185 protein-coding genes, 3 tRNA genes, 1 other RNA gene, 5 pseudogenes and 1 riboswitch (2 of these 195 running past the window's edge) are annotated in these 230,686 nt (G+C 66.8%); of the genes and pseudogenes, 117 read left to right on the top strand and 77 right to left on the bottom strand.

Annotation, left to right across the window (positions count from 1 at the left end; all coding sequences use genetic code 11):
- A protein-coding gene (locus G6N68_RS16485) for a diacylglycerol kinase (protein ID WP_163714307.1) crosses the window boundary here: on the bottom strand, positions 1-698 show its 5' portion. The gene continues 250 nt to the left of window position 1, outside the view; 698 of the gene's 948 nt are visible here — the first part of the coding sequence; it begins with the start codon at positions 696-698; the stop codon falls past the left edge of the window.
- Entirely contained in the window at positions 695-2,275 is a 1,581-nt protein-coding gene (locus G6N68_RS16480) for an FAD-binding oxidoreductase (protein ID WP_205351488.1), read from the bottom strand. The genes G6N68_RS16485 and G6N68_RS16480 overlap by 4 nt, the downstream gene beginning before the upstream one ends.
- Positions 2,276-2,325: 50 nt before the next feature.
- Here G6N68_RS16480 and G6N68_RS16475 point away from each other — a divergent pair, with 50 nt between their 5' ends.
- Both G6N68_RS16475 and G6N68_RS16470 read left to right on the top strand, forming a co-directional pair.
- Positions 2,326-2,898, top strand: coding sequence for a TetR/AcrR family transcriptional regulator (locus G6N68_RS16475; protein ID WP_163714300.1), 573 nt, complete (start codon positions 2,326-2,328; stop codon positions 2,896-2,898).
- Positions 2,898-4,439: a glycerol-3-phosphate dehydrogenase/oxidase gene (locus tag G6N68_RS16470; RefSeq protein ID WP_163714297.1), complete on the top strand. Its 1,542-nt coding sequence runs from the start codon at positions 2,898-2,900 to the stop codon at positions 4,437-4,439. The genes G6N68_RS16475 and G6N68_RS16470 overlap by 1 nt, the downstream gene beginning before the upstream one ends.
- 52 nt (positions 4,440-4,491) lie before the next feature.
- On the opposite strand, the gene G6N68_RS16465 is transcribed toward G6N68_RS16470, so the two are convergent.
- Positions 4,492-4,674, bottom strand: coding sequence for a hypothetical protein (locus G6N68_RS16465; protein WP_163714294.1), 183 nt, complete (start codon positions 4,672-4,674; stop codon positions 4,492-4,494).
- A 435-nt stretch (positions 4,675-5,109) separates the two neighbouring features.
- On the opposite strand from G6N68_RS16465, the gene G6N68_RS16460 reads away from it, so the two are divergent.
- The 3 genes from G6N68_RS16460 (at position 5,110) to G6N68_RS16450 (ending at position 8,821) form a co-directional block, all read left to right on the top strand.
- Positions 5,110-6,300, top strand: a complete 1,191-nt coding sequence (locus G6N68_RS16460) for a PPE family protein (RefSeq protein ID WP_163714291.1) — start codon at positions 5,110-5,112, stop codon at positions 6,298-6,300.
- Between the two features lie 115 nt (positions 6,301-6,415).
- Entirely contained in the window at positions 6,416-7,348 is a 933-nt protein-coding gene (locus G6N68_RS16455) for an aromatic alcohol reductase (protein WP_163714287.1), read from the top strand.
- Positions 7,349-7,492: 144 nt separating this feature from the next.
- Complete coding sequence (locus G6N68_RS16450; protein WP_163718707.1) at positions 7,493-8,821, top strand: MFS transporter; 1,329 nt, start codon at positions 7,493-7,495, stop codon at positions 8,819-8,821.
- Between the two features lie 107 nt (positions 8,822-8,928).
- On the opposite strand, the gene G6N68_RS16445 is transcribed toward G6N68_RS16450, so the two are convergent.
- The 8 genes from G6N68_RS16445 to aceE form a co-directional block, all read right to left on the bottom strand.
- On the bottom strand, positions 8,929-9,816 hold the full coding sequence (locus tag G6N68_RS16445; protein ID WP_205351352.1) for a type IV toxin-antitoxin system AbiEi family antitoxin: 888 nt from the start codon (positions 9,814-9,816) through the stop codon (positions 8,929-8,931).
- Between the two features lie 155 nt (positions 9,817-9,971).
- Positions 9,972-11,393, bottom strand: a complete 1,422-nt coding sequence (locus G6N68_RS16440) for an acyl-CoA carboxylase subunit beta (RefSeq protein ID WP_163714285.1) — start codon at positions 11,391-11,393, stop codon at positions 9,972-9,974.
- 79 nt (positions 11,394-11,472) lie between these two features.
- Entirely contained in the window at positions 11,473-12,726 is a 1,254-nt protein-coding gene (gene kasB, locus G6N68_RS16435) for a 3-oxoacyl-ACP synthase KasB (protein ID WP_163714282.1), read from the bottom strand.
- Between the two features lie 26 nt (positions 12,727-12,752).
- On the bottom strand, positions 12,753-14,003 hold the full coding sequence (gene kasA / locus G6N68_RS16430) for a 3-oxoacyl-ACP synthase KasA (protein WP_163714279.1): 1,251 nt from the start codon (positions 14,001-14,003) through the stop codon (positions 12,753-12,755).
- Complete coding sequence (gene acpM / locus G6N68_RS16425) at positions 14,000-14,347, bottom strand: meromycolate extension acyl carrier protein AcpM (RefSeq protein WP_069421213.1); 348 nt, start codon at positions 14,345-14,347, stop codon at positions 14,000-14,002. Before acpM ends, kasA begins: the two co-directional genes overlap by 4 nt.
- Positions 14,348-14,418: 71 nt before the next feature.
- Positions 14,419-15,327: an ACP S-malonyltransferase gene (locus G6N68_RS16420; protein ID WP_163714276.1), complete on the bottom strand. Its 909-nt coding sequence runs from the start codon at positions 15,325-15,327 to the stop codon at positions 14,419-14,421.
- Between the two features lie 140 nt (positions 15,328-15,467).
- The gene (locus tag G6N68_RS16415) at positions 15,468-16,796 is read right to left on the bottom strand and encodes a PucR family transcriptional regulator (RefSeq protein ID WP_163714271.1); all 1,329 of its coding nucleotides are present in this window, start codon (positions 16,794-16,796) and stop codon (positions 15,468-15,470) included.
- Positions 16,797-17,013: 217 nt separating this feature from the next.
- Positions 17,014-19,806 (bottom strand): pyruvate dehydrogenase (acetyl-transferring), homodimeric type, encoded by a 2,793-nt coding sequence (gene aceE, locus G6N68_RS16410; protein WP_163714268.1) that lies wholly within the window; start codon positions 19,804-19,806, stop codon positions 17,014-17,016.
- 162 nt (positions 19,807-19,968) lie between these two features.
- Between aceE and G6N68_RS16405 the strand changes: the two genes are divergently transcribed.
- From G6N68_RS16405 to G6N68_RS16380, 6 genes are all read left to right on the top strand, one after another.
- Complete coding sequence (locus G6N68_RS16405; protein WP_163714265.1) at positions 19,969-20,571, top strand: Rv2240c family protein; 603 nt, start codon at positions 19,969-19,971, stop codon at positions 20,569-20,571.
- A 75-nt stretch (positions 20,572-20,646) separates the two neighbouring features.
- The gene (locus tag G6N68_RS16400; protein ID WP_069421208.1) at positions 20,647-21,069 is read left to right on the top strand and encodes a DUF3052 domain-containing protein; all 423 of its coding nucleotides are present in this window, start codon (positions 20,647-20,649) and stop codon (positions 21,067-21,069) included.
- Positions 21,069-21,530: a peroxiredoxin gene (locus G6N68_RS16395; protein WP_163714262.1), complete on the top strand. Its 462-nt coding sequence runs from the start codon at positions 21,069-21,071 to the stop codon at positions 21,528-21,530. The genes G6N68_RS16400 and G6N68_RS16395 overlap by 1 nt, the downstream gene beginning before the upstream one ends.
- A gap of 51 nt (positions 21,531-21,581) precedes the next feature.
- Positions 21,582-21,656 (top strand) — tRNA-Val (locus G6N68_RS16390).
- A gap of 166 nt (positions 21,657-21,822) precedes the next feature.
- Positions 21,823-22,911 carry a phosphotransferase family protein gene (locus tag G6N68_RS16385; protein WP_163714259.1) on the top strand — a complete coding sequence of 363 codons (1,089 nt, stop codon included), beginning with the start codon at positions 21,823-21,825 and terminating at the stop codon, positions 22,909-22,911.
- Between the two features lie 25 nt (positions 22,912-22,936).
- Complete coding sequence (locus G6N68_RS16380; RefSeq protein WP_163714256.1) at positions 22,937-24,145, top strand: acyl-CoA dehydrogenase family protein; 1,209 nt, start codon at positions 22,937-22,939, stop codon at positions 24,143-24,145.
- Between the two features lie 25 nt (positions 24,146-24,170).
- Here G6N68_RS16380 and G6N68_RS16375 read toward each other — a convergent pair whose 3' ends face one another.
- Together G6N68_RS16375 and G6N68_RS16370 are read right to left on the bottom strand one after the other, a co-directional pair.
- Positions 24,171-25,223 carry a PGAP1-like alpha/beta domain-containing protein gene (locus tag G6N68_RS16375; protein ID WP_205351351.1) on the bottom strand — a complete coding sequence of 351 codons (1,053 nt, stop codon included), beginning with the start codon at positions 25,221-25,223 and terminating at the stop codon, positions 24,171-24,173.
- A 52-nt stretch (positions 25,224-25,275) separates the two neighbouring features.
- Positions 25,276-25,608 carry a hypothetical protein gene (locus G6N68_RS16370; protein WP_163714253.1) on the bottom strand — a complete coding sequence of 111 codons (333 nt, stop codon included), beginning with the start codon at positions 25,606-25,608 and terminating at the stop codon, positions 25,276-25,278.
- A gap of 61 nt (positions 25,609-25,669) precedes the next feature.
- On the opposite strand from G6N68_RS16370, the gene G6N68_RS16365 reads away from it, so the two are divergent.
- Entirely contained in the window at positions 25,670-26,323 is a 654-nt protein-coding gene (locus G6N68_RS16365) for a nitroreductase family protein (protein WP_240355503.1), read from the top strand.
- On the opposite strand, the gene G6N68_RS16360 is transcribed toward G6N68_RS16365, so the two are convergent.
- Positions 26,324-27,250 carry a short-chain dehydrogenase/reductase gene (locus G6N68_RS16360; RefSeq protein WP_163714249.1) on the bottom strand — a complete coding sequence of 309 codons (927 nt, stop codon included), beginning with the start codon at positions 27,248-27,250 and terminating at the stop codon, positions 26,324-26,326.
- Between the two features lie 29 nt (positions 27,251-27,279).
- Positions 27,280-30,520 (bottom strand): annotated as a pseudogene (locus tag G6N68_RS30175) (LuxR C-terminal-related transcriptional regulator).
- A gap of 118 nt (positions 30,521-30,638) precedes the next feature.
- On the opposite strand from G6N68_RS30175, the gene G6N68_RS16345 reads away from it, so the two are divergent.
- Both G6N68_RS16345 and G6N68_RS16340 read left to right on the top strand, forming a co-directional pair.
- Positions 30,639-32,150, top strand: a complete 1,512-nt coding sequence (locus tag G6N68_RS16345; RefSeq protein ID WP_163714246.1) for a GMC family oxidoreductase — start codon at positions 30,639-30,641, stop codon at positions 32,148-32,150.
- Between the two features lie 100 nt (positions 32,151-32,250).
- Positions 32,251-33,375 carry an epoxide hydrolase family protein gene (locus G6N68_RS16340; RefSeq protein ID WP_163714243.1) on the top strand — a complete coding sequence of 375 codons (1,125 nt, stop codon included), beginning with the start codon at positions 32,251-32,253 and terminating at the stop codon, positions 33,373-33,375.
- A 4-nt stretch (positions 33,376-33,379) separates the two neighbouring features.
- Here G6N68_RS16340 and G6N68_RS16335 read toward each other — a convergent pair whose 3' ends face one another.
- Complete coding sequence (locus G6N68_RS16335) at positions 33,380-33,775, bottom strand: VOC family protein (RefSeq protein WP_163714240.1); 396 nt, start codon at positions 33,773-33,775, stop codon at positions 33,380-33,382.
- 80 nt (positions 33,776-33,855) lie between these two features.
- Here G6N68_RS16335 and G6N68_RS16330 point away from each other — a divergent pair, with 80 nt between their 5' ends.
- Complete coding sequence (locus tag G6N68_RS16330; protein WP_163714236.1) at positions 33,856-34,785, top strand: cation diffusion facilitator family transporter; 930 nt, start codon at positions 33,856-33,858, stop codon at positions 34,783-34,785.
- 209 nt (positions 34,786-34,994) lie between these two features.
- On the opposite strand, the gene G6N68_RS16325 is transcribed toward G6N68_RS16330, so the two are convergent.
- Positions 34,995-35,810: an oxygenase MpaB family protein gene (locus tag G6N68_RS16325; protein WP_163714233.1), complete on the bottom strand. Its 816-nt coding sequence runs from the start codon at positions 35,808-35,810 to the stop codon at positions 34,995-34,997.
- A 109-nt stretch (positions 35,811-35,919) separates the two neighbouring features.
- On the opposite strand from G6N68_RS16325, the gene G6N68_RS16320 reads away from it, so the two are divergent.
- The gene (locus tag G6N68_RS16320; protein ID WP_163714230.1) at positions 35,920-36,075 is read left to right on the top strand and encodes a hypothetical protein; all 156 of its coding nucleotides are present in this window, start codon (positions 35,920-35,922) and stop codon (positions 36,073-36,075) included.
- Positions 36,076-36,109: 34 nt separating this feature from the next.
- Positions 36,110-37,045 carry a cobalamin biosynthesis protein gene (locus G6N68_RS16315; RefSeq protein ID WP_163714227.1) on the top strand — a complete coding sequence of 312 codons (936 nt, stop codon included), beginning with the start codon at positions 36,110-36,112 and terminating at the stop codon, positions 37,043-37,045.
- On the opposite strand, the gene G6N68_RS16310 is transcribed toward G6N68_RS16315, so the two are convergent.
- The 3 genes from G6N68_RS16310 to G6N68_RS16300 are packed head-to-tail and all read right to left on the bottom strand — an operon-like array spanning position 37,027 to position 39,009.
- Positions 37,027-37,860, bottom strand: a complete 834-nt coding sequence (locus G6N68_RS16310) for an SURF1 family cytochrome oxidase biogenesis protein (protein WP_163714225.1) — start codon at positions 37,858-37,860, stop codon at positions 37,027-37,029. The two genes, G6N68_RS16315 and G6N68_RS16310, sit on opposite strands and share 19 nt — an antisense overlap.
- 11 nt (positions 37,861-37,871) lie before the next feature.
- Entirely contained in the window at positions 37,872-38,369 is a 498-nt protein-coding gene (locus tag G6N68_RS16305; protein ID WP_163714221.1) for a low molecular weight protein-tyrosine-phosphatase, read from the bottom strand.
- The gene (locus G6N68_RS16300; protein ID WP_163718698.1) at positions 38,362-39,009 is read right to left on the bottom strand and encodes an HAD-IA family hydrolase; all 648 of its coding nucleotides are present in this window, start codon (positions 39,007-39,009) and stop codon (positions 38,362-38,364) included. Before G6N68_RS16300 ends, G6N68_RS16305 begins: the two co-directional genes overlap by 8 nt.
- A gap of 200 nt (positions 39,010-39,209) precedes the next feature.
- Between G6N68_RS16300 and cobC the strand changes: the two genes are divergently transcribed.
- The 5 genes from cobC to G6N68_RS16275 all read left to right on the top strand — a co-directional run bounded on the left by cobC (position 39,210) and on the right by G6N68_RS16275 (position 46,667).
- Complete coding sequence (gene cobC / locus G6N68_RS16295; protein ID WP_163714218.1) at positions 39,210-40,241, top strand: Rv2231c family histidinol phosphate aminotransferase CobC; 1,032 nt, start codon at positions 39,210-39,212, stop codon at positions 40,239-40,241.
- Positions 40,238-41,389, top strand: a complete 1,152-nt coding sequence (locus G6N68_RS16290; RefSeq protein ID WP_163714217.1) for a Nif3-like dinuclear metal center hexameric protein — start codon at positions 40,238-40,240, stop codon at positions 41,387-41,389. Before cobC ends, G6N68_RS16290 begins: the two co-directional genes overlap by 4 nt.
- A complete protein-coding gene (locus G6N68_RS16285) occupies positions 41,386-42,123 on the top strand; it encodes a zinc ribbon domain-containing protein (RefSeq protein ID WP_163714214.1) in 738 nt (245 codons plus the stop codon). The genes G6N68_RS16290 and G6N68_RS16285 overlap by 4 nt, the downstream gene beginning before the upstream one ends.
- Positions 42,120-43,334: a bifunctional RNase H/acid phosphatase gene (locus G6N68_RS16280; RefSeq protein ID WP_163714212.1), complete on the top strand. Its 1,215-nt coding sequence runs from the start codon at positions 42,120-42,122 to the stop codon at positions 43,332-43,334. The genes G6N68_RS16285 and G6N68_RS16280 overlap by 4 nt, the downstream gene beginning before the upstream one ends.
- A gap of 138 nt (positions 43,335-43,472) precedes the next feature.
- Positions 43,473-46,667 carry an adenylate/guanylate cyclase domain-containing protein gene (locus G6N68_RS16275; RefSeq protein WP_240355502.1) on the top strand — a complete coding sequence of 1,065 codons (3,195 nt, stop codon included), beginning with the start codon at positions 43,473-43,475 and terminating at the stop codon, positions 46,665-46,667.
- Between the two features lie 29 nt (positions 46,668-46,696).
- Here G6N68_RS16275 and G6N68_RS16270 read toward each other — a convergent pair whose 3' ends face one another.
- The gene (locus G6N68_RS16270; protein ID WP_163714209.1) at positions 46,697-48,319 is read right to left on the bottom strand and encodes an LCP family protein; all 1,623 of its coding nucleotides are present in this window, start codon (positions 48,317-48,319) and stop codon (positions 46,697-46,699) included.
- A 260-nt stretch (positions 48,320-48,579) separates the two neighbouring features.
- Between G6N68_RS16270 and G6N68_RS16265 the strand changes: the two genes are divergently transcribed.
- Positions 48,580-50,592, top strand: coding sequence for a PE family protein (locus G6N68_RS16265; RefSeq protein ID WP_163714206.1), 2,013 nt, complete (start codon positions 48,580-48,582; stop codon positions 50,590-50,592).
- A 26-nt stretch (positions 50,593-50,618) separates the two neighbouring features.
- Here G6N68_RS16265 and G6N68_RS16260 read toward each other — a convergent pair whose 3' ends face one another.
- Positions 50,619-51,329: a 2OG-Fe(II) oxygenase gene (locus G6N68_RS16260; RefSeq protein ID WP_205351350.1), complete on the bottom strand. Its 711-nt coding sequence runs from the start codon at positions 51,327-51,329 to the stop codon at positions 50,619-50,621.
- Positions 51,330-51,397: 68 nt separating this feature from the next.
- Here G6N68_RS16260 and rnpB point away from each other — a divergent pair.
- Positions 51,398-51,797: RNase P RNA component class A (rnpB, locus tag G6N68_RS16255), an RNA gene on the top strand.
- 89 nt (positions 51,798-51,886) lie between these two features.
- Here the strand turns inward: rnpB and G6N68_RS16250 are convergent.
- The 3 genes from G6N68_RS16250 to panB form a co-directional block, all read right to left on the bottom strand.
- Positions 51,887-52,282, bottom strand: a complete 396-nt coding sequence (locus G6N68_RS16250) for a DUF2834 domain-containing protein (RefSeq protein ID WP_163714202.1) — start codon at positions 52,280-52,282, stop codon at positions 51,887-51,889.
- 156 nt (positions 52,283-52,438) lie between these two features.
- Positions 52,439-53,986, bottom strand: a complete 1,548-nt coding sequence (locus G6N68_RS16245) for a CYTH and CHAD domain-containing protein (RefSeq protein ID WP_163714199.1) — start codon at positions 53,984-53,986, stop codon at positions 52,439-52,441.
- A 145-nt stretch (positions 53,987-54,131) separates the two neighbouring features.
- On the bottom strand, positions 54,132-54,977 hold the full coding sequence (gene panB, locus G6N68_RS16240; protein WP_163714196.1) for a 3-methyl-2-oxobutanoate hydroxymethyltransferase: 846 nt from the start codon (positions 54,975-54,977) through the stop codon (positions 54,132-54,134).
- Positions 54,978-55,108: 131 nt separating this feature from the next.
- Between panB and G6N68_RS16235 the strand changes: the two genes are divergently transcribed.
- From G6N68_RS16235 to G6N68_RS16190, 10 genes and pseudogenes are all read left to right on the top strand, one after another.
- A complete protein-coding gene (locus tag G6N68_RS16235) occupies positions 55,109-56,503 on the top strand; it encodes a WS/DGAT/MGAT family O-acyltransferase (RefSeq protein WP_163714193.1) in 1,395 nt (464 codons plus the stop codon).
- 45 nt (positions 56,504-56,548) lie between these two features.
- Positions 56,549-58,108 carry an alpha/beta hydrolase gene (locus G6N68_RS16230; RefSeq protein ID WP_163714190.1) on the top strand — a complete coding sequence of 520 codons (1,560 nt, stop codon included), beginning with the start codon at positions 56,549-56,551 and terminating at the stop codon, positions 58,106-58,108.
- Between the two features lie 114 nt (positions 58,109-58,222).
- Positions 58,223-59,767 (top strand): alpha/beta hydrolase, encoded by a 1,545-nt coding sequence (locus tag G6N68_RS16225; RefSeq protein WP_163714187.1) that lies wholly within the window; start codon positions 58,223-58,225, stop codon positions 59,765-59,767.
- A 191-nt stretch (positions 59,768-59,958) separates the two neighbouring features.
- Positions 59,959-60,246 carry a hypothetical protein gene (locus G6N68_RS16220; RefSeq protein ID WP_163714183.1) on the top strand — a complete coding sequence of 96 codons (288 nt, stop codon included), beginning with the start codon at positions 59,959-59,961 and terminating at the stop codon, positions 60,244-60,246.
- 183 nt (positions 60,247-60,429) lie between these two features.
- Positions 60,430-61,770 carry a type I glutamate--ammonia ligase gene (gene glnA, locus G6N68_RS16215; protein ID WP_163714180.1) on the top strand — a complete coding sequence of 447 codons (1,341 nt, stop codon included), beginning with the start codon at positions 60,430-60,432 and terminating at the stop codon, positions 61,768-61,770.
- 88 nt (positions 61,771-61,858) lie between these two features.
- Positions 61,859-64,837: a bifunctional [glutamine synthetase] adenylyltransferase/[glutamine synthetase]-adenylyl-L-tyrosine phosphorylase gene (locus tag G6N68_RS16210; protein WP_163714177.1), complete on the top strand. Its 2,979-nt coding sequence runs from the start codon at positions 61,859-61,861 to the stop codon at positions 64,835-64,837.
- 41 nt (positions 64,838-64,878) lie between these two features.
- On the top strand, positions 64,879-65,493 hold the full coding sequence (locus tag G6N68_RS16205; protein WP_371871700.1) for a PaaI family thioesterase: 615 nt from the start codon (positions 64,879-64,881) through the stop codon (positions 65,491-65,493).
- Complete coding sequence (locus G6N68_RS16200; RefSeq protein WP_163714173.1) at positions 65,490-66,350, top strand: TIGR03619 family F420-dependent LLM class oxidoreductase; 861 nt, start codon at positions 65,490-65,492, stop codon at positions 66,348-66,350. The genes G6N68_RS16205 and G6N68_RS16200 overlap by 4 nt, the downstream gene beginning before the upstream one ends.
- Positions 66,351-66,518: 168 nt before the next feature.
- Positions 66,519-67,022 (top strand): hypothetical protein, encoded by a 504-nt coding sequence (locus G6N68_RS16195; RefSeq protein ID WP_240355501.1) that lies wholly within the window; start codon positions 66,519-66,521, stop codon positions 67,020-67,022.
- 196 nt (positions 67,023-67,218) lie between these two features.
- Positions 67,219-68,586, top strand: a pseudogene (locus G6N68_RS16190) (PE family protein); the annotation flags it as partial.
- A gap of 71 nt (positions 68,587-68,657) precedes the next feature.
- Here the strand turns inward: G6N68_RS16190 and glnA (G6N68_RS16185) are convergent.
- The gene (gene glnA / locus G6N68_RS16185; protein WP_163714169.1) at positions 68,658-70,094 is read right to left on the bottom strand and encodes a type I glutamate--ammonia ligase; all 1,437 of its coding nucleotides are present in this window, start codon (positions 70,092-70,094) and stop codon (positions 68,658-68,660) included.
- A 229-nt stretch (positions 70,095-70,323) separates the two neighbouring features.
- Here glnA (G6N68_RS16185) and G6N68_RS16180 point away from each other — a divergent pair, with 229 nt between their 5' ends.
- Positions 70,324-70,746, top strand: coding sequence for an RDD family protein (locus G6N68_RS16180; protein ID WP_163714168.1), 423 nt, complete (start codon positions 70,324-70,326; stop codon positions 70,744-70,746).
- Between the two features lie 340 nt (positions 70,747-71,086).
- Here G6N68_RS16180 and G6N68_RS16175 read toward each other — a convergent pair whose 3' ends face one another.
- The 6 genes from G6N68_RS16175 to sucB are packed head-to-tail and all read right to left on the bottom strand — an operon-like array spanning position 71,087 to position 77,910.
- A complete protein-coding gene (locus G6N68_RS16175; RefSeq protein ID WP_163714166.1) occupies positions 71,087-71,839 on the bottom strand; it encodes a DUF4191 domain-containing protein in 753 nt (250 codons plus the stop codon).
- A 26-nt stretch (positions 71,840-71,865) separates the two neighbouring features.
- Entirely contained in the window at positions 71,866-72,789 is a 924-nt protein-coding gene (gene lipA, locus G6N68_RS16170; protein ID WP_163714164.1) for a lipoyl synthase, read from the bottom strand.
- The gene (gene lipB, locus G6N68_RS16165) at positions 72,786-73,493 is read right to left on the bottom strand and encodes a lipoyl(octanoyl) transferase LipB (RefSeq protein ID WP_163714162.1); all 708 of its coding nucleotides are present in this window, start codon (positions 73,491-73,493) and stop codon (positions 72,786-72,788) included. The genes lipA and lipB overlap by 4 nt, the downstream gene beginning before the upstream one ends.
- 19 nt (positions 73,494-73,512) lie before the next feature.
- Entirely contained in the window at positions 73,513-75,156 is a 1,644-nt protein-coding gene (locus G6N68_RS16160; protein ID WP_163714159.1) for an alkaline phosphatase D family protein, read from the bottom strand.
- A gap of 2 nt (positions 75,157-75,158) precedes the next feature.
- Positions 75,159-76,070, bottom strand: coding sequence for a TIGR01777 family oxidoreductase (locus G6N68_RS16155; RefSeq protein ID WP_163714156.1), 912 nt, complete (start codon positions 76,068-76,070; stop codon positions 75,159-75,161).
- Between the two features lie 16 nt (positions 76,071-76,086).
- Complete coding sequence (gene sucB, locus G6N68_RS16150) at positions 76,087-77,910, bottom strand: 2-oxoglutarate dehydrogenase, E2 component, dihydrolipoamide succinyltransferase (protein WP_163714153.1); 1,824 nt, start codon at positions 77,908-77,910, stop codon at positions 76,087-76,089.
- Positions 77,911-78,171: 261 nt separating this feature from the next.
- Here sucB and G6N68_RS16145 point away from each other — a divergent pair, with 261 nt between their 5' ends.
- Positions 78,172-79,956 (top strand): SDR family oxidoreductase, encoded by a 1,785-nt coding sequence (locus G6N68_RS16145; RefSeq protein WP_163714150.1) that lies wholly within the window; start codon positions 78,172-78,174, stop codon positions 79,954-79,956.
- A 292-nt stretch (positions 79,957-80,248) separates the two neighbouring features.
- Here G6N68_RS16145 and G6N68_RS16140 read toward each other — a convergent pair whose 3' ends face one another.
- Positions 80,249-80,593 carry an aminopeptidase gene (locus G6N68_RS16140; protein WP_163714147.1) on the bottom strand — a complete coding sequence of 115 codons (345 nt, stop codon included), beginning with the start codon at positions 80,591-80,593 and terminating at the stop codon, positions 80,249-80,251.
- 181 nt (positions 80,594-80,774) lie between these two features.
- Here G6N68_RS16140 and G6N68_RS16135 point away from each other — a divergent pair, with 181 nt between their 5' ends.
- On the top strand, positions 80,775-81,242 hold the full coding sequence (locus G6N68_RS16135) for an SRPBCC family protein (protein ID WP_163714145.1): 468 nt from the start codon (positions 80,775-80,777) through the stop codon (positions 81,240-81,242).
- A 10-nt stretch (positions 81,243-81,252) separates the two neighbouring features.
- Here the strand turns inward: G6N68_RS16135 and G6N68_RS16130 are convergent, their stop codons facing one another.
- Both G6N68_RS16130 and G6N68_RS16125 read right to left on the bottom strand, forming a co-directional pair.
- Entirely contained in the window at positions 81,253-82,821 is a 1,569-nt protein-coding gene (locus G6N68_RS16130; protein WP_371871594.1) for a leucyl aminopeptidase, read from the bottom strand.
- 30 nt (positions 82,822-82,851) lie between these two features.
- Positions 82,852-83,967 (bottom strand): adenylate/guanylate cyclase domain-containing protein, encoded by a 1,116-nt coding sequence (locus tag G6N68_RS16125; protein ID WP_163714139.1) that lies wholly within the window; start codon positions 83,965-83,967, stop codon positions 82,852-82,854.
- A 44-nt stretch (positions 83,968-84,011) separates the two neighbouring features.
- Here G6N68_RS16125 and gcvT point away from each other — a divergent pair, with 44 nt between their 5' ends.
- Both gcvT and G6N68_RS16115 read left to right on the top strand, forming a co-directional pair.
- Positions 84,012-85,115 carry a glycine cleavage system aminomethyltransferase GcvT gene (gene gcvT / locus G6N68_RS16120; protein ID WP_163714137.1) on the top strand — a complete coding sequence of 368 codons (1,104 nt, stop codon included), beginning with the start codon at positions 84,012-84,014 and terminating at the stop codon, positions 85,113-85,115.
- A gap of 52 nt (positions 85,116-85,167) precedes the next feature.
- Positions 85,168-86,274, top strand: coding sequence for a branched-chain amino acid aminotransferase (locus tag G6N68_RS16115; protein ID WP_163714132.1), 1,107 nt, complete (start codon positions 85,168-85,170; stop codon positions 86,272-86,274).
- An 8-nt stretch (positions 86,275-86,282) separates the two neighbouring features.
- Here G6N68_RS16115 and G6N68_RS16110 read toward each other — a convergent pair whose 3' ends face one another.
- The 4 genes from G6N68_RS16110 to G6N68_RS16095 are packed head-to-tail and all read right to left on the bottom strand — an operon-like array spanning position 86,283 to position 89,354.
- A complete protein-coding gene (locus G6N68_RS16110) occupies positions 86,283-87,014 on the bottom strand; it encodes an adenosylcobinamide-GDP ribazoletransferase (protein ID WP_163714129.1) in 732 nt (243 codons plus the stop codon).
- Positions 87,011-88,081 (bottom strand): nicotinate-nucleotide--dimethylbenzimidazole phosphoribosyltransferase, encoded by a 1,071-nt coding sequence (gene cobT, locus G6N68_RS16105; RefSeq protein WP_163714126.1) that lies wholly within the window; start codon positions 88,079-88,081, stop codon positions 87,011-87,013. The genes G6N68_RS16110 and cobT overlap by 4 nt, the downstream gene beginning before the upstream one ends.
- A complete protein-coding gene (locus G6N68_RS16100; RefSeq protein ID WP_163714122.1) occupies positions 88,078-88,632 on the bottom strand; it encodes a bifunctional adenosylcobinamide kinase/adenosylcobinamide-phosphate guanylyltransferase in 555 nt (184 codons plus the stop codon). Before G6N68_RS16100 ends, cobT begins: the two co-directional genes overlap by 4 nt.
- A gap of 29 nt (positions 88,633-88,661) precedes the next feature.
- The gene (locus tag G6N68_RS16095) at positions 88,662-89,354 is read right to left on the bottom strand and encodes a DUF3043 domain-containing protein (protein WP_371871592.1); all 693 of its coding nucleotides are present in this window, start codon (positions 89,352-89,354) and stop codon (positions 88,662-88,664) included.
- Positions 89,355-89,516: 162 nt separating this feature from the next.
- Here G6N68_RS16095 and G6N68_RS16090 point away from each other — a divergent pair, with 162 nt between their 5' ends.
- Positions 89,517-90,593 (top strand): glycerate kinase family protein, encoded by a 1,077-nt coding sequence (locus tag G6N68_RS16090; protein WP_163718692.1) that lies wholly within the window; start codon positions 89,517-89,519, stop codon positions 90,591-90,593.
- 79 nt (positions 90,594-90,672) lie between these two features.
- The gene (locus G6N68_RS16085) at positions 90,673-91,035 is read left to right on the top strand and encodes an iron-sulfur cluster assembly accessory protein (RefSeq protein ID WP_163714117.1); all 363 of its coding nucleotides are present in this window, start codon (positions 90,673-90,675) and stop codon (positions 91,033-91,035) included.
- A 50-nt stretch (positions 91,036-91,085) separates the two neighbouring features.
- Here G6N68_RS16085 and G6N68_RS16080 read toward each other — a convergent pair whose 3' ends face one another.
- Entirely contained in the window at positions 91,086-91,814 is a 729-nt protein-coding gene (locus tag G6N68_RS16080; RefSeq protein ID WP_163714114.1) for an Rv0361 family membrane protein, read from the bottom strand.
- A gap of 220 nt (positions 91,815-92,034) precedes the next feature.
- On the opposite strand from G6N68_RS16080, the gene G6N68_RS16075 reads away from it, so the two are divergent.
- On the top strand, positions 92,035-93,009 hold the full coding sequence (locus G6N68_RS16075; RefSeq protein WP_163714111.1) for a carbohydrate kinase family protein: 975 nt from the start codon (positions 92,035-92,037) through the stop codon (positions 93,007-93,009).
- Between the two features lie 42 nt (positions 93,010-93,051).
- Here the strand turns inward: G6N68_RS16075 and G6N68_RS16070 are convergent, their stop codons facing one another.
- Positions 93,052-95,532 (bottom strand): heavy metal translocating P-type ATPase, encoded by a 2,481-nt coding sequence (locus tag G6N68_RS16070; RefSeq protein WP_163714108.1) that lies wholly within the window; start codon positions 95,530-95,532, stop codon positions 93,052-93,054.
- Positions 95,533-95,639: 107 nt separating this feature from the next.
- Positions 95,640-97,616, bottom strand: coding sequence for an asparagine synthase (glutamine-hydrolyzing) (gene asnB / locus G6N68_RS16065; protein ID WP_163714104.1), 1,977 nt, complete (start codon positions 97,614-97,616; stop codon positions 95,640-95,642).
- Between the two features lie 264 nt (positions 97,617-97,880).
- On the opposite strand from asnB, the gene ctaC reads away from it, so the two are divergent.
- The 4 genes and pseudogenes from ctaC (at position 97,881) to G6N68_RS16045 (ending at position 101,165) form a co-directional block, all read left to right on the top strand.
- Complete coding sequence (gene ctaC, locus G6N68_RS16060) at positions 97,881-98,951, top strand: aa3-type cytochrome oxidase subunit II (RefSeq protein ID WP_240355500.1); 1,071 nt, start codon at positions 97,881-97,883, stop codon at positions 98,949-98,951.
- A gap of 8 nt (positions 98,952-98,959) precedes the next feature.
- On the top strand, positions 98,960-99,379 hold the full coding sequence (locus G6N68_RS16055; RefSeq protein WP_163714099.1) for a cytochrome c oxidase subunit 4: 420 nt from the start codon (positions 98,960-98,962) through the stop codon (positions 99,377-99,379).
- 181 nt (positions 99,380-99,560) lie between these two features.
- Positions 99,561-100,518, top strand: a pseudogene (locus G6N68_RS16050) (MmpS family transport accessory protein).
- A complete protein-coding gene (locus G6N68_RS16045; RefSeq protein WP_163714097.1) occupies positions 100,518-101,165 on the top strand; it encodes a DUF2561 family protein in 648 nt (215 codons plus the stop codon). The pseudogene G6N68_RS16050 and the gene G6N68_RS16045 overlap by 1 nt, the downstream one beginning before the upstream one ends.
- Positions 101,166-101,439: 274 nt before the next feature.
- Here the strand turns inward: G6N68_RS16045 and qcrB are convergent, their stop codons facing one another.
- The 4 genes from qcrB to ctaE are packed head-to-tail and all read right to left on the bottom strand — an operon-like array spanning position 101,440 to position 105,801.
- Positions 101,440-103,095, bottom strand: a complete 1,656-nt coding sequence (qcrB, locus tag G6N68_RS16040) for a cytochrome bc1 complex cytochrome b subunit (protein WP_163714095.1) — start codon at positions 103,093-103,095, stop codon at positions 101,440-101,442.
- Positions 103,092-104,324 (bottom strand): cytochrome bc1 complex Rieske iron-sulfur subunit, encoded by a 1,233-nt coding sequence (gene qcrA / locus G6N68_RS16035; protein WP_163714093.1) that lies wholly within the window; start codon positions 104,322-104,324, stop codon positions 103,092-103,094. The genes qcrB and qcrA overlap by 4 nt, the downstream gene beginning before the upstream one ends.
- Complete coding sequence (qcrC, locus tag G6N68_RS16030) at positions 104,321-105,160, bottom strand: cytochrome bc1 complex diheme cytochrome c subunit (protein ID WP_371871591.1); 840 nt, start codon at positions 105,158-105,160, stop codon at positions 104,321-104,323. Before qcrC ends, qcrA begins: the two co-directional genes overlap by 4 nt.
- Before the next feature lie 29 nt (positions 105,161-105,189).
- Positions 105,190-105,801 carry an aa3-type cytochrome oxidase subunit III gene (ctaE, locus tag G6N68_RS16025; protein WP_163714089.1) on the bottom strand — a complete coding sequence of 204 codons (612 nt, stop codon included), beginning with the start codon at positions 105,799-105,801 and terminating at the stop codon, positions 105,190-105,192.
- A gap of 159 nt (positions 105,802-105,960) precedes the next feature.
- Between ctaE and trpD the strand changes: the two genes are divergently transcribed.
- A complete protein-coding gene (gene trpD, locus G6N68_RS30855) occupies positions 105,961-107,040 on the top strand; it encodes an anthranilate phosphoribosyltransferase (RefSeq protein ID WP_240355499.1) in 1,080 nt (359 codons plus the stop codon).
- On the opposite strand, the pseudogene G6N68_RS16015 reads toward trpD, so the two are convergent.
- Positions 106,978-108,810: pseudogene (locus tag G6N68_RS16015) on the bottom strand (DEDD exonuclease domain-containing protein); the annotation flags it as partial. The gene trpD and the pseudogene G6N68_RS16015 sit on opposite strands and share 63 nt — an antisense overlap.
- 182 nt (positions 108,811-108,992) lie before the next feature.
- Between G6N68_RS16015 and G6N68_RS16010 the strand changes: the two are divergent.
- From G6N68_RS16010 to pimB, 4 genes are all read left to right on the top strand, one after another.
- The gene (locus G6N68_RS16010; protein ID WP_163714087.1) at positions 108,993-109,241 is read left to right on the top strand and encodes a hypothetical protein; all 249 of its coding nucleotides are present in this window, start codon (positions 108,993-108,995) and stop codon (positions 109,239-109,241) included.
- Between the two features lie 186 nt (positions 109,242-109,427).
- The gene (gene ripC / locus G6N68_RS16005) at positions 109,428-110,588 is read left to right on the top strand and encodes a peptidoglycan hydrolase RipC (protein WP_163714085.1); all 1,161 of its coding nucleotides are present in this window, start codon (positions 109,428-109,430) and stop codon (positions 110,586-110,588) included.
- 100 nt (positions 110,589-110,688) lie between these two features.
- On the top strand, positions 110,689-111,459 hold the full coding sequence (locus G6N68_RS16000; RefSeq protein WP_163718688.1) for a hypothetical protein: 771 nt from the start codon (positions 110,689-110,691) through the stop codon (positions 111,457-111,459).
- 75 nt (positions 111,460-111,534) lie between these two features.
- Positions 111,535-112,677, top strand: a complete 1,143-nt coding sequence (pimB, locus tag G6N68_RS15995; RefSeq protein ID WP_163714083.1) for a GDP-mannose-dependent alpha-(1-6)-phosphatidylinositol monomannoside mannosyltransferase — start codon at positions 111,535-111,537, stop codon at positions 112,675-112,677.
- A gap of 211 nt (positions 112,678-112,888) precedes the next feature.
- Here pimB and G6N68_RS15990 read toward each other — a convergent pair whose 3' ends face one another.
- Positions 112,889-114,691 (bottom strand): AMP-dependent synthetase/ligase, encoded by a 1,803-nt coding sequence (locus G6N68_RS15990; protein WP_163714081.1) that lies wholly within the window; start codon positions 114,689-114,691, stop codon positions 112,889-112,891.
- A gap of 161 nt (positions 114,692-114,852) precedes the next feature.
- Here G6N68_RS15990 and G6N68_RS15985 point away from each other — a divergent pair, with 161 nt between their 5' ends.
- The 5 genes from G6N68_RS15985 to G6N68_RS15965 all read left to right on the top strand — a co-directional run bounded on the left by G6N68_RS15985 (position 114,853) and on the right by G6N68_RS15965 (position 118,264).
- Positions 114,853-115,242 carry a polyketide cyclase / dehydrase and lipid transport gene (locus G6N68_RS15985; protein ID WP_163714079.1) on the top strand — a complete coding sequence of 130 codons (390 nt, stop codon included), beginning with the start codon at positions 114,853-114,855 and terminating at the stop codon, positions 115,240-115,242.
- Between the two features lie 127 nt (positions 115,243-115,369).
- Positions 115,370-115,804, top strand: a complete 435-nt coding sequence (locus G6N68_RS15980; protein WP_163714077.1) for an SRPBCC family protein — start codon at positions 115,370-115,372, stop codon at positions 115,802-115,804.
- On the top strand, positions 115,801-117,063 hold the full coding sequence (locus G6N68_RS15975; RefSeq protein ID WP_205351487.1) for an ArsA family ATPase: 1,263 nt from the start codon (positions 115,801-115,803) through the stop codon (positions 117,061-117,063). The genes G6N68_RS15980 and G6N68_RS15975 overlap by 4 nt, the downstream gene beginning before the upstream one ends.
- Positions 117,051-117,461, top strand: a complete 411-nt coding sequence (locus G6N68_RS15970) for a hypothetical protein (protein ID WP_163714075.1) — start codon at positions 117,051-117,053, stop codon at positions 117,459-117,461. Before G6N68_RS15975 ends, G6N68_RS15970 begins: the two co-directional genes overlap by 13 nt.
- An 86-nt stretch (positions 117,462-117,547) precedes the next feature.
- On the top strand, positions 117,548-118,264 hold the full coding sequence (locus G6N68_RS15965; protein WP_163714073.1) for a lysophospholipid acyltransferase family protein: 717 nt from the start codon (positions 117,548-117,550) through the stop codon (positions 118,262-118,264).
- Between the two features lie 11 nt (positions 118,265-118,275).
- On the opposite strand, the gene G6N68_RS15960 is transcribed toward G6N68_RS15965, so the two are convergent.
- Complete coding sequence (locus tag G6N68_RS15960) at positions 118,276-119,556, bottom strand: glycosyltransferase 87 family protein (RefSeq protein ID WP_163714071.1); 1,281 nt, start codon at positions 119,554-119,556, stop codon at positions 118,276-118,278.
- Between the two features lie 92 nt (positions 119,557-119,648).
- Between G6N68_RS15960 and G6N68_RS15955 the strand changes: the two genes are divergently transcribed.
- The 4 genes from G6N68_RS15955 (at position 119,649) to G6N68_RS15940 (ending at position 122,766) form a co-directional block, all read left to right on the top strand.
- Positions 119,649-120,491 (top strand): hypothetical protein, encoded by an 843-nt coding sequence (locus tag G6N68_RS15955; RefSeq protein WP_163714069.1) that lies wholly within the window; start codon positions 119,649-119,651, stop codon positions 120,489-120,491.
- 189 nt (positions 120,492-120,680) lie between these two features.
- Complete coding sequence (locus tag G6N68_RS15950) at positions 120,681-120,821, top strand: hypothetical protein (RefSeq protein ID WP_163714066.1); 141 nt, start codon at positions 120,681-120,683, stop codon at positions 120,819-120,821.
- Positions 120,822-120,830: 9 nt separating this feature from the next.
- Positions 120,831-121,334, top strand: a complete 504-nt coding sequence (locus tag G6N68_RS15945; RefSeq protein WP_163714063.1) for a polyadenylate-specific 3'-exoribonuclease AS — start codon at positions 120,831-120,833, stop codon at positions 121,332-121,334.
- Positions 121,335-121,368: 34 nt separating this feature from the next.
- Positions 121,369-122,766, top strand: a complete 1,398-nt coding sequence (locus G6N68_RS15940; protein WP_163714060.1) for a class II 3-deoxy-7-phosphoheptulonate synthase — start codon at positions 121,369-121,371, stop codon at positions 122,764-122,766.
- Positions 122,767-122,779: 13 nt separating this feature from the next.
- Here G6N68_RS15940 and G6N68_RS15935 read toward each other — a convergent pair whose 3' ends face one another.
- A complete protein-coding gene (locus tag G6N68_RS15935; RefSeq protein WP_163714056.1) occupies positions 122,780-124,027 on the bottom strand; it encodes a protein kinase domain-containing protein in 1,248 nt (415 codons plus the stop codon).
- Between the two features lie 89 nt (positions 124,028-124,116).
- Between G6N68_RS15935 and G6N68_RS15930 the strand changes: the two genes are divergently transcribed.
- A complete protein-coding gene (locus tag G6N68_RS15930; protein WP_205351349.1) occupies positions 124,117-124,521 on the top strand; it encodes an Rv2175c family DNA-binding protein in 405 nt (134 codons plus the stop codon).
- A 1-nt stretch (position 124,522) separates the two neighbouring features.
- Here G6N68_RS15930 and G6N68_RS15925 read toward each other — a convergent pair whose 3' ends face one another.
- Both G6N68_RS15925 and idsA2 read right to left on the bottom strand, forming a co-directional pair.
- The gene (locus tag G6N68_RS15925) at positions 124,523-126,058 is read right to left on the bottom strand and encodes an alpha-(1->6)-mannopyranosyltransferase A (RefSeq protein WP_163714051.1); all 1,536 of its coding nucleotides are present in this window, start codon (positions 126,056-126,058) and stop codon (positions 124,523-124,525) included.
- Positions 126,055-127,125: a bifunctional (2E,6E)-farnesyl/geranyl diphosphate synthase gene (gene idsA2, locus G6N68_RS15920; protein WP_163718684.1), complete on the bottom strand. Its 1,071-nt coding sequence runs from the start codon at positions 127,123-127,125 to the stop codon at positions 126,055-126,057. The genes G6N68_RS15925 and idsA2 overlap by 4 nt, the downstream gene beginning before the upstream one ends.
- Positions 127,126-127,410: 285 nt before the next feature.
- Here idsA2 and G6N68_RS15915 point away from each other — a divergent pair, with 285 nt between their 5' ends.
- The gene (locus G6N68_RS15915; protein WP_163714048.1) at positions 127,411-128,304 is read left to right on the top strand and encodes a mycobacterial-type methylenetetrahydrofolate reductase; all 894 of its coding nucleotides are present in this window, start codon (positions 127,411-127,413) and stop codon (positions 128,302-128,304) included.
- On the opposite strand, the gene lppM is transcribed toward G6N68_RS15915, so the two are convergent.
- On the bottom strand, positions 128,301-128,948 hold the full coding sequence (gene lppM / locus G6N68_RS15910) for a lipoprotein LppM (protein WP_163718682.1): 648 nt from the start codon (positions 128,946-128,948) through the stop codon (positions 128,301-128,303). The two genes, G6N68_RS15915 and lppM, sit on opposite strands and share 4 nt — an antisense overlap.
- Positions 128,949-129,131: 183 nt before the next feature.
- On the bottom strand, positions 129,132-129,773 hold the full coding sequence (locus G6N68_RS15905) for a GNAT family N-acetyltransferase (protein ID WP_163714046.1): 642 nt from the start codon (positions 129,771-129,773) through the stop codon (positions 129,132-129,134).
- 308 nt (positions 129,774-130,081) lie between these two features.
- Between G6N68_RS15905 and G6N68_RS15900 the strand changes: the two genes are divergently transcribed.
- From G6N68_RS15900 to G6N68_RS15835, 14 genes are all read left to right on the top strand, one after another.
- Positions 130,082-130,483, top strand: a complete 402-nt coding sequence (locus G6N68_RS15900) for an SCO2097 family morphological protein (RefSeq protein WP_163714044.1) — start codon at positions 130,082-130,084, stop codon at positions 130,481-130,483.
- A gap of 379 nt (positions 130,484-130,862) precedes the next feature.
- A complete protein-coding gene (mraZ, locus tag G6N68_RS15895) occupies positions 130,863-131,294 on the top strand; it encodes a division/cell wall cluster transcriptional repressor MraZ (protein ID WP_163714042.1) in 432 nt (143 codons plus the stop codon).
- 1 nt (position 131,295) lies between these two features.
- Positions 131,296-132,453 (top strand): 16S rRNA (cytosine(1402)-N(4))-methyltransferase RsmH, encoded by a 1,158-nt coding sequence (gene rsmH, locus G6N68_RS15890; protein WP_163714041.1) that lies wholly within the window; start codon positions 131,296-131,298, stop codon positions 132,451-132,453.
- Entirely contained in the window at positions 132,450-133,706 is a 1,257-nt protein-coding gene (ftsL, locus tag G6N68_RS15885) for a cell division protein FtsL (protein WP_163714039.1), read from the top strand. The genes rsmH and ftsL overlap by 4 nt, the downstream gene beginning before the upstream one ends.
- Positions 133,703-135,793, top strand: coding sequence for a peptidoglycan D,D-transpeptidase FtsI family protein (locus tag G6N68_RS15880; RefSeq protein WP_163714035.1), 2,091 nt, complete (start codon positions 133,703-133,705; stop codon positions 135,791-135,793). The genes ftsL and G6N68_RS15880 overlap by 4 nt, the downstream gene beginning before the upstream one ends.
- 155 nt (positions 135,794-135,948) lie before the next feature.
- The gene (locus G6N68_RS15875; protein WP_163714031.1) at positions 135,949-137,496 is read left to right on the top strand and encodes a UDP-N-acetylmuramoyl-L-alanyl-D-glutamate--2,6-diaminopimelate ligase; all 1,548 of its coding nucleotides are present in this window, start codon (positions 135,949-135,951) and stop codon (positions 137,494-137,496) included.
- Entirely contained in the window at positions 137,493-139,085 is a 1,593-nt protein-coding gene (locus tag G6N68_RS15870; RefSeq protein WP_163714028.1) for a UDP-N-acetylmuramoyl-tripeptide--D-alanyl-D-alanine ligase, read from the top strand. The genes G6N68_RS15875 and G6N68_RS15870 overlap by 4 nt, the downstream gene beginning before the upstream one ends.
- Complete coding sequence (mraY, locus tag G6N68_RS15865) at positions 139,082-140,167, top strand: phospho-N-acetylmuramoyl-pentapeptide-transferase (RefSeq protein WP_163714025.1); 1,086 nt, start codon at positions 139,082-139,084, stop codon at positions 140,165-140,167. Before G6N68_RS15870 ends, mraY begins: the two co-directional genes overlap by 4 nt.
- A gap of 1 nt (position 140,168) precedes the next feature.
- A complete protein-coding gene (murD, locus tag G6N68_RS15860; protein WP_163714022.1) occupies positions 140,169-141,620 on the top strand; it encodes a UDP-N-acetylmuramoyl-L-alanine--D-glutamate ligase in 1,452 nt (483 codons plus the stop codon).
- A 6-nt stretch (positions 141,621-141,626) separates the two neighbouring features.
- Positions 141,627-143,294, top strand: a complete 1,668-nt coding sequence (ftsW, locus tag G6N68_RS15855; RefSeq protein WP_163714021.1) for a putative lipid II flippase FtsW — start codon at positions 141,627-141,629, stop codon at positions 143,292-143,294.
- Positions 143,291-144,523, top strand: a complete 1,233-nt coding sequence (murG, locus tag G6N68_RS15850; RefSeq protein ID WP_163714018.1) for an undecaprenyldiphospho-muramoylpentapeptide beta-N-acetylglucosaminyltransferase — start codon at positions 143,291-143,293, stop codon at positions 144,521-144,523. Before ftsW ends, murG begins: the two co-directional genes overlap by 4 nt.
- On the top strand, positions 144,520-146,013 hold the full coding sequence (gene murC, locus G6N68_RS15845; RefSeq protein ID WP_163714015.1) for a UDP-N-acetylmuramate--L-alanine ligase: 1,494 nt from the start codon (positions 144,520-144,522) through the stop codon (positions 146,011-146,013). Before murG ends, murC begins: the two co-directional genes overlap by 4 nt.
- Before the next feature lie 29 nt (positions 146,014-146,042).
- Positions 146,043-146,978 (top strand): cell division protein FtsQ/DivIB, encoded by a 936-nt coding sequence (locus G6N68_RS15840; RefSeq protein ID WP_163718680.1) that lies wholly within the window; start codon positions 146,043-146,045, stop codon positions 146,976-146,978.
- Between the two features lie 68 nt (positions 146,979-147,046).
- Positions 147,047-147,577, top strand: coding sequence for a Fur family transcriptional regulator (locus tag G6N68_RS15835; RefSeq protein ID WP_163714012.1), 531 nt, complete (start codon positions 147,047-147,049; stop codon positions 147,575-147,577).
- A 197-nt stretch (positions 147,578-147,774) separates the two neighbouring features.
- Here G6N68_RS15835 and G6N68_RS15830 read toward each other — a convergent pair whose 3' ends face one another.
- Both G6N68_RS15830 and G6N68_RS15825 read right to left on the bottom strand, forming a co-directional pair.
- Positions 147,775-149,202 carry a PE-PPE domain-containing protein gene (locus tag G6N68_RS15830; protein ID WP_163714008.1) on the bottom strand — a complete coding sequence of 476 codons (1,428 nt, stop codon included), beginning with the start codon at positions 149,200-149,202 and terminating at the stop codon, positions 147,775-147,777.
- Positions 149,203-149,215: 13 nt separating this feature from the next.
- On the bottom strand, positions 149,216-150,832 hold the full coding sequence (locus G6N68_RS15825) for a PPE family protein (protein WP_163714005.1): 1,617 nt from the start codon (positions 150,830-150,832) through the stop codon (positions 149,216-149,218).
- 128 nt (positions 150,833-150,960) lie between these two features.
- Positions 150,961-151,140: riboswitch (cobalamin riboswitch) on the bottom strand.
- A 337-nt stretch (positions 151,141-151,477) separates the two neighbouring features.
- Here G6N68_RS15825 and G6N68_RS15820 point away from each other — a divergent pair.
- Together G6N68_RS15820 and G6N68_RS15815 are read left to right on the top strand one after the other, a co-directional pair.
- A complete protein-coding gene (locus G6N68_RS15820; RefSeq protein WP_240355498.1) occupies positions 151,478-153,250 on the top strand; it encodes an ABC transporter ATP-binding protein in 1,773 nt (590 codons plus the stop codon).
- Positions 153,247-154,995, top strand: a complete 1,749-nt coding sequence (locus G6N68_RS15815; protein WP_205351348.1) for an ABC transporter ATP-binding protein — start codon at positions 153,247-153,249, stop codon at positions 154,993-154,995. Before G6N68_RS15820 ends, G6N68_RS15815 begins: the two co-directional genes overlap by 4 nt.
- On the opposite strand, the gene G6N68_RS15810 is transcribed toward G6N68_RS15815, so the two are convergent.
- The 3 genes from G6N68_RS15810 to gjpA (G6N68_RS15800) form a co-directional block, all read right to left on the bottom strand.
- Positions 154,992-155,807 carry a class I SAM-dependent methyltransferase gene (locus tag G6N68_RS15810; RefSeq protein ID WP_163714001.1) on the bottom strand — a complete coding sequence of 272 codons (816 nt, stop codon included), beginning with the start codon at positions 155,805-155,807 and terminating at the stop codon, positions 154,992-154,994. The two genes, G6N68_RS15815 and G6N68_RS15810, sit on opposite strands and share 4 nt — an antisense overlap.
- Before the next feature lie 30 nt (positions 155,808-155,837).
- The gene (gjpA, locus tag G6N68_RS15805) at positions 155,838-157,013 is read right to left on the bottom strand and encodes an outer membrane porin GjpA (RefSeq protein ID WP_163713999.1); all 1,176 of its coding nucleotides are present in this window, start codon (positions 157,011-157,013) and stop codon (positions 155,838-155,840) included.
- A gap of 132 nt (positions 157,014-157,145) precedes the next feature.
- Complete coding sequence (gene gjpA / locus G6N68_RS15800; protein WP_163713997.1) at positions 157,146-158,312, bottom strand: outer membrane porin GjpA; 1,167 nt, start codon at positions 158,310-158,312, stop codon at positions 157,146-157,148.
- A 197-nt stretch (positions 158,313-158,509) separates the two neighbouring features.
- On the opposite strand from gjpA (G6N68_RS15800), the gene G6N68_RS15795 reads away from it, so the two are divergent.
- Genes G6N68_RS15795 through G6N68_RS15780 form a run of 4 tightly spaced genes read left to right on the top strand, consistent with a single transcriptional unit; the run spans position 158,510 to position 175,318 of the window.
- The gene (locus G6N68_RS15795; RefSeq protein ID WP_240355497.1) at positions 158,510-167,656 is read left to right on the top strand and encodes a non-ribosomal peptide synthetase; all 9,147 of its coding nucleotides are present in this window, start codon (positions 158,510-158,512) and stop codon (positions 167,654-167,656) included.
- Positions 167,653-173,145: a non-ribosomal peptide synthetase gene (locus tag G6N68_RS15790; protein ID WP_163713990.1), complete on the top strand. Its 5,493-nt coding sequence runs from the start codon at positions 167,653-167,655 to the stop codon at positions 173,143-173,145. Before G6N68_RS15795 ends, G6N68_RS15790 begins: the two co-directional genes overlap by 4 nt.
- Positions 173,142-174,215 carry a saccharopine dehydrogenase NADP-binding domain-containing protein gene (locus tag G6N68_RS15785; RefSeq protein WP_163713988.1) on the top strand — a complete coding sequence of 358 codons (1,074 nt, stop codon included), beginning with the start codon at positions 173,142-173,144 and terminating at the stop codon, positions 174,213-174,215. The genes G6N68_RS15790 and G6N68_RS15785 overlap by 4 nt, the downstream gene beginning before the upstream one ends.
- Positions 174,212-175,318 (top strand): Gfo/Idh/MocA family oxidoreductase, encoded by a 1,107-nt coding sequence (locus G6N68_RS15780; RefSeq protein WP_240355496.1) that lies wholly within the window; start codon positions 174,212-174,214, stop codon positions 175,316-175,318. The genes G6N68_RS15785 and G6N68_RS15780 overlap by 4 nt, the downstream gene beginning before the upstream one ends.
- Here G6N68_RS15780 and G6N68_RS15775 read toward each other — a convergent pair.
- The gene (locus G6N68_RS15775) at positions 175,253-177,592 is read right to left on the bottom strand and encodes an ABC transporter permease (protein ID WP_163713985.1); all 2,340 of its coding nucleotides are present in this window, start codon (positions 177,590-177,592) and stop codon (positions 175,253-175,255) included. The genes G6N68_RS15780 and G6N68_RS15775 overlap by 66 nt on opposite strands.
- Positions 177,589-178,290, bottom strand: a complete 702-nt coding sequence (locus tag G6N68_RS15770; RefSeq protein WP_163713983.1) for an ABC transporter ATP-binding protein — start codon at positions 178,288-178,290, stop codon at positions 177,589-177,591. Before G6N68_RS15770 ends, G6N68_RS15775 begins: the two co-directional genes overlap by 4 nt.
- A 120-nt stretch (positions 178,291-178,410) precedes the next feature.
- Here G6N68_RS15770 and G6N68_RS15765 point away from each other — a divergent pair, with 120 nt between their 5' ends.
- The gene (locus tag G6N68_RS15765; protein ID WP_163713980.1) at positions 178,411-178,824 is read left to right on the top strand and encodes a BlaI/MecI/CopY family transcriptional regulator; all 414 of its coding nucleotides are present in this window, start codon (positions 178,411-178,413) and stop codon (positions 178,822-178,824) included.
- A gap of 31 nt (positions 178,825-178,855) precedes the next feature.
- Positions 178,856-179,164, top strand: coding sequence for a protein UsfY (gene usfY / locus G6N68_RS15760; RefSeq protein WP_163713976.1), 309 nt, complete (start codon positions 178,856-178,858; stop codon positions 179,162-179,164).
- Here the strand turns inward: usfY and hypB are convergent.
- Both hypB and G6N68_RS15750 read right to left on the bottom strand, forming a co-directional pair.
- A complete protein-coding gene (hypB, locus tag G6N68_RS15755) occupies positions 179,161-180,006 on the bottom strand; it encodes a hydrogenase nickel incorporation protein HypB (protein ID WP_163713973.1) in 846 nt (281 codons plus the stop codon). The two genes, usfY and hypB, sit on opposite strands and share 4 nt — an antisense overlap.
- Before the next feature lie 24 nt (positions 180,007-180,030).
- Positions 180,031-180,372, bottom strand: a complete 342-nt coding sequence (locus tag G6N68_RS15750; RefSeq protein WP_163713970.1) for a hydrogenase maturation nickel metallochaperone HypA — start codon at positions 180,370-180,372, stop codon at positions 180,031-180,033.
- Between the two features lie 156 nt (positions 180,373-180,528).
- Between G6N68_RS15750 and hypF the strand changes: the two genes are divergently transcribed.
- From hypF to G6N68_RS15725, 5 genes are all read left to right on the top strand, one after another.
- The gene (gene hypF / locus G6N68_RS15745; RefSeq protein WP_308494631.1) at positions 180,529-182,889 is read left to right on the top strand and encodes a carbamoyltransferase HypF; all 2,361 of its coding nucleotides are present in this window, start codon (positions 180,529-180,531) and stop codon (positions 182,887-182,889) included.
- Positions 182,862-183,137, top strand: a complete 276-nt coding sequence (locus G6N68_RS15740; protein ID WP_163713966.1) for a HypC/HybG/HupF family hydrogenase formation chaperone — start codon at positions 182,862-182,864, stop codon at positions 183,135-183,137. Before hypF ends, G6N68_RS15740 begins: the two co-directional genes overlap by 28 nt.
- Entirely contained in the window at positions 183,134-184,237 is a 1,104-nt protein-coding gene (gene hypD / locus G6N68_RS15735; RefSeq protein WP_163713962.1) for a hydrogenase formation protein HypD, read from the top strand. Before G6N68_RS15740 ends, hypD begins: the two co-directional genes overlap by 4 nt.
- A complete protein-coding gene (gene hypE, locus G6N68_RS15730) occupies positions 184,230-185,297 on the top strand; it encodes a hydrogenase expression/formation protein HypE (RefSeq protein ID WP_163713959.1) in 1,068 nt (355 codons plus the stop codon). The genes hypD and hypE overlap by 8 nt, the downstream gene beginning before the upstream one ends.
- Before the next feature lie 123 nt (positions 185,298-185,420).
- The gene (locus tag G6N68_RS15725; protein WP_163713956.1) at positions 185,421-186,797 is read left to right on the top strand and encodes an HNH endonuclease signature motif containing protein; all 1,377 of its coding nucleotides are present in this window, start codon (positions 185,421-185,423) and stop codon (positions 186,795-186,797) included.
- Positions 186,798-186,815: 18 nt separating this feature from the next.
- On the opposite strand, the gene tkt is transcribed toward G6N68_RS15725, so the two are convergent.
- On the bottom strand, positions 186,816-188,843 hold the full coding sequence (gene tkt / locus G6N68_RS15720) for a transketolase (protein ID WP_163713955.1): 2,028 nt from the start codon (positions 188,841-188,843) through the stop codon (positions 186,816-186,818).
- Positions 188,840-189,550: a ribulose-phosphate 3-epimerase gene (gene rpe / locus G6N68_RS15715; protein ID WP_240355495.1), complete on the bottom strand. Its 711-nt coding sequence runs from the start codon at positions 189,548-189,550 to the stop codon at positions 188,840-188,842. The genes tkt and rpe overlap by 4 nt, the downstream gene beginning before the upstream one ends.
- Positions 189,551-189,707: 157 nt before the next feature.
- On the opposite strand from rpe, the gene G6N68_RS15710 reads away from it, so the two are divergent.
- Together G6N68_RS15710 and G6N68_RS15705 are read left to right on the top strand one after the other, a co-directional pair.
- Entirely contained in the window at positions 189,708-190,379 is a 672-nt protein-coding gene (locus G6N68_RS15710; RefSeq protein WP_163713946.1) for a response regulator, read from the top strand.
- On the top strand, positions 190,376-191,575 hold the full coding sequence (locus G6N68_RS15705; protein WP_163713943.1) for a GAF domain-containing sensor histidine kinase: 1,200 nt from the start codon (positions 190,376-190,378) through the stop codon (positions 191,573-191,575). Before G6N68_RS15710 ends, G6N68_RS15705 begins: the two co-directional genes overlap by 4 nt.
- On the opposite strand, the gene G6N68_RS15700 is transcribed toward G6N68_RS15705, so the two are convergent.
- Positions 191,563-192,561 carry a class I fructose-bisphosphate aldolase gene (locus tag G6N68_RS15700; protein WP_163713940.1) on the bottom strand — a complete coding sequence of 333 codons (999 nt, stop codon included), beginning with the start codon at positions 192,559-192,561 and terminating at the stop codon, positions 191,563-191,565. The genes G6N68_RS15705 and G6N68_RS15700 overlap by 13 nt on opposite strands.
- 149 nt (positions 192,562-192,710) lie before the next feature.
- Between G6N68_RS15700 and G6N68_RS15695 the strand changes: the two genes are divergently transcribed.
- Genes G6N68_RS15695 through G6N68_RS15680 form a run of 4 tightly spaced genes read left to right on the top strand, consistent with a single transcriptional unit; the run spans position 192,711 to position 196,446 of the window.
- Positions 192,711-194,141: a form I ribulose bisphosphate carboxylase large subunit gene (locus G6N68_RS15695; protein ID WP_163713937.1), complete on the top strand. Its 1,431-nt coding sequence runs from the start codon at positions 192,711-192,713 to the stop codon at positions 194,139-194,141.
- Between the two features lie 21 nt (positions 194,142-194,162).
- The gene (locus G6N68_RS15690) at positions 194,163-194,588 is read left to right on the top strand and encodes a ribulose bisphosphate carboxylase small subunit (RefSeq protein WP_163713935.1); all 426 of its coding nucleotides are present in this window, start codon (positions 194,163-194,165) and stop codon (positions 194,586-194,588) included.
- Positions 194,585-195,547 (top strand): CbbX protein, encoded by a 963-nt coding sequence (gene cbbX, locus G6N68_RS15685; RefSeq protein ID WP_163713933.1) that lies wholly within the window; start codon positions 194,585-194,587, stop codon positions 195,545-195,547. The genes G6N68_RS15690 and cbbX overlap by 4 nt, the downstream gene beginning before the upstream one ends.
- A complete protein-coding gene (locus tag G6N68_RS15680) occupies positions 195,544-196,446 on the top strand; it encodes a LysR family transcriptional regulator (protein WP_163713928.1) in 903 nt (300 codons plus the stop codon). The genes cbbX and G6N68_RS15680 overlap by 4 nt, the downstream gene beginning before the upstream one ends.
- 72 nt (positions 196,447-196,518) lie before the next feature.
- On the opposite strand, the gene G6N68_RS15675 is transcribed toward G6N68_RS15680, so the two are convergent.
- Positions 196,519-197,580, bottom strand: coding sequence for an AraC family transcriptional regulator (locus tag G6N68_RS15675; RefSeq protein WP_163713925.1), 1,062 nt, complete (start codon positions 197,578-197,580; stop codon positions 196,519-196,521).
- A gap of 255 nt (positions 197,581-197,835) precedes the next feature.
- Here G6N68_RS15675 and G6N68_RS15670 point away from each other — a divergent pair, with 255 nt between their 5' ends.
- The 11 genes from G6N68_RS15670 to G6N68_RS15620 all read left to right on the top strand — a co-directional run bounded on the left by G6N68_RS15670 (position 197,836) and on the right by G6N68_RS15620 (position 209,885).
- Complete coding sequence (locus G6N68_RS15670) at positions 197,836-198,360, top strand: DUF1641 domain-containing protein (RefSeq protein WP_163713921.1); 525 nt, start codon at positions 197,836-197,838, stop codon at positions 198,358-198,360.
- Positions 198,361-198,435: 75 nt separating this feature from the next.
- Complete coding sequence (locus G6N68_RS15665) at positions 198,436-199,407, top strand: NADH-quinone oxidoreductase subunit B family protein (protein WP_163713918.1); 972 nt, start codon at positions 198,436-198,438, stop codon at positions 199,405-199,407.
- 58 nt (positions 199,408-199,465) lie between these two features.
- A complete protein-coding gene (locus G6N68_RS15660; protein ID WP_163713914.1) occupies positions 199,466-201,073 on the top strand; it encodes a nickel-dependent hydrogenase large subunit in 1,608 nt (535 codons plus the stop codon).
- Between the two features lie 98 nt (positions 201,074-201,171).
- Entirely contained in the window at positions 201,172-201,945 is a 774-nt protein-coding gene (locus G6N68_RS15655) for a hydrogenase maturation protease (protein WP_163718671.1), read from the top strand.
- Between the two features lie 5 nt (positions 201,946-201,950).
- On the top strand, positions 201,951-202,229 hold the full coding sequence (locus G6N68_RS15650; protein ID WP_240355493.1) for a hypothetical protein: 279 nt from the start codon (positions 201,951-201,953) through the stop codon (positions 202,227-202,229).
- 6 nt (positions 202,230-202,235) lie between these two features.
- Positions 202,236-203,486 (top strand): hypothetical protein, encoded by a 1,251-nt coding sequence (locus tag G6N68_RS15645; RefSeq protein WP_163713911.1) that lies wholly within the window; start codon positions 202,236-202,238, stop codon positions 203,484-203,486.
- A 21-nt stretch (positions 203,487-203,507) separates the two neighbouring features.
- Positions 203,508-204,398, top strand: coding sequence for a NifU family protein (locus tag G6N68_RS15640; RefSeq protein ID WP_163713908.1), 891 nt, complete (start codon positions 203,508-203,510; stop codon positions 204,396-204,398).
- Positions 204,395-205,597: an NHL repeat-containing protein gene (locus G6N68_RS15635; protein ID WP_163713905.1), complete on the top strand. Its 1,203-nt coding sequence runs from the start codon at positions 204,395-204,397 to the stop codon at positions 205,595-205,597. Before G6N68_RS15640 ends, G6N68_RS15635 begins: the two co-directional genes overlap by 4 nt.
- Positions 205,594-206,439 carry a hypothetical protein gene (locus tag G6N68_RS15630; RefSeq protein WP_163713904.1) on the top strand — a complete coding sequence of 282 codons (846 nt, stop codon included), beginning with the start codon at positions 205,594-205,596 and terminating at the stop codon, positions 206,437-206,439. The genes G6N68_RS15635 and G6N68_RS15630 overlap by 4 nt, the downstream gene beginning before the upstream one ends.
- A 63-nt stretch (positions 206,440-206,502) precedes the next feature.
- On the top strand, positions 206,503-208,392 hold the full coding sequence (nuoL, locus tag G6N68_RS15625) for an NADH-quinone oxidoreductase subunit L (RefSeq protein WP_163713903.1): 1,890 nt from the start codon (positions 206,503-206,505) through the stop codon (positions 208,390-208,392).
- Positions 208,392-209,885 carry an NADH-quinone oxidoreductase subunit M gene (locus G6N68_RS15620; RefSeq protein ID WP_163713901.1) on the top strand — a complete coding sequence of 498 codons (1,494 nt, stop codon included), beginning with the start codon at positions 208,392-208,394 and terminating at the stop codon, positions 209,883-209,885. The genes nuoL and G6N68_RS15620 overlap by 1 nt, the downstream gene beginning before the upstream one ends.
- Here the strand turns inward: G6N68_RS15620 and G6N68_RS15615 are convergent.
- Positions 209,882-210,781 (bottom strand): phosphoribulokinase, encoded by a 900-nt coding sequence (locus G6N68_RS15615; protein WP_163713897.1) that lies wholly within the window; start codon positions 210,779-210,781, stop codon positions 209,882-209,884. The two genes, G6N68_RS15620 and G6N68_RS15615, sit on opposite strands and share 4 nt — an antisense overlap.
- Positions 210,782-210,817: 36 nt before the next feature.
- Complete coding sequence (locus G6N68_RS15610) at positions 210,818-211,903, bottom strand: class 1 fructose-bisphosphatase (protein ID WP_163713895.1); 1,086 nt, start codon at positions 211,901-211,903, stop codon at positions 210,818-210,820.
- Between the two features lie 418 nt (positions 211,904-212,321).
- Between G6N68_RS15610 and ftsZ the strand changes: the two genes are divergently transcribed.
- The 7 genes from ftsZ (at position 212,322) to G6N68_RS15575 (ending at position 217,865) form a co-directional block, all read left to right on the top strand.
- Positions 212,322-213,476 carry a cell division protein FtsZ gene (ftsZ, locus tag G6N68_RS15605; protein ID WP_163713892.1) on the top strand — a complete coding sequence of 385 codons (1,155 nt, stop codon included), beginning with the start codon at positions 212,322-212,324 and terminating at the stop codon, positions 213,474-213,476.
- Positions 213,477-213,566: 90 nt separating this feature from the next.
- Positions 213,567-214,274, top strand: coding sequence for a peptidoglycan editing factor PgeF (gene pgeF / locus G6N68_RS15600; protein WP_205351347.1), 708 nt, complete (start codon positions 213,567-213,569; stop codon positions 214,272-214,274).
- 23 nt (positions 214,275-214,297) lie between these two features.
- Positions 214,298-215,068: a YggS family pyridoxal phosphate-dependent enzyme gene (locus tag G6N68_RS15595; protein ID WP_163718667.1), complete on the top strand. Its 771-nt coding sequence runs from the start codon at positions 214,298-214,300 to the stop codon at positions 215,066-215,068.
- 65 nt (positions 215,069-215,133) lie between these two features.
- A complete protein-coding gene (locus G6N68_RS15590; RefSeq protein WP_163713886.1) occupies positions 215,134-215,808 on the top strand; it encodes a cell division protein SepF in 675 nt (224 codons plus the stop codon).
- Positions 215,809-216,009: 201 nt separating this feature from the next.
- Positions 216,010-216,300: a YggT family protein gene (locus G6N68_RS15585; protein WP_163713884.1), complete on the top strand. Its 291-nt coding sequence runs from the start codon at positions 216,010-216,012 to the stop codon at positions 216,298-216,300.
- 251 nt (positions 216,301-216,551) lie between these two features.
- A complete protein-coding gene (gene wag31 / locus G6N68_RS15580) occupies positions 216,552-217,331 on the top strand; it encodes a DivIVA-like cell division protein Wag31 (RefSeq protein WP_163713881.1) in 780 nt (259 codons plus the stop codon).
- 96 nt (positions 217,332-217,427) lie between these two features.
- Positions 217,428-217,865: an SUR7/PalI family protein gene (locus tag G6N68_RS15575; protein WP_163713878.1), complete on the top strand. Its 438-nt coding sequence runs from the start codon at positions 217,428-217,430 to the stop codon at positions 217,863-217,865.
- A gap of 9 nt (positions 217,866-217,874) precedes the next feature.
- On the opposite strand, the pseudogene G6N68_RS15570 reads toward G6N68_RS15575, so the two are convergent.
- Together G6N68_RS15570 and G6N68_RS15565 are read right to left on the bottom strand one after the other, a co-directional pair.
- Positions 217,875-218,621, bottom strand: a pseudogene (locus tag G6N68_RS15570) (phosphoribosyltransferase); the annotation flags it as partial.
- A 54-nt stretch (positions 218,622-218,675) separates the two neighbouring features.
- Positions 218,676-218,761, bottom strand: a tRNA-Leu gene (locus G6N68_RS15565).
- A gap of 127 nt (positions 218,762-218,888) precedes the next feature.
- On the opposite strand from G6N68_RS15565, the gene G6N68_RS15560 reads away from it, so the two are divergent.
- From G6N68_RS15560 to G6N68_RS15550, 3 genes are all read left to right on the top strand, one after another.
- Entirely contained in the window at positions 218,889-220,265 is a 1,377-nt protein-coding gene (locus tag G6N68_RS15560) for a M20/M25/M40 family metallo-hydrolase (protein WP_163713872.1), read from the top strand.
- 34 nt (positions 220,266-220,299) lie between these two features.
- Positions 220,300-220,824, top strand: a complete 525-nt coding sequence (locus G6N68_RS15555; RefSeq protein ID WP_163713868.1) for a YbhB/YbcL family Raf kinase inhibitor-like protein — start codon at positions 220,300-220,302, stop codon at positions 220,822-220,824.
- 64 nt (positions 220,825-220,888) lie between these two features.
- Positions 220,889-221,470, top strand: coding sequence for an alpha/beta hydrolase (locus tag G6N68_RS15550; protein WP_163713866.1), 582 nt, complete (start codon positions 220,889-220,891; stop codon positions 221,468-221,470).
- Here G6N68_RS15550 and nrfD read toward each other — a convergent pair.
- The 6 genes from nrfD to G6N68_RS15515 all read right to left on the bottom strand — a co-directional run bounded on the left by nrfD (position 221,454) and on the right by G6N68_RS15515 (position 229,978).
- Entirely contained in the window at positions 221,454-222,521 is a 1,068-nt protein-coding gene (gene nrfD / locus G6N68_RS15545) for an NrfD/PsrC family molybdoenzyme membrane anchor subunit (RefSeq protein WP_163713860.1), read from the bottom strand. The two genes, G6N68_RS15550 and nrfD, sit on opposite strands and share 17 nt — an antisense overlap.
- Complete coding sequence (locus G6N68_RS15540) at positions 222,518-223,534, bottom strand: 4Fe-4S dicluster domain-containing protein (RefSeq protein ID WP_163713857.1); 1,017 nt, start codon at positions 223,532-223,534, stop codon at positions 222,518-222,520. The genes nrfD and G6N68_RS15540 overlap by 4 nt, the downstream gene beginning before the upstream one ends.
- Positions 223,531-226,848, bottom strand: a complete 3,318-nt coding sequence (gene fdh / locus G6N68_RS15535) for a formate dehydrogenase (RefSeq protein WP_240355492.1) — start codon at positions 226,846-226,848, stop codon at positions 223,531-223,533. Before fdh ends, G6N68_RS15540 begins: the two co-directional genes overlap by 4 nt.
- A gap of 48 nt (positions 226,849-226,896) precedes the next feature.
- Positions 226,897-228,591, bottom strand: coding sequence for a selenocysteine-specific translation elongation factor (locus G6N68_RS15525; protein WP_163713852.1), 1,695 nt, complete (start codon positions 228,589-228,591; stop codon positions 226,897-226,899).
- Positions 228,579-229,871, bottom strand: a complete 1,293-nt coding sequence (gene selA, locus G6N68_RS15520) for an L-seryl-tRNA(Sec) selenium transferase (protein ID WP_163713849.1) — start codon at positions 229,869-229,871, stop codon at positions 228,579-228,581. Before selA ends, G6N68_RS15525 begins: the two co-directional genes overlap by 13 nt.
- A gap of 12 nt (positions 229,872-229,883) precedes the next feature.
- Positions 229,884-229,978, bottom strand: a tRNA-Sec gene (locus tag G6N68_RS15515).
- Positions 229,979-230,028: 50 nt separating this feature from the next.
- Here G6N68_RS15515 and selD point away from each other — a divergent pair.
- Positions 230,029-230,686: the 5' portion of a selenide, water dikinase SelD gene (gene selD, locus G6N68_RS15510; protein WP_163713846.1), read on the top strand. It continues 335 nt past the right edge of the window; the window shows 658 of its 993 coding nt (coding positions 1-658); the start codon lies at positions 230,029-230,031; its stop codon lies beyond the right edge, outside the window.

The raw sequence follows: 230,686 nt of genomic DNA, 5'->3' as shown, positions 1-230,686 counted from the left end.
GGATCGGCGGTCGGGCAGATCAGTAGTCCGCCGCCGTAGCTGCGGGTGTTGCCGAACGCCGTCAGCGTCAGGTCGGCCTCGATCTCCTGATCACCGTCGAGCACCAACCGGAACGGCAAAGCGCGGTACTGAGACAGCTCGGCGAACATGGCGACGTAGTAACGCAACCGTCCGTGGGGCCACGTCATGCGATTCGCACGATCGGTGACCAGGGAATCGAAACCGGTTGCCGCCACGGTGCCGAACCACTTGGTGACCCCGTGGGTGTCCCGGATCTGGCCCAGATCAATGGTTTCCGCGTAACCGTCCACGACGATGTCAGCGGCGGCGTCGGGATCACTTGTGGGGATGCCGAATGCGCGCGCGTGATCGTTGCCGGTGCCCGCGGGGATGATGCCCAAGGGAACATCGGTCCCCGCAAGCACCTGCAGCGCATTGGTGATGACGCCGTCGCCGCCGGTGACGACGACGGCGTCGGTGCCCTTCTCCACCGCCGCGGCTAGTAGGTAACGGGCATCCTCGGCGTTTTCACCGACGATCTCGATGACTTCCACGCCGCGCTGCTGCAACCGGGCAATGGCATGCTGCGACGCCTGCACCGCCGCGCCGTGCCCCGACAGCGGATTGGTGAGCGCGGTGACCTTGGCGATCTCACGCCGGTTCAGTTGTCCGGGGTTCGCCGGGCTATCCGAGGTCACGGAATCAGTTTGCCGGGGTTGAGAATTCCGGCCGGGTCCAGGGTCGCCTTGACCGCCTTCAGCACTTGCACGCCCAGATCGCCCACCTCGTCGGACATCCAGGCGCGGTGGTCGGCGCCGACCGCGTGGTGGTGAGTGATCGTTCCACCGGTGGCCATGATGGCATCGCAGGCCGCCCGTTTGGCCGCCCACCACTGCTCGAGCGGATTGCCGCGCTGCCCGGCGACGACGGTGAAGTAGAGCGAGGCGCCGGTCGGGTAGACGTGCGAGATGTGGCACATCACCAGGGCCGGGGTGCCCGAGGCGGCGAGTGAGGTGGTCAGTGCCTCGGTGACAGCCGCTTTCAGCGCACCGAGGTTGGACCAGTGGGTGGCGGTCTCCAGCGTTTCGCACAGCGCGCCCGCGGCCAGCAGCGAGTCGCGCAGATACGGCGCGCTGAACCTGCCGTGCTCCCAGGTGCGGGCCGGGTCTTCGCCCAACGACTTGCCGCCGTTGGCTTCGATCAGCGCGCGTGTCTCGGCATGCCGGCTCTCGGCGTGTTCCTTGGTGCCCTCGAACAACGTCAGGCCCAAACATCCACCGGTGAACTGGTTTTCGCCGATCGCCTCGTGCGTGGCCAGGTTGACTCCGCTTTCGACCTCGTCGGAAAGCCGGACGACGGTGGGTCCGGTGCCGGTCTGGGTGATGGCGCGCAGGGCCGCGGCGCCGGTGGCGAAGTCGGGGAATGACCATGCCTCGTATCGGGTGGTCTCCGGTTTCCGGTGCACGCGCAGCCGCACTTTGGTGATGACGCCCAACACGCCTTCCGAGCCGATGGCCAGCTGGCGCAGGTCGGGCCCGGCGGCCGACGCCGCCACGCGCCCGACATCCCACACGCCCACCGGGGTGACCAGGCGTAACCCGAGGATCATGTCGTTGAAGCGGCCATAGCCGGCCGAGTCCTGGCCGGACGAGCGGGTCGCGGCGAAGCCGCCGATGGTGGCGTACTCGAAGCTCTGGGGGAAGTGCCCGAGGGAGAAACCGTGCTCACCGAGCAGGCGTTCGGCGTCGGGACCGGTGACGCCCGCCCCCAACTCGGCGATGCCGGATTCCTCGTCGAGCGAGTGCAACTCGTTGAAGCGCCGCAAATCGAGTGAGATCACCGCACTGAAGTCGGCGCGCACCGGGTCGAGCCCGCCGGTGACGTTGGTGCCGCCGCCGAACGGGACGATCGCGATGCCGTGCTCGGAGCAGTACCGCAGGATTTCGCTGATGGTGTCGTCATCGCCCGGCAGCAGTACCGCATCGGGTGCGTCCTGGACGCCGGTGTCCTTGCGGCGCAGCAGATCTGGGGTCGACTTCCCGCCCGCGTGCAGCAGCCGGTCGCGGTCGGCCGTCCGGAAGTATTCGGCGCCGACGATCTTGGCCAGCGCGTCCTGGTGTTCCTGGGTCAACGAGGACGGACGCACTTTGACCTGGTCGGGTTCGAGTTCCGACTTTTCGGAGTCGTCCAGTCCCACCGCCTGCTTCAGCAAAGCCCGGATGCCGTCGGAAAGGGGCTTGGCCGCGGCGGGATCTCCCCACGCGTTCCATTTCATTGGGGGAAGGAGTTGCTCCGATGTCTGCGTCATGCGTTACAGTATTACACATGCTGTCAATCGGTAACGATCCCAATTTGGACATCGGGGATCGCATACTGGCGGCCGCGGCGAGCTGCGTGATGAATTACGGCGCCGATCGGGTGACGCTGGCCGAGATCGCCCGGCGCGCCGGCGTGAGCCGCCCGACCGTCTACCGGCGTTGGCCGGATACGAACTCGATCATGTCGACGCTGCTGACCAACCACGTCACCGACGCCATGCGAGAGGTGCCGTTCGACGGCAACGACCGCGAGTCCTTGGTGAAGCAGGTGGTCGCGGTGGCTGACCGGTTACGCCGCGACGAACTGATCATGTCGGTGATGCATTCCGAACTGGCCCGCGTCTACATCACCGAGCGCTTGGGCGCCAGCCAGCTGTTCCTGATCGAGGGACTGGCGGCCCGTCTGGAAATGGCGCAACGCGACGGCAGCGTGCGCCCCGGCGACCCCCGTCAACTCGCGACGATGATCCTGCTGATCGCGCAGTCCACCATCCAATCCGCCGACATCGTCAAGCCGGTCCTCGACGACGAAGCGCTTGCCGCCCAACTCACCTACGCACTGAACGGATACCTGGCCTGATGGAGAACTCGAGCGCCCTCAATGCCGCACGCCGCACCGCGGACCTCGCCGCACTCGCCGACGGCGAGCCGCTGGATGTCGTCGTCATCGGGGGTGGCATCACCGGGGTGGGCATCGCCCTGGATGCGGCTTCGCGCGGACTGCGAACGGCCTTGGTGGAAAAACACGATCTGGCCTTCGGTACCAGCCGGTGGAGTTCGAAGTTGGTGCACGGCGGGCTGCGCTATCTGGCCAGCGGCAATATCGGGATTGCCCGACGCAGTGCCATCGAACGCGGAATCCTGATGCGCTACAACGCCCCTCATCTGGTGCATGCCATGCCGCAGCTGGTGCCGTTGCTGCCGTCGATGAACCACCTGAAGCGTGCGCTGGTGCGCGGTGGGTTCTTGGCCGGCGACGGCTTGCGGGTGCTCGCGGGAACGCCGTCCTCGATACTGCCGCGCTCACGCTGGATTTCGGCGCGCCGCGTCGTGGAGCTGGCACCGACCGTTCAGCAAGAGGGGCTGTCCGGCGGTTTCCTCAACTATGACGGGCAATTGATCGACGACGCCCGACTGGTTACGGCGGTGGCGCGCACCGCCGCCCAGCACGGCGCGCGGATTCTGACTTATGTGGCCGCGTCCGAGGCCACCGGAACATCGGTGCGGCTGACCGACCAGCGCACCGGACAGTCGTTCGATGTGTCGGCGCGCGCCGTGATCAACGCGGCCGGGGTATGGGCCGGTGACATCGACAACTCGTTGAAGTTACGGCCAAGCCGCGGAACGCATCTCGTCTTCGATGCGGCCGCGTTTGGCAATCCGACTGCGGCACTGACCATTCCGATTCCCGGTGAACTGAACCGGTTCGTGTTCGCCATGCCCGAGCAGTTGGGCCGAATCTATCTGGGGCTGACCGACGAGGACGCGCCGGGCCCGATTCCGGATGTGCCAGAGCCCTCTCCGGAGGAGATCTCGTTCCTACTGGACACGGTGAACACCGCTTTGGGGACGGCGGTCACGCCCTCGGATGTGATCGGCTCGTACGCCGGGTTGCGACCGCTGATCGACACCGGCGGGGGCCGTACCGCGGATGTCTCGCGCGACCACGCCGTCTTCGAGTCGCCGTCGGGCGTGATCAGCGTCGTCGGAGGCAAGCTGACCGAATACCGTTACATGGCAGAGGATGTGCTCGACCGGGCCATCGTCCTGCGGCAGCTGCAGGCCGGTGAATGTCGTACTCGTCGGCTGCCGTTGATCGGCGCCCAGGCCAATCCGGGACAGGCCGCCGGGCCCGTCGGGCGACTGCCGGATTCTTTGGTGGCGCGATTTGGGGCCGAGGCGGCACACGTCGTCAAGGCCGCCACATGTGAGCGGCCCAAGGATCCGGTTGCAGAGGGTATTGACGTGACGCGGGCCGAGTTCGAGTACGCGGTGACTCATGAGGGCGCGTTGAGTGTCGATGACATTCTTGATCGCCGGACGCGCATCGGCCTGGTTCCGCGTGACCGTGAGCGGGTGGTAGCTGTGGCCGAGGAATTCGTCAGCTCGTCTGTGGCATGAGGGTTGCGCGCTGAACGTGAACGGCGCCACATCGTTTCGGTGATCCCCACTGCTACAGTTGAAGTACTTTGAGTTTTCGCAGTGCAGCTGTTAATTCGCGATGGTCACCCCGCCAGACGGCTATCGCGATAATCGCCGCACTGTTCCTTTGCGCCGCTGCCGTAGGGTTCTGGGCGTTGCCGCTCGGCATCGCAACCGAGACATCGCCAATCACGGCGGCGACGTCGCTGAACACGCTGGACACCCCTGCGGTGCAGGCCAACGGCTTTACCGCCGCGGCGGGCCGGCACCGCATCGGGTCGTCGTCGACGGATGACACCGCCACCAAGAGCACTGGTTTTAGGCGCGATCGGGGCCGGATCTTGTCGGTGAACGAATCTCGTTGGTCCTGGTCGCAGCCGTCGGCCGGGTGGGTGGGGGAAACTCAGCGTCAACCCGACGTCCGCTCCCGTGCGCCAGCGAATTTACCTGGCAGACAAGATCTTTTGACCCTATTCTGTGTGGCACGCTGCTGATCATTCGCGGCAGTTTGCATCTCACGCGGCCCGTGCGGCCGTGAACCCTTCCTTGTAGTCGTTTGGTAGTCGCTTTGGCGCGGCTCTGCGCTTCTTCTTGTTCGCGGCTGCCGTGCGTCTTAGGACGCCAATCTTGACCAGATAAGAGAAATGCAATGGATTTTGGGGCGTTGCCACCAGAGGTCAATTCCAGTCGGATGTATACCGGTGCCGGGGTCGGGTCAATGTTGACCGCCGCAGCGGCCTGGGATGCCCTTGCCGCGGACTTACACGTCACCGCCGGTGGTTATCAGTCGGCAATCGAGGAACTGACTCAGTCTTGGATGGGCCCTTCGCTAATGGCGATGGTCGGTGCGGTCACGCCGTATCTGGCGTGGCTGCGGACCACCGCCTCGCAGTGTCAGCAGGCGGCCAGCCAGGCCGCCGCCGCTGCGGCTGCGTATGAGGCCGCGTTCGCGATGACGGTGCCGCCACCGATGGTCGTGGCGAACCGCGTCCAGTTGGCGGCGTTGATCGCCACCAACATATTGGGGCAGAACACACCGGCCATCATGGCTACCGAGGCGGAGTACGCCGAAATGTGGGCTCAAGATGCGACAGCGATGTACGACTACGCGGCCAGTTCGGCGGCAGCCGCATCCTTGACCGCCTTCACGCCGCCACCGCACACGACCAATCCAGGCGGGCTAGGCGCGCAAAGCGGTACCGTCTCACGTGCGATGTCCTCTGTGCCCCAGGCTCTTCAGACGCTGGGCACCCCAGGGGCGTCTGCCGCGTCGGGTCCAGCCACGGCTCTTTCCGGCCTCAGCGGCTTGCCTGCCGGCAACGGTGTGTTCAAGAGCTTGGGCAAGGGCGCCGGCGCACTCGAGGGGGCCGTGACCGGCCTGACCGGGCTGAGCGGTAGCCAACTGAGTTTGGTCGAGGACAGCGCGGGACTCGGCATGGACGCGGTCGGTCTCGTCGCTTTGGACGGTGGGGGTGTTGGTCTGGACGTGGTCGGTGTAGGCCTCGACGTCACCGGTTTCGGGGAATTGAGCGAATCGGCGGGATTAGAAGCCCTAGGCGGCCTCGGATCGATAGGTGGGGTGTCCGCGGGTCTGGGCCAGGCGAGCTCACTCGGGACGTTGTCGGTGCCGCCCAGTTGGGCCGGCGCGCTGGCGGTGCCGGCATCTGAAGCCGGGGCAGTAGGGCCGGGAGTCGTCCCCGGCGCTCCGGCCGCGATGCCAGTTAGTACTGCGGTCTCGAAAATACCGCTGGGCGGTATGGTCGGGCGCTCGTCGGAAGGCCCAATTCAGCGAATTGGGATGCGCAGCACTATCATTCCGCACTTGCCAGGGGCAGGGTAGTAGCCCTCGAGGCTAGGATATGCACTCGTGGCAGCGGACTTGCAGTTACCGATGCCACGGTGCTCATCCGCGTCACCATCATGCTGGCCCCGGTCTCGAAACAAGGAGAGCCGCAATGACCACCGCGACCCCCACCCGATTCCTGGTGATCGGCGCCGGCGAACTCGGCCAAGCCATGATCACGGCCCTCACCGGCCACATTGGCGCTCAGCACCTCGACGACACGGTGACGGTTCTGCTGCGACCACCCACCGATGGGCGGCCGCAGCGACTCGAGGGGCTCACCTCCGCGCCAGTGGCCGTCGTCCACGCCGACATCGCGTCAGCGTCACCTTCGGAACTGGCCGAGATCTTTGACGACTACGACACCGTGATCAGTTGCCTGGGCTTCGCGGCGGGAGCCGGCACCCAGCGCAAGCTGACCTCCGCCGTGCTGGCTTCCGGTGTGAAGCGTTACCTGCCATGGCAATTCGGCGCCGACTACGACCTCATCGGACGCGGCAGCCCGCAAGACCTCTTCGACGAACAGCTCGACGTCCGTGAGCTGCTGCGCGCCCAACACCAAACCCACTGGATCATCGTCTCCGCCGGCATGTTCACCAGCTTCGCGTTCGAACCCGATTTCGGTGTCGTTGACACCGCCACCCGCACCGTGCGGGCACTTGGCAGCTGGGACACCGAACTCACCCTCACCACCGCCGAAGACATCGCGAAGTTGACCACCGCCGTGCTCTACACACCACCGCCCATCGTCGACGACGTCGTCTACATTGCCGGCGACACCATCACCTACCGCGAGCTCGCCGACATCGTGGACCGCACCCTGCACACGCAGGTCTCCCGGGTCGAACTCTCCGTCGAGCAACTCCACGACGAACTCGCCGCCGACCCCACCGACACCATGAAGAAATACCGGGCCGTCTTCGGCGAAGGTGTAGGAGTCGCCTGGCCCAAGGAGCAGTCCTTCAACGCCAGACACAACATCCCCACCACCACCGCCGAGCAGTGGGCCCGACAACACCTCACCTCACCAGACCGCTCCGCCTGACCACACGATATGTGCATCGGATCGGGCCGCGCGGTGACCGTGGTGGGAGTTGGCTAGGCCGACGGCTATCGTCGCGGTGTGACGAATTCGCGCTCTCAGCAGAAGTGGGCGCGCGACGAGATCACGGTGACCGATCGAAGTGCAATGTCGCGAGCGATCACGGGTACCGCGATCGGAAACGTCATGGAGTGGTTTGACTTCGGGGTCTACGGCTACATCGCCACCACGATTGCGCAGGTGTTTTATCCCGGCAACAGCGTCAGCGCGGTCCACCTCATCGCCACCTTCGGCACCCTGGCGGCGGCCTTCGTGGTGCGTCCGCTGGGCGGCATGATCTTTGGCCCGCTGGGTGACCGCATCGGTCGCAAGCGGGTGCTGGTGATGACGATCCTGATGATGACGTTCGGTACGACCATGAGCGGCCTACTTCCCGGCTACAGCGCGATCGGCATCTGGGCGCCGATCCTGCTCGTCGTCGCCCGCGTCTTCCAGGGCCTGTCGACCGGGGGCGAATTCGTCGGTGCGATGACCTACCTGGTTGAGCAGGCACCGGACCGCAAGCGCGGCATGCTGGTCGGGTTTCTGCCGTTGGGCAACCTGATCGGTTTTGTGGCCGCCGGATTCCTGGTGACCGGGCTCGAGGCGTGGCTACCGAACGATGCCTGGCTGGCCTGGGGCTGGCGAGTTCCGTTGCTGCTGGCGGCGCCGCTGGGTTTGATCGCGCTGTACATGCGGCTGCGGCTGGGCGAGTCGCCGGCGTTCACGCAGGCGCATCAGGATGCCGAGGCCGAGGAAGGCGGCCGGGAACGATTCCGGCACACAGTCGTCGAGCAGTGGCGGCCGATGCTGATCTGCGCCGCTTTGGTGCTCACGTCTCAGGTCGCCGATTTCATGGTCACCGGCTACCTGCCGACCTACTTGAAAACTATTGTGCACGTGGCCGAAACGCCCGCACTGGTGATGATCGTGGCCACCTTGGCCGTGTTGATGGCGACGATTGTGTTCGTTGCGAAGCTGTCGGACCGGATCGGCGTCAAACCGATCATGCGCACCGGCTGCGGTCTGCTGATCGTGGCGTCGATCCCGGCGTTTTTGCTGATGCGCTTCGGCGGTGGCTATCCGGTGATCTTCATCGGCGTGTTGCTGATCGGACTGATGGAGTTGTGTTTCGACAGCACGACGCCCTCGGCGTTGCCGGCGCTGTTCCCCACCAGGGTTCGCTACGGCGCGTTGGCCATTTCGTACAACTTGTCGATATCCACCGTCGGGGGTGTCACCCCGTTGATCGCCCAAGCGTTGATCTCGGCGACCGGCAACGAGATGGTGCCGGCCTACATGCTGATGTTCGCCGGGGTGGTAGGCGTGGTCACGCTGTTGTTCACCCCGGAGGTCGCCGGCAAGCCGCTACCCGGGTCGGGTCCTGCGGTCGAGACCGAGGAGGAGGCCCGAGCACTGGCCTTTGACAGCGGCTAGCTTCGGCGAGCAGACGCAAACTTGTACGTTTCGGGCTCCAGACGTACAAGTTTGCGTCTGCTCGCGGGGGATGACGGGAAAGGGCGGGGGATGCGGGAGGGCGGGAGTTAACTGGCTTGGCGTGCGCGGTTTAGGTGGCTGAGTATTCTCTCCGCGAGCCTTGCGGGTTGGCGCCTAACATCCTTGGCCACAATCGGGATGATCGTCCACCCCACCTCTTGAATGCCGCCCCAGCGTTTCTTGTCTCGGACCATGTCGGTTGGCCCGGAATGCCATTCAAAGCTTTCGTACTCAGCGGCTACGCGGGCTTCGGGCCACGCGAAGTCGACGCGCCACACCTCCCCGTTTACGCCGTAGATCGGGTATTGGAGTTCGGGACGCGGCAGGCCGTAGTCGATCATCACGAGGCGGGCTTCGCTCTCCATGGGTGACTCCGCCCGCCCGTCGGCCAAGGGTAAGAGTTCCCGGACTGCAACAATCCCGCGCCGGCCCCGCTGCTCGTCGACGGCCACCTCAATCTCGTTGCGAGTGCACTGCATTGAATGCAGTGCAGCGTCCAGTGTTGCGAGGGCGCGCGGACGACTCAGTTGTCTTGCGACCTCCACTGCTGTCCAGGCCGGTGCGGTCGCGAGACGTCCCGATACCCTCTGCAGCCGGGCGCCCACGCGTTGGTGAACCATCAACCCAACTGTGGGTCGCATCCGCACGCCAGGGTCGAGAACGTGAACCGCGGTGGTGTTCTCCGTGTCAAACCCGTACAACGCGGCGGCGGTGCCCAGGCATGCGACGGCAGGCTGCCCGATCAGAATGTCGAGTGCGGCCAAGCGTCTCGAAAGATCCGGTTGCTGAGCCGCGTAGATGCCGCGCCATACGCGAACTAGCCCACCTTTTTTCACTTGGACGTCGAGCTGCACGCGGGTCATGACCGACAGGAGTTGCGGGGTCGTGGCGAAGCCACCGGATTCCGCTAAGAGCCTTATCGCGTCGGGATGCACCGCCAGAGCATCGACAATGTGCGCCGGAGTGGCGAGTCACCCCTGGGGACAAGTGGTGAGCAGACGCAAACTTGTATGTTTCGGGCCCGAAACATACAAGTTTGCGTCTGCTCGCGGGGGAGGGGTGACCCCCTCGCGGGAAAAATATCCCCTTTTTACAGCGGAATGTTCTTGTGGCGGCCGCGGCGGGCGGGGGCTTGCGCGAGCGCCTCGGTCAGCTTGCTGCGCGTGTGGGCGGGGTCGATCTTCTCGTCGACCACACCGATCTCGATGGCGCTGTCCACACCACCGGCGATCCGCTCGTGCTCGGCGGCCAGCTGGTCGTGCAGCGCCTCGCGCTCGTGCTCCGGCGCGGCGGCCAGCTTCTTCTTGTGCAGGATGCCGACGGCCGCCTTGGCGCCCATCACCGCGACCTCGGCGTCCGGCCACGCGAACACCTTGGTCGCGTTGAGCGACCGGGAGTTCATCGCAATGTAGGCCCCGCCGTAGGTCTTTCGGGTGACCAGGGTGACCCGCGGAACGGTGCATTCGCCGAACGCATGCAGCAGTTTGGCGCCGCGGCGCACCACGCCACCCCACTCCTGGTCAACACCCGGCAGATACCCGGGAACGTCGACAACAACCACCAACGGGATGCCGAAGGCGTCGCACAGGCGCACGAAACGTGCTGCCTTCTCAGCGCTTTCGGAGTTCAAGCAGCCGCCCAGTCGCAGCGGGTTGTTGGCCAGCACGCCGACGGTGCGACCCGACAACCGGCCCAGGCCGACCACCATCGACGGCGCCCAGTTGGCCTGGAACTCGTCGAACGGCGTGTCCGAGTCGAGGATCGCGGACACGATCGGATGCACGTCGTAGGCGCGCCGAGGTGACTCGGGAAGCAGCGCGTGGATGTCGGTGTCACCGGCTTCGGCCTTGGTGCGGTCGAAATGTCCTTGCTGGCAGAACAATCCGACCAGCCGGCGACCACGCTCGTAGGCGTCGAGTTCGTCGTCGGCGACGATGTGGCACACCCCGGACTTCTTGTGGTGGGTTTCCGGACCACCGAGAGACGCCATGTCGACGTCCTCGCCGGTGACACTGCGGACCACGTCGGGGCCGGTGACGAAGACCCGGCTTTCCGGCGCCATCACGACGACATCGGTCAGCGCGGGCCCGTAGGCGGCGCCGCCGGCCGCGAAGCCGACGACCACCGAGATCTGCGGAATGTAGCCCGAGGCGCGAATCATGGCCTCGAACACCGTGCCGACCGCATGCAGCGCCCGCACACCCTCGGCCAGTCGGGCACCGCCGGAGTGCCAGATGCCCACGATGGGGCACTGCTCTTCGATGGCGGTGTCGTAAGCGTTGACGATGTGCTGGCAGCCCTCGGTGCCCATGGCACCGCCCATCACGGTTCCGTCGGTGCAGAACGCGATGGTGCGTACACCGTTCACGGTGCCGGCCGCGGCCAGGACACCGGAACGGTCACGCTCGTGGAGCAACTCGACGCTGCCGTCGTCGAGGAAATTGCTGAGACGCAGCAGTGGATCGCGGGGGTCGAGCGACTCGTTAACCGCCTCGGGGGCCATGATTGTCATCGCAGGTCTCCTGTAGTTCCGTGTTGCTCTGGGTTGATCCGACGATCCTCGACGATCCTTGGGTTTCTCTTGCGTTTTCCTAGTAGCGCCCAAACGCGATGGCGACGTTGTGTCCGCCGAACCCGAACGAGTTGTTGATCGCGTAGTTGTAGGTGCCAGGCCGCGGCTTTCCGGCCACCACGTCCAGATCGATCTCTGGGTCGAGGTTGACCAAGTTCAGCGTTGGCGGAACCACCTGATCCCGCAGCGCCAGCACCGTCAGGATGGACTCCACCGCTCCGACCGCACCCACCGAGTGGCCGAGCGCTGACTTAGGTGCATACACCGCAGGCTTGTGGCCCTTCAAGGCGTTGTTGATGGCTCGGCCTTCGGCCACGTCACCAACCTGAGTGCCGGTGGCGTGGGCGTTGACGTGGTCGATGTCTTGCGGAGTGAGCCCAGCGAGCTGAATCGCACGCGTCATTGCATGCCCCGCACGCTCACCATTGGGGTCGGGCGCCACCATGTGGAAACCGTCCGACGTGATGCTGGCGCCCATGATGCGCGCCAGGATGTTGGCGCCGCGTGCCTTGGCGTGCTCCTCGGTCTCGATCACCAACAACGCGGCAGCTTCGCCGAACACGAAGCCGTCACGGTCCCGGTCGAACGGGCGACAGGCACCCGGCGGGTCGTCGTTGTTGGTGGACATGACGATGCGCATGTTGGCGAAGCCGGCGATCGGCACCGCTTCAATGCGGGTTTCCACGCCACCGCAGATCGCTATGTCGGCCTCGCCGAGCACGATCTGCTGCCACGCGCGGGCGATACCCTCCGACCCGGACGCACACGCCGACACCGGCGTCATCACCCCGGCCTTGGCGTGGCGCTCCAACCCGACGGCAGCGGCGGCGCCGTTGGGCATGTACTTCTGCACGGCCAGCGGCGAAACCGCCCGGAAGCCACGCATCCGCATTTCGTCGTACCCGAAGACAAGCTCTTCTGCCGAGCCCAGCCCGGTGCCGATCGACACCGCCAAGCGGTTGGTGTCGACCTCCGGCGACCCGGTGTTCTCCCACACCCGTCGGCCCATGACGGTCGACATTCTCTGCAGGTAGGACATGCGGCGAAGTTCAACCCGCGTGAGTTGGCTGTCGAACTCTTCCAACAGGTGCCCGCCGATGCGCACGGGCAGGTTGAACTCCTCAACGAAGGGATCGTCGAGTGTGCGGATGCCACTTTGGCCATCCAGCAACAACTTCCAGGTGTTTTCGACGTCGGTAGCCAACGCGGTCGTCATGGCAACGCCAGTGACGACCACGTTGGGCAACGCTTTCCCGGTAACCAGTTCGGTCATGGGTTTACCGAAGTTTCCTCTCGTACTTAGTAACGCCCAAACGCGAGCGAAACATTGTGACCGCCGAACCCGAACGAGTTGTTGATCGCGTATCGGTAGTCGCCGTGGCGGGGTTCGCCGGCGACGACATCGAGGTCGATCTCGGGGTCAGGAGTCTCATAGTTCAACGTGGGCGGTATGACGCCGTCCCGAAGGCTCAATACCGTGAGTACTGACTCAAGTGCGCCGACGGCGCCGATGGAGTGACCCAGCGACGACTTCGGTGCGTACACAGCGGCATGCTGGCAACCGGCGGCCCGGATCGCGTTCGCCTCCGCGGCGTCCCCGATCGGCGTTGCGGTTCCGTGGGCGTTGATCAGGTCGACGTCCTTGGGCGACAAACCGGCCAACTCCAGCGAGCGCGTCATTGCGCGGCCGGCGCGAACGCCGTCCGCCGCGGGCGCCACCATGTGGAAAGCGTCCGAGGTTATGCCAGCACCCATCAGGCGTGCCAGTGGCTTGGCGCCGCGGGCCTTGGCGTGCTCCTCGGTCTCGATGAGCATGAGCGCCCCGGCCTCGCCGAACACGAATCCGTCACGGTCCTTGTCGAAGGGTCGCGACGCACGCTCGGGTTCGTCGTTGCGCGTCGACATGGCCCGCATCATCGAGAACGCCGCGATGGGCAACGCTTCGATGGGGCCCTCGACACCGCCACACACGGCGACGTCAGCGTCGCCCATGACGATCTGACGCCACGCGTGAGCGATGGCCTCCGAGCCCGACGAGCAGGCCGACACCGGAGTGATGACACCGGCACGGGCCCCGAGCTGCAAGCCAACCACCGCCGCAGCACCGTTAGGCATGATCATCTGAACGGCGAGCGGGGACACCTTGCGGGGCCCGCCCTCATTCATAAGGTCGTAGCTCTCAACGATCCGTTCGGCACCACCCAGGCCGGTACCGACCACGACGCTGAACCGATCGGGGTCAACCTCCGGAGTGCCAGCGGATTCCCAAAGGTTCTGGCTCAGGAACTTGGCCATGCGCTGGACGTACGACATGCGGCGCATGTCGAGCCTGCCCATGTGGATGTCGACCGACTCCTTGAGGTGGCCACCAATCCTGACGGGAAGGTCCCACTTAGTGACGAAGTCGTCTTCAAGGACGCGAATGCCGCTTTCGCCAGCTAGTAGAGCCTTCCACGTGCTTTCGACGTCAGGCGCGAGCGATGTCGTCGCTGTGACGGCGGTTACCACAACGTTGGGGTAACCGCCATTAGCAGTGGAAGGCTTGGTCACTTGCTTTCTGCTTCCAGCCTCGCCTTGACGTTGGCGACAGCCTCGGGGTTCTCGGTCTCGAGCTTGGCCCGCAGCGCCTCGGCGGCCTCGGGGTTCTCTTCCTCGAGCTTCTGGATGTAGGCGACGACGTCACCGACGGTGCGCAGACCGGCGAGGTCCTCGTCCGGGATCTTCACGCCGTACTTGTCCTCGGTCTGCACAGCGATCTCAACCATCGACAACGAGTCGATGTCCAGGTCGTCGACGAACGACTTCTCCGGGGTGACCTCGGAGGGCTCGATACCGGTGACCTCTTCGATGATTTCGGCAATACCGGCGATGATTTCTTCCTGAGATACGGCCACGACTTGCTTCCCTTCGTAATGTGTTGTGTGTAAATCGAAATGACGTACTTGTTGGTTAGGTCGAGCGGCAGTTAGAGGTTCGCCAACTCGTCCAGATCTGCGGGCGACTTGACGGCGCGCGTCGGAACCCCCCGAAGTTCTCGTTTGGCGATACCGGTGAGCGTGCCCGCTGGGGGGAACTCCACGATCGCCTCGACACCCTGCTCACGCAAGGTGGCGGTGCACAGGTCCCAGCGCACCGGCTGGGTGAGTTGCGCGACCAGCGTCTCCATTGCCGCGGCCGCCGAAGTCACCGGCTTGCCGTCGCGGTTGGACAGCAGCATCGCAGTGGGCTCGGAGACCGTGATCCGCTGCGCTGCGGCGGAGTACCCGTCCAGAGCCGAAGCCATGAACTCGGTGTGGAAAGCGCCGGCAACACCCAGCGTACGCACCCGGGCCTTGGCCGGCGGGTCTTCGGCCAGCTTCTCCAGCGCGGTCAACCGACCGGCGGCGACGATCTGGCCGGCGGCGTTGCGGTTGGCGGGGACCAGGTCGAGCTGCTCGAGGCGGGTCAGCACCTCGGTCTCGTCGCCGCCGAGCACCGCGGACATCCCGGTCGGCTCACTGGCGCAGGCCTTGGCCATCTCCGCGCCGCGGGTGGCGGCCAGCGCGACGGCGTCGTCGGCGGGCATCACACCGGCGATCGCATAGGCAGCGATCTCGCCGACCGAGTGACCAGCGACGACGAAGTCCCGTCCGCTGAGCAGCCCACGGTTTGTCATTTCCCGATGAGCCAGCAGCGTGGCGGCAACGATCAGGGGCTGGGCGATCGCGGTGTCGGTGATTTCCTCGATCGACGCGGTGGTGCCCAGTCGCGCCAAGTCAAGACCGCTGGCGTTCGACCATGCAGCAATCTGGTCCGCCGCGCCGGGCAGTTCCAGCCACGGCGACAGCATTCCTTCGCTCTGGGAGCCCTGTCCGGGCGCAAGCAACGCAATCACGTGTCTAAGAGAACACTGTGAAGAGGGTTTTGCGGGGTGTATCAGATTATGAACCTCGTCTTAGGTTTTTGTAGATACCCTACAAAATAGCCTCGTAAGCTACATGTTTGAGATCCGGCCGCGATGTGAGGCATAAATCACTATCGCCCAGACGGGCTCACCGTACCCCCTCTGACCGGCGGCGGAGCGGCTGAGACCTGATTGTTATTGACGTTAGCGTTTTGCGTTGGGTAGTTGAGCTGACCGACGGTCGACGCCACACGCAGGACATACGCGTCGCGCGGTTGGGTGGGATCGCGGCCGGTGAAGTCGGTGATCCGTTTGAGTCGGTAGCGGACGGTGTTTGGATGAACGAACAACTTCCTGGCACAAGCCTCAATAGCTCCGCCACAATCCAGATAAACGTCGAGGGTTTCGATGAGCGTTGGTCCGGCGTCGGCCAGCGGCCGCATGACGTCGGTGTGGAGTGCGACGATCGCCGATGCGTCGCCCATCAGGGCGCGTTCCGGCAGTAGTTCACGGGCCAGTACGGGACGCGGTGCGCCGCGCCAGCCAGCAACGGCGTTCATCCCCGAGATCGCTTCGCTGGCGCTGTGATACGCGGCCGTCAGCATGGGCGCGGTCGGCCCGATCACCACCGGGCCGTCGGCAAAGGCGTCCAGCAGTTCCTTGGTGAATTTGTCGGTCAGCGACACCGGGCCGGACACGATGGCCACCAGCCACGTGCCGTGGACGTCGGTCAGCGCCTGTCGGCCGTGGCGTAGGGCGATATCGCGCACCGTCTGGCTGGCCCGTCCGCTGCCGCTCTGCGGGTCTGACCCGTCGCGCCCGGGTGCCGGGATGCCGACGACGACCGTCGCCGGAGCGGTCGTGTCCCAGTTCAATGCGGCTGCGCGGGAAAGCAGTTCGGGTCCGGTGTCACCGCGGACCACCGCGTCGACGACGCTCGCTTCCATCCGGCTGTCCCAGGTACCTCGCGCTTCGGCGGCGTCGGCGTAGGCGGTGGCGGCGGTGAACGCCAGGTCGCGGCTGTACTTCAGGATGCCGACGGTCAGCGCGGTCAACTGCTCTTCGGAGCGGGCCAGCAGCGGCACCACTTCTTCGAAGAATTCCATCGTGACCCGCACCATCTCCACGGTGTTGCGCAGGGCGATGCGTCGGGTCAGGTCCTGGGGTACCAATTCGAATGCCTGCGCGGTGTAGCTGACGTTGCTGTGCGGGTCGTTCATCCACTCGACGAAGTTGACGACGGCCGTCTGCACGACCAGGGCGACGCTGGCGCGTTGCGAGGCCTCCAATTCGGCGAAGAACGGCAACCGTTCCTGCATGGCCGAGACCGCTTCGGTGGCCAGTCGACCGGAGTAGTTCTTCAATCTGCGCAGCAGCGACTCGGGTACCGCGTCCACCAGTTCGAGGGGGGATTTGAGAGACCCAGGCCGCGCGGGTTGGCCGAAGTTATTGTCGCTCACTCCTAAAACCTACGCCTTTTTTATGGCAGTTTCCGCTAACTCGGTGGGGGGATGCGGAGTGGTTGCTCGGGCGGCCGGGCGCATGGCGGTTGGGCGCGCGTGCCGGTTCGCCGAGCGTCACGTTGGCGTGGCGTTGAGCGGTGAGCGTTGCGCTGGCGTGACGCTCGGCGGCGGGCGGGGGCGGCGACGGGCGGCGGGTGCGGCCGCGAAACGCTGGTTATGTCGCGGTGCCGGCGTCTTCGGACTGCCCCGAGGTGGCCTGCACGTCGTCGATCTTGTACCGCTGAGCGGCCTCGACGGCCGCCGACTGGTCGATTTCGCCGTCGCGAGCCAGCGCCGCGAGCACCGCGACCACCTGCGATTCGGCGTCAGTGTTGAAGTAGCGACGAGCCGCGGGACGGGTGTCGGAGAAGCCGAACCCGTCGGTGCCCAGCGTGACGTAAGTGCCGGGTACCCAGGGCCGGATCTGCTCGGGGACCGCCCGCATCCAGTCCGACACGGCGACGACCGGGCCGGTGGTGTCGGCGAGCACCTTGGTCACATACGCCTCACCGGCCGGTCGGTCGGGGTGGCGCAGCCGTTCGCGCTCCACCGCCACCCCGTCGCGGTTGAGTTCGCTCCAACTGGTCACCGACCACACGTCGGCGGCCACATCCCAGTCCTCGGCCAGCATGTCGGCGGCCTTGAGCGCCGACGGCATCGACACCCCCGATGCCAGCAGCTGTGCGGTCTTGGAACGCTTCTCCGGCGCCGCCCGGTAGCGGTACATGCCCCGCAGCACGCCTTCGGGGTCGAAGTTCTCCGGTTCCGGCGGCTGCGGGTAGGGCTCGTTGTAGATGGTCAGGTAGAAGTACACGTTCTCCGGGTCCTCGCCGAACATCCTGGCCAGCCCGCTTTCGATGATGTAGGCGATCTCGTAGGCGTACGCGGGGTCGTAGGACACCACCGCCGGGTTGGTGGCCGCCAGCAGCAGCGAGTGGCCGTCGGCGTGCTGCAGGCCCTCACCCGTCAACGTGGTGCGGCCCGCGGTGGCGCCCAGCACGAAGCCGCGCGCCATCTGGTCGGCCGCGGCCCAGAAGCCGTCGCCGGTGCGTTGGAAGCCGAACATCGAGTAGAAGATGTAGATCGGGATCATCGGCTCGTTGTGCGTCGCATACGACGTGCCGGCGGCGATGAAGGAGCCCACCGAGCCGGCTTCGTTGATGCCCTCGTGCAGGATCTGACCGATTTCGCTTTCCTTGTAGGCCAGCATCAGCTCGGCGTCCACAGCGGTGTACAGCTGCCCGTTGCGGTTGTAAATCTTGAGCGAGGGGAACCAGGAGTCCATGCCGAAGGTGCGCGCCTCGTCCGGAATGATCGGGACGATTCGCTTGCCGATTTCCTTGTCGCGCAACAGTTCTTTGAAGGTGCGCACCAACGCCATGGTGGTGGCCACCGCTTGGTTGCCCGACCCCTTCTTCAGCGCCTTGTAGGCGTCGCGGCCCGGTAGTGTCAGCGCCTTGGTCTTCGTTCGGCGTTCCGGGACGAAGCCGCCCAGCGCGCGCCGCCGGTCGAGCATGTATCGGATTTCGGGGGCCTCGGGACCGGGGTGGTAGTACGGCGGCAGGTAGGGGTCTTCCTCCAACTGCTCGTCGCTGATCGGAATCCGCATCGCGTCCCGGAAATGCTTAAGGTCTTCCAGCGCAAGCTTTTTCATTTGGTGAGTGGCGTTGCGGCCCTGGAAGTGCGCGCCCAGGGAGTAGCCCTTGATGGTCTTGGCCAGGATCACCGTCGGCTGTCCCTTGTGGGCGAGGGCGGCGTGGTAAGCCGCATAGACCTTGCGATAGTCGTGCCCGCCGCGCTTGAGATTCCAGATCTCGGAGTCGGTCATGTCCTTGACCAGTGCCTTGGTCCGCGGGTCGCGTCCGAAGAAATGGTCGCGCACGTAGGCGCCGTCGTTGGCCTTGTAGGTCTGGTAGTCGCCGTCGGGAGTGGTGTTCATCAGGTTCACCAGCGCGCCGTCGCGATCGGCGTGCAGCAGCGCGTCCCATTCGCGGCCCCACACCACCTTGATGACGTTCCAGCCCGCGCCGCGGAAGAACGACTCCAGCTCCTGGATGATCTTGCCGTTGCCGCGCACCGGGCCGTCGAGGCGCTGCAGGTTGCAGTTGATGACGAAGGTCAGGTTGTCCAGACCCTCCAACGCGCCGATGTGGGCCAGGCCGCGGCTTTCCGGCTCGTCCATCTCGCCGTCACCGAGGAAGCACCACACGTGCTGATCGGAGGTGTCCTTGATGCCCCGGTCGTGCAGATAGTGGTTGAACCGGGCCTGATAGATGGCGTTGAGCGGGCCCAGACCCATCGAGACGGTGGGGAACTCCCAGAAGTCGGGCATGAGCCTGGGGTGCGGGTAGGAGGGCAACCCGCCACCGGAGTGGCTGTGCTCCTGACGGAAGCCGTCCAGCCGTTCCGCGGTCAGGCGCCCCTCGAGGAACGCGCGGGCGTAGATGCCCGGTGATGCATGGCCCTGGATGAACACCTGGTCGCCGCCACCGGGATGCGACTTACCCCGGAAGAAGTGGTTGAAGCCGACCTCGTAGAGCGCCGCCGACGACGCGTAGGTCGAGATGTGGCCGCCGACGCCCACACCTGGGCGTTGTGCGCGGTGCACCATGATCGCGGCGTTCCACCGGATCCAGGTCCGGTAGCGACGTTCCACATCCTCGTCACCGGGGAACCATGGCTCCAGTTCGGTCGGGATGGTGTTGACGTAGTCCGTCGACGTCAGAGCGGGAATGGAGACCCGCTGCTCGCCGGCTCGCTCGAGGAGTCGCAGCATGAGGTAGCGGGCCCGTGCGGGCCCGGAACGGGCCAACAAGTCGTCGAACGACTCCAGCCACTCCGACGTCTCCTCGGGGTCGATGTCGGGCAGATAGGAGGCAACTCCTTCACGAATGACACGGACCCGGTCGGGTTCGCTTGTGCTGCTTGAACTCTTGGCCAGATCTTGGCGAGCGAACTCGGTGGTCAACTTCCGCTCCTCAGTCGGCGGGGGATGCTGTTTAGGGGCAACTCGAGTGATCCACCCCCTATCGTGCCGCACTCGTGTCCGATGCGGATAGCCACGGCTCTCGGTTGCTTCTGATGTGCGTGGGGATTGAGTTGCTGACGGGAACCGGTAACGTTTCTAGCCGTGCTCATCGGATGGCGTGCCGTCCCTCGCACGCACGGGGGGTTTTCTCCCTTCCGTGACCGTCGGCGAGGTGCCCTGGCGCTCGGCTCTGTAGCGGCTGTGTTGCTGGGGATCGTGGGGTGTACCAAGGTCACCGAAGGTTCGGCCACGCCGGATACCGCAGTGGCGCCCGCCTATCGCTCGTCGGTGTCGGCGTCGGTGTCGGCGTCGATTGCGACGTCCAGCGTCCGGGAGTCGCAACGGCAGGTGTCTCTGACAACCAAGGCGATCCACAATTCCTGTGACACGCTCGCCACCACCAGCAACGAGGCCATCGACAAGGTCAACGCCTTCGTCGAGGCGTTCAACGCAAACCGGAACACCGGCCCCACTGAGGGGCCGGCCATCGAAGCGTCGAACAACAGCGCCACGGCCGTGACGAACAGCATTACCGAAGCGATAAGCCCCGAATTGCGCGATGCGCTCAACGCGTACAGTGACGCTTCGCGGGCCGTCGCGAACGCCATCGCGACCCACCAGCCGACGGGGGAGTTCAACCGGCGGGTCAATCAACTCAACGACGCCAGGTCAAAGGCGATCAAAATCTGCAAGACGTACTACTAAGACGGAGATTCCGGCAGGGTGCTGGTTGTGCGACGATAATTGCCATCGCATCCGTTGGGTAAGGGAGGTTCCACGGTGGTCGCGGCGGATCACGCCCCGAGCTACGCTCGCAAGCTGGGCATCCAACGAGACCAAGTTGTCCAGGAGTGGGGCTGGGACGAAGACACTGACGACGATATCCGCGCAGCGGTCGAGGAGGCCTGTGGTGCCGACTTGCTCGACGAGGACACCGACGAGGTTGTCGATGTCGTCCTGCTGTGGTGGCGCGACGGTGACGGAGACTTGGTGGACACCCTGATGGACGCGATCAGCCCGCTCGCCGATGACGGCGTGATCTGGGTGCTGACGCCGAAGACGGGTCGGCCGGGGCATGTGCTGCCCGCCGAGATCGCCGAGGCCGCACCCACCGCGGGTCTGGTGCCGACGTCGTCGGTCAACTTGGGCAACTGGAGCGCAAGCCGGCTGGTGCAGCCGAAGACCCGGGCCGGGCGGCGCTGATGCTGGAACTCGGAGTCCCCGCCCCCGACTTCACGTTGCGCGACCAGAATCAACAGCGCGTCACGCTGAGTTCGTACAAGGACAAGAAGAACGTGCTGCTGGTGTTCTTTCCGCTGGCGTTCACGGGGATCTGTCAGGGCGAGTTGGACCAGGTGCGCGACCACCTGCCGGAGTTCGAAAACGACGACAGCGCCGTGCTGGCGATTTCGGTGGGCCCGCCGCCGACGCACAAGGTCTGGTCCACCCAGAACGGGTTTCTGTTCCCGGTATTGTCCGACTTCTGGCCGCACGGTGCGGTGAGCCAGGCCTACGGCGTCTTCAACGACGTGGCCGGCGTTTCCAACCGAGGTACCTTTGTGGTCGACCGGTCGGGGATCATCCGGTTTGCGGAGATGAAGCAGCCCGGTGAGTCCCGCGATCAACGGGCCTGGACCGACGCTCTGGCAGCGTTGAAGTCCTGACCGTTTTGGGTGCTTGGCCCTTCGGCGTGTAGCCTGCTGCGCCGGGGCATAGGGCGCGTAGCTCAGTGGTAGAGCTCTGGTTTTACACACCAGCGGTCGGCGGTTCGATACCGTCCGCGCCCACCATTTCTTCCGCGCGCGGCGGTCGCTCGACGAGGGTGACCTCGACGCCTCCATCTGGACCGTGGGTACCGTGATGGGCTGATCCACGACATCCCGACGTATGAGGGCGATCTGGCGACGGAAGCCTCGGGGGATACACACGACATCGACGTCGGCCGGAGGAGCCTTGATGACAAAGCGCCACGATCGTGGTGACTCTGACGCCGCCGTGGCGGAACACAGCTTCCGCGCCGACGTCGTACCGCAGAACTGGGAGGCGCTGGGCGCCTGGCTGCGCGGTCGCGGGATGACGCTCGATGCGACGGAACCCCGCCAGTTCGCGAACGGCCTGGCCAACCTGAACTACCTGATCTGGGTCGATGGCCAACCCGTGGTACTGCGCCGCCCACCGAGCGGACCGCTGGCCGAGGGCGCCAGTGACATGGCGCGCGAATTCCGGGTGCTGAGTCGCCTGCACGCGCATTACCGCCGCGCCCCGCGGGCGGTCGCCTTCTGCGAGGACACCTCGGTACTCGGCGGCCCATTCCAGCTGATCGAATATCGGCCGGGAACGGTCGTATCCGACACGATTCCCGGGGAACTCGCCCATGTCCCCGCCGCCCGGCTTGCCGACGAATTCGTGACCGCACTCGCGGACCTGCACTCGATCGACCTCGACGCGCATCCGGAGCTCCGCGAGCTCGGGCGCCCGGACGGCTTCATCGCACGGCAGATCGGCGGTTGGAAGCGGCGGGCCGACAATGCGTTCGACGGATCGCCGCCGACGACGGTCGAGCACATCGTGTCCTGGCTGGAGACCGCCGCACCCGAGCCGTGCGTGAAACCAACTGTGCTGCACAATGATTTCAAGTTCGACAATGTGATCTTCGACGAAACGGGCGCGGCCGCCGCCGTGATCGATTGGGACATGTCGACGCTGGGCGATCCGCTCTTCGATCTCGGCGTCACCCTGTCATACTGGGCGCAGCCCGACGACGCCGAAGTCATTCGCGAACTTGGATTGGCGCCATCACTGCAGCCAGGCTTCCCGGACCGAAAGGCGCTCGCGGCCAAGTACTTCGCCGCGGCTGGACGCGAAGCCGTGCCGGTGGGGTTTTACCTGGCGTTGGGCCGATTGCGGCTCGCGATCGCTTGGCAGCAGATGTTCGTGCTGCATCAGCGCGGGGCGCTCGTCGGCCCGAAGTACGCCGAGTTCAACCGCATCGCGAATTCGGTCTTGGCTGTGACGGCAGATTCTCTTTCAACAGAACACATTTGATCACTTACACGAACAGGACGGCTCCGTGATCGACTTCTCCGTACCCCAGGAACTGACGGCACTCGGCGAACGAGTCCGCAAGTTCGTCATCGACGAAATCATTCCCTACGAGCGCGATCCGCGACTCACCCAGCACGGTCCCAACGACGAGTTGCGGCAGGAGCTCGTCGAGTTGGCCCGCAACCACGGGCTGCTCACCCCGCAGGCGTCCCCGCGATTCGGCGGCAAGGGCATCTCGCACATCGAGCAGTCGGTGATCTACGAGGCGGCCGGATGGTCCACCCTCGGCCCCGTCGCGATGAACTGCGCTGCGCCGGACGAGGGCAACATGTTCCTGCTCGACAAGCTGACGACCGACGAGCAGGCCGAAGTCTTCCTCAAGCCCGTTCTCGACGGGCGCTTCCGCTCGGTGTTCGCAATGACCGAACCCGGCGGCGCGGGTTCAGACCCATCGCAACTGCTCACCGAAGCGCGACGCGACGGCGACTCCTACGTCATCAACGGCCGAAAGTGGCTCATCACCGGAGCCAACGGTGCGGGCACCTGGATCATCATGGCCAACGTCGTCGACGACGGAAACCCCAGCGGGCCAACGTTGTTCCTCGCCAAGGGCGACGATGACGGCATCGTCATCGAACGGGTGATGAACTCGATGGACCGCAACTATGTCGAAGGGCACGGCGTGGTCGTCTTCGACAACCTGCGGGTGCCCGCGGCAAACGTGCTCGGCGAAGTCGGCGAGGCGATGCGATACGCGCAGATGCGTTTGGCCCCGGCACGTCTCACGCACGCCATGCGCTGGCTGGGCGCCGCCTCACGAGCTCAGCACATCGCCCTGGAGCATGCGAAGACCCGAACCGCGTTCGGCTCGCCGATCATCGACCATCAGGGTGTTGGATTCATGCTGGCGGACAACGAGATTGCGCTCACTCAGTGCCGCTTGGCGATATGGCACACGGCCTGGGTTCTGGACCAGGGGCACAAGGGGCGGCACGAGAGTTCGATCAGCAAGGCGTTCGTGTCCGAGGAGCTGTTCAAGGTTGTCGACCGTTGCATTCAGGTCATGGGGGGCATCGGAGTCACCGACGAAACGCCGATCGAGATGATCTTCCGGGACATCCGCGGGTTCCGGCTCTATGACGGGCCGACGGAGGTCCACAAGTACGCGATCATCCGGCGGATGAACCACGTCGGCTCGACGGCGGCGCGGGTGCCGGGATCAGACACCGTCTGAGCCGCGATTCCGACTAGCGCACTGGCTAGCGACGCGATGGTTCGGGGCAGTCCTGCCGGTTGGCGGTGTCGAGCGCCGAAGGTGCGTCCTTGATCGCGTTGTGCAGCACGTCGAACACCCGTGGATCCCACGTGAGCCCGGTCTTCCAGTCCAGCCCGGCCAGGTTGGACACGTAGATGCTGTGGGTGTCGTCGAAGGTGTAGCAACGCCGGTGCGGCAGCACCGAGTCGGGGATGTCGGTGGCCAGCGCGCTGCTAAGCGCGACGATGCCGTCATTGGGCCACACCGCCGGATTCACCTGACCGGATTTCGTGAACCTGTTGCCACCGATCAGCACCACCGGAATCTTGTCGAGTTGGCCGGCCTGAAACTGGTTCCAGCCGTTGTCACCCATCAGGTAGGCCTGGGTGACCTCGCGCCCGGAGCCCGATACCAGGCGCTGTACCTCGGTCTTGAATTGCTTCATGGCGTCTTCGCAGAGCCGCTCGCCGAGGCAATCACTAAGCGGCACTTTGTCGTTGGCGTAGTCGGCCACATAGGCGCCCTGCCAAGGTGTGCCGATGGTGGTCAGCGAGCGGATCTTGAGTGTCGACTTGATGCCCGTAAGGACCCGGATGGCGGCGCGCGAATACAAGCCACCCATGGAATGGCCGATCAGGTCCACCTCGGTCACGCCCTTTTCGGTCTGCAGCCAGGTCAGGAACCGGGCCAGACGCTCACCCGCGGTGTCGATGCTGCCCTGCGAGTTGACCGTCATGGTTTCGGGCAAGATGACCGGACACATCGAGAAGGGACCGAAACCGGTCTGATCGGTAACTTGGCCGCGGCCCGCCATGGCGGGGGAGGTGTAGACGGTGTAGCCCTGCTTGAGCAGGTACTCGCGGATCGCGGTGTCGGTGTTGCCCGCGGCCAGCCCCGCGGCGCAGGCCTGGTCGGGGGTGGTGAAGGGGCTCGTTGCGTCCCCACCGGAAACGATCACCACCGCTTGGCCGGCCGCAGGCTTGTCAGAGGAATTGTTTCCGCCACCGCAGCCGGCCAACACCAGCACTACCGCGATAACCGCCAGCAATCGCAACATGTGCCGTAAGACTAGTTTGATGACGGTGAAAGCGGCCTAACCGGGCGACGACTCACTGCGCCTTGGTCCACGGCGTGCAGCCGTGGGTGATGAAGTTCGCGACCAACGGCGGCTGAATTACTGCGACGAGCGTCTTGGTGGGGCTCCCGCTGTCGCCCGTCAGGAACTTCCAATCGCTGGTCCAGGTGCTGAACGAGCAAGCGCGCCCAAAGTCGTTCCGGTCGACGCTGGCGGTGTAGACGCCGTAGGGAAGTTGGCTGGGCACCGCATACGTGCCGGCTCCATACGTCGCGTCCGCGTGCGCCGATGGACAGGCAAGACAGACCAGAATCAGCACCGACAGCCCACCGCCGGACTTCTTCAGGGACGCTCGGGTCGGTCGCATCAGCTCACGATAGGTTCCCCGAGCATTGCCAGCGAGGTCACGAGTTGTTGGAATCGTGGTCATGACGAACCCAGAACCCCTGAACATGCCGCTCGAAGAAGCGATGCGCACCCAGCGCGCGATTCGCCGGCTCAAGAGCGACCCGGTCGACGATTCGCTGGTACTGCATCTCCTCGAACTGGCGATGAAGGCGCCGACGGGCTCGAATGCGCAGAATTGGGAGTTCATCGTCGTCAAGGACCGCGCGGTGGTGGGCAAGCTGGCACGTTTGAATCGCGCCGCGATAAATGTCTTCGGCCCGTTCTATAAACGTGCCCTGGAAAAGCGCATGGACGAGAAGATGCTGCGCATCGAGAAGGCCGTGCGATGGCAGGCGGACCACTTCGAGGAGATCCCGGTCATCGTCGTTGCCTGCCTCAAAGGCGTCATCCCGCCTCGCCCCAATATCGCTGTCACCAGCGCTTACGGGTCCATCTATCCCGCGGTGCAAAACCTGTTGCTGGCGGCGCGTGCAGCGGGGCTGGGCGCAGCCCTGATCACGCTGCCGCTATGGAACACGATCGCGGCCAAGCGTGCGTTGGGCCTGCCGTGGAATGTCACGCCGGTCGCGGTGGTCCCGCTGGGCTGGCCGAAGGGCAAGTACGGTCCCACGACGCGTCGGCCGGTTGGCGAGTTCGTTTCGCTGGACCGGTACGGCAACCGCGCGTTCCAGTAGTCAGGTCGAGCCGTCGCTGTCGGTTTCGGCGCCGGTGATCGCGGCCGCGACGTCGGCGTTGTGCAGCAGGATGCTGTCCATCAGCCGCGTCGTGATGCCGCGCGTGGCGAGCATTGGTCCCACCCAGGCCGGCGCGGTGACCCGAGCGGCGCGACGCTGGACGCCGTCGAGAACCGCCTCGGCGGCGTCGGCGACCGTTATCGGCCGAGTGAGAAAGCTCGGGACCGCCTGGCGCACCTGAGCCGCGTGCTGTTGGGAAAAGACGTCGGCCGCGAGGTCGGTGTCGATGAAGCCAAGGTAGGCGATGCCGACGGTCACCCCGTGCGGCGCAAGCTCAACCCGCAGCGCCCGGGCCAACTGTTCGACGCCGGCTTTACTCACCGCGTAGGAGGCGGCCAGCACCCCGTTGAAGAACGCGTAGATGGAACCCACGAACAAGATGTGCCCTTGCCGCTCGATCAGAGCCGGCAGGGTCGCTCGGGCGGTCCGCCACTGACCGAGCAAATCAACCTCAACGGTCCGCTCGAAATCATCGGGTGAGATCCCCGCAACGGTTTGGTCGGGCGGCGCAATCCCAGCGTTGGCCACCACCACGTCGATCCCGCCGAAGGTGGCCACCGTCTCTTCCGCCGCCCGCTGCAACTTGTCGACGTCGGTGACGTCGGCTTCGAAAGCGGCGGCGCGGTCCCCGAGAGCCCCGGCAAGCTCCTGCAACGGTTCCAGACGGCGGCCCACCAAAGCCACATAGGCGCCGTGCGCGTGCGCCTGGCGGGCGATTTCTGCGCCCAGACCGCGGGCTGCGCCGGTGACGAAAACAACTCGCCCCTCTAACGGCAGGCTGTACTGGCTACCCAGGACGCGGCTAACGACCGGCAGTGACCGCGCAATCCGCGAGGTCGTACGGGTGAGCGCTCGAATGGATTGCATGCATGCTGTGTTACCGCTCCGGCGCAGTCCTAACAAGCCTCATGGCGCGACGCTTCCTGCGCGAGCTGCACCCGCGAGGTCAGCCCGAGTTTGGTGTAGATGTGCGTGAGATGGGCCTGGACGGTGCGGGGCGAGACGAACAGGCGCGCGGCAATGTCCTTGTTCGCCAGACCCTCGCTGATCAGCCGGACCACGTCCAAGCTCGGCGCGGGTGAGCGATGCCCAACCGCTGCTGGCCCGGGCGCGTTCGCCGCGGCCGCGCTGCGCGTAAGCGATTGCCTCCTCGATCGACAGCGCCGCGCCCTCGGCCCACGCCGTGTCGAAGTCGTTGTCGCCCAAGGTGTCACGCAATGCGGTCACCCGGGCTTCATCGTCGGCATCGAGTACCTTGAAGCGCACCACGCCCATCTGGCGGCGCGCCGCGTCTGCCGCACCGAAAAGCCGCGCAGCCAACTGATCGTTGCCATATTCGGCCGCGACGGTGGCGAGACAGTCGAGGGCAAGGGGAACGAGTAGGTAGCCCTTGAGGCGAGCCGTCAAGTCCAGCGCTTCGTGGGCGTCGCGTTCGGCGGCGCCAATCTCGCCCTGAGCGAGCTCTACGCGCGACCGGGTCGTCAAGGACGCGGCCAGGCTCCAACCCTTGGTCACCGATACCACTTCATCGGCCCAACAACGCGCCGCGGTGAGATTACCGCCAGCCAATGGAGCCAATGCCGCAAAGGTGTACATGGGCGCAAGTTGCGGATCCAACCCAGTGAGCTTGCGCGCCGTTTCATGGGCCTCCCACGCGGCCGCTCCGTCACCTGCGGCCAGATGCACGTAAGCCGAACCCGCGTAGACGATCCCGGTGAAAGTGTCGAAAAGATCCGTGACGCGCTGGAAAGCTGTGGCGGAGGCGGCTTGAGCGGCGTCGATGTTGCCCTGGTAGGCGAGCGCGATCGCCTGAATAGCCATGGCCTGCATCGAGAAAAAGGCATCGCGCGTCGCTATACATTCCTCCTCGACCTCACGAAGCACGGTGAGCGCAGTTGTTATCTCGCCGCGCAAGATCTTGGCCCAGCCCAAGATGTAACGGCACTGGCGGGACACGAACTTGTCGCCAACCTCGTCAGCGAGTCGAAGAACCTCCTCGGCGGCAGCCTGGCCCGCGACGGGTTCGCCGAACAGCAGGGCAAATATCGCCTCCAAAGCAAGTGTCTGTCCCAGCCACCATGAGTCGTCGATGTTCCGCGCAGTGTCTGCCGCCTCGGTGAAGTACGCGACGGACAAATCCCGGTCGTCGGCGGCGCGACACGCACACGCGGTAAGGGCCCGCGCCACAAGCGCGGGATCTCCGAGTTCACGCGCGGCCGCCAGGATCTGCGCGGAGTTGTCGAGATCGACGGTCACACCCCGGAAAGACTCCAACACGACTTTGTGCACCGAGGCCCGCACCCGCGCCGCCGACGGCACGTCATCCACGTCGGCGAGCGCGGCGTTGAGCCAATTAAGCCCTTCCTGCATCAGGCCACGCGAAAGCCAAAGCGGGAGCAATGACGACGCCAATCCCAGCGCTAGTTCGTTATCCGAGTTTTCCCGGCTCCACGCGAAAGCCGCTCGCAGATTGTCGATTTCGATTCCCGCTCGTTCGATACGACGTTGATGTTCTGTGTCCGCCGGTGTGTCGAGCAGAGCGGCCATCGCGGTGTAGTGGTCGCGATGGCGATTGCGGACGTCGTTGCCTTCGCGGGACTCGTGCAACTTCTCTTGTGCGTATTGACGGACCGTTTCCAACAACCGGTAACGCGTTCCGTGCGCAGTGTCTTCGGCAACCACTAGCGACTTGTCGACCAGCAGCATGAGCTGATCGAGCGCTTGGTACCGCTCTACCCCCTCGCCCGCGACGGCCTGGGCGGCGTCCAGGTCGAAGCCCCCGTAGAAGACCGCGAGGCGGCGGAACAGCAACTGTTCGGGCTCGCTCAACAGTTCGTGTGACCAGTCCACCGAAGCGCGCAGCGTCTGTTGCCGGCGCACGGCCGTACGCGCTCCGCCGGTCAGTAGGCGGAAGGTGTCGTGCAGGCTGCGCAGAATCTCGGCTGGGGACAGGGCGCGAACGCGCGCGGCGGCGAGTTCGATGGCCAGCGGCAGGCCGTCGAGTCGGCGGCAGATTTCGGTCACGGTGTCGGCGTTTTCGGCGGTGATGCGGAATCCGGGCTTGGTGCGACGAGCGCGGTCCGCGAAGAGTTCGATCGCCTCGTCGGCCAGCGACAATGACGGCACCCGCCAACTCAATTCGCCGGCTATCCCGATCGGCTCACGGCTTGTGGTCAGCAGAGTCAAACGCGGGCAGGCGCGCAGCAACTCGGTGATCACCTCGGCACTGGCGTCGAGTAGGTGCTCGCAGTTGTCGAACACCACCAGCGCATCGCGATCGCGAAGAAAGCGCACCAGCACGTCTGTCGTGGGTGGGCCAGCTTGGTCGGGTAACCCCAAAGCGCGCGCCGCCGTGAGCGGTACAACGCCGGGGTCGGTAATCGGTGCCAGGTCGACGTACCAGACACCGTCGACGAATTCCGTGGCCACCTGGGCGGCGACCTGCACGGCCAGTCGCGTCTTGCCCGCACCCCCGGCCCCGGTCAGGGTGACGAGCCGGTTGTCGGCCAGCGCGTCGCGGATGCCTTTCATCTCCGTCTGGCGCCCGATGAAGCTGGTCAACTGCATCGGAACTCGTTCGGCCGCAACGATATTAGCGGTGCGCAGCGGGGGAAAGTCGTTGTGCAAATCCGGATGGCACAGCTGAGTCACCCGTTCGGGCCGGGGCAGATCGCGCAGCGGCTGCACGCCCAGGTCCAGCAGGGTTGCACCGGCCGGAAGTTGTTCGACGACAAGGGGTTCGGTGGCTCCGGAGAGCACCGTCTGGCCGCCGTGCGCCAGATCGCGCAGGCGCGCCGCGCGGTTGATCGTCGGACCGATGTAGTTGCCTTCATCGCGGAGCTGAATGTCGCCGGTGTGCAGACCGATTCGCAACTTGATCGGCGCCAGGGCGGCGAGCTGCAAGTCGAGCGCGCAGGCCACCGCGTCGGCGGCGCGCGTGAAAGCGACGACGAAGCTGTCGCCCTCGCCCTGTTCCACCGGACGGACACCGTGGTGGGCGGCGACGGCGTCGGACAACACGGCATCTAGCCGCGCGACAGCGGCTTTCATGGCTTCGGGCTGGGTCGACCACAACCGCGTCGAGCCCTCGACGTCGGCCAGCAGCAACGTGACGGTTCCGGTCGGAAGCTCGCTCATGGTTACGTCGCTCCAGCTCGTTTTGCTCATGCTAGCCAGCATGCGGCGCTTTGCCGATGCCAAGCATCAGCGAAAATGCCAATAGTTGCCGCTGGGGATGCGTAGAGATCGGGGCTTGATGACTTCGTACGACTTCGTGGTGGTCGGTGCCGGCTCTGCCGGGTGTGCGGTCGCAGGACGCCTGGCCAGCGAGTCCTCGGCCCGCGTGGCGCTGATCGAAGCCGGTGGTTCGGATCGGCGGCTGACGGTGCGCGCGCCGCTGGCGTTCCCGCGCCAGCTCGGGACCTCGCTGGACTGGGCCTACCAAACCGAGGCCGAACCGGGCTGCGACCACCGTCAGATCCCGCAGCCGCGCGGGCGCGTACTGGGCGGGACCAGCGCGATGAACGCGATGGTATGGGTGCGGGGGAGCGCCCTCGACTACGACGGCTGGCAGTTGCCGGGCTGGGCATGGGACGACGTGGCGCCGGTCTTCAAGCGAATCGAGCAGGGGCCCATGCGCATCACCCGCGTGACCGAACCCGACGAGGTGTCCCGGCGCTTCGTCGCCGCGGCACGTGCGGCCGGGGTCGCCGCGACCGACGACGTCAGCGGCCCCGATCTGGACGGCGCGGCCATCAGCCCCGTCACCATCCACAACGGTCAGCGCTGGACAACCGCGCGTGGCTACCTGCGGAACCAGAAGAATCTGACCGTCGTCACCAAAGCCATGGTCAACCGGATCATCGTTCGCAACGGTCGCGCCGTCGGCGTCGAATACCGTCGCGGGGGTCGTCTGCAACAGGCTCTTGCCGACCGGGAAGTCGTCGTGAGCGCCGGCGCGTTCGGCACGCCGCAACTTCTCCAGCTGTCCGGCATCGGCCCGGCGGATCATCTTCGTGGACTGGGGATCACCCCGATTGTCGACAGTCCCAACGTGGGCCAGGGGTTGGCCGACCATCCCAATGCGTTCGGCATCTGGCGGCTGGCGCCCGGCTTCGTCGGACTCGCGGACGCCGCCAACCCAAAGTGGCTGCTGCAGTGGCTGTTACAGCGCCGCGGCAAGCTCACCAGTAACGGCATCGAAGCTGTAGCCCATGTCCGGTCGGCGCCCGACCTACCGGCCTGCGACTTCCAACTGGCCTTCTCTCCCGGCGACGCCCTTGCCGAGTCCCAATCGGGAAAGTTTGAGCCCGCGTTGACCGTCATCCACTCGTACTGGACACCGAAGAGCCGCGGCAGCGTCCTGATCCGTTCGTCGGATCCCGCGGTCCCGCCGGCGATCCGGCTGAACATGTTCTCCGAACGTCAGGACATCGACGCGATGATCCGGGCTGTGCAACGGTCGCGGGAGATCATCGGCACCGAACCGCTCGCGTCCGCCGTCGATCGTGAGGTACTGCCTGGGCCCGGAGCCGACGTCGAGGCGTCCATCAGAAGCACCGCGATCACGACCGCCCACCCGGCGTGCAGCGTCGCGATGGGCAGCCAACCCGACAGTCCGCTCGATGAGCAACTGCGGGTGCGCGGCGTGGAGAACTTGCGCGTCGCGGATACGTCGGCGCTGCCACAGATTCCCCGTGCCAACACCAATGCCCCCGCGATCATGATCGGCGAACGTTGCGCCGATTTCCTGCTGGTGCGGCCGTAGGCGCCGGGCCGGAATCGCCCATTCGTGGACGGGTTTTAGGTGGTTATGGCAAGGTCGTGGGCGTGCTGATTCGCGAATCGACGCAGAAGTAGGCCCGCGGGTGGAACCGTTTCGCATCGACGTACCCGACGACGTTCTCGATGACCTGAAAGCTCGGCTTGGGCGCACCCGCTGGCCGGAAGCCGAATGTGTGGACGACTGGAGCCAGGGCATCCCGCTCGCGTACACCCGTGATCTGGCCGCGTATTGGGCCGGCGACTACGACTGGCGGTCGCGCGAGGCCGCGCTGAACCGCTTCGACCAGTTCGTCACCGAGATCGACGGGTTGGACATCCACCTGATCCATCAGCGCTCTCCGCACGAGGATGCCTTCCCGCTGGTGATCACGCATGGCTGGCCCGGTTCGATCGTGGAGTTCCACAAGGTGATCGAGCCGCTCACCAACCCCACCGCTTACGGCGGTCGCGCCGAAGACGCCTTCCATGTCGTCTGCCCGTCGCTGCCCGGCTACGGATTCTCCGGCAAGCCCACCCGGACGGGCTGGGGCATCGAGAAGATCGCGGAGGCCTGGGAGACGCTGATGCTGCGGCTAGGCTACGACCGCTACGGCGCCCAGGGCGGCGACTGGGGAGCCGCGGTGACGACCCAGCTCGGCCGTAACGAGGGGCACTGCGCGGCAATCCATTTGAACATGCCGATGGGCCGGCCGACGGCCGAGACGTTCAAGAACCCGACCGAGGAAGAAAAGGCGGCGTTGGCGGCGCTGGACCACCACCGCAAGTGGGGCACCGGTTATTCCAAGCAACAGTCGACCCGACCACAGACGGTCGGTTATGGGCTGACGGATTCGCCTGTGGGGCAACTGGCGTGGATCGTCGAGAAGTTCTGGGCCTGGACCGACTGCGACGGGCATCCCGAGAACGCGGTCAGCCGTGACGAACTGCTCGACAACGTGATGCTGTACTGGGTCACCGCCACCGCGGCCTCCTCGGCACGACTCTACTGGGAGAGCTTCCGCGTCTGGGGGGAGTCGTTCCGCGTCGAATTGCCCACGGGCGTAGCGGCTTTCCCGAAGGAGCTGCTGCGCGCCCCGCGATCGTGGTGTGAGCCCGTCTACAACATCACCCACTGGACGACCATGCCGCGCGGTGGGCACTTCGCCGCGCTCGAACAGCCGGAACTGTTCGTCGAGGACGTCCGCGCGTTCTTCGCCACCGTGCGCTGAGCTTTCAGCCCGGCAGGGCGAAGAACTCCAACGCGATGCCGTCGGGGTCGCGGAAGCTCAACCCCGAGCCATAGGGCGCGTCCACGATCCCGCCATGCTCGATGCCCAGGTCATCGAGCCGGGCCTCCCACTGCTCCAGTTCGGCGCGGTTGGCGCAGCCGAAGCCGACGTGATCCAGGCCAACCCGGAACTCGCTGAATTTCTCGTCCGGCGCCTGGCGGTCATGTTGGTGGATGCCGAAGACGGTTCGGCTACCCAGTAGCCACACGAGATGCCGGAAGCCGGCGGCGGTGCGTTCGTCGACTACTGGGTCGGCACCGAGAAGCTCGCGGTACCAGGGACCACTGATCTCAAGGTCACGCACCGTGACCGCCACATGGTTGAGAGCGGGAAAGGTCATGAGTACAGCAACCGCGTTCGGCGACACTCAATTCCGCGAGGCATCGCGACAGCTGGGCCCCGCCGTGCCACGCTTACGGCATGCACATCAAGAGCGGTGTACGCGATCCGGCGATTAGCTTCCCGCTGCCGAATGCGATCGATGATCGCGACGAGCGACGACGGGCCAACCGCGCGGTGGTCATTGGCGCGCTCGGGTTGGCACTGACGGGCGTGCTCGAGCTCGCGGTCGCCCTGGTCTCGGGTTCCGCGGCGCTGCTCGGCGACGCGCTGCACAACCTGGCCGACGTCACCACCAGCGTCGTCGTGTTCGTCGGCTTTTGGGGATCGCGCGGTTTGGCGAGTCCGCGCTACCCGTACGGCCGGGAACGCACCGAAGACCTCGCCGGAATCGGTGTGGCGCTGGTGATCTGGGTTAGTGCCGTGTTCGCGGGCTGGGAGAGCGTGGAGAAGTTGGTGCGCCACAGCCCCACTGACCACGTGGGTTGGGGTATCGCGGCGGCGGCCCTGGGCATCGTCGGCAACCAACTGGTCGCGCGCTACAAGCTGGTGGTCGGACGCCGCATCCAGTCATCCACGCTGATTGCCGACGCCAAGCACTCTTGGCTCGATGCCCTCTCGTCGGCCGGTGCCTTGGTCGGACTGTGTGCGGTGGCCGCCGGTTGGGAGTGGGCCGACGGCGTGGCCGGCATCGTGGTGACGGGATTCATCTGCCACGTCGGGTGGGAGGTGACCTCTGACATCGGACATCGGTTGCTGGACGGGGTTGATCCCGAGGTTGTTGAGACCGCGGAAGCGGTGGCCGCCGAGACGGAGGGTGTCGTGCACGCACATGCGCGGGCCCGGTGGACCGGGCGCACACTCCGAGTAGAGGTGGAGGGTTGGGTCGCTTCCGACACCACGGTCGCTGACGCCGAACGGATTGGCCGGCTGGTTGCCGACCAGCTGTGCGAGCGGCTGCCCGAAATGCGGAGTTTCACCTGGGCGGCGCGTGCCGTGCCGCCCGCTTGAGTGTGGACGCCGACGTCGAGTGTGTGGCGTATTTGCCCGGCGGTGCCTTGTTGGGGCCACCGGCGACACGCTCGGCGGTGGGGTTGTGAGTTGTGAAGGTCGGAGACGTCGCCGAGCGTGGGGCTAAAGCACCGGCGGTGCCATTTTCGGGGCCACAGGCCATACAGTCGCCGGCCAGGCGACTCGGCGGCCAGGCGAAAAGGCGCGGGCTAGACGATCCTGCGCCCCCGCTTGGCGCGGAACCGCATGTCCCACAGGTAAAGCTGGTAGCCGAAGACCCAAACTTGGTTGGGCAGTAACCGGTCGGCCACCCGCAACGCGGACAGCAGCCATTCGAACCGGCGTTGCTGGGCCTCGGTCCAGTCCAGCTTCATCAGCGCTCGGAACTCGGGCGCCAAAAATCCCGTCGTCGCAAACAAATTGAAGCGGCCCGCCAGGACGCGCAGTGGTAGCGGCAGGAACGCCACCGAGGCCACGCCGTACAGGTGCTCGCGCACCGGCGGATCGATGTGCAATTCGTCCAGCGTGCGCTTCCAGTACTCGTCGAATGCGACCCGGTCCGGCGGCCACAGCCGCTCGGGCACCTGCAGCGTGGTCCCCAACCGCTTGGCGTCGCGGTAGACGGCATCCGCGGTGGCGTCGTCGAGCGGTCCGTGCAGGAACTCGTGTTGGTCGATGTAGTAGCGGTACAGGCACGCGGCTACCCAGAGCTGCAGCTTGGGGTCGAACGCGTTATAGGAAACCGGGCTCTTCGTCGTCGACCGGACCTGCCGGTGTGCCACATCGACGGCGGCACGCATGAGCTTGCGGTCGGCCTCGGTCCCGATGGTCGCCACCGCCAGGTAGGTACCGGTCGTACGAGCCCGTTTGAACGGGTGTTTGTAGACATTGCCGCTGTCCACCGGGCTTTCCAGGACGCCGTAGCCGACGCCCGGTAGCGACAACTGCATGATGACGTTCGCGGCCGGTAACAACGCCGCCGCCGGGTTCAAAAGGTCGGCAACCCTGGTCGCGGGTCGCTTCATTGCGGATCCTGCTCCATGGGGTCGAGTACATCACGTAAACGGGACCGCTGCGAAGAGATCACACCGGTCCGAGTGATTAGAACGGCTAGAAACCGGTTACCTTCGATGCATGCTTATTGATTCGTCGCCTGGCGACGCTCGTCCGCTGGTGGACGACCTCCCATCGGAGGCGCTGTCGTTCGACCGCGCCCAGATCGGGTGGTGGTGCCTCGTGACGGCTCAGGCGATCGTAGTCATCGTGCTCTTCATTCTGTTCGTCACCTGATCTGACCGATCCGCGGATGTGAGACGCTGCCCGAGTGTTGGCGTCGCAAGCCCGGTTCGTCGGCGTTCTGGCCGGTTATCTGGCCGATTTGGCGCTCGGTGATCCGAAACGAGGTCATCCGGTCGCGTTGTTCGGCCAGGCGGCCGCAAGATTCGAACAAATCAGCTATCGCGACAGTCGCGTCGCCGGCGCTCTGTATGTCGGTTTGCTGGTCGGCGCGGTCACCGGGCTGGGGGCGGCCGCGCAACTAGGCGCGGGCTCGCGCTGGTCGGTGCCGGTCACGGGTGCGGCGACCTGGGTGTGCCTGGGTGGGACCACACTGGCGCGCACCGGCCTGCAGATGTCTGACCTGCTGGAGCGCGGGGATCTCGAGGCCGCCCGGCGGCTGCTGCCGTCACTGTGCGGTCGGAATCCGGAAACGCTGGACGCGGCGGGCCTGACCCGTGCGGCACTGGAATCGATAGCGGAAAACACTTCCGACGCACAGGTTGCTCCGCTGCTGTGGGCGGCCGTCGGCGGCGTTCCGACCGTGCTGGGTTACCGCGCCGTCAACACGCTGGACGCGATGATCGGCCATCGTTCCCCCCGCTATCTGCGCTTCGGATGGGCCGCGGCGCGCTTGGATGACCTGGCCAACTACGTCGGCGCGCGGGCTACGGCGGCGTTGGTGGTGCTGTGCGCGCCCGTCGTCGGTGGATCGCCGTCGGGTGCGGTGCGGGCCTGGGCACGGGATGCCTCGCGGCATCCCAGCCCCAACGCGGGTGTGGTCGAGGCGGCGTTCGCCGGTGCGCTCGGTGTGCGACTTGGCGGCCCCACCCAATACCGCCATGAACTGCAGATTCGCCCTACCCTGGGCGATGGCCGCCCACCGGCGGTGGCCGACCTGCGTCGCGCCGTGCGGTTGTCGCGGGTGGTACAGGCCGCGGCCGCTCTGCTGGTGGGGCTGTCGGGCTATCGCCGTCGGCCGTAACGATCGGCGAGTTTGTCCTCAACCGTCACCGGCGCTGTCGGCTCTGCTGAATCTTCCCTTGCCGCCGCTTGCTGCTTTTCGCGTCGTCGCGCACGAATCTCGGCGTAGGTGAAATACGCCAGACCGATCGGCGCCAAGATGCCGAACGAGATCCACTGGATGCCGTAGGACAAGAACGGTCCGGGATCCAGGTGCGGTAGGCCGATCACGCCCAGTCCACCCGGCTGGTCTTCGACCAGTTGCAAGTAGGACCCGGCAAGGGGCACTCCCGTCAGCTTCGACACTTGCTCGGTGCTGATCGAATACACCTGCTGGAAACCGTCCCTGGTGAACGGCTCCCTGTCCGGCAGCGTCGGCTCGGAGTCGCGCAGGCGCGCGGTGATGGTGACGGTCTGCTCTGGCGGCCGGGGGAACTGCGGCACGTGCGAGCCCGCCTCCGGCCGCACGTAGCCACGGTTGACCAGGACGGTCGGCCCGCCGTCCACAACGAACGGTGCCAGCACTTCGAACGCCTGCTCACCCTCCACGACACGCAGTCGGGCGAGCACCTGGACGTCGGCCAGGTAGTGTCCGGTCGCCGTCACCCGCCGCCACTGCGCGTCGGGCGAGGACGAATCCTGCTGCGGCAGCAGCTCTTTCAACGGCACAGGTGGAGTGGAAATGGATTGCTGAATCTGGCTGTTTGCCCGAGATGTCTTGGTGTTCTTCCCCAGCTGCCACGGCGCGAGCACCATGAAACACAGGTAGGTGAACGCGACGATCACCAGGATCAGCGCCAGCCACCCGGGTCGGAGCAAGAAAGACAAGCGTCGCAAGAAGCGAAGCATTAGGTGTAGCCGTTCCGCGCCAGTTGCTCGTCGACCCAGTCGTGCAGGCCGGGCAAGGCGGCTTCGATGACCTCAAAGACCGCCTCGAAGTCCTCCGGGGCGCCGTAGTACGGGTCATCGACGTCGAGCGCGTGCGCCCCGGACCGCGGATCGAACGACCGCAGCATCCGAACCCGGTCGTCGTCCACGCCGAGCTGTCGCAGCATCCGCAGGTGGTTTCGCCCTAAAGCGATCACCAAGTCGGCCGCCAGGTGGTCGTCGTTGACCTGCGCCGCGCAATGCTCGGTGGGGTAGCCGTGCGCGCGCAAGACGCGGTTCGCCCGTTCGTCCGCGCAACTGCCGACGTGCCAATTGCCGGTGCCTGCGCTGGTCACCCGCACCTTGTCCGCCAGGCCGCGCTGTTTCAGCTGGTGGGCGAACATCTTCTCGGCCATCGGCGAACGGCAGATGTTCCCGGTGCAGACGAACGTGACATGCAACTCGGCCCGCTCAGACACCTAGCGCCCTCCGCAGTTCTTGGATCGTCGCTGCATGCGTCACGCCGACGGCAGGTGCGGCATCGCCCGTGTCAGGGTCGGCGAAGTCAGCCCGCCCGTAGCCCCAACCGACCACCACGGTGTCGATGCCGTGTGCGGCCGCCCCATGGACGTCGTGGCTCCGGTCGCCGACCATCAGCACCCGCTCGGGAATGGGTTGTAGCTGCTCGAGGGCGTGCGCCAGCACCTCGGTCTTGCTGCGGCGCGTGCCGTCCGGGCAGGCGCCGGCGATGACCTCGAAATGGTGGTCCAGGCCGAAGTGGGCGAGGATGCGCCGGGCGGTCGGCTCCAACTTGGACGTGGCGACCGCCAAGCGGACACCGGCGTCCCGCAGATCGGCCAGCAGCGGCTCGATCCCGTCGAACAGGCTGTTCATGGCCCAACCGCGGCTGCCGTACTCGGCGCGGAAGGCTGCGAACGCCTCGTCGGCGCGGCCGTCGAGGTCCAGCGATCGGAATGTCTCGTCCATGGGCGGGCCGACGATCTGGGCCACCAGATCGCCGTCGGGTACGTCGGCGCCCACGTGGTCGAGGGCATGCAAGAAGCTGGCGACGATCCCCTCGGCGGAATCGGTGAGAGTGCCGTCGAGGTCGAAGATCACCAGCTGTGGTTTGCCTGCGTCGCCCGGGATGGTCTCGGCGGCGGCTTCGGCCGGGATAGAGCCTGTCACGCTTCCATTGTCGGTGATGACGGAGCCCGACAAACCGGCAGGCACTGGCGCTGCGCGTACCGAGGCGGACGGCACGGGTTGGCGGCGCTCCGAATACCCGTCGCATCCGGCGGCGCGATAGTGTTCGACGGATGGCGAGTCTCGACTTGAGCCCGCTTTCGGCGGCCCGCTATCACGGCGACCAGGCCGTCGCCCCTGGCATGCTCGATTTCGCTGTCAATGTGCGTCATCGGCAGCCGCCGTCATGGCTCGTAGCGCGGCTCGCCGAGCGTCTGCACGACCTGGCCAGCTACCCGAGCCTTGCGGACGTTCAGCTCGCGCAGGACGTGGTCGCCGCCCGTCATCAACGATCGCGCGACGAAGTGTTGCCGCTGGCGGGTGCCGCGGAGGGTTTCGCGCTGTTGAGCAATTTGCGGCCGGTGCGGGCCGCCGTCATCGCGCCCTCGTTCACCGAGCCGGCCGTGGCTTTGGCAGCTGCGGGAATTCCGGTGCACCACGTCGTCTTGGCGCCGCCGTTCCGGCTGGAGTCCGCGCAGGTGCCCGACGACGCGGACCTCGTCGTCGTCGGCAATCCGACCAACCCGACCTCGGTGCTGCACACGCGCGCCGAGGTGCTGGCGTTGCGCCGGCCCGGCCGCATTCTGGTGGTCGACGAGGCGTTTGCCGACTCGATACCTGGCGAACCCGAGTCCCTCGCCGACGGATCGCTGCCCGACGTGCTGGTGCTGCGCAGTCTGACCAAGACGTGGGCGCTGGCCGGGTTGCGGGTGGGCTACGCCTTGGGTGCCCCCGACATACTCGCCCAGTTGACTGCGCAGCGCGCGCACTGGCCGGTGGGCACGCTGCAGCTGACCGCCATCGCGGCGTGTTGCGCACCGCAGGCCGTTGCCGAGGCGACAACCGATGCCGCGCGGTTGACGGCGCTGCGCGCGGAGATGGTGGCGGGCCTGGAATCGGTGGGCGCCACGGTGGTCGACGGTCGGGCGCCATTCGTCCTGTTCCGCGTGCGGGATGCCGATTTGATTCGAAAACGGCTACAGTACAAGGACATTGCGGTACGACGCTGCGACACGTTCATCGGTCTGGGCGAAGGGTATCTGCGCGCGGCGGTGCGCGAGGAGTGGCCGCTGCTGACGGAGACGATCGCGGAGGTGTTGTCGTGACCGTGCGGTTGCGCGACGTCATCGACGTACTGGACGAGGCCTACCCGCCGCGGCTGGCCGAATCGTGGGATTCGGTGGGTCTGGTCTGCGGTGATCCAGACGATGTTCTGTCTTCGGTGACGATCGCGGTGGACGCGACGGCCGAGGTCGTCGACGAAGTACCCGATGGCGGCCTGTTGCTGGCCCATCATCCCTTGCTGCTGCGCGGCGTCGATACGGTCGCGGCCAGTACGCCAAAGGGTGCGCTGGTGCACCGCCTGATCCGGAGCGGGCGTTCGCTCTTCACCGCGCACACCAATGCAGACTCGGCATCGCCCGGGGTGTCTGACGCCCTGGCGAACGCGTTGGGTTTGACCGTTGAGGCGGTGCTCGAGCCGGCGCCGCCGGCGGCCAACGTGGACAAGTGGGTCATCTACGTGCCGACAGAGAATGCAGAAGCGGTGCGGGAGGCGGTCTTCGAGGCCGGTGCCGGACATATTGGCGACTACTCGCACTGCAGCTGGAGCGTCTCGGGCACCGGGCAGTTCCTGCCGCATGAGGGGGCGTCGCCGGCCATCGGCAGCGTTGGCGCCGTCGAGCACGTCCCCGAGGACCGGGTCGAGGTGGTTGCACCCGCACGCGCGCGTGGTGCGGTGTTGGCGGCGATGCGTGCCGCTCACCCGTATGAAGAGCCGGCCTTCGACATTTTCGCGCTGGTCGCGCCGCCGAGCGACGCCGGGTTGGGCCGCATCGCGACACTGCCACAGCCGGAGCCGCTACACGCCTTCGTCTCTCGTGTCGAAGCCGCACTGCCGCAGACCTCCTGGGGGGTGCGCGCGGCCGGGGATCCGGACCTGCCGGTCTCTCGGGTAGCGGTGTGCGGGGGAGCGGGGGATTCCCTGCTGCGCACTGTGGCCGCGGCGGACGTGCAGGCCTACGTCACGGCGGACCTGCGGCATCATCCTGCCGACGAGCATCGGCGGGCATCGCAAGTAGCGTTGATCGACGTCGCGCATTGGGCGAGCGAATTTCCGTGGTGTGAGCAGGCGGCAGGCGTGCTTGCGGCCCGGTTCGGCTCGGCGCTGACGGTGCGGGTGTCGACCATCCGCACCGACCCATGGAACGTGAGGACCGGACTGGAAAAGATGGCGGGGAGCGATCAGTTATGAAAGCCGAAGTGGCACAGCAGCGTTCGCTACTGGAGTTGGCGAAGTTGGATGCTGAGCTGTCCCGGATCGCCCATCGCACAAAGCATTTGCCGCAGCGCGAGGCCTGCGACAAGGTGCAGGCCGAGCACGCCGCGGCCAGCGACCGACTAGCTGCGGTGCGCATCGCGGTGGAGGATCTGGACGCCGAGGTGCGACGTTTCGAGTCGGAGATCGACGCCGTGCGCCAGCGCGAAGACCGCGATCGGGCGCTGCTCGCGTCCGGAGCCACGGATGCCAAGCAGCAGGGCGATCTGCAGCACGAATTGGAGACGCTGCAGCGGCGCCAGGCCAGCCTGGAAGATTCGCTGCTGGAGGTGATGGAACGCCGCGAGGAACTACAGGCGCAGGAGAGTGTCGAGGCGAGGGCGATCGAGGCTTTGCAGGGCGACCTGGCCGATGCGCAACAGGCGCTCGACGCCGCACTGCTCGAGATCGAGCAGGCCCGAAGTGAGTTTTCCGCGCGACGTGATGCGCTGGCCGCGTCATTGAATCCCGAACTGGCCGCCGCGTATGAACGTCAGCGTGCCCGGGGCGGGCCCGGCGCCGGCCAGCTGCTTGGGCATCGATGCGGGGCGTGCCGCATCGAGATCGGTAAAGGTGAGTTGGCCCGCATCTCGGCGGCCGCCGAGGACGAGGTGGTGCGCTGCCCCGAATGCAGCGCGATCTTGTTGCGGGTCAAGGGCTTCGACCAATGAAGGTAGTCATCGAAGCCGACGGCGGCTCGAGGGGCAACCCCGGGCCGGCGGGCTACGGGGCGGTGGTCTTGACTGCGGACAGGTCGACCGTCCTGGCGGAGAGCAAGGGCGCCATCGGCCGGGCGACCAACAACGTCGCCGAATACCGGGGGCTGATAGCCGGTTTGGACGACGCGGTGAAAATGGGCGCCACCGAAGCCACGGTTTTGATGGACTCCAAGCTGGTGGTGGAGCAGATGTCGGGGCGCTGGAAGGTCAAGCACCCCGACCTGGTGGAACTGCACGCCCAGGCGCAAGCGCTGGCATCCCAGTTCCGCCGTATCACCTACTCGTGGGTGCCGCGGGAACGCAATGCCCATGCCGATCGGCTGGCGAATGAGGCGATGGACGCCGCGGACCGTGCCAACCGCAGGGGCGACAACAGCGCCTCATCGGTGGTGCCGGTGGGGCCGATCGGGTCCGCCGGCGCGTCCGATCCGGTCGGCTCGATCGGAACAACCGGAACGGTCGGGACGGCTGGTTCGGTCGGTTCGGTCGGCGAATCGGTCAAGGCGCCGCCGTCGGAAGGTACGTCGAGCCCCGGCTGGACCGGCGCGCGCGGCACGCCCACTCGGCTGCTGTTGTTACGCCACGGGCAGACGGAGTTGTCGGCGCAGCGTCGTTATTCCGGGCGTGGCGACCCGGCATTGAACGAAGTCGGTTGGCGCCAAGCGGGTTTGGCGGCCAGATATCTGGCGCAGCGCGGGGGCATAGCGACGGTCATCTCGTCACCGCTGCAGCGCGCCTGCGACACCGCGACGACGGCGGCTAGAGCGCTGGGCGTGGACTTGACCGTTGACGAGGATTTCATCGAAACGGATTTCGGTGCTTGGGAAGGTCTGACGTTCGCCGAGGCGGCCGCGCGCGATCCCGAACTGCATCGGCGATGGCTGCAAGACACCAGCGCGACGCCGCCGGGCGGCGAAAGTTTCGACTCGGTACACCAGCGCGTGCGCCGAGCGCGCGATCGGGTTATCACGAGGTACCCGGGCGAGACGGTGCTGGTGGTTTCCCACGTCACGCCGATCAAGATGCTGCTGCGCATGGCCTTGGACGCCGGCCCGGGCATCCTGTACCGGCTGCACCTTGACCTGGCGTCGTTGAGCATCGCCGAGTTCTACCCCGATGGCGCGTCGTCGGTGCGGCTGGTGAACCAGACGGGATACCTGTAGCGGGCATCTGTCGGGCTTCTGCCGGACCACCAAAGGGCCGCGAGCGCGCCCAAAATGCCGCTCTGCACGGCGTGTCTGCGTACAAACACGGGCGCTCGTCGTGGCGCTACCGATGGTCGGACGTGACACCATACTGGTGTGGACGACGACGGCGACGGTCGCGGTGGACCGACCGCGGCGGTGCTGTCCTGTGGCTCGTGCGGCCACCAATTGGGCGTGACAGCCAAATTCTGCAGTGAGTGCGGCACACCGGCCGCAGCCGCGGCTCGCTCCGCCGAGTACAAGCAGGTAACGGTGTTGTTCGCCGACGTTGTCCATTCGATGGAGATTGCCGCGGCGCTGGGCGCCGAGCGGCTGCGAGAAATCATGGCCGACCTGATCGACCGCGCGGTGACGGTCGTGCAACGCTACGGCGGCACGGTGGACAAGTTCACCGGGGACGGCATCATGGCGGTATTCGGTGCGCCAATAGCGTTAGAAGACCATGCGATTCGTGCCTGTCTGGCGTCATTGGACCTGCAGGAAGCAACGCAGCGTCTGGCCGTCGATGTCCGAGCGCTTGACGGCGTGGACCTGAGATTGAGGATCGGACTCAATTCGGGACAGGTCATCACCGGCGAGATCGGTTCAGCGGCGTTGGGCTACACCGCCATCGGTGAACAAGTCGGCATGGCCCAGCGGATGGAATCCGTGGCACCACCCAATGGGGTCATGCTGAGCGATTCGACAGCCAACTTGGTGGGTGACGCCGTCGTGCTGAGCGAGCCGGAACTGGTTCAGGTCAAAGGCGGGAGCAAGCTGATCGCCAGGCGTCTGTTGGCCGTCGCTGTGCACCAGCCGCATCGCCGCAGCGAATCGAAACTAGTCGGCCGCACCTGGGAGCTGACGACCCTGGGCGGGATCCTTGACGAGGCGATCGCCGGGTCGGGCTGCATTGTCAACATCGTGGGCCCCCCGGGCATCGGCAAGAGCCGATTGGTCGGTGAGACCGCCACGCTGGCGAGCGGTCGCGGTGTGCCGGTGTTCGCCACCTACTGTGAGTCGCACGCCAGCGACATCCCGTTCCACGCGGTGGCCCGGATGCTGCGCGCGGCAATGGGAATCGACGGACTAAGTGCCGACATCGCGCGGACCCGTATCCGCGACCGGTTTCCCGGGGCCGACCCGGAGGACCTGCTGCTGCTCGACGACCTGATGGGAATTCGTGACGCAGCGAGTCCGCTGCCCGACATCGCCGCCGACGCACGGCGCCGGCGTTTGACCGCCCTGGTCAATGCCGGAGCACTGGACCGCAGTGAGGCGGCGGTGTACGTGATCGAGGATGCGCACTGGATCGATGAAATCAGCGAGTCGATGTTGTCCGATTTCCTGGCTGTCGTGCCGCAGATCCCGTCGTTGGTCCTGATCACTTACCGTCCGGAATACCAAGGCGCGTTTAACCGAATCCCCGGTACCCAGACAATTGCGCTGCGGCCGTTGAGCGATGCCCACACCCTGGCACTGACGGGTGAGCTCCTCGGTGCTGATTCGGTGAGCGGTGAACTGCCTGCTCAAATCGCCGCTCGCGCTGCCGGAAACCCGTTCTTCGTCGAGGAGATCGTGCGCGATCTAGCCGAACGCGGTGTGCTGCAAGGCGAGCCGGGTTCCTACCAACGATCTGGTGACATCGCGGACGTCGACGTGCCGGCAACCCTGCAAGCCACCATTGGCGCACGCATCGACCGTCTTGGGGGGAGGGCCAAACGAACGCTGAATGCTGCGGCAGTCATCGGGGGCCGATTCGATGCCGATCTGCTGGCCGCGCTGATCCCGGATGTCGACGTGGCGCCCCTGATCGAGGCGGAACTCGTCGCTCAGATCAGGTTCGCTTCGAACGCCGAGTATGCCTTCCGTCACCCGCTTATCCGCACGGTTGCCTACGAGTCACAGCTCAAATCCGTTCGTGCGCAATTGCATCAACGGGTCGCAGCAGCGATCGAAGCGGGCGGGTCTGCTGACGAGAACGCGGCCCTGATCGCAGAACACGTCGAGGCGGCGGGTGATTTGCAGGCCGCCTTCGACTGGCACATGCGCGCTGGAACCTGGTTCACCTTCCGCGACGTGCGTGCCGCGCAGACGAGTTGGCGACGGGCCCGTCAGGTCGCTGATCGGCTGTCCGACGACGACGGTGATCGTTCGACCATGCGAATCGCTCCTCGAACACTTCTGTGTGCCACAGCATTTCGGGCGGGCGGCAGCGGCGCCGACACCGGCTTTGAGGAGCTGCGTGAGTTGTGTGCCGCAGTGGCCGATCGGCGATCGCTTGCGATCGGGATGGTCGGATTGGTGACATGGCAGACGATGAAGGCCCATCGCCGGGAGGCATCGAAGCTCGCTGATGAACTCATCGAACTGCTGGAGGCAATCGGCGATCCAACATTGACTGTCGGACTGGCCTTCGCGGCAATGGTCGCCAAGCACGAGACCGGCGAAATGGCCGACGTGCTTCGATACGCCCAGCGCTTGATCGACCTGGCAGAGGGAGATTTCGCCAAAGGGGCGTTGATCTTCGAGTCGCCGTTAACCTCCGCGATCGCCATGCGTGGTTTCGCCCGATGGAGTCTGGGCATTGCGGGCTGGAGAGAGGACTTCGACCGGGCGATTGCGACGGGCCGGCGGCTTAGGGCCGACCCGGGGACAATCTGCGGCATCCTGTGGTTCACGTACGTCCCGGCGATCCCGTACGGGGTTTTGCTGCCGGATGCGACGGTCCTGCGCGAGACATCCGAAATACTGTCCTTCGCAGAGCAGTCGGGCGACGACCTTGCTCTTGACCTGGCCTGCGGAATTCATGGACTCGTTTTGGCGTACCAAGATGGCCCGGCACGCGAACAGGGCTTCGAGCTACTCGCCAAGATGCGAGACCGGGCCGCCAGCGACAGGTTCGCGAAGAACAACGTGCCGCTGGTGGACATACACAGAGCACGGGAAAAGGCGCGGTCGGGCGACATCGCGGACGCGGTCGAATTGGCCCGCGCGGTCTTCGACGACATAGTCAACTGCGGCGGATGCATCTGGACCGCGCTCGCCACCAGCGTCCTGGTGGAGACACTGCTGCAACGCGCTGGTGACGGCGACCTCGGCGAGGCCGAGCATGCGATGGCTCGGTTGGCCGCAGTGCCAACAGATCCTGGGTTCGTCGTGCACGAGATCTCGCTGCTGCGCCTTCGCGCGCTGCTGGCTCGTGCCCGGGGAGACGGGGCCGCCTACCGTGACTGGCGGGACCGCTATCGCGCGATGGCGACCTCACTGGGGTTCGAGGGACATATGAAATGGGCCGCCGCGATGCCTTGACTGTGCACGCCGTCGGCAACGCGCCTTTGTCATTTCACACAGGGAATCGCATCGCCAGTCATCTGGGTAAGGTCCTCCGGCGTCGGTTCCTTTGTGCCGGTACCGGCCGCCGGCACGGTGGAGACGGGCGTCGTCGCGGTTGTAGTCGTCGGTTCCGATGTGCGAATGAGGTTGTAAAACTTGTAATAATCGGCTCCGACGGTCAACTGCACGGTGTCGGGTGCGATGCTGTCGGATTCGGTGGCACTGAGGCCGAGGTCGTCGGCCAAGTCCTCAGCGGCGGCTTTCGCTCCGCGTCCGTAAACGATTGTGCTTGTCTGACTGAGGGAATCGGCTGTGCTGGTCGTCCCAGCAGTGAGACGCCCTGTCGCCAAGGATTTTTGGAGACTCGCCGCCATTCCTTCCTGGCCCGAGGCGTTGACGACGTCGAGCGCGAAGGTGCTCGCTACCAGCGGCGTACCGTATGTTGGTTGCGTTGCCGCGCCCGTAGTGATGCTCGGGGATGGCGTGGGCGAATCGGTGCCTACTAGGCCTTGGACGATGGAACGGATGGTCGGGACGTCGACGTAATTGACGTAGGCACCATTGGAGAGTTCACCAAATCCGGTGACCGGCAACGTATATAACCTGATCGGTCGATTGAGCATGGTAGGTGCATTACGCACGAAGTCCTCGAAATCAAACCCGGCGTCAACCGCGACGTTTTGCTTGGCGACGTTCAGCAGCTCCCGCAACCGCGTCGGAGTCGAGAAGGCGTCACCATGGCGCAGCGCATTCACCAGCGAGACGATGAAGGCCTGCTGACGTCGTGTTCGATCGAGGTCTGTGAACACCGTGTCGTTGCCGTCGCGGCGCTGGCGCACGAACGACACCGCCTGCGCGGCGCTGATCTGCTGGATGCCTTTGTTGAACTGGGCCCCCGAGTAGTAGCGATCGGAGGTGTCCTCGTTCAGGCACACCGTGATGGGTTCGACTACCCGAGCGATCTGGAAGAACCCGGCCAAGGTGACCTCAATGAAGTGGTCAATGGGAATTTGCAGCAGCCGCCGGACCGTGCTGATCTGGGCTTTGCGGCCTGCCTCCCGCGCCCGCTGTTCCTTCGCTGCGGAGTCTTCGTTCTCGGGCGCGGCTGAGTCATAGCCGTTGAGCACACGCTGGTAGGCGAGGCTGTAGGCCTCTTTCACCTTGCCTTTGCACACCGAGTCGGGGCACCCCGCGAGGTCGACGTAGTCGTCGCGGGGGATGGAGATCGCCGTGGCCGGCCCCGTCCCGGCGGGCAGGTGCAACACGATGAGGGCGTCGGCGGCGCCTTCGCCGGCATCCTCTTCGCCGGCATGCAGTGCTTGGTAGAGGTCTTTCGGCAGGGGGCGGCCCTGCTGGTCGCGACGGCTGTCGAGGCCGATGATCAGGATGTTTTGCTCGCTGCCGGTCGATGGCGGTTCATCGGCCAACGCCTCGGACCGGGTGATGCCCGTTGATGCGCTGCGATACGTGGTCCACGCAATGCCGGCCGCGACAACCACCGCGGTCGATATCAGCGCGCCGAGAACCTTGAATCCAGCCTTGATCACATTGCGGAGCCGCCGAGGCTTGCGCTCGGTTGTCGGTGAGTGCGCGTCGTCATCACCGGAGGGGTCCGCATCGGCTGCCATGATCGTCTGAGAATAGCCAGGTCACAGTGCTTCAAACCAGCGTTCGTCGAGGTAGAGGGGCGGGCTGGGGCAGCGAGGGCGGCCAGATAATCGCGCGCCGGCTGCATTCTCCGTCGGTACTGCTGCTGTTGCGAATAGCGGTTTCGCACAGCAGTTTCGCCACAATCGAGCACCACAAGTGTGCATTGTGCACATCGTCAGATCGGCTGTCTCGCACTACATTCCAGCACCGAAGGACAGGAGCCAACCAGAGGTAAGTCGTGTCATACGTCATCGCTGCACCCGACGTCGTTCTACAGGCGGCATCAGAGTTGGCGGGTCTAGGTTCAGCGCTCAGCGAGGCCAACGCGGCTGCCGCGGGTCCGACCTCGGCCCTGCTCGCGGCGGGTGCCGATGAGGTGTCGTTAGCGATAGCAGCACTTTTTGCGGGGCACGGTCAGGCATATCAGGCGCTCAGCGGTCAGGTGCTGGCGTTTCATCAGCAGTTTGTTCAGACGCTAAGCAGTGCGAGCAGTGCCTACGCGTCTGCCGAGGCGGCCAACGCCTTGGCGGCGGCCTCGCCGCTGGAAACCCTGGAACAGCAAGTTCTGGGCGCTGTCAACGCACCGACCATGATGCTGATGGGGCGTCCACTCATCGGTAACGGCGCCGATGCCACCACGCCGGGCGGCAGTGGTGGTGATGGTGGATTGCTGTGGGGCAACGGTGGTAGCGGCGCCGCCGGGGCGTCGGTTGGCCAAGCCGGCGGAAGAGGAGGAAACGCAGGTCTATTCGGTCACGGCGGCAATGGTGGGGCCGGGGCGCCCGGCATTTCCACCACGGACGCCGTCGGCGGTAACGGCGGCGCTGGTGGGGCGGGCGGCAACGGCGGCTGGCTGTGGGGCAACGGCGGAGCCGGTGGCCAAGGCGGGATCGGCGGGTTGGGTGCACTCAACGCGGGTAACGGAGGAGCTGGCGGCGCCGGCGGGAACGCTGGGCTATTCGGCAACGGAGGCATCGGCGGTGCTGGCGGAGCTGGTAGGGCTGGACACAGCGGCAACCCCACATTCATCGGGACAAACCCCGCCGGGGCTGACGGCGCAGATGTTTCCAGCCAATTCACGATCACCGGCGGCAATGGCGAGCCCGGCGTCCCCGGAAACGCCTTGGTCAGCGGAGGCAAGGGCGGAGACGGCGGGTCCGCTACCGGGCTGCATCCGGGCATCTTCAACGATGTCACCGGCGGAAAGGGTGGGGCCGGCGGAGACGGCGCGAACGGCGGAAATGGTGGGAACGGCGGAGCAGGTATCCAGGAGTCGCTCGGGAACGGTACTTTCGCGTCCGGCAGCGCCACCGGAGGCAACGGAGGCGACGGGGGCAATGCCCTCGGCTTCGGAGGCAACGGTGGCAACGGTGGCAACGGCGGCGCCGCCACGAAGACCGCTTCAGGTCCGAACCCACAAGCGGGTGCCGCGGGTAACGGCGGCAACGGCTTTGTGGGCGCGGATGGTGGTGCCGGTGGTGCCGGTGGTGTCGGCGGTGCCGGTGGTCACGGCGGGCTGTTGGTCGGCAATGGCGGAGCCGGAGGCGCAGGCGGCGTCGGTGGCAACGCTGGTGCGGGCGCACTCGGTGGTGCCGGCGGCAACGGCGGAGCGGGCGGAGACACCAACGGAGGCTTCTTCGCTCAGTCCGTCAAAGGCGGCAGCGGCGGCGACGGCGCCAATGGCGGCAACGCCGGTGCCGCAGGGGTGGGCGGTGCCGGGGGCGCTGGCGGTGCCGCGGGGATTCTCTTCGGTGATGGCGGCGCGGGCGGTGCCGGCGGTGCGGGCGGCGCCGGTGCGGCCGGTGGCGGCGGTGGTTTGGGAGGTGCCGGTGGCGGCGGCGGGAATGCCACCACCTATCAACTGTTGGCCAATTCCGATCTTCAGGGCGGTGACGGCGGAAACGGCGGTCACGGGGGTGACGGCGGCAACGCTAGCGATGGGGCCGCCGGGGGCCGTGGCGGCGACGGCGGCAGTTCAGGCCTCATCGGCAAGGTGGGCATTGGCGGCCTAGGTGGCGCGGGTGGCGCGGGCGCCGCGGGCGGTGCCCTCGGCAAGGGCGGAAGCGGTGGCGGCGGTGGCACAGCGACCGCCAGCTTTAACAATCCGAATAACTCCCCAGAGCCCTCGCCGTCGGACTACGGCGCGGCCGGCGTCGCCGGGGACGACGGCACCGCGGGTGCTGGCAGCGTCGCCGGTGCAGCCGGTGGGAACGGCAATTCGGGCGCGCTGCGCGGGTTTCTGCCGATCTGAGTCCTGCTGGCTGGTAAAAACGTCCTTCATTCCGCGTCGTGGAAGATCAGGCCCATGGCATAGCGTTCACCGGACCGGATGGTCGAAAGCCCGTGCCGCACTGGCGAAGCCGACCATCCCCGAGTTGTGCGTACCGGACGGTCGCGGGTGGTGAAGACGAAGCCGTGGCCGTGCGGCAACTGTATTGCGGTGCCGCGGGATTGGGCCCGGAACCGCTGTTCGACGAGCAGGAATTCACCCCCGGTGTAGTCGGTGCCGGGGTCGCTGAGGTTGATGACCACCTGTAGCGGAAACACCAAGTCGCCGTACAGATCCTGATGCAACGCATTCCAGTCGTTGGTGCCGTATTTCAGGATCAGCGCGGTGGACCTGGTCTGGCCGGCGGCATGGCAGGTCGCCAGCCAATCGTCCAAGCTGTCCGGCCAGGGTGTGGGCCGACCCAGTTTGCTCCACCAGTCGCGGGCGATGGGTAGCAGCCGCGGATAGAGCGCTTGTTTGAGCCGTTCGATGGGCTCGGGATAGGGGGCGTGGAAGTAGCGGTACTGGCCGGCTCCATAACGCTTCGGCGCCATGTTGACGGTCGAGCGGAACAGGGTGTCGTCGTCGTAGAGCTTGCGGAGCCGCTTCGCCTCGGCGGGCGTGACCAGCTGCGGCAGCAACGCCCCGCCGAATTCGCTGACCTCCGCGGTAATGGCGTCCCAGTCCCCGGCGCTGACGCGGGCCTCCCACCGGGTCATCGACGTCCTTCCGACTGCTCTGGCGTGATGTGTCCACGATAAAGATCGGGTACCGTGATCGTCGCGGACGAGTTGGCCGGGCGGCCGCGGCTCGCGCGTCGAGTCGAGGAAAGTCCGGACTTCGCAGAGCAGGGTGATTGCTAACGGCAATCCGAGGTGACTCGCGGGAAAGTGCCACAGAAAACAGACCGCCACCCTCGCGGTGGTAAGGGTGAAAAGGTGCGGTAAGAGCGCACCAGCATCTCGGGTGACCGGGATGGCTTGGTAAACCCCACCCGAAGCAAGGCCAAGAAGGTCGCACCAAAAGTGCGGCCGCGCAGGCGTTTGAGGGTTGCTCGCCCGAGCCTGCGGGTAGGCCGCTTGAGGCACCCGGCGACGGTGTGTCCAGATGGATGGTCGCCGCCGTGCCGCCGTTGGCTAGGCCGTGGCGGTGCGGAACAGAATCCGGCTTACAGGCCAACTCGTCCGCCCCTTGGGGCGGTTCGCTGCGTCGATGTGTCCCTCCGTCGCCGAGTGTGAATCGCACGACGCGACACGCCGTGTTTCCGTCGTGGAATTCACGCTGGGTGGACCGGGGGACGATCCGTCGCACGGCTCATGCGAAGTTCGCGAGCGATCAGGAAGAGCGGAAAGATCACGCTTATCCCGATGAAGTAGGCGGCAACGATGTACGCCCACACGAAGCGCACGCCGTGCTTCCGTGCTTCGACCACCATGAGAATCGCGGCCGCGAGGCCGAGGAACAGGGCGTCGGCAGTGATGAACTTGGTAGCCGAATTGGCCTGGGTGTCGCGCCAGAACGTCACGAAGAAGTCGGCAGGCGATTGCAGGTACGGGCCAACGTGACTCCAGGTTGCGACGAAGGCGGCGACTGCGACGGCGCCGTAGACGGCGCAGAGGATTTTGCGAGAGGTGGGGAGCGATGACGCTTGGTCGTGGTCGGCTGTGGTCATGAGTTTTCAGGCTAGAACGAGTTGCGCTGCGCGACGAGTGTGAATCGCCCGACGTGACACGCCTAGTTCCCGTCGGGTGTTTCACGCTCGGCGGTCGAGGGCGAAGGCGGTTATGCGGGAACGACTCTCATGCGCGCCGAGGGCGCGGCCCGCCCCTCAGTGACGGGCTTTGCGCACCGCCTTGTCCAGTGCCCGCAGGGCGCCGTCAAGCTGAGCCCGGCACCGCTCGGCCAGGTCGGATTCCCGTTGGTACAGCAGGCCGTAGGTGAAGGTGTCCTCGCCCGCGGCATAGGCGGCGTCGGTCTGCTGAAGCAGATGCTCCTGGCTCACCACGCTGTCCTGATGGTCACCGAGCAATGTCTGGATCTCCTTGGCTTGCTGAGCCACGCCGTCGACGCCGACGGCCACCGCGGTGTAACGTAATTGCTTGGCGCGCTTGCGAATTCGGTGTAACGCCTCGTTGGGTGGGTGTTCGCCGGCTCCGTCGCCACCGGCGGCCGCCGCCGCGGCTTTCGCGGCCTTGCGCACCCGTCGATACGCACCCTCAATGTTGATCGGCTCGGCATCCTGACCGAAGGTAGCGATCGGGCGCTCGGTCACCAGCTCTTCGAGAGCGGCGAGCAGACGGAAGTACCTCTTCGATCGCATCGCCAGCAACGACCGCCGCAACCCCGCCTGATAACGGCGCTTGGCGCCCTCGACCAGACGTTCGCGAACCGGTCCACGCACCAGCGACGGGTCCAACTGATCCAATTGTCGCTGGTAGCGCTCGGCCAGCACCTCGGCGTCGCGAGCCACACCGAGCACCGCGGCGAGTTCACGGAGTTCGTCGAGCACCCACGCCCCGTCGGCCAAGCCGAACGAATCCTGTGATTCGCGGAGCAGACTGCGGATCTTCCGGGTGGTCACTCGCATCTGGTGCACGGAGTCTTCGACGTCGTCGCGCACGGCGCGGTCCCACACCAGCAACTCCTCGACGTGCTGGGCGACCGCGCGATGCACCGGGTCCGAGGGAGGCGTTCGTTGGGGGATCGGCGCGGACGACTCCAATACCCGGGCCAGCTTCGAGCCGTGTCCGGCGGGAGCCGCACCGGCATCGAGTAGTCGGTTGCTCAGCCGATTGAGCAGGTCGTGGGCGGCCGCACCGTTGGTCGACGCCGCCTGTTCCGAGAGCTCGAGTTCCCACTCATGCCACTGCTGTTCGGAGGACTCGCCTTCGACCTCGCTTGGGCTGCCGCCCGACCAGGCGGTGACGTGGTCGTTGCAGAACTCCGCCAACGCAGCGCCATCGGCGCCGTACAGCGTTTGGGTTTCGCGCTGGGTCGAGATCCGGGCAACCGGGCGGACTGGGCGGTCGCGAACGATCGCCAACACCACGTCCAGCAATTCGGGCGGCACGGCGTTCTCGTCTGCGCCGTCGGTGATCGGCGCGTGGATCTCGGTGCGCGAGTCGGGTCCCGACGGCAGTTTCAGATGCCACCCGGCGTCGGCACCGCCGGTACGTCGCCGCAGCGTGATCCGGTGGCGCGCCAAGTCCTGACCTGGTGTGTCGAAGTACACCGCGTCCAGCGTTTGGGTGGGTGATTTTTCGACCCGGGCCACAGCCGCGATGCCCTCGAATGACGGCGTCACCGTCGATTCGCCGACATCGAATTTGCGCTCGACTTCCTGATGTCGGCCCGTCTTGGACGCCTTACCGGGCATGTCCCCTCCGTGAGAGCGCTGCGTTTGCGCTCAAGGGTTCCTCCAGGAGCTTGCTTGAGCCCTCATAGAGTGCCATACCGGCGTTACGCCGTCGCCGTGACGTCAGGTCGCCGACCCGTCGGAAACAGAGGGCCGGAGCCGACCGTCAGAAGCAGTGCTCTTCGGCGGGGAAGGTCCCGCCGGCTACCTCTTCCGCGTACTGGATGGCCGCCCGGCGCAACTCGCCCCCGATGTCGGCGTAGCGCTTGACGAAGCGCGCCGCTTTGCCGCTGCTCAGGCCCGCCATGTCCTGCCACACCAGCACCTGGCCGTCGCAGTTCGGGCCGGCCCCAATGCCAACGGTCGGGATGGTGAGTTTGCCGGTGATCTGGGTGGCCAACTCGGCCGGCACCATCTCCATCACGACGGCGAACGCTCCGGCTTCGGCGACGGCGATGGCGTCGGCGATCGTCTGTTCGGCGGCGTCGCCACGGCCCTGCACCCGGAACCCGCCCAGGGTGTTCACGCTCTGCGGGGTGAAGCCCACGTGCGCCATCACGGGAATGCCGGCGGCGGTCAAACAGGCGATCTGCTCGGCCACTCGCTCGCCGCCCTCGAGCTTGACCGCGTGCGCGCCACCTTCCTTCATGAACCGGGTCGCGGCGGACAGTGCCGCGGCCGGGCCGGCCTCGTAGCTGCCAAAGGGCAGGTCGGCGACCACGAGCGCATGCGGTGCGCCGCGCACCACACCCCGCACCAGCGGAATGAGCTCGTCGATGGAAATCGGCACGGTGGTGTCGTAGCCGTAGACGACGTTGGCAGCCGAGTCGCCGACCAGCAGGACCGGAATGGCGGCGTCGTCGAAAACTTTCGCGGTCGAATAGTCGTAGGCCGTCAGCATGGCCCACTTGTGGCCTTCGGCCTTCCATTTCTGCAGGTGATGGGTGCGTACCTTGGTGCGCGGGGCGGGAGCTGCAGCCGCGCTGGACCCATAGAGGCGTTGCTCAGACATCGTTGTCCCTAGTGGTGGTCGGTTCGATCCTCGTGGCCTGATCAGGTCCCCGGGTTCGTCGGACCCTCCAAGTCTGCCATCTCACCCGCGTGAATGCACCGTGGGGTGCGCCACGCCTACCATCGTCTGTCATGCAGCGGCTCAGTGGACTCGACGCGAGTTTCCTCTATCTGGAAACCTCATCTCAGCCGATGCATGTTTGCTCGGCAATCGAACTCGACACGTCGACCATGCCGGGCGGCTACACCTTCGCCAAACTGCGCGAGGCGATGGCCGAGCGCATCAAGGCGATGCCGGAATTCCGCGAGAAGCTGGCCGACAATGCGTTGAACCTCGACCACCCGGTGTGGGTGGACGATGAGAACTTCCACATCGACCGGCACCTGCACCGCATCGGGCTACCCGCACCCGGTGGGCGCGCCGAGGTGGCGGAACTGTGCGGGCACATCGCGTCCTTGCCGCTGGATCGCCGGCGGCCGCTGTGGGAAATGTGGGTCATCGAGGGCGTCGCCGGCACTGACTGTCACCACGAAGGCCGGGTGGGGGTGTTCACCAAGGTGCACCATGCCTGTGTCGACGGGGTCACCGGCGCCAACCTGCTGTCGCAGCTGTGCACCACCGAGGCGGACGCGCCCTCGCCGGAGGCGCTCGACGGTGTCGGTGGCGGCAGCGGCTGGCAGATCGCCGCGGGCGGCTTGTTCCGGTTCGCCTCCCGCCCGCTACACCTGGCCAACGTAGTGCCCGACACCCTGGCGGGCGTGGTCTCGACCGCGCTGCGGGCGCTGGAGGGCCAGACCATGGCGCGGCCGTTCAAGGCGCCACGAACCGTGTTCAATGCCAGCATCAGCGGTCGGCGCAACATCGCCTACGCCCAGCTGAACCTCGACGACGTCAAGACGGTGAAGGACCGCTTCGGCGTGAAGGTCAACGACGTCGTGATGGCGTTGGTGTCCGGTGTCCTTCGGCAGTACTTGGCCGAGCGGAATGCGTTGCCCGACTCGTCCTTGGTGGCTTCGGTGCCGGTGTCTGTGCACGGCAAGTCCGATCGGCCGGGGCGCAACCAGGTCTCGGCGATGTTTTCCGACCTGCACTCCAACATCGCCGACCCGGCGGAGCGTCTCTGTGCCATTGCGCAAGCGAATTCCATTGCAAAACAACATAGTTCGGCCATCGGTGCCACATTGCTGCAGGATTGGACGCAATTCGCCGCGCCGGCCGTGTTCGGTGTCGCGATGCGCGTCTACGCCAAGACCCGGTTTACCGAGAGCTTTCCGGTGCACAACCTGGTGGTCTCCAACGTGCCGGGACCGCAGGTTCCCCTGTACCTGCTCGGCTGTGAAGTCAAGGCGATGTATCCGCTGGGGCCGATCTTCCATGGCTCGGGTCTCAACATCACCGTGATGTCGCTCAACGGCAAGCTCAACATCGGCCTCATCTCCTGCCCGGAATTGCTTCCAGACCTGTGGGAGATGGCCGACGAGTTTGCTGTCGGGATGGAAGAACTGCTCGCCACACCCGCCCAATAGGCCGCTCACCAGGCATCAAGAGATTTTCTGGCAGCATAGGGTGCCATGTGTCTGTCTCGCCGCGACCGAATCGCGCGCACGCTGCTGATTTGGACCGCGCTGGCCGCTGCCGTGACGGTCCTCGCTGGCTGCGTCCGAGTGGTTGCCGGGCATGGAAGCCGGGCCGAACCACTGTTGGGTGAGCCAATCGAGTGGACCCTGTGTCGCTCCGCCAGGCCGAATGTCAAGATTCCCGGTAATGCCCTGTGCGGGCGGTTGGCCGTTCCCGTCGACTACAACCATCCCGACGGCGACGTGGCCACGCTGGCGCTGATCCGTTTCCCCGCGACCGGAGACAAGATCGGGTCATTGGTCATCAACCCCGGTGGCCCCGGTGAATCCGGTATAGAGGCCGCGTTGGGCCTTTTCCAGTCGCTGCCCAAGCAGATCCATGAACGCTTCGATCTGGTCGGGTTCGACCCGCGCGGGGTGGCGGCCTCCCGCCCCGCGATCTGGTGCAACTCCGACGCCGACAATGACCGGCAGCGAACCGAGCCGCAGGTGGACTACAGCCCTGAGGGCGTGGCCCGGATGGAGAACGAGACCAAGGAGTTCATCCAGCGCTGCGTCGACAAGATGGGCAAGAACTTCCTGGCCAACGTGGGGACGGTCAACGTCGCCAAGGACCTGGACGCCATCCGCGCCGCGCTGGGCGACGAGAAACTCACCTACCTGGGCTACTCATATGGCACCCGGATCGGCTCCGCCTACGCCGAGGCCTTTCCCCAGCGGGTGCGCGCGATGATCCTCGACGGCGCCGTCGATCCCAACGCCGACCCCATCGAGGCAGACCTTCGCCAGGCCAAGGGATTTCAGGACGCATTCGACGACTACGCCGCGGACTGCGCCGGCAAGGATCTCAAGTGCCCGCTCGGCACCGACCCCGCCAAGGCCGTCGAGGTCTACCACAGTCTCATCGACCCGCTGGTGGACCCCGACGACCTGTGGAAGAGCAGACCCGCGAAGACCAACGATCCGCGGGGGCTGAGCTACAGCGACGCGATCGTGGGCACCATCATGGCGCTCTACTCCCCGAATTTGTGGCACTACCTGACGGAGGGCCTCGCGGAGCTGGCCGACGGCCGTGGCGACACGATGCTTGCGCTGGCCGACATGTACATGCGTCGTGATTCGAAGGGCCACTACAACAACTCCACCGACGCGCGGGTGGCGATCAATTGTGTTGACCAGCCGCCGGTTACCGATCGTGCCCGGGTCATCGAGGAAGACCGCCGGTCCCGCGAACTGGCGCCGTTCCTGAGCTACGGCAGCTTCACCGGCCATGCGCCGCTGGGTACCTGCGCGTTCTGGCCGGTGCCGCCCACCAGCACGCCGCACGCCGTGTCGGCGCCGGGGCTGCCGCCGACCGTCGTGGTGTCCACCACCCACGACCCGGCGACGCCGTACCAGGCCGGGGTTGACTTGGCGAACCAGCTACGCGGCTCGTTGTTGACCTACAACGGAACTCAACACACGGTGGTGTTCCAGGGCGAACCCTGCGTCGACGACTACGCCGTCGCCTATTTCATCGACGGCAAGACACCTCCGCCCGGCGCGAAGTGCTAGCGGCCCGAAGCCGGCCCCGAAGTTTGGCGACACGCGCATGCGAGAGCGGGATGAAACCAAGGCGTGATCGTTTCGCGCTGTCACGGGTATTCGTGGCTGACAAGATCAACGGCCATGCCTCGCGTCAAACACTCGAGTTCGGCGCTGTTCTCATTGGTGCTGGTACTCGGTGGCCCTGGCCTGCCGCTGGCCGGTGCCACTCCAGAACCCGATCCGGGCCACACTCAGAGCCCCTCGGCGCCGGTCGCGGCGCCTGTGCAGAACTGGGGCCCGTGCCGAGAATTCGTTGAAGACACCACCGATATCCCGACCGCACAGTGCATGACGGTCACGGTGCCGGTCGACTACGACAAACCCGGTGGGGCACAAGCCAAGTTGGCCGTCATCCGGGTGCCCGCGACGGGCCAGCGGATCGGATCGCTGCTCATCAACCCGGGTGGGCCCGGCGCATCTGCGGTCGACATGGTCGCCGGCATGGCACCCGTATTGAAGAACAGCGACCTGACCCGCCACTTCGATCTGGTGGGCTTCGACCCCAGAGGCGTAGGGCATTCGACCCCGGCCCTGCGGTGCCGCACCGACGCCGAGTTCGACGCCTTCCGGCGCGACCCGATGGTGGATTACAGCCCGGCGGGCGTGGCGCATATCGAGCAGGTCTATCGCGAGTTGGCCCAGCACTGCCTCGATCGGATGGGCCAGCAGTTCCTGGCCAACGCCGGGACCGCTTCGGCCGCCCGCGACATGGACATGGTCCGTCAGGCGCTGGGCGACCCGCAGCTCAACTACCTCGGATACAGCTACGGCACCGAGCTGGGCACCGCCTACCTCGAGCGGTTCGGCACCCACGTGCGCGCGATGGTGCTCGACGGCGCGATCGACCCGACGATCAGCCCGATCGAGGAGACCATCAACCAGATGGCGGGATTCCAGACCGCGTTCAATGACTACGCGCTGGATTGCGCCAAGAACCCCGGATGCCCGCTGGGCACCGACCCGACCCAGTTCGTCAACCGCTACCACGCCCTGGTGGACCCGCTGGTGCAAAAGCCGGGTAAGACGTCAGATCCGCGCGGCCTCAGTTACGCCGACGCGACCACCGGCACGATCAACGCGCTCTACACCCCGCAACACTGGAAGTACCTGACCAGCGGACTGCTCGGCTTGGCGCGACAGACCGACGCCGGCGACCTGCTGTTGCTCGCCGACGATTATCAAAACCGTGACCGCAACGGGCACTACGGCAACGACCAGGATGCGTTCAACGCGATCCGGTGTGTGGACGCGCCGACTCCGACGGACCCCGCGGCGTGGGTCGAGGCCGATCGACGGATCCGCCAGGTCGCGCCGTTCCTGAACTACGGGCAGTTCACCGGCTACGCCCCACGCGACCTGTGTGCGATGTGGCCAGTGCCGGCGACGTCGATCCCGCATGCCGCGGCGCCCGCGCCGCCGGGCCGGGCGGTCGTCATCTCCACCACGCATGACCCGGCCACTCCCTATCAGGCCGGAGTCGACCTGGCCCGCCAGTTGGGCGCTCCGCTCATTACCGTCGACGGGACCCAGCACACGGCGGCGTTGTCCGGCAACCAATGTGTGGACACCACGGTGCTGCGGTACTTCATCGAGCTCACGCTGCCGCCGGCGAACTTGCGCTGCTAGAACACCGCATTCGGCTGGGCCGCACGAAAATAAGCCGGCATCGCTACTTTCCGGACTGCTTCAGCTTCGCGCGGCGACCGGCCTGATTATGGGGGTGTGTTAGAAATTAGCCATGGTTGCGACTCGGGCGCATCAGTAGGCTTTGGCGCCACGCATGGCCTCGAGGCGGCGGGTTAACCCCATGGATCATCGTGGCGCTGTTGATTGGCATCGCGACGATCGGCTTGGGGGTCAAAGACCTGATCACGCCGATCGACATCGCCGAGGTGACCTGCGAAGAGCGCGTCTTGCCGCCGGGCGACTACTGCCTGGACGGTGGCAGCCAGTTCTCCTACGAGGAGATGCGGGCCAAGGAGACACACGGTCCGGAGAAGTCGCGAGAGGGAATCGCGTTGGTAGCCTTCGGCTCGGCAGCGCTCGTCGGTATTGGCGCCTGGGGAGTCTACCGACTGACCCGAAATCGACGTGGGCGAAAGTGATCGGAATGCCATCGCGAAAATACGTAGATGACTCAATTAAAATTTCGGTGCCACAATATTTAGGCATTGTCGGACCCCCGCCGCGGGTAAGAGCAGCTGTCGGTGTCAATTTTTGCGACGCGCAACGCGCCTGGTCTGGCATCGGTAACATGGAATTAACACAGCATGCCTAGTGTGCGAGGCATGGACCGACAGAAGGAATTTGTGCTACGCACGTTGGAAGAGCGCGACATCCGTTTTGTCCGCCTCTGGTTCACCGACGTGCTTGGTTTTCTCAAGTCGGTCGCTATTGCGCCAGCCGAGCTGGAGGGCGCGTTCGAGGAAGGCATCGGCTTCGACGGGTCGTCCATCGAGGGTTTCGCACGAGTCTCGGAATCCGACTGCGTCGCCCATCCCGATCCGTCGACGTTCCAGGTACTGCCCTGGACCACCGCCGCCGGTCACCACCACTCCGCCCGGATTTTCTGCGACATCACCATGCCCGACGGCTCGCCGTCCTGGGCAGACCCGCGACACGTGCTGCGGCGGCAGCTGACCAAGGCCAACGAGCTCGGCTTCTCTTGCTACGTGCACCCCGAGATCGAGTTCTTCCTGCTCAAGCCGGGGCCTGAGGACGGTTCGGAACCGGTCCCCGTCGACAACGCCGGCTACTTCGACCAAGCGGTCCACGAATCCGCGTCGAAGTTCCGCCGGAGGGCCATCGAAGCCCTTGAGTTCATGGGGATTTCGGTGGAATTCAGCCACCACGAGGGTGCGCCCGGTCAGCAGGAGATCGACCTGCGCTTCGCGGACGCGCTGTCGATGGCCGACAACGTGATGACCTTCCGTTACGTCATCAAGGAAGTGGCGTTGGAGAACGGCGCGCGGGCGTCGTTCATGCCCAAGCCGTTCGGACAGCATCCCGGGTCGGCGATGCACACCCACATGAGCCTCTTCGAAGGCGAGGTCAACGCGTTCCACAGCGACGACGACCCACTGCAGCTGTCTGATGTCGGCAAATCGTTCATCGCCGGAATCCTCGAGCACGCGTCGGAGATCAGTGCCGTCACCAACCAGTGGGTCAACTCGTACAAGCGGCTCGTGCATGGTGGTGAGGCGCCCACCGCCGCCTCCTGGGGTGCGGCCAACCGATCCGCGTTGGTCCGAGTGCCCATGTACACGCCGCACAAGACCTCCTCGCGGCGGATCGAGGTGCGCAGCCCCGACTCGGCCTGCAACCCGTACCTGGCGTTCGCGGTGTTGCTGGCCGCCGGGCTGCGTGGCGTGGAGAAGGGCTACGTGTTGGCTCCGGAGGCCGAGGACAACGTGTGGGATCTGACGCCCGAGGAACGACGCGCGATGGGCTACCGCGAGCTGCCGTCCAGCCTGGACGCCGCGTTGCGGGCGATGGAGTCCTCGGAGCTGGTGGCGGAAGCGTTGGGGGAGCACGTGTTTGATTTCTTCCTGCGCAACAAGCGCCGGGAGTGGGCGAACTACCGCAGTCACGTCACTCCGTTTGAGCTGAAGACCTACCTGTCGCTTTGACGGCGGCCTAGCCGCTCGATCCGACCGGGCCGTCAGGCAGGCGGGCGGCTCGGCAGCAGCCGCACGGTCGTGCGCTACCGTCAAGGTCGTGACCAAGCCCGCGACGCAGCGACCAAAGTTGCCCAGTGTCGGCCGCCTTGGCCTAATCGACCCGCAGGCAGAAGAGCGGCTTACCCAGCTGGGATGGGATAAGGACGACCAGGCTCACATCGATCTGTTGTGGGCGCTGTCGCGCGCCCCGGACGCCGACGCCGCGCTGCGGGCGTTGGTGCGGTTGTCCGAGACGCCGGATTCCGACTGGGATGAGCTGAACGCCGCGCTGCTGCGCGAGCGCCCGCTGCGGGGACGGTTGTTTGCAGTCCTGGGCGCGTCGTTGGCGCTGGGGGAACACCTGGTCGCCCACCCGCAATCGTGGAAGCTGCTGCGCGGCAAGGTGGGACTGCCCTCGGCGGAGCAACTGCGGGCATCGTTCATCGAGTGTGTCGAGGAAGCGCTGGACTCGCCGAACACGATTGCGCAACGGCTGCAGACGGTGTACCGCGACGAACTGCTGGTGTTGGCGGCGCTCGATTTGGCGGCGACGGTCGAGGACGAACCGGTCGTGCCGTTCACGGTGGTCGGCGCGCACCTGGCCGACATGGCGGACGCGGCCTTGGCGGCCTCCCTTCGCGCCGCCGAGGCAACGATCTGCGGGGACCGTCCACCGCCGCGGCTCGCGGTGATCGCGATGGGCAAATGCGGTGCGCGCGAACTCAATTACGTCAGCGACGTCGACGTCATCTTCGTCGGCGAGAACGCCGACCCGCTCACCATCCGCCTTGCCGGTGAGATGATGCGGATCGCCTCGACCGCGTGTTTCCAGGTCGACGCGGGGCTGCGGCCCGAGGGCCGCAGCGGTGAACTGGTTCGCACCCTCGACTCGCACAAGGCCTACTACCAGCGTTGGGCCAAGACGTGGGAGTTCCAGGCGCTGCTCAAAGCCCGCCCGGCGGTCGGCGATATGGAACTCGGCCAGGCCTACATGGAAGCGCTCATGCCGATGGTGTGGACCGCCTGCGAGCGCGAAGATTTCGTCGCCGAGGTGCAGGCGATGCGACGCCGAGTCGAGCAGCTGGTTCCGGCCGAAGTCCGGGGCCGCGAACTCAAACTCGGCAGCGGAGGATTGCGGGACGTCGAGTTCGCGGTGCAACTGCTGCAGTTGGTACACGGTCGTAGTGACGATTCACTGCACGTGGCTTCCACCGTCGATGCTTTGGCGGCGCTGGGCGAGGGCGGATACATCGGTCGCGAAGACGCGGCCAACCTCACCGCGTCCTACGAGTTTCTCCGGCTGCTCGAGCACCGATTGCAGCTGCAACGGCTCAAGCGCACGCACCTGCTACCCGAGGCCGACGACGAGGAAGCGGTGCGCTGGCTGGCGCGGGCCGCCCACATCAGGCCCGACGGGCGGCACGACGCGGCCGGGGTGCTGCGCGAGGAGCTGAAACACCAGAACGTGCGGGTATCCCGGCTGCACGCCAAGCTGTTCTACCAGCCGTTGCTGGAATCCATCGGTCCGGCGGGCCTGGAAATCGCGGGCCGCGGAATGACGTCGGAGGCCGCCGAGCGTCAGCTGGCCGCATTGGGCTACCTCAACCCGAAGTCGGCGTTGAAGCACATGTCCGCGTTGGTCAATCAGAGCGGACGGCGCGGGCGGGTGCAGTCGGTGCTGCTGCCCAGGTTGTTGGACTGGATGTCGGATGCCCCCGACCCCGACAGCGGGCTGCTGGCCTACCGTCGGCTCAGCGAGGCGGCGGCAAACCAGACCTGGTATCTGGCGACGCTGCGCGACAAGGCCGCCGTGGCCAAGCGACTCATGCACGTGCTGGGTACTTCTGCGTATGTGGCAGATCTGTTGATGCGAGCGCCGGGGGTCATCCAGCAATACAGCGACGGTCCATCGGGCCCCAAACTGCTGGAAACCGAACCCGCCGCGGTCGCTCGCTCGCTCGTCGCGTCGGCGAGCCGCTATGACGATCCGGAGCGGGCCATCGCCGGCGCCCGCACGCTGCGGCGTCGGGAACTGGCCCGGATCGCTTCGGCGGACCTGCTCGGCCTGCTTGAAGTCACGGAGGTCTGCTCGGCGCTGACGTCGGTATGGGTGGCGGTGCTACAGGCCGCCTTGGACGCGATGATCCGCGCCCACCAACCCGAGGACGGCCCGGCGCCGGCCAAGATCGCGGTCATCGGCATGGGCAGGCTGGGTGGCGCCGAACTGGGTTACGGGTCCGATGCCGACGTCATGTTCGTCTGCGAGCCGGTCAGCGGGGCCGAGGACTCGCAGGCGGTGAAATGGGCGACCATGATCGCCGAGAACACCCGAAAACTGTTGGGCGCCCCCAGCGTCGACCCGCCGCTGGAAGTCGACGCGAATCTGCGGCCAGAGGGTCGCAATGGTCCACTGGTGCGCACCCTGGCCTCTTACGAGGCCTACTACCAGCAGTGGGCTCAACCGTGGGAAATTCAGGCGCTGCTACGGGCGCACGCGGTCGCCGGCGACGCGGAACTGGGCCAACGGTTCCTGCTGATGATCGACAAGACGCGGTATCCACCCGATGGGGTGTCCTCCGAAGCGGTTCGAGAGATCCGCCGCATCAAGGCGCGCGTCGACTCCGAGCGGTTGCCCCGCGGCGCCGACCCCAATACGCACACCAAGTTGGGACGCGGGGGCCTGGCCGACATCGAGTGGACCGTCCAGCTGCTGCAGTTGCGGCATGCCCACGAGATCGAGGCGCTGCACAACACCTCGACGCTGCAGTCGTTGGACGCGATCGCCGAGGCCAAACTGGTTCCCCCGGACGAAGTAGACCTGCTCCGGCACGCGTGGCTGACGGCCACGCGGGCACGCAACGCGCTGGTGCTGGTGCGCGGCAAACCGGCCGACCAGCTGCCGGGACCGGGACGCCAGCTCAACGCCGTCGCGGTCGCAGCGGGCTGGAAGAACGGTGACGGGGGAGAGTTCCTGGACAACTATCTGCGAGTCACCCGACGGGCAAAGGCGGTTGTACGCAAGGTGTTTGAGACTTGAGTCAGGACGCCGACAAGCTGGAGTCCCCGCTGGGGGCAGTAATGTTCGAGGAGTTGAGCGCGGCGGAGGCCGAACGGGTGACCGCCCTATACGCGCCGCTGGCCGATGCCGTCCGTGAGCTCGTCGAGGCGACCATCCGGACCGAGGCCGACGATGACGTCGTCGCCCAGGCACGGAGCGCGATCGAGGAGGTCACGCGGTCGTTGCGGCAACGGACCCGTTCCGCCGGCGTGAGCTACCGCGTCGGCGATCGTCCGCTGCCGTTGGGCAATGCAGCGATCGGGGTATGCAATCCGATCGCGCCGCCCATCGTCGTGCATCACGAGGGCGGCGGACGCTGCTGGGCGGAGTTCGTCCTGGGTTGCGCATACGAGGGCCCGCCCACCCTGGTGCATGGCGGCGTGAGCGCGCTGGTGCTCGACCACATGCTCGGCGAGGCGGCCAGCGAGGGGCTTTCCAAGCCGCGCTTCACCGGCACGATCACGGTGAAGTATTTGCGCGGCACTCCGCTCGGGCCGCTGCGTTGCGACGCATGGATAGAACGCAGAGAGGGCGTCAAAGTGTTTGCCCGAGGCAACATCTCGGACGCACAAGGGATCACCGTCGAGGCCGAAGGTGTCTTCATCGAGCCGTCGTGGGCGAGGAACGGGCAGTGAAGTTCTACGTCAGCAGCGCCTTCCTGGATACTCGCGAGATCATCGAGATTGCCAAGGCCGCAGACGAACTCGGCTACGACGGACTGGGGATCCCGGACCACGTCGTGAACCTGGAGACCCTGGAGACGCCGTACCCGTACACCAAAGACGGTCAACGACGCTGGCAGCCTTTCACCGACTGGCCCGATCCCTGGGTTCTCGTCGGCGCGCTGGCGCAGGTCACCACCAGGCTGAAGTTCGTCACCACCGTCTACATCCCGGCCATGCGAAACCCTTATTCGGCCGCCAAAGCCATTGGTACCGCTGCCGTTTTGGCGTCTGGGCGGGTGGAGCTCGGCATCGGCGTCGGCTGGTGCCGCGAGGAGTTCGATCTGATGGGTGAACCGTTCGCAGCTCGCGGCAAACGCACCGACGAGATGATCGAACTGATGCGGGCGCTGTGGGAACCGGGCTGGACGGAATTCGACGGCGAGTTCTACCACGCACCGCGCTTGGAGATGCAGCCCACGCCGCCGCCAATCCCGGTGTACGGTGGCGGACTCAGTGACATCGCGCTGCGTCGCGCGGCTCGGTACGACGGCTGGATCGGAGATTTGATCAAGACCGACCGGGCCATCGAGAGGGTGGGCCGGCTGCGCGAGTTGCGCGCCGAAAACGGGCTGTCGATGGACGATTTCGCGATCCTCACACCGCTGACCGACTCCTTCACCCCAGCCGACTATCAGCGGGCCGAGGACGCCGGTATCACCGGGATCATCACCATGCCGTGGATGTTCTACGCCGGTCCTGACGCGAGCCTGTCCGACAAGATCAATGGCATGGAGCGGTTTCGCAAGGACCTCGGTCTCGACGGGTAGCGGCAAGCTGGTGGGTGGCGCGGGCACCGCCACCGATGTTGATGCTGCGTCTAGGGCGCAAAAGTGTGAGAGCACCCCGCCCCCAATGCAGAATCAACGCAGAGGTGCCGCGGTGGCCAGTAGCCAGCCGGCTCGGCTACTGTCCTCACAGATCCCCAGGGAGAAAACGTGAAGCACACAGCCTCTTGTTTGGCGGCCACGGCGGTGGCGATCAGTATGGCGGTTGCGGGCTGCGGCGGTTCACCCAAGTCGGGCACCGCGACAACTTCGCCGGCTGGTTCGACGACGGAGACCACCACCACGACGTCTCAAACCGGCAGGCCCAGCAGCTCGGCCGCCGATCTGCGAAAGCTCATTCCTACGCCGCTGGGCACCCAACGGACCGACGGCCCGGACGACATCCAGGACAACGGAATCCATCTGCACTTCCTGGTCAATGGATCGCCCGGCGATGTCATGAGCGCGTATCAGACTGCGCTGCAAGGCATGAGCTGGGCGGTGAATGTCGAGAGTTCGGGCGGTGGCGGCGGAGGCGGCGGCGCGACCTACACCGGGACCAACGGGAACAATTACGGTGTGTTCGACGGGGGTGGATACCGCGGCACGACCGACCTCGACGTCTGCGTCTGGCCGTCGAAGCCGTCGAACACCAAGTGCGGACGACGCGGCTAGCGCTTTTTGCGTCCATCGCGGGTGCGCTCTAGGGCAAGGCTCACGTCCTGAGCTGATCTTGACGATCCGCACTTGAGTAGTCGATTACTCACGCCGCCCTCGTCTTTTGCCCCCAGGCTCAGTGATACGGGACCTACTTACTCCCATCCGGTGATGTGCGGTCTCGTCCGAGCCGACGAGCAAGGAGTGAACCGACATGTCGTTTATGATCGCCGCCCCGGAGCTGATAACCGCGGCGGCTTCCCATTTGGGCAGCATCGAATCGGCGCTAAGTGCGGCGAACGCGGCAGCTATCGTCCCTACGACGGCAGTGCTCGCTGCGGGCGCCGATGAGGTGTCGGCGGCCATCGCGGCGGTGCTTTCCGCGTGCGGCCAGGAATATCAGGCGGCCAGCGCGCGGGCGGCGGCTTTTCAGGCCGAGTTTCTGCAAGCGTTGACCGCCGGTGCGGGCTCATACGCCAGCGCGGAGTCCGCCGCCGCCGCGCCTCTGCAAGATGTGCTGAATTTGATCAATCAGCCCTTCCTGGCGGTGACCGGGCGCCCGCTAATTGGCAACGGCGCTCCCGGGCAGGCGGGAACTGGGCAAGACGGAGCCCCGGGCGGGTGGTTGTACGGCAACGGCGGTGCCGGTGGGTCTGGCGGTAACACCAACCGAAATGGCGGCAGCGGAGGGTCTGCCGGTCTAATCGGCAACGGCGGGGCGGGCGGAGACGCCGCGTCCTCCGGCGGCGTCGGCGGGATCGGCGGCCGCGGCGGCAACGCCATGTTGTTCGGCAACGGTGGGCCTGGCGGGTGGGGAGGATTTACCATTGCCGCCGCGCAAACCGGTGGCGCCGGGGGAGTGGGCGGAAACGCCGGCCTGCTTTGGGGCGCCCCGGGGACCGGTGGGGCCGGCGGGCCGTCGCTCTTCGGTCCCGGCGGGGCCGGCGGAGCCGGCGGGGTTGGCGGGCTATTCGCGAGCGGCGGTTACGGCGGGGTGGGCGGTACGGCTTTCAATAATGGCGGCCTCGGAGGGGCCGGCGGAGCAGGCGGAGTCGGGGGCCTGTTCGGCGCTGGCGGTGCAGGTGGCACCGGCGGGGCGGGGCACATTGGCGGGGTCGGCGGGGCTGGCGGCAGTGCCGGCATGCTGGCCGTTGGTGCGACCGGTGGCGCCGGAGGTAGCGGCGGATTCAGCAATGTCGCAATCGACGGGGTCGGTGGAGCAGGCGGTGCCGGCGGAAATGGGAACCTATTTTTCGGTGATGGTGGCAGCGGCGGCGCCGGCGGGTTCGGCACCACAGGAGGGGTCGGGGGAACTGGGGGGAATGCCGGATTCTTCTTCGGCTCCGGCGGTACCGGCGGCACCGGCGGCGCCAGCGGGATCACGGGTGGCGCTGGAGGAGCCGGTGGCCAGTCCGGACTGATTGGCAATGGCGGTGATGGCGGCGCTGGAGGCACCGCCCCCAACACTGGCGCCGGCGGAGCTGGCGGCAATGCCGTGCTGATCGGCAACGGTGGCGCCGGCGGAAGCGGTCAACCATCGGGTAACGGGGGCACCGGCGGACTGCTGCTCGGACTGGACGGGTAAGCGGTAATCGTCGACCTAACGACAAAGCCCGCTCGGCGGGAGCCAAGCGGGCTTTGATCGCAACGTCTTTACACGTCGTAGTACAGCGCGAACTCGTACGGGTGCGGACGAACGTTGATCGGGTCGATCTCGTTCTCCCGCTTGAAGGAGATCCACGTCTCGATCAGGTCGGTGGTGAACACGCCACCTTCCGTGAGGTATTCGTGGTCGGCCTCCAGCCGGTCGATCACGGCCGCCAACTGGGTGGGGGCCTGCGGGATGTTCGCAGCCTCCTCCGGCGGCAGCTCGTAGAGGTCCTTGTCGACCGGCGCCTGCGGCTCGATCTTGTTCTTGATGCCGTCCAGGCCGGCCATCAGCATGGCCGCGAACGCCAGGTACGGGTTGCCCGACGAGTCGGGGCAACGGAACTCAAGCCGCTTGGCCTTCGGGTTGCTGCCGGTGATCGGAATACGAACACAGGCACTGCGGTTCCGCTGGCTGTAGACCAGGTTGATCGGCGCCTCGTAGCCGGGGACAAGCCGCTTGTAGGAGTTGACCGTCGGGTTGGTGAACGCCAGCAGCGACGGCGCGTGATGCAGCAGGCCGCCAATGTAGTGGCGAGCGGTGTCCGACAGGCCGGCGTAACCTGTCTCGTCGTACATGAGCGGGCTGCCGTCCTTCCACAGCGACTGGTGGGTGTGCATACCCGAACCGTTGTCACCGTAGAGCGGCTTCGGCATGAACGTCACGGTCTTGCCGTGCTGCCATGCGGTGTTCTTCACGATGTACTTGTACAGCTGCATGTCGTCGGCGGCGTGTAGCAGCGTGTTGAACTTGTAGTTGATCTCGGCCTGACCGCCGGAACCCACCTCGTGGTGGCCCTTCTCCAAGCTGAAGCCGGCGTTGATCAGGTTCCTGAGCATCTCGTCGCGCAGGTCCACGTAGTGGTCGACGGGGGCCACTGGGAAGTAACCGCCCTTGGGGCGGACCTTGTAGCCGCGGTTCGGGCTGCCGTCCTCCTCGTTGGCCGAACCGGTGTTCCACCAACCGGAGATCGCGTCCACCTCGTAGAACGAGCCGTTGGTGCGCGAGTCGAAGCTGACCGAGTCGAAGATGTAGAACTCGGCCTCGGCGCCGAAGTAGGCGGTGTCCGCGATTCCCGTGCTGACCAGGTAGTTCTCGGCCTTGCGGGCGACGTTTCGGGGGTCGCGCGAGTAGGCCTCGAGGGTGAACGGGTCGTGCACGAAGAAGTTGAGGTTCAGCGTCTTGGCGGCGCGGAACGGGTCGATCACTGCGGTTGCCGGGTCCGGAAGCAGGAGCATGTCGGACTCGTGGATCGACTGGAACCCGCGAATCGACGAGCCGTCGAAGGCCAAGCCGTCTTCAAACACGCTCTCGTCGAAGAAGGAAAGCGGGATTGTGAAGTGCTGCATGGTGCCAGGCAGGTCACAGAACCGGACGTCGATAAATTCGACGTTCTCGTCCTTGGCGAGTTTGAAGACGTCGTCGGGCGTCTTATCGGTCACAGATGTGCTCCTTTACTTGATAATTCGCGGCCGACGCTAGGGAGCCGTTGTTGCGCGTCAGTCAACCCTGTGTTGCGCGGACGTTACGTGACCCCAGCACCCATCGGATAAGTCGCGCTGGCGCCGAACCCTATTGTGAAGCCATGGCCGACGAGATCGTAACTGGTGGCCGGGGATGCCGCGCAGGTAAGCCCTCCCCCTGGAAGTTCAAAATGCCGGTGCTGGTCGCATGACGTCGGGATCACCGGACAGTTACCCGGGCAAATCGCTGGGATTACCGCAGGCTGGGCCCGGTTCCCTGGCCGGGATGGGACGCCGGCTGGGCGCCCTCTTGATCGACTGGCTGATTGCGTATGGCTTGGCGGCATTGGCCTACCGCTTTGGTGTGGTGCCGATGGCGGCGCTGTCCACGGCGGTCCTGGCGGTTTGGCTGGTGCTTGGCGTGGTGGCGGTGCGCCTCTTCGGCTTCACTCCGGGGCAGATGGTGCTGGGCCTGCAGGTGGGATCCGTGGACCACCGGGTACCGGTGGGGATCGGCCGACTGTTGGCGAGGGGCCTGCTGATCGCACTGGTAGTGCCGCCACTGTTCACCGACGCCGACGGGCGCGGTCTGCAGGACCGGCTGACGGGCACGGCGGTGGTGCGGCGCTGAACCACCGCCGCTGCCGCCGTTGCCGATGAGCGGGCGTTCGAATTGGCCGCGATGTCAGGCGTTTCCGTGAAATGAATGCCGGAAGGCATTATTTCCTCGGCGGATGTTTGAAAAATTGAAAATAGCCACTGCTCAGAGAATCGATTTTTGTAAAGGTGCTTACAGCGCGTTCGACGTGGCAGGAAGGCCACTCGGGATGCAGCGGTAGCTTCGCGCAATAACCAATTGCTGCGCGCCCGTTGATTTTGGTGATAGGCGGCCTGGCGCGCCGTTTCGTGACCCGGGCAGTAGGCGCCGGTGGCCCAGACCCGGCCAGAAAATGGCCTTGCAGATAAGCGAACTATTTTCGGCGCACGGTGCGCTGCACGCCACGCATCTTGGCGTTGTTGGGCACTGGCCCCTTGGGTAACACGCCCGCCCCGGTCCGGGAGCTGAGCGCGGCCAGTCGCGACTCAAGCGTGTCCATCTGCTTGACCGTGATGTTGGCCGGAAGGCGGGTGAGGTGGCGTTCCAACTTGGCCAGCGGGATCTCACCCTCGCCGTTGCCGACGATGATGTCGTAGATCGGCACCTCTCCGACCAGGCGGGCGGTGCGTTTTTTCTCCTGGGCCAATAGCGGCTTGACCCGATTAGGCGAACCCTCGGCCACCAAGATGACGCCGGGCCGTCCGAGCACCCGATGGACTGCGTCGAAGTGGCCGGTGGCGGCCACGCCGGGGGTGACCCGCCACTTGCCGCGCAGGTTTTCCAGCACCCACGCCGCCGCGCCCGTCTGGCCTTCGGCCTTGCGGTAGATCGATTTCTGGGCTCGGCGACCGAAGATGATGAAAGCCACCAGGACACCCAGCAGTATCCCGAGCGGGATCATCGTGAACAGGGCGAACCCGCCCTGCCACACCGCTACCGCCACCGATATGCCCACGATCAGCACGAAGGCGCCGATCATGTACGGCAGCAGGCGCTTGTCTTCCTTGCGTTGCATGTTGAACGCCTGCCAGAGCTGAGCGCGGCGCTGCCGAGAGGCTGCCTTGCGGGCGGCGGCCGCCTCCGCTTTGGCTGCCTTGCTGACGGCGGCATTTCGGGTCTTTGCCATAGTCACCAAGGATACGTACGCCTTGGTTAGCGGGGTGCGGAGACCGCCTGCTGATAGAGGCGGCCGGCCCGGTATGACGACCTCACCAGCGGGCCGGCCAGCACCCCGGCGAAGCCGAGCCCCTCGGCGTACTTCGAGTGCTCGACGAACTCGTCGGGATGGACCCAGCGCTCGACCGGGTGGTGCCGTGCCGACGGACGCAGGTACTGGGTGATGGTGACGATGTCACACCCGGCGTCACGCAGGTCTGCCAACGCGGTGCGCACCTCGTCGGGGGTCTCGCCGAGGCCGAGGATGAGGTTGCTCTTGGTGACCAGCCCGTCGTCGCGGGCGGCGGTGAGGACGTCCAGGCTGCGCTGATAGGTAAATGCCGGCCGGATCCGTTTGAAGATGCGGGGCACGGTTTCGACGTTGTGCGCCAGTACTTCTGGACGTGACGCGAACACCTCGGCCAGGCGCCCGGGCTCGCCGTTGAAGTCGGGGACCAGCAGTTCGACACCGGTCTGCGGATTGAGCTCCTTGATGGCACGCACGGTTTCCGCGTAGAGCCAGGCACCGCCGTCGGGCAGGTCGTCGCGTGCGACGCCGGTGACGGTGGCGTAGCGCAGGCCCATCGCTTGCACACTCTCGGCGACCCGTCGCGGTTCGTCACGGTCGAGCTCGGCTGGCTTTCCGGTGTCAATCTGGCAGAAGTCGCAGCGCCGGGTGCACTGATCGCCGCCGATCAGGAACGTGGCTTCGCGGTCTTCCCAGCATTCGAAGATGTTGGGGCAGCCCGCCTCCTCACAGACGGTGTGCAGGCCCTCGCGCCGCACCAGGTTCTTCAGCTGGGTGTACTCCGGTCCCATCCGGACCCGCGTCTTTATCCAGGGGGGCTTGCGCTCGATGGGAGTCTGGGCGTTGCGCACCTCCAGCCGCAGCAATTTGCGGCCTTCCGGAGCGACAGTCACATCGCTGATGTTACGCGTGCCGTGTCGTGGCGACCGACCGGCAGGATGCCATCCAGGGCGTCGCACACCGCGTCGGCGACCGCCGGGCGCACGTCGTCGACGGTGACTCGACGTCCGAGTTCCACGGTCAGCGACGTGACTCCGGCGTCGGTGATGCCGCACGGCACGATGGTGGTGAACGCGCTCAGGTCGCAATCGCAATTGAGGGCAAATCCGTGCAGCGTCGTCGAGCGCGCCACGCGGACACCGATGGCGGCGATCTTGCGTTCCGGACGGCCAGCCCCCGCCGGCAGCCACACCCCGGATCGGCCGTCGACCCGCACCGTCTCCAGGCCCAGATCGGCGCACACCTTGATGAGCGCTTCCTCAAGGCGGCGAACGTAATTCACCACGTCCAGAGGTACGGCAAGGCCGATGATGGGATAGCCCACCAGCTGTCCCGGCCCGTGCCAGGTGATTTTGCCGCCCCGATCGGTATCGACGACCGGGGTGCCGTCAAAGGGACGCTCGTGCGGCTCGGTGCGCCGTCCGGCCGTGTAGACCGCAGGGTGTTCCAGGAGCAACAGCGTGTCTCGGCCATCCGAGCCGCCGGCGGCCCTCGCATCGGCGATGTCTCGCTGCAGCTGCCAAGCGGTGCGGTAGTCGATCGTCGGCAGTTGGCGGACGTCGATGGCGGCCGTGCTCGAGCGGATGGACCCCGTCACGGGGACGAGGTTACTCGCGCTAAAGCAGCTTTTGCTCAATCACCGTCAACAGTTGGGGCTTGCGCCAGCCGCCCGCGGCCCGCTCGATGCGGACCCCGATCTCGCCGCCGGCGATCTCGAGCGTCCCCACTTGATTTCGGAAATGGGGACGGGTAACGGGCCGCCACTGCAGCCGCGGCTTCCCGACCTTGGTGGTGGCGGCCAGCGCCCGCCCGACGACCGCGGCGACCGGCGTGTGCCCGAGACGCAGAACGATCCGCTCGCTCAAGTTGACCTCTTTGCGCAGGCCGGAACAGACCACTTCCCAGATCCGCGTCCGTGTTTGCGGAGCGTCGTCCGGCAGGTCCACCTTCGACACCCAGCAGTGATGGACGTCGCCGCCGAACATGATCAACGATGACGGCGGTTGGCCTCGTCTGCCGGTCGCAATGTCGATCACCAAATTCTCGATCGCGCGATAGCTACGTTGGAAGCACGCCCAGTGATCGAGGTTGGCCAGGATCCGCACCCGCTCACCGAGTGCGCAGAACCGATGGCCCCACGCGCCGTCGGTAACGGCCTCGGACCAAGCCTCGATGTTGTGCATGCCATTGGGGAGCAGGAAGGGCAGCGAGCTGGCCAGTAGGAGATGTTCGTAATCACCGTCGATTTTCGAGGTGATCCATTCCCATTCCGCGTCGGTCATGATCCGCCGTTCACCGGACTCCAGCACCCGGCCGGTTCGCGCATCTAACATGATCAACCGGGCCGGACCGAGATCTCGATAAAAGCTGAAATATGAAGGGCTTTGCTTACATTCGGCACGGTGGGCCAAATCCCGGACGGCGTCAGTGCCCTGCCTGGTCCGGCAGATCTGCTGGTAAACCTCGTCCTCTGCCAACTCATTCGGCGACAGGTTGCCGATGTGCTGGTACACCCAGTAGGACATCAGGCCGCCGATGATCCTGGTTTCGTACCACTCGGTTTGGCGCATCTCGTCCAGCCACGCCTGGGATGTGTTCCATTTGTCGTTGATCTCGTGGTCGTCGAAAATCATCGACGTCGGAATCGTCGAGAGCATCCAGCGCACGATCGGCTCATTCCAGGCGTCCCAATAGCCGACGCAATACTCTTCGAAGTCTTCGAGGGCCTCCCGCGGTCCCTCCTCGTGCACCACGCGGTCACCAACGATGTCCCGCACGGTCTCGGAGACCTGGTCGGCGTAGAGCTGGTCGCCCATCATCATCATCGCGTCCGGCCAGAGCGCAGACGGTTGGCGCAACATTCGCATCCCGTAGGCGTGCAGGACGTCGATGCCCTTGCCCTTCCGATGCCACCAGCGTTGGAAGGTGTGCGGCGGATAGTGAGGCGCGGAGGCCCGGCACGATCCGAACAACAGGCGCAGGTTTCCCTTCCGGGGCATCAACCGGATCCGCGGTGGCGGGAATTCGTATTCCGGTGGTGGCCAGGCCAATTCCCCGTTGAGGTGGACCTGATACGGGTGCTCGGTGCCGCGGTCGAGATCGCGCAGGCAGACCAGCGCGTAATGGTGAGCTTCGACCTCAAAGGTGTCGGCGGAGAAACCGAGAATTTCGACTTGGCAAGGCTCGTCGGTTTCGACCCAGATGATTGCGTCTGTCTCGCCAACGTGTCGTAGGAGCGGGCCCACGCGTACCTGGGGCACGACTAATCCTGATCGCGACGGGCGGTTGCATAGGCGAGCGCCTCGCCAATGGTGTTGTGGTGGAACTGGAAACCAGCCTCTTCCAGTACCGACGGGATGGCCCGCTGGCCGGTCAGCAGTCCCTCGTCGGCGAACTCGCCGAGTGCCGCCCGCACCGCGAAACTCGGTAGCACCATCGGGGTCGGGCGATTTACCGCGCGGCCGAAAGCGGTGGTGAATTCGGCGTTGGTGACGGGCGCGGGCCCGGTCAGGTTCACCGGGCCGGACAAGGTGGGATGCGAGATCAAGAACAGCAGCGCCCGCACCTCGTCTTCCAGGCTGATCCACGACATGTACTGGCGACCGCTGCCGAGTCGGGCGCCCAGACCCACCGAGAACACCGGCCGCATCCGGCGCAGGGCGCCGCCCCCGGGGGCCAGCACGATCCCGGTTCGTGCCAACACAACCCGGGTGCCTTCGTACTGCGCCGGCAGGGTGGCGGCTTCCCAGTCCACGCAGAGTTGGGCGAGGAAACCCCTTCCCGCCGAGGCGTTTTCGTCGACCACGCGGTCCCTGGTGTTGCCGTAGAAGCCGACCGCGCTCGCGTTGATCAAGGTGCTGACGCCAGCGTCGGCGACGGCCGCGGAGAGCACCTCGGTGGGTGCGATTCGGCTGTCTCGCAGGCTCTGCTTGAACGCGCCCGACCACCGGCGTTGCCCGACGTTGACTCCGCACAGATTCACCACGACGTCGACATCGAGAAGCGCTTCGGGATCGAACTCGCCGCTCTCCGGATTCCAGTGCAGCTCTTCGGAATTCGCCGGTGTGCGGCGCACGATGCGCAGCACCGTGTGGTCCGCCGCGCGGAGAGCCGCGGTCAGTGCCGAGCCGATCAGCCCAGACGAACCCGCTATCGCGACGACGGCTTTGTCCACGCTGCGGAATCCTTACTTAAAGCCCAAGATCCGCCTCGAACGCGCCCTCTTCGAGCCGATGCTTGATGGTGGTGAGGAAACGTCCGGCGTCGGCGCCGTCGATGAGGCGATGGTCGTAGGTCAGTGGGAAGTAGGAAATCGACCGGACCCCGATGGACTCGTTGCCGAATTCGTCGACAACGACCCGCGGCCGTTTGACGATGGCGCCGGTGCCCAACATGGCCGCCTGCGGCGGAACCAGGATCGGGGTGTCGAACAACGCGCCCTGGCTGCCGATGTTGGTGATGGTGAAAGTGCCACCGGACAACTCGTCGGGCTTGAGCTTGTTCGAGCGTGCCCGGGCGGCGATGTCGGCGATGGCCCGCGCCAAGCCGGCGAGCGAAAGGTCGCCTGCGTTGTGGATGACGGGGGAGAGCAGGCCCTGTTCGGTATCGACGGCGAACCCGAGGTGCTCGGCGTCGTAGTAGGTGATCTCCTTGGTGTCCTCGTTGTAGCTGGCGTTGATGTTGGGATGAACCTTGAGCGCGTCGATCACCGCCCGAGCGATGAACGGCAGGAACGTCAGGTTGACGCCCTCACGCTCGGCGAACGCGGCCTTGGCCTTGGCGCGCAGCGCCACGATCTTGGTCATGTCGATCTCGTGGGTCTGGGTGAGCTGCGCGGTGGCCTGCAGGGATGCGCGGGTCTTGCTGGCCGTGATCTGGCGGATCCGGCTGGCTTTTTGCGTAGTACCCCGCAGGTGGGCGAGCGCGGACGACGGAGCAGGTGCCGCCTTCGCCGCGGGTGCTTGCGCGGCGGGTGCCTGGGCGGCGGGCGCCGGTTCCTTCTTCGCCTCTTTCTTCTTTTCCGCGGCGGCCAGCACATCCTGCTTGCGGATGCGCCCGCCGACGCCGGTGCCCTTGACCTCGGACAAGTCGATGTTGTTCTCGGCGGCCAGTTTTCGCACCAACGGCGTCACGTAAGGGCTGCCGTCGCCGTCCGTGTCTGCCGATGGCGCCGCTGGCTCGGGCTCGGGCTTCTTCTCGGGCTCCGGCTCGGGCTTTTTCTCGGGTTCCGGTTTCTTTTCCGGTTCGGGCTTTGCCTCGGCCTCGGGCTTCTTTTCCGGCTCGGGCTTCTTTTCCGGTTCGGGCTTCGGCTCCGGCTTGGCTTCCTCTTGCTTGGCTTCCGGCTTGGGCTCGGTCTTGCCAGCGTCGGAACCGCTACCGATGCGCGCCAACTCGCCGCCGACCTCGACGACGTCATCTTCTTCGGCGGTGATGCTGACCAGGACACCGGCAACGGGCGATGGAATCTCGGTGTCGACCTTGTCGGTGGACACCTCCACCAGCGGCTCGTCGACCTGCACTGAGTCGCCGACCTTCTTCAGCCAGCGGGTCACCGTGCCCTCGGTCACCGATTCACCCAGCTCGGGCATCAGCACCGGCTTGGTGTCGCCGCCGCCGGAATCTCCGTCCGACTTCGCCTTGGCGGGCTCTGGCTCTGGCTCCGGCTCAGGCTCGGGTTCCGGTTCGGGCTCCTGCTGGGCCTCGGGCTCCGGCTCGGGTTCGGATTTGGCCTCCGCTTCGCCACCGCCGTCACCCGCGCCGCCACTGTCGGCCTCGTCGGCGTCCCCGATGATGGCAAGGTCGCCGCCCACCTCCACGGTGTCGTCTTCTTGGGCGATGATCTTGGTCAGCACGCCCGCGGCGGGCGAAGGGATCTCGGTGTCAACCTTGTCGGTCGACACCTCGACGAGCGGTTCGTCGATCTCGACCGTGTCGCCTTCCTGCTTGAGCCAGCGAGTGACGGTTCCCTCGGTGACGCTCTCACCGAGTGCCGGCATCTGGACTGAGAAGGCCATCTTTGTTGACTCCTCGATTGGTCGTCGGTCGGCTAAGCCGACCTCTGCTTACCACACAGTCGTGCACCGGGTAAGGAACCCATGTAATTGTCAGAACCTATCCTGTCACTGCGCCGCAAGGAGCACCTCAGGGGGCTGGTATCCGGCGCGGTGAATCCGATCACCGGCTTGGGTAACCGGCGATGTCGTCCCCCCTTGCTACGGTTGGCCACTAATCGACAAGCAGGTCGCAGGTGGGCTCTTGCGCCCGAGGAGGGTCCGATGCCGGGAACGAAACAGGCACCCCAACAATTCGTCGACAGCGAGGACGGTGTCCGTATCGCCGTCTACGAAGAAGGCAACGCCGACGGTCCGACCGTGGTGTTGGTGCACGGCTGGCCGGACTCGCACGTGCTGTGGGACCGCGTTGTCCCGCTGCTGGCCGAGCGTTTCCGGATCATTCGTTACGACAACCGCGGGGTTGGCCTCTCGTCGGCGCCGAAGCCGGTCTCGGCGTACACCATGGCGCGTTACGCCGACGACTTCGCCGCCGTCATCGGCGAACTGAGCCCAGGACGGCCGGTGCACGTGCTGGCCCACGATTGGGGTTCGGTAGGGGTGTGGGAGTACCTCGGCCGGCCCGGTGCCGCCGACCGGGTCGCATCGTTCACCTCCGTATCCGGCCCGGCGCACGACCAACTGGTTAATTTTGTGTTCGGTGGCCTACGGCGCCCGTGGCGGCCCCGGCTCTTCGCCCGTGCGCTCAGCCAGGCCCTGCGGCTGACCTACATGGCGCTGTTCTCGATACCGGTGCTGGCACCGCTGGTCCTGCGACTGGTGTTGTCGCGCCCGGCGGTCCGGCGGGCGTTAGTCGACAACATTCCCGCCGACCAGGTGTGCCATTCCGAGAACCTGGCCAGTGACGCCGCAAATTCGGTGAAGGTGTATCCGGCCAACTATTGGCGCTCGTACTCGGGCAAGTTCCGTCGTCAAGGTGTGCGCATCGTCGACGTACCAGTGCAAGTCGTGGTCAACACCAACGACAAGTTCGTACGGCCATGGGGTTACGACGCGACCGCGCGGTGGGTGCCGCGACTGTGGCGACGCGACATCCGGGCCGGCCACTGGTCGCCGATGTCGCACCCGCAGGTTTTGGCGGCCGCGGTGCACGACCTCGCCGACCTGGCTGAGGGCAAGCCGCCCAGCCGCGCGCTGCTGCGCGCCCAGGTGGGACGCCCGCGTGGCTACTTTGGCGACACACTGGTGTCGGTCACCGGCGCCGGCAGCGGTATCGGGCGGGAGACGGCCATCGCGTTCGCGAAAGAGGGCGCGGAGCTTGTGATCAGCGATATCGACGAGGCCACCGTCAAGGAAACGGCCGCAATGATCGCCGCGCGCGGTGGTGTGGCGCATCCCTATGTGCTCGACGTGTCCGACGCCGCGGCGGTCGAGGCTTTCGCCGAGGAGGTCAGCGCCGAGCACGGCGTTCCCGACATCGTGGTCAACAACGCCGGCATCGGGCAGGCGGGCAGCTTCCTGGACACTCCGGCCGATCAGTTCGAGCGGGTGATAGACGTCAACTTCGGCGGGGTGGTCAACGGCTCCCGCTCGTTCGCGCGGCGCCTGGTCGAGCGCGGCACCGGCGGGCACATCGTCAATGTGGCCTCGATGGCCGCCTATGCTCCGCTGCAGTCGCTGAACGCCTACTGCACATCGAAGGCCGCGACCTTCATGTTCTCCGACTGTCTGCGTGCTGAGCTCGACGCCGCCGGTGTCGGCCTGACCACCATCTGCCCCGGGGTCATCGACACCAACATCGTCAGCACCACCCGATTCGCCGTGCCCACCGGCAAGGGCGAAGAACAGGTCGACGACCGTCGCGGCCAGCTGAACAAGATGTTCGCGCTGCGCCGTTACGGGCCGGACAAGGTTGCCGCCGCGATCGTCTCTGCCGTCAAGAAGAACAAGCCGATCCGGCCGGTCGCTCCGGAAGCCTATGCGCTGTACGGGGTTTCACGGGTGCTGCCACAAGCGTTGCGCAGCACCGCGCGCATGCGGGTGATCTGACGCTGTTGCACCGCTGAGCTCGGCGAGCCGGGGCCGGGGTGCAGGTGGCTCGCCCCACCCTTAGCCGCGCCGAGTGTGTGGCGTGTGTACCCGACCTCGCGTTCGGGGGGCGATTTCCCCTCACGTTGGGGCCGCCGCCGGGTGCAGGAGTTTGGCCCCTCCCTTAGCCGCGCCGAGTGTGTGCCCCATGTACCCGACCTCGCGGTCGGCGGGCGTTACCCCTCACGTTCGGCGAGCCGGGACGAGTCGGCGAGCCGGGCGCAGCTGCGCCCGGCTCGCCAAGCTCGTGCCGCTAGACGCCGGCCTTTGCGCCCTCGGTTCGCCGTACCAGGACAGCACCGGCGACGCCGACCAGGCCGATCACCACAAGCGGAATGGTCCACGTACGCCTGCTCGACAGCGCGGACTCGCATTCGGCCACGAAGTCGGTGTTCGGAAGTATCTCGTTGAGAATGGGAATGTTGGCCCCGTTCTTGTCGTTTGCGGCACGGGCGCTCGAGAGATCTGCAGCTATCCCATTACCGCAACTCACCGATCCGCCGTTGCTGTTCGGCACCGACACCGGCACCAGTAACCCAATGACGCCGGCCAGCAAAAGCACGGCGCTTACCGCGATGATCAACCGTCGAACAGTCACGATCAGGCCTTTCCCGAAAGGTATATGTCGCCTGTTTAATTGCCACCCGGTGCGGCGGCTAAACCACGCCATGTTTGCCAGCGACGATCGTCACAGTCGGTGTCTTTGCGCTACTTCGCGTCTATTTTCCGCGAGGCTGGGTACCCCTCGCGGATCACGCCGTCGCGATAGGGAGGCTTCGATGACTTTGACGGAACAACTGGGCACGGTTCGAGAGGTGGAGGCGTCCCGCCAAGCCGTCTGGGATGTGATGGCCGATGGCTGGACGTACGCGCAATGGGTGGTCGGGAATAGCCGGACTCGCGCCGTCGACCCGACCTGGCCCGAGCCGGGGTCCGAGATTCGACACTCCGTCGGCGTCTGGCCCCTGGTGATCAATGACAAGACCGAGGTTTTGAGCTGCACGCCGGGTGAAGAACTCGTGCTGCGGGCACGCGTCGGACTCTTCGGGTCCGCCCGAATCACATTGCTGCTCAGCGATACCCCGCAGGGCGGGTGCCGTATCGAGATGATCGAGGTGCCGATCGGCGGACCCAGCAAGTTGGTGCCGGACCAGTTGGCTTTGCTTGCCGTCTACCCTCGAAACCGCGAGTGCCTCTGGCGCCTGGGCGCCCTCGCCGACCGCCACAAGCCGAGCGAAGTCGACTAGTTCGACCGGCTCAACCGTTGGCGGCGATGTCCTCGAGCACCGCGAACATGGTGCGGGTCGGCACGCCGGTGCCCCCCTTCGGGGAGTAGCCCCACGGGCCGCCGGTGTTGTAAGCGGGACCGGCGACATCGATGTGCGCCCAGCTGACGCCCTCGGCGACGAATTCCCGCAGGAAAACCCCGGCCACCAGCATGCCCGCGAAGCGTTGGCCGCTGATGTTGGACAGGTCGGCCACGGTCGACTTCAGGTCGTCCTTGAGCTCGTCCGGCAGCGGCATCGGCCAGCCGTTTTCGCCCACCCGCTGGGAGATCGCGGCGACCCGGTCGCGGAACTCGTCGCTGCCCATCACTCCGGGGATCCGCGCGCCCAGTGCCACCGTCTGTGCGCCGGTGAGTGTCGATGTCTCGATGAGGTAGTCCGGCTTGTCTTCGCACGCCCGCACGATGGCGTCGGCCAGAATCAGCCGGCCTTCCGCATCGGTGTTCTGCACCTCGACCGTGATTCCGCCGTACTGGGTCAGCACGTCGCCGGGCCGCTGCGCGGTTGCCGACGGCATGTTCTCGGCCATGGGGACCGTCGCGATCACGTCGATCGGCAACCCGAGTTGCGCGGCCAGCGTCACGGTGGCGATGACCGCGGCCGCGCCGCCCATGTCAGAGGTCATGTGATGCATCGACGCCGCGGGCTTGATCGAGATGCCGCCGGTGTCGAAGGTGACGCCCTTGCCGACCAGCGCCACCTTCTTGGCCTGCTTCGGGTTCTTCGCCAGCCGGGAACCGCGATGGGTCAACCGGACCAGTCGGGGCGGGCGCGAGGACCCCTGACCCACACCGATCACCCCGCCGTAGCCGGCCTTCTTGAGTGCCTTCTCGTCGAGCACCTCGACCTCGAGGCCCACCGATGCGCCCAAAGCCTGTGCGCGCTTGGCGAATTCGGCGGGAAACAGGTGACTCGGGGGAGTGTTGACGAAGTCGCGCGCGGTCGCGACGGCCGCGGCGACGGCGGCGCCGTGGGCGCTCTGGTTCTTGGCTTCCTTGACGCTCGAAGCGTCCGAGCCCGACGCCAGCAGGGTGATCTTGCGCAGACCGGGGTCTTTCGGCGCGGTCTTGGCGCTGCGGAAGGCGCTGAACCGGTAGCCGCCCAGGATCAGACCCTCGACCGCGGCGGCGACGACGCCCTCGCCCGGCAGCGCCGACAACGTCGTGATGACGGCTTGTGCGCTGTTCAGCGACCGCGCCGCCACGCCGGCTGCGCGACGAACGGTGTCGGACGACCATTCCGGGCGCGATTTCCCCAGGCCGATGGTCAGCACGCTGGCCACGGGCAGCGACGACACCACCAGTCGGTGGACCTGCTCGCTGCCGCCGGTGGCCTCCAACGCGCGCAGCCCCGCCTGGATCTCGTCGATGGCCTCAGCGGGCAGCAGGGATTCGGCCGCGGCGACCACCGCCCCCGGACGATCGTCATCGCCGGTCGAGACGACGGGCACGAGCAGCACCGCAGCACCCGCGCCGCGTTTGGGCAACGAGGTGGCAACGGTCACGGTGGGCGGCTGGTAGCCAAGTTCGGTTGTGGTCACGGCCATTCACCCTAATCACGTGGGCGCCGTTTAGCTCGGCAGCGTCGTCTCCGGCGGCGGACCCAACAGCCTGAAAGCCGTCACCGGGGCGTCAAACCCCTTGAGCGTCAGTGGGCTCTGGACGACGGCGGGCCAGTCCGGCAATTGGGCCTGCAGCGCAGCATCGATGAGGACCTGCTCGGGTTCGGCGACCGCCACCAGGCGTGCCGCCAGGTTGACCGGATTGCCGAAGTAGTCGCCGTTGATGGCCAGCGCGGTGCCGTAGGCAAGCCCGGCCCGGACCTGCAGCCCCTCCTCGCGGGCCCTGGGGTGGTTGACCAGATCGACCCCGGCCTTCGCCAGCCGGTCCGCCGACGAACTCACCCACATCACCGCGTCGCCGATGAACTTGACCACCCGGCCGCCGTCGGCGTGCACCACGTCGGAGACGGTGGCGCCGAACTCGTTGAGCAGCATCTGCAGCTCCGTCGGCGAAAGGGACTGGGTCAACAAGGTGAAGCCGGACAGATCGGCGAACCCGATGCCACAGACCACGCTTGCCGACGTGTCCCGGATGACGCCCTCGAAGTGGGTTCGCGCACTGGCCAGATGGTGGCGATGGACGACATCGATCAACGCCCCGAGGCGGGGAACGAACTCGGCGACCGCGCGGTAGGCCTGCGCGGTGGCGAGCTCGTCGTTGGTGTGGGTCATCTGGATATCGGGCATGCCGGCGCGGATCATCGTCGACTCGGCCTCCGCGAGCCGCGACATGGCAGCGCCGAGCACCCGAAGTAGGCCGTTCGCGCCGTCCTCGCCGACCACCGTCGTCAGCGCGACCCAAGTCGCCAAACCGTCGATGTCGGCCTGGCTCAGGGCGGGAACGTCGGAACCGGCGACGGTGAGGCCGAGCAGCGCCCACGCGTGCGCCACCTCGTCGGTGGACAGGCCCAGCTTCTCGGCCGCGTCGGCCAGCGTGTAGATCGGGCGGCCCGACCATTGCAGGACGTCTCCCGCAAGCCCGAAGAGCCGGCCGCGCTGCTCGGCTTCCGCCATCTCCTCGATGGTGAACCCGAGGTCGTCCAGATACTTGATCAGGTCGGCGCGTTCGCGCGGATTGGCGATTCCCGCCGCTTCCAGCGCCTCGAAATCCAACGAACCCGCCACCTGCCCAAGTCTGCCAGCAACGCTCCGCACTAGGGTGAGACGCCGTGACCGATGCACCGGATTTGTTGCAAGGACCTTTGGCAGACCGTCACCGCGAATTGGGGGCAAGTTTCGCCGAATTCGGCGGCTGGTCGATGCCGGTGTCGTATGCCGGGACCGTCAGCGAACACAACGCCACCCGCAATGCCGTCGGCTTGTTCGACGTCAGCCACCTGGGCAAAGCGCTGGTCAGCGGACCCGGAGCGGCGGAGTTCGTCAACTCCGCGCTGACCAACGACCTGCGCCGCATCGGGCCCGGAAAAGCTCAATACACGTTGTGCTGCAACGAATCCGGTGGCACCATCGACGACCTCATCGCCTACTACGTCAGCGATGACGAGATCTTTCTGGTACCCAACGCCGCCAACACCGGCGCCGTGGTCGCGGCGCTGCAGGAGGCCGCGCCGGAGGGTCTGACGATCACCGATCTGCACCGGTCCTATGCGGTGCTTGCGGTGCAGGGGCCGCGGTCGACCGAGGTGCTGGCCGCACTGGGGCTGCCGACCGAGATGGACTACATGGGCTACGCCGATGCCTCGTATTCGGGTGTGCCAGTGCGGGTTTGCCGCACCGGGTACACCGGCGAACATGGGTACGAGCTGTTGCCGCCGTGGGATTCGGCGGGGGTGGTGTTCGACGCGCTGGTGACGGCGGTGACCGAGGCGGGCGGCGAGCCCGCGGGGCTCGGTGCGCGCGACACGCTTCGCACCGAGATGGGTTATCCGCTGCACGGGCACGAACTTTCGCTGGAAATCTCGCCGCTGCAAGCGCGTTGCGGCTGGGCGATCGGCTGGAAGAAGGAAGCGTTCTTCGGCCGGGACGCGCTGCTGGCCGAGAAGGAGCGCGGGCCCAAGCGGCTGTTGCGCGGTTTGAAGATGGTCGGTCGAGGCGTGTTGCGCGCGGGGCTGACGGTGCTCGACGACGGGACGCCGGTCGGGGTCACCACCTCGGGCACGTTCTCACCGACGCTGCAACGTGGCATCGCGCTGGCATTGATCGATACGGCCGCCGAAATCCAGGATGGCCAGCAAATTACCGTCGACGTACGCGGTCGCGCGGTCGACTGCGAAGTGGTGCGCCCACCGTTCGTCGAACCGAAGACGCGGTAGGTGCGGCTCGCGTGGCAAAAAACCGTTGGCGCACCGATATAGAATCAGCGCCATGACCAGCGGGTCCCTTGAGTTCACAGTTACACGCGCAGAAAACCCGGCCACCAAGGCCGAGCGTGTAGCGATCCTTGAGGACCCTGGCTTCGGCAAATACCACACCGACCACATGGTGTCGATCGACTATGTGGAAGGTCGCGGTTGGCACAACGCCCGGGTGATCGGCTACGGGCCGATCGAACTCGACCCGTCGGCAATCGTGCTGCACTACGCCCAAGAGGTCTTCGAGGGGCTGAAGGCGTATCGCTGGACCGACGGCTCGATCGTCTCGTTCCGCGCCGACGCCAATGCCAGGCGGCTGCGCTCGTCGGCGCGCCGGTTGGCGATGCCCGAACTGCCCGACGAGGTGTTCATCGAATCGCTGCGCCAATTGGTCGCGGTCGACAAGGAATGGGTGCCCAAGGCCGGGGGAGAAGAGTCGCTGTATCTGCGCCCCTTCATCATCGCCACCGAGCCGGGCCTGGGGGTGCGGCCGGCCAAGGAGTACCGCTACCTGCTCATCGGTTCGCCCGCGGGCGCGTACTTCAAGGGCGGCATCAACCCCGTCACCGTGTGGATCTCCACCGAATACGTCCGGGCCAGCCCGGGCGGCACCGGCGCGGCCAAGTTCGGTGGCAACTACGCCGCCTCGCTGCTTGCGCAGGCCCAAGCCGCCGAACACGGGTGCGACCAGGTGGTGTGGCTGGACGGCGTCGAGCGCCGCTACGTCGAAGAAATGGGCGGGATGAACCTGTTCTTCGTGCTCGGCAGCGGCGGGTCAGCCCGCCTGGTGACCCCGGAGCTGTCCGGCTCCCTGCTGCCCGGCATCACGCGGGACTCGCTGCTGCAGTTGGCCACCGACGCGGGATTCTCCGTCGAGGAACGCAAGATCGACATCGCCGAGTGGCAGAAGAAGGCCGCGTCCGGCGAGATCACCGAGGTGTTCGCCTGCGGCACCGCCGCCGTCATCACCCCGGTGGCGAATGTGAAGTACGGCGACGCCGAGTTCACCATCGCCGACGGCCAGCCCGGCGAAGTGACGATGGCGCTGCGCGACACGTTGACCGGGATCCAGCGGGGAACCTTCGCCGACACCCACGGCTGGATGTCCCGGCTGGGTTAGCTTCGGCGTTAGAAAGCGGCCAGCGTTACCGCGGCTACCGTCGTCGTCAGTTCGATCGCCGCACCCAACACGTCGCCGGTGATGCCGCCGAAGCGCCGTACGCAGTGGGCGACCAACACCGCGCCGCCTGCGACGGCCGCCAGCACCGCCACCGGACCCGGCCAATACCCGGGCGCCGCCCACGCCGAAGCCGCCAGCAGCACCGCCAGCCAGGCCGCCACCACCGCCAACGGCTGCGTCCCGGCAACCTGTACGCCCAGCGCGCTGCCGTCGGCGGCGGGCACCGAGCGGCGGCAGGCCAGCACCGCGGTGGCCCGTCCTACCACGACGGCCACCACGATCCCGACCGTGCTCAAAGCCGAAAAGGCCAGCCCCTGCAGAGTGATGACCAGCACGACGGCCGCCACCCCGAACGGCCCGGTCGATCCGTCGCGCATCACCGCCAGCGCGCGCTCCGGCGGCCCGTAGCAACCCAGCCCGTCGGCGGTGTCGGCGACGCCGTCGATGTGCAGCCCGCGGGTCGCGACAAGCAGCACCGCCACGGCGAGAAACCCGGGCAACACACTGGACGCACCGAACGCCACCGCCCCGCCCCACGTGACGGCCGCCGCCAGGCCGCCCAGCGCCGCCCCGACGACCGGCAGCGCCGCCATGGCGCCGGGTCCCAACGGCCCCGCCCAGCGGCCCGGCACGGGCAGTACCGTGCCGAAGCCGAAAGCGGCTATCAGCGGACGGATCACGGGGAGCTTGGGGAGCTCGGGGGAGGCCCCGAATCGGACACCCCGGCTTCCTCGAACGTCGCCATCTGCGACAGCGCCGCCACCGCCGCACGCAGGACCGAGAGCGCCACCACGGCGCCGGTGCCCTCACCGAGCCGCATGCGCAGATCCAGAATCGGGTCCAGTTCCAAAGCCGTCAGCGCCAGCCCGTGACTCGGCTCGGTCGACCGGTGACCGGCCTGCCACCACTGCCGAGCGCCGGGGGCAAGACGCTCGGCGACCAGCGCCGCCGCTGTCACCGCCATGCCGTCCAGCAGCAGCGGGGTGCGCCGCACCGCGGCCTGCGCACAGAAGCCGGCCATCGCCGCCAGGTCCGCGCCGCCGCAGCAGCGCAGCAACGCGACCGGGTCGGGCAGCAGCGGGCGCGCGCGGAACAGGGCGTCGCGCACCGCGGCCGTCTTACGCGACCACCCGGCGTCGTCGATGCCGGTGCCATAGCCGACGACCGCGACCGGCTCGGCATTTGTCAGGGCCGCGACCAGCACCGCGGCCGCCGTGGTGTTCCCGATACCCATGTCGCCGGCGATCAGCAGGTCGGCGCCGCCGTCGACCTCCTCGTCGGCGAGCTGCTGACCGTTCGCGATCGCGCGGGCGGTTTCGTCCGCGGTCAACGCGTCCTCGACCCTGATGTCGCCGCTGCCGCGGCGCACCTTGTACGGGCCGAACCGTTCCGACACCTCATCGGAGTCGACGCCCAGGTCCGCGATCCGTACCGTCGCGTCGGCGACGGCGGCCAGCGCGTTGATCGCGGCCCCGCCGGCGTCGATGTTGGCAACCATCTGCGCGGTCACCTCGGGCGGGTACGCGGATACCCCGGACCGCGCGACACCGTGATCGCCCGCGAACACCACCACCCGCGCGCGTTCGAACTGCCGCGGTGGGCACTGCCCCTGGCACGCTGCGACCCACACCGAAAGGTCCTCGAGACGGCCCAGAGCGCCGCGTGGTTTGGTCAGGGTGTCCTGACGGGCCCGAGCGGCGGCCGCGGCGGCCGGATCGGGCGGCGATATCGGTGCGAACCCGATCATGTGGACGCCGGACTGGTCGGATTGATCGGCTTGATCGTCAGCGGCTGACCGGCCACCACCAGCACCACCTGATCGCACAACGCGGCGACGCGCTGGTTGAGGTCACCGAGCTCGTCGGCGAACCGCCGCCCGGATTTGCTGGCCGGCACGACGGTCAACCCGACTTCGGGGCTGACCAGCACCAGCGTGGACGCGAACCCACCGACGGCGCCGAGCAGCGCTTCGACGGAAGCCTCGACCGAACCGCCGTCCCAGGCATTGTGGCGGTCCATGGTGGCGGTCAGCCAGCCGCCCAGATCGTCGACGAGGGTCGGGGTTTGCGGTGACTGCGTCAAGTGCTCTGCAACATCTTCCGTTTCGACCGTCGACCAGTGCCCGGGTCGGCGCCCGCGGTGCCTGGCGACCCGTTCACTCCACTCGGGATCGTCGTCAACCGGCGGCCCCGGCGCTAGATAGCAGACCGACTGGCCCGGCTGCAGTGAGGTGGTAATGGCTTCCTCCGCCCAGCGGGACTTGCCCGACCTGATCCCGCCGAGCACCAGGGTGCGCATGTGTTGGTCAAACAGCTTTCAGCCGGGTTCTAGCTGACCTTGGCGCCGTGCGGGACCTGGGGCCGCGGCGCGCGCATCCGGCGCATCTGCGAAGCCCGTCCGGCGGCGTACAAGCCCAGCTTCCAATGGCTTTCGGTGTTGTCCGGGAACTTCTTGTCGACCAGCTTGCCCACCTTGCGCCCCAGGATGATGCCGTCGACGGCCATCAGCAACATCAGCAGCATCATCGCCGGCGAGATGGAGAACTGCAGCTGCGGGACCGCGAACATGACGAACAGCAACGCCAGCGCCGACGGCATGAACAACCCGAGCAGGTTGCGTCGCGCGTCCACCACGTCGCGCACAAAGCGTCGGACCGGCCCCTGGTCGCGCGGCAGGAGATAGGCCTCCTCGCCGGCCATCATGCGCTCGCGACGCTCCGTCATCCGGGCCCGGGATTCTGCGCGCTCGGCCCGGCGTTCCTCGCGGCTGAGCTTGGGGCCCTTGAGCGCCTTGCGCCGCGCGCGCGCCTCGGCCGCCGTCATCGGCGCCGGCACGACCGGTCCCTTCTTCGCGTTGCGCCTGGCTTCGCTGCGCTTCGGCGTCGGGCGACCCTTGGGGCCGGTGCGTCGTGCGTTGCGAGCGGCGTCGGTCGCGTTGGCCTCCGAGCCGGTTGCGGCGTCGGACGCGGCCGCCACGGCGGCACCTTCGGGTTGGTCTTTCTTGCGGCCCAGCAACTTCACAGACGTCAGGTTACTTCGCGGGGGCGGCATCCCCGGAACTGTGCTGGTTGTTACGCCCCACCGGCAGCGCTGTTGGCCCTACTCTTGCTTGTAATGGACGGGTCGCTTGCCTCGGATGCTGGTGCCGAAGGATTCGGGCCCGGCCGGCTTCAACTGCCCTCGATGCGGGTGCTGGTGGCTCCCGACTGCTATGGCGACAGTCTGTCGGCGGTTCAGGCCGCCGCCGTCATCGCGACGGGGTGGAACCGGTCGCGGCCGGGGGATTCGTTTATCGTCGCTCCGCAGTCCGACGGCGGGCCCGGTTTCGTCGAGGTGCTCAGCAGCCGAATCGGGGGTTTGCGGCTGCTGACCGTGTCCGGCCCGCTGGGCGAAAAGGTGGACGCCTGCTGGGTGTTCGATCCGGGATCGGCGACGGCATACCTGGAGGTCGCGCAGGCGTGTGGTTTGTCGCTGCTGCCCGGTCCGCCCACGCCCGAGACCGCGTGGAACGCCACCAGCAAGGGAGTCGGGGACTTGCTGGCCGCGGCCTTGGCGGCCGGCGCCGTGCGCATTGTGGTCGGCCTGGGTGGCAGCGCATGTACCGACGGCGGCAAAGGCATGATCAACGAACTCGGGGGACTGGAGACCGCCCGCCGGAAATTGGCCGGAGTCGAGCTGATCGCCGCCTCCGACGTCGACTACCCGTTGTTGGGGCCGTGGGGCGCGGCGCGGGTGTTCTCCCCGCAGAAGGGCGCCGACACCGAAACCGTCGCAAAACTGGAAGTCCGCCTGGAAGCGTGGGCGATGGAGTTGGACGAGGCCGCGGGTCGCGACGTGAGCGCCGAACCGGGAGCGGGTGCCGCCGGCGGGATCGGTGCCGGGCTGCTTGCGCTCGGCGGCCGGTGCGAGTCGGGCGCGGCGATTTTCGCCGAACTCACCAATCTCTACGACGACCTGGCCGACGCCGAGATGATCGTGACCGGTGAGGGCAAGTTCGACGAGCAGTCACTGCACGGAAAGGTGGTCGGCGAAATCGCCGCCGCGGCCCAGCAGCTGGGGATTCCCGTGATCGTCCTGGCCGGGCAGGTATCTGTGGACAAATTCACATCGCGCTCGTCGGGCATCATGTCGGCGCTGTCAATGGCCGACTACGCAGGTTCGGTGCGGTTGGCACTGGCCGACCCGGCCAACCAGCTGATGGGCCTGGCGTCCGAGGTCGCGGCGCGACTCGGGAATCCCGGGTCCGCGGGGTACCGTTAATAGCAACGGGCTCCGGCCGACGCCAATCCGGCTGGACTCACTCAGACTTAACCGAGCAGGCATCTAGGAGAAGCAAGCAATGTCGGTGCAGAACGAGAGCGACGCCACGACCAAGACCCACGGCGTGATCCTGACTGAGGCGGCCGCCGCCAAGGCTAAGGCGCTGCTGGACCAGGAGGGGCGCGACGACCTGTCGCTGCGGATCGCGGTTCAACCGGGTGGGTGTGCCGGCCTGCGTTACAACCTCTTCTTCGACGACCGGACCCTCGACGGCGACCTGACCGCGGAGTTCGGCGGGGTGACGTTGACGGTGGACCGCATGAGCGCGCCGTACGTGGAAGGCGCGTCGATCGACTTCGTCGACACCATCGAGAAGCAGGGCTTCACCATCGACAACCCCAACGCCACCGGTTCGTGCGCGTGCGGGGACTCCTTCAACTGATCGATTGCCCGCTCAGTCCGGCCCGTTGCAGGGGCGGACTTCGATCGGAGTCAGTACTGTCCTGCGGTCCGGAGCACGTAGGAGCACACCAGGATCTGGCCGCGCTGGAATAGCAGCTGCGCCACGCCCTGTACCTGGTTTTTGGGTGGACCGCCGCGGGCGGGCTTCACCTGCATGCTGAACAACACCTGAGCCTGATACTGCGACTGGTAGACGACCTTGTCGATGGACGTCACCTCGGCCTCGGTGAACTGCTTGCGGAACGCGTCGCTGCTGAGCTTGGCCAGGGCCTGGTCGGAGCGCTTGTCTTTCACCCCGTCGTACAGGCCGCAGAGCGCATTGCGGACGATGACGTCGACGTCGCGGTGGGCCAGCGCATCCAGGTAGGTCTGAATGGCGGTTTTCGCCGTGTTGTCCGAGAACGAGGCCCCGGTGGTGGCCCCGTTGGTGCGGACCCCGTAGACGATGGCCGCGGTCAGCGCGGCGACCAGCAGCAGTGCCATCGAAATGCCGATGAGCAGCCGTTTGGGGCGTCGGGGCTGGTAGTTGGGCGGGGGCGGGCCACCCGGGAAGTTGGGCGGCGCTTCTCCGGGCCTCCCGGCAGCGTTCATCGGGCCGGTGGGGTTCATCGGGCCGGCGGGGTTCATCGGGTAGGCCAGCTCGTTGTCTCTGGCGTCGTGCGGGTACTCCAACGGCTCGGACGAGCCGGTTTCGGAGTATGGCCGCACTTCGTGAGGTCCGTCAGTGCCTATGGGATTCGGCGGGTGCGGACCTGCCACGTGCTTCTCCTACGGTGGGGGACGGGACGACATTGGGCTGCCGCCGGGCTGAATTCCGTCAACATTCCGTCAACGACGTGCGTTCCCTTGGCAGGCTAGCGCAACCCTTGGCGACGGCTGACGAGCGCTTTACGGATGTCGTAAGGATGCTAGGGACTGCTCAGAACGGTTCGGGCCGTGGGTAGGCTGGACGACCTTAGGAATGAAGGGCGGAGATTTCGTGACGATCGCGGTGACCGGTTCCATTGCAACAGACCATCTGATGCGATTCCCCGGCAAGTTTTCTGAGCAGCTGCTTGCGGAGCATCTGCACAAGGTGTCGTTGAGCTTTCTGGTCGATGATCTGGTGGTGCACCGCGGTGGTGTGGCCGGAAACATCGCGTTTGCCATCGGCGTGCTTGGTGGCAACGCAGCGCTGGTGGCTGCGGCGGGCAACGACTTCGCCGATTACCGTGACTGGCTGGAAAAGCACGGTGTGAACTGCGACAACGTGCTGCTCTCCAAGACGGCCCACACGGCCCGCTTCGTCTGCACCACCGACACCGAGATGGCCCAGATCGCATCGTTCTACCCCGGCGCCATGTCGGAAGCCCGCAACATTTCGCTCGCCGACGTGGTGGCGTCCATCGGCAAGCCTGAGTTGGTAATCATCGGCGCCAATGACCCGGCCGCCATGGTCGTGCACACCGAGGAGTGCCGGAAGCTTGGCCTGCCGTTCGCCGCGGACCCGTCCCAGCAATTGGCGCGCCTGTCGGGTGACGAGATTCGCCAGCTCATCGACGGCGCCACCATCCTGTTCACCAACGACTACGAGTGGGACCTGCTGCTGTCCAAGACCGGGTGGTCGGAGGCGGACGTCATGGCACAGATCGGGCTTCGTGTCACCACGCTGGGCGCCAAGGGCGTCGACATCGTCGAGCCCGACGGCACCACCATCCACGTCGGCGTGGTGCCGGAAAAGAGCCAGACCGACCCGACGGGCGTCGGCGACGCGTTCCGGGCCGGTTTCCTCACCGGGCGCAGCGCCGGTCTGAGCCTGGAGCGCTCCGCACAGCTGGGATCGCTGGTCGCCGTGCTGGTGCTGGAGTCGACCGGCACCCAGAACTGGGAGTGGGACCACGAGGTCGCCAAGGAGCGGTTGGCCGGCGCGTTCGGTGAGGACGCCGCCGCCGAAATCGCCGCCGTCCTGGCCTAAATTCCGCTGACGAGCAGACGCGAACTTGTACAGATTCGCGCCTCAGCGCACGAGTTTGCGTCTGCTCGGCGGGATCCAGTTGCGCAGCCGATTGGCGTTGCCGACGACAGACAGCGACGACAGCGCCATGGCGCCGGCCGCGATCATCGGCGACAGGCGCAGCTCGAGCACCGGGTAGAGGAGACCCGCGGCGAGCGGGATGCCGACGGCGTTGTAGACCAGCGCGAAGAACAGGTTCTGCCGGATGTTGCGCATGGTGGCGCGCGAGAGTTGGATCGCGGTGGCCACGCCGGACAGTGATCCGGAAATCAGCGTGATGTCGGCCGCTTCGATGGCGACGTCGGTGCCGGTCCCGATCGCCAGGCCGACGTCGGCCTGGGCCAGGGCGGGCGCGTCGTTGATGCCGTCACCGACCATGCCGACCCGTCGGCCCTCGGCTTGCAGTCGGCTGATTTCGCCGGCCTTGTGCTCGGGCAGGACTTCGGCCAGCACCCGCTCGATCCCGACCTGTCGGGCGATCGAGTCCGCCGTGCGGCCGTTGTCGCCGGTGATCATCACCACCTGAAGGCCAAGCGTGCGCAGGGCGGCGATCGCCGCGACGGAGTCATCCTTGACGATGTCGGCGACGGCGAGCACCCCGGACGGTTGGCCATCGACGGCGGCGAGGATGGGGGTTTTGCCCTCGGCGGCTAGATCGGCGCTGATGCGCTCGAGTTCGGTTGTGTCGAGACCGTTTTCGGCTAGCAGCGGCGCGTTGCCGACGAGCACGGTGTGGCCCGCGACGGTGGCTTTGACGCCCTTGCCGGTGACCGAGAGGAAGTCCGTTGTGCCGGGAAGCTCGATGCCGCGGTCGCGTGCCCCCGCGACCACCGCGCTGGCGATCGGATGCTCGCTGTCGGCTTCGGCCGCCGCAACCAGGCAGAGCAGCTCGTCGGCTGTCAGCGTCCCCGTTACCACGACGTCGGTCAGTGCTGGTTTGCCGGCGGTGATGGTGCCGGTCTTGTCCAGCACGATCGTGTCGAGTTTGTGGGCGGTTTCCAGGGCCTCGGCCGAGCGGATCAGAATGCCGGCACGGGCGCCCTTGCCGGTGCCGACCATGATCGATAGCGGTGTCGCCAGTCCCAGGGCGCACGGGCAGGCGATGATCAGCACCGCCACCGCCGACACCAGCGCCTGCGTCAAAGCTGGGGGAGGGCCGGCGACGAACCAGACCGCGAAGGTGATGATCGCTATGGCGATCACGACCGGCACAAAGTAGGCCGAGATGGCGTCGGCCAATCGCTGGATCGGGGCGCGGGATGCCTGCGCCTGCTGCACCATTCGGATGATCTGGGCCAGCATGGTGTCCGCACCCACTTTGTCCGCGCGTACCCGCAGCGAGCCGGTGGTGTTGACGGTCGCGCCGATGACGGTGTCGCCGGTCGATTTGGTGACCGGCATCGATTCGCCGGTCACCATGGACTCGTCGACGGCGGACTGCCCGGACAGGACGGTGGCGTCCACCGGGATCTTCTCCCCGGGGCGGATGAGTATCTGGTCACCGACGACGACCTCGTCGATCGGGATCTCGGCTTCGGTGTCGCCGCGTACGACGCGCGCGGTGCGGGCTTGCAGGCCGAGCAGGGCCCGAATGGCTTCGCCCGTGCCGGCTTTGGCGCGGGCTTCCAGCAACCGACCCAGCATGATCAGCGTCAGGATCACGCCGACGGCCTCGAAATACACGTCGCGCACCTCGGCCGGGAAGGCGCGCGCGGCGACCGTCACCAGCACGCTGTAGCCGTAGGCGGCGAAGGTGCCCAACGTGATGAGGCTGTTCATGTCGGCGCCGCGATGCGCCAGCGCCAGCCAACCGGTGCGATGGATCGGCCATCCCACGTAGAACATCACCGGCGTGATCAACGCCAGCTGCAGCCAATGGTTGAGCAACACCGCCGGCACCCAACCGGCGCCCAATGGGTGGGCCATCACGGCGTAGAACACCGGCGCGGTCAGCACCGCGCCGAGTGCGACTCGTCGGGTCAGGTCGGCGATCTCGGTGCGCCGTTCCTCGGCTTGCGCGGCTTCAACTTCGGCGGCGGCCGGTTCGCTACCGCCGTCCGCCTGCGCATTTCCCCGAGTTTCGGCTGGCGGGGAAGAAGCGTCCTCGCCGTTCGAGGTGACTAGCAGCGTGCCCGAAATCATGTTCATGGCGCAGGTGAATGCGAATGACCCCGGCTGTTGTGGGGTGAATCTGACCGTGGTGCGCTGATGCGCGGGCAGCGCCGCCGACACGTGCAGGTCGGGGAAGACGACGCGCGCGCTGCAATCCCCGGTTTCCTGCCGGTCGAATTCGATCTCCACCGGGATGCCTTGGCGCACTTGTACAACGCTGGGGTTGTACCCACCGCGGACCGTCACCTGTACTCGTTGCACCCCCTCGCCGACCACGGCGGCCTGCGCGCGCCGGGGGGCAAAGAAATACCACGCCAACCCCCCGACGGCCAGTGCCGCCCCTAGCAGGACGGCAACATCGACGTTCGACATCACGAACTCCTCGTCGGGGACGGCCAGATGCCCGGCAGGTTACCGGCCGGCGGGTTCCCTAGATACCCTCTCGCCCGTACCCTGCGCGGCGATGCCCCCGCGAGGCTTTACAGCTCGACGGGGTACTCGGGCTCCTTGATCTGCGGAACCACGCTGTGCTCGACGAAGATCGCGTGCCAGAGCATGAAGATCAGCACGGTCCATAGCCGGCGGCTGTGATCGCTTTCGCCGGTTCGGTGCTCATCGAGCATGCGACGCACCGCCGACAGGTCCACCAGATGACCGGCCTGTGAGGCGTCCACCGCTTCGTAGGCCCACTCCTGCAACTCGCCGGCGCGCAGCCAGTGCCGGATCGGGACGGGGAACCCCAGCTTTGGTCGGTGCAACACGTGCGCCGGCACGATCGGCTCCAACGCGCGCCGCAGCGCGTACTTGGTGGTGGTGCGGGTGATCTTGGCCTGGTACGGCAACCGCGATGCCACCGCGAACACCTCGGGGTCCAGGAACGGCACGCGCAGCTCCAGCGAGTTGGCCATGGTCATTTTGTCGGCCTTGACCAGAATGTCGCCGCGCAGCCAGGTGAACAGGTCGATGTGCTGCATGCGGGCCACCGGATCCCAGCCGACGGATTGGGCGTATATCGACGCCGTCACATCGGTGTGGGTCCACTCGGGCCGGAAACCGGGCAGCACGTCGCGCAGCTGCGCATCGGAGAAGCTCCGGGCGTTGCCGTAGTACCGCTCCTCGAGGGTCAGCGAGCCCCGGTGCAGCAGGCTCTTGCCCCGCATACCTTCGGGCAGCGGCCGCGACACCTTGCCCATGGACCTGCGCAGCGGGCGCGGCAGGTAGTCGAAGGGTTTCAGCGACAGCGGCTCGCGGTAGATGGTGTAACCGCCGAACAGCTCGTCGGCGCCCTCACCCGACAACACCACCTTCACGTGCTTGCGCGCTTCGCGTGCGACGAAGAACAACGGCACCAGCGCGGGGTCGGCGACCGGCTCGTCGAGGTACCAGACGATCTCGGGCAGGGCGGCGACGAATTCGTCGGCGCTGACCACCTTGGCGATATGGCGGGCACCGATCGCCTCGGCCGAGGCCACGGCGACGTCGAGTTCGGAGAAGCCCTCCCGCTCGAAACCGGTGGTGAAGGTGATCAGCCGGGGGTTGTGCCGGATGGCCAGCGCCGCGATGGCCGTCGAATCGATCCCGCCGGACAAGAAGGAACCCACGGTGACGTCGGCGCGCATGTGCTTGGCCACCGAGTCCTCGAGCACCGCGGTGATCTCGTCGTAGCGGGCCTGCTCGGTGTCGGAGGTAATCGGCACCGCCGCGAACCGGGGGACGAAATAGCGGGTGACCTCGGGCGGTGATCCAGGCCTGATGCGTGCGTAGCAGCCCGACTCGAGCCGCCGCACGCCACGGTGCAGGGTTTCGGGCTCAGGCACGTACTGCAGGACGACGTAGTGCTGCAGGGCGCGTCGGTCCAGCTCGGTGTCGATGCCCACCAGCTCGGCCAGGTCAAGGAGGCACTTCTTCTCACTGGCCACCGCGGTGCCGCCAGAACCGGTCGCCATGAACAGTGGCTTGATGCCGAACGGATCGCGGGCGCAGAACAGTTCGCGGGTGACCGTGTCCCACAACGCGAACGCGAACATGCCACGCAGCCGCTTGAGCACGTCGGCGCCCCAGTAGTGGTAGCCGGCGACGATCGCCTCGCCGTCGCCGTCGGTGGCGAAAGCGGCGCCGTGCTCGGCGTGCAGCTCTTCACGTAGCTCGAGGTAGTTGTAGATCTCGCCGTTGAAAACCAGCACGTAGCGGTCGGGGGCGTCGGCCGGCCCCCAGCGCAGTGGCTGGTGCGAGTGCGCGATGTCGATGATCGACAGCCTGTTGAAGCCGAAAACGACCGAACCGTCGGCGTCCGGGTCGGCCCAGGTGCCGGGCTCGTCGGGGCCTCGGTGGCGCATCAGGTGCGAAGCGCGGGCTATGGCTGCGTCGGACCTTGCCGCGAGTTCGGTCGCGGCTTCCGGGGCGTCAGGGGCCTCGGCACCCGCCGGAGTCGCGACAAATGCCAGCAGTCCACACACAGCGCCCGAGTATGCCGTACCGTCGCGATTTGCGGTGGAAGACACCGTGCCGACGCCTCGCAGTGGCGGTTCGGGATGGGGCTCGGAAGAGGCTTTGACATGCGGTCATCGCCGCCACGCACGGCGGGTCTGGTGACCAGGCAGTCGCCCGGTAGATCGGCGTGGTCTACGCTGCGTAGTATTCGAATCCGAGTTAGCCGAGCGGACCCCGCCCGAACCGGCGTAAGCCCAGTCGGCCCAGCTTGTGATACAGGAGGCGCCACCGTGACATCTCGCGAGCAAGGTCGTTCGCAACGCTTGTCGCACTTGAGGTCTCATCGTCGCTTCCGGATGGTTGCGCTGGCCCTGACGGGGGGTGTGTTGGCCGTCACCCTCAGTGGGTGCAGCTGGCAGCACGTCCTGGGCATGGGTTGGCCGGAAGGCATCACCCACGAGGGTCAACTGAACCGGCAGCTGTGGGTCGGAGCGGTGATCGCGTCGCTGGTGGTCGGCGTCCTCGTGTGGGGCCTGATCTTCTGGTCTTCGGCGTTCCACCGGGCGAAGCCTGGCGACACCGAGTTGCCCCGCCAGTTCGGCTACAACATGCCCCTTGAACTGGTCCTGACCATCATTCCGTTCCTCATCATCTCGGTGCTGTTCTACTTCACCGTGGTGGTGCAGGAGAAGATGCTGAGCACCTCCGCCGAACCCGAGGTCGTGGTCGACATCACCGCGTTCCAGTGGAACTGGAAGTTCGGCTACCAGAAGGTGGCCTACAAGGACGGCTCGTTCAACTTCGACGGCGCCGACGAGGAACGCAGGCGCGCGGTGGAATCCAAGCCCGAGGGCAAGGACGAGCACGGCGAAGAGCTGTTCGGGCCGCTGCACGGCGTCAACAAAGAAGACCGCTCATACCTCAACTTCGACAAGGTCGAGATCTTGGGGACTCCGACCGAAATCCCGGTCCTGGTGTTGCCGGTTGGCAAGACCATCCGGTTCATCCAGGCCTCGGCCGACGTGGTCCACACCTTCTGGGTGCCGGAGTTCCTGTTCAAGCGCGACGTGATGCCCAACCCGAAGGAGAACAACTCCGACAACGTCTGGCAGATCGACGAGATCACCAGGACCGGCGCATTCGTCGGACACTGCGCCGAGTTCTGCGGCACGTACCACGCCATGATGAACTTCGAGGTTCGGGTGGTCAGCGCCGACGACTTCAAGACGTACTTGCAGGCACGTATCGCCAAGAAGACCAACGCCGAGGCGCTGCAGGCCATCGGCTTGCCGCCTACCTCGACAAAAACCTTCCCATTTGAGACCCGTCGCGGCGAATTGGCCCCAACGCCAGTAGGTTAGGACGCGCAATGCATATCGAAGCCAGGCTTTTCGAGTTCATCGCCGCATTCTTCGTTGTGGTGACGATCCTGTACGGGGTGCTGACAGGCATTTTCGCCTACGGCGGCGTCGAGTGGGCCGGTACGACGGCACTGGCGCTGACGGCCGGCCTCGCGCTGATCGTGGCCACCTTCTTCCGGTTTGTGGCACGCCGCCTCGACACTCGGCCCGAGGACTACGAGGGCGCTGAGATCAGCGACGGCGCAGGGGAATTGGGCTTCTTCGCGCCGCACAGCTGGTGGCCGATTCTCATCGCGTTGTCCGGTTCGGTTGCGGCGGTAGGGATTGCCCTGTGGCTGCCCTGGCTGATCGTTGCCGGGGTCGTGTTCATCCTGTCGTCGGCTGCCGGACTGGTCTTCGAATACTACGTTGGTCCTGAGAAGCACTGATTGGCCCCGGAAAGGTCACAATCAGGACACCAGTTAGTTGGTCGTCAGCCCGCCACGACTGATCTGGCCTGGGCGGTTGGGTAGGGTTTCGAAGGCACATGAGAAGTCGCCGACCGCGCGAGCACAAACGCAGCCGCAAAGCTTCGCGCGCTGGTGAGGCAGTGGGACAGGGTAGGCAAACATGAGCGGGCCGCATCCCCCGGGACGGGAACCGGACATACCCGATTCAGCCAGCGAACCACGTGGGGAGCCGGAGCCCCTCGGCAGCATCGACGACGAATTGAACTCCCAGCTGGACGGGACGCTGCCACCCTTGGACGACGCGGGGTCGACCGCCCAGACCGACGCCTACTCGCGCGCATACTCGGCGCCCGAATCCGAACAGTTCTTGAGCGGCACGTTCGTGCCTGCGGATCTCGCGCTCTATGACTACGACGACTACCGCGAGTACGACGACGACGATCGTGGTCCACGCTGGCCAGGAGTGGTTGTGGTCGCCGCCGTCCTGGCGGCCATCGCGCTCGTGACCAGTGTGTCGATACTGTTTGCGCAACGCACCTCGAGCTCCCGCAGGGTCGCCACCCCCGGCACCTCGACCATCTCGACAACCCCACCCGCTCCGTCCACCACACCGGCACAGGACGAAATCACCACCACCACTGAACCCCCTGAGCCGCCGCCACCCCCACCGCCACCACCCCCGCCAAGCGAGACTCCGACGACGACTGAGACGCCGACTTCCACCGTGACCCCACCCCACCACCCCGCCACCACCGCCTACGTCTGAGGCGCCGCCTACCTCCGCGGCACCGCCGGCTCCCACCAGCGCACCAGCGGTGGCACCGCCGCCCGCTCCCACCCCGGCCGGGCCGAGGCAGGTCACGTACTCGGTGACCGGGACCAAAGCGCCGGGGGACATCATTTCGGTGACCTATGTGGACGCCTCTGGCCGGCGTCGAACGCAGCACAATGTCTACATCCCTTGGACGATGACGGTCACTCCGATCTCGACGTCCGACGTGGGCTCGGTCGAGGCGTCCAGCCTCTTCCGCGTCAGCAGACTCAACTGCTCGATCATTACCAGTGATGGAACGGTGCTGTCCGCCAATACCACCGACGCACCGCAGACGAGCTGCTGATGGTAGGTAAATATTCCGCGTATCGCCGTGGATCGGACCCTGTCGTTTCGCCAGATGTCATAGACCGCATTTTGATTGGCGCGTGCGCCGCGGTGTGGCTGGTGTTGGTAGGTGTCAGCGTCGCGGCCGGCGTCGCGTTGGCGGACATGGGCCGCGGCTTGCACAAGGTGTCGAGCGATTCGAACACCAGTTGGGTGTTGTACACGATCATCGCGGTATCGGCGCTGGTCATCGCGGGCTCGATTCCGATTCTGATCCGGGCTCGCCGCGAAACAGCGCCCGAGCCGATCGTGCGATCCAAGAGCTTGATCGGCAGCGTGGAGTCCCGAACGCCAGCCCGGACGGGCGGGACCGGGTCGCGAACGTTGGCCCAGTCGGCGCGCCGGTCGCCGGCCAAGGCGTACGCGGAGAGCAACGAGTGGTCCGGCGAGGCCGTCGACCGGATCTGGCTGCGCGGCACCGTTGCGCTCACGGGCGTCACCGGGGTCGCGCTGATCGCCGCCGCTACGGCGACCTACCTCATGGCTGACGGCCACGATGGTGCGGCATGGTTCAGTTACGGGGTCGCCGGGGTTGTCACCGCCGGCCTACCCTTCGTCGAGTGGTTCCACGTGCGGCAGATTCGTCGCGTGCGCGAGGTTCACTAGCGTCCGTTAGCGACTAATCACGGCCGCGTGGAGCGCGCTTCGACCGCTCCCACGGCCGAGCCTCGGCGCCCGTCGCGGTTAGCTGTGCGGTGGTTTCTAGGCCGTGCCCGCACAAGGCCCTTCACGAGCCGCTGACCAGGCCCCCATAAGAGGACCCTAGGCGCGCCCTTTACGGCGTCAATTCGCGTTCTCCGGCCCCAAAACGCAACTTGCCGGCCCACTTACGGGCCGGCAAGTCACGCTACGTCTCAGGTCCCAGGTGGGACCGTCGCCATTAGTGGCCGCGTTCGCCGTTCGGCGAACCGTTGAGGGTCTCCTGGTGCTCCCGCAACACGGTGAGGGCACGCTGTTCGGAGGCGTGGGCCGCCTCGCGAAGTGCCGCGTCCTCGGCCGGGGGATCGGCGAACAGGAAGCTGCCCGTCCCGGGCGAACCACCGGAGCCCAACTTGTTCATTCGCTTGGGCAACGCCGCGCCCTGGTACTCCAGCGGGATCGGGTGGCCGTGGTCGTCGACCGGCCCGAGCGGCTGGTGCAGCTCGATGTAGGCGCCGTGTGGCAACCGCTTGATGATGCCGGTTTCCACACCGTGCTCGAGCACCTCGCGGTCGCTGCGCTGCAGGCCCACCGCCCACCGGTACGTGACGAAGTAGACGATCGGCGGCAGGATGACCATGCCGATACGGCCGATCCACGTCGTCGCGTTCAGCGAAATGTGGAACTTGAACGCGATGATGTCGTTCATGGCGCACAGGGTGAGCAGCATGTAGAAGCTGATCGCCATCGCGCCGATCGCGGTGCGCACCGGTGCGTCCCGCGGACGCTGCAGCAGGTTGTGGTGCGCTTTGTCACCACTGAACCGCTTCTCCAGGAACGGGTAGACGATCAGCAGGGTGAAGACCAGGCCCATGATGAGACCAACCCACACCACCGCAGGAATCGTGTGGTGCCCGAAGTAGAACTCCCACGGCGGCCAGATACGGGCCAAGCCCTCGGTCCACATCATGTAGAAGTCCGGCTGCGAGCCCGCCGACACCTGTGACGGCTTGTAGGGCCCCAGGTTCCAGATCGGGTTGATCTGCAGTAGACCGCCCATCAGGCCCAACACGCCGACGATGGCGGCGAAGAAAGCGCCGGACTTGACCGCGAACACCGGCATCACCCGCACGCCGACGACGTTGTGCTCGGTGCGTCCGGGGCCGGGGAATTGGGTGTGCTTCTGGAACCACACCAGCGCCAGGTGCGCCCCGATCAGGGCCAGGATGATCCCGGGCAGCAGCAGAATGTGCAGCGCGTACAGCCGGGGGATCAGGATGGTCCCGGGGAAGTCACCGCCGAACAGCAGCCAGTGCAGCCAGGTTCCGATCACCGGCATGCCCAGCGTGATCGACGACAGGGCGGCCCGCAGGCCCAGGCCCGACAACAGGTCGTCGGGCAGGGAGTAGCCGAAGTAACCCTCGAACATGGCCAGGATCAGCAGCAGCGAACCGATGACCCAGTTGGCCTCACGCGGGCGTCGGAATGCTCCGGTGAAGAAGATGCGCGCCAGGTGCACCATGATCGCGGCGGCGAACATCAGCGCCGCCCAGTGGTGGATCTGCCGCACGAACAATCCACCGCGGACTTCGAAGGAGATGTTGAGCGCGGACTCATACGCGCGCGACATCTCCACACCCCGCAGCGGCTGGTAGACGCCGTCGTAGGCGACCTCCACCATGGACGGGTCGAAGAACAACGTCAGGTAGACCCCGGTGATCAGCAAGATGATGAAGCTGTAGAGCGCGATCTCGCCGAGCAGGAACGACCAGTGCGTGGGGAAGACCTTGTTTAGCTGGCGACGGACAGCCGCGGAGGGGTGGTAGCGGGTGTCAATGTCTTCGCCTTGGCGGGCCAGGACATCACCGATTTTTGGAGGGCTGAATTTCGGACTCATGTTGTTGTGCGCTCCCAAAATGCTGGTCCGACGGGCTCGATGAAGTCACCGTTGGCGACGAAATACCCCTCGGTGTCGATGGTGATGGGAAGTTGCGCCAAGGCGCGCGCGGCCGGGCCGAAGATCGGCTTGGCGAAGTGCAGGGCGTCGAACTGCGACTGGTGGCACGGGCACAGGATCCGGTAGGACTGCTGCTCGTACAGCGAAGAGGGGCAGCCCAAGTGGGAGCAGACCTTGGTGTAGGCGAAGAACTCGCCGAAGTTGAAGCCTTCCTGGCCCTGGCGTTTGACCACCCGGGACATGTCGTTGGGTTTGATCCGGATGAGCATCACCGGATTGCGGATACCCATCGCGATCTCGTTCAGCTTCTCGCGCGACTCGACAGTGGTGCCGTCACCGTCGGACTCACGCCACGGGAAGACGGTCTCCATGCCGCCGGCGTCGATGTCCTCGGGGCGCATCCTGACGAACGGGGGGCCGTCGTGGGCGCCGGTTGCCCGGGCCAGGTAGATGGTTTCGCCCTTGACGCGCGGGGTCCAACCCGACGTCCACAACACCGCCTTCTTGCCCTCGGCGGTGTCGACGACCGGCTTCCACGGGTTCTTGACCATGCCGCCGATGAACGCCACCAAGGTGCCTAAACCGAACGCGCCCACCCCCATTCCGAAGGTCAGCCCGATCAACTTGCGACGGCGAATCGTCGAGCCCTCGAGAGCGTCGGTCAGGTTCGCCACGACCGTCTTGCGGTCGATTTCGCGTGACGCGCCGTCGTGGCGCTCCTGGATCGTGATCTCTTCGGGGATAAAGCGCTTCTGGTAGAGGATGGCACCGATCGCGATACACAAGATCGACATACCGAAAGTGAAGCCGTAGAGCGGCGTGGCGAACGTGTACCAGAGGCTGCCCGCTTGTTCCCTGGACTTGTACTCCCACGGCCAGAACAAGAAGATCAGGAACAGCGCGAGCCCGAATCCGCCGCCCGCCAACAGCCACAAGGCCACTCCACGCTCGGCGCGCTTCTCGGCCTTGGTGACCTGCGCCGGCCAGCGTGGCTCCTTGTAAGCGATCCGAACGCCGTCGAGTTTGCTGCCCAGTTCGAGCAGCTCCTCGCGTGACATCGCGGCCAGCGCGGCGTCGTCGGGTTCGCCTGTCCCAAGGTTTCTATCGGTGTCAGTGTCAGACCCGACGCCGCCGGTAGCGCCGTCTTTAACGTTGGGTCCGTCGCTCATGTCCGCGCCCCAATCCACAGTGCCAGCCCGATGGCTGCGACCATCCCGATAATCCAAATCGCCATACCTTCGGGTGCGGGTCCGAATCCACCCAGCCCGTAGCCACCCGGCGAACGCTCCTCGGCGGAGTTGCGCACGTAGGCGATGATGTCTTTCTTGGCTTCCAGTGACAGCTGACGGTCGGAGAACTTGGGCATGTTCTGCGGACCGGTGAGCATGGCCGTCAGAATTTGCTGCTCATTGGCGGGCCCGAGGTCGGGCGCGTACTTGCCCGACGACAGCGCCCCACCTTTGCCGGTGAAGTTGTGGCACGAGGCGCAGTTGAGGCGGAACAGGTCGCCACCGCGGCCCAGGTCGTTCCCGCGCAGCGATCGCATCGCGAGGCTGCCGTCGGACTCGCGGATCACGCTGGGTCCACCGCCGTTGGCCTGCACGTAGGCGCCGATCGCGTCGATCTGCGGCTGGTCGAAAATCGGTTCCTTGCGGGGCGCCTGAGCCTCGCCGCGCATGGCTGGCATGCGTCCGGTGGAGACCTGGAAGTAGACCGCCGCATCGCCGACGCCGATCAGGCTCGGCCCGTGGTCGGGCACGCCCTGCAGGTTGGCGCCGTGGCACGAGACGCACGAGGTCTCGTACAGCTGTTTGCCGGTACGAATCAACGCCTCGTCTGACTCGTCGGCGACAGCGACCTGCGGCGTGGGGGTGAGCACGGCCGCAAGTCCACCAGCGATTGTCAGTGCGATCAGCAGCAGCAGCCCGCCCGATAAGCGACGCCGGAGACGTCGGCGCGAGATCGCCTTCTTGTTGGCGGGTCGGGTCAACCCGATTTTCTTCAAGCGAGCACTCCTCTTCGTCGCGGGCTTGCTCATCGGATGAAATAGATGACGGTGAATAGCGCGATCCAGACGATGTCCACGAAATGCCAGTAGTAGGAAACGACGATGCTGGCGGTGGCCTGTGCCGGCGTGAACTTGGTCATTGCAGTTCGGGCCAGCAAGAAGATGAAGGCGATCAGGCCGCCGGTCACGTGTAGCCCGTGGAAGCCGGTGGCCAGATAGAACACGCTGCCGTACGCACTGCCCGGGATGGTGGTCCCGTGCGTCGCCAGGTGGAAGTACTCGTAGCCCTGTCCGAGGATGAAGAACAGGCCCATCAGGAAGGTGATCACGTACCAGCGGCGCAGTCCGAACACGTCGCCGCGTTCGGCGGCGAACACGCCCATCTGGCAGGTGAACGATGAGGCGATGAGCACCAGCGTCACCGGCACAGCCTGGTACAGATTCAGCTCGGTCGGCGGCGGCGGCCAGTGCCCATCGGCCTGAGCGCGAGCAGTGAAGTAGAAAGCGAACAGGCCAGCAAAGAACATCAGCTCGCTAGAAAGCCAAACTATGGTGCCAACACTGACCATATTCGGCCGATTCAGCGAATGCACTCTGGACGTGATCGCGGTACCTGAGGTCCCCACAGCGGTCGTCACATCCGCAAGTATGACGCTTTGTAGTTGTTTAACTCCACCCGGGTCACGAATTTTGGGCAATCCAGTTTTCGTGTCGCGTCGGTGGACAGGTCGCGACCGGCTTCGTGGTAGGCGGCCTGCGCTTGGTGGGGCGGGTGGTCTTCGTGGGACGATCGGCGCGTGGCTGTGTCATCTGAGGCTTCGGCGGCGAAAGACGCCGTGTCGTGGCCGCTGCTGCTGAGCCGTTTGACCGACGGCCACAGCCTGGCCCGGGGACAGGCCGCCTGGGCAATGGACCAGATCATGAGCGGGGCCGCCAGTCCGGCCCAGATCGCCGGCTTCGCCGTGGCGATGAAGATGAAGGTCCCAACCGCGGCCGAGGTCACCGAGCTCGCCGACGTGATGCTCAAGCACGCGCGACCGATGCCGGCAGAGGCGATCCGCGGCGACACCGTCGACATCGTCGGTACCGGCGGCGACGGCGTCAACACGGTCAATCTGTCCACGATGGCCTCGCTCGTGGTCGCGGCCGCCGGTGTCCCGGTGATCAAACACGGCAACCGGGCGGCGTCGTCCTTGTCCGGCGGCGCCGACATGCTCGAGGCGCTAGGGGTACGCATCGACCTGGAACCCGAGCAGGTCGCGCGAAGCCTCGCAGAAGTGGGCATCGGGTTCTGCTTCGCGCCGCAGTTCCACCCGTCCTACCGGCACGCATCCGTCGTGCGCCGCGAGATCGGCGTGCCAACGGTGTTCAATCTCCTTGGGCCGCTGACGAATCCGGCGCGGCCACCGGCCGGGTTGATCGGCTGTGCGTTCGCCAACCTGGCCGAGGTGATGGCTGGTGTGTTTGCTGCGCGCCGCTCCAGCGTGCTGGTGGTGCACGGTGACGACGGGCTCGACGAGCTGACCACCACCACGACCAGCACCATGTGGCGGGTCCAGGCGGGAACCGTGGACAAGCTCACTTTTGACCCTGCCGGATTCGGGTTTGCCCGCGCCGAACTGGACGAGCTGCGTGGGGGCGACGCACAGGCCAACGCGGCCCAGGCCCGCGAAGTGCTGGCCGGTGCCAAGGGGCCGGTTCGAGACGCGGTGGTGCTCAACGCCGCCGGCGCGCTGGTGGCCCACGCCGGGTTATCCAGCCGCGCTGAATGGTTGCCGGCGTGGGAGGACGGGTTGCAGCAAGCCACCGCGGCGATCGACAGCGGGGCGGCCGAACAACTGCTCGCGCGATGGGTGCGGTTCGGCCAGCAGCTCTGATTGGGTGCCCCACGCGTCGAGTGCTTGCTCGCTGGCCAGTCGGGCCGACCGCGCCGCCGCGGCCCAGCCCGCCCAGGCGCCCGCTGACCGTAGTGGTGACGCCCACCCTTCGTCGGCGCCCTCCCCAGCGACCCGAACGATGCGTACCCCTGGCGCCGACAACCAGCGAGCGATGAGCGCGGTCTCTTCGACCAGCGCGCCGCCCAGCGGAGCCGATGACGGCAGGACGGTTTGGGCGCCGGCCAGGATTGCGTCGACCACCGGCATCGGTGGCACGCCGCGCGGGGCGGAACCGGCCGCCGCCAATTGGCCGTGGCGGATGACAGCAAAGTGCCAACCCCCGCAGCCGTCGGGCGCCGCCGCGATCAGTTCGGCCAGGTTGGTCAGGGTGCGCAACCGCTGACCACGCCAGAGCACGTCGACCGCGGTGGCGACGTGGTCGCGCAGGCGCGCAGCGCTTTCGTAGCGGCTGCGCTCGGCTAGCGCCGCGACTTGCTGCACGGCGGCGGCCAACGCGGCGTTGTCCCGCCCCTCGATCAACGCGGCCGCCCGCTCTGCCGCCGCCGCGTATTGCGCGGCGGTCACCCCACGCGCTGCGGGGCAGGGCGACACTTCCACTTCGGGGCAGTTCGGCCCGTGCAGGGCTGAGCGCGCCAGGCGCCGGGTGCAGGTCCGCAGCCCGGTGAACCGGGCCAGCAGCACCGCCGTGTCGGCGGCGTCGGCCCGGGACCGGAATGGACCGATGACGCGGTCGTGGTTCGGGGTGCGGACGATCGAGAAGCGGGGGAACGCCTCGTCGGTCAGCGTTACCCACCACCAGCGTTGCGGGAACCGTGACCTGCGGTTGTAGGGCGGGGCGTGGGCGGCCAGCAGTCGCAGTTCGCGTACCCCGGCCTCCAACGAGTAGGCGCATTCGACATGGTCGACCGCTTCGGCCAGACCGACCATCTCCTTCATCCGACCGCGCGGATCGGCACCGTTGAAGTACTGGCCCACTCGGCGGCGCAGGTCGACAGCGGTCCCGACATAGAGCACTTCGCCGGAGGGGCCACGGAACAGGTAGACCCCGGGGCGGCGGGGCAAGCCTTCTGCGAGTACTCGCTTACGCCGCTGGGCTGGGGTCACGTCGGGCAGATATGCGCGCAAGTCGGCGTACGTGTGTATGCCCTGGTTGCCGACCCGTTCGATGAGGGCGTGCAAGACGTCGACCGTGGCGCGGGCGTCGTCGAGGGCGCGGTGGGTGGGCTGGGTGGTGACGGCGAAGAGTCGAGCCAGTGCGGCCAACCGCACGCTGGGCGCTTCTTCCCGGCTCAGCACCCGTCGCGCCAGGCGGACGGTGCACAGGACCTTCGGTCGCGGCCACGCAATGTCGCAACGCTGCGCGGCGGCACGCAGAAATCCGATATCGAATCCGGCATTGTGGGCGACCAACACCGCGTCGCCGGCAAACTCCATGAACATCGGCAGGACGGCGTCGATGGTGGGGGCGTCGACCAGCATCGCGGTGGTGATGCCGGTCAGTTGCACGATTTGGGGCGGGATACTGCGCTGCGGGTCGACCAGGGTGGCGAACTCGCCGAGGACGGCGCCGCCGCGCACCTTTACCGCGCCGATCTCGGTGATGGCGTCGGCGGGAGCCGTGTCGGTCTCCGTGGTGCGTCCCCCGGTGGTCTCCAAATCGACCACCACAAAGGTGGTTTCACGCAGCGAAAGCTCTTCGACGGCATCGAGCCCCGGAAAACTCAGCTGAGTTCCACCGGCCACCTCCATGCAGGGGACGTTAGGCACCCGCACCGACATCGGACGGTTCCCACGCCGCGGCCTGCACCCGGCAGGTCGGCAGTGGCGACACGGAGCTCGGGGAGATGTCGGTGGTGCCCGCTAGCGTTCGGCGCAAGCCCGACTTTGCGCTTGTCAATGCTCGTCAGAGCAGACCGAAAGGACCGACCACAGTGGCAATAAGCAGCGGATCCGAGAATGGTGACGGTGTGGCATCCAGGGGGACCGTTGTCATCGATTGCGACGACTGCGCGGTGCGCGGCCCCGGTTGCCGTGATTGTGTAGTCAGCGTCCTACTAGGGGTTCCGGAAACGCTTTCTTACGATGAACGCGCAGCGCTGGAAGTGCTTGCCGAGGCTGGATTAGCACCGAAATTGCGACTCGTACCCCTCCGGCGCGACCGCGGATCCGGTGTGGCGTAAGGTCTTTGCGTGACCGACCAACCGAAGCTCATAGACGAGTATTCGGCCGCCCACACGAAAATGACAGAATTCTGTCCATTTTCTTAATCTCCCCCTTTGGACAAAGCCGATATCGTTTCGTAACCTGTTTGAGACCTAAACCCGCTCGACGCCAAGGCGTTGATGGCAGTTTAAGGAAGCAAAATTTTGAGGCTCGACCTTAGATACTCGATTGCGCTCTTTTTCAAGAGATTGTCCATCGGTTTGCTAGCGAGCTTCACCGTGCTGTCCGGCGTTCTGGCCGGAAATGCGATGGCCGATCCCGCCGACGAGGCGCTGGCAAGACTCAACGATTTGTCTCGGCAGGCCGAGCAGACCACCGAGGCGATGCACAGCGCTCAGCTGGACCTCAACGCCAAGCTGGCGGCCCTGCAGGCGGCGGAGAAGAAGCATGGTGAAGACCAGGCCAGGGCAGACGCCGCAAAGGCCCGCTTGGTCACCTTCCAAGCTGCCGTCAACAAAGCCGCTGTCACGGCGTACATGGGTGGCCGCACCGACGCGATGAACGCCATCTTGACGGCTGACGCGCCGCAACTGCTCATCGACAGGCTGTCGGTGCAGCGTGTGATGGCGAATCAGATGACGGAGCAGATGGCCGCCTACCGGGCTGCCAACGAGCAGGCAACTAAGGCTGAGCAGGCGTCGGCCAAGTCCGCCGCTGACGCCAAGTCTGCCGCCGAGCAAGCCGCGGCGGTGCGAGCGAGCCTGCAGCACAAGCAAAGTCAGCTGCAGACTCAGATCGCTGTGGTCAAGTCGCAATACGAAGCGTTGACGCCTTCTCAGCGGGAGGCGCTGGCCAACCCGGGCGCGGTCCCAGCGGGACTTACGGTCCCGGCCCCGGAGGCGTTGGCGCCCGGAGCGCCGGGTGGTCCCGGCGGGCCCCCAGAGGCGTTAGCCCCCGGCCAGCCTCCGCAGCCCGCTGGCGCGTTGCCGTGGCTGCCCGGTGAAGGCGGCGGCGGCGGCGACCGTGCCGTCGTGGTGCAGGCAGCGCTGACGCAGGTAGGGATGCCTTACACCTGGGGTGGCGCCGCACCCGGTGGATTCGACTGCTCCGGCTTGGTGATGTGGGCCTACCAGCAGGCCGGCATCTCGCTACCCCACTCGAGCCAGGCACAGGCCCACGGCGGTACGCCGGTGGCGTTGTCGGACCTGCAACCCGGTGACGTGCTGACGTTCTACTCGGATGCCTCCCACGCGGGCATCTACATCGGTGACGGCCTGATGGTCCACGCCTCCACCTACGGTGTGCCGGTGGCCGTGGTGCCGATGGAATCGTCAGGCCCGATTTACGACGCCCGCCGCTACTGACGGTCGCGCCCAGCGGCGTTTCCGGCGGCGCAGCCGATTACGGTTTCTGCTAGCGGGTGTGTTTGCCGCTGAGCTGATAGTCATTGCGGCCGTGTTCCCGGTGCGCGGCGTTCCCTCGACGCCGTCGGTCGCCCCGCGCGCCGATATCCCGCCGACGGTTGTGGTCGTGGGGGGTCGCACCGTGCATCTGCACAGCCTCGGCGGTCCGGATGCCGATCATCTGCTGAAGCGCATCGCGGCCGACGTCGGTGCCGCAATCAACGCCGTCGTGGCGTTCTGGGGCGAGGATTGGTCGCGTGACATCTCGGTAGTGGCCGCCGGCACTCGAGAGCAGTTTCTGGCCGCCGCCGGCGGCCCGGCCTCGCAGTGGGAGGACATCGCGGCGGTGACGCTCGTCGAGAGGGTCGATCCCGTCAGCCGCCAGGTGGCGGGTCAACGCATCATGTTCGCCCCGGAGGCGAGCCATATGCACGAAGGTGCATTGCGAATAGTGCTGCGGCACGAGCTTTTCCACTACGCAGCGCGGGCCGACACCGCTCTGGACGCGCCGCGCTGGCTGACCGAGGGGGTCGCCGATTTCGTGGCCCGGCCGCCAGTCGCAGACGTCCCTCCCGGGGCGGTGCCGTCGCCCCTATCGCTGCCGTCGGACGCCGATCTGGACACACCGGGGGAGCAGCGCTCCGTGGCCTACGACCGCGCCTGGCTGTTCGCGCGGTTCGTCGCCGACGTCTACCAGCCCGACAAGTTGCGTGAGCTTTACGTCGCGGCGTGCGGCGTGGGCCACGCTGATGTGCCGACCGCGTTGCGTTCCGTACTCGGTATCGACGCCGACGAAGTCCTCAAGCGTTGGCGCGAATGGCTGAGACGCTAGCCTCTCTACCGTGAGCAGACGCAAAATCCCCCAACACGCCGCGGTTTTGGGAGACATTGCGTCCGCTCGACACAAATGAGCCGGGTCCTGCTGGTATCCAACGACTTTCCGCCACGGCGTGGCGGCATCCAGTCCTACCTCGGCGAGTTCGTCACCCGCTTGGTGGACGCCGGCTCGCATGCGGTGACCGTTTACGTGCCGCGGTGGAAGGGCGCCGACGTATTCGACCGTGCTGCTCACGACGCGGGCTACCGGGTGGTGCGCCACCCCACCACGCTGATGCTGCCCGTTCCTACCGTTGACGCGCGGATGCGCCGCCTGATCGCCGAGCACGACATCGACACCGTCTGGTTCGGTGCCGCCGCGCCCCTGGCCCTGCTCGCGCCGCGCGCCCGCCAGGCCGGCGCGACCCGGGTGCTGGCCAGTACCCACGGTCACGAAGTGGGCTGGTCGATGCTCCCGGTCGCACGCTCGGTGCTGCGCCGAATTGGCGACAGTACTGACGTGGTCACGTTCGTCAGCCGCTATACCCGGTCGCGATTCGCGCCGGCGTTCGGGCCCAGCGCATCGCTGGAATACCTGCCGCCCGGAGTGGACAGCGAAAGGTTCCGGCCGGATCCCGCCGCCCGGGCGGAACTGCGCAAGCGCTACGGACTGGGCGAGCGGCCGACGGTGGTGTGCCTGTCGCGGCTGGTGCCACGCAAAGGGCAGGACATGCTGATCAAGGCGCTGCCCTCGATTCGTCGCCGCGTCGACGGAGCCGCCTTGGTGATCGTCGGGGGAGGCCCTTACCTGGAGACCTTGCGCAAGCTGGCGCAGGACGGTGGGGTGACCGACCACGTGACTTTCACCGGCGGTGTACCAGGCGATGAGCTCCCGGCCCATCACGCCCTGGCCGACGTCTTCGCGATGCCCTGCCGTACCCGCGGCTCCGGAATGGACGTCGAAGGGTTGGGCATCGTGTACCTGGAGGCGTCTGCGACCGGCGTGCCGGTGATCGCCGGAAGGTCCGGGGGAGCACCAGAAGCGGTGCAGCACAACAAAACTGGTCTGGTGGTCGACGGCACCTCGGTGGACGAGGTCGCCGAGGCGGTGATCGAACTGCTGACCGACCGCGACCGCGCAGCGGCGATGGGCGCCGCCGGGCGTGCATGGGTGACGGCCGAGTGGCGCTGGGACACCCTGACCGCCCGACTGGCCGAGCTACTGCGCGCCTAGCGCGCTTGTGCTTGCTCGAGCGTGTGCCCTGTGGCCCGTCAATCTTGGGGTGGGGGTGTTATCCCACACGCTCGGCGCGGTCGGGGCTGGGGCGCGGCTGGTGTGATTGCTCGAGCGTGTGCCCTGTGGCCCCTCAATCTTGGGGTGGGGGCGTTATCCCACACGTTCGGCGCGGACGGGGCCCGCGGGCACTGGGCGCGCGCGGCGGCTACTACTCCTTGCTGTAGATCGCTTCGATGTCCGAGGCGAACTTCTCGGCCACCACGTTGCGCTTGACCTTCATCGTCGGCGTCAGCTCCCCGGTGTCCTCGGTGAAGTCGACCGGCAGGACGCGGAACTTCTTGATCGCCTCGGCGTTGGACACCAGCTGGTTGGCTTCCTTGACGGCGTGCTCCACCTCCGAGAGCAGATCCGGGTCGGTTTTCAGGTCACCCACTGATGCGTCGGCTGCCTTTCCGTGCCGGTGCTTCCATCCTTCGAACGCCTCGGGATCGATGGTGATCAAAGCGCCGATGAACGGCTTGTTGTCGCCGACCACCATCGCCTGGCTGATCAGCGGGTGCGAGCGCAGCTGGTCTTCGAGCACCGCCGGGGCGACATTCTTGCCTCCCGCCGTGACGATGAGCTCCTTCTTGCGGCCCGTGATGGTCAAGAAGCCATCCTCGTCGACCGAACCGAGGTCACCCGTGTGGAACCAGCCGTCGGTAAAGGCCTCCTCGGTGGCCTTTTCGTTTTGCCAGTAACCGTTGAACACCACGCCGCCGCGGACCAGCAGCTCTTTGTCTTCGGCGATCTTCAGGCTGTTGCCGGGCAGCAGGCTGCCGACGGTCCCGATCTTCATCTTGTCGATCTGGTTGACCGCGATCGCCGCGCTGGTCTCAGTCAAGCCGTAGCCTTCGTAGATCGTCACGCCGACGCCGCGGTAGAAGTGGCCCAACCGGGCGCCCAGCGGTGCACCACCGGAGACGGCGGCGCTGCAGTTACCACCCAACGCGTTGCGCAGCTTCTGATACACCAACCGGTCGAACACCGCGTGCTTGGCGCGCAACCACGGGCCCGGTTTGCCATGGTCAAGGGCGCGGCTCCAGTCGATGGCGGTCTTCGCGGCGGCATGGAAGATCGCTCCCTTGCCATCATCGATGGCGTTTTGCTCGGCGGTGTTGTACACCTTCTCGAACACCCGCGGTACCGACACCACCAAGGTCGGCTTGAACTCGGCGAACAGCGGCAGCAGGTTCTTGATGTCGCTGGTGAAGCCGGTGGTCCCCATATTGGCGAAGGCGCATAGGCCCACCGCCCGAGCCAACACGTGCGCCATCGGTAAGAACAACAGCAGCCTCTGCCCCTTGGACATCAACGTCGGAAGGGCCTCCTGCACCCCACGAATCTCATAGAGCAGGTTGGAGTGGGTGAGCTGGCAGCCCTTGGGGCGACCCGTGGTCCCCGATGTGTAGATGAGTGTGGCCGGGTCGTCGGAGCGCAACGCCTCTTGCCGGGCAGTCAGCTCAGCCGGCTCAACCGACTGGCCCTCTTCGGTGAGCTGGTCCAGCGCCTTCGGGCCGGAACCGTCGATGTGCAGCACCCGGCGCAGGTCCGGCAGCTCACCGGTGAGTTCGGTGACGATCGCTGCGTGCGCATCGGTCTCGGCGAACGCCAACACCGCCCCGGAGTCCTGCAGGACCCAGCGCACCTGCTCGGCCGACGACGTCTCATAAATCGGCACCGTGACGGCCCCGACCGACAAAATCGCCAGGTCGATGATGGGCCATTCGTAGCGGGTTGCGGAGAAGATGGAGACGCGGTCACCGGCCTGCACCCCCATGGCGATCAAACCCAATGCGGCAGACCGAATCTGGCGGGCGACTTCGGCGCAAGTGACGTCGGTCCACACCCCGTCGATTTGGCGTTGGTAGATGGGGTGGTCGGGGTCGTCACGCTCATGGTCGTAGACCATCGCCGCGACATTGTCGTGCTCGTCGATGGTGAAGCGGGCGGGAACACTGTACTGGCGCACTCTTGGGACCTCGCTTGACGTTGCTTGACAATTTTGCGGCTACTAGCTGGTGTCCAGCCTAATCGTGACAATGCCCAGCGTGGAGACGGCTGGTCAACGGGGTGCTTCGATAGCGCGGGGTAGCGCCCGTGGCGGCTGGGTCAATATGTGAAGCTGGGGCAATGAACAGCATCCAAATTGCTGACGAGACATACATCGCCGCCGACGGGGCGCAGGTGGGAGCCGCGATCGCCGATCGGTCCAAGTGGAGCCGGTGGTGGCCCGATCTGCGACTGCAAGTCACCGAAGACCGTGCCGAGAAGGGCATCAGGTGGGCGGTCACCGGCGCCCTGACCGGCACCATGGAGGTTTGGCTGGAGCCCTCGCTGGACGGGGTCGTGCTGCACTATTTCCTGCACGCCGAACCCTCTGGCGTGGCGGCGTGGCAGCTCGCCAAGCTGAATCTGGCGAAGATGACGCACCGTCGCCGAGTGGCGGGGAAGAATATGGCGTTCGAGGTGAAAACAGCCCTGGAAGCGTCGCGTCCGATCGGTGTCTCTCCGGTAGCTTAGCCGGGTCAAGGTAGGCCTTCGGGATGGCGAAAAAGGAGTACCGTTTCTGCCGGGAGTCTGGGGCGCTCCCGTAGATGACCCGGGTCGACCCGCTGTGCGGGAATGGAATCGGAAAGGGACTAGCTAGGTGGCGGAGAAAACGCAACAGACGATCCACATCGGCGCGGATCCGGGCGAGGTGATGAAGGCGATCGCCGACATCGAGTCCTACCCGGACTGGATCTCGGAGTACAAGGAAGTCGAAGTTCTCGAGGCTGACGACGAGGGGTACCCGAAGAAGGCGCGGATGTTGATGGACGCGGGCATCTTCAAAGACACCCTGATCATGAACTACCAGTGGCCTGCCGATCGCCAGTCGTTGAGCTGGACGCTGGAATCCAGCTCGCTGCTGAAGTCCCTCGAGGGTTCATACATCCTGGCGCCCAAGGGTTCTGGCACTGACGTCACCTACCAACTCGCGATCGACCTGGCCATCCCGATGATCGGGATGCTCAAGCGCAAGGCGGAAAAGAGGTTGATCGACGCCGCTCTGAAGGATCTGAAGAAACGAGTCGAGGGCTGAGCGATTCCGCTGCGTCGACCCCAGCCCGGATCAGTCTCTTTGTCGGCAAAGGCGGGGTAGGAAAGTCCACGCTGGCGTCCGCCACTGCGGTCTGTGATGCCAGCTGCGGCCAGCGCGTGCTGCTGGTGTCCACCGACCAGGCGCACTCGTTGGGCGATGTGCTGGGCATCCCGGTGCCCCCGACCGGTCACGGCGAACCCGTTCGCGTGCTGGTCGACCTGGACACCGGGGCGGACCCCGGCGGATCTCTCGACGCGTTGGCCCTGGACACTCTGGCGCTGCTGGAGGACCGGTGGCGCGGCGTGGTCGACGCCCTCGACGGGCGGTTCCCCGAGTCTGAGTTGGGCACCATTGCGCCCGAAGAACTTTCGGCTCTGCCCGGCATTCAGGAGGTCCTCGGCCTGCACGCCGTGGCCGAACTCGCGGCGACCGGACGATGGGACCGCATCGTGGTCGACTGCGCATCTACGGCCGACGCACTGCGAATGCTGACTCTGCCCGCCACCTTCGGTCTCTACGTGGAACGCGCGTGGCCGCGCCATCGCAGACTCAGCATCGACGATCCCCGATCGGCCGCGGTGGTGGGGCTGCTCGAGCGCACCAGCGCCGCCGTCGAGCGGCTCAGCGCGGTCCTGACCGACGGTGCTGTGGTCAGTGCGCATCTGGTGCTCACACCCGAGCGGGTGGTCGCCGCCGAGGCGGCCCGAACGCTGGGTTCGTTGGCGTTGATGGGGGTGCGCGTCGAGGAACTGCTGGTCAACCAGGTTCTCGTGCGAGACGAGGCCTACGAGTACAGCAGCCTGCCCGACCACCCCGCGTTCTACTGGTACGCCGAACGCATCTCCGAACAACGCGCCGTCCTAGAGGAACTCGACGCCACCATCGGCGACGTCGAACTGGTGCTGGTGCCGCATCTGGCCGGCGAGCCGATCGGTCCGAAAGCGCTGGCCGGCTTGCTCGACAGTTCGCGTCGCCGACGCGGTGACGCGCCGCCGGGACCGTTGCGTCCTATTGTGGATCTGGAATCGGGTTCGGGGCTGGAGTCGGTATACCGGTTACGCCTGGAGCTGCCACAGCTCGACCCCGCTTCGCTCACCCTGGGCAGATCCGAGGACGATCTCGTGATCAGTGCCGGCGGCGTACGGCGTCGGGTCCGGTTGGCTTCGGTACTACGACGGTGTACGGTGCTGGACGCGCAGCTGCGGGGTACTGAGCTGACAGTTCGTTTTCGACCGAATCCGGAGGTATGGCCAAAGTGACAAGGCATACCGATATTGGTCCTGAGCTGCGCAAGTTGGCGCAGTCCGTGCTCGCTGGAATCGACCCCGCGGTGCGTGCTGCTGCGGCGGTGGCGTCCAGCGCCGGCGTCGGCAAGTGCCAGCAGGTGTGGTGCCCGGTATGTGCCGTCGCGGCGCTTCTGTCCGGCGAACAACATCCGCTGCTGACGGTCGTCGCGGACCACGGCGTGGCATTGATGGATGTGCTCCGCTCCGTGGTCGACGACATCAACGGAACGGCGGAGCAGCCGCTGGGCGACGCGCCGAGCGCGGACGAGGGCCCTGAGCCGGGGCCGGAAAGCGTAAACGGCTCGCAGCCCACCCCCAACGGCTCCGCGAAGTCGCACTACCAGCCCATACCGGTGACCATCCAGGAATGAGTGCCTGCACCGCAGGTGGTCGCCGCTAGTCCAGATGGGTACAGTTGGCGCAGACACCGGTCGGTGCGGGCGGGGGAGAGGGAGACATGTGGTACTACCTTTTTAAGTACATCTTCATGGGCCCACTCTTTACGTTGCTTGGTCGACCGAAAGTTGAAGGCCTAGAACACATTCCGGCCTCCGGGCCAGCCATCCTGGCCAGTAACCACCTCGCGGTGGCGGACAGCTTCTACCTGCCGTTGGTGGTGCGTCGGCGCATCTGGTTCCTGGCGAAAGCGGAGTACTTCACCGGCACCGGTGTGAAGGGCTGGATCAACCGGTGGTTCTACACCGTGTCCGGGCAGGTGCCGATCGACCGCACCGACGCCGATGCGGCGCAATCCGCGCTGGACACCGCACAGGGGTTACTAAGTCAGGGCCGGTTGTTGGGCATGTACCCCGAAGGCACCCGGTCGCCTGACGGGCGTCTCTACAAGGGCAAGACGGGCCTGGCCCGGCTCGCCCTGCAGACCGGGGTCCCGGTGATTCCGGTCGCGATGATCGGCACCAACAAGGTCAACCCGCCCGGGAAGAAGATGTTGCGATTCGGCCGGGTCACCGTCCGGTTCGGCAAGCCGATGGACTTCTCGCGGTTTGAGGGCCTGGCCGGCAACCACTTCATCGAGCGCGCGGTGATCGACGAGGTGATGTACGAGCTGATGCAGCTCTCGGGTCAGGAGTACGTCGACATCTACGCGGCGACCATCAAGGACGGCGGCGACCCAAAAGACATCACGCGGATCCCTGAGACGGCCGCGAGCTAATTCGAGCTAGTTCAGCCGGCGGCGGGTACGGGCGTCAGCTTATTGGGCGTGCTTGAGCGCTGCGCCGTGACCTGCGCGGTGACCGTCGCTCCGGCGGCGATGATGACGGCCAGGGCCCACCACACGTAGGACATTCCCAGGAGTTGCCGCCACCACGACGCGGTCAGTTCGTGGTGCTTGGGCATGAGGTCAATGGGCGTCCAGTGGGTCAGCGCCAGCCCGGCCAGGGTGAGCAACCCTAGTGCCACGTTGCGACGGCGCCAGGCCAGCGTTCCCAGCACCAGCACCGCCGGCAGCAGCCACACCCAGTGGTGCGACCAGGACACCGGCGAAACGACCAACCCGAACAGGGCAACGCAAATCACAGCCAGCATCGGCTCATCGGCCTTGAGGACGCGCCGCATCGCCCAGATGGTGACGGCCAGCACGAGGAGGCAGGCCAGCACCCACAGTGGGAAGCGTTCATGCTCGTCGAGCCCGAGTCGGGCCAGCCCTCCGGCGATGTTCTGGTCGGTGTTGAGTGCGGCTTCGCCGATCCGGTCGGTGTGATGCAAGGTGTGCGTCCAGTACGACCAGGAATCGCGCCAGGCCAGGACGAAACCGACCAGTGTCGCGCCAACGAACGTCGCCAATGCGGTCAACGCGGCCCGGTTGTCGCGACGCAGCAGGAAGTAGAGCAGGAACACGGCCGGCGTCAGTTTCAACGCGATGCCGATGCCCAGTGCCAGCCCGCGCGGCCACGGCGTGTGCCGGGGAAAGGTGTCGATGATGACCAGCGTCATCAGGATGGCGTTGATCTGGCCGTAAGCGAAATTGGAATTGAGCGGCTCGAGGTAGATCGATGCGGGGACCACGATCATCACCGCGAGCCATACCCGGCGCACCCAGGCCGGGCCGGACAGGACCTTCGACTGCGACCAGATGTCCAGCCGGGTCAGCACCACCGTCGTCGACAACAACAGCACCACCAGGGTCAACGCTGTGATCACGGCACCCGCGGCGGGCATTTTCAACCAGGCGAACGGGCTGAAAAACACCGCTGCCAGCGGCGGATAGGTGAACGGCAGGTCCACGATCGGTGTGTGGAACAACACACCGTCGTACAAGGGACGTCCGTCCAGCCAGGCTTGGGCGCCCATCTGATAGACGTCGATGTCGATGCGGTAGGCCGGGTTCACGAACAGGTCGCGTAGCAGGCGGCTCAGCGCCCAGCCAGCAACCAGCCAGAGCAGGCTCCATACCAGGACCCGCCCGAGTCGACTGCCCACTTCGGGCGAGCGCCAGTTACTCATTTCGGAACACAGCCTAATCGGTATTGGGCGTGTGTTGCGCCGCACAGCGCGGCTTCGGCCAGTTCAAGGGGCCGCGCGCCTATGTTCGTAACGTGCACCGCTGGTTGCAGCATGACATCGTCGACCGGGGGCGCCTTCCCCTGTTGTGTTGCCTGGTCGCCTTCATCCTGACCTTCTTCGTGACCCGCACCTTCGTGCGCGTTATACGGCGTCGCGCGGAACGGGGCGGGCCTCCGCCCCGCTGGTGGCAGCCGCGCAACCTGCACATCGGTTCGGTTCATCTGCACCACGTGACGTTCGGCGTCATCTTGGTGATGATCTCCGGACTCTCTCTGGTGACGCTTTCGATCGACGGACAGCAGCCCCAAATCACTTTGGCGGCAACCTTTTTCGGTATCGGTGCCGCGCTGGTGCTCGATGAGTACGCGCTGATACTGCATCTGTCCGACGTCTACTGGGAGCAAGACGGCCGCACCTCGGTGGACGCGGTGTTCGCCGCCACCGCGGTGGCCGGACTGCTGATCATGGGCCTGCACCCGCTGATGTTCTTCCTGCCGATCCGCCATAACCACGATTGGGTGCTGTTGCACACCACCGTGGTGGTGGGGGTGGTGTTGACGCTGCCGCTGGCGGTGATCGTGCTGTTGAAAGGCAAGGTGTGGACCGGTCTGCTGGGGATGTTTCTGGTGGTGCTGCTGGTGGTCGGGGCGATCAGGCTGTCGCGGCCGCATGCGCCGTGGGCGCGCTGGCGCTACACCGACCGACCGGAGAAGATGCACCGCGCACTGCAGCGCGAACGCGTCCTGCGCCGCCCCGTGGTGCAGGCCAAGCTGTGGCTGCAGGCGGCGATCGCCGGTACTCCGCGGCCCGACGATCATGCGGTGGACGCCGCGCTGGACCGCGACGTCCATGCCGCGCCTGCCCCGCTGCGCTAGCTGGGCGGCGGCGTAGGTCGCGCGTCTCCGCGCGTAACCGCGCATCGCCGCGCGTCACCCGAGCGTCGAAAGTGAGGCGAAATTGCCGCCGCCGGAGGAAGTTGGGCAATTTCGCCCACACTCGCCGAGGCGCGGGAGGGGCGCCCGCGCCACCGCGCGTCGAATGTGACGCCTAATTACCGCCACCGGATGAAAGTGGGCGATATCCCTCACACTCGGCGGCACGGAGGGGACACACTCGGCGGCCCGGAGGGCACACTCGGCGGCCCGGAGTGGGCACTCGGCGACCCGGCGTCGGCGCCTGGCGAGGCCACCAACCCGCCGGGCTAGGCTGCGGCAGTGCGGTACTTCTACGACACCGAATTCATTGAGGACGGCCGCACCATCGAGCTGATCTCGATCGGCATAGTGGCCGAAGATGGCCGCGAGTACTACGCGGTATCCACCGAATTCGACCCCGAGCGGGCCGGCAGCTGGGTGCGAGCGCACGTACTGCCGAAACTGCCGCCCCCGGCTTCGCAGTTGTGGCGCCCACGCAGCCAGATCCGCGCGGACCTAGAGACGTTCTTCGACGTGAACGGCACCGAACCGATAGAGCTGTGGGCCTGGGTGGGGGCCTATGACCATGTGGCCCTGTGCCAGTTGTGGGGCCCCATGCCCGGCCTGCCGCGGGCGATACCGCGCTACACGCGGGAATTACGCCAATTGTGGGAGGACCGCGGCAGTCCACGGCTGCCACCGCGGCAGCGCGACGTCCACAATGCGTTGGTAGACGCCCGCGATCAGTTGCGCCGCTTTCGGATCATCACCGGCGAGCAAGACCCCGGCGGGCGTTCGCCCTGATCAGACGTCGGCGCGGCCCGGTTACCATAGACCGATGAACTGGACCGTCGACATTCCGATCGACCAGCTGCCGTCGTTGCCGCCGCTGCCCAGCGATCTGCGGGCCCGGCTGGACGCCGCGCTGGCCAAGCCGGCCGCCCAGCAACCGACTTGGGACACCGACCAGGCGACGGCCATGCGCACCGTCCTGGAAAGTGTGCCGCCGGTGACTGTGCCTTCGGAGATCGTCAAGCTGCAGGACCAATTGGCCCAGGTGGCAAAGGGTGAAGCATTTCTGCTGCAGGGCGGGGACTGCGCCGAGACGTTCGTCGACAACACCGAACCCCACATCCGCGCCAACATCCGCACGTTGCTGCAGATGGCGGTGGTGCTCACCTACGGTGCCAGCTTGCCGGTGGTGAAGGTGGCCCGCATCGCCGGTCAGTACGCCAAGCCCCGCTCGGCCGACATCGACGCCCTGGGCCTGCGGTCCTACCGCGGGGACATGGTCAACGGTTTCGCTCCGGACGCCGCCGCCCGCGAGCACGACCCGTCACGGTTGGTGCGCGCCTACGCCAACGCGAGCGCGGCGATGAACCTGGTGCGGGCGCTGACCTCGTCCGGCCTGGCGTCCCTGCACCTGGTGCACGACTGGAACCGTGAGTTCGTCCGGACCTCACCCGCCGGTGCGCGCTACGAGGCGCTGGCCGGCGAGATCGACCGCGGCCTGAAGTTCATGAGCGCCTGCGGCGTGGCCGACCGCAACCTGCAAACCGCCGAAATCTACGCCAGCCATGAGGCTTTGGTGCTCGACTACGAGCGGGCGATGCTGCGGTTGTCGGAGCATCCCGACGACCCGGATGGCGAGCCGCGGCTGTATGACCTCTCGGCGCACACCGTCTGGATCGGGGAGCGGACCCGGCAACTCGACGGTGCGCACATCGCGTTCGCCGAGGTGATCGCCAACCCGATCGGCGTCAAGCTTGGCCCGACGATGACGCCGGAACTGGCCGTCGAATACGTCGAGCGGCTGGACCCGCACAACAAGCCGGGACGGCTGACGTTGGTGACCAGGATGGGCAACAACAAGGTCCGCGACCTGCTGCCCCCGATCGTCGAGAAGGTCCAGGCCACCGGTCATCAGGTGATTTGGCAGTGTGACCCGATGCACGGCAACACCCACGAGTCGTCGACGGGCTACAAGACCCGCCATTTCGATCGCATCGTGGACGAGGTCCAGGGTTTCTTCGAGGTGCATCGTGCCCTCGGCACCCATCCGGGCGGCATCCACGTCGAGATCACCGGCGAGAACGTCACCGAGTGCCTCGGTGGGGCACAGGACATTTCCGACCACGACCTCGCCGGCCGCTATGAGACGGCCTGCGACCCGCGGCTGAACACCCAGCAGTCGCTGGAGTTGGCGTTCCTGGTCGCGGAGATGCTGCGCGACTAGCCGCTGGCCAGATTCAGAGCAGCCCGCTCAGGTTGCTGCCGATGGTCCATCCGGCGGTGGCGACCAGCCCGGTGATCGCCAGCACGATCGCGACCCAGATGAGCACCATCCGGCGGCGGTGCTGGCGCTCCCACATAAATTCCTCTAGGGAGATGCCGGCGAATTGTCCTGCCTCATCGGCGTATTCGTAATCGTCATCGTCGTATTCGATCGGCGCATCCGGCAGATCCGGTGCGACGGGCGCGCCGGGCGTGGGTTCGCGGGTGAACTGGCGGGTGGGGTGAGGACCCTGCGGTATGCCCGGGGCACCGGGCCCGGCCGCGGCGCGCTGTTCGGCGATTTGACTGCGGTGCAGCACCGCCGACCGGTGTTGGGCGGAGTTGCGCGGCGCCGGCACGCGGAAATCCGGTAATCCCAGCTCTTCGACGATCGCATCCAAATCCGCCGCCATCTCGATGGCGTCGGCATATCTTTCGGCGGGGTCGCGCGCCGTCGCACACGCCAAAAACTCGTCGAATTGCGTTGGCACGCCGCCGATCGCGTCGCTGGCGGGCGGCACATCGTGATCGAGTCGCTGATAGGCGATGGTCAACGGCGAGTCGCCGGTGAACGGGGTCTGCCCGGTGAGTAGCTCGTAGGTGAGAATCCCGGTCGAGTAGACGTCGCTCCGGGGACCGGCGTTGCCGTCGCGCACCTGCTCGGGGGACAGGTAGGCCGCGGTGCCCAAAATGACGCTGTTGGACGTGATCCCGGCGGCAGCGACGGCGCGGACCAACCCGAAATCGGCGATCTTGACCTCACCGTCGTCGGAGATCAGGACGTTCTCGGGCTTGATGTCGCGGTGGACCAGGCCGGCCCGATGCGCGACGGACAGTCCGCCCAGCACCGGTCGGAGCACGGCCGCCACCGCATGCGGCGGCATGGGTCCGCGTTCGTGCAACAGTTCGCGCAGCGTCCCGCCCTCGATGAGCTCCATCACCAGGAAGGGGTGCCGTCCGTCGTGCCCTTGGTCGTACACGGCGACCAGTCCCGGATGCTTCAGCCGCGCCACCGTGCGGGCCTCGAGCTGGAAACGGGTCAGGAACTGCTGATCGCCGGCGTAGCGGGAGTCCATCACCTTCAGGGCGACGGGCCGGTCCAGTCGGGTGTCGAGGCCGCGGTAGACCGTCGACGTCCCACCACTGGCGATCTCGGCCTGCACCAGGTAGCGGCCGTCGAGCAGCGTGCTCAACAACGGATCGCCCATCCCAGCTCCCACCACGGGGTCATCGTAGGTGGCGTCGCGAAATGGGTCGAAGAACTGTGCAAAACAGGGCGACGCACCGGCCGCGGCAGGCTTACACTGACGCCGTGGGCAGCATTCCGGCCGGCGAAGACGTTCTTGATCCTGACGAACCAACCTACGACCTGTCTCGGGTGGCTGAGCTACTCGGCGTATCGGTCAGCAAGGTGCTCCAGCAACTGAGAGAGGGCCATCTGGTCGCGGTGCGGCGCGACGGCGGTGTGGTGGTACCCCAAGTGTTCTTCACCAACAAAGGGCAATTGGCCAAGTGCCTGCCCGGGTTGTTGACGATCCTGCACGACGGGGGCTACCGCGACACCGAGATCGTGCGCTGGTTGTTCACTCCCGACCCGTCGCTGACCGTCACCCGCGACGGTTCACGCGACGCGCTGAACAATGCGCGTCCGGTGGACGCGCTGCACGCGCACCAGGCTCGAGAGGTCGTGCGTCGCGCTCAAGCGATGGCGTACTGAACTAAGCCGCCGGCACCGGCGCCTGGTCATCTTCCTCGTGACGGTCGACGTCCGGCTCCCGACGCAGCGCACGCCAAGCCAACACCGCGAACGCGGTGGCCAGGCCCAGGTGCCACCAGACGTACATGCCGTGTGACCCGTCCGGCTTGAAGATCACCATGATCCACGTCGAGAAGCCGGCGATCAGCGCCACCGCGCGCCGGGATTGTGCCAACGGCGCCAGCACCGCCAGCGGCCAGGAGTAATACCAGGGCAAGGCGGCCGGAACGAACAACACCACGACCAGCATCGCCCACACGATCCCCGTCAGGGCGGCCCGGTCGTCACTGCGCGCCCGCCACCACAGCACGGGCAGTGACACCGCGATGATGACGATCCCGATGAGCCGGGTGGTCTGCAGCAGCGTGTAGAAGTTGATCGCGAAGAGGCTGCCGAAAACTGCGTGAATCAGGTTCGCCGCCGCGGTGGGCACGGTCAGCCAGTTGATGATCTTCACCGAGCCGGCCAATGCGGTCAGCCAGCCCAAGCCGACGCCGGCCACCGCGGACAACACCCCGAAGACGGCCACGCAGATCACCACCGAGGCCAGGGCGGCGGCGACGGCCGCTCGTGGGGTCCGGTAGCCACGGTCTTCGCGCAGGTGACGCATCCACACCCAGAACAGGAACGGCAGCGCCAACCCCGCGGTCGCCTTGACCGCCATCGCCACCGTCAGCACCGCGATACCGGCGACGTGACGCCTTCCCAAGGTCAGCGTGATGCCGGCGGTCATCAGACCCACCATCAGCATCTCGTTGTGTACTCCGCCCATCAGGTGAATCAGGACGAGCGGGTTGAGGACGCAGATCCACAGCGACGTGGGCCCGTCGGCGCCCATCTGCCTCGCCAGTCGCGGAGCCGCCCAGATCAGCAGCGCCAGTCCGGGCAGCATGCACAGGCGCAGCAGCATGGTTCCGGCGACCACGTTCTCGCCGACCAGGATCGTGACGAGCTTGGCCACCAGAATGAAGGCCGGGCCGTAGGGGGCGGTGGTGATGGTCCAGATGGGGCTGACGTCGTCCAGCAACGCGTTCGGATTGCCGACCGGACCGACGACGTAGGGATCCAGACCATCACGCAGCAGCGCACCCTGGGCCAGGTAGGAGTAGGTGTCGCGGCTGAAGACGGGTACCGAGAGGAGCAACGGCGCCAGCCAAAAGGCGGTGGTGGCGCGCATGGTGAACTCGCTGACCTCCCGAGCCAGGACTCGCTTGCCCAAGTTCACCCAGGCCAGCAGCATGAGGCCGACGCCCACCCACAGCACGATCGAGGACACCACCAGCCCGTGGCCGAACCGCAGCCAGGACATGTGGATCGACTCCAGCAGCGGGTCGTGCTGGCGGGTACTGCCGGCACCCAACCCGCCTGCGGTGATCAGCACTGCGCCCAGGAAGCCCAGCCGAGCGGGGCCGGCCTCGGGCGCGGTGGCGAACGCGCGCATTCGTGAAAACCATTGAGCCACAGATGGCTTCGACGCTGGGCTGGACACTGTGCTCATGCGGACCGATCCGTGGCCATTCGGGCGAGCTCGGCCAATCCCGCTTTGGCCGCGGCGTCGATGGGCGCGGCGTCCAGGGTGCTCAGCGCCCGTTCGGTGAGCGTGGCGATGCGGCTTTCCGCCGCGGCCAGCGCGCCCACGTTCTCGATCACCTGGCACAGCTCCCGCACCTGTTCGTCCGTCAACTCGGTGCCGATCGCCGTCCGCAACAAAGCGGCCGCCGCGGGATCCGTCTTCTCGGCCAATTCGGCCGCTTCGGCCACCAGCACGGTGCGCTTGCCGGACCTGAGGTCGTCGCCGGAGGGCTTGCCGGTCACCGCCGGGTCCCCGAACACGCCGAGCACGTCGTCGCGCAACTGGAACGCCACCCCCAGGTCGGTGCCGAATTGTCCGAAGATCTCGGCGATGTCGGGTCGGTCGGCGGCCGCGGCCAGCCCCAGTTGCAGCGGACGCGACACCGTGTAGCAGGCGGTCTTGAAGGTGGCGACGGTCATCGCGGACGCAATGGACGGCGCGGCGCTGGCTTCGGCGACGATGTCGAGGTACTGCCCGCCGAGCACTTCGATGCGGATGTCGGACCACACGCGCTGGACCCTGCGTTGGGCATCGGCGGACAGGACTTTCTGGCCCACCCGGGAAACGATGTCGTCGGCCCAGGCCTGCGCCACATCGCCGAGCAGGATGGCCGCCGACGTCCCGAACTGTTCGGGTGAGCCGCGCCAGTTCCGGTCGCGGTGCAGCGCCGCGAAGTGCATGTGGGCGGTCGGCTCACCCCGGCGGGTGGCGGACGCGTCGATGACGTCGTCGTGCACCAACGCCCACACGTGCAAGAGTTCCAGCGCCGAAAACAGCAGCAGCACATCGGGATCAGGCTCGTTCGGCGCTACTGCGCGCCAACCCCAATAGGCGAAGACCGGCCGCAGCCGCTTGCCCCTGTTGAGGGCGAAGTCCTCCAGCCACGCGGTGACGGCGCCGAAGTCGCTGCCCCCGGGGAATTCGACGTAGGCCGCCTCGCCGCGGCGCTCGTGCAGATACCGTCGCAGTTGGTCGGTGATCGCGCTGGCCAACTCGACAGTCGCCGATGCCGCCGGTGAATTCAGGCTCAGCGCGCCGCCCCTTTCTGCTCGGCCTGGCTCTGGCCCGTCAGTGTATTCCGCCTGGCCTGGGGTGGTGGCGTCGACGTGGACGGGGCCGCCGAGGCGCGCGGTTATGCTGTCTGCGAGACGGTCGATGCGACGTGGGCCAGCGCCCACCAGGCGGCACAGGTTAGCGCGACGTGGCGCGGTCGGGGGACGTAGACGAGTGCGCCGTCGTGAGGACGAAGGCGTGCAGCCAGTGCAGAAAGAGGAGCCGTGACGCTCAACACCATCGCGCTCGAGCTGGTGCCCCCCAACGTGGAGGGGGGCAAGGAGCGGGCGTTAGAAGACGCGCACAAGGTGGCGCGCTATTCCGCTGAGACCGGGCTGGACGGCCGACTCCGGCACGTGATGATCCCGGGCATGATCGCCGAGGACGACGACCGGCCGGTTCCGATGAAGCCCAAGCTGGACGTCCTGGACTTCTGGTCGATCATCAAGCCGGAGTTGCCCGGGCTCAACGGCTTGTGCACACAGGTCACGGCCTTCACCGACGAGGCGGCCCTGCGGCAGCGACTCGCCGACCTGTTGGGCGCCGGGATGGAAGGCGTCGTCTTCGTCGGGGTGCCCCGCACGATGACCGACGGGGAAGGCGGCGGTGTCGCACCAACCGACGCCCTGTCGATCTACCGCGACGAAGTGCCGAACCGCGGCGTCATCGTCATCCCGACCCGAGAGGGCGAATTCGGCCGGTTCGATTTCAAGTGCCGGCAGGGCGCGACGTACGGGATGACCCAGCTGTTGTATTCCGACGCGATCGTGGGTTTCCTGACCGAGTTCGCCAAGAACACCGACCATCGGCCCGAGATCTTGCTGTCGTTCGGCTTCGTGCCAAAGGTCGAAGCCCGCATCGGGTTGATCAACTGGCTCATTCAGGACCCCGGGAACGCCGCGGTGGCGGAGGAGCAGGAGTTCGTCAAGCGGTTGGCCGGTAGCGAGACACCGGAGAAACGTCAGCTGATGGTGGACCTGTACAAGCGGATCGTGGACGGTGTCGTTGACCTCGGCTTCCCGCTGAGCATCCACTTCGAGGCCACGTACGGTGTCTCCGGCCCCGCCTTCGAGACCTTCGCCGAGATGCTCGACTACTGGGCGCCGGATCGGGCCTAGTCGGCCCCTTGGTCGCCCGGCGCGGTGAACCGGGGGGAGCGGTCCCTGCTCATCCAGGCCATCACCGCCACGACGCCGGCCGCCAGGAACGAGGCGATGCCGAGCCAAATGCCCGCTCCGGTGAACGAGCGCGTGTTGGGATCGGTGTAGCGGGCCTGGGCGGTCATGGTGCTCACCACGCCCGGTTTGAGCTTCCACTGCACCACTTCAGGCTCGATCCGGTCGCCGTTGGTGGAGGTCACGGTGCCGGGGAAGGCCACCGTCAACACGATGTCGGCGTCCGGGTCCGTCAGGTTGGTCAGATCGACTCGACCCTCCAGGATCACCAGGTTGCCGTTTCGGCGCAGCGACAGATTCACCCCGGCCGCATCGGAGTTCATGCCGGCCAGCTGGGGCAGTTCGCCGAAGGTCAGATCGGAGAACACCGCCTGGGATCCGACGAAGCCGTCGCTGTCGTAGTTGGAGACCGCGACCTTGTGGGCGAAGCCCAGATTGCTGGTGTCTAACTGGGGCCCGTCATCCTTGTTCGATTTGGGTTTGGCCGCGGCGATGATCTCGCCCGACACCAGGTCGTCGGGGGAGACGGTGATCGACGCTCTGACCCGCAGGCATCCGGTGGCCAGCGGCACCAGGAGCAGCAGCATCGCGATGGCCAGGATGCGGCGCCGCCGGGCGGAGACACCTCGGGAATCGCGGGTCGAGGGAAGGGCAGGGTGCGCGCGCACCAGGTCATCGTGCCAGATTCGGTGTGGCGCTTTCCCGCGCCGCCCTGGTGGCGGACGGCTGCGTGTCGTGAGACGGCGAGCTCGCGGGTGCTAGCGGGGGGCCTACAGGGGTAGAGCCCGTCCCAAAATGGCGAAGGGCCGCGGATCTCCGGCGAAGTAGTAACTGCGCAGAATGTCGGTGAACCCCAGTCGCCGGTACAACCGCCAGGCCCGGTTGGCCTCGCCGTTGGTTTCGGGCGTGGAGAGCAGCACGTACTCCTCGGTGCGGTGCGCCAGCAATCGACGGGCCAACGCCTCCCCGATGCCGCGGCCTTGAGCCCGGGGATGGATGTGCAATTCGGTCAATTCGAAATAGCTTCGCATCAGCCGGTCGATGGCATGCGCCGGAAAACCGTTGCGCTGCAGACCCACAATGACCTGTTGCTGCCACCACTGGCCCGGCGCCCCGGGGTAGCCGTAGGCCACGCCGAGCATCGGCGCGGCGCGCAGCTGAGCGGCAGACGGGTCGACGCGCGCCTCCGCGCCGGTCAAGATCGCGTCGGTCGCGGTCTCACTGTCGGGCGTGTTGACCTCGAAGGCCGCGACTGCCTGCCAACCGTGGCGCCGGGTGTGTTCCAGCCACATGCTCGCGCGCTGATTCTCCGTTCCGCGGGGATAGCGCATCGCGTCGACATACACGCCCAGAGCGTCACGGAGACGGAGCTGCATGTCGGCAGGCGACAGGTCGCTGAGGAAGGTCGCCAACTCGCGGTCTCCTCCTGCTGCCTAGTCGGGCTGGTGGTGTCAGTCGTCCTTGCACCTAGTATCTGACGGACCCTGGTCCCATCGCGACGCGGTGTGCGTGATCGGCTCCGGTGACCGCTTGTGACGCACGACAATCCCGTCCGCCTCGTCCCTGCGCTGTGGTTGGGGCGCACGGAGGATAGAATCGCCTGCGAATCAGTGGTACGGCGTAGATTGACCTCGTATCATCTGAGTTAGTTGCCCCGGAAAATGGGCATCCGTTGTGTAGTGGTTAGGTGACGCCACAGTCTGTCGGCAAGGAGGGACGAATGCCACTCTCCGATCACGAGCAGCGCATGCTCGATCAAATCGAGAGCGCTCTCTATGCCGAGGACCCCAAATTCGCCTCGAGTGTCCGTGGTGGCGGCTTCCGAGCCCCGACCGCGCGTCGGCGCCTGCAAGGGGTCGCGCTATTCGTCATCGGCTTGGGCATGCTGGTCGCCGGCGTGGCCATTAAGGCCACGATGATTGGAAGCTTCCCGGTCCTCAGCGTCTTCGGTTTCGTCGTGATGTTCGGCGGCGTCGTGTACGCCATCAGCGGTCCGCGGTTGTCCGCACTGCCGGACCGCGGGCCGGCCGGTGGGCCTGGACGGCAGCGCCGCAGCAAAGGCTCGGGCGGTTCCTTCACCAGTCGGATGGAGGACCGGTTCCGTCGGCGGTTCGACGACTAACCCGACGGGTCCAACCCTCACGGGGCAGCTACGGCTGCCCCGTTTTTTTATGGCGGTTGAGGCGACGCGCCCGTAGTGCCGTCGTCGGGGTCGCGACAAGCCGCTGATGCGGACTTGTGCCGAAGTTGTGCTCGAGCCGTGCCCCACTGGCCCCCACTTCGACCCCCGCATCCCTGACAACGTCCTGAAATGCGATTTTCCGACGTCGTCGCGATGAGCCGCCTCGCTGCGATACCGCCGTCGAACCTAGCTGAATAACGAATCGGTGGGGAATAGGGGGGCCGACACTCCAAGAAGGGGAAATGTGTGGGGAAAAGTGGGGGGTTGTGGGGTATGGTGGCCGAAGCGTTTGGGTGAGAGCCAACTTGGAGGTGCCGCAGTGTTTCTCGGCACTTACACGCCCAAACTCGACGACAAGGGCCGGCTGACATTGCCGGCTAAATTCCGCGACGCTTTGGCAGGGGGGTTGATGGTCACCAAGAGCCAGGACCACAGCCTCGCCGTCTACCCGCGGGCGGAATTCGAGCAACTGGCACGGCGGGCAAGCAAGGCCCCGCGCAGCAATCCGGAGGCGAGGGCGTTCCTGCGCAACCTCGCCGCCGGTACCGACGAGCAGCATCCCGACAGTCAGGGCCGGATCACGTTGTCGGCGGACCACCGTCGCTACGCCGGGCTTTCCAAGGATTGCGTGGTGATCGGCGCGGTCGACTACCTCGAGATCTGGGATGCGCAGGCCTGGCAGAACTACCAGCAACTCCATGAAGAGAACTTCTCCGCGGCCAGCGATGAAGCACTCAACGACATCTTCTGAGGTGCATGCCCGTGCACCGTGGTCTCTGTCCGAACCGACCCTGGCGTACTTCCCCAACGCCAGGTTCGCAACCTCGGACGGAGGCCTCGGTGCACGGGCGGCACTGCGGGTAGGCCGATACTGCCGGAGCAGGGGAGGTGTCAGGATGACTGATCCAGATTCCGATCCCCGCTCCGCACCAACGGATTTCGGGCACGTACCGGTCCTGCTGGAACGCTGCGTCGAGTTGCTCACCCCGGCGCTGACCCGTCACCATCCGGACGGTTCCGGAGCCGTGCTCGTCGATGCCACCCTCGGTGCCGGTGGGCACTCCGAGCGGTTCCTGGCCACCTTCCCCGGTTTGCGGTTGATCGGGCTCGACCGCGACCCCAGCGCACTGGAGATCGCCCGTGGTCGGCTCGCCCGGTTCGGCGATCGGGTGACACTGGTCCACACCCGGTATGACGGGCTGGCCTCCGCATTGCACGAATCTGGTTGTGAGCCAATCGAATCCGTGGACGGGGTGCTGTTCGACCTCGGGGTCTCGTCGATGCAGCTCGATCAGGCCGAGCGGGGCTTCGCGTACGCCAAGGACGCGCCGCTGGACATGCGGATGGATCCGTCGTCGCCACTGACGGCGGCCGAGATCGTCAACACCTATGACGCCCGGGCGTTGGCCGACATCTTGCAGCGCTACGGCGAGGAGCGGTTCGCCCGCCGCATCGCCGAACACATCGTGCGCCGCCGCGCCCGCACCCCGTTCACCTCGACGGCCGACCTGGTTGCCCTGCTCTACGAAGCGATTCCGGCCCCGGCCCGACGTACCGGCGGGCACCCGGCGAAGCGGACGTTCCAGGCGTTGCGCATCGCGGTGAACGACGAACTCGGCTCGCTGCGGGACGCGATCCCGGCGGCCCTGGATGCGCTCGCCGTCGGTGGGCGCATCGTCGTGCTGGCATACCAGTCGTTGGAAGACCGCATCGTCAAGCGGGCGTTCGCCGACGCGGTCAGCTCGAGAACACCGCCGGAACTCCCGGTCGAACTTCCCGGCCACGAGCCGCGCTTCCGGTCGCTGACGCACGGAGCGGAACGCGCAGACGCGACCGAGGTGGAAAGCAACCCACGCAGCGCACCGGTGCGCCTGCGGGCCTTGCAACGAGTTGGGACGGGAGAGCGATGAAGGCGAAACGCGAGGCGCCCGAACTCCGCGGCAACGATCGTCGCGGCGGACGCGCAGGAACCGCCCGAGCGAGCCGGCGGACGGGTTCGGGCTCGGCGGTCGACTCGCCGTCGCGGCGCACCCGCCCGGCCAGGAGTGCGACCCCCACCCGCGAGGCGCGGTCGCCGAAGTCGGGGCCACAAACCAGCCCGATCACGCGGCCCGTCGATCGCCCCGCGCGGCCCAAGAACGCCAGTCAGGCCAAGGCGCGGGCAAAGGCTCGGAAAGCCAAGGCGCCGAAGGTAGTTCGCCCGAAACTGACCGAGCGGCTGGCGATCCGGCTGGCATCGATCGACTGGCGGCCGAGCGCGTGGCTGAACAAGGTCCCGTTTGTGGTGCTGGTCATCGGTTCGCTCGCCGTCGGGTTGGGTCTGACGTTGTGGCTGTCCACCGACGCCGCCGAGCGTTCCTATCAGCTGAGCCACGCCCGCGAGCGCACCCGGATGCTGCAGCAGCAGAAGGAAGCGCTGGAACGTGATGTGCGGGAGGCGGAATCCGCGCCCGCGTTGGCGGAGGCGGCCCGCCGGCAGGGCATGATCCCCACCCAGGACACCGCCCACCTGGTCCAGGGGCCGGACGGCAACTGGGTGGTGGTGGGCACGCCGAAGCCCGCCGACGGCGTCCCGCCGCCGCCGCTGAACACACCCATCCCGGAGGAGGGTCCGCCGCCCCCGAACCCGTCGGCGGTGCCGCCGGAGGTTTCGGTCCGCGTGACGCCCGCTCCCGGTGATTCGCCCGCGCCGCCCAGGACCGGGCCGCAGTTCCTCATGCGCGCACCGGACGGCGCCTCGACATTGGGTGCCACCCCGGTTCCGGGCCAGTTGCCCTTGGTCCCCGGCCAGCCGCCGTTGCCCGGCCAAGTGCCGGTGCCCGGTCAGGTGCCGGTGCCGGAAGGCCAGGCGCCGTTGCCCGCTCAGGTGCCAGTACCGGAGGGCGGTGTGCCCGCGCTGCCCGGCCAAGTGCCGCCGGCGCCGGGCCAGGCTCCCGCTCCGGTTCCCGCACAGGTTCCCGCTCCGTTGCCGCCCGACGCGCCGTTCGAACTGAGGGCACTACGCCCGGCCGCGCCGCCCCCGGCGGCCCCGGTGCCCCCGGCTCCCGCGGCGCCTGCGCCCGTCCCGCCGCAGCCGGCCGGCGCACCTCAACCACCGGCCGCCGGCGGACCGGCAGCCCCGAGTGCCACCGCCCCGACACCGGTGCTGGGGATCCCGCGGTGAGTCGCGACGACCCCCGGCGGTCGCGCCCGGCCCGGCGCCCGGCGCGTGGCCCTCGCCAACCGCAGGAACCGGTCGACGCCCGGCAGCCCAAGCGCTCCGGTAAGAAGGATCGTCCCGGCAAGGGGCCCAAGGCAGTTCAGGAACCCAAGCCGACCCGAAAGGCCAAGAAGGCCCAGAAAGCCAAGGACGCCAAGAAGTCTCGTCCGGCCATGCCGACCGAGTCGGCCGGGCTGGGCCACTCGGCACGAGAGCGGCGCACCCGTCCCGCGCTGGAGGTAGCGTCTCGCGGCGCATCATTCGTCTTCCGGCACCGGGCAGGAAATGCCGTCATCTTCATCCTGCTGTTGGTGGCCGCCACCCAGCTGTTCTTCCTGCAGGTGTCCAACGCGGCAGAGCTGCGCGCCCAGGCGGCCGGCCAGCTCAAAGTCACCGACATCGAACGCGCGGTCCGCGGTGCGATCGTCGACCGGCACAACGACCGCCTCGCGTTCACCATCGAAGCTCGTGCGCTGACCTTTCAGCCCAAGCGGGTCCGCCAGCAGCTCGAGGAAGCCAGGCAGAAGTCGCAGCGCGCACCGGAACCGCAGCAGCGGCTCAAAGACATCGCGCACGAGATCGCGAACAGGCTTAACAACAAGCCCGACGAGGCGACCGTTCTGAAGAAGCTGAAAAGCGATGAGACGTTCGTCTATCTGGCCCGCGCCGTCGACCCCGCCATCGCCACCGCGATCACCACGAAATTCCCCGAGGTCGGTTCCGAGCGTCAGGATCTGCGCCAGTATCCGGGCGGGTCGCTGGCGGCCAACATCGTGGGCGGCATCGACTGGGACGGCCACGGCCTGCTGGGTCTTGAGGACTCCATGGACGCCGTGCTGGCCGGCACCGACGGATCGGTGACCTACGACCGCGGGTCCGACGGCGTCGTGATCCCCGGCAGTTACCGCAACCGACACCGTGCGGTGCACGGCTCGACCGTCCAGCTCACGTTGGACAACGACATCCAGTTCTATGTGCAGCAGCAGGTCCAGCAGGCCAAGAACGTGTCGGGGGCCCACAACGTATCGGCGGTCGTGCTCGACGCCAAGACCGGCGAAGTGCTGGCCATGGCCAACGACAACACCTTCGACCCGTCGCAGGACATCGGTCGGCAAGGGGACCGGCAGCTGGGTAACCTGCCGGTCTCGTCGCCGTTCGAGCCGGGTTCGGTGAACAAGATCGTCACCGCCGCCTCGGTGATCGAGTACGGGCTGAGCAACCCCGACGAGGTGCTTCAGGTGCCCGGCAGCATCCACATGGGCGGTGTTCCCATCCACGACGCGTGGGAGCACGGCGTGATGCCGTACACGACCACCGGCGTCTTCGGGAAGTCGTCCAACGTGGGCACGCTGATGCTGGCGCAGCGCGTTGGCCCGGAACGCTTCTACGACATGGTCCGCAGATTCGGGTTGGGGCAGCGCACCGGCGTTGGCCTGCCCGGCGAGAGTGCGGGGCTGGTGCCGCCGATCGACCAGTGGTCGGGCAGTACATTCTCGAACTTGCCTATCGGCCAAGGCCTTTCGATGACCTTGCTGCAGATGACCGCCATGTACCAGGCGATCGCCAACGACGGGGTGCGGATCCCCCCGCGGATCATCAAGGCCACCGTCGGAGCCGACGGCACCCGGACCGAAGAGCCTCGGCCCGAGGGCATCCGGGTGGTCTCCGCGCAGACTGCGCAGACCGTCCGCCAGATGCTGCGCGCCGTCGTCCAGCAAGACCCGATGGGCTACCAGCAGGGCACCGGTCCCGCGGCGTCGGTGCCGGGCTACCAGATGGCCGGCAAGACGGGCACCGCGCAGCAGATCAACCCCGGCTGCGGGTGCTACTACGACGACGTCTACTGGATCACCTTCGCCGGCATGGCCACCGTCGACAACCCTCGCTACGTCATCGGCATCATGATGGACAACCCACATCGCAACGCGGACGGCACCCCGGGCCACTCGGCCGCCCCGCTGTTCCACAACATCGCGGGCTGGCTGATGCAGCGCGAGAACGTGCCGCTGTCGCCCGATCCGGGTCCGCCGCTCACCTTGCAGGCGATGTAGATCCACCCCATCGACACCGCTCGGCCGGGGCTCGATAGACGCCTCAACAGGCCCCAATAGGCGAGGCGCGTGCGGGACACGTCGCGGCCGGGTGCGTCTGGATAGGGTGTCATGGCCCATCATGACTGGGATGCGGCGACGGAGGCAGGACGGAGGTGACCGAAGTGGCGTCGGAATCCGTTGACCTGCGCCCCTCCGGCGTCGCCGGCGCGCCACTGTCCGCGCTGGCGGCCGAAGTCCGTGCGGTGCTGGCCGCGCGGCCAGGCCCGGTTCCGGACGTGCCGGTCACAGGTGTGACGCTGCGCGCCCAGGGGGTCGAGGCCGGTGACCTGTTTGCCGCGCTGCCCGGATCGGCGACGCACGGCGCCCGGTATACGCAGCAGGCGGTCGATCGTGGTGCCGTGGCGGTGCTCACCGACGCCGACGGGTTGAAGGAGATAGGGAAGCTCGCGGACACCGTGCCGGTACTGCTTCATCCTGCACCCCGCAGCGTGCTGGGCGCGGTGGCCGCCGCGGTCTACGGTCGGCCCTCGGACCGGGTGCGGGTCGTCGGGATCACCGGCACCTCTGGCAAGACCACCACGACGTACCTGGTCGAGGCCGGGTTACGCGCTGCCGGCCGGGTGGCCGGATTGATCGGCACGATCGGCGTTCGGGTCGACGGCACCGACATCGACAGCGCGCTCACCACACCGGAGGCCCCCGTCCTGCAGTCGATGCTCGCGGCGATGGCCGAACGCGGGGTGGACACCGTGGTGATGGAGGTGTCCAGCCACGCGCTGACCCTGGGGCGGGTGAACGGCACTCGATTCGCCGTCGGCGGGTTCACCAACTTGTCGCGCGATCACCTCGATTTCCACCCCACCATGGCCGACTACTTCGACGCCAAAGCGCTGTTGTTCGACCGGGAGTCACCGCTGCGGGCCGACGTTGCCGTGGTCTGCGTCGACGACGAGGCGGGACGTGCCATGGTCGATCTGGCGCCGGACGCGATCACCGTCAGTGTCTCGGACCCGTCCGCACACTGGCACGCCACGGAGGTGGCGCCGCTGGGCGCGGGCGGTCAGGAATTCACCGCCGTCGACCGCGCGGGCGTCCAGCACCGGGTCGGCATTGGCCTGCCCGGTCGCTACAACATCGCGAATTGCCTTCTCGCCCTGGCGATTCTCGACGTCGTCGGGGTCTCGCCGGAGCAGGCTGCGGCGGGGCTGCGGGAGATTCGGGTCCCGGGTCGCCTGGAACGCGTCGACCGCGGTCAGGATTTTCTTGCCCTGGTCGACTACGCGCACAAGCCGGGCGCCTTGCGGGCCGTGCTCACCACGTTGCGTGACCCGCAGCGCCGGCTGGCCGTGGTCTTCGGTGCCGGCGGCGATCGCGACCCCGGGAAACGTGCGGCCATGGGCGCTGTCGCGGCGGAACTGGCCGATCTGGTTGTCGTCACCGACGACAACCCGCGCAGCGAGGATCCCGCGGCGATCCGGCGCGAAATCATCGCCGGGGCAACGGAAGTGGACGGCGCGGCGGAAGTGGTAGAGATCGGCGACCGGCGCGCCGCGATCGAGCATGCGGTCGGTTGGGCGGGACCCGGCGACGTCGTGGTCATCGCGGGCAAGGGGCACGAGACCGGCCAGAGCGGCGGCGGCGAAATCCGCCCGTTCGACGACCGGTTGGAGCTCGCCCGCGCACTCGAGGCCCGCGTATGATCGAGCTCACCGTGGCGCAGATCGCCGAGATCGTCGGTGGCGAACTCGCCGACATCACACCGGAAGAAGCTGCGCGCCAACGCATTACCGGGACGGTGGAATTCGACTCGCGGGCCGTCGGGCCGGGCGGATTGTTCCTGGCGCTACCCGGTGCGCGGTCCGACGGCCACGACCATGCGCCCGCCGCGGTCGCGGCCGGGGCCGTCGCCGTACTGGCCGCGCGCCCGGTCGGGGTGCCCGCGATAGTGGTGGCCCCCGCCCGTCAAGAACCGCGGACGGTCGATGGGAAGGTCGCTGGCGTCCTCGAACACGACACGGACGGATCGGGAGCGGCCGTCCTGGCGGCGCTGGGCAAGCTGGCCAAGGCGGTGGCCGCCGAACTGGTGGCCGGCGGGCTGACCCTCATCGGCATCACCGGGTCCTCGGGCAAGACGTCGACCAAGGATCTCGTCGCCGCCGTGCTCGCCCCGTTGGGTGAGGTGGTGGCCCCGCCCGGGTCGTTCAACAACGAACTCGGTCACCCGTGGACGGTCTTGCGCGCAACCCGCGACACCGACTACCTGATCCTGGAAATGTCGGCCCGCCACCCCGGCAATATCGCCGCACTGGCCGACATCGCCACGCCGTCGATCGGCGTCGTCCTCAACGTCGGCACCGCGCACTTGGGCGAGTTCGGCTCAAGAGAAATCATCGCTAAAACAAAATCCGAACTGCCGCAATCGGTTCCGCAATCCGGGGTGGTGATTCTCAACGCCGACGACCCCGCGGTGGCGGCCATGGCCGACGTCACCAAGGCCCGCGTCGTTCGCGTCACCCGCAATCCCGGATCGGGCCCCGACGATGTCTGGGCCGGACCGGTGACGCTGGACGCGCTGGCCAGGCCGCAGTTCACCATGCATCGCGGCTCGGCATCCGGCCACGCCCAAGCTCAGGTCCGGCTCGGCGTGTACGGCGATCACCAGGTGACCAACGCGCTGTGCGCCGGCGCCGTCGCTATGGAGTGCGGCGCCGACATCGAGCAGGTGGCGGCCGCGTTGGCCGGGGCCGGGCCGGTGTCGCGGCACCGCATGCATGTCACCACCCGCCCGGACGGCGTGACGGTGATCGACGATGCCTACAACGCCAACCCCGACTCGATGCGAGCCGGGCTACAGGCGTTGGCCTGGATCGCGCACGGCCAGGCGGACCCGCCGCGCCGCAGCTGGGCGGTCCTCGGGGAGATGGCCGAGTTGGGTGAGGACGCGATAACCGAGCACGATCGCATCGGTCGGTTGGCCGTGCGCTTAGATGTGTCTCGACTCGTTGTCGTGGGAACCGGGAGGTCGATGAGCGCCATGCACCACGCAGCGGTCATGGAGGGCTCCTGGGGAGCTGGGGGTGACAGGGGGGCGATCAACGTGGCGGACGCGGACGCCGCTCTCGCCTTGTTGCGGGAAGAGCTGCGGCCCGGCGACGTGGTCCTGGTGAAGGCGTCCAACGCGGCCGGGCTGGGCGCGCTGGCGGACGCGCTGGTCGCGGACGGCTCCCAGCAGCCCCCCAAAGAGCCGCCCACAGAGACCCCCGAAAGCGGAGGTGCGGCGCACCCATGAGACAGATCCTCATCGCAGTCGCCGTCGCGCTGACCGTTTCCATCTTGCTGACCCCGGCTTTGATCCGGCTCTTCACCAAGCAGGGGTTCGGCCACCAGATCCGCGAAGACGGGCCGCCCACGCACCACAACAAGCGCGGAACTCCCTCGATGGGCGGCGTCGCCATCTTGGCTGGCATGTGGGCCGGCTACCTCTGCACCCACCTGGCCGGGCTGGCGTTTGACGGCGAGGGCATCACCGCCTCGGGGCTGCTGGTGCTGGGGTTGGCCACCTGCCTGGGCGGGGTCGGTTTCATCGACGACCTGATCAAGATCCGCAGGTCGCGCAACCTCGGTTTGAACAAGACGGCCAAGACCGTCGGGCAGATCGTCTCCGCCGTGCTGTTCGCGGTGCTGGTGCTGCAATTCCGCAACGAGGCGGGCCTGACCCCGGGCAGCCCGGACCTGTCCTATGTGCGCGAGATCGCCACCGTCACCCTGGCGCCGGGACTGTTCGTGCTGTTCTGCGTGATAGTCGTCAGTGCCTGGTCCAACGCCGTCAACTTCACCGACGGGCTGGACGGGCTGGCAGCCGGCTGCATGGCCATGGTCACGGCCGCCTACGTGCTGATCACGTTCTGGCAGTTCCGCAACGCGTGCGTCACGGCGCCCGGACTTGGCTGCTACAACGTGCGCGACCCGCTGGACCTCGCACTCGTCGCGGCCGCCACCGCCGGGGCCTGCATCGGCTTTCTGTGGTGGAATGCCGCACCCGCCAAGATCTTCATGGGCGACACGGGGTCGTTGGCGCTGGGCGGCATCATCGCGGGATTGTCCGTCACCAGCCGGACCGAGATCCTCGCGGTGGTGCTCGGTTCGCTGTTCGTCGCCGAGATCACCTCGGTGGTGCTGCAGATTCTGGCCTTCCGAACCACCGGGAGGCGGGTGTTCCGCATGGCGCCCTTCCATCACCATTTCGAGTTGGTCGGCTGGGCCGAGACGACGGTGATCATCCGGTTCTGGCTGCTCACCGCGATCACCTGCGGTCTGGGCGTCGCCCTGTTCTACGGCGAATGGTTGTCCTCGAGCCCGATTGGTTCCTGACGTGCTCGACCCCCTTTCGGCCGGCGCGCCGGTCCTGGTGGCCGGGGGCCGGGTAACCGGCCGGGCGGTCGAGGCGGCACTGACCCGCTTCGGCGCGACGCCGACGGTGTGCGACGACGATCCGAACATGCTGCGCCCGTATGCCGAGCGCGGGGTGGCGACCGTGAACCCCGCCGAGGCAATCCAGCGGATCACCGAGTACGCCCTGGTCGTCACCAGCCCCGGTTTCCGACCCGATGCGCCGGTGCTGGCCGCCGCTGCGGCGGCCGGCATCCCGATCTGGGGCGATGTGGAGCTGGCCTGGCGGTTGGACCAGGCCGGCTGCTACGGCCCGCCGCGCCGTTGGCTGGTCGTGACGGGCACCAACGGCAAGACCACCACGACGTCGATGCTGCACGCCATGTTGACCGCCGGCGGCCTACGCAGCCTGCTGTGCGGCAACATCGGCGACCCGGTGCTCGATGTGCTGCCGGAGCCCGCCGAATTCCTGGCCGTCGAACTGTCGAGCTTTCAGCTGTACTGGGCGCCGTCGCTGCAGCCGGAGGCCGGCGTCGTGCTCAACATCGCCGAAGACCACCTGGACTGGCACGCCTCCATGGCCGAATACACCGAGGCCAAGGCCCGGGTCCTGACCGGGCGGGTGGCGGTGGTCGGCCTAGATGACGTCCGCGCGGCCGCGCTGCGGGACTCGGCCCCCGCGCCAGTGCGAGCCGGCTTCCGGCTCGGGGTTCCGGGGGCCGGGGAGCTGGGGGTGCGCGACGGCGAGCTGGTCGACCGCGCCTTTGCCGACGATTTGGCCTTGCTGCCGGTGGCGTCGATACCGGTGCCGGGCCCGGTCGGAGTGCTGGACGCGCTGGCAGCGGCGGCGCTGGCCCGTTCGGTCGGGGTGCCGGGCGAGGCGATCAGGGACGCCATCGCGTCGTTTCAGGTGGGTCGCCACCGGTCCGAGGTCGTGGCGGTCGTCGACGGCATCACCTACGTCGACGACAGCAAGGCCACCAACCCGCACGCCGCGGAGGCGTCGGTCCTGGCCTACCCGCGCGTGGTGTGGGTGGCGGGCGGCCTGCTCAAGGGCGCATCCCTGGATATCGAGGTCGCCAGGATCGCGTCACACCTGGTCGGGGCGGTCCTGATCGGCCAAGATCGGCTGGCAGTTGCTGAGGCGTTATCGCGACACGCGCCCGATGTCCCCGTTGTCCACGTTGTGACAGGCGAGGATGTTGAGATGCATGCGACTCCTGGTGCTTCTGTTACTCATGTGACGCAAGATGATAGTGACGGAGTGGCCATCGGCACCCGCGTGATGACCGCCGTCGTGGCCGCCGCCCGGGAGATGGCGAGGCCCGGGGACACCGTGCTGCTGGCGCCGGCCGGGGCGTCGTTCGACCAATTTGCCGGTTACGCCGATCGCGGCGACGCCTTCGCGGCGGCCGTACGCGCGGCGACCCAGTAGGTGGCCGTGGGTAACGCAATGAGCCGGCTGTTGCGCCGGAACAAGGGCAAGACCGACCCCAAGGATCCCGAAGCCGCCGCAGGCGAGGGCGAAGCGACGGCGCCGGAGCCGTCGGAGCTTCAGGAGGACGGGGCTCCGGAGACTTCGGAGAAGGTCACCAAGGAGAAGGCGGCCCCAGAGAAGACGGCCACGGAGAAGGTGGTCAAGGTCAAGGCCGAGGGGCCGCGCACCCGCTTCGGTGCCTGGCTCGGCCGGCCGATGACCTCTTTTCATCTGATCATCGCCGTCGCCGCGCTGCTCACCACGCTGGGCCTGATCATGGTGCTGTCGGCATCGGGCGTGCGGTCCTACGACGACGACGGTTCGGCGTGGATCATCTTCGGCAAGCAGGTGCTGTGGACGATCGTCGGACTGATCGGCTGCTACGTCGGGTTACGGATGTCGGTGCGGTTCATGCGCCGCATCGCCTTCACCGGCTTCGCCATCACCATCGTGTTGCTGGTATTGGTGCTGGTCCCGGGAATCGGCAAAGAGGCCAACGGGTCTCGGGGTTGGTTCGTGGTCGCGGGCTTCTCGATGCAGCCTTCCGAGCTGACCAAGATGGCGTTCGCCATCTGGGGTGCCCACCTGCTGGCCGCCCGGCGTATGGAGCGTGCGTCGCTGCGCGAGATGCTGATTCCGCTGGTGCCGGCGGCCGTCGTTGCCCTCGCGCTCATCGTGGCCCAGCCTGACCTGGGCCAGACCGTGTCGATGGGCATCATCCTGTTGGGTCTGCTGTGGTACGCCGGTCTGCCGCTGCGCGTCTTCCTCACCTCGTTGGGAGCGGTCGTCGTCTCCGCCGGGATCCTGGCGGTGTCCGCCGGGTACCGTTCGGACCGGGTGCGGTCCTGGCTCAACCCGGAAGACGACCCCATGGACTCCGGCTACCAGGCCCGCCAGGCCAAGTACGCCCTGGCGCACGGTGGCATCTTCGGCGACGGCCTGGGCCAGGGCGTGGCGAAATGGAACTACCTGCCCAACGCCCACAACGACTTCATCTTCGCGATCATCGGCGAGGAGTTGGGCCTCGTCGGCGCGCTCGGACTGCTGGGGCTGTTCGGGCTGTTCGCCTACACGGGAATGCGCATCGCGCGTCGCTCCGCCGACCCGTTCCTGCGCCTGCTGACGGCGACCACCACGCTGTGGGTGCTGGGTCAGGCGTTCATCAACATCGGCTACGTGATCGGGCTGCTGCCGGTCACCGGGCTGCAGTTGCCGCTGATCTCCGCGGGTGGAACCTCCACCGCCACCACCCTGACGCTGATCGGCATCATCGCCAACGCGGCTCGTCACGAACCGGAGGCCGTGGCCGCGCTGCGGGCCGGAGGCGACGACAGGGTGAACCGCCTGCTGCGCCTGCCGCTGCCCGAGCCGTACGAGCCGTCGCGGCTGGAGGCGTTCCGCGACCGCAAGCGTTCGCACCCGCACAACGCCAAAGCGCCGGCACCCCGCAAACCGCCCCGACCTGCCGACCCGCCGCGCCGCCGGGCTACGCCGCGCACGGCCGATCGCCCCACCCGCCGGTCTGGCGATAATGCCCGTGCACAGGGAAGGCATCATGGATCTGGCCAGCGAAACGCCGGCCAGCGTCCAACGCGACGCGCTCGAACTTTGGAAGGTCAGCGTTACGGGTGAATGACTCGGTCAGGCAGCCGGCCGGCGGGCAGGGGGTAAGCCCCCGGCCCGCCGGTGCCTTGTCGGTCGTGCTTGCCGGTGGCGGCACGGCGGGACACGTCGAGCCGGCGATGGCGGTTGCCGACGCGCTCACCGCGCTCGACCCCGAAATCAGGATCACCGCGCTCGGCACCGCCCGCGGGCTGGAGACGCGGCTGGTGCCCGAACGTGGCTACCACCTCGAGCTGATCACTCCGGTGCCGCTGCCGCGCAAACCCAGCGGCGACCTGGCCCGGCTGCCACCGCGGGTGTGGCGTGCCGTGCGGGAGACGCGGGCGGTGCTCGACAGCGTCGATGCCGACGTCGTCATAGGTTTCGGCGGGTACGTGGCACTGCCGGCCTACCTGGCCGCTCGCGGCGTCCGGGGCCTACCCGGACGGAACCGCCCCGGCGTCGAGCGTCGACGGCGCCGTCGCATTCCGGTGTTGATCCACGAGGCCAACGCCAGGGCCGGGCTGGCCAATCGGGTCGGTGCGCGCACCGCCGATCGGATACTTTCCGCCGTTCCCGATTCCGGTTTGCGGCGCGCCGAGGTCGTCGGCATCCCGATCCGGGCGGCGATCACGACCCTGGACCGTGCCGCGCTGCGCGCCGAGGCGCGAGCCCACTTCGGCTTCGCCGACGACGCCCGGGTGCTGCTGGTGTTCGGCGGTTCGCAAGGAGCCGTCTCGCTCAACCGGGCGGTGTCGGGCGCGGCCGCCGACTTGGCCGCGGCGGGCGTTTCCGTGCTGCACGCCCACGGCCCCAAGAACGTCCTGGAGCTGCGCACCCCCGAACCCGGCGATCCGCCATATGTCGCGGTGCCGTATCTCGACCGGATGGACCTGGCGTACGCCGCCGCGGACCTGGTGATCTGCCGCTCCGGGGCGATGACGGTCGCCGAGGTATCGGCCGTCGGCCTGCCGGCGATCTATGTGCCGCTGCCCATCGGCAACGGCGAGCAGCGGCTCAACGCGCTACCCGTGGTCAACGCCGGCGGCGGAATGCTGGTCGCGGACGCCGACCTGACGCCCGCCCTGGTGGCTGGCGAGGTGTCCCGGCTGCTCACCGATCCGCCGAGGCTGGCGGCCATGACCGCGGCAGCGGCCCAGATGGGACATCGTGATGCGGCACGGCAAGTAGCCCAGGCGGCGCTGGAGATCGCTCGACGGTCGCGGGCCGCGGCAAGCACCACCAGGGGACGAGGATGACCGCCGAGTCGTTGCCGCCCGAGCTGCAGCGGGTGCACATGGTCGGCATCGGGGGAGCCGGAATGTCGGGCATCGCCCGCATCCTGCTCGACCGCGGCGGGTTGGTGTCGGGTTCGGACGCCAAGGAGTCGCGCGGCATTCACGCGCTGCTGGCGCGCGGCGCCAAGATTCGGATCGGGCATGACGCCTCGTCGCTGGATCTGCTGCCGGGCGGCGCGACGGCCGTCATCACCACCCACGCCGCCATTCCCAAAACCAACCCCGAACTTGTCGAGGCCAGGCGCCGCGGCATTCCGGTGGTGCTGCGCCCGGTGGTGCTGGCCAAGCTGATGGCCGGGCGCACCGCGCTGATGGTCACCGGGACGCACGGCAAGACGACCACGACGTCCATGCTGATCGTCGCCTTGCAGCACTGCGGGCGGGACCCGTCGTTCGCGGTCGGCGGTGAGCTGGGGGAGGCCGGGACCAACGCCCACCACGGCAGTGGCGACTGTTTTGTCGCCGAGGCCGACGAAAGCGACGGATCGCTGCTGGAATACACGCCGAACGTGGTGGTCGTGACCAACATCGAGTCCGATCACCTGGACTTCTACGGCAGCACCGAAGCCTATGTCGGGGTGTTCGACTCGTTCGTCGAGCGGCTTGCTCCGGGCGGGGCTTTGGTGGTGTGCACCGACGACCCGGGTGCGGCGGCGTTGGCGCAGCGCACCGAGGAACTGGGCATCCGGGTGCTGCGCTATGGATCTGCACCGGCCCACGACGGCGACGTCCTGGCCGGCAGGTTGGTGTCGTGGGAACAGCAGGGCACCGAAGCGGTCGCGCAGATTCAACTGGCGCCCGAGCTGGAGCCGACGTCCCATCCGCGGGTGATGCGGCTGTCGGTGCCCGGTCGACACATGGCGCTCAATGCGCTGGGCGCCCTGCTGGCGGCGCTGGAGATCGGGGCCCCGGTCGAGGACGTGCTTGATGGCCTGGCCGGGTTCGAAGGGGTACGTCGGCGCTTCGAGTTGGTGGGATCGGTGGCGATCGGTGCGGACTCGGTTCGGGTTTTCGACGACTACGCCCATCACCCGACCGAGATCAGCGCCACGCTGGCGGCCGTGCGCACCGTGCTGCAGCAAGAGGAGAGCGGCCGTTCGCTGGTCGTGTTTCAGCCCCACTTATATTCGCGGACAAAGGCTTTCGCGGCGGAGTTCGGCGCGGCGCTGAGCGCTGCGGACGAGGTGTTCGTCCTCGATGTATACGGTGCCCGCGAACAACCGCTGGCCGGTATCAGCGGGGCAAGCGTGGCCGAGCACGTCACGGCGCCGGTGCGCTATATCGCGAACTTCTCGGCCGTGGCCGAGGAGGTGGCCGCCGCCGCGGGCCCGGGTGACGTCATCGTGACCATGGGCGCCGGCGACGTGACCATGCTGGGGCCGGAGATCGTGCGGGCGCTGCGGGAGCGCGTCAACCGCAGCGCCCCGGGACGGCCGGGAGTATTGCAGTGACCGAGCCGGAAGACGGTCCGCCGACCAATCTGGCTGAAGAACCAACGGGCACCCGTCCGGATACCGACCCGCCCCTCGACTCGGACGCCGCCACCGAGCCGGTCGAAGCCCAGCCGCAAGACGGCGAAACCGAGGCGGAGCCAGAGGATTTCGAGGGCCCACGGCGGCGCGCTCGCCGCGAACGTGCCGAACGCCGTGCCGCGCAGGCCCGGGCCCGGGCGATCGAGCAGGCACGTCGTGAGGCGAAGCGACGTGCCAGTGGGCAGGTGACCAATGAACCCAAACCCGTTGCGCGGGGCGTTGTCCGGGGGTTGCGAATGCTGCTCGCGACCATCGGAGTCGCGGTACTCGGGGTGGCGCTGGGACTGATCCTCTATTTCACGCCGGCGATGTCGGCGCGCGACATCATCGTCGTCGGCACCGGGGCGGTCACCCAGGAAGAGGTGCTCGAGGCGGCGCAGGTGCGGCCCGGAACGCCGCTGTTGCAGATCAACACGAGCGAGGTGGCCGATCGGGTCGCCGCGATCCGCAAGGTGGCCAGCGCGCGAGTGCAGCGTCAATACCCGTCGGCGCTGCGGATCACCATCGTCGAGCGGGTGCCGTTGGTGGTGAAGGACTTTGCGGACGGCCCGCACCTGTTCGACCGTGACGGCGTCGACTTCGCGACCGAACCGCCGCCGCCGGCGCTGCCGTACCTCGACGTCGACAACCCGGGCCCTGATGACCCGGCCACCCTGGCGGCCCTCAAGGTGTTGACCACGTTGCGGCCGGAGGTCGCCGGTCAGGTGGGCCGGATCGCGGCCCCCTCGGTGTCCTCGATCACCCTCACGTTGTCCGACGGGCGCGTGGTGATCTGGGGGACCACCGACCGGGCGGAGGAGAAAGCCGAGAAGCTGGCGGCACTGCTGACGCAGCCCGGGCGCACCTATGACGTGTCCAGTCCCGATCTGCCGACGGTGAAGTAATCGATGCCGGTGAAAATACAGACCGCGCGGCACTGGCAATCCTCGGCACCCGGCGTAACACTGGGCAGGTGACCACTGAACCGTTGGGCTTGGAACCGGCGCTCAGCGAGCGGATAGGCGAACTGCTGCGGGCGCGGGGACTGCGACGCATGGCCTCTCGGATTCAGGTCTTGGCGGTGTTGGAGCCGTTTGACGGGCACCTGTCGGTGGCCGATATCCGGCAGCGGCTGATCAGCGCGCTTCCCCCAGGTGCGCGGCCGCCCGATTTGGCGACCATCTACCGCACGGTCACCACGCTGGTCGACCAGGGCGTGTTGCACGCCTTGACGCTCGACGACGGCGTCACCACGTATGGGTTGGCGACGGCCCCGCATCACCACGCGGTATGTACTCAGTGCGGCGCGATGATCGAGGTGCCGGCGGGACAGCTGAGTTCGGCGCTGCAGCACGCGATGGCGGGCAGTTCGTTCGCACTTTCGGATCAGGCGGGTCTGACGCTGCGCGGCCTGTGCCCGCAGTGTCAGGACAGCGCGGCGGACTCAGAGGACTCGGCCGACCCGCGTCCCAGGCGCCGCGGTTCGCGGGAGCGTCGTCGCTGACTGGCCGGTTCTTCACTGGTGCTGCTCTTCTGGTCGTCGAGTGTGTTGCCTGTGGCCCCGGCGGCGCGAGAGTGGGTGTTTTTCCCGCACGGTCGGCGCGAGTAGGGCGACGGCCCAGTCGTCGGGTGTGTGGCCTGTGGCCCCGGCGGCGCGGGAGTTGGTGCTTTTCCCGCACGTTCGAGGCGGGCACGGCGCCACTAAGCCGTAGTTCCCCCGGCGCCGAAGGGCGGGATCGGAAGCAGGCGTAGCCCGTTGCCGACGGCGGTCGTCACCGCCGACACCAAAGTCATATCTGGCTGACCCAGATTGATCGTGAGACCCGGATCCAGCATCGGCACAAAGGGATAGGTATCCGGCATCGCTGACGGCGGCAGCAAACCAGCCAACACCAGATCAGCCTGCACGCCCTGTAAGACGCCCTTGACCAGGTAATTCCCGACGGTGACCGGGTTGATCAGCGGGAACAGGCCGGCCGGGGTGGGCAGATTCGCATACTCCGTGTGGGGTCCGCCGATATCGCCGTAGCCCATATCGACAAACACCCGCACCACCGGCTGGATCAGGTTGTGCAGCGGCTGCGGCAGATTCAGGGGCGTCAGCAGCGGCAGGTTCTGGCTCGGGATCATGTGGTAGGTGGTGTTGCCAGTAACCCCCGGAGAAACCGGCGCGACGACCGCGGACGCGAGCTGACCCGCCGTCAGGGCCTCGTACGCCGGAGTGGGGCTCAGGTGGCCGTAATACATGCCGGCCAAGGCATTGGCGACCGACAGCAAGTTGAGCGGGTACCGGGGGAAGTGCGCGAAGCCGTCGTATTGGATGGTGTAAATGTCGGTGGGGTAGGCCAGGTTTGGGGTCGCACCGCCGAAAGTCTGATTGAAGCCGGGGATGTACAGGCCGGTGAAGCGTTCGTACAGGCCGCCGTTGGGATTGTTGGGATTGCCGGCCAGCACGAACCGTACATCCGCCGGGTTCGGCGGCAGGATCGAACCGTTGGCTATGCCGTTGAGGTAGTTGGTGATGACGGTGGCGCTCTGGGAAAAGCCGAAGACGACGGTTTGGGTGTCCGCCGGTTGAGCCGCGATCGCCTGCCGCAGGATTTCGACTCCACGCGCGATCGACGTGTCGAACGTCAAACTGTTCAGACCCGTCAGCGGGAAGCCCTGCTCCGGGGTGGTCAAGCCGGTGGGAATCGCGGTCAGCGGAGCGATGAGCGGCGCGATGTAGGCGTTGTAGATGTTGTTCACATAGGCGGGATTTGGGAGGGGGTTGCCCGTGCCGCCCATGATCAACGTGGCAACGCTGGCGGCGGGCAGCGCCTCGCCGGGTGCACCGATCAGAGACGAAGCGTTGAGCGTCTCGATGTCCAGATAGGATGCGGCTGCCGCGCTCAGCGTTTCGACAAACTGCTGATGAAATACGTTGGCCTGCAAGCTGATCGCTTGAAACTCCCGACCGAAACCAGCGAATAGCGCGGCCGCTGCGGCCGATACTTCATCGGCGGCGGCAGCCACCAACGTGGTCGTCGGAGCCGCGACCGCCGCACGCGCCTCGTCCAGCGCCGCACGGATATTCGCCACGTCCGCTGCCGCCGACGCCAACGACTCCGGCGTCACGAGGAAAGACATGTCGCCTCCCGGTTCATGATTCGCTATCCCAGGACGGCCCCCGCGCCCAGGTGCTCGGCATCATCGGCTCTCGTGGCCCGCCATCGAATCCGTCGTCGGTGAGCGTGGTCAGCCCGGCGGCGTGGGCAAGGGGCTCATGGCGTGCTGCCTCAGCGGCACCCAGGGGTCCCGCACCCCGGTCCGATGCGGCGGTCGGCGCCGCGGGGCCGGGGTCGTCGACCGCGCCGCCGTCCAAGTCCATGTATTCATAACCGCGGCCTTTCATGTCGACCTTGTCCCGCCGCTTGCGGCGCGACCGGGTCTTGTCGCGCGCGCCTGCCGCGGCGGCGGCCGGGAGCCCCGCGGTATCCGGTTGGGGGGCCTTGCGCTTGACGCCGATCTGCGCGCCTGCCAGGAGGCTCATCCTGGCCGCGCCGCCCACCAGGTAAGGGAATGGCCCCGCGCCCACACCCGAGGGTGGTGGTGCGCTGGGCCCCAGGGGTGTGGCAACCGTGGGACCCGCGATCGGAGTCGTCGGGGCAACCGTGAGCGCTGCCGCCGGCGGGGTCGCGGCCGGAGCTGCAGCGGCCGAAACCGACGACGGCGCAGGGGTTACGGCGGGGATGGCGGGCGCCTCCGGGATCGCGCCCACGTCCGCGTGCGCGTGGAAGGCCCCCTCGACGATGCCCACAACGCCGGCAGCCCCCAGCCCGGCAAGTCCCGCCGGGATGGCCAGCAGCGGGGCGGCCAAGGTGACCCCTAGCAGCGGAAAGGTGACGACAAACTGGATGACCTGGATCGTCAGGTCGTAGCCGATCGCGGCCGCACCGAACAAGTAGGCCAACGCGAGCAACGCGGGGTTGTTCCCCGCCGCGCTCGTAAGGCCCTGCAACAGGGCTGGGTAGCCGGTGACCGGAGACGACAAGGAGCCCATCTTTCCGACGAACCACGACACCGGATCCGTGCCGGGCGGAACGCTGAAGATGTAGGAGATCACGTCGCCGCCGCTTTCGGCGCCGACACTGTTGAAGACTCTTTCGACTGCCGCGAAAAAGTCGCTGATCGCCGTGAACGGGTCGGATGAGGTAGCCGCGGGGGCGGCGACCCCATCGGCCTTCACGATCACCGGTGCCGGTTGTGGTGGCGGCGATGCACCTAATGCCGCGGCCGAGACGCCCTGATAGCTGCTCATCGTCGTGGCGGCCTGAATCCACATCCGGACATAGTCGGCCTCGTTGAGCGCGATCGGAATGGTGTTGATCCCAAAGAAATTCGTCGCCACCAACGCCGCGTGGGTGGCGTGGTTGGCGGCCAACTCACCGAGGGTGGGCATGGCGGCCAGCGCGGTCGTGTAGGCGACGGCCACGGTCTCCTGCTGGGTGGCCGTCGCGGCGGTGTCGGCGCTGGCCTGCGTCAGCCACGCCAGAAACGGTGGGTGGGCGGCGGCGTACGCCGCGGCGGTCGGGCCCTCCCAGGCACCGCCCTGGACCGTGCCTAGCAGCGCCACCAGCTCATTGGCGGCCTCGGCGTATTCGGTGCTCAGCGCTCTCCATGCCGCCGCGGAGGCGAGCAGCGGACCCGGCCCCGGGCCGCTCGACAACAGCGCCGAGTGCACCTCCGGCGGGAAAGCCATCCACACCGGGGCGGTCATTGCCAACCGGTCCCGCAGGACAAGCGCGTGGCTGCGCCCAGCGCATCAGCCGGTACGGACGGGAGACCGCCGGGCAACACGTGCAGCGTCATAAGGCGCCAGCTCTCTCCGGAGTGCTCCGCTCCGGGTTAGCAGGACGCGATGATGTGAGTCTCCTGGCTCTCGGATCACCGCTCGCCTCGCCTTCCAACCAATAGCCGTGGCCTGTGAGGGTCGCTCCCCGATGACAGTGGCGGGACCGCGCCGGATTTGCACCGGCTTCCTGCATCATCATCGCCGTACGCGCGACATTGTCGCATCCCACCGCCCCCGCGGGCTGCACTTAGCGCAATCGTGCCGCGGGACGGCGGGGTCAGCCGGGATCATTAGCCGACGCACGGGCGTACGGGGGAGTCAGCAACGTCTACGGAACGCGGCGCCGAAGTCAGGTGTGGACTTATCCATCAAGCCACCTCCCGCGAATCGCTGCGTCAGGCAATGCCCCCGACGTTACTGCAAATCTTTCGCATGAGGAACCGGCAGATCTATTGTTGACGCAATTGCGCGCGGGTGGCAGCTCGGCCTCAAATGTGCTCTCAAACGTGCTGAGATAGAGCCTTATTACGGGGTCGGCCCGCGGCAAGACAGTTGCGACGGAGGGTGTGCGTGCGTCCAGACACTGAACCAACAGCCGCGCAACCGCCGGGAATTCTCAAGTCAGCGAGGGCAACTCTGATCGGCTGTGGCCTGCTGGCCGCGGTCAGTTCGCTGGCCGGCATGGCTCCGCTGTTCGCCGTCGTGGAGGTGAGCCGGCGACTTCTCGTGGGCGACACCGACGTTTGGCCGATCATCATCGTGGCGGTCGTCGCGCTGGCGGCAAGGCAATTGGGCGTCCTGGCCGCGGGTGTGATGACGCATCTCGCCGACATCCGGGTGTCGTTTCGAATCCGCCGCGAACTCTTGGCCAAGCTGAGCAGGGTGCCGCTCGGCTGGTTCAGCGATCGCAACTCCGGGATCGTCAAGAAGGCCGTGGAAGATGACGTAGCCGCGCTGCACCGGCTCATCGCACACTCGATCGTCGAGATCAGCGCGGCCGCGGTGCCGCCTCTGGTGGCGTTCGTCTACCTCTTCGTTCTCGACTGGCGGATGGCGTTGGCCACCCTGTTCCCGGTGTTGGCCGGGGCGGCGGCGTACCAACGCGCCGCGGCTAGCGCGGGGACCAAGTATCCCGAGTTCATGGAATGGCTGGCGCGCCTCAACGGCGCGGCCGTGGAATTCGTGAACGGCATCGGTGTCGTGAAGGCTTTCGGCACGCCGGGCGCGGCGAGTCGACGGTTCCGGGAGGTGTCGCGCGCTTTCGCGCACTTCTTCCTCGACTGGGCCAAGTCCACCAGCGTCGCGAGCGTCACCGCGGAGATACTGCTGTCACCGCCGAGCATCCTGCTCGTCGTGGCGACGACGGGCGGAATCCTCACCGCCAACGGTGATCTCCCGCTGGGAGTTTTCATTGCGTTCCTGGTGTTCGGCACCGTCATCACGTCAGGATGGATGACCCTGTTGATGTCGGTGCACCCCTTGGTCACCGCGCTGAAGGTGTATCGCGAGATCCGGGAATTGCTGGCCACCCCGGAGCTTCCGACGCCGCATGGGCCCGTCGACCTCGATCCCGCGACCGCCGGGCCGGTAGTGCAAATGCGTGGCGTGCGGGTCACCTACGGTGACACGGTCGCACTCAACGGAATAGACCTTCGTCTCGATCGCGGGACGATCACCGCGCTGGTCGGCCCGTCCGGTTCCGGGAAGTCGACCTTGGCCAAGCTGTTGCCCAGATTCAACGACCCGTGCGAAGGTTCGGTCGAACTGTACGGAGTCGATCTGCGCGACATAGACCCGGCCGAGTTGTATCAACACGTCGCGTTTGTCTTCCAAGACTCGCATCTGTTGTCGGCCATGAGCATTCGCGACAACATCCGTCTCGGTCGCCCCGACGCCGACGACGTGGCGGTGCGCAGCGCAGCGGCGAAAGCCCAAATCTTGTCCACGATCGAAGCATTGCCGCGCGGCTTCGAATCGGTTGTCGGCGAAGACGCGGCGCTGTCCGGCGGTGAACGACAGCGCGTCTGCATCGCCCGGGCGATCCTGGCCGACCGTCCCATCCTGGTGCTCGACGAGGCCACCGCAAGCGCCGACCCGGAAAACGAGGCCCGCATCCAGGAGGCACTCAGTGAGGTCGCGCGTGGCCGGACGGTACTGGTGATCGCCCACCGGCTCAACACGATTCGGGGTGCCGACGCCATCGTCGTACTAGACCGCGGCCGCATCGCCGAAGCCGGTACGCACCCGGAATTGCTGGGCAACAACGGAATCTACGCACGGCTGTGGGAGCAGGAGAGGAACACCGAACTCGAGGTCGCCGAGCAACTGGAGGTTCGGCGGTGAGCATCATCATTCGGTACCTGCTCGAGTTGCTCGACGATCGTGGGCGCCGAAATCTGCGCACGATGCTGGTCGTGCAAGGCGTGCAAGGAGTTCTGCAGGGCCTGGGGTTCCTGTTTGTCGTTCCGCTGATCGCTGCGCTGATTCACCGGCCTACCCAGTGGGGTCAGCTCTGGTTCTGGACCGCGGCGATCGGCGTGACGGTCGTTGTGCACCATGCATTGCTGGCATGGAGCACGTCATTGGGCTATCTGGTCGGGACGGGCGTGCTGACCAGCTTTCACAGCCGGATCGGGAACCAACTGGCCGCCCTGCCCGTCGGCTGGTTCGGTGCCGACCGCACCGGGCCGGTCGCGCGGCTGGTCAGCAAGGATGCCGTTGACGTGGCGGATTTTCCGGCACACCTGCTGCGCCACCTGGTCGTCGGCGTGAGCGCACCTGCCACCCTGATCGTGGGTAGTTACCTGAGCGACTGGCGAATCGGGCTGGCTTTGACCGTCGGCGCCGTGTTGTGCGTACTCGCCCTGCGGATGTTCATGGGGATCGTGCACCGCAACGACGCCCAGTACGAGACCGACATCGGCGCGACCGCGTCGCGGATCGTCGAGTACGCCCGCATGCAACCGACGCTGCGCGCCTACGGCGTCCTCAACCGCCGCGAGCTCGGCACCCTCGAGGAATCCCTTACCCGCCAACAACACTCGCAGTCCCGGCTGACCATTCGCGGAGCGTGGGGTCTGATCGCCTGCTTCGGCACGATGCAGCTGGTCGTCACGATGGTCATCGCGCTGACGGTCGCCCTGACCTTGCGCGGTGAGCTGGCGCTGCCGACGATGATCGGTCTGCTGATCATCACCCTGCGAATGATCGATCCGATCTCGCAGCTGGGCGATCTCGCCGGCCATGTTCAAGTCACGGCCGACGCGATCGTCCGGGTGCGCGACCTGCTTGCCGTGCCGCCGCTGCCGGAACCGGATCGCGCGGTGATGCCGGCCGGCACCGACATTCAATTGCGAGGGGTGCGTTTCGGCTACGAGGATGGCCGAGAGGTGATTCGGGGCGTCGATGCGACCATCCCGAGTGGCAGCCTCACCGCGATCGTCGGCCCGTCCGGTGCCGGAAAGACCACGCTGCTGCGTTTGATCGGCCGCTTGTTCGATGTGGATGACGGCAGCATCTTGCTCGGCGGCAACGATTTGCGCGAAGTCGGCACCCACAACGTCGCGAGGCTGACCGCGAACGTGTTCGAGGACGCCTACCTTTTCGACGGCACCATCGCCGACAACCTGCGGATGGCCGATCCCGACGCCACGGAGAGCGAACTGCAGAGAGTCGCCGCCATCGCCCGCCTCGACGAGGTGATCGATCGTCTCCCCGACGGGTGGAACGCTCGCGTCGGTGAAGGGGGAGCGGCACTTTCCGGTGGGGAAAGGCAGCGCGTTGCGATCGCCCGCGCGCTGCGCAAGAACGCGCCCATCGTGCTGCTGGACGAAGCCACCGCCGCGCTCGACGCCGTCAACGAGGCCGCGGTGGCGGGCGCCATCCGTGAGTTGGCCCGCGACCGCACGGTTATCGTTGTGGCGCATCGCCTTTCGACGGTGCTGGACGCCGACCAGATCCTCGTTGTCGAATCCGGTCGGATCACCGCGCGCGGACGCCACGAACAGTTGGTCACCGCGGGCGGCACCTACGCCCGGTTCTGGGAAGAACGGCTACGCGCGCGCGGTTGGCATCTGCAGTCGTCCTAACCGAGTCGGAACAGGTTGAACTTGTAGACGTTGACCATGGCCGGAGACAGGCGCGAAATCAACGCCATGCCGTAACGACGTTGCCACGGCCAGGTTTTGGCGATGTCGGGCTGTGGGGTCGCCAGCGTTCTGGTGTCGAGCAACTGCAGACCCCAGCGCTCGAGGTCGCGTGGTTCGTCGCAGACCCATTGCATGCGGCCGCGCACCTGCGCCAACGATTTGTTCTTGTGCTGGTTGTCGATCATCTTCTTGCCGGCGGTGTCGAACGCGATCTGCGAACCCGGGAAGCGGTCACGGATTTGGGTGAGCGCTTGGTGCACCTCGTCGTCGCGGAGATAGATCAGGACCGCTTCGCTGAGAAAAAGGTACGGGCCGGGGGAGGCGGCCAGCACGTCGAACCAGTCGGTGTCGAGGACCGAGCCGGCGATCATGGTACGGCGGTCGCTGTCACGGAAGAACTTGCGGCGCAAGGCAATGACGTCGGGCAGATCGAGGTCGAACCAGTGCACCCGGCCATTGTCGAGTCGGTCGAACCTGGTGTTCAGCCCGGTGCCTAGTTCGACAACCGTTCCACCGGGATGTTCCTGAAGGAACCGGGCCGTCCAGCCGTCGAAGATCGATGTTCGAGACACCGAACCGGGCAGTGACCCGCCGCTGAAGCGGCTGAAGTCGTAGTCGATGGCGTCGACAAGTTCGCGGGCCCGCTTGTCGCCGAGCACCGGACGGCGGGAACCGGCGTCCCAGGCGCGGGCGTAGAGCGGAATCAACAACGTCTCCTGGACGTCGCCCAGTTCGGGCGCGGACTTACCCATCGAGTCGCCTTCCGTGAGCGCATTCAAGACTCAGGACAGGAGGCTACCGCCCAACGCATGCCCGAGGATGCTGAGCAGTCCCGCGGTGGCCCCGATCGGACCCACCGGTATCCCGGGCGCACTCAGGCTCCCACCGGCGAAGTCGTCCGGCGGGTAGAAGCTCAGGTCAAGTCCCAGCGCGTTGAGGATGGAACCGCCGGTGCCGTAGTACAAGGGGCCGTTGGCGCCAGTGACCACCTGTCCGGGGCTGAACAACCCGCCGAACGCAAAGCTGAGGCCGTCGAGGCGTTCGCCACCATCCGACCCGGCGGTGACGAACGGATCGAACGTTGGCGCCAGCGCATCGAGGTTCAGGGTCGCGCCGTTGAAGAACGCGTCGACGACATTGACGGGCGTGTCGATCAGATGGCCGAACGCGCCCGTCACGTTCCCGTTGGTGAGGTCGGCGAAGACGCTCCCCGCGCTGTTCCACAACGCCACGCCGGGGCTGACGAAGGGACCCAAAGCGCCGAGGAGCACGCCGCTCGCCGGAGAGGAAGCCAAGTTCGTCAGACCCGTCACGAACGCACTCTCCACCGGGGATCCCGTCTGGAAATCGCCGAGGCCGGCGAGCCCGTAATACAGCTGGGCATGAAAGTCATTGATGGGAACCACTTCTGGGGGATCGACGCTACCATTGGTCGCCTGGGTGACACCACCGAGCGTGCGTTGCACGACCGCCCACGCGACGTCGGGGGGCGCCCCGACCAGGAACACCGACTGTGCCGCGTTCTGCAGGTTGCCGACGAACGCCGCCGGATTCGTCACGAGTTGGCTCAGTCCGGTCGAGGCACCACCAGCGAGGGTGCGCAAACTTGCCGGGATGGCCGCCAACGACTGCTGGGCATTAGCGGCTGTGGTGTTGACGATGTCGACGGCCTGAGCGTTGGCGGCCTCGGCGCTCAGGTAGGCCCCGGCGCTGGAGTTCAGCAGGTTGACGAACTGCGAATGAAACGCCTGAGCTTGGCCATTGAGTGTCTGAAACTCTCGGCCGAAGTTTGCGAACAGGGAGGCGATCGCGACGGACACCTCGTCTTGGGCGGCGGCCGCTATCGCCGTCGTGGGGCCCGATACGGCGGCGGAGGCGTCGGCCAGCGAAGCGCCAATGGCTGCCAACTTAGTCGCCGCGCCCTGCACCAACTCCGTTGTGGCGATCACGAACGACACTTCGACCCCTCCGCCCTCGTCAGATCTTCTTGCGATTGATTCGCATGTATCTAACTTGGGTGCGCGGCGGCCGATAGTCAATGAAGAATTGCGAACCGGTTCCGTGCGCTTTTCCGCCAGACACGGCCCGGATCAGGGCAGCTGGCCGCCCAATGCCTGCCCCAGGATGCTGAGCAGACCCGCGGTGGCGCCGATCGGACCGACCGGTATCGCCGGAATTTCGATACTGCCGCCCGCGAAGTCGTCCGGCGGGAAGAAGCTCAGGTCCATCCCCAGGGCGTTGAAGGCGGACCCGCCCACGCCGTAGTACATCTCGCCGCTGGCGCCGTCGACCACCTGGCCCGGGCTGAACAACCCACCGAACGCGAAGCTCAGGCCGGTCAGTTGCTCGGCTCCGCCGGAGCCTTCGACAACGAACGGGTTGAAGACGGGCGCCAGCGCATCGATGTTGAGGGTGGCGCCGTTGAAGAATGCGTCGACGACGTTGGCGGGCGTGTTGATCAGGTGGCTTAGAGCACCCGTCACATTGCCGCCGGTGATGTCGGCGAAGGCGCTCCCTGCGCTGTTCCACAGCGCCACGGCGGGGCTGATGACGGGACCCACCGCGCCGAGCAGCACCCCGCTGAACGGCGACGATGCGAAATTCAGAATGGTCGAGAGCAACAGGCCGTCGGGACCGGTCGGGATGTAGCCGTCGCCGAGCAGGCCGGTGTACACCTCGCCGTGCGCGTCGTTGACCGGTACCACCGTCGGATCGGGAGGTACGGCGAGCGGGTTGGTCGCGGTCGTGACACCGCCCAGTGTGTGCCGTATTACCGCCGCCGTGACATCCTCCGGCGCTCCGACCAGGAACACGGACTGTGCCGCCGTCTGCAGGTTGCCGAAGAACGCCGCGGGGTTCGTCGCAAGTTGGGTGAACCCGGTGGAGACGCCGTTGACCAGGGTGCCCAGGGCCGCCCGGGAGGCGGTGAAGACCGTTTGGGCGTTTTCGGCCGTGTTGGCGAGCAGCGTCCGGTGCGCGTCGACTTCGGCGCCCAGGTACGCCCCGGCGCTCGCGTTCAGCACGTTGACGAACTGTGTGTGAAATGACTGCGCCTGTGCGCTGGCACTTTGAAATTCCCGGCCGAAGTTGCCGAAAAGTGAAGCGATCGCGACGGATATCTCGTCTTGAGCGGCGGCCGCGATCCCGGTCGTGGGGCTTGAAATGTTGGCCGTGGCGTCGGCCAGCAACGAACGAATGCCTGCTAGATCCTGGGCCGCACCGTGCAACAGCGGTGGTGCTGCGCTGACGAACGACATATCCACCGCTCTTCGTTTCTGTGCTTATCGGAGGCTTCCGGTCAAGCTCGGTGCAAGTGACATTATAGCGACCGGTGTTGCACATCGTTTGCAGGTAGTAACTTGCATACGTAGCTGCTCTTTGTCAACCACTGGGGATGCGTCAGGCTGGCATGGCGTGCTGAGGGTCAGCCCACGATCGGAGGGGTGGAGGGATGGTGTTCGCAGCGACTGGGACACCCAGGTCTGGGACCGAACCTGGTCACGCCGAGCTGATCAATTCGTCCACCGCCGATCGACGCGCCAACGAAGTGATTGCGCAGTGGGTCGCGCGGCGCCCGCACGCCGTCGCGCTCCGAATGGTCGACGCGAGCGGAACGGATGTCTGGACGTACCGCAGGCTATGGGACCGGGTCTGCCAGATCCGCGACGGCGCCTTCGCCGACCTGCCCGTCGGCTCGCGAGTCGTCATGGCCCAGGCCGGCGATGCCGATTACGTGGCCGGGTTCGTCGCCGCACTGGAGGCCGGGCTCGTCCCGGTTCCGCTCTATCTGCCTGCCGCCGATGCGCCAGAGCGGTTTCTGCAACGGGCGCAACACATTTTGCGCGACTGTGCCCCGGCGGCGGTGTACACCAGTGCCGACCTCGTCGAGGCGCTCGGCCGCGATTCCCTGTTGGACGGGCTGGTGCTGCGAACCCCGGACTCGACGGCAGGCGCCGAGCGGCCACCCGCGTTGACCGACGCCCCACAGATCGCGTTCCTGCAGTACTCGTCGGGTTCGACGGGAGAGCCGAAGGGGATCATCAACACTCACGAATCGATGCTGCATCAGCTCGCCATCGCGACGGCGCTGTGGAACCGACCCGACGACATCCACACGGTCAGCTGGCTGCCCCTGTACCACGACTTGGGCATTTTCTGGGGGACACTGCTCGCGCTGGGCACCGGCGGCAGTGCGACCCTGATCCCGCCAACCGAGTTCGTGCGCAACCCGCGCATCTGGCTGGAAACCGTCGACCGGGTCCGCGGAAACTGGATCGCCGGACCGGATTTCGGTTATCGACTGTGCATCGACGCGTTCGACGACGCGGCGCTCGAAACCCTCGACTTGTCCTGTCTGAGGCTGGCGGTCAGCGGTGCGGAGCCCGTCCGTCCCTCCACGTTGCGTGGCTTCGTCGAGAAGTTTCGCGCGGCTGGTCTGAGCGATGACGTCATGGCACCGCAATACGGGCTCGCCGAAGCCGGCTTGGCCGTGTCCGGAACGCGGAACCCGCGCCGCTGGGTGCAATCGAACTTCGATGCCGAACAACTCAACCGCGGGCGCGCGATCGAGATTGATCTGCCCGCGCCGGGTCAGCGCACGCGCACGCTGGTGAGTTGCGGCAACAGCACATTCGGTTGGGATGTGCGCATCGTCGATCCGGAACGCCGAATCGTTGTGCCCGACGGGCATGTTGGCGAAATCTGGGTCGGCGGTACGGGGTTGCCACGGGGATACTGGCACCGGCCACGGGAGACGGCCGAAACATTCGGCGCCACAACGGCAGCCGGGACGGGACCTTACCTGCGGACCGGCGACGCGGGGTTCCGGAGCAATGGCGAGCTGTACATCTGCGGACGCTATCGCGACCTGATCATCGTCGGAGGCGGCAACTACTTCCCGAACGACATCGAGTCGACCGTCGAAGAGGCGCGCTTCGGGGTCGACAGCGGTGGAGCGTGCGCCGTGCAGCCCGACGGATGCGACGAATGGTGGCTGGTGTTGGAGGCTCCCGAAGCGTTAGCCGAGAACGCTGCCCGCGAAGATCTCGCCGACATCAGTCGGGTGCTGAGGCGCAGAATTCTCGCTGCGCATCACATCGCGCCGGAACGCATCGTGTGGCTGCGCCCCCGGGTGCTGCCCAGGACGACGTCCGGAAAAATTCGGCGACGCAAGACACTCGAGCTGCTCAACGCCGGCGCATTCGATGTGCTCCACGAGGTGTCCATTCGGCCGGACCCGTCCGAAACCGACCGACCGCCGGCCGAGTTGGCCGGATACGTTGCGAGCCTGCTCGGTGTGCACGTGCACGAACTCGGCAGTGGCACCGACCTCACCGAACTGGGGTTGACCTCCATGATGACCGCGCAGGTGGTCGAATGGGCAGCGACCGGGGGACGACAGCTGGACTTCGCGGCCTTGTATGCCGAACCGACACTGCGTAGTTGGCAGCGGCTCTTCGACACCGCCCCCGCCTTTTCGCCGCAGCACACCATCGCCGCCGGATCCGACATACCGACGACAGCGCTGCAACGTGCGTACTGGATCGGCCGCGGTGCGGAACAACCACTGGGTGGCGTGGGCTGCCAGACCTATTTCGAACTCACCGGCGCCACCATCGACCCGTACCGGCTCGATACCGCCCTGGGCGCGCTGGCGCGGCGACACCCAATGCTGCGCAGCATGTTTCCCGATGCGACGCGAGCCCGTGTCGCGCCGGAGAACATACATGCACCCCTGCAGGTCCACGATCTGACGGCGGCTACCGATGCCGCCCGGCGCCGACGCCTCGACGAGGTGCGGAACAGGTTGCGCACGCACCGGTTCGGCATCGAGAGTGGAGACACCTGGCGGGTCGAACTGACCTTGCTGCCCGACGGCTGCATCCTGCATTTCGCGTTTGATCTCATCATCGCCGACCTGACCAGCCTCGGCATCTTCCTGCGGGACCTGGCGACGTTGTATCGGGGCGAGGACCTGAGTGCCTTATCCGCGACCGTTCCCGCCCCCGCCCCCGAGCCGGCACTGTCGCCGAGCGACGCCGTCGAACGACTACCCGAAGGTCCACAACTGCCCCGGGCCGAGGAACGCGAAATCGCGTTCCGCCGTCGGCAACATCGGTTTGGTCCCAAGGTGACAACCGGCCTCGACGACGGGTGCCGGGCGCACGGAGTCACTCGGGCCGCGGTGTTCCTGGCCGCGTACGCCCTGGTGCTCCGGCATTGGAGCAGTACCGACGACTTCCTGATCAACGTCACGACCTTCGGTCGTCCGCCTGGTGTAGCCGATGTGATCGGAGACTTCACCAAGACGCATCTCTATCGGGCCGGTGCCGACGAGTTGACCGGTTTCGCGGACCAGGTACGCATCGCGCAGCGGGGTTTGCGCGCCGCACTGACCGCACCCGAATCCACCGAACTGCTGGCGGCGCAGCTGAAGTGCGGTACCGGTCATAGCGGAATCGCGCCGGTCGTCTTTACCTACGCGGCCGATACGACCGTCCTGCCACAACGTGACGCGGACACGCTCGGCTGCGTCGGCGAAATGTGTTCAATGACCCCGCAGGTGATCATCGACAACCAGGTGGGCGCCTACGGTGACGAGCTGATCGTGTCGTGGGACTACCGTGCGGGCTGCTTTCCGCCCGGTGTCGTCGAGGACATGTTCGGTACCTACGTCAGGCTGCTGGAGGGCTTGGCTGCCCACGACTGGTCTGCACCCCCGGAAATCGACCTGCCGCCGCATTCGCGCCTGGTCCGCCAACAACGCAACGCCACCACCGCTCCCAGACCGACGGGGTTGCTCTACGACGCGTTCCGGGAACAGGCGCGGCTCAATCCCACTCGGGTCGCGTTGCGCTGGGGGGCCGGCGAAGTCGACGTCGACAGCTACGGCGACCCGATTGCGGGTGCGCATGCCCAGTTGTCGTACGGTGCGCTCGACGAATACGCGCGCAGCGTCGCGGCGGCGCTGGCCAACCGGCATGCCCCGGGCTCGATCATCGGCATCCAGCTGCCCAAGGGGCCGGCCCAGATCGTCGCCGTGCTCGGGGTATTGATGGCCGGGTGCTGCTATCTGCCGGTCGGCCTGGACCAGCCGGCCGACCGCCTCGCGCGCATTTGCTCCAGGTCTGGAATGTCGGGGCTGATCCGGTCAAAGCACACGGAAATCGGTGTCGTTGACGGCCCGGAGCTGCACGACATCGAATCGTTGATCCGGTGCGCTCCGGCGGAACCGATTCGAGCGCGCCCGGACGAGACCGCCTACGTGATCTATACGTCGGGCTCCACCGGAGAACCGAAGGGCGTGCTGGTTTCTCATGCGTCGGCGTTGAACACCATCGCGGACGTGAACCGCCGCAACAAGATTGGTGGCAGGGATACGCTGCTGGCGCTGTCGGCGTTGGACTTCGACCTCAGTGTCTACGATATCTTCGGCCCGCTCGGTTGCGGCGCCAGCGTCGTGTGCATATCGGAGCAGTCGCGCCGCGACGCATTCCGCTGGAACGCCCTGATCAACGAATACGCCGTCAGCGTATGGAATTCGGTGCCGGCGTTGATGGACATGTTGTTGATCGCCGCGGGGGAGAGGGCCAACGCGCTGCCGAGTTTGCGCACGGTGTTCCTGTCCGGCGACTGGATCCCGCTGGACATGCCGAGGCGGTTACGCCATGCGGCGCCAGGCGCGCGCCTGGTCGCGATGGGTGGCGCCACCGAGGCCGCGATTTGGTCGAACGAGTTCGTGGTGATCGACGTCGCTCCCGAATGGGTGTCGATTCCCTACGGATATCCGTTGTCCAACCAAGCGTTTCGGGTTGTGGATGAGCTGGGTCGCGATCGACCCGACTATGTGCCGGGCGAACTCTGGATCGGCGGCGCGGGTGTCGCCCGCGGGTATCACAACGCCCCGGACCTGACCGACGAGCGATTCGTGGTCGACGAGACGGGCGAGCGCTGGTACCGCACCGGCGATCTCGGTTGTTACTGGCACGATGGAACCCTGCAATTCCTGGGTCGGCTCGATTCGCAGGTCAAGATCGGTGGTCACCGCATCGAGTGCGGTGAGATCGAGCACGTGCTGCGCGGCCATCCCCGGGTACTGGCCGCGACGGTGGTGCCGATTCACGCAAACACGGCACTGGGGGCGGTGGTCGTCGTTCGCGATATCGTTGAAGAATCCTCCGACGCCGCCGACGAGTTGCGGGCCTATCTCGCAGATCGGCTGCCGCAGTACATGATCCCAAAATCGTGGGTCTGCCGCGGCGAACTGCCGCTTACCGCGAACGGGAAGGTCGATCGGCGCTGGGCCGCCATGGAGGTGGAGACCTTCGCGCGCGCGGCGGCGGGCGGGCATGACGCCACCGGACTGAGCGCGGTGGAACAACTCGTCGCCGACGTCTGGTCCGAGGTGCTCGGCACCCCGATCACGCGACGGGAAGACAACTTCTTCGCCCACGGCGGTGACAGCTTGCGCGCGACGGCGGTGGTAGCAGAGCTCAAACGCAGGGGAGTGCGCGGTGCGGCGGTCGGTCAACTGCTCAAGCAGCAAACGCTGGGTGAGTTCAGCTCTTCCTGCATAGTCGGTCGACTTCCGTCTGATCCGGCCCCTTGCAGCGTCGACCCCGTTCGGCCTGAGGCGGGCTTCCCCCTGACGCGTCTCCAGCAAGCCTACGTGCTGGGCAGCGCTGGGTTGAACGGAAGTGTTCGTGCACCAACCCATTTCGCCATCGTTCTGGCGGCGAACGCCCCCGAGGCCAGCATCGACATCGATCGCTTCGCGGCCGTGGTCGGGCGATGTGTCGACGAGTTCGCCATGCTGCGTTGTGCCTTGGCGTCCGACACCGACCAGCGCGTGCATTCCGCTGCCGCCAACGTGGCGGTACACGCCGTCGACGCCGCCGACCCGGACGGCTTGATGCAGCGCATGGCAAGCGCGGCGTTCGACCCGCGGGCCGTTCCCGCCATCCAGTGCTTCGCCCCGTCCGGCCCGTCACGATATGTCGGACTGCTGATCAACTATCTGAGCCTCGACGCCCGCAGCCTCGCCACCGTCATCGCGACGATTGTCGCCGACTACCAGCAGGCCCCCCGACCGTGCCAAGTCGATCCCACCGCAGACGTTTTCGTTCGGTTCGTCACCGAAAGTACGGAAAATCAAGACTCCGGCCAGATTTCCAGCCTCGATGTCAGTGCGCCGCCGGCGCTGCCGCTGCGCGCCCAACGCCCCGACGGTAGAGACCGAGTCGGTTTCGCCCGATCGAGTTTCACGCTGGACCCCCACGCGTATGCCGACCTGCGGGACCGCGCAGCGAAGCTACGTGTCACCCCCACCGCGCTGATCTTCGAGGCATTCACCGACGCGCTGCACGCCATGGGCGCGGGCGAGCGGTTTGCCGTCGTCGTACCCACATCGCACCGGCCGGAGTATGCCCGCGCCGACCGTGAGGTGTTGGGCAATTTCACCCGACTGGCGTTGTGCGACATCGACTACAGCGTCGCCCGGCCGGGTTCGCCGGCCGCCGTCACCGCAGCGCAAGAGCAACTGTGGGGTGCGGTCGGCGGCGACACCGATGCCACCGGGCAGCTTGCCGCGCTGCGGGCGGCCGGTTCCGCCGAGTACCCGGTCGTGTTCACCAGCACGCTGGGTCTCGTCCCGTCGGGAGCTGCTGGCTTGTCGAGCATCCGGACGCTGACCCAGACCCCGGGCGTCATGCTGGATTGTCAGGTCGAGGACGACACGGGTGGCGCCAGGATCAGCTGGGACACCGCCATCGGCATCGTTGCCGACGAACCACTGGCCGCCGCGTTCGCGCACTTTGAGCGCGCGGTCCGCCGGTACGCGGGACAGGGCAACCAGCCGATAGGCCCGGTCGGGGTGGTCGCGCCAGTCGCGCAAACCGGCGAGTGGGCCAGCGCGGTGATTGCCGCGGCGGCCAGTTTCTGCGCTGCCGAGCGGATCCGCCCCGAATATGCGGAGCTGGTGCGACTTTGGCGGCAGCTGCCGAATACTTCTGCAGTAGATGCGGTAGAGCCCGTTACGGCTCGGGCGGCACGGAGGTTGGCCGACATCGTCACCGGCGCGGCCTCGCCGCAGACGCTGATCGGCGACCCGCAGCTCTCGCCCGAGGCGATGCTGCTCGCCGACGAGCGGCTGCACTGGGCGCTCGACGACCTCAGCGAACGGATCTTCGGACATTCGCGGCAGCTCGGCCGACGGCTTCGCCTCATCGAAATCGGGTCTCGGACCGGACTGATCACCGAGCGGCTCACCGACCTGGTCGGCGCGGTCGTCGACGAGTACTTGTGCTTCGAGCCGAACCCGGTGCTGGCCGAGATTGCTGCCGGACGACATCTCACCACCGGCACCGCCGCTATCAGGCAGCTCACGTCACCGGAGCAGATCGCCGCCACCGCGGTCGATGTGGTGATCTGCTGTGGCTCGCTGCATCAGCTTCCCGACGCGGGGTCGGTGTTCGGTGCGCTCACCGTGGCCGACGGCGGCTGGCTCTGGGTGGCCGAGGTCTGCGAGGTCACCTCGGCGACGTTGGCCAGCGCTGCCGTACTCAACCCGGCTTTGGTATCGGCGAATTCATTGCCCACGGCGGACCGGTGGTGGCGGTTCATCGCGGATCAGCGTTGGCAACCGGCGCAGATGACTCAGGATGGCCCCGGCGTGACCATCATCGCCTACCGGCAACCGCGGTCCGCGCGACCGAAAACGACGCCGCGCGCCGATACGGCGCCGCCACTGACCGCCCCGGAGTCGACGCCCGCGGCCGATCCCTCGGTGCTCGCCACGATCGCCGAGATTTGGCAACGGCATCTGATTGACCGGACACCCACCGCGACCGACGACTTCTTCCTGCTCGGCGGCGACAGCATCGTGGCGACCCGGGTCTACTCCGATCTGCGCGCCGCCGGCTTCGGGCAGTTGGCCCTCGTCGACCTGTTCAACTACCCGGTGCTGGGCGAACTCGCCGCGCATGCCGGTGCACCCACGGCGCAACTGCCCTCGGAGCCCCCGGAGCCCGCGCAGGCAGGCCGACCGAGTGGCAGCACCGAGTTTCCGCTCACCACGGTCCAGCAGGCGTATCTGGCGGGGCGGGTCGACGGCTTCCTGCTCAGCGGCGTTGCGGCACACTGCTATTTCGAGTTCGAGGCTACGGATTTCGACCGGTCGAGGTTCGAGACGGCCGCACGGCAGCTCGTCGAACACCACCCCGGATTGCGCACCACGGTGACGACCACTGCGAACGACACCCGGCCGGCGCGCTTCCACGCCGTCGTGCACCCCGCACCGCTCGAGCCCGTCGTGCACGAATACGAAGACGTGCGCGCCCGAATGCGCGATCAGGTCATCGATGTCACCACGCGGCCCGGAATCGACTTCGGGATCCAGGTCGAAGACGGCCGCACCATCGTCGGGATCAGCATGGACAACATCATGCTGGACGGGACCAGCATGATGATCGCCCTTGCCCACCTCGAACATCTCTATCGAGGTGGCAGCATCGATGACTTGCCGTCATTGCAGACAACTTTCGCCGACTACGTGAACAACCATCCGGAAATGTGGCCGGACACCGACGAATCGGCGCTGCCTCAGTTGGCGGCCAGCCGCGACTACTGGCGTACCCGCCTGTCGTCGTTGCCGCCCGCGCCGGAGCTGGTGTCACTGCAGGAAATCCTCGATATCGACACTCCGGTGTTCGAACGGGTGGAAGCGGTTGTCGCCAAGGCCGACTGGGAACGGATCACCCGGACCTGCCGGAACGAGCGAGTCACCCCATCCGCGTTCCTGCTGGCCAACTATGCGCGAGCGCTGGCACAGTGGGCCGGAGCATCCCACTTCTGCGTGAACGTCACCCTGTTCGACCGGGACCCCGGCGTGCCCGGGATCGACGACGTCATCGGCGATTTCACCTCGCTGCTGCTGCTGGAGTGCCATGTCGACGCGACCGCGTCGATCTGGGAGCAGGCCCGTCGGGTGCAGCGCCAGCTACTCACCGACCTGCCCCATCGCTCTTCGGACGCGGTATGGCTGCAACGTGAACTCCTGCGCCACCACGGCCGACCGGCGAACGCGGTGTACCCGGTGGTTTTCACCAGTGGACTCGGACTGGTCGATAACTCCCGCCGGCCGTCGTTCGATCTCGGCGCGCTCGTGTACGGCATCTCGCAAACGCCGCAGACGCTGCTGGACTTCCAGATGTGGGAGCGTGACGGATCGCTGTCGCTGTCGTGGGACTTTGTCACGCAGGCGATTTCACCGGAGATCGCCCGGCGGAATCTCGACGAGATGGTCGGCGCAATGATTGCGGCGGTGTCGGAGCAGGCCGCAATTGACGACGAGCTCGTCCAGCGAATCATGGCGATCTGCGCCGAAGCCCTCGGTCTGCCGCGGGTGGCGAAGTCCGACAACTTCTTTCAACTTGGCGGCGACTCGGTGTCCGCGACCAGCGTGGTGGAGAGGTTACACCGCGAAGTGTCGGACACGGCGGCCTTGCGACTGCTGTTCGAGAACCCGGTGATCGGGGACTTCAGCGAAAAGCTGGCACAGCTCAGCGTCGCCGACAGTGCGGATTTTGAAGAGGGCGTGTTGTGAGCGCCGTGACGCTGATCGACCAGGTGCGCCGCCTGGGCGTGCAACTCTGGGTCGACGGTGAGAACCTGCGCTTTCGGGCTCCGCAGGGCGTCTTGGGTCCCGATCTCAAGGCGGCGCTGTCGGCAGCCAAAGCGGACGTCATCGCGGAGTTGGCCCGCGAAACCGAAGTGCTGCGGGCGCCGGAGGATAGGTTCGAGCCGTTTCCGCTCACCGACGTACAGGCGGCGTATTCGGTGGGACGCACGTCGGCGTTTCGCTGGGGTGGCGTTGGTTGTCACGGATACGCCGAGTTCGCCGTCGACCACAGGGTGGCGAGGCCGTCCGCCGCCCAGTATCGCTCGGCGTGGTCCAAGGTCGTCGATGCGCATGACATGTTGCGTTGTGTCGTGGACCCCGATGGCTACCAGATCATTCGCCCCGACCTCGACGATCGCCTGTCGGTTCTCGAAAACCCCGACCGCAAACAGATTTCGCGCGACCGAGCCCGGATCGCGGGCGAGCTGAAAAATCGCGTCTACCCGCTGGGCGAAGGCCCAATGTATGACATCGTGGTGACCATCGGTCCGGACGACGCCGTGGTACACGTGTCGGTTGACCTGCTGATCGCCGATTTCGTCAGCATCTTCATCGTGATGACCGATTTCGGGCAGGCGCTGTTGGACCCGGAATATGTGCCTCCGGCACCGGAATTCAGCTTTCGCGAGTACCTGCTCAACCTCACTCGCCACCGCAACTCGGTGGCCGGTTCCCGGCGCCGGCAACGCGACCTGGACTACTGGCGGGCTCGGCTCGAGGAGTTGCCGCCCCCGATATCGTTGCCGCTGCTGCCTGAGGGTCGGGGGCGCGACGCCGGCTCGGCGGACGTCGCACCGACCTTCTCGCGGAGGTCGATGCGGCTGGCGGCCAGCCGATTTACGGCCTTCGGCGACTACGCGACCGAGCGCGGCGCCACCGCCAGTGTGGCGATCGCGACGGCATTCAGTTGCGTCCTGGGCCGCTACGGTGACCGCGATCATTTTCTGTTGACACTGACGACGATGGCCCGGCATCCGTTCACCCCGGATGTCGGTCGACTGGTCGGGGACTTCACCGGGACCAGCGTGCTGGAAGTAGACGTACGCGGCCAGCGCCCGTTCGCCGAACTCCTGGGCGGGATCGGCCGGCGACTCTTCGAGGACATGGACCATGCCGGCGTCGACGGCATCGAGGTGGCCCGCATGCTGGCGCAAACCGCCGAAAACCGTGACGAACACTCACCGGTGGTCCTGACGTCGACGCTCGGGTTCGACGTCCAGAGCGCACCCTTCCTGCGTCCGATACCGGGACGGGGACTGAGCCAAACCCCGCAGGTGCTGTTGGACTGCCAAGTGTTCGAGATCGACGGTGTCTGCGAGATCAACTGGGACACCCGGGACGGGGCGATCAGCGACGAGGTCCTCGACCGCGCTTTCGCCGACTTCCGCGACGCCCTAGAGAAGCTCAGCTCCGACCCGCTGGCATGGGACCAACCGCTACTTGCCGTGTCGGCTCCACAACGCACCCCGGTACCGCTCGGTGGCCACGGCGCTTTGATCCATTCCGGGTTCTTGCAACAAGCCGCGCGGACGCCGGATGCGGTGGCGATCCGGCACGGTGAGCGGTCGACAACTTACGGTGAGCTGCTCGCCGCCGCCCATGCGGTCGCCGCCGAATTGTCCGCCGCCGGTGCCGGTATTGGCGGCTACGTCGGAATTCGCCTGCCAGCGGGACCAAGTCAGGTCGCGGCGATCCTGGGCACCGCCCTCACTGGTGCGGCGTACGTGCCGCTCGATGTGGCGTGGCCGGACCACCGGGTCGCGCTGATCACCCAGCAGTGTTCGTTATCCGCCATGTGCGAGCCCGGTGGACGGGTCGATGAACTGCTCGCCGACCCGGCGACCTGGCTACCGCGCACCACCGCGGTTGCGGCGACGCCGGCGACGTCGCTCTTGCCGGACAGCACCGCCTATGTGATCTTCACGTCAGGCTCTACCGGAACGCCCAAGGGCGTCATGGTAAGTCACCGAGCCGCCTGGAACACCATCGACGACGTCAACGATCGGCTGGATATCCAGGCAACCGACTCCGTGCTCGCCGTCTCGCAGCACACGTTCGATCTGTCGGTGTACAACATCTTCGGGCTGCTGGCCGCCGGCGGCGCCATCGTGTTCGCGGCGGGAGCGGCCCGCAACGACCCGCAGGCCTGGGCCGACGCCATCGCTAAACATCGCGTGACGGTGTGGAATTCCGTGCCCGCACAGATGCAACTACTACTCGACCACCTGGGCGATCGCGCGATGCTGCCAAGTCTGCGGCGAATCATGCTGTCGGGCGACTGGATTCCGGTGTCCCAGCCCAAACAGATCGCCTCGCTGGCGCCGGAGGCCGCCATGCTGAGTCTCGGCGGCGCGACCGAAGCCGCCATCTGGTCGATCTGCTATCCGCTAGAGGCACGCCGATACGGGCGCAGCGTCCCGTACGGGACCGCGATGCGCAACCAAAGCGTGCACGTTCTCACCCACCGCGGCGAGCCCGCGGCGCCCTGGCAGATCGGTGAAATACACATCGGCGGAGTGGGTCTCGCGCAGGGATATCTCGGTGACCCCGATCGCACCGCCGCCGCGTTCATCGAGCATCCGGTCAGCGGCGAGCGGCTGTACCGCACGGGCGATTTCGGTCGATACACCGACGATGGCGTGATCGAGTTGCTCGGGCGGCGTGACAATCAGGTCAAGATCCGCGGTCACCGCATCGAACTGGCCGAAGTGGATTCGGCACTGTGCCGGATCCCCGGGGTGCGGACCGCGATGAGTGCCGCCATCGGGCAGGCGCCGCACGACCGGATCATCGCGGCAGCGGTGGTCCCGGGCACCGCGGACGACCGCGAGAGATCCGAACGCCGTTGCAGCGCGAAAGCGGTCCGCCACAGCCTCGACAAAGCGCATCAGCACCAGACCGCGGACCTCGACGGCGAAAAGCTGCTCCGCTTCGCCGCGGCCGCTCGCACGGTTGCGCTGCAGAGCATGTGCGCGGCATTGGGTACGGTTGCACGCCCCGGTGAACCGATCACCGTCGACGAGCTAGCCCAACGCCTCTCGCTGCCCGACCGACTCAGCCGACTGCTGCGCCGCTGGCTCGATGCGCTCGACGACGCGGGCATGGTCACGATGAGGCCGGGTTCCAGGCTGGAACTGCCCGACCTACAAGAACTTTCGGACTGCGCCGCCCAGTGGCAGCGGGTGCGCGAACTCGGTGCCGCCGTCGACTACGGCGACGACCTGTTGGCCTATGTGGGTGAGTGCATCGAGAACCTACCCGGCTTGCTCGCCGGTACCGTCGACCCGCTCGGGCTGCTGTTTCGAGAGGGAACGGTCGGCACCGCGACCGCCGCCTACCGCGACAACCTGATCAGCCAATACACCAACCGACTGGTCGTGTCCGGCGTAGCCGCTCGCGCGAGCCGGGCCACGGCGGCACGACCCCTGCGGGTGTTGGAGGTCGGCGCCGGTGTGGGCGGCACCAGTGCGGACCTGGTCACCGCGCTCGCGCCCTACCACGTGCGGTACACGTTCACCGACGTGTCGAACTTCTTCCTGCTCCGGGCCAGCCAGACGTTCGCCGACCACGACTTCATCGACTACCGGATGTTCGACATCAATCGTTCCCCCGCGGAGCAAGGCTTCTCGCCGCAATCCTTCGACGTCATCGTCTGCGCCAACGTGTTGCACAATGCGGTCAACATCGACGACACGCTCGTCATGCTGGACCGACTGCTAACGCCCGGCGGATCACTCGTCTTCATCGACGCCACCGGCGTCAACCACCCACTGATGATTTCGATGGAATTCAAAGAGGGCCTGCACGGGTTCACCGATGCGCGCGCCGGGACGAATGCGGCGTTTCTTTCCTACCCGCAATGGGTTACAGCCCTGCAGCGTTCGCCGTTCGGTGAGGTGTGCAGCTTTCCGCCGGCCGAGCACCCGCTGGGTTGGCTCGGCCAGCACGTGTTCTGGTGCGACTCCGCCTCGACCGCGCACTCGTTGCGGTCCACCGAGATGATCGAACGTGCGGGGCAGCTCTTGCCGAGTTACATGATTCCGCAACATCTCATCTGCCTGCCCACCTTGCCACTGACGGCCAACGGCAAGGTCGATCGGGCGGCGGTGACGGCCGAACTCGAAGCGCTGCGAGCCGCGGCTCGACTCGACAGCGCCGGCGGTACCGGTCCGGATGGAGTCGCGTGTCAGCACTTGGACGGCGTGCAATCCCGCATCGCCGACATCTGGGCGTCGGTGCTCGGGCTGCCGTCCAGCGAATCCTTCTCACCCGCATCAGACTTCTTCGCCCTCGGCGGCGACTCGCTACTCATGGCGCAGGCGATTGGGCGGATCCGCCGCGAAATTCCCGAGGCCTCCGGCCTGGCCTGGGATGATCTGCTGCGCGCAATGGTCTCCAACCCCAGCCTGGGCGCGGCCGCCGAGGCAGTGCGCGGCGGCACGGAGGTCCGGCCGGCTGGGTCTGGCCACGAAGGAATCGGCTCGCCGCTGGTGTACCTCGGTGCGGGCCAAGGCTTTACCCCGGGCACCGAGATCGCGGTGTGCGTGCACGACGGAAGCGGGGGATTGGCCCCGTATGCGCAATTGGTGCCGCAGCTGCTTGCCATGGGTGAGCAAGTGCCCGACCTGTATGGGCTGCAGAGGATTCCGGGCGACGGCTACGCGGAGATCGAACCCGCGCAGCTGTTCACCACACTGGCCGCGCGCTACAGCGCGCCGATTGTGGCCTTGGCGCCCACCAAGGTTCATCTGTTCGGCTATTGCATGGGTGGGCTGCTGGCAGCCGAGATCGCAAAGTGTCTGGAAGAGTCCGGAATTGACATCGGCACGGTGACCGTGGCCAGCTCGTACCGGGTCCCGATGGACGTCGAAGACGACGACATCCTCGACTACTGCTTCGCCCAAATCCTGCAGGTGCCACCGGAAGCGCTCGGCCTGCAGGTTGACGGCGACGCCATCCGCGGCGCCTTCACGCGCGCCAGGGCCCGGTACGCCGACGTGATACCGGCCGGCGCGCTGCGCAGCGAGGCCGAACCGGTGCTCGCGGAGTGCCTTGAGCGCAGCGCGAAACCCGGGGAGCCACGCCTACGGCTGCTGGCCGAATCGGGCGTCTTGGGCGAGTCCTGGGATGTCGAGACCCTGACAGAACTGCGGTCGATCTTCGTACACAGCCTGCGGGCGGTGGTGCATGGCGGGGCCGAGCCGTTCCTGGGTGACATTCACTTCCTCAGACAACGAGGTGACATCCATTTCCTGCCAACGCTGCAGGAAGACATGACCGCATTCTGGTCCGACTACTGCCTGGGCAAGTTGACGGTCAGCACCATCGACGGCAACCATTTCGATTGTTTGGCCGGCGAAAACGCGGAAGCCGTCGCCAAACTTCTCGTGGACTCTTGGGTCAGCGGCCCGTGACCGGCGTGCTACTGCTCGGCGGTACCGGGGCGGTCGGACGGGGCTGCTTCGACGTCCTGACGCGGCTGGGCGGCATACATTTCGTGCTTGCCGGCCGCGACGAGGCAAGGCTTCGCGCGGTAGCCTCTGGCGTCGACGTCGAGATCGCGCGCATCGACGTCACCGATGCGGCCGCCGTGGCCGCCGCGGCGACGCACTGCGACGTCGTCATCAACTGCGCCGGACCGTCAACACGGTTCAGCGCACAGGTCGCCGAAGTCGCCATCGCCGCGGGGGTGCCCTACGTCGACCCAGGGGGTGACCACGCGCTCATAGACCGGCTCACGGCGTACGGCACGGGCGTTCCCGTCGTGCTGCAGGCGGGTGTGCAGCCCGGGCTTTCCGGACTGCTGCTGCGGCTGCTCGCACTGCACCGAGCCGGCGCGATCGACGATGTCACCGCGTGGTGCGGCGGACTACAAGAACTGACATCGGCCTCGGTGCTCGAATACCTCGCCAGCCTGCACGACACCCAAAGCCATTCCGGTGCTGTGTTGCGGGACGGCGTGATTCGGCGGGCCACTCCCGACGACTGCGTGCCGGCGCCCGCGCCACATTTCTCGCAATCCGCCACCGCGCGCCCCCATCTCGACACCGAAACCGTCGCGGTGGCGGCACATCTCGGCATTGACAGTGTCTGCTGGATGAACGTTTTCGACGGCGCCCACACCACCCGGGCCATGCAGCGGCTGGCGATCGATGACGAACGATCGCACGACCTGGAAGCGGTACGGTCGGCGGCCAAACTGGACCTGTTTGGTCGCGAACCCTATTTCGCGATCGTCGCGCGCGCTCACGACAGCCTGGGCTCGACGACCGCCGCGTTCAGCTGTCCGGACAGCTACCGCGCCACCGGGGCCGTGGCGGCCTTTGCGGCCATGCAGGTCGCGAACATGCCGGCCGGGGTCCACCCGTTCTGGAGCATCGACGAACCGTCCCGGGCGCTCGAGTTCGTGACCGACGCGATACCCCAAGCGACGCTGTCGTGTTGCCGCGATTCGGCACTGCCGATCGAAGAAGGCGCGCTGTGACGGCGCGTCGGCGGCCGCGGGCGATCGTCGTCGGAGCCACCTTCGGAGCTATCTACGCCGAGGCACTGGCGGCACCGAATTCGCCGGTCGAGTTGGTTGGCCTGGTCTCCACCGGGTCCGCGGCATCGGCCGAGCTCGCGGATCGCCTGGGGGTGCCGCTGCATACGCGCCTGGACAGCCTGCCGAGCACCGACATCGCTTTTGTGGTGGTCCGCTCGGGCGTGGTGGGTGGCGAGGGTGTCCAGATCAGCGAGCAGTTGCTGGCGAGGGGCATTCACGTCATGCAGGAGCAACCGGTGCATGCCGACGAAATCCTGTCCCTGCTGCGCGTCGCCAAGAAGAATGCGGTGCTCTACGGTGTCAACGACTTCTACAGCCGCGTCGCACCGGTGCGCCAATTCATCAGGGCCGCAAAGACTCTCGACAAGCAGTCACCGATCCGCTACGTCCATGGGCGCTCGGCGATCCATGTCGCCTACCCCTTGTTCATCATCCTCAGCAAGGTCGTCGGCCCGCTGACGCCCGCCAGGATTACCGTGCCGCACCCAACGGACAGCGGCCCTTTCGTCGCCGGCCGTCTCGTCCTCGGCGACGTGACCGTCGACCTGCTCATCCAGAACGAACTGTGCGCCAGCGACCCGGACAGTCAGCTGCGGCTGCTGCACGCCATCACCGTGGGATCCGATGCCGGTGAACTGGTCCTGGCCCACACCCACGGGTCGACGCGGTGGCATCGACGTCCTCGTGCGGAAGCCGCCGTCCCCGTGGACTCCGCCGCACCGATCGCCGAGCTCGTCGGCACCGCCTTCGAACCGACCGCCGCCGAAGTGCGAAACAAGCTGTGGCCAGAGGCGATTCGTTGTGCGGCGAAGGACTTCGTCGAGTCGATCGATCGTTCCCGTTCGCCGATGTCGCAGAGATTCGTCCGCGCGGCGCGACTCTGGTCGGACTTCACCTCGGCGCTAGGCCCCGCGCAGCCGATCGAACGCGAAACGCCAATTCTGTTGTCGGCCGCGGACTTGACCAATGACACCGATTCACAAGGCACGTTCTCGGACAATTCGGGCCAGATCGAGGCCGTGAATTCGTCGCACAACGGATAATTGGGCCAACGCGGCGGCAAGGAGCATGGCGCCCGCCACCACCACGGGCGTCGTCGGCCGCATGTCGAGCCGAAGGTGGTAGCCGAGGCTGTGATAAGTGGACAGCAGACGATCCGCGAGCAGGACACCGCCCACCACCCCAAACGGGATCGCAAGCAATGCGAGGCCGACGTTTTCGGCGGCGATCAACCGGGACATCATGCCGGCGCCCATGCCTTGGGCATGTAGTGCACCGAACTCACCGATCCGTTCGGATATGTTGGCCGACATCGCGTTATACAAGAGGGCGGCCGCCATGACGGTGGCGAAAACGAGCATGATGCCTACCAGGGTGTCGTAGAGGCTGAAGGCCTTCCGCATGGTCGCCGCGAGCGACGTCGTGGACCGGAACGCCACCACTCCCGGTAGTGCGGCTATCCGGTCGCCGGCCGCGCGCTCGTTGGTGCCGGGTCTGAACTTGATCAGCACACCGTTGACCGGCAGCGAATCCGCGTGCGCCCGTAGCTGGTCCAATGAGATGTACACGACCGGGGAGAACGGTTCGTCGACGAATCCGGCGACCCGCTCGCTGAACCGGATCCCGGATTGGGGCAGCACGATCTCGATGCGGTCGCCCAGCGAGGTAGACAGCAATTCGCGCAAACCCACCCCGAGCAAGACACCATCACCGGTGAGCCGGTCCGCGCCCGATTCTCCTGGAAAGGTGTGCAATTGAGTTTCCGGTGCCAGCCCGACCAGTTGGGTTTCGTATCGATGGTCACCGGAATAGACGCTGATGCCGTAAGCGCTATAGGCCTCGGCCGCAGCGACATCGGGATCTCCGCGCAGCTTGTCCATTACCGCGTCGGACGGGCCGGACAGCACGGCCTCACCGTCTTGTCGCGCGATCTGCCCGAATTGCCGATGCACCGTACCGGGAAGGGTGTCGCGCATACCCGCGAAAACCATTACCAGAATGATGGACACCGTCACCCCCACCACGGTGAACGACGTGCGCCGACGGTTCCGCGAGATGGCCCGCAGCACCATCCGCCAGCGCGACGGGACGCGTCCCAGCGCCGGGATCAGTCGCTCGATCAGGCTGAGGCGACCGCGATCCATCGGTGGGGCGATTCGCATCGCCTCGGCGGGTTGCATTCGCGCCGCCGCATTGGCCGGCGCCACCGCGGCCAACAGCGCGACGGCGACCGCTGCGACGGCGGCGATCACATAGGTGAGCGGGTGAATCGTGGTGAGCTGCATGGGTAGCGCGATGGCCGTCGTAAACCTGGTGGTGATCCATCCGCTGAGGAAGTAGCCGCCGCACAACCCGGGCACCGCCCCCAACACGGCACAGGCGACCCCGTAGCCGAGATAGTGCCTGCGCACGGCGGCTGTCGAAAGTCCATTGGCCACCAGGGTTCCGATCAGTGCTCGCTGTGCCGCGACGATTCGGGACAGCAGCACATAGGTGCCGAGCACGACGGCCGCAAGGAACAGCCACGGCAACAGCCCGGCGAGGCTGCGGAACTGCATGACGTCGTCCCGCAGGGTGTGAAACGACGCCTGGTCTTCGCGAGCTACGAACTGCAGCCCGGCCTTTCGGGCCAGGTCGCCGGCTGCCGCGGTCAGGGTGTCCGCCGCCGAACGGTCCTGCGCGTAGACCACGATCTGCTCGGTCGCGTCGGGTACTGCGCGCTGCAATTCGTCGTCGGGCAGGAAGACCACGCCGAAATCTTCGGGCGTGGTGAGAACCTCCTGGGCGGAGCGTGCGGGCCAGAGATACTCGGGGGAGAGCGCGCAGCCGATAACCGTAACCGGTTGCCAGCCTTGCCGTCCCAGCAGCTCGACGGTGTCTCCGGGATCAAGGTGATGGTGGTCGGCCACATGCTGTTCGACCACCAGCTGCCCGGCGCCGGGCAGCGCACCCGCGCGCAGGTCGAGCAACGACACCGTCGGTTGCCGGGAAGCGGGTACGCCGATGGCGCGGCCGTACAGCGCGTGTCCGTTCACTCGGATGCCGACGTCGGCTTGATGGCGGACCTCGACGAGCGGCCTGCCCGGCAGTGCGGCGGCGTCGTCGCGCAGCGCGGCTGCCCCGAGTCCGGACAGGATCGCATCCGGCAGCCGCTGGGCTGCGTAGGTTCGGTCGAAGGATTGGTCAAGATTTCGGTAGCTGTCTGTGGCGCCGATGAATACGGCCACGCCGATGGCGATGATCGCGGCGATGGCCAGGAAGCGCCATCGTTCCCCCCACACGTCACGACGCAATTTGCGTCGCAAAGTACGGCTCACCAGTCCAATTCCGATGCGTTCACCGGATTTTCGATCCGCTCGGCCTTGCTGATCGCGCCCGAGTGCAGCCACAGCACCCGATCCGCCATCCGCGCTATCTCGGAATTGTGTGTCACCAGGACGATGGTCTGAGTACCGGTGCGAGCCAGGTCGCTTAGCGCAGCCAAGACTTGTCGTCCGGTGCTCAGGTCGAGGCTTCCGGTGGGTTCATCGCAGAGCAGCAGCGGAGGCTGCTTGACGATCGCCCGGGCGATCGCAACGCGCTGCTGCTGGCCCCCGGACAGTTGGGCGGGGAAGCGGTCCGCGACGTCGCCGACGCCCACTCGTTCCAGGGCGGCACGACTGCGGGCCCGCGCATCGGGTCCGGTCAGCTCGGCCAGGAGTTCGACATTCTCGAGTGCCGTCAGCGTGGGCACCAGGTTGAAGAATTGAAAGACGAAACCGACATGCTCGCGGCGATACTGAGTGCGGCGCTTGCGGTCGAACCGACCGATGTTTTGACCGTCGACCTCGATCTCGCCGTCGGACGGCTGCTCGATGCCACCGATGATGTTGAGCAGCGTCGTCTTTCCCGATCCTGACGGGCCGAGCAGCACCACGAATTCGCCGGCGGTGACTTCCAGATCGACGTCGTGCAGGGCGACAACTCGGGTGGGTCCGCTGCCGTACGTCTTGCCGATATTGGCCAATCGCAGCATGTCCTCACTATTTCAGAACTCACCCGTCATACCCACCTCCTGGGTGACGTCAACACCTGCCGCGCTCAATAGCTTCGACCAGGGTGACTCTTCGAGAGAAGACACGAGCAGGAGACCGCAGTGCCGGGTTTGAGACCGCTGGGCGAGCTTGAACAAGCGGTCATGGAGGAGCTGTGGAAGGCGCGCAGCCCGCAGACCGGGCGCCACTTGCACAACGCCCTGTCGGTTCACCGCCGCCTCGCCTACACCACGATCACGACCGTCCTCGCGCGATTGACGGCCAAGGGACTCGTGGTGGCATACCGCGACGAGCGGGCGCATCGTTATGCGCCGCGCCGGGAGCACGGTGAACTGGTGGCCGAGCTGATGGCCGAGGCGCTTTCGCACGCGACGGACGTGGCCGCCCGCCGGTCCGCGCTGATGCGCTTCGTCGCAAGCGTCAACCCCGACGATGCGTCGGCGCTGAAGTGCGCGCTGGCCCAGGTTCACGCCGCGGACCACCCAGGTGGGGGATGGCCGTCCAGTGCGTGCTGAGTAGCTCTTAGCTCTAGCAAAGGAGGAAATCATGTGTGACACAAAAGATCCCATCGACCACTTCCGCACAACCTGCCCGCACACCGGGGAATTCTTCATCGACCGATTGTCTTGGCCGGGGCTGCTTTCGGTAGTGCTGGGTCTCGCCTCGCTGATCGGCGGTGTGGCCTCCGCAGCGTATAAGCACCACGAGTGGTTGCTGACATTCGGAGTGGTCGGACTGTTGGCGATCACCGGTGGTATCGCTTGGCTGGTGCTCGAGCACCGTCGGGTGATGAGAATCGAAAGCCTTTGGCTTTCGGCCTATTCCGAACTCGGCACCGCCGCGCACCAGTCCTAACGGGCCGCGGCGAACTCCCGCACCCAGTCGAACCAGCTCTTCATGCCTTCGCCGGTGCGGGCACTCACCGGCAAGATCGTCGCGGTCGGGTTCACTTTCCGGATGTGTTCGATGTAGCTGTCGACATCCACGTCGAGGTGCGGGACCAAGTCCGTCTTGTTCAGCAGCACGACGTCGACGGACCGGAACATCACCGGGTATTTCAGTGGCTTGTCCTCGCCTTCGGTGACCGAGTACACCATCGCCTTGGCGTGTTCGCCGACGTCGAACTCGGCGGGGCAGACCAGGTTGCCGACGTTCTCGATGATCACCAGGTCCAACGGTGCCAGCTCGAGTCCCTGTAGTGCCCGGTTGACCATCGGGGCGTCCAGGTGGCACTCGCCGCCGAATCCGTTGCTGGTGTTCAACAACGAGATCTGGGCGCCCCGACCGTCGAGTTTGGCGGCGTCCAGGTCGGTCGCGATATCGCCTTCGATCACTCCTACGGACACTTCGCCGGCAAGTTCGTCGAGGGTGGCGGCCAGCACGGTGGTCTTGCCGGAGCCCGGCGAGCTCATCAGATTCAGCGCTCGAACGCCGTTGCTCTCGAACAGCTTGCGGTTGATGTCGGCCCGGGAGTCGTTCTCGGCGAAGATCGATTCCAGCACCTCGATGCGCTGAGATCCGGTGGCATACCCGCTGTGGTCACCATGGTCGTGGTCACCGTGACTGTGCTCGTGATCCCCGTGATCCCCGTGATCCCCGTGATCCCCGTGATCCCCGTGGTTGTGGTGGTGGTGACCGTCGTCGTCGTGGTCGTGGCTGTGCACCGTGCCATCGTCGTGCCGGTGAAACCTACCCATTTCCCCTCCCTTTCCTGCCGGTCTTCACGACACCTCGATCGAGGTCACCAGGAACTCGTTGCCGCGTAACACCTCGACGTCCACGCTCTCACACTTCGCGCAGCACACCGACCATCGCGAGTCGATCACCGACCGCTCCCCGCAGGGGCGGCACGCCACCTCGGCGGGCAGGAACTCGAGCTCCAGTTGGGTATCGGTCATGCTGTCATCCAAGTGCTCACACACCAGCGACCAGCAGAACTCAAGCGACTCGGGCACCACCTGGCGGAGCGCACCGACCTGGACCCGCACGACGTCGACGTGGCGACCCGCCGCGTGGGGCTTGACCACGCCGGCGATAGCCTGACACAGCGACAGCTCGTGCACTACACCATGCTGCCTCGCCAGGTACATCGCTGTCGCGCATATTGAGTGCGGAAAAACGCAGACTTTGTGTGCGAAATTGTGATTGTCGGCACATCGCACTCCATCTAGCGTGGGGCGTACCCGCCCGTGCCGCCAGCCCATCTGGCACGGGGGGCCTTGCTGCTCAGGAGGTTGATTTTGGGCAGTCGGAACAATGGGGGGACGAGCGTACGGCTGCGTCTCGACATTGCCGGCGTGGTCCAAGGAGTTGGATTCCGCCCGGCTGTCGCGCGCATCGCCGCACGTCACGGGCTATCCGGTTGTGTTTACAACGACTCCGGGTCGGTGCATTGCGAGCTGGAGGGCACGCGTGCCGCGGTGGATGCCGCGATGAGTGCAATCAGGTCCGAGCATCCCCCCATGGCCCGCATCGACTCACTGCGGGCGACCCCGATACCGCCGCGCGGGGACTCCCACTTTCAGATCATTGAGAGCCAGACGGTCGACAACCATCGCACCCTGGTGCCGCCGGACATCGCCATCTGTGCCGACTGCCTGCAGGAACTGTTCGACCCGGCCGACCGCCGCCACGGTCATCCGTTCATCACCTGTACCAACTGCGGTCCCCGCTTCACGGTCATCACCGACCTGCCGTATGACCGCCCGAACACCACGATGGCGCATTTCGAGATGTGCGCGGTTTGTGCGGCCGAATACTCCGACCCCACCGACCGCAGATTCCACGCGCAGACCATCGCCTGCCCCGATTGCGGGCCGACGTTGTCCTGGCATGGGCCCGGTGACGGCAGCGACCCCGTCGCCGCCGCCGCGGCAGCATTAGACGACGGTCTCATCGTCGCCGTGAAGGGCATCGGCGGATTCCATCTGGCCTGCCGAGCCGAAGATACGGCGGCCGTCGCCAGACTGCGGGAGCGAAAGAACCGACCCGCCAAGCCGTTTGCGGTGATGGTGCCCGATATCGCTGCGGCGCAACGCATCTGCGTGGTCAACGAGGCAGCGGCGGACCTGCTGGCCTCGCCGACCGCCCCCATCGTCTTGCTGCCCGCCCGCGACGACTCGGTGTTGGGCTCGGTGGCACCGGGCCTCGCCGAGATAGGCGTGATGCTGGCCTATTCGCCCCTGCATCATCTGCTGTTCGACCGGCTCGGCGCGGTTCCGCTGGTGATGACGTCGGCCAACCAGGGTGGATCACCGATCGTCTTCCGTGATTCCGACCTGAACTGGATCGACGGGCTGGCCGACGCGGTGCTCACCCACGACCGGCCGATCCACGTGCCGTGCGAAGACTCCGTCCTCACCGTCGACGCCGACATAGCTCGCCAAGAGGGCCGCGTGGTGCCGATCCGCCGGTCCCGTGGCTACGCGCCCCTCCCGGTATCGGTCGACGCATCCGTCGAAGGCGAGGTCATCCTGGCCACCGGCGGAGACCTCAAGACCACGTTTTGCCTGATGGATGCCGGCGGCCACGCGCACATGTCGTCGCACCTCGGCGACATGGCCGACCCCCGAACCCAGGCGTGCTTCGAAGGCGCGCTGGATCATCTGGCGTTCATGACCGACCGCCAGCCAACGCTTGTCGCATGCGACCTGCACCCGTCCTACGCCACCACCGGTTGGGCGCGCCGACGCCCGCAACCGGTCGTGCAGGTGCAACATCACCATGCGCACGCGGTGTCGCTGCTGGCCGAACACGGACGGCTCGACACGCCGATGCTCGCGGTCGCCTTCGACGGCACCGGCTACGGCACCGACGGCACCATCTGGGGTGGTGAACTGTTGCTGGTCACCGACCCCGCGGCGTTCACGCGCGTCGGACACCTCACGCCGTTCGCACTACCGGGCGGCGACGGCGCGGTGCGCCAACCCGGGCGGATTGCCTTGGACCTGCTGCACCGGGCCGGCATCGACTGGGCGCCGGACATACCGGCGGTTGCCAGGCTCAGCGAGCAGGCGCGGCACGTCCTCGGCCAGCAGATACCGCGCGGCATCGGTTGCGTCACGACCAGCAGCATGGGCCGACTGTTCGACGCCGTCGCCAGCTTGCTCGACGTCTGTCACGACGTGACCTACGAAGGGCAGGCGGCCGTCGAACTCGAGCACCTCGCGCGCCGCGGTCGGACGGTGCCGCTGGACATCGAGGTAACCGCCGGCGTGCTCGACCCGACGTCGTTGATCACCGACGTGGTGCGGCACCTGCGGGCCGGCACGACGCCGGCCGATCTGGCCGCGGGCTTCCACGACGCCGTCATCCGAGCGACGGCCGACGCCGTCAGCCAGGCGGCCGCCGGCATGGTGGCTACCGTCGGACTGACCGGCGGGGTGTTCGTCAACCGACTGCTGCGTGAAGGGCTTCGCAAAGAACTGTCCGACAAGGGCTTCGAGGTTCTCACTCATTCGGTGTTGCCGTGCAACGACGGCGGAATCGCGCTCGGCCAAGCGGTGATCGCCGCGCGGCGACAGGAAAAGCTTCCAGAAAGGGGGACCATCGAATGTGTCTCGGAATACCCGGCAAGGTAGTCGATACGTGGGACGAGGCGGGGACGCGAATGTGCACCGTCGACTTCGGCGGCACCACCAAAACCGTGTGCCTGGCCTATCTGCCGGACATGGAGATCGGTGAATACACCATCGTGCACGCCGGATTCGCGATCACCCGACTCGACGAGGCGTCCGCCAACGAGACCCTGCGGATGTTCCACGATCTCGGTGTTCTCGACGAGGAGCTAGCCGGTGACGAGGGTCAGATACGGAGGGAACTCGCATGAAGTACCTGGACGAATTTCGCGACCCGGCGGCCGCCCGCACCCTGGTGGATCGCATCAAGAAACGTGCCACCAAGACCTGGACCATCATGGAAGTCTGTGGCGGGCAGACACATTCGATCATCCGCAACGGCATCGACCAATTGCTCGACGGCGCCGTGGAATTCATTCACGGCCCGGGTTGCCCGGTCTGCGTGACGCCGCTGGAGATGATCGACCGCGCCCTGGAAATCGCCGCCCGCGACGACGTGATCTTCTGCTCCTTCGGCGACATGCTGCGGGTGCCCGGGAGTAGCCAGGACCTGTTCAGCGTGCGTGCCCGCGGCGGCGACGTGCGGATCGTCTACTCGCCGTTGGACGCCACCCGGGTCGCCGCGGACAACCCCGACAAGGAGGTGGTGTTCTTCGGGGTCGGCTTCGAGACCACTGCGCCCGCCAACGCGATGGCGGTGGTGCACGCCCAGCGACTCGGATTGACCAACTTCTCGATGTTGGTCTCACACGTGCTGGTGCCACCCGCGATCACGGCGATTCTCAGCTCACCGACCAACCGCGTCGACGGCTTCTTGGCGGCCGGACACGTCTGCACGGTGATGGGCACCAGCGAATACGGTCCGCTGGTTGACAAGTACCAAGTCCCCATCGTGGTAACCGGTTTCGAGCCGTTGGATCTGCTCGAGGGCGTCCGGCAGGTCGTCGACCTCCTCGAGGACGGAACACCGGAGTTGCGCAACGCGTATCCGCGCGCGGTGACCGCCGCGGGAAACACCGTCGCACAGCAGACCCTTGCCGACGTGTTCGTGGTGACCGATCGGCAGTGGCGCGGCATCGGCATGATCCCCAAGTCCGGCTGGACGCTGTCACCCCGCTACGCGCAGTTCGACGCCGAATTGAAGTTCGGGGTCGGACAACTGCGGGTGTCCGAATCCGCCGAATGCCACAGTGGGGAAGTGCTGCAGGGTTTGTTGAAACCCAACGAGTGCCCGGCCTTCGGTAAGTCGTGCACACCGCGCACGCCGCTGGGCGCGACCATGGTGTCCAGCGAAGGCGCCTGCGCCGCCTACTACCAGTTCCGCCGGCTGGAGGCGGCCGCCCATGCCTGAGCCGCCCGTCGCCATCGATCCGGCCGATTGGGTCTGTCCGCTGCCGCTGCGTGAGACGAAGCGCATCGTCCTCGGTCACGGCGGCGGCGGCGTGCTCTCGGAGGAACTGATCGAAAACCTGTTCCTGCCCGCGTTCGGCGGCGCCAGCGGCCCGGCCCGCGATTCGGCGTTACTCGACGTCGAGGGTGGACGGGTCGCGCTGACCACCGATTCCTATGTGGTGCAACCGCTGTTCTTCCCCGGCGGCAACATCGGAGACCTGGCGGTCAACGGCACGATCAACGACTTGGCTTGTAGCGGAGCCCAACCGGTCGCGCTGACCGCCGGGTTCATCCTGGAAGAAGGGCTCGAGCTGGAGGTGCTCGGCACGGTCGCCGAAACCATGGGCAAGGCCGCCGCCAACGCCGGGGTCGGGATCGTCACCGGCGACACCAAGGTGGTCGCCAAGGGTGGTGCGGACCAGCTTTTCATCAACACGGCTGGCGTGGGCGTGGTTCCCGCCGGTGTGCACATCGGGCCGGAGCGGGCGCGCCCCGGCGACCATATCCTCGTCTCCGGCAACCTCGGCGAACACGGCGTGGCCATCATGAGTGTGCGCGAGGGCATCGACTTCGGCACCGTCGTCACGTCCGACAGCGCCCCACTGCACCGGATGGTGGCGGCAATGCTGGACGCCGCCGGCGCGGCCGTGCATGCGCTGCGTGACCCGACGCGGGGCGGCCTGGTGGCATCCGTCGTCGAGATCGCCCGTGCCGCGACGGTGGGCATCGAACTCGACATAGCGAAAATTCCGGTGCCCGAGACGGTTTCGTCGGCGTGCTCGTTCCTCGGACTGGACCCGCTGCAGGTGGCCAACGAGGGCAAGATGGTTGCGTTCGTCGACCCGTCGCACAGCGAGGCGGTGCTGGAGGCCATGCGGTCGCGGCCCGAGGGGGCCGACGCCGCCTTCATCGGGCGGGTGGTGGCCGAGCATCCCGGGATGGTGGTGGGGAAGACACCGTTCGGTACCACCCAGGTCATCGAACGCCAACTAGGTGAACAACTTCCACGGATCTGCTGAGCACACCGCGTGCCCGGATCGTGCTAGCGCATGCGCTAGCACACTGTGCGCTAGCCAAATAACTTGTGCCGCTTGGTCTTGCGAACCGCATAACTTGTCAGTCCCCCTTCGTAAACTTGGGGTATGTCAACTGGCACAAGCGAGGATATCGCCGAGATCCTCGGCGGGCTGGATGCCCTCGCGGATCGCATGTGCGAGTTGACCTATGAGTCACAAACCACCGCGGAGTTATTACGCGCCAGGGAAAGCCTGGAACGTATCGTGCGCAAGCTGCGGGTGCCCGGGCACGGGATGGTCAACCAGCTCGCGGCTCAAGCAACCTGCGAGGAATTGGGTGGCACGTTAAGACAGGCGTTGGCCGACCGGTTACGGATCACCAAAGGCGAAGCCAGCCAACGCATCGCGGAAGCCGCCGACCTAGGCCCGCGACGCGCCCTCACCGGCGAACCGTTGCCACCGCTATTCGCGGCGACCGCCGAGGCTGAACGCGAAGGACACCTCGACAGTCAACAGATCAGCGTGATCCGCAAGTTCTTCGCCAAGCTGCCCGAGCGCGTCGACGCCGCCACCCGCGAGGACGCCGAACACAAACTGGTCCTGGTCGCCACCGGATTCCGCCCCGACGAATTGGCGAACTACGCACGGGTTTTCAAGGACTGCCTCAAGCCCGACGGAGACTTCCAACCGGAAGCCCAGGAGGCCCACAAGAACAGCGCCCGTGGTATCAGCCTGGGTAACCAGCAGTCCGACGGGTTGTCCAAGATCAGCGGAAAGATCACCGCGCAATTCCGGGCCATTATCGAGCCGGTGCTGGCGAAGCTGGCCGCTCCGGGCATGTGCAATCCCGCGGATGAGAACCCGGTGATCGACGGCCGCGCTTCGGCCGAGGCGGTCGACCGCGACTCGCGCAACCGGGCCCAACGTAACCATGACGCCGTGCAGACCGCCCTGCGTGTGGTGCTGAGGTCGGAAACCCTGGGCCAGCACCACGGGTTGCCGACGTCGATCATCATCACCACCACCCTCGCCGAGCTGGAAGCCGGCGCCGGGCGGGGGTTGACCGCCGGAGGAACCTTGCTGTCGATGAACGAGGTCATCGCCCTGGCCTCACCCTCGCACCCGTACCTGGCGATCTTCGACGAAGACAAGACACTCGCGCTCTACCACAGCAAGCGGCTGGCCTCCCCCGAGCAGCGTCTGGTATTGCTTGGCCGAGATCGCGGCTGCACCCGCCCCGGCTGCACCGTCCCCGGCTACTACACCCAGGTACACCACCTGGAGGGCTGGATGACCAACCGCCGCACGCACATCGACGAACTCACCCTGGCGTGCGGGCCGGATAACCGCATGGTCGAACTGCGAAAGTATGTGACTCGCAGAAACGCCCACGGCTACACCGAGTGGATTCCTCCCGAGCATCTCGACCACGGGCGACCCCGCGTCAACTGCATGCACCACCCGGAACGGGAACTGCAACCCCGCGATGACGATCCCGGCTAACCCGGCCAACCCGTCGCGTCATTTCGAGGCCAGCGCGATGCTGCGCAGCGCCGCGTTGGCGACCGCCGCCGGGGTCAGGCCCAGATGCGCGGCCACCTCAGGTCCCGGTCCGCTCACACCGAAGCGTTCGATGCCGACCACCGTGTCGAATGGCCGCGCCAATGCCCGCCAGCCGGTCGTCACCCCCGCTTCGATCCACACCACCGGCAGACCGGGCAGGGCGGTGCCGTCGGTGTCCAGCGCGGCCGCGATCCGCTCCCGCCACATCACCGAGACCACCAGAGCGGATATGCCGCGTGCACCGAGCATGTCGGCCGCTTCGAGCGCGAGCGCGACCTCCGAGCCGCTGGCCGCCAGCATCACGTGCGCGGTGTCGGCCACCGGCCGGACCACGCGCATGCCGTAGTGGCGGACGTCGTCCAGTCCGGCACCGCCGAGCACCGGCAGGTCTTGCCGGCTCAGCACCAACGCCGTCGGGCCGTCGGTGTTTGCGGCCGCCAGTTGCCACGCCAGTGCCGTCTCGGCGGCATCGCCCGGCCGCAGCACGGTGAGACCCGGGATCAGACGCAACGATTCCAGCTGTTCGATCGGCTGATGCGTCGGGCCATCCTCGCCGACATACACCGAATCGTGGGTGAACACATACACCACGGGCAGTTTCATCAGTGCGGACAGCCGCAAGGCGGGGCGCAGGTAGTCGGCGAACACGAGGAAGGTGCTGCCGAACGGGCGTAACCCGCCATGCAGCGCAATGCCGTTCAGCACCGCGGCCATCGCGTGCTCGCGGATACCGAAATGGATGGTGCGGCCGCTGAAGTCGCCAGGCCGGACGTCGCCGCCGGGGATGGCGGTGTTGGTGGAGGCGGCCAGGTCGGCCGATCCGCCGACCAATCCCGGGTAGACCGAGGCCAGGGCGTGCAACGCGGCACCAGATGCCTTGCGCGTCGCGGACTTTCCACCGGGAGCGGCGTCATCGGCCAGCGGGGTCAACACCGACAGGTCGTCGACGGTGGGAACCGCGTCCAGCGGGAAGTCCATCGACAGCTGCGGATTCGCGGCCTGCCACTCGGCGTGCGTTTGCACCCAGCGGTTGTATTCGGCGGTGCCGCGGGCGACGGCAACGGCCGCGGCCGCGCTGACCGCGAGCGGCACGTGGAAGTGTTCGTCGGGCCAGTCCAGCCGCGCGCGCATGGCATTGAGCACCTCTGGACCGAGCGGGCTGCCATGGGCTTTCGGAGTGCCCTCCACACCGGGCGCGCCGAAGCCGATCGTGGTGCGCACCCGGATGAAGACGGGCCTGCCGTCGCCGTACGAGGCATCGGTGAACGCACGGTCCAGGGCCGGCACGTCGTTGCCGTCCTCGACGCTCAGCACCCGCCAGCCGTAGGCCGCAAACCGTGCCTCGACGTCGTCGGCGCAACTCTGCGATGCCGGGCCGTCGATGGTGATGTCGTTGTCGTCGAAAATGACGATGAGCCGGTCCAGACCGAGCCGCCCGGCCAGCGAGGCGGCCTCGTGGCTGATGCCCTCCATCAGGTCGCCGTCGCCGGCAAGTACCCAGGTGCGGTGGTCGACGACGGTGTGTTCTTCGGTGTTGCACCGGGCGGCCAGCATCCGCTCCGCCAGCGCCATGCCGACGGCGTTCGCAATCCCTTGTCCCAGTGGACCTGTGGTGGTCTCGACGCCGGGGGTATGGCCGTATTCGGGGTGACCCGGAGTCAGCGAACCCAGCTGACGGAACCTGCGCAGCTCGCGGATCGGCATGTCGTAGCCGAAGACGTGCAGCAGGGCGTAGAGCAGCATCGACCCGTGCCCGGCGGACAGCACGAAGCGGTCGCGGTCCGGCCAATTCGGGTCGCCGTTGTGGCGCAGGTGCCGGGACCACAGGGTCCAGGCGATGGCACTGGTGCCCAGCGGCAGTCCTGGGTGCCCGCTGTTGGCGGCTTGCACGCCGTCAGCGGCGAGGAACCGCAAAGTGTTGATGGCCAGACGGTCCAATTCATCCGTCCGGGTTGATATTTCACTTGCACTCGGCGCGATGGTCATCGCGTCACCAGCCTTCCGTTGATCTCGTGGGTAGCAGCGGCAGCTGTGGCAACCGTGGCAGCAGTGCGCAATGCGTCAGCCCGTTCCGTCATGTTCGTTCCGCCGAACAGCGCTGACCCGGCGCAGAACACGTCAGCCCCGGCCGCGGCGGCACCGGGGATGGTGAGCGGACCGATACCCCCGTCCACCTCAAGCTCGATATCCATGCCGCGCCTGTCGATTTCGGCCCGGGCGGCGGCGATCTTGGATTCCATGCTGGCCAGATATCGCTGACCGCCGAAGCCCGGGTTGACCGTCATGATCAGCAGTAGATCGGTGATGTCGAGCACGTCGGCGACGGCGGCCAGGGGAGTGGCCGGGTTGAGCGCCACGCCGGCGCGGGCCCCGAGGTCACGGATGCTCGACAACGTGCGATGTAGGTGCCGACATGCTTCGGCGTGCACGATCACGATGTCGCAGCCGGCCTCGACCCAGCGGGGCAGCATCGGGTCGGGGTCCTCGACCATCAGGTGCGCCTCGAACCCCATCGACACCCGGCCGCGGCAGGACGCGATCACGTCAGGCCCGAAGGTCAGATTGGGCACGAACCGGCCGTCCATGACGTCCCACTGAATCCGGTCGACGCCGGCGCGCTCGATCTCGGCGACGTCACGGCCGAGTTCGGCGAAGTCCGCCGGCAGCACCGATGCGACCAGAATTGGTGTCACCAAGCCACCTCCTCAATTTCATTGCCGCTCAAGGTAGGGCGATCGGCCGCCACGACGTATCCCCCAGCGTGGGGAAAATCAGGGTGTGCCGGATGCGGATTTATCGGCAACGAAAATGACGTGACGTTATTCGGCTCCGCCGTTATCGTGAGAAAACATGATGGCGGTTACCGCGGCGCCACCCGTTCGAGTGGTATTAGTCGACGACCATGAAATGGTCATCGAGGGTCTTAAAGCGATGCTTGCGTCCTTTAAAAATCGGGTACGGGTCGTCGGACAAGCCGTAGGCGCCGAAAATGCACTCTCGATCATCGCGAGCCTGGAACCCGACATCGTGCTGTGCGACGTACGGATGCAGGGCGCCAGCGGGCTGGACCTGTGCCGCGAGATCCGCGAGCGGCATCCCGCCTGCAAGGTGATCCTGCTGTCGGTCTACGAGGACGAGCAATACCTGTTTCAGGCGCTGCGGGTCGGGGCCTCCGGCTACCTGCTGAAGGGCATCAGCAGCGACGAACTGGTGCGCCAACTCGAGTACGTGCAAGGCGGCTCGAGGGCCATCGACGCCGGCCTGGCCGCCCGTGCCGCCGACACCGCGGCCCGCCTGCAGCGCGACGAGTTCTGGCCCGGAGCGCGGCAGGGCCTGAGCCAACGGGAGAGTGAAATCCTGTCGTTCGTGGTGGCCGGCCTGTCCAATCGAGGCATCGCCAGCAAACTCGTCATCGGCGACGAGACCGTGAAGAGCCACCTGCGTTCCATCTATCGCAAGCTCGGCGTCGCCGACCGCACCGCGGCCGTGGCCGTCGCGTTGCGCGAGGGCATCTACCAGTGACCGTGCGCGGCCTGGTCGACGCCGACCGCGAGGTCGCTCTGTTGCTCGACATCGTGGCTGCCACGCAGAGCGGACCGGGCGTCGAGCCGGTGGCCGCCGCGGTGGCTCGCCTCATCACCGCGGCCACCCCGGCCGACGTCTGCTTCGTGCATGTGCTCGACGACTCCGGCGGATCGCTGACCCTGGCCGGTGCCACACCGCCGTTCGACGAACACATCGGCCAGGTGCAGCTGCAACTGGGTGAAGGCGTCTCCGGATGGGTCGCCCGACATCGCGAGCCGGTCGTCATCACCAGCGACAAGGACGACGACCCGCGGTACGTACCGATCGCCGCGCTGCGCGGCTCCGACTTCACGTCGATGGCGTCGGTTCCCATGGAAACCGGGCCGGGCCGACTGGTCGGGGTGCTCAATGTCCACACCGTGCAACGCCGCGAATTCACCGATCGCGACATCCAGCTGCTGCTGGCGATCGGCAGACTGACCGCCGGCGCGCTGGATCAGGCCCGGGTGCATCGGCAGTTGGCGATGCGGGAACGGGTGCATGGGGATTTCGCCGAACAGGTGATCGCCGCGCAGGAATCCGAGCGCCGACGGTTGGCCGGCGACATTCACGACGGCATCTCGCAGCGCCTGGTCAGCCTGAGCTACCGGCTGGACGCCGCGGCCCGTGCGGTGGAGATCGACGACGCCGCCGAGGCCACCGAACAACTCGAAAAGGCCCGCGACCTCGTCGACCTCACGTTGGCCGAAGCGCGATCGGCGATCAGCGGGCTGCGCCCACCCGTCCTGGACGATCTGGGTCTCGCGGGCGGCCTGGCCAGCCTGGCGGCCACCATTCCGGAGGTGGACCTCGACCTGGAGCTGGCCGATGACCGGCTGTCCGAGCATGTCGAGGTGGCGCTCTACCGGATCGCCCAGGAGTGCCTGCAGAACGTCGTCAAGCACTCGCGGGCGCTGACCGCCAAGCTGCGTTTCGCCGTCGGCGGCGGCCAGGTGCTTCTCGAGGTCTCCGACGACGGAATCGGCTTCGACGGGAGCTCGGCCGACCGGGCGCCCACCAGCTACGGCATGCTGTCGATGACAGAGCGCGCGGAGCTGGTGGGCGGTCGGCTGGTCGTGCGGTCGGCGCCCGGAGCGGGAACCACGGTCACGGTGACCGTGCCGCTGACCGCGGGCGTCGGTCAGGCGGGCTGAAGCTCGCCGCGCAGGCGCAGGGCGGCCGCGTTGGCGGCCACGTGAGTGGCCAGGGCTTCCTGCGCGGCGCCCACCCGCGTCTCGTCGCCGCGCCACGCCTGCAACGCGGGCGACACCAGGGCCCGGCCGAAGGAGAACGTCAACGGCCAGGGCGTGCGGTGTGCCTGCAACGCGGTGAGGTTTGCCGTCGCCCGCCGCGGCGATTGTCCGCCGGACAGGAACGCGACCCCGGCCAACTCCGCGGGCCAGGCCCGCAGCACCGAGACGGTGGCCTCGGCGACCTGCTCGGCGTCGGCCTGAATCGCGTGGTCTTCGCCTTCGATCACCATGTTGGGTTTGAGGACGATGCCGGCTAGATCGACGCGTAGCAAACTCAGCTGCTGACGCACCGCGGCGTGCACGCTGGCGGTCACCTCCGCGCAGCGCGCGATGCTGTGTGAGCCGGTCATCAGCACCTCGGGTTCGACGATCGGCACCAGGCCGGCCTCCTGGCAGGCGGCCGCGTAGCGCGCCAGGGCGTTGGCGTTGCAGGCCATCGCTGCCCAGGTCGGAGTCGTTTCGGTGATGGTGAACACCGCCCGCCACTTGGCGAATGCCGCGCCCATCTGTGCGTACCGGGCCAGCCGGGCGGGCAACCCGTCCAGCCCCTCGGTCACCGTTTCGCCGGCCAGGCCCGGGCAGGGCTTGGCACCGGTGTCGACCTTGATGCCGGGCAGCATGCCGAGGTCGCGGACCGCCTGAGCAAACGGCCGACCATCGCTGAACACCTGGGTGAGGGTTTCCTCGCAGAAGATGATCCCGGACACCCCGTCGGACAGGCCGGGCGTGCTGGCGAGGATCTCGCGGTAGGTGCGCCGGCTGTCCGCGGTCGGGGTGACTCCTGCCTTTTCCAGCCGTGCGGACATGGTCGCGATGCTCTCGTCTGCGGCGAGGATGCCTTTGCCGGGCGTGGTCAGTGTCGCGGCGATCTCCCTGCATGTGTTCATGCGCCACACGGTAAGAAGCCGGCCTCCGCCACGGCGTCACCCGATCGGTGGAACGTGCGGGGTAGCGGATGACACTTAACTATTTACTTCAGTATTGAGGGCTTATTCTCGATAGACAGCTTCAGTATCGCGCTGACAGCATTCGAGCCATGACGGAGAGATGGAACGCGGGAGTGATCCCGTATGCGGAAATGGGTTACTGGCAGCCGGACTATGTGCCGAAGGACACCGACGTGTTGTGCGCCTTCCGGATCACCCCGCAGGAGGGTGTCCCGCCGGAGGAGGCCGGTGCCGCGGTCGCCGGCGAATCAAGCACCGCGACCTGGACGGTGGTCTGGACCGACCGGCTCACCACCTTCGAGCACTACCAGGCCAAGTGCTACCGGGTGGAGGCGGTGCCCAACGCGCCCGGGCAGTGGATCGCCTGGATCGCCTACGACCTCGACCTGTTCGAAGAAGGCTCGATCGCGAACCTGACCAGTTCGATCATCGGCAACGTGTTCGGCTTCAAGCCGCTCAAGGCGCTGCGCCTGGAAGACATGCGGATTCCCACCCACTACGTCAAGACCTTCCAAGGCCCCGCCCACGGCATCGTGATGGAACGCGAGTACCTCAACAAGTTCGGCCGCCCGCTGTTGGGCGCCACCACCAAACCCAAGCTCGGGCTCTCCGCGCGCAACTACGGCCGGGTCGTCTACGAGGCACTGCGCGGCGGGCTGGACTTCACCAAGGACGACGAGAACATCAACTCCCAACCGTTCATGCGGTGGCGCGATCGGTTCCTGTTCTGCATGGAAGCGGTCAACCGGGCCCAGGCGGCGACCGGTGAGATCAAGGGCCACTACCTCAACGTCACCGCCGGAACCATGGAGGAGATGTACGAGCGGGCCGAATTCGCCGCGGAACTCGGCTCGGTGGTCGTCATGATCGACCTGACGATCGGGTACACCGCGATCCAGTCGATGGCCAAGTGGGCGCGCAAGAACGGCGTCCTGCTGCACCTGCACCGCGCCGGACATGGCACTTACACCCGGCAGAAGACGCACGGCATCAGCTTCCGGGTCATCGCCAAGTGGATGCGGCTGGCCGGCGTCGACCACATCCACGCCGGGACGGTCGTCGGAAAGTTGGAGGGCGACCCCAACACGACCCGCGGTTTCTACGACACCCTGCGGCTCAACAGCGTGCCGGCCGACCCGGTCGAAGGCCTGTACTTCGACCAGGACTGGGCGTCGATGCCCGGTGTCATGCCGGTCGCGTCCGGCGGTATCCACGCCGGCCAGATGCACCAGCTCATCCACTACCTCGGCGAGGACGTGGTGTTGCAGTTCGGCGGCGGCACCATCGGTCATCCGATGGGCATCGCGGCCGGAGCCGAGGCCAACCGTGTCGCGTTGGAGGCGATGATCAAGGCCCGCAACGAAGGCCGCGACTACTACAAAGAGGGCCCCGAAATCCTCAAGAAGGCCGCGGCGCGCAACCGCGCTCTGGACACCGCGCTGGCCACCTGGGGCGACATCACGTTCAACTACGAATCCACCGACACCCCCGACGTCGTCGCGACGCCGACGAGGGTCTGACGGCGAGAGGAGCACATCAGCATGCGCATCACCCAGGGCACCTTTTCCTACCTGCCCGACTTCACCGACGACGAGATCAAGGCGCAGATCAGCTATGCGCTGGAGCACGGGTGGCCGCTGTCGGTGGAATTCACCGACGACCCGCATCCCCGCAACACCTACTGGGAGATGTGGGGGCTGCCGATGTTCGACCTCAGGGACGCGGCGGGGGTGCTGCTCGAGGTCAACGCCTGCCGGGCGGCCTATCCGAACAGCTACATCCGGCTCAATGCGTACGACGCCAGCCTGGGGCGACAGACGACGGCGCTGTCGTTCATCGTGAACCGGCCCGCCGAAGAACCCGGGTTCCGGCTGGAGCGCGCCGAGCGGGCGGACCGCCGGATCGGCTACACCACGTACGCGTATGCCACCGAGCGGCCCGTCGGGCAGCGGTACGAGGCGCCGTGACCGCGTTCGGTTTCCGGCCGGGCGCCGCCGGCCTGAACCCCGCCGCCCCCGCCGACCCCGCCGAGGAGGTGCTCGGCCCGGATGCCACTGTCGACCTGGCGGCGGCCCGGGCGCGCTCGGGCATCGACGAGGTGTTGTCCGCGCTGGACCGTGAACTCGTCGGGCTGGTACCGGTGAAGACCCGGATCGCCGAGATCGCCGCGCTGCTGCTGGTCGACCGTATGCGGGAACGATTCGGGGTCAGCGCGCCGCGGCCCACCCTGCACATGTGCTTCACCGGAAACCCGGGCACCGGCAAGACCACCGTCGCGATGCGGATGGCGGACCTCTTGCATCGCCTGGGCTACCTGCGGCGCGGACACCTGGTCAGCGTGACGCGCGACGATCTGGTCGGCGAGTACGTCGGCCACACCGCGCCGAAGACGAAGGAAGTCATCAAGCGGGCGATGGGCGGGGTGCTGTTCATCGACGAGGCCTACTACCTGTACAAGGCCGAAAACGAGCGCGACTACGGCGGCGAGGCCATCGAGATCCTGCTGCAGGTGATGGAGAACAACCGCGACGATCTGGTGGTGATCCTGGCCGGCTACGCCGACAAGATGGGGCGGTTCTTCTCCGCCAACCCAGGAATGCAGAGCCGAGTCGCCCACCACATCTCGTTCCCCGACTACACGGTCGGCGAACTCGAGCAGATCGCCGGGCTGATGATCGCCGGCCTGGGTTACCGATTCTCCGAGGAGGCCAAGGTGGTGCTGCGGCAGTACCTGAACCGGCGCCGCGACCAGCCGTGGTTCGCCAACGCGCGCAGCGTGCGCAATGCGCTGGAGCGGGCCCGGCTGCGGCACGCGCGGCGGCTCTTGGAACAAGCGGACGCGCCAGTGGGACTGGACGCGCTGACCACCATCGAAGCCGTAGACCTGTTGGCCAGCCGGGTGTTCGAGACACGGGAGAGCGCATGACAACCAACGCGCGCCTGCGGGCGCTGGTCGAGGTGGCCGATACCGGTTCGGTGCGCGGCGCCGCCGAACGGCTGGTGGTCACCGAGTCGTCGATCTCGTCGGCAATACGGGCGTTGAGCAGCGACATCGGCATCGCCCTCGTCGACCGGCACGGTCGTGGAGTGCGCCTGACGCCGGCGGGGCTGCGGTACGTGGAGTACGCGCGGCGCATCCTGGGCCTGCACGACGAGGCGATCTCGGCCGCCCGCGGCGAGGCGGATCCGGAGAACGGTTCGATCCGGCTGGCCGCGGTGACGTCGGCCGGCGAATTGTTGATCCCGGCGGCGCTGGCGTCGTTTCGCGCGGAGCATCCCGGCGTGACCCTGCACGTCGAAGTGGCGGCGCGGGGCGCGCTGTGGCCGATGCTGGCGCGGCACGAGGTCGACCTGGTTTTCGCGGGCCGCCCGCCCGAGGAGCTGCGCAAGAAGGTCCGGGTGCGGGCGATCAGCCCGAACACGCTGATCGTGGTGGGCCCGCCCGAGGTTGCCGACGGCTTCGCGCCGGGGACCGCGACCTGGCTGTTGCGCGAGCAGGGGTCGGGCACCCGGTCCACGCTGATGACGCTGCTCGAGGAGTTGGATGTCACGCCGCCGCAGCTGGTGCTGGGGTCACACAGCGCGGTGGTGTCCGCGGCCGTCGCGGGGCTGGGCGTCACGTTGGTGTCGCGTCAAGCGGTGCGCCGCGAGCTGGAGTCCGGCACGCTGGTAGAACTGCCCGTGCCGGGCACTCCGATCAAGCGGCCCTGGCACGTCGTCAGCCAGCCCACGCCGCCGATGGCGACCGAGCTGTTGATCGACCACTTGGTGTCCCACCAGGAGCTCGGCTGGCGGCAGGTCAGCGCGGCGCGGCGCGCGTCCTAGTTGAGGCTGCGTCCTGGGCGGGAAAATGCGAGAGGACACCGCCCCGAGCGCAGCGTCAACGCCAAAGCGCACTCACCGCCGCAGCGTGTCCGAAGGTGCCTCGCCCCACCGCTTGCGGTACTCCACAGCAAAGCTGCCGAGGTGGTGGAACCCCCAGCGTTCGGCGACGGCCGTGACCGTCACACCGTCGGACGGCATCGCGTCCATCAGCTCCTCGTGCACCCGCTCGAGCCGGCGTTCGCGGACGTAGGTCATCGGGGTCATGTTGAGTTCTTCGCGAAACCCCTGCTGAATCGACCGCACGCTCATGTGTACCGCCTTGGCGAGGTCTTCCATCGTGATCCGCTCGGCCAGATGGTCGTCGATGTAGTTCATCGCGTCGTGCACCACGACTCGGCGCGGATCCGGCTGGACCGGCTGCAGGAACTCCTCGTAGTAGTTGGACTGCTGCAAGTGCAGCAAAGTGCTCATCAGCAGTTCCTCGATCGCGCCGATGCCCTGGCCTCGCTGAATCAGCGACCCCGGGTGGAACACCTCGGAATGGATCAGCTGGACGGCGGTGTGCCAGCGCATCGCGGCTTCGGTCGCCAGGTCGAACTCGGGCTCGAACTCCAACGGCTTGCTCAGGCTGCGGCCCAACAGCCGGGTCAGGTGCGCTGCCATCGCGCGTTGTTCGATCCGGATCAGCAACTGCGGGGAGTCGTGGTCGAACTGGATGTGCAGGGCCTCCCCGGGACTGGTCACCAGCGCGCGGATGGTGTTGGCCTCGAAGCTGTGGCCGCGGTGGTCGACCAGGGCGCGGCCGTTCATGGGCATGTGCACGCCGTAGTACTGGCCGAGCGCGGGAATGTCGATGGTCGCCGCCACATGGACGTCGAGGTACAACATGCTGACGTTGCGCAGCCGCACCCCGTGCATGGTCGCAGCAAACCCGTCGGCGTCCTCGGGATGGACGTGCAGCGACAACGGCGCCAACGCCTTGGCCATCAGCCGCATGGCCTCGTTCGGGCTCTCGGTATAGAAGATTTCGTTGTCCGCCAGGGCCGGCGGGACACCGCGCGAGCGCACTTTGCGTCGCACCGGGTTCGAAGTCCGGCGAACGTCGATGTAGCCCAGTCGAGTCAGTCGCGACACGGCGTAAACCCTGGTTGCAGCCGTAAACGAGCCCGTTTCGAAGGTAAAGTGTGCACTAAATAATCGGTGGTGATCATGCAAGCCTCTCAGGCATCGACGCGCACCAGCGGGCGGAACTCTTCGCAATTCTGACAGCAGTTGCGCGAAAGCGATAGGCAGGCCCCAAACTGGTCGCTAGCTTTGTGATCGGGGCCACAGCGTTCTGTGGCCGCCCAGGATCGGGTACAGCCCGCCCGATCCCCTGAGGGAGGTGCTATGTCAGCAAACGGTCAGGTTGCCACGCTCTCGCCGGCCGACCAGCTGCGTGAGCGGCTCGACGACCCCGCGATCGCCGCGTCGCTCAACACCCTGCTCGACCACGCCGACCTGTTGGCGGTTCTGCTCAGCGGTTTGGACGGGTTTGTGCGGCGCGGCGACGCGATCAGCGATTCGTTGGCCTCGGCGGTCGGCGAACTGCGCACGGGGGTGCAAGCCGAGCTGCAATCGGTGGACCTTCAGGCGCTGGTGTCCAGCCTGGCGTCACTGACGTCGGCGCTGGTCGACGCCACGCCGGCGTTGAACAAGATCCTGCATTCGCCGCTCGTTGAGCCGCAGACCGCGGATGTCCTGGTGGAGTTGGGGCAGGCGCTGGTCGAAGGCAAAGCTGCCGCGACGGCCGATCCAGGTGGCCCCAAGGGTTTGATGGGGCTATGGCGGGTCAGCAAGGACAAGGACGTCAGCCGAGGTATGGGCTTCCTGGTGCAGGTGGCCCGGGCGTTCGGCCGGCGTTTACCCCGATAACCAAAAAACGTTTTCGCAGCCCACGATTTACCAAAATGCGGTCGCGCCCTCGGCCGCTATTCGAGAGGAGTTCTGATGGCTTCCGTTTTGTGGTTTCAGGGCGGTGCTTGTAGCGGAAATACCATGTCATTTCTCAATGCCGAGGAGCCGAATGTCGTCGACTTGATCGTCGATTTCGGACTGGATCTGTTATGGCATCCGTCGTTGGGGCTCGAGCTCGGAAAGAATGCACAGAAGGTTTTCTGGGATTGCGCCAAGGGCGACCGGCCGCTGGACATCTTCGTGTTCGAGGGCACCGTCATCGAAGCGCCCAACGGCACCGGCCGGATGGACATGTTCGCCGACCGGCCGATGAAGGACTGGGTCACCGACCTCGCCGCCGCCGCGCAGATCGTGGTCGCCATCGGCGACTGCGCCTGCTTCGGTGGCATCCCCGCCATGGAGCCGAACCCCTCGGGGTCGACCGGCCTGCAGTTCCACAAGCGCGAGAAGGGCGGGTTCCTGGGGCCGGACTTCCGGTCGAAGATGGGCCTGCCCGTGATCAACATTCCGGGCTGCCCCGCCCACCCGGACTGGATCACCCAGATCATCGTCGCGTTGGCCACCGGCCGCGCGGGCGACATCACGCTCGACGAGCTGCACCGGCCCGAGACGTTCTTCAAGACCTTCACCCAAACCGGTTGCACCCGTGTGCAATTCTTCGAATACAAGCAATCGACGCTGTCCTTCGGTGAGGGCACCCGCACCGGATGCCTGTTCTACGAATTCGGCTGCCGGGGCCCGATGACCCACTCGCCCTGCAACCGGATCCTGTGGAACCGCCAGTCGTCGAAGACCCGTGCCGGCATGCCCTGCCTGGGTTGCACCGAACCGGAATTCCCGCACTTCGACCTGGCGCCGGGAACCGTGTTCAAGACCCAGAAGGTCAGCGGCATGATCCCCAAGGAAGTGCCCGAGGGTTCGGACCACCTCACCTACATGGCGCACGCCGCGGCCGCGCGCATCGCCGCGCCGCAGTGGTCCAAAGAAGACATGTTCGTCGTCTGACGACCGGCCAGCACGCCAACAGCCCTGGTAGTGCCCACATTTCAGGAGGGATCCATTCATGACCGCGCTTGATCTTTTCGTCAGCCCGCTAGGGCGTGTCGAGGGCGACCTCGACGTCCGCGTCACCGTCGACGACGGGGTTGTCACATCGGCCTGGACCGAGGCCGCGATGTTCCGCGGCTTCGAAATCATCCTGCGCGGCAAGGACCCGCAGGCCGGCCTCATCGTGTGCCCGCGCATCTGCGGCATCTGCGGCGGCAGCCACTTGTACAAGTCGGCCTACGCCCTGGACACCGCGTGGCGAACGCACATGCCGCCCAACGCAACTCTGATCCGCAACATCTGTCAGGCCTGCGAAACGCTGCAGTCCATCCCGCGCTACTTCTACGCGCTCTTCGCCATCGACCTGACCAACAAGAACTACGCCAAGTCCAAGCTCTACGACGAGGCGGTGCGTCGATTCGCCCCGTATGTCGGCACGAGTTACCAACCGGGCGTTGTGCTTTCGGCGAAACCCGTTGAGGTGTACGCGATTTTCGGTGGCCAGTGGCCGCATTCGAGTTTCATGGTGCCTGGAGGGGTGATGTGCGCGCCAACGTTGTCCGACGTCACCCGCTCCATTTCCATCCTGGAACACTGGAAGGACAACTGGCTCGAAGGTCGTTGGCTCGGCGGCACCATCGACCGGTGGCTGGAGAACAAGACCTGGGAGGACGTGCTCGCCTGGGTCGACGAGAACGAGTCGCACTACAACAGCGACTGCGGCTTCTTCATCCGCTACTGCCTCGACGTCGGCCTGGACAAGTACGGCGCCGGCGTGGGCAACTACATCGCCACCGGCACCTATTTCGACCCTTCGCGGTACGAGAACCCGACCATCGACGGGCGCAATGACGCGCTGATCGGCCGCTCGGGTGTGTTCGCGAAGGGTCAGTGGTACGAGTTCGACCAGGCCAATGTTCGCGAGGACGTGACGCACTCGTTCTACGAGGGCAGCAAGCCGCTGCACCCGTTCGAAGGCGAGACCATCCCGATCGACCCCGAGGTAGGCCGCAAGCAGGGCAAGTACAGCTGGGCAAAGTCGCCACGCTATGCCGTCGGCGACCTGGGCAACATCCCGTTGGAAGCCGGTCCGCTCGCGCGCCGGATGGCCGCCGGTGGCCCCAACGCCGCCGCGCACCAGGACAACGACCCGCTGTTCGTGGACATCTACAACAAGATCGGCCCGAGCGTCATGGTTCGCCAGTTGGCCCGCATGCACGAGGGCCCCAAGTACTACAAGTGGACCCGCGAATGGCTCGACCAGCTGAACCTCAAAGAGAGCTTCTACTCAAAGCCAGTCGAGCACGCCGAGGGCATGGGGTTCGGATCAACCGAGGCGGCCCGTGGCGCGCTGTCGGACTGGATTGTGATCGAGGACAACAAGATCAAGAACTACCAGGTGGTGACTCCCACCGCTTGGAACATCGGACCCCGCGACAGCGCCCAGACGCTCGGCCCCATCGAGAGCGCGCTGGTCGGGTCGCCGATCGTGGACCTCGAGGACCCGGTCGAGCTCGGCCACGTGGCGCGCAGCTTCGACTCCTGCCTGGTGTGCACCGTGCACGCCTATGACGGCAAGACGGGCAAGGAGATGTCCCGGTTCGTCATCAACGGGATGGTGTGATCCTGACGACCTACGATTGCAGTTTGGGCGCCAGCGACGACCTGAACCAAGACCTGAACCTCGACCTGAACCTCGATCCTCCGGGATGCGCGGTGCTGGTGGTCGGCTGCGGCAACCTGCTGCGCGGGGACGACGGGGTCGGGCCGATCCTGGTCCGGCACCTGTGGGAGCGGGGCGTGCCGGACGGGGCGAAGCTGGTCGACGGCGGTACCGCGGGCATGGATGTCGCATTCCAGATGCGCGGCGCCGAACGGGTGGTGATCATCGACGCGGCGGCGACGGGCTCCGCGCCGGGAACCATCTTCAAAGTGCCGGGCGAGGAACTGGAGGAACTGCCCCCGCTGCAGGGCCTGCACACCCACTCCTTTCGGTGGGACCACGCCATCGCCTTCGCCCGCTGGGCCCTCGCCGAGGACTGCCCGACGGACATCACCGTGTATCTCATCGAGGTCAGCGGTGTGGAGTTGGGGGCCGACCTCTCCGAGCCCGTGCAGACCGCGATGGAGCAGGTCATCGATCGGATCGAGGCCGAATACCTGGCCGCGCTGCGTCCGGAAGTAGCCGACGAGATCACGGTCGAGCTCACCGCCGACGGGTACCTCCGGTTGGACGCGGAATTGGCGGCCAGCAGGTTTCCGTCCGACGCCGTGGTCGCCATGGTCCGCGACGGCGACCTGTGGCTGGTTCCGCTGCGCGGTCCGCGCAGCGGTGGCCTGCTACTCAAACAGCGCAACCCGGCCGGCGACCGCTCGCTGTTAATTCGTGAGGTGATCGCCGACCGCGCGATTTCGGGTGTGCTTCGGGCATGCTGGGACGATGAGCACAGGGCGCTGCGCATCCCGTTGCACGACGAACCGGGGCCGCCAGGGTGATTCTCATGGCTGAGCGTCCGACGGACGGGGGGCAGCCCGATCAGCGGGACTGCCCGCCGACGGCAGCCCGTGCCGACAGCTCGGCCGACGAAGCGCTGGACGTACAGACCGTAGTGGTGGAAGAAAATGGCCGCTGGGCAGTGGAGATCATCGTCGTCTTCGCCGACGGGGTGGTTCGAAAGCGGATCGACACCCACGCGACCAAGCGTCGTGCCGAGTTGTCGGCCGGCCTGATCAAGCGCGCCGCCGAACGCAATATCGGAGGGGGACCCCTGAATGGATGAGACACGATGACGGCAGCCTCCGAACTCGACGCTCCGATGACGCTCGCGGACCGGCCCCAGGCGCTGGGCGCATTCCCGCTGCCGCTGGGCTACCTGCTCATCCCGGCCGCCGAGGAAAACGACCTGGTGCGCGCAAAGCTGTTGGCCGGCAACCTACCTGACGAATGGCCCGCCGGGCTGCGCGCGCTGCAACTCGCGCACGACGGGGACGTCGAGGCCGCGCTTGCCCACCTGACCGGTGCGGACCCGGTAACCCGATACAACCGCTTCGTGCTGCACCCCGAGGGTCCCGAGGGTATGGACACCGACGAATTGCGCACCGAGCTCGGCGAATTCGGCGTGCTGGTCGACCTTGTGCTGTTCACCCTCGGTAGGCGCGACACCCCACCCGAGGTCGACGACGCCACCGGTGAGCTCGCCGCCGCGGCACTCTCGGCACAGGCTACGCACGCGCTGGCGGCGGGGGATCCGGAAACCGCGATAACCCTGCTGGAGCGGGCGGCCGACGCGGCCTCGACGGTGTCACCCTGTCTGCAGGGCGTGTTGGTCGGGGCGGCCGGATCGATCTGCCGGGACATCGAGGACTGGTCGGCTCAAGAGCGATTCGAGCGGGCGCTGCAGCTGCTCGACGGTGCCGACGGCCTTCGCGTTGCCCGTGCCGAATTACACCTCGCCATCGCGGGCTTGATCCATGAACGCGCTCAAGACAATCCGGCGTGGCTGTCGAAGGCCATTCCGCACTATCACTCCGCCCTGCAGTTGGTGCTGCGGGAGGAGGCGCCGCTGCTGTGGGCGTCCGCGCATGCCAACCTCGCGACGGCGTATCTGACGATGCCGATGGTGGAGGCGTCCGACCAGTTGCGGCTGGGCGTGGCCGCGCAATCGTTGCGCTCGGCGCTGAAGGTCTACACGCCGGAGCAGTACCCCGAACAGTGGGCCAGTGTTCAACTGAACCTGGCCAATTCGCTGGTGTATACGCCGTCCAAGCATCAGGCCGACAACCTGGTCGAGGCGGTGGAACTCTACGAGGGCGTGCTGGCCGTACGAGACCGGGAGACCGATCCACTGGGCCGCGCCAGGGTGTTGGCCAACCAGGGCAATGCGCTGGCCCACCTGGGCATGTTCGACCAGGCCAAGGCCAAGCTCTACGAGTCGCGTTTCCTGTTCGAGGAGCAGCAGGATCACGACTCGGTGCGCGCCGTGCGCGGCGTGTTGGACGAAATCGCAAGGCAGACAGCGCTTTCGCGTGGCGAGTGATGAGCGGTGGGGGAATGACCGATGACTGTGACATCGAAAGTGGACGAGCCCCAACTGGAGGAACTGGCCAAGCGTGTCGATGACGCGGTGTCGGCCCTGGCCGACCTCGACCCGAAGTCCCGCGCCGTCGCCGAGGAGCTCAAGGCCGCGCTCGAAGCGGTGCACCGCGCCGGATTGGTGACCATCGTTCGCCGGATGCGCGAAGACGATGCGGCGCGTGCCGTGCTGTTCGAGTTGGTGGACGACCCGGTGGTGCACCTGTTGCTGTCGCTACACGAGATCATCCGTCCGGACCCGGTGACCCACGCCAATCGGGTACTGGTTTCGGTGCGGCCCCAATTGCAAAGCCACGGGGGGGATGTCACCCTGGTGCGGGTCGAGGACGGCACCGCATACGTACGGCTCGAAGGGGCGTGCAACGGTTGCTCGATGTCGTCGGTGACGTTGCGCAACCTGGTCGAACAGGCCCTGGTCGAAGGCGTGCCCGCGATCTCTGCCGTCGAGGTGCTGCCCAACGAGCCGTCGCCGACGCTGATCCCGCTCGAAGCGCTACGCATCGGCCCTGGCCCCGGCCGGGTGCGGGACGGGTGGGCCAAACTCGGACCCGTGGACGACGTGGCCGACGGCGTGGTGACGGTACGCAGCCTGACGGCCGATTCCGGTGAGAGCGCCGACGTGATCGTGGTGAGCGTCGATCGTCGGCTGTCGGCGTACCGCAATGAATGTGCCCATGAGGCAATGCCATTGGACAACGCCATCGTGGACGTCGGCACCGGGACGCTGACCTGCCCGTGGCACGGTTTCTGCTACGACGCGTCCTCGGGCGAATGCCTGAGCGCGCCGGGCGCGCAGCTCGAACAGTTGCCGCTGCGCGTCGACAACGGAGACGTCTGGGTCCGAGTGCGCGGATGAGTCGCTACACGGTCCGGCACAATATCGGCACGTTCCCGACGGCGCCGGCCGCGCGGACTGAGCCGGTGGCCGACGTCGACCTCACCGACGGATGGTCGCCCGAGGTGTGGCTGGGCGCGCCGGCGGTCGGCGGACTCGCCCTTCCCGCCGCCGAGCCGACGATGGCGTGGATGTATTCGCCGCGCGGCGTGTTCCTCGGCGACAACCATCTGGTGGTGGCCGACTCCGGCAATCACCGAGTGTTGTTGTGGCACGGCATTCCCGGCGCCGACGAGCAACCGGCCGACGTGGTGCTCGGTCAGCCGGACGGCTCGACCGAAGGTCGCGCGGCGGGCGGACGGGGGCCGGAACGCGGGATGAACCTGCCCACCGGGGTGTTGGTGCACGAGGGTCGCCTGATCGTCGCCGATGCCTGGCACCACCGAATTCTGATCTGGGACAAGGTTCCCGAGTCCAGCGATGTGGCGCCCGACGTCATACTCGGGCAGGCAGACGCGTCCTCGGTGGAGCCCAATGCCGGATCGGAATGCACGGCGGCGTCGTTCTACTGGCCATTCGGCATCGCGATCATCGGTGGCAGGTTCTGGGTGGCCGACACGGGCAATCGGCGGGTTTTGGGTTGGTGCAACGGCCTTCCCGACCCGGGCCAACCGGCCGATATCGTGCTCGGTCAACCGGATGCCACACACCGCGAAGAGAATCGGGGCGGCACGGTCGGTCCCGCGAGTTTCCGCTGGCCGCACGACATTACCGGGCGCGACGACCTGCTGCTGATCGCGGATGCCGGCAATCACCGCATCTTGGGCTGGTCGCCGCTGCCGGACGCCGACGGCCCCGCCGATATCCTGCTCGGGCAACCGGATTTCGAAAGCGCGCAGGAATGGCCGTACGGTCCGCACACCGGTGACCGGTTCCGGTTCCCGTACGCACTCGGACTCGAGGAAGACCGGCTGGCCGTGGCGGACACCGCCAACAACCGGATCCTGTTGTGGGACGGCATGGCCGACGGTGTACCCACCGACGGTCGGCCGGCCGATCACGTCCTGGCGCAGCCGACCTTCGGTACCAACGGCGAGAACCGCTGGACCTCGGTGCAGCGCGATACGCTGTGCTGGCCGTACGGGTTGTCACTGCGCGGCGACCGGTTGGCGGTCGCCGACTCCGGCAACAACCGGGTCGTGATCTGGCGGCGGCGGTGAGACCGCGAATCATCCAGTCCGACGGGCAGATCGGCTTCTACTGGACCACTCCGTCCGGTACGCCCACGTCGTTACAGAAGCTGGTAGAGCACGACGACGAAGCGGATCGGCTGATCGCCACCCACCTGGAAGCGCTCGACGACGCGCTGATCATCGCGGCCGAACGGTTCGGCGAAATCCTGGGCGGGGGCCGGGCTCCCGCCGACGCGGCCGAACGTGACGATCTGCTCGACCTGCACCGCGCCCTGGATCGGCTGTGTTTCGAGTACGCGGCGGCCACCGACGTGACCGGGATCAAGCCCGACCTGCGCGCCGGAAAGATCGTCGGAACCGCCGCCCTGTTCTCCATTCGGGCCCGGCAACCGCTCGGGCTGCTGGGCCCGGCACCACTGGACGACCAACTCGACGAACCCAGCCTGGGGGTGGTGGGCGGCTTCGGCGAGATGCAGCAGGTGGACCCGGCGCGGCCGTGGTTGGGCGGGCGCTGGGTGGTGCGAACCGAAGCGGGGCAACGCTTTCCGCTGACGCTGTCAATGATGATGTTCGACAGCTCGGGCGTGAACAAGGACGCCGCACGGCGCGAGCACCTGGAAGCGCTCAACTCCGTCATCGAGGCGGCCCGCAGCCCCGAAGCCGACCCGCTGGCCGTCACCTGCGCGATCGACTGGCTGCTCTACGACTGGCTGATGGCCCACCGGGACGGCCCGGACAGCGCCGAGATCGTCTTCCCCAAGGGGCACGAACAAGACGCGGCCGTGGTGGTCGCGGCCGCGGCCACTTCCGTCGCATCCCGGGCGACGTTCGACCCGGGCCTGGTGGGGCTCGGTTCCTTGCGGGGCTAACCACCTGACAGATCACCCAATTCGGGGTGTAACGGCGACCACCGGTGCGCAAGCCTACGAGCTGTGAACACCACTCTTTCGTCGCTGGTGTGGTTGCTGATTGCGCTGCCACTTGCCGGGGCGGCGACGCTGCTGGTCGTCGGTCGCCGCACCGACCCCTGGGGCCATCTGCTCGGCTGCGCTACGGTACTCGCGTCGTTCTGTTGCGGGATCGTGCTTTTCGTCGATCTGTTGCGGCGGCCCGTCGACGATCGCGCGATCCACGAGACATTGTTCAGCTGGCTGCAGGTCGGCACCCTGAACGTCGACTTCGGGTTGCAACTGGACGCACTGAGCGTGTGCTTCGTGCTGCTGATCACCGGTGTCGGGGCGTTGATACACCTCTATTCGATCGGCTACATGCGCGACGACCCGGCCCGCCGCCGCTTTTTCGGTTATCTGAACCTGTTCGTGGCCGCCATGCTGTTGCTCGTCCTCGCCGACAACTACCTCGGGCTGTATTTCGGCTGGGAGGGTGTCGGTTTGGCGTCCTACTTGCTGATCGGGTTCTGGTCGCACAAGCCGGCGGCCGCGACCGCGGCCAAGAAGGCCTTCATTGTCAACCGGGTCGGCGACGTAGGGCTGGCGGTTGCGTTGATGATCATGTTCGCCCGCTTTGGAACCCTCTCTTACCCAGGGGTATTCGAGGAGGCGGCCGCGGCGTCGCAGGGCACGCTGGACGCGATCGGGTTGATGTTGCTGCTGGCCGCCTGTGGCAAGAGCGCCCAGGTCCCGCTGCAGTCCTGGCTTGGTGACGCGATGGAGGGCCCCACCCCGGTCAGCGCCCTGATCCACGCCGCCACCATGGTCACCGCCGGCGTGTACCTGATTGTGCGGTCCGGCCCGATCTTCGATCTCGCGCCCGCCGCCCGTACTGCAGTTGTGGCGGTGGGCGCGGTCACGCTGCTGTTCGGCGCGATCATCGGCTGCGCCAAGGATGACATCAAGAAGGCGCTGGCCGCCTCGACGATGTCGCAGATCGGCTACATGGTGCTGGCGGCCGGGCTGGGCCCGGCCGGCTACGCCGTGGCCATCATGCATCTACTCACCCACGGCTTTTTCAAAGCCGGCTTGTTCCTGGGTGCCGGCTCGGTCATGCACGGCATGAACGACGAGACCGATATGCGCCGATACGGCGGCCTGCGAAAGGTCATGCCGATCACCTTCGTCACCTTCGGCCTGGGCTACCTCGCGATCATCGGCATCCCGCCGTTCGCGGGCTTCTTCTCCAAGGACGCCATCATCGAAGCCGCATTCACGGCAGACGAGACACTCGGCGTCGCCACTCTGGTCGGGGCCGGGCTCACCGCGTTCTACATGACCCGGGTCATGATCCTGACCTTCTTCGGCGAAAGACGTTGGCAACCAGACACTCATCCGCACGAATCACCCGCCGTCATGACCGCACCCATGGTCGTCCTTGCCCTCGGATCACTCGGTGGCGGTGCCGCACTAGCCCTCAACGGCACCCTGCAGCACTGGTTACAACCGGTCACCAACCCGGCCGGCATCACCGAGGCGCAACCGGCGATTCCAGTCGGCACCCTCACCGCCATCACCCTGACGGTGGTCGCCATCGGCATTGCGGCGGCGTATCACAAGTACGCCGCGCGACCGGTGAAAACGTCTGTCTCGGAATGGGTGTCGATGCCAGTCATCGCCGCGCGCCAGGATCTGTTCGGCGACAAGGTCAACGAAGCCGCGCTCATGCGGCCGGGACAACGGTTGTCGCGAGCCCTGGTCGACGTGGAGTTGATGCATATCGACGGCGCCGTCGAAGGCATCGCCCGGCTGGTCGGTCTGGCGTCCACGCGTATCCGGCGCATCCAAACCGGTTTCGTGCGCTCCTATGCGTTGACGGCGTTCTGCGGCGCCGCCGCCGTACTACTGAGCTTCGTTCTAGGGAGGACGTGATGGCCCCGTTGTTGACCGCGTTGTGGGTAGCGCCGCTGGTGGGGTCGGCCGTGGTCGCGGCGCTGCCGGCCAACCGGCCGCTGGCGGCGAAATACGCCGCCCTCGGCGTTTCGACGGTCGTTCTGTCGATCGTGGCCGTGCTGTTCGCCCGCTTCTCCCCGTCGGACCCGCACTACCAGTTCGTCGAAAAGCATTCCTGGATAAGCTCGTTCGGGGCGAGCTACATCGTCGGCTTGGACGGCGTCGCCATGGTGCTGGTGGTCCTGACCAGCGTGCTGATGCCGCTGCTGCTGCTCGCCGGCTGGAATGACGTGGAACGACCCAACATCTACCTGGGGTTGATGCTGGTGGTCGAGTCGATGATGCTGGTCGCCCTGGTGGCACTCGACGTGCTGCTGTTCTTCGTGTTCTTCGAAGCAATGCTGATACCGATGTACTTCCTCATCGGCCGATACGGGGGAGCGGGTGCCCCGCGGGCCGCGCTGAAGTTTCTGCTGTACAGCCTGTTTGGCGGCTTGTTCATGTTCGTCGCGCTCATCGGGTTGAATCTGATCGCGGGGACCTTCGATTTCCGTGCGATCACCGCAGCGGTCTCACCGGGTCAGTTCACAGCGAGCCCGGCCGTCACGCACTTGTTGTTTCTCGGCTTCCTGTTCGCGTTCGCCGTCAAGGCGCCGCTGTGGCCGCTGCACACTTGGCTTCCGGGTGTGGCCGCCGAGGCGACCCCGGCGACCGCGGTGTTGATGATGGCCGTGGTCGACAAAATCGGCACCTTCGGCATGCTGCGCTACTGCCTACAGCTCTTTCCCGGCAGCGCGACGCTTTTTCGGCCCTTCGTGATCACGCTCGCGGTCATCGGTATCGGCTACGGTGCGCTGGTCGCGATCGGCCAAAGCGACCTGATCCGCGTGATCGCCTACACCTCGATCAGCCACTTCGGCTTCATCGTCCTCGGCATTTTTGCGATGACCAGCCAGGGACAGTCCGGTGCGGCGTTGTACATGGTCAACCACGGCTTGTCGACGGCCGCACTGTTTCTGATCGCCGGTTTTCTGGTGTCGCGCAGGGGAACCCGCCTCATTGCCGACTACGGCGGTGTGCAACAGGTCGCCCCGGTGCTGGCCGGGACCTTGCTGGTCGCCGGCATGGCGTCGTTGGCGTTGCCGGGGCTGGCACCGTTCGTCAGCGAATTTCTGGTGCTGATAGGAACATTCACCCGCTACCCGGTGTTTGCGGTGTGCGCAGCGACCGCGCTGGTGCTGTCGGCCATCTACATCCTGTGGCTGTACCAGCGGATGATGACGGGCCCGGTTGCCGATGACAACCGCAAGGTCCGCGACCTGGTGCCTCGTGAGCGGCTCGTCGTCGTGCCGTTGCTCGCCATGCTCATCGCTTTGGGTGTTTACCCCAAGCCCGCCCTTGACGTGATCAACCCGGCGATCGCCCAGCACCTGGCCGAGCGGTTCGAGCATCACGTGACGAATGCGGGCTAAAGCGCGGCCAACTTCACCTCGGCCAGCTGCGCCTTGCGGCGCTCCATCAGCCGCAACACCATCGGGGTGAAGATCAGCTGCATCGCCAGGTCCATCTTGCCGCCCGGACACACGATCGTGTTCGGCCGGGACATGAACGAATCATGCAGCATGGCAAGCAGATACGGAAAGTCGATGCCATGTGGATCACGGAACCGGATGATCAGCATCGACTCGTCGGCGGTGGGGATGGACCGGGCGATGAACGGGTTGGAGGTGTCTACCACCGGCACGCGTTGGAAGTTGACGTCGGTGTGCGAGAACTGGGTGCACATGTAGTTCACGTAGTCGGGCATGCGTCGCAGGATGGTGGCGGTCACGGCCTCGGGGCTGTATCCGCGGGAGGTCCTGTCGCGGTGCAGCTTCTGAATCCACTCGAGGTTGATCACCGGCACCACGCCGATGCGTAGGTCGGCGTGTGCCGCGACGTTCACCTCGTCGGTGACGATCGCGCCGTGCAGCCCTTCGTAAAAGAGCATGTCGGTGTCCGGCGGGATTTCCTCCCACGGCGTGAACGTGCCCGGCTCCTGCCCATAGGGCGCGGCTTCCGTCTCGTCGTGCAGGTACCGGCGGATCTTGCCGGTACCCGTCTCGCCGTACGTCTCGAACAGGCATTGCAGCTCTTCGAACAGATTCGCCTCCGGACCGAAATGGCTGAAGGAGTGGTCGCCGCGGGCGTGCGCCTCGGCGATCGCCGCCTTCATCGCGACACGGTCGTACCGGTGGAAGCTGTCGCCCTCGACGAACGCAACGTTGATGTTCTCCCGGCGGAAGATCTGTTCGAACGTCCGCATCACAGACGTGGTTCCCGCGCCAGAAGAACCGGTCACGGAGATGATCGGGTGCAGGCGTGACATGTGTTTACTCCCAGTAGATGCGGTCTTTCCGATCGATCAGGCGGTCACGACGCGGTACAGGCCCCGAACGCCGTACAGCGGGGACGCGGAGGGCCGCACGTAATCGCCGCGGTGGTACTCCTCGATGAGCTCCACCTCATCTGCCGCGCCAAAGATCAGCGGCACCCGCTGATGCAGGCTGGTCGGCACGACGTCGAGCAGTCGTTTGCGGCCGGTGCTGGCGCTGCCGCCGGCCTGCTCGACCAGGAATGCGATCGGGTTCGCCTCGTAGAGCAGGCGCAGCCGTCCCGCCTTGGCCGGGTCCTTGGCGTCCCGCGGGTAGAGAAACACCCCGCCTCGGGTCAGAATCCGATGCGTTTCGGCGACCAGCGATGCGACCCACCGCATGTTGAAGTCCTTGCCCCGCGGCCCGGTGCGGCCCGCCAGGCACTCGTCGATGTAGCGCTGCACGGCCGGTTCCCAGAACCGCCTGTTCGACGCATTGATGGCGAATTCGTTTGTGGTTCGCGGGATTTGGATCGACGGGCGGCTGAGCACGAATTCGCCGAGGGTGGGGTCCAGGGTGAACGCGTGCACCCCGGTGCCCACCGTGAGCACCAGCATCGTCGACGGCCCGTAGATCGCGTAGCCCGCACACACCTGCCGCGAGCCCGGCTGCAGGAAATCTTCGGGTGCGGGGTCCACACCCGGTTCGGGCGCCCGCAGAATCGAAAAGATGCTGCCCACCGAGACGTTGACGTCGATGTTCGACGAGCCATCGAGCGGATCGAAAACCAGCAGGTACTTGCCGCGTGGATACTGCGTCGGCAGCAGGTAGGGCTCGGCGAGCTCCTCGGTGACCATGCCGGCCACCTGCCCACCCCATTCGTTGGCCCGCAAGAAGTAGTCGTTGGCCAGCACATCGAGCTTCTGTTGCACCTCGCCCTGCACGTTCACCGCGACGTTCACCGCGTCGGCGGCGCCCAGCACGCCCCCGAGCTCGCCCTGGGCCACCCGGGTGGAGATGGCCTTGCACGCCAGCGCGACGTCAAGGATCAGCGAGTTGAGGTCGCCGCTGGCCTCGGGGTGGCGTCGTCGCTCCTCGATGAGGAACTTCACCAGCGTGGTGTGGTGGGTAAGCATGCGCGGTACCTCCGGCGAGCGGCGCAGGGACGATTCACGAAGGCCGTAACGGACTCAGCCATATGCTCTGACCTGCGCGGCGCCGGTCCATCCCCCTTTAGGGGGGTCCGCAGGGTGGATGTTTGCGCACCCCGAACTGCCGCGAGGCGCGGCCCGGCCGTCAGAAGTTTGCGGGGTTCACCCGGGCGAGGACAGCAATGCGGGGCCGCGAAAGCACGGCCGCACAGAAAAAATGCGTGCAACGCGTCGGCGCGCCTGCACGGTTAGTCCGCGTCATACCCATACGGTTCTGGTTACGCGGAACTACTTGACATAACTCTAAATCTATGGTTGAGGTTGAGACTTTTCAAGCAGACACACCGGGTGCAAACGGACACGGGCAGGGACACAACAAGCCCCTCAGGGAGGAAGACGAATGATGACCCCCCCACATAACTATCTCGCCGTCATCAAGGTCGTGGGCATCGGTGGTGGCGGCGTCAACGCCGTCAACCGGATGATCGAGCAGGGACTCAAGGGAGTCGAGTTCATCGCCATCAACACCGACGCGCAGGCGTTGCTGATGAGCGACGCCGACGTCAAGCTCGACGTCGGCCGCGACTCGACCCGTGGCCTGGGCGCCGGCGCCGACCCCGAGGTCGGCCGGAAGGCGGCCGAGGACGCCAAGGACGAGATCGAGGAACTGCTCCGCGGGGCCGACATGGTGTTCGTCACCGCCGGTGAGGGCGGTGGCACGGGTACCGGTGGGGCGCCCGTCGTCGCCAGCATCGCCCGCAAGCTGGGCGCGCTGACCGTCGGCGTCGTCACCCGGCCGTTCTCCTTCGAGGGCAAGCGGCGCAGCAACCAGGCCGAGGCCGGGATTCAGTCGCTCCGGGAGAGCTGCGACACCTTGATCGTGATCCCCAACGACCGGCTGCTGCAGATGGGCGACGCGGCCGTCTCGCTGATGGACGCGTTCCGCAGCGCCGACGAGGTGCTGCTCAACGGCGTGCAGGGCATCACCGACCTGATCACCACACCCGGCCTCATCAACGTCGACTTCGCCGACGTCAAGGGCATCATGTCGGGTGCGGGCACCGCGCTGATGGGCATCGGCTCGGCCCGCGGCGAGGGCCGGTCGCTCAAGGCGGCCGAGATCGCCATCAACTCGCCGCTGCTGGAAGCGTCCATGGAGGGCGCGCAGGGCGTGCTGATGTCCATCGCCGGCGGCAGCGACCTGGGCCTGTTCGAGATCAACGAGGCCGCCTCGCTGGTGCAGGACGCCGCGCACCCCGAAGCGAACATCATCTTCGGCACCGTGATCGACGACTCGCTGGGCGACGAGGTGCGGGTGACGGTCATCGCCGCGGGCTTCGATGTCGCCGGACCCGGCCGCAAGCCGGTCGTCGGCGAGGCGGGTGAGTCGACGGGCGGTGGTGCCCACCGGATCGAGTCGGCCCGGGCGGGCAAGCTCACCTCGACGCTGTTCGAGCCGGTCGACGCCGTGAGCGTGCCGGTCCACACCAACGGCGCGACGTTGAGCATCGGTGGCGACGACGACGACGTCGACGTGCCGCCGTTCATGCGTCGCTGAGGTCTCGATTTGCTTGCCAGTACGCGACAAACCGGCCGCGTCCGGCAAGCGCAGTCGCCTTGCGGGCAACAGCCTCCCGATACTAGGAACGTGAGCGTTCGTATTCGCCGGGTAACCACCACCCGGGAGGGCGGTGTGTCTGCGCCGCCGTACGACACTTTCAACCTTGGAGACCACGTCGGCGACGACCCGGTCGCGGTGGCGGCCAACCGGGCTCGCCTGGCCGCCGCCATCGGTTTGCCCGACGAGCGGGTGGTGTGGATGAACCAGGTCCACGGCGACCGGATCGAGGTGGTCGACGGGCCGCGTGACACCCCGTTCGACGACACCGACGGATTGGTGACCGCCGCGCCGCGGGTGGCGCTGGCGGTGATGACGGCCGACTGTGTGCCGGTGTTGATGGCGGACGCCCGGGCCGGGGTGGTCGCCGCCGTCCACGCCGGCCGAGTCGGTGCCCAGCGCGGCGTTGTCGTCCGCGCGATCGAAACGATGCTCGGCCTGGGCGCGCAGGCCGAGGACATCTCCGTGTTGCTGGGCCCGGCGGTCAGCGGCCGCAACTACGAAGTGCCCGAAGCGATGGCCGCCGAGGTCGAAGCGGTCCTGCCGGGCAGTCGCACCACCACGTCGGCCGGGACCCCCGGGCTTGACCTGCGGGCCGGAATCGCTTGCCAGCTCCGCACTTTGGGTGTCACGGCCATCGACATCGACCAGCGTTGCACGGTCGCCGACCCCACCCTGTTCAGTCATCGCCGCGGCGCGCCCACCGGGCGGCTGGCGTCACTGGTGTGGATGGAATGAGCGTGTCGTCGGCAGACTTCCCCATGCGGGAAAAGGGGAGCGACCGCCAATCGGAATTGACGCACGCGCTGGCGGCGGTGCGATCGCGGCTAGCCGCGGCCGCCGAAGCGGCGGGTCGCAATGTCGGAGAAATTGAGCTATTGCCAATTACCAAATTCTTCCCAGCAACCGATGTTGCGATTTTGTCGAGATTGGGTTGTCGCGCGGTTGGCGAATCGCGCGAGCAGGAAGCGGCGGCAAAGGTTGCCGAGCTCGCTCGGTTGTTTGCGGATCCGATGTACGCGGGTTCTTCCCGCGGAATCCAGTGGCATATGGTCGGCCGTATTCAGCGCAACAAGGTTCGGTCCTTGGCGCGCTGGGCGCACACCGCGCATTCCGTGGACACCCCCACGGTGGTGACCGCGCTGTCGCGGGCGATCGGTACCGCCTTGGACGAACAGCGGCGGTCACAGCCGCTTCGGGTCTACGTCCAGGTCAGCCTCGACGGCGACGAATCGCGCGGGGGAGTAAACGTCGCGGACTTCGACGCCCTGCACCGCCTGTGCGAGCAGGTGGACGAGTCGGAAAGCCTCGAGCTGGTCGGATTGATGGGCATCCCACCGTTGGATTGGGACGCCGATAGGGCCTTTGAGCTGCTGCAATCCGAGCACGCCCGAATCCGCGAGTCGTTCCCGCATGCGGTGGGACTGTCGGCCGGCATGTCCAACGACCTGGAAAGCGCAGTGAAACATGGTTCGACGTGTGTGCGTGTCGGTACCGCGCTTATGGGTCCGAGGCGGTTACGGTCACCGTGAATAGTCACTGTAGTCACACCTTCATCACAGACAACAAACATCCCAAAGCTAGAAGGGGTCTCTCGATGAGCACACTGCACAAGGTCAAGGCCTACTTCGGTATGGCTCCGATGGAGGATTACGAGGACGAGTACTACGACGACCGCGGTCCATCTCGCGGTTATTCTCGGTCCCGTTTCGACGACGAATACGGACGTTATGAGGGTCGTGACTATGACGATCCGCGCCGTGATGCGCGCGATCTGCGCGACCCCCGTGATCTGAGGGGCGAGCCCGGCGACTACCCGCCGCCGAGCAGCTACCGCGGCGGGTACGCCGAGGAGGCTCGCTTCCAGCCTCGCGAGTTCGACCGCACCGAGATGCCGCGCCCCCGCTTGGGGTCGTGGCTGCGCAACTCCACCCGTGGTGCGTTGGCGATGGACCCGCGTCGCATGGCGATGATGTTCGAGGAAGGCCACCCGCTTTCGAAGATCACCACGCTGCGGCCGAAGGACTACAGCGAGGCCCGCACCATCGGCGAGCGCTTCCGCGACGGGACCCCGGTGATCATGGACCTCGTCTCGATGGACAACGCCGACGCCAAGCGGTTGGTCGACTTCGCGGCCGGCCTGGCTTTCGCGCTGCGCGGGTCGTTCGACAAGGTCGCGACCAAGGTGTTCCTGCTCTCACCCGCCGACGTCGACGTGTCCCCGGAGGAGCGGCGTCGGATCGCCGAAACCGGTTTCTACGCTTACCAATAGGCTTACCGAGAGGGCTAACGTCCCCTTCGTGCTTTGGGTGGTACAGCCCGGTGCGTCTCCCAGCGAGGCCGCCGGGCTGGCCGTTTGAAGGGCCGGCCACCGGCCGCCAGGAACGGGTGCCGAGGACTCGGTCGGTAGGCTGTTCTTGCCGTCCCTCCGGGGCGGCATATTGGCATCCTCGTCGGTAAGGTCAGGCTCTCGTTGGCAGTGTTCATTCACACCCTGGGATTGGTGCTGTTCGCGTTCTGGTTCCTGCTGATCGTGCGGATCGTGATCGAGTTCATCCGCTCGTTCAGCCGGGACTGGCGTCCTACCGGGATCACCGTGGTCATCCTCGAATTGATCATGACGGTGACCGATCCACCGGTGAAGCTGCTCCGCCGCCTGATCCCCCAACTGACTGTCGGCGCGGTGCGCTTCGACCTGTCCATCATGGTGCTGCTGCTGGTCTTGTTCATCGGGTTCAGCACGGCCATGAACTACCGGGGCTGAGGCCGCCGGCGCGTCCCCACGATTGGTTTTGCGACGGTTCGGCCACGATTCGGAGACGGTTTTGACGCGCGCGATTTTTAAATACTAAGGACTGTGATTTATTTGCCTTAGAGATTGAAATTGGTTCTTATTTATTAGTCCAATCGGCAACCGCCGAGTCTGGTGTGACAGGATGGACGGCAGTTGCGCGACGGCTACCAGTCCGTTCTACACTTTCCAGTTGACCGTCCAGGAACTCGAGGGGACAAAGAATGCCGCTTACACCTGCCGACGTCCACAATGTGGCGTTCAGTAAGCCGCCCATCGGCAAACGCGGGTACAACGAGGATGAAGTCGATGCCTTCCTCGACCTGGTAGAGAACGAGCTCACCCGGCTCATTGAAGAGAACGCCGATCTGCGTCAGCGGATTGCCGAACTGGATGCGGAATTGGCCAGCGGCGGTGGTGGCGGCGGCGGCGCCCAGACGGTCGCTCAGCCGGTTCCCACTTACGAGCCTGAACCGGCCAAACAGGCGGAGGCGGCGACCGGCACCAACGAGGAGCAGGCGCTGAAGGCGGCCCGGGTGCTCACCCTGGCCCAGGACACCGCCGACCGGCTGACCAGTTCCGCCAAGGCCGAGTCGGAGAAGTTGCTGTCCGACGCCCGTGCCAACGCCGACCAGATCCTCAGCGAGGCGCGCCACACGGCCGAGACCACCGTGGCCGAGGCCCGCCAACGTGCCGACGCGATGCTGGCCGACGCGCAGGCCCGGTCGGAGAACCAATTGCGGCAAGCTCAGGAGAAGGCCGACGCACTGCAAGCGGATGCGGAACGCAAGCACTCCGAGATCATGGGGACGATCAACCAGCAGCGGACGGTGCTGGAGGGTCGGCTCGAGCAACTGCGGACATTCGAGCGCGAATACCGCACCCGCCTCAAGACCTACCTGGAGTCACAGCTCGAGGAGCTCGGCCAGCGCGGCTCGGCTGCACCGGTCGATTCCAGTGCGGACGGCGGCGGGTTCGAGCAATTCAACCGCGGTAACAACTAGCCCGGGACACGTGCCGGGCGGCGGTACCGCTTCCGGGGTCGGTGCCACGGTCCCTGGTAGGTTTAGCAGTCGCTGCTCGCCTGCTGGAGGAGACCGATGCTGATCATTGCCCTTGTGTTGGCCTTGATAGCCCTCGTCAGCCTGGTGTTCGCGGTGGTCACCAGCAACGAACTGGTCGCTTGGGTGTGTGTCGGCGCCAGCGTGCTGGGAGTGCTGTTGCTGATCATCGACGAGGTCAGGGCTCGGCAGCAGCGGGCCCGCAGCAAAGGCGAGGGTGAGGAAGGCGCGGCGGATGACGCCGAGCCCGAAGAAGCTCCCGAAGAACCTGCGGAAACCGTCGACTACCCGGACGAGGGTGAGCAGGACGGTGCGGACTCCGGCGCAAAGACCGCTACCCCGGAAGCCCAGACACCAACCGAGGCAGCAGCTACGACGGCAGCCGACGAATCCGACGAAACCGAGGAATCCGGCGACTCCGAAGGCAAGGAATCGACGGTGGCCGGCGACGGCGGCGACGCGGCGAACAGCAAGTAGCTCAAGTAGCTAGGGCGCTCGGGAGCCGTCCGGGAGCGCCCGGGGTGTCTTGCCGGCGGTCGTTGGTGTGGCGAGTAGCTGCCGCACTTCGTCGTCGCTGACCTGATGGAAATCGTCGTACACCTGCCCGACGGCCTCGAATGCGGCAGGCATGGTTGCGCAGACGACGTCGTCGGCCTCCCTGGCCAGCTCCTGGCAGGCGCTCGCGGGCCCGACGGGGACCGCCACGATCACCGCGCGGGGTCCGGCGCCGCGCACCGCCCGTACCGCCGCCAGCATGCTCGCACCCGTGGCGATGCCGTCGTCGACCAGGATCACCGTCTTGCCGCGCAGATCGGCGGGAGGGCGTCCACCCCGGTACGCACGCTCCCGGCGGTTGAGTTCGGTGGTTTCACTGGCGATCGCTTTGCGCACTTGTTCTTCGGTGATGTCCAAACTGGACACCACGCTTTCGTTCATGACGACCCGGCCGCCGCTGGCCAATGCACCCATCGCGAGTTCGGGCCAGTGCGGCACCCCGAGTTTGCGGACCAGGAACACGTCCAGATCGGCCTGTAGCGCCGCGGCCACTTCCCAGCCGACCGGAACGCCACCACGGGCGAGCCCTAGCACTATCAGACCGTCGCGGCCGCGGTAGGAACTGAGTTGCTGGGCCAGGAAGCGCCCAGCATCGCGGCGGTCGCGGAATCTCCGTGTCGTCGTTCGGCGGAAAAAGCCATTCGGTGGGTTCATTGATCGCACTCCCGGCTGCCGACCCCACACCAGCCTACGGCCGAGCCTCGACGAACGAAACATCCTGGTCGAGAAGGGTGTCCGAGGGGGGACTTGAACCCCCACGCCCATTAGTAGGGCACTAGCACCTCAAGCTAGCGCGTCTGCCATTCCGCCACTCGGACAAAACCAACCGCATGAGTTGGCAGCTAAGGCTATCGGATCGGCTGGCGGACGCCCAACCGGGCTAGGCGGATGGGCGCGCCGCCGTGCGTGGCCAGAAGAGCCACAGGGGCCCGAGGTGGCCCCAAGGTGGTAGGAAAGGTGATTGTGACCGATGTGAACCAGGCTGCGACCGCGTCGAGCGCCTCGCCTAGCGATGACGTCGCCGAAATCGTCAGCAGGTTGATCCGGTTCGATACCTCCAACACCGGCGAACCAGAGACGACCAAGGGCGAGGCCGAGTGCGCGCAGTGGGTCGCCGAGCAACTCGCCGAAGTCGGTTACCAGACCGAATACGTCGAGTCCGGCGCACCCGGCCGGGGCAACGTGTTCGCGCGGCTGCCTGGGGCAGACAGATCCCGTGGCGCCCTGCTGATCCACGGGCATCTCGACGTGGTCCCGGCCGAGCCCGCCGACTGGAGCGTGCACCCGTTCTCCGGCGCCATCGAGGACGGGTACGTGTGGGGCCGCGGCGCGGTCGACATGAAGGACATGTGCGGCATGATGATCGTCGTCGCCCGCCACTTCCGTCGAGCGGGCATCGTGCCGCCTCGCGACCTGGTGTTCGCGTTCCTCGCCGACGAAGAGCACGGCGGCAAGTACGGCGCCCACTGGCTGGTGGACAACCGGCCCGAGCTGTTCGAAGGCATCACCGAGGCGGTCGGTGAGGTCGGCGGTTTCTCGCTGACCGTGCCCCGCCGCGACGGCGGCGAACGTCGGCTCTACCTGATCGAGACCGCCGAGAAGGGCATCATGTGGATGCGCCTGACCGCGCGCGGCCGGGCCGGGCACGGCTCGATGGTGCACGACGACAACGCCGTGACCGCCGTCGCCGAGGCGGTGGCACGCCTGGGGCGTCACGAATTCCCGCTGGTGTGCACCGACACCGTCGCGCAGTTCCTCGCCGCCGTGGGGGAGGAGACCGGCTTCACCTTCGATGTGGAGTCGCCGGACCTCGAAGGCGCCATCGAGAAGCTCGGCCCGATGGCCCGCATGTTGAAGGCGGTGCTGCGCGACACCGCGAACCCCACGATGCTCAAAGCCGGGTACAAGGCCAACGTCATCCCGGCAACCGCGGAAGCCGTGGTGGACTGCCGGGTGCTGCCGGGGCGTCAGGCCGCGTTCGAGGCCGAGGTCGACGAGCTGATCGGGCCCGACGTGACCAGGGAATGGATCCGCGAACTGGCCTCGTACGAGACCAGCTTCGACGGCGACCTGGTCGACGCGATGAACGAGGCCGTGTTGGCGGTCGACCCCGACGGCCGTACCGTGCCTTACATGCTGTCCGGCGGAACCGACGCAAAAGCGTTCGCCCGCATCGGTATTCGCTGTTTCGGCTTCAGCCCGCTGCGGTTACCGCCCGACTTGGATTTCACGTCGCTGTTCCACGGCGTCGACGAGCGGGTACCCGTCGATGCGCTGAACTTCGGCACCGAGGTGCTGACACACTTCCTGACACACTGCTGAAAAGATTAGAGCCGACTACACGAGAGGACCGTCCATGGCGCCCAGCCCGTACGACGCACTACCCCAGCTGCCAACCTTCACCCTGACCTCGGAGTCCGTGCAGGACGGGCAACCACTGGCCAAAGCTCAGGTCAGCGGAATCATGGGCGCGGGTGGCGAGGATGTCAGCCCGCAGCTGAGCTGGTCGGGATTCCCCGAGGAGACGCGCAGCTTCGCGGTCACCGTTTATGACCCCGACGCCCCCACCCTGTCCGGATTCTGGCACTGGGCGGTGGCCAATCTGCCCGCGACCGTCACCGAGTTGCCCGCCGGCGCGGGCGACGGCAGCGAGCTGCCGGGTGGGGCGCTGACACTGGCCAACGACGCCGGTCTGCGCCGCTACATCGGCGCCGCACCGCCCCCGGGCCACGGTGTGCACCGCTACTACATCGCCGTGCACGCCGTGGACGTCGAGAAATTGGAGCTCGACGACAACGCCAGCCCGGCCTACCTGGGGTTCAACCTGTTCCAGCACGCGATCGCGCGGGCGGTCATCCACGGGACTTACGAACAGACCTAAAACCGAAGCAGACCTGGGGCAGCAGGCATCCCCAGACACCGTGCAGCCGTAAAGTTGGCCAACTGTGCGTGGATGCGTTCTAGTACTGCCCGGCGGCCGCGTGCGCAGCGACGACGTGTCGCGGCCCTGGCACCTGCCCAACGTGCGGATGGCGTTCCTGACGCGCGCGTTGCGGCGCCGCCTGGGTCCCGACGTCGTGGTGCGACAGGTCCAATACCGGTTGCGCGGGTGGAACAGCCCGCAATTGGATCCCGTGCACGACGCGCAACGGACGCTTGCCGAACTGCGAACGCACTATGGCCCGAAACCCGTTGTGCTAGTGGGCCATTCGATGGGCGGGCGGGTGGCCGCGCGGTTGGCGTCCAAGGGCGGGGTCGACGCGGTCGTGGCGCTCGCCCCGTGGTGGGTGAACGGGGCCGGCGATCACATACCGGCACCCACCCGCCTGTTGGTGGTACACGGCACCGCCGACACCCGAACCGACCCTGCCGATTCCCAACTCCAGGTCAGTCGCGCTCGCGCCCGCGGGCTGGACGCGCAGTGGATAGGCATCGAGGGCGTCGGCCACCACATGGTGCGACGCTGGCGCGAATGGCACCGTCACACAGTGGACTTCGTCGCCGAGTCGCTCACTGTCGCCCGCTGAGAAGCCGCTCCGAGCCCCGGGCCACCAGCCGCGCCGCCGCGCCGCGAGCGGTCCGCGCCGCCGCCACGACCCGCGGGAACTGCGGTGTACGGTCGTCGCCACGCGCGGGCCGGCCGGCGTCGAGCCGTTGCCGCTGGGGGATCACCACGTACTTCGGGTCGCGGGTGGACTCCACCCCGGCCTCGAACACGCCGAACCGCTGCAGCGCGCTGCCGGTCAGCAGCGCCACCCCACACGCCGCGGCGGCACCTCGATTACGTCCGAAGGCCACCGTGCCCAGCACCCCGCCAATCGTCAGGTACTCCGCCCAGGCGCGCAGCCGGTGCGCCCTGCCCGTCGTGTACGCCTCAGCGACCAGGCCCAGCCGCCGTTCCAGCAGCCGCGACGCCCCGGCTTCCAGGACGGCGCCCGCGACCGCCAGCCGCCGGGCGGGGCCGGCCTGCCCGACCGGCGTCAGCGCCATGCCGAGCCCGCCCGCGCTGGCCGCGGCCGAGCCGGTGAAGACGAAGGGCAGATGCGGGTGCGCTTCGTGCCAGGCCGGCACGGCGGTATGCGACAGCAGGACCGCGCTGTAGGACGCGACCGCGGGCGCCAACGCCGCCGCCGCCAGCCCGGAGGGTCGGGCCGACCACGCCAGCGCCTGACCCACCCGGGTGGCCCGCACGGTCGGCGGCATCACCTCGGCGACCGCGGCGAGCCCGGCGCCGGGACCGTAAGCCATCAGGATCCACGTCCCGACGCTCATCGGCGAACTCGGCTTGGCCACCCGCAGCAGGTGGTGAAACCGTTCGGGCCGGCCCAGATCGGCGAGCAGGAGCACCATGCCCGCGGCGATGCTGACCAGTGACCCCACCCTGGTGGTGCGGCGCAGCGCCGGGCGATCGGTCAAGTCGGCCCCGGCGGCCAGCAGCGCCGAGCCCCCGGACAGGCCGCCCGCGAACAGGTACGCCGCAACCCGCCAGTCCCACACCGGAGGCTTGAGCACGGCACGCCCGTAGTAGGACCGGAACTCGGCGGGCGGAACCGCCAGCTGCTCACCGCGCTTGCTCATCGGCGGCCCCGGCCCAGAAACGACGAGACCGCCGCGGCCACCAGCGCCGACGCCGCCAACCCGGCGTACTTCCACATCGCCGGCGCATCCCGGGTTGGCACCACGGGGTCCGGCGGCAGACCGTACACCTCGGGCTCGTCCAGCAACAGGAAGAACGCGCCGTCGCCGCCCACACCGTCGTTGGGGTCGTGTCCGTACAACCTGGCCTCCGGCACCCCGCGCTCGTGCAACTCCTCCACCCGACGGGCCGCGCGCTCCCGCAACTCGTCCAGCGGCCCGAACTGGATGGACTTGGTGGGGCACGCCTTCGCACACGCGGGCTCCAGGTCGTCGCGCAGCCGGTCGTAGCACAGCGTGCACTTCCACGCCCGACCGTCGCCCTTGCGCCGATCGATCACCCCGTACGGACAGCCGGACACGCAATAGCCGCACCCGTTGCAAATGTCCTGCTGCACAACGACAGTCCCGAACTCGGTGCGGAACAGGGCGCCCGTCGGGCACACGTCCAGACAGCCCGCATGCGTGCAGTGCTTGCACACGTCGGAACTCATCAGCCAGCGAAACGCGGTGCGGCTCTCGACGCCGCTGGCGTCGCCCGGGCGGGAGAACTCCGGCAGCCCCAGGTCCACCGGCGCGTTGCCCAGCTCGGCACCGCCGTGCGGCGTCGCCTGGACCGCCGAGGCGACGGCCTCCGCCGTGTCGGCGCTGCTCGACGGCCCGGTTGGCCGGCCGGCCAGCCCCGGATCCTGCTCGCCCAACGGCCGGGCCTGCTCGATGAACGCCACATGCCGCCAGGTGCTGGCTCCCAGGTTGCCGGTGTTGTCGAAGGACATCCCCAACAGGTTGAGGCCGTCTTCCGGGACCGCATTCCATTCCTTGCACGCGACCTCGCAGGCCTTGCAGCCGATGCACACCGAGGTGTCGGTGAAGAAGCCAACCCGGGCCGGGTGGTCGGCGTGCCCGGCGTTTCCGGCGGGATCCGGCAGCGGGCCGTAGAAACTGTTGTCGCTCACGGGTTTTCCTCACCCTCGGTGTGCGGCTCGGTGTGCGGCTCGGTGTGCGTCGTGCGGGCATCGGACACCCGGGTGGTGTCCACCTGGGTTCCCGTCGCCGCCGTGATGCCGGCCCGGCGCCGGTAGTCGGCGATGTATTCCAGCAACGCCGGTCCCCGCGGCCGCCGTCCCGGCTGCACATCGCACGTGGCGACCTTGCTCTCCTGGATGTACACGTTCGGGTCCAACACCACCCCGAGCAGGTCGTTGACCACGTCGCCGTCCACCAGCCCCGCCTGCCCCCAGTGGTACGGCATCCAAACCTGGTGCACCACATGGTCGTCGATGCGCAGCGGCTTCATCCGGTCGGTGACGAACACCCGCGCGTCCACCGCGGTGCGGCTGGTGATGACGTGTGCCCAATCCATGTGCGCCAGCCCGCGGATGCGGGCTAGCTCGGGGGACACCTCGACGAACAGCGCCGGCTGCAATTCGGCGAGATAGGGCAGTTGTCGGCTCATGCCGCCGGCGGTGTGGTGCTCGGTCAGCCGGGCCGCCGTGAACACGAACGGAAACACCTCGCCGTGCGCCTCGGGAGGCGACGGGTTCGACGGGTTGTCATTGCGGCCGTAGGTAATTCGCGTCGGATTGCCCTGCTGCGGGTACAGCGCGTTGCGAACTGGCGACTCGTGCGGCTCGTAGTGCGTCGGCAGCGGGCCGTCCAGCAGGCCGTTGGGGGCGAACAGCCAGGCCTTGCCGTCGGACTGCATGATGAACGGGTCATCGCCGCGTAAAGCCGCGACGCCCACGGCGTCCTCGGGTGGGCGGTAGTCGGGCGGCTTGGTCTTTTCGAAGTCGGGTACGTCATAACCCGTCCACTCACCCTTTTCGGCGTCCCACCAGACGAGCTTCTTGCGCTCGCTCCACGGCCGGCCCTGCGGGTCGGCCGACGCCCGGTTGTAGAGCACCCGACGGTTCATCGGCCACGTCCAGCCCCACTCGTTCTCGTAAGGGGCCTGCTCGCGATGTGGGTTGCGCCGGGCCGCCTGGTTCACCTCGTCGGCGTACACGCCGCTGTAGATCCAGCAGCCGCAGGCGGTGCTGCCGTCGGCCTTCAGTTCGGTGTAGTCGTTCACCGCGCGGCCGGTCGTCAGATCGATGCCGTTGATCCGGCGCAACACATCCTCGCCTGACGGCTCGTCGCCCTCCATCTCGTAGTCCCAGGCCAGCTCGAGCAGCGGCCGGTCCCGCTCGTCGGTCGAGCCGGTCAGCTTCTCCCGCAGCAGCCGACCCAGGTGGTAGAAGAACCACAGCTCCGAACGGGCGTCGCCAGGCGGCTCGACCGCCTGCTCCCGCCACTGCAGCATCCGTTGTGTCTGGGTGAACGTGCCGGCCTTTTCGACGTGGGATGCGGCGGGGAAGAAGAACACTTCCGTCCGGCAGGTCTCCGGGCTGATCTCGCCCGTCTCGATCTCCGGCGCGTCCTTCCAGAAGGTGGCGCTTTCGATCATCACCAGGTCGCGCACCACCAACCAGTCCAGGTTGGCCATGCCCAACCGCTGCATCCGCCCGTGCGCGGAGCCGACGGCCGGGTTCTGACCAAGCAGGAAGTACCCCGACACCTTGCCGTCGATCATGTCCATCACCGTGCGATAGGTGCCGTGATCGCCGTTGATTCGGGGCAGATAGTCGAAGCAGTAATCGTTGTCGGCGGTGGCGTGCTCGCCCCAGTATTCCTTGAGTAGCGACACCATGTACGCATCGGCGTTGTGCCAGAAGCCTTTTTGCTTGTCGCCGATGATGTCGTCGAGGTAGTCGGCCAGGGTTTCCTGGCCGGCGCTCGGCATCGCGAGGTAGCCCGGCAACAGATTGAACAGCGTGGGCACGTCGGTGGAGCCCTGGATGCTCGCGTGTCCCCGCAGCGCGAACACCCCGCCGCCGGGCCGGCCGATATTGCCCAGCAGCAGTTGGATGATCGACCCGGCCCGGATGTACTGGGCGCCCATCGTGTGTTGCGTCCAGCCCACGCTGTACACCAGCGCCGTGGTGCGCTCGCGGCCGGAGTTCTCCGTCCAGGCCCGCGCCACTTGCAGGAACTGTTCGGCCGGCACGCCGCACACCCGCTCGACAATCTGCGGGGTGTAGCGCGCGTAGTGGCGCTTGAGGATCTGGTAGACGCAGCGGGGGTGCTGCAGGGTCGGGTCGGACGGGATGTCTCCGGTGCCGCCCTCGATCGCGGGCCCACCGGATCCCAGCTGATCCGGCTCGCTGCGCTCGTCGGTTTCGGCCCCGTCTTGCCCGCCGCGCCCTCCGTTCCGTGTGGACTCGTAACGCCAACTTGACGGGTCGTAGGACCCGGTGTCGTGGTCGTAGCCACTGAAAAGTCCGTCGAGATCCTCGGTGTCCCGGTACTTCTCGTCGACCAGGAACGACGCGTTGGTGTAGGCGGTGACGTACTCCCGGAAGTCCAGCTCGTTGGACAGGATGTAGTTGATCACCCCGCCCAGGAAGGCGATGTCACTGCCGGCGCGCAACGGCACGTGCCTGTCGGCGACCGCACTGGTGCGGGTGAACCGCGGGTCGATGTGCACCACTTCCACGCCGCGCGCCTTGGCCTCCATCACCCACTGGAAGCCGACGGGATGCGCCTCGGCCATGTTCGAGCCCATGATGACGATGAAGTCGGAATTGACCAGGTCTTGCTGGTAGTCCGTCGCTCCGCCGCGACCGAAGGAGGCTCCCAGACCGGGAACCGTGGCGGAGTGTCAAATACGGGCTTGGTTCTCGATCTGTAGGGCGCCCAGCGCGGTGAAGAGCTTCTTGATCAGATAGTTCTCTTCGTTGTCCAGGGTCGCCCCGCCCAGGCTGGCGATGCTCATGGTGCGGCGCAGCGTGTTGCGATCCTTATCGAAGTCCTGCCAGCCCTCGCGGCGCGCCTTGAGCACCCGGTCGGCCACCATGTTCATCGCCGTGTCGAGGTCCAGGTCCTGCCACTCGGTGGCATACGGCGCGCGATAGCGAACCCTGGTTTCCCGCTGCGGTCCGGTGACCAGCTGCTTGCTCGCAGATCCCTTGGGGCACAACCGGCCTCGAGATATCGGGCTGTCCGGGTTGCCCTCGATCTGGATGACCTTGCCATCTTTGACGAACACCTGCTGCGCGCATCCCACCGCACAGAACGGACACACCGAGTGCGCGACGCTGTCCGCGTCGGCCGTGCGCGGGGAGAGTTCCGCCGAGCGCGCCGACTGGGCGGCCTTGCCGCGGCCCAGTGCGTCGGCGCCGGTCAGTTGCCGATACACCGGCCAGGACTTGATCAGCTTCGATATGTCCATGCACGCCCCTTCATTCGAGTGAGTGCGGCTACCCGGGCCCTCGTTCGATCAAACCATCGTGCGGGTGCCGTCCTCGCGTCGACGGGTGACGCGTCGCGCATCGAGTTGCTCGAGCAGGGGCACCGCGACGCGGCGGGAGGTGCCGAGCGCCTTGCGGGCGTCGCTGACGGTGAACGGCTGGGGGAGCGTCGCGAGGATCGTGGCCGCCCGGTCGAACGCGTCGGCACCCAGGACGACGCCGTCGGCGATCCGGGTCAACCGTCCGGCGCGGACCGCCGCGGCCAGCTCCTTGGTACCCAGCTTGAGGGCCGCCAGTTCGTCGGCTTCCGGCGCCCGGAACGGCTCGGCGGCCAGCCACTCCTGCACCGTGGTCACCGCCTTGTCGACGTGCGGTGGCAGGCCCGCGCCGGGCGGTCGCACCAGGCCGTCGGCGACGCGCAGGTCGGTGCCGCGCAGCAGCCGCACCAGCAAGTCGGCGGCCGGCAGCCCGATCTGCTGGCGCAGCGTTTCCAACGGCATTCCCGCCGCGACGTCATGCTCGGCGGACCAGCGGCGGACCGCCGCCACGGCCGCTTCCCGGCGCTGCACCCACCACTGCGGGTCCACCACCCACACGCCTTCGCGCCGGCCAGTCAAAGGCATTCCCATGGCACGCAGCTGCGCCGCGGGCGCACACTCCGGCGGGCGCACCCGTCCGCTCGCCAACTCGTCGGCGCGCAAGCGCGCCGCCCCGCGGCGTCGCAGCGGCGGCGGCCGCACATCGAGAACTTCGACACCGGCCGCGATCCGGTGCTCGCCCGGATCTCGCAGCAGCCCAATGTCTTTCACGCGCAACGGCAACGGCCGCGCCAGCCGCAGCCGCGCAGCTACGGGCCCGAGCTTGCGCACCCGCACCGGAACGGCCGCCGACCCGATGTGCAACATCAGCCGCTCATGCACCTTCTCCGGCGAGCGCAGGACGACGTCGACCTCGGCGGTATCCAGCCACGCGCCCGGCGTGCGCAACGTATCGCCGCGGGCCACATCCCGGCGGTCTACGCCGCGCAGATTCACGGCCACGCGGGCCACCGCGCCCACCTGGTCGAGGTCCCGGCCCAACGACTGCAGGCCGCGGACCGTGACCCGCCGCCCCGCGTGCTCGAGTTCGTCGCCCACCCGGATGGTCCCCGCGGCCAGCGTCCCGGTGACGACCGTTCCGGCCCCGCGCACGGTGAAGCTGCGGTCCACCCACAGCCGCAGGTCGGCGTCCCGGTCGGGCTGGCGGAGGCGGTCGACCAATCCCACCAGCCCGGACCGCACCTGCCCCAGATCGGTGCCCAGCGCGACGGCCGGGTCGGCCAGCGAGGTGGCGGCGAAGCGTTCCCGCGCCTGCTCGATGGCCGGGCCGGGATCGGCCAGGTCGGCCTTGCTGATCACCAGCAGCGCGTGCTCGACCCCGAGCGCGTCCAGGGCGGCCAGATGCTCTTCGGACTGTGGCATCCAGCCCTCGGTGGCGGCGACCACGAACATGACAGCAGGTACCGGACCCACCCCGGCGAGCATGTTGGCGACGAACCGCTCGTGGCCGGGCACGTCGACGAACGCGATCCGCCGCCCGTCGATGTCGGTCCAGGCGAAGCCGAGATCGATGGTCAGTCCGCGCCGTTGCTCCTCGGCCAACCGGTCGGGCCACATGCCGGTGAGTCGGTGCACCAGCGTCGACTTGCCGTGGTCGACGTGGCCCGCGGTGGCTACGACGAACACGCCCGCACCGCGGCCAGTATCAGCTCGTCCTCGCCTGGGGCCACCGTGCGCAGGTCCAGCAGGCAGCGGCCCGCTTCCAGTCGGCCGACCACCGGCGGCCGGCCCGCCCGCAACCTCGCGGCATAGGACTCCGGCAGGCTCACCGCCGCGCTGGGCAGCCGCACCTCCGGTGCGCCTCCGCCACCCACGGCCGCGACGCAGTCCACCGCCGTCGCCTCGGACAACTCGGCGGCGAGCCGTTCCGCCCGCTCACGCAGTTGCGCGACGTCCGCCGTCAACGCCTCCGCTACCGGCGGCGGCGGACCGGTCAGCGTGGCTTCCAGCGCCGCCAGCGTGAGTTTGTCCACCCGCAATGCGCGCGCGGCCGGATGCCGACGCAGCCGCTCGATCACCCCGGCGTCGCCGAACAGCAGCCCCGCCTGCGGTCCGCCGAGCAGCTTGTCGCCGCTCGCCGTCACCAGGTCGGCGCCCGCCCGCAGCATCGACGTCGCATCCGGCTCATCGGGGAGCACCGGATGCGGCGCCAGCAACCCCGAGCCGATGTCGACCACCAGCGGCACGTCCCGCTCCGCCGCCAGCGCCGACAGTTCGGTGACACCGACGGCCGAGGTGAACCCGGTGACGTGGAAGTTCGACGCGTGGACCTTGAGCACGAACCCCGTGTCCGGGCCGATCGCTTCGGCGTAGTCACGCAGGTGGGTGCGGTTGGTGGTGCCCACTTCTCGCAGCGACGCACCGGTGGACGCGAGCAGCTCCGGGATGCGGAACCCGTCGCCGATCTCCACCAGCTCGCCGCGGCTGAGCACGATCTCCTTGCCGGGAGCCAGGGTCAGAGCCGTCAGCAGCAGCGCGGCGGCGTTGTTGTTCACCACGTGGACGCCGCCGGCGGCCGGCACGGCACGGGCCAGCGCGGCCAGCGTGCCCCGGCCGCGCCGGGCGCGGCGCCCGGTGGCCAGGTCGAATTCGACATCCGTTGCGCGCCCCGCGGTGACCACCGCCGCCAGCGCGGCGGGCGACAGGGGAGCGCGGCCCAGATTGGTGTGTACGACGACGCCGGTGGCGTTGATGACGGGCTGCAGGCTCGTCGCGGTCGCCGGCAGTGCGGCCACGGCGTGCTCCGCGACGTCCTCGACCGCGATCTCACCGGCCCGAGCGCGCCGCTGCGCCTCGACGACGACGGACTTCACCAATTCCCGGCCGAGGGTCCGTTGGGCCTCGGCGAGGCGGGCATCGGCGAGCAGCACATCGGTACGGGGCACGCGCCTGCGCGGGTCGGTCATGGGGTACCAGGGTGGCGGAGGCGGACGGGAATCGAACCCGCCAGCGGCAGCGACTGCCGCTCGACGATTTTGAAGACCGCGCCGGTCACCAGACCGGAAACACCTCCCTGGGCCATGCCGAATATTCTCGCAGGCTCCCACCCAGCACCATGGACACATGTCTTACCGACTCACTCAGTACGCCCACGGGGGCGGGTGCGCCTGCAAGATCCCGCCGGGGGAGTTGGAGGACGTCGTCCGCGGGCTGACCAACACCAAGCCGCGAGACCCCGCCGGAGAACTGTTGGTGGGGCTGGACAGCGGCGACGACGCCGCCGTCGTCCGCATCGACGGTGACACGGCGCTGATCGCGACGACGGACTTCTTCACGCCCGTGGTCGACGATCCCTACGACTGGGGCCGGATCGCTGCGGCCAACGCCCTGTCCGACGTGTACGCGATGGGCGGTCGCCCGGTGGTCGCGGTCAACCTGCTGGGCTGGCCGCGCGACGTGCTGCCGTTTGAACTGGCCGCCGAGACGCTGCGCGGCGGACTCGACGTCTGCTCCTCGGCCGGTTGTTTCCTTGCCGGTGGGCACAGCGTGGACGACCCGGAACCCAAGTACGGGTTGGCGGTAACCGGAACGGCCGATCCGAACAGGTTGCTGCGCAACGACTCTGGTCAACCCGGCACGCCACTGTCGCTGACCAAGCCGCTGGGCATCGGCGTGCTGAACAGTCGGCACAAGGCGACCGGGGAACGTTTCGACGAGGCGATCCGTGTGATGACCACCCTCAACGCCGAGGCCGCCCGGGCGGCGCTGGCCGCGGGCGTCG

The organism is Mycobacterium bourgelatii (assembly GCF_010723575.1).
Taxonomy (GTDB): domain Bacteria; phylum Actinomycetota; class Actinomycetes; order Mycobacteriales; family Mycobacteriaceae; genus Mycobacterium; species Mycobacterium bourgelatii.
The sequence above is the reverse complement of the archived record's forward strand: the minus strand, read 5'-3'. Positions and strand labels throughout refer to the sequence as shown.

Coding starts and splice junctions, on each gene's coding strand:
- G6N68_RS16480 (WP_205351488.1), bottom strand. CDS start 2,275: ATGAAATGGAACGCGTGGGGAGATCCCGCCGCGGCCAAGCCCCTTTCC.
- G6N68_RS16475 (WP_163714300.1), top strand. CDS start 2,326: ATGCTGTCAATCGGTAACGATCCCAATTTGGACATCGGGGATCGCATA.
- G6N68_RS16470 (WP_163714297.1), top strand. CDS start 2,898: ATGGAGAACTCGAGCGCCCTCAATGCCGCACGCCGCACCGCGGACCTC.
- G6N68_RS16460 (WP_163714291.1), top strand. CDS start 5,110: ATGGATTTTGGGGCGTTGCCACCAGAGGTCAATTCCAGTCGGATGTAT.
- G6N68_RS16455 (WP_163714287.1), top strand. CDS start 6,416: ATGACCACCGCGACCCCCACCCGATTCCTGGTGATCGGCGCCGGCGAA.
- G6N68_RS16450 (WP_163718707.1), top strand. CDS start 7,493: ATGTCGCGAGCGATCACGGGTACCGCGATCGGAAACGTCATGGAGTGG.
- G6N68_RS16440 (WP_163714285.1), bottom strand. CDS start 11,393: ATGACAATCATGGCCCCCGAGGCGGTTAACGAGTCGCTCGACCCCCGC.
- kasB (WP_163714282.1), bottom strand. CDS start 12,726: ATGACCGAACTGGTTACCGGGAAAGCGTTGCCCAACGTGGTCGTCACT.
- G6N68_RS16395 (WP_163714262.1), top strand. CDS start 21,069: ATGCTGGAACTCGGAGTCCCCGCCCCCGACTTCACGTTGCGCGACCAG.
- G6N68_RS16385 (WP_163714259.1), top strand. CDS start 21,823: ATGACAAAGCGCCACGATCGTGGTGACTCTGACGCCGCCGTGGCGGAA.
- G6N68_RS16375 (WP_205351351.1), bottom strand. CDS start 25,223: ATGTTGCGATTGCTGGCGGTTATCGCGGTAGTGCTGGTGTTGGCCGGC.
- G6N68_RS16370 (WP_163714253.1), bottom strand. CDS start 25,608: ATGCGACCGACCCGAGCGTCCCTGAAGAAGTCCGGCGGTGGGCTGTCG.
- G6N68_RS16365 (WP_240355503.1), top strand. CDS start 25,670: ATGACGAACCCAGAACCCCTGAACATGCCGCTCGAAGAAGCGATGCGC.
- G6N68_RS16360 (WP_163714249.1), bottom strand. CDS start 27,250: ATGCAATCCATTCGAGCGCTCACCCGTACGACCTCGCGGATTGCGCGG.
- G6N68_RS16345 (WP_163714246.1), top strand. CDS start 30,639: ATGACTTCGTACGACTTCGTGGTGGTCGGTGCCGGCTCTGCCGGGTGT.
- G6N68_RS16335 (WP_163714240.1), bottom strand. CDS start 33,775: ATGACCTTTCCCGCTCTCAACCATGTGGCGGTCACGGTGCGTGACCTT.
- G6N68_RS16330 (WP_163714236.1), top strand. CDS start 33,856: ATGCACATCAAGAGCGGTGTACGCGATCCGGCGATTAGCTTCCCGCTG.
- G6N68_RS16325 (WP_163714233.1), bottom strand. CDS start 35,810: ATGAAGCGACCCGCGACCAGGGTTGCCGACCTTTTGAACCCGGCGGCG.
- G6N68_RS16320 (WP_163714230.1), top strand. CDS start 35,920: ATGCTTATTGATTCGTCGCCTGGCGACGCTCGTCCGCTGGTGGACGAC.
- cobC (WP_163714218.1), top strand. CDS start 39,210: ATGGCGAGTCTCGACTTGAGCCCGCTTTCGGCGGCCCGCTATCACGGC.
- G6N68_RS16285 (WP_163714214.1), top strand. CDS start 41,386: ATGAAAGCCGAAGTGGCACAGCAGCGTTCGCTACTGGAGTTGGCGAAG.
- G6N68_RS16280 (WP_163714212.1), top strand. CDS start 42,120: ATGAAGGTAGTCATCGAAGCCGACGGCGGCTCGAGGGGCAACCCCGGG.
- G6N68_RS16270 (WP_163714209.1), bottom strand. CDS start 48,319: ATGGCAGCCGATGCGGACCCCTCCGGTGATGACGACGCGCACTCACCG.
- G6N68_RS16260 (WP_205351350.1), bottom strand. CDS start 51,329: ATGACCCGGTGGGAGGCCCGCGTCAGCGCCGGGGACTGGGACGCCATT.
- G6N68_RS16250 (WP_163714202.1), bottom strand. CDS start 52,282: ATGACCACAGCCGACCACGACCAAGCGTCATCGCTCCCCACCTCTCGC.
- G6N68_RS16245 (WP_163714199.1), bottom strand. CDS start 53,986: ATGCCCGGTAAGGCGTCCAAGACGGGCCGACATCAGGAAGTCGAGCGC.
- panB (WP_163714196.1), bottom strand. CDS start 54,977: ATGTCTGAGCAACGCCTCTATGGGTCCAGCGCGGCTGCAGCTCCCGCC.
- G6N68_RS16235 (WP_163714193.1), top strand. CDS start 55,109: ATGCAGCGGCTCAGTGGACTCGACGCGAGTTTCCTCTATCTGGAAACC.
- G6N68_RS16230 (WP_163714190.1), top strand. CDS start 56,549: ATGTGTCTGTCTCGCCGCGACCGAATCGCGCGCACGCTGCTGATTTGG.
- G6N68_RS16225 (WP_163714187.1), top strand. CDS start 58,223: ATGCCTCGCGTCAAACACTCGAGTTCGGCGCTGTTCTCATTGGTGCTG.
- glnA (WP_163714180.1), top strand. CDS start 60,430: ATGGACCGACAGAAGGAATTTGTGCTACGCACGTTGGAAGAGCGCGAC.
- G6N68_RS16205 (WP_371871700.1), top strand. CDS start 64,879: ATGTTCGAGGAGTTGAGCGCGGCGGAGGCCGAACGGGTGACCGCCCTA.
- G6N68_RS16180 (WP_163714168.1), top strand. CDS start 70,324: ATGACGTCGGGATCACCGGACAGTTACCCGGGCAAATCGCTGGGATTA.
- G6N68_RS16175 (WP_163714166.1), bottom strand. CDS start 71,839: ATGGCAAAGACCCGAAATGCCGCCGTCAGCAAGGCAGCCAAAGCGGAG.
- sucB (WP_163714153.1), bottom strand. CDS start 77,910: ATGGCCTTCTCAGTCCAGATGCCGGCACTCGGTGAGAGCGTCACCGAG.
- G6N68_RS16145 (WP_163714150.1), top strand. CDS start 78,172: ATGCCGGGAACGAAACAGGCACCCCAACAATTCGTCGACAGCGAGGAC.
- G6N68_RS16135 (WP_163714145.1), top strand. CDS start 80,775: ATGACTTTGACGGAACAACTGGGCACGGTTCGAGAGGTGGAGGCGTCC.
- G6N68_RS16115 (WP_163714132.1), top strand. CDS start 85,168: ATGACCAGCGGGTCCCTTGAGTTCACAGTTACACGCGCAGAAAACCCG.
- cobT (WP_163714126.1), bottom strand. CDS start 88,081: ATGATCGGGTTCGCACCGATATCGCCGCCCGATCCGGCCGCCGCGGCC.
- G6N68_RS16100 (WP_163714122.1), bottom strand. CDS start 88,632: ATGCGCACCCTGGTGCTCGGCGGGATCAGGTCGGGCAAGTCCCGCTGG.
- G6N68_RS16090 (WP_163718692.1), top strand. CDS start 89,517: ATGCGGGTGCTGGTGGCTCCCGACTGCTATGGCGACAGTCTGTCGGCG.
- G6N68_RS16085 (WP_163714117.1), top strand. CDS start 90,673: ATGTCGGTGCAGAACGAGAGCGACGCCACGACCAAGACCCACGGCGTG.
- G6N68_RS16070 (WP_163714108.1), bottom strand. CDS start 95,532: ATGTCGAACGTCGATGTTGCCGTCCTGCTAGGGGCGGCACTGGCCGTC.
- G6N68_RS16055 (WP_163714099.1), top strand. CDS start 98,960: ATGCATATCGAAGCCAGGCTTTTCGAGTTCATCGCCGCATTCTTCGTT.
- G6N68_RS16045 (WP_163714097.1), top strand. CDS start 100,518: ATGGTAGGTAAATATTCCGCGTATCGCCGTGGATCGGACCCTGTCGTT.
- qcrB (WP_163714095.1), bottom strand. CDS start 103,095: ATGAGTCCGAAATTCAGCCCTCCAAAAATCGGTGATGTCCTGGCCCGC.
- qcrA (WP_163714093.1), bottom strand. CDS start 104,324: ATGAGCGACGGACCCAACGTTAAAGACGGCGCTACCGGCGGCGTCGGG.
- pimB (WP_163714083.1), top strand. CDS start 111,535: ATGAGCCGGGTCCTGCTGGTATCCAACGACTTTCCGCCACGGCGTGGC.
- G6N68_RS15985 (WP_163714079.1), top strand. CDS start 114,853: ATGAACAGCATCCAAATTGCTGACGAGACATACATCGCCGCCGACGGG.
- G6N68_RS15970 (WP_163714075.1), top strand. CDS start 117,051: ATGGCCAAAGTGACAAGGCATACCGATATTGGTCCTGAGCTGCGCAAG.
- G6N68_RS15965 (WP_163714073.1), top strand. CDS start 117,548: ATGTGGTACTACCTTTTTAAGTACATCTTCATGGGCCCACTCTTTACG.
- G6N68_RS15960 (WP_163714071.1), bottom strand. CDS start 119,556: ATGAGTAACTGGCGCTCGCCCGAAGTGGGCAGTCGACTCGGGCGGGTC.
- G6N68_RS15950 (WP_163714066.1), top strand. CDS start 120,681: ATGAAAGTGGGCGATATCCCTCACACTCGGCGGCACGGAGGGGACACA.
- G6N68_RS15940 (WP_163714060.1), top strand. CDS start 121,369: ATGAACTGGACCGTCGACATTCCGATCGACCAGCTGCCGTCGTTGCCG.
- G6N68_RS15925 (WP_163714051.1), bottom strand. CDS start 126,058: ATGAGCACAGTGTCCAGCCCAGCGTCGAAGCCATCTGTGGCTCAATGG.
- lppM (WP_163718682.1), bottom strand. CDS start 128,948: ATGCTGCTGCTCCTGGTGCCGCTGGCCACCGGATGCCTGCGGGTCAGA.
- G6N68_RS15900 (WP_163714044.1), top strand. CDS start 130,082: ATGCCACTCTCCGATCACGAGCAGCGCATGCTCGATCAAATCGAGAGC.
- ftsL (WP_163714039.1), top strand. CDS start 132,450: ATGAAGGCGAAACGCGAGGCGCCCGAACTCCGCGGCAACGATCGTCGC.
- G6N68_RS15870 (WP_163714028.1), top strand. CDS start 137,493: ATGATCGAGCTCACCGTGGCGCAGATCGCCGAGATCGTCGGTGGCGAA.
- mraY (WP_163714025.1), top strand. CDS start 139,082: ATGAGACAGATCCTCATCGCAGTCGCCGTCGCGCTGACCGTTTCCATC.
- murC (WP_163714015.1), top strand. CDS start 144,520: ATGACCGCCGAGTCGTTGCCGCCCGAGCTGCAGCGGGTGCACATGGTC.
- G6N68_RS15830 (WP_163714008.1), bottom strand. CDS start 149,202: ATGTCTTTCCTCGTGACGCCGGAGTCGTTGGCGTCGGCGGCAGCGGAC.
- G6N68_RS15825 (WP_163714005.1), bottom strand. CDS start 150,832: ATGACCGCCCCGGTGTGGATGGCTTTCCCGCCGGAGGTGCACTCGGCG.
- G6N68_RS15810 (WP_163714001.1), bottom strand. CDS start 155,807: ATGGGTAAGTCCGCGCCCGAACTGGGCGACGTCCAGGAGACGTTGTTG.
- gjpA (WP_163713997.1), bottom strand. CDS start 158,312: ATGTCGTTCGTCAGCGCAGCACCACCGCTGTTGCACGGTGCGGCCCAG.
- G6N68_RS15770 (WP_163713983.1), bottom strand. CDS start 178,290: ATGCTGCGATTGGCCAATATCGGCAAGACGTACGGCAGCGGACCCACC.
- usfY (WP_163713976.1), top strand. CDS start 178,856: ATGTGTGACACAAAAGATCCCATCGACCACTTCCGCACAACCTGCCCG.
- hypB (WP_163713973.1), bottom strand. CDS start 180,006: ATGGGTAGGTTTCACCGGCACGACGATGGCACGGTGCACAGCCACGAC.
- G6N68_RS15740 (WP_163713966.1), top strand. CDS start 182,862: ATGTGTCTCGGAATACCCGGCAAGGTAGTCGATACGTGGGACGAGGCG.
- hypD (WP_163713962.1), top strand. CDS start 183,134: ATGAAGTACCTGGACGAATTTCGCGACCCGGCGGCCGCCCGCACCCTG.
- hypE (WP_163713959.1), top strand. CDS start 184,230: ATGCCTGAGCCGCCCGTCGCCATCGATCCGGCCGATTGGGTCTGTCCG.
- G6N68_RS15725 (WP_163713956.1), top strand. CDS start 185,421: ATGTCAACTGGCACAAGCGAGGATATCGCCGAGATCCTCGGCGGGCTG.
- tkt (WP_163713955.1), bottom strand. CDS start 188,843: ATGACCATCGCGCCGAGTGCAAGTGAAATATCAACCCGGACGGATGAA.
- G6N68_RS15710 (WP_163713946.1), top strand. CDS start 189,708: ATGATGGCGGTTACCGCGGCGCCACCCGTTCGAGTGGTATTAGTCGAC.
- G6N68_RS15700 (WP_163713940.1), bottom strand. CDS start 192,561: ATGAACACATGCAGGGAGATCGCCGCGACACTGACCACGCCCGGCAAA.
- G6N68_RS15695 (WP_163713937.1), top strand. CDS start 192,711: ATGACGGAGAGATGGAACGCGGGAGTGATCCCGTATGCGGAAATGGGT.
- G6N68_RS15690 (WP_163713935.1), top strand. CDS start 194,163: ATGCGCATCACCCAGGGCACCTTTTCCTACCTGCCCGACTTCACCGAC.
- G6N68_RS15680 (WP_163713928.1), top strand. CDS start 195,544: ATGACAACCAACGCGCGCCTGCGGGCGCTGGTCGAGGTGGCCGATACC.
- G6N68_RS15670 (WP_163713921.1), top strand. CDS start 197,836: ATGTCAGCAAACGGTCAGGTTGCCACGCTCTCGCCGGCCGACCAGCTG.
- G6N68_RS15665 (WP_163713918.1), top strand. CDS start 198,436: ATGGCTTCCGTTTTGTGGTTTCAGGGCGGTGCTTGTAGCGGAAATACC.
- G6N68_RS15660 (WP_163713914.1), top strand. CDS start 199,466: ATGACCGCGCTTGATCTTTTCGTCAGCCCGCTAGGGCGTGTCGAGGGC.
- G6N68_RS15650 (WP_240355493.1), top strand. CDS start 201,951: ATGGCTGAGCGTCCGACGGACGGGGGGCAGCCCGATCAGCGGGACTGC.
- G6N68_RS15645 (WP_163713911.1), top strand. CDS start 202,236: ATGACGGCAGCCTCCGAACTCGACGCTCCGATGACGCTCGCGGACCGG.
- G6N68_RS15640 (WP_163713908.1), top strand. CDS start 203,508: ATGACTGTGACATCGAAAGTGGACGAGCCCCAACTGGAGGAACTGGCC.
- G6N68_RS15635 (WP_163713905.1), top strand. CDS start 204,395: ATGAGTCGCTACACGGTCCGGCACAATATCGGCACGTTCCCGACGGCG.
- G6N68_RS15620 (WP_163713901.1), top strand. CDS start 208,392: ATGGCCCCGTTGTTGACCGCGTTGTGGGTAGCGCCGCTGGTGGGGTCG.
- G6N68_RS15615 (WP_163713897.1), bottom strand. CDS start 210,781: ATGTCACGCCTGCACCCGATCATCTCCGTGACCGGTTCTTCTGGCGCG.
- G6N68_RS15610 (WP_163713895.1), bottom strand. CDS start 211,903: ATGCTTACCCACCACACCACGCTGGTGAAGTTCCTCATCGAGGAGCGA.
- ftsZ (WP_163713892.1), top strand. CDS start 212,322: ATGACCCCCCCACATAACTATCTCGCCGTCATCAAGGTCGTGGGCATC.
- G6N68_RS15595 (WP_163718667.1), top strand. CDS start 214,298: ATGCGGGAAAAGGGGAGCGACCGCCAATCGGAATTGACGCACGCGCTG.
- G6N68_RS15590 (WP_163713886.1), top strand. CDS start 215,134: ATGAGCACACTGCACAAGGTCAAGGCCTACTTCGGTATGGCTCCGATG.
- wag31 (WP_163713881.1), top strand. CDS start 216,552: ATGCCGCTTACACCTGCCGACGTCCACAATGTGGCGTTCAGTAAGCCG.
- G6N68_RS15575 (WP_163713878.1), top strand. CDS start 217,428: ATGCTGATCATTGCCCTTGTGTTGGCCTTGATAGCCCTCGTCAGCCTG.
- G6N68_RS15555 (WP_163713868.1), top strand. CDS start 220,300: ATGGCGCCCAGCCCGTACGACGCACTACCCCAGCTGCCAACCTTCACC.
- nrfD (WP_163713860.1), bottom strand. CDS start 222,521: ATGAGCAAGCGCGGTGAGCAGCTGGCGGTTCCGCCCGCCGAGTTCCGG.
- selA (WP_163713849.1), bottom strand. CDS start 229,871: ATGACCGACCCGCGCAGGCGCGTGCCCCGTACCGATGTGCTGCTCGCC.